Source organism: Herbaspirillum sp. SJZ107 (assembly GCF_006715485.1).
In the GTDB taxonomy this organism is placed as follows: domain Bacteria; phylum Pseudomonadota; class Gammaproteobacteria; order Burkholderiales; family Burkholderiaceae_D; genus Telluria.
The window spans coordinates 56,293-283,865 of record NZ_VFNH01000003.1 but is presented as its reverse complement, the minus strand read 5'-3'; the positions used below and the strand labels follow the sequence as shown (position 1 = coordinate 283,865).

194 protein-coding genes and 1 tRNA gene (2 of these 195 only partly in view) are annotated in these 227,573 nt (G+C 66.6%); 122 read left to right on the top strand and 73 right to left on the bottom strand.

Annotated features, from left to right (window positions below):
- Positions 1 to 1,693 carry the 5' portion of a cation:proton antiporter gene (locus tag FBX97_RS19385; protein ID WP_141835365.1) on the bottom strand. The gene continues 290 nt to the left of window position 1, outside the view, so the window shows 1,693 of its 1,983 coding nt (coding positions 1-1,693); it begins with the start codon at positions 1,691 to 1,693; its stop codon lies off the left edge, out of view.
- Between the two features lie 85 nt (positions 1,694 to 1,778).
- Here FBX97_RS19385 and FBX97_RS19380 point away from each other — a divergent pair, with 85 nt between their 5' ends.
- The 12 genes from FBX97_RS19380 (at position 1,779) to FBX97_RS19325 (ending at position 12,253) form a co-directional block, all read left to right on the top strand.
- Positions 1,779 to 2,801 (top strand): SIS domain-containing protein, encoded by a 1,023-nt coding sequence (locus FBX97_RS19380; RefSeq protein ID WP_370457294.1) that lies wholly within the window; start codon positions 1,779 to 1,781, stop codon positions 2,799 to 2,801.
- Complete coding sequence (locus FBX97_RS19375; protein WP_255517556.1) at positions 2,801 to 3,334, top strand: HAD family hydrolase; 534 nt, start codon at positions 2,801 to 2,803, stop codon at positions 3,332 to 3,334. Before FBX97_RS19380 ends, FBX97_RS19375 begins: the two co-directional genes overlap by 1 nt.
- A gap of 27 nt (positions 3,335 to 3,361) precedes the next feature.
- Positions 3,362 to 3,964 carry an LPS export ABC transporter periplasmic protein LptC gene (gene lptC, locus FBX97_RS19370; protein WP_141835359.1) on the top strand — a complete coding sequence of 201 codons (603 nt, stop codon included), beginning with the start codon at positions 3,362 to 3,364 and terminating at the stop codon, positions 3,962 to 3,964.
- Positions 3,965 to 3,991: 27 nt separating this feature from the next.
- Positions 3,992 to 4,573 carry a lipopolysaccharide transport periplasmic protein LptA gene (lptA, locus tag FBX97_RS19365; protein ID WP_141835356.1) on the top strand — a complete coding sequence of 194 codons (582 nt, stop codon included), beginning with the start codon at positions 3,992 to 3,994 and terminating at the stop codon, positions 4,571 to 4,573.
- Between the two features lie 22 nt (positions 4,574 to 4,595).
- Positions 4,596 to 5,201, top strand: a complete 606-nt coding sequence (gene lptA, locus FBX97_RS19360; RefSeq protein ID WP_141835352.1) for a lipopolysaccharide transport periplasmic protein LptA — start codon at positions 4,596 to 4,598, stop codon at positions 5,199 to 5,201.
- Positions 5,201 to 5,977 carry an LPS export ABC transporter ATP-binding protein gene (lptB, locus tag FBX97_RS19355; RefSeq protein WP_141835342.1) on the top strand — a complete coding sequence of 259 codons (777 nt, stop codon included), beginning with the start codon at positions 5,201 to 5,203 and terminating at the stop codon, positions 5,975 to 5,977. Before lptA (FBX97_RS19360) ends, lptB begins: the two co-directional genes overlap by 1 nt.
- 2 nt (positions 5,978 to 5,979) lie before the next feature.
- A complete protein-coding gene (locus FBX97_RS19350) occupies positions 5,980 to 7,473 on the top strand; it encodes an RNA polymerase factor sigma-54 (protein ID WP_141835339.1) in 1,494 nt (497 codons plus the stop codon).
- A gap of 69 nt (positions 7,474 to 7,542) precedes the next feature.
- Positions 7,543 to 7,902, top strand: coding sequence for a ribosome hibernation-promoting factor, HPF/YfiA family (hpf, locus tag FBX97_RS19345; RefSeq protein ID WP_141835336.1), 360 nt, complete (start codon positions 7,543 to 7,545; stop codon positions 7,900 to 7,902).
- Between the two features lie 107 nt (positions 7,903 to 8,009).
- Entirely contained in the window at positions 8,010 to 9,095 is a 1,086-nt protein-coding gene (locus FBX97_RS19340; protein WP_141835333.1) for an enoyl-CoA hydratase/isomerase family protein, read from the top strand.
- A 4-nt stretch (positions 9,096 to 9,099) separates the two neighbouring features.
- Complete coding sequence (locus tag FBX97_RS19335) at positions 9,100 to 9,891, top strand: APH(3') family aminoglycoside O-phosphotransferase (RefSeq protein WP_255517555.1); 792 nt, start codon at positions 9,100 to 9,102, stop codon at positions 9,889 to 9,891.
- Between the two features lie 14 nt (positions 9,892 to 9,905).
- Positions 9,906 to 10,823 carry a 3-hydroxyacyl-CoA dehydrogenase family protein gene (locus tag FBX97_RS19330; protein WP_141835326.1) on the top strand — a complete coding sequence of 306 codons (918 nt, stop codon included), beginning with the start codon at positions 9,906 to 9,908 and terminating at the stop codon, positions 10,821 to 10,823.
- 26 nt (positions 10,824 to 10,849) lie between these two features.
- Positions 10,850 to 12,253 (top strand): GntP family permease, encoded by a 1,404-nt coding sequence (locus FBX97_RS19325; protein WP_141835323.1) that lies wholly within the window; start codon positions 10,850 to 10,852, stop codon positions 12,251 to 12,253.
- Positions 12,254 to 12,418: 165 nt separating this feature from the next.
- Here FBX97_RS19325 and rapZ read toward each other — a convergent pair whose 3' ends face one another.
- The 5 genes from rapZ to ilvA all read right to left on the bottom strand — a co-directional run bounded on the left by rapZ (position 12,419) and on the right by ilvA (position 17,668).
- Complete coding sequence (gene rapZ / locus FBX97_RS19320) at positions 12,419 to 13,294, bottom strand: RNase adapter RapZ (protein WP_141835321.1); 876 nt, start codon at positions 13,292 to 13,294, stop codon at positions 12,419 to 12,421.
- Between the two features lie 27 nt (positions 13,295 to 13,321).
- Complete coding sequence (gene hprK, locus FBX97_RS19315) at positions 13,322 to 14,257, bottom strand: HPr(Ser) kinase/phosphatase (protein WP_141835319.1); 936 nt, start codon at positions 14,255 to 14,257, stop codon at positions 13,322 to 13,324.
- A 9-nt stretch (positions 14,258 to 14,266) separates the two neighbouring features.
- The gene (locus tag FBX97_RS19310; RefSeq protein WP_141835316.1) at positions 14,267 to 14,749 is read right to left on the bottom strand and encodes a PTS sugar transporter subunit IIA; all 483 of its coding nucleotides are present in this window, start codon (positions 14,747 to 14,749) and stop codon (positions 14,267 to 14,269) included.
- Positions 14,750 to 15,117: 368 nt separating this feature from the next.
- Positions 15,118 to 15,948 (bottom strand): NADPH-dependent 7-cyano-7-deazaguanine reductase QueF, encoded by an 831-nt coding sequence (queF, locus tag FBX97_RS19305; RefSeq protein ID WP_141835313.1) that lies wholly within the window; start codon positions 15,946 to 15,948, stop codon positions 15,118 to 15,120.
- A gap of 97 nt (positions 15,949 to 16,045) precedes the next feature.
- A complete protein-coding gene (gene ilvA, locus FBX97_RS19300; protein WP_255517600.1) occupies positions 16,046 to 17,668 on the bottom strand; it encodes a threonine ammonia-lyase, biosynthetic in 1,623 nt (540 codons plus the stop codon).
- Positions 17,669 to 17,764: 96 nt separating this feature from the next.
- On the opposite strand from ilvA, the gene FBX97_RS19295 reads away from it, so the two are divergent.
- The 4 genes from FBX97_RS19295 (at position 17,765) to FBX97_RS19280 (ending at position 23,489) form a co-directional block, all read left to right on the top strand.
- On the top strand, positions 17,765 to 18,268 hold the full coding sequence (locus FBX97_RS19295; protein ID WP_141835307.1) for a YqaA family protein: 504 nt from the start codon (positions 17,765 to 17,767) through the stop codon (positions 18,266 to 18,268).
- 211 nt (positions 18,269 to 18,479) lie between these two features.
- On the top strand, positions 18,480 to 22,478 hold the full coding sequence (locus tag FBX97_RS19290; RefSeq protein ID WP_141835305.1) for an FAD/FMN-binding oxidoreductase: 3,999 nt from the start codon (positions 18,480 to 18,482) through the stop codon (positions 22,476 to 22,478).
- Positions 22,475 to 22,906 carry an HIT family protein gene (locus FBX97_RS19285; protein ID WP_141835302.1) on the top strand — a complete coding sequence of 144 codons (432 nt, stop codon included), beginning with the start codon at positions 22,475 to 22,477 and terminating at the stop codon, positions 22,904 to 22,906. Before FBX97_RS19290 ends, FBX97_RS19285 begins: the two co-directional genes overlap by 4 nt.
- A 154-nt stretch (positions 22,907 to 23,060) precedes the next feature.
- On the top strand, positions 23,061 to 23,489 hold the full coding sequence (locus FBX97_RS19280) for a gamma-butyrobetaine hydroxylase-like domain-containing protein (protein ID WP_185748661.1): 429 nt from the start codon (positions 23,061 to 23,063) through the stop codon (positions 23,487 to 23,489).
- 127 nt (positions 23,490 to 23,616) lie between these two features.
- Here the strand turns inward: FBX97_RS19280 and FBX97_RS19275 are convergent, their stop codons facing one another.
- A complete protein-coding gene (locus tag FBX97_RS19275; RefSeq protein WP_141835296.1) occupies positions 23,617 to 23,820 on the bottom strand; it encodes a cold-shock protein in 204 nt (67 codons plus the stop codon).
- A 263-nt stretch (positions 23,821 to 24,083) separates the two neighbouring features.
- Here FBX97_RS19275 and ubiE point away from each other — a divergent pair, with 263 nt between their 5' ends.
- From ubiE to nudB, 8 genes are all read left to right on the top strand, one after another.
- Complete coding sequence (gene ubiE, locus FBX97_RS19270; RefSeq protein WP_141835291.1) at positions 24,084 to 24,818, top strand: bifunctional demethylmenaquinone methyltransferase/2-methoxy-6-polyprenyl-1,4-benzoquinol methylase UbiE; 735 nt, start codon at positions 24,084 to 24,086, stop codon at positions 24,816 to 24,818.
- Between the two features lie 4 nt (positions 24,819 to 24,822).
- The gene (locus tag FBX97_RS19265; RefSeq protein ID WP_141835287.1) at positions 24,823 to 25,806 is read left to right on the top strand and encodes a Tim44 domain-containing protein; all 984 of its coding nucleotides are present in this window, start codon (positions 24,823 to 24,825) and stop codon (positions 25,804 to 25,806) included.
- Between the two features lie 117 nt (positions 25,807 to 25,923).
- Positions 25,924 to 26,607, top strand: coding sequence for an SCP2 domain-containing protein (locus FBX97_RS19260; RefSeq protein ID WP_255517554.1), 684 nt, complete (start codon positions 25,924 to 25,926; stop codon positions 26,605 to 26,607).
- Positions 26,607 to 28,172 carry a ubiquinone biosynthesis regulatory protein kinase UbiB gene (gene ubiB, locus FBX97_RS19255; protein WP_141835284.1) on the top strand — a complete coding sequence of 522 codons (1,566 nt, stop codon included), beginning with the start codon at positions 26,607 to 26,609 and terminating at the stop codon, positions 28,170 to 28,172. The genes FBX97_RS19260 and ubiB overlap by 1 nt, the downstream gene beginning before the upstream one ends.
- 314 nt (positions 28,173 to 28,486) lie before the next feature.
- The gene (locus tag FBX97_RS19250) at positions 28,487 to 28,801 is read left to right on the top strand and encodes an FmdB family zinc ribbon protein (protein WP_141835281.1); all 315 of its coding nucleotides are present in this window, start codon (positions 28,487 to 28,489) and stop codon (positions 28,799 to 28,801) included.
- 28 nt (positions 28,802 to 28,829) lie between these two features.
- Positions 28,830 to 29,468, top strand: a complete 639-nt coding sequence (locus FBX97_RS19245) for a DUF502 domain-containing protein (RefSeq protein ID WP_141835278.1) — start codon at positions 28,830 to 28,832, stop codon at positions 29,466 to 29,468.
- Positions 29,469 to 29,543: 75 nt separating this feature from the next.
- Positions 29,544 to 31,340 (top strand): aspartate--tRNA ligase, encoded by a 1,797-nt coding sequence (gene aspS / locus FBX97_RS19240; RefSeq protein WP_185748660.1) that lies wholly within the window; start codon positions 29,544 to 29,546, stop codon positions 31,338 to 31,340.
- Between the two features lie 141 nt (positions 31,341 to 31,481).
- On the top strand, positions 31,482 to 31,940 hold the full coding sequence (gene nudB / locus FBX97_RS19235) for a dihydroneopterin triphosphate diphosphatase (protein WP_141835273.1): 459 nt from the start codon (positions 31,482 to 31,484) through the stop codon (positions 31,938 to 31,940).
- A 38-nt stretch (positions 31,941 to 31,978) separates the two neighbouring features.
- Here nudB and FBX97_RS19230 read toward each other — a convergent pair whose 3' ends face one another.
- Complete coding sequence (locus FBX97_RS19230) at positions 31,979 to 32,290, bottom strand: hypothetical protein (RefSeq protein ID WP_141835269.1); 312 nt, start codon at positions 32,288 to 32,290, stop codon at positions 31,979 to 31,981.
- A 178-nt stretch (positions 32,291 to 32,468) separates the two neighbouring features.
- On the opposite strand from FBX97_RS19230, the gene ssuE reads away from it, so the two are divergent.
- The 15 genes from ssuE (at position 32,469) to FBX97_RS19155 (ending at position 47,886) form a co-directional block, all read left to right on the top strand.
- Positions 32,469 to 33,062 (top strand): NADPH-dependent FMN reductase, encoded by a 594-nt coding sequence (ssuE, locus tag FBX97_RS19225; RefSeq protein WP_141835266.1) that lies wholly within the window; start codon positions 32,469 to 32,471, stop codon positions 33,060 to 33,062.
- 10 nt (positions 33,063 to 33,072) lie between these two features.
- Positions 33,073 to 34,065: a sulfonate ABC transporter substrate-binding protein gene (locus FBX97_RS19220; RefSeq protein WP_141835263.1), complete on the top strand. Its 993-nt coding sequence runs from the start codon at positions 33,073 to 33,075 to the stop codon at positions 34,063 to 34,065.
- A 3-nt stretch (positions 34,066 to 34,068) separates the two neighbouring features.
- Positions 34,069 to 35,244: an FMNH2-dependent alkanesulfonate monooxygenase gene (gene ssuD / locus FBX97_RS19215; RefSeq protein WP_141835257.1), complete on the top strand. Its 1,176-nt coding sequence runs from the start codon at positions 34,069 to 34,071 to the stop codon at positions 35,242 to 35,244.
- Positions 35,244 to 36,032: an aliphatic sulfonate ABC transporter permease SsuC gene (gene ssuC, locus FBX97_RS19210; RefSeq protein WP_185748701.1), complete on the top strand. Its 789-nt coding sequence runs from the start codon at positions 35,244 to 35,246 to the stop codon at positions 36,030 to 36,032. Before ssuD ends, ssuC begins: the two co-directional genes overlap by 1 nt.
- Before the next feature lie 14 nt (positions 36,033 to 36,046).
- On the top strand, positions 36,047 to 36,805 hold the full coding sequence (locus tag FBX97_RS19205) for an ATP-binding cassette domain-containing protein (RefSeq protein WP_141835247.1): 759 nt from the start codon (positions 36,047 to 36,049) through the stop codon (positions 36,803 to 36,805).
- Positions 36,806 to 37,025: 220 nt separating this feature from the next.
- Positions 37,026 to 37,217 (top strand): hypothetical protein, encoded by a 192-nt coding sequence (locus FBX97_RS19200; protein WP_141835244.1) that lies wholly within the window; start codon positions 37,026 to 37,028, stop codon positions 37,215 to 37,217.
- Between the two features lie 201 nt (positions 37,218 to 37,418).
- Complete coding sequence (locus FBX97_RS19195; RefSeq protein WP_141835241.1) at positions 37,419 to 38,237, top strand: endonuclease/exonuclease/phosphatase family protein; 819 nt, start codon at positions 37,419 to 37,421, stop codon at positions 38,235 to 38,237.
- Positions 38,238 to 38,241: 4 nt separating this feature from the next.
- The gene (gene clsB, locus FBX97_RS19190; protein WP_141835238.1) at positions 38,242 to 39,402 is read left to right on the top strand and encodes a cardiolipin synthase ClsB; all 1,161 of its coding nucleotides are present in this window, start codon (positions 38,242 to 38,244) and stop codon (positions 39,400 to 39,402) included.
- Between the two features lie 24 nt (positions 39,403 to 39,426).
- Positions 39,427 to 39,810 (top strand): RNA-binding S4 domain-containing protein, encoded by a 384-nt coding sequence (locus tag FBX97_RS19185; protein WP_141835235.1) that lies wholly within the window; start codon positions 39,427 to 39,429, stop codon positions 39,808 to 39,810.
- Positions 39,811 to 39,935: 125 nt separating this feature from the next.
- Positions 39,936 to 40,532, top strand: coding sequence for a TetR/AcrR family transcriptional regulator (locus FBX97_RS19180; protein WP_141837052.1), 597 nt, complete (start codon positions 39,936 to 39,938; stop codon positions 40,530 to 40,532).
- A 30-nt stretch (positions 40,533 to 40,562) separates the two neighbouring features.
- Positions 40,563 to 42,353 carry an acyl-CoA dehydrogenase C-terminal domain-containing protein gene (locus FBX97_RS19175; protein ID WP_141835232.1) on the top strand — a complete coding sequence of 597 codons (1,791 nt, stop codon included), beginning with the start codon at positions 40,563 to 40,565 and terminating at the stop codon, positions 42,351 to 42,353.
- A gap of 152 nt (positions 42,354 to 42,505) precedes the next feature.
- Positions 42,506 to 44,902, top strand: coding sequence for a 3-hydroxyacyl-CoA dehydrogenase/enoyl-CoA hydratase family protein (locus tag FBX97_RS19170; RefSeq protein ID WP_141835229.1), 2,397 nt, complete (start codon positions 42,506 to 42,508; stop codon positions 44,900 to 44,902).
- Between the two features lie 26 nt (positions 44,903 to 44,928).
- Complete coding sequence (locus FBX97_RS19165; protein ID WP_141835224.1) at positions 44,929 to 46,125, top strand: acetyl-CoA C-acyltransferase; 1,197 nt, start codon at positions 44,929 to 44,931, stop codon at positions 46,123 to 46,125.
- Between the two features lie 79 nt (positions 46,126 to 46,204).
- On the top strand, positions 46,205 to 46,978 hold the full coding sequence (locus tag FBX97_RS19160) for an enoyl-CoA hydratase (RefSeq protein WP_141835220.1): 774 nt from the start codon (positions 46,205 to 46,207) through the stop codon (positions 46,976 to 46,978).
- Between the two features lie 86 nt (positions 46,979 to 47,064).
- Positions 47,065 to 47,886 (top strand): IclR family transcriptional regulator, encoded by an 822-nt coding sequence (locus FBX97_RS19155; protein WP_141835215.1) that lies wholly within the window; start codon positions 47,065 to 47,067, stop codon positions 47,884 to 47,886.
- Positions 47,887 to 47,896: 10 nt separating this feature from the next.
- On the opposite strand, the gene FBX97_RS19150 is transcribed toward FBX97_RS19155, so the two are convergent.
- Positions 47,897 to 48,364 (bottom strand): PaaI family thioesterase, encoded by a 468-nt coding sequence (locus FBX97_RS19150; RefSeq protein ID WP_141835212.1) that lies wholly within the window; start codon positions 48,362 to 48,364, stop codon positions 47,897 to 47,899.
- 200 nt (positions 48,365 to 48,564) lie between these two features.
- On the opposite strand from FBX97_RS19150, the gene FBX97_RS19145 reads away from it, so the two are divergent.
- Positions 48,565 to 50,226 carry a long-chain fatty acid--CoA ligase gene (locus FBX97_RS19145; protein WP_141835209.1) on the top strand — a complete coding sequence of 554 codons (1,662 nt, stop codon included), beginning with the start codon at positions 48,565 to 48,567 and terminating at the stop codon, positions 50,224 to 50,226.
- 94 nt (positions 50,227 to 50,320) lie between these two features.
- Here the strand turns inward: FBX97_RS19145 and FBX97_RS19140 are convergent, their stop codons facing one another.
- From FBX97_RS19140 to FBX97_RS19100, 9 genes are all read right to left on the bottom strand, one after another.
- Positions 50,321 to 51,409, bottom strand: a complete 1,089-nt coding sequence (locus FBX97_RS19140; RefSeq protein WP_141835206.1) for a porin — start codon at positions 51,407 to 51,409, stop codon at positions 50,321 to 50,323.
- A gap of 216 nt (positions 51,410 to 51,625) precedes the next feature.
- Positions 51,626 to 52,807, bottom strand: a complete 1,182-nt coding sequence (locus tag FBX97_RS19135) for an acyl-CoA dehydrogenase (protein WP_141835203.1) — start codon at positions 52,805 to 52,807, stop codon at positions 51,626 to 51,628.
- A gap of 23 nt (positions 52,808 to 52,830) precedes the next feature.
- Positions 52,831 to 54,459: an electron transfer flavoprotein-ubiquinone oxidoreductase gene (locus tag FBX97_RS19130; protein ID WP_141837050.1), complete on the bottom strand. Its 1,629-nt coding sequence runs from the start codon at positions 54,457 to 54,459 to the stop codon at positions 52,831 to 52,833.
- A 58-nt stretch (positions 54,460 to 54,517) separates the two neighbouring features.
- Positions 54,518 to 55,219: an ABC transporter ATP-binding protein gene (locus tag FBX97_RS19125; protein WP_141835200.1), complete on the bottom strand. Its 702-nt coding sequence runs from the start codon at positions 55,217 to 55,219 to the stop codon at positions 54,518 to 54,520.
- Entirely contained in the window at positions 55,212 to 55,922 is a 711-nt protein-coding gene (locus FBX97_RS19120; protein ID WP_141835197.1) for an ABC transporter ATP-binding protein, read from the bottom strand. Before FBX97_RS19120 ends, FBX97_RS19125 begins: the two co-directional genes overlap by 8 nt.
- Positions 55,909 to 56,862: a branched-chain amino acid ABC transporter permease gene (locus tag FBX97_RS19115; protein ID WP_141835194.1), complete on the bottom strand. Its 954-nt coding sequence runs from the start codon at positions 56,860 to 56,862 to the stop codon at positions 55,909 to 55,911. Before FBX97_RS19115 ends, FBX97_RS19120 begins: the two co-directional genes overlap by 14 nt.
- Positions 56,859 to 57,731, bottom strand: coding sequence for a branched-chain amino acid ABC transporter permease (locus FBX97_RS19110; protein ID WP_141835191.1), 873 nt, complete (start codon positions 57,729 to 57,731; stop codon positions 56,859 to 56,861). The genes FBX97_RS19115 and FBX97_RS19110 overlap by 4 nt, the downstream gene beginning before the upstream one ends.
- Before the next feature lie 60 nt (positions 57,732 to 57,791).
- Positions 57,792 to 58,961 (bottom strand): ABC transporter substrate-binding protein, encoded by a 1,170-nt coding sequence (locus tag FBX97_RS19105; RefSeq protein ID WP_141835188.1) that lies wholly within the window; start codon positions 58,959 to 58,961, stop codon positions 57,792 to 57,794.
- Positions 58,962 to 58,998: 37 nt separating this feature from the next.
- Positions 58,999 to 59,808 (bottom strand): IclR family transcriptional regulator, encoded by an 810-nt coding sequence (locus FBX97_RS19100; RefSeq protein ID WP_141835185.1) that lies wholly within the window; start codon positions 59,806 to 59,808, stop codon positions 58,999 to 59,001.
- A 310-nt stretch (positions 59,809 to 60,118) separates the two neighbouring features.
- On the opposite strand from FBX97_RS19100, the gene FBX97_RS19095 reads away from it, so the two are divergent.
- From FBX97_RS19095 to FBX97_RS19070, 6 genes are all read left to right on the top strand, one after another.
- Complete coding sequence (locus FBX97_RS19095; RefSeq protein ID WP_141835182.1) at positions 60,119 to 62,239, top strand: 3-hydroxyacyl-CoA dehydrogenase NAD-binding domain-containing protein; 2,121 nt, start codon at positions 60,119 to 60,121, stop codon at positions 62,237 to 62,239.
- Between the two features lie 24 nt (positions 62,240 to 62,263).
- On the top strand, positions 62,264 to 63,445 hold the full coding sequence (locus tag FBX97_RS19090; protein ID WP_141835179.1) for an acetyl-CoA C-acyltransferase: 1,182 nt from the start codon (positions 62,264 to 62,266) through the stop codon (positions 63,443 to 63,445).
- 21 nt (positions 63,446 to 63,466) lie between these two features.
- The gene (locus FBX97_RS19085; protein ID WP_141835176.1) at positions 63,467 to 64,675 is read left to right on the top strand and encodes an acyl-CoA dehydrogenase family protein; all 1,209 of its coding nucleotides are present in this window, start codon (positions 63,467 to 63,469) and stop codon (positions 64,673 to 64,675) included.
- A 10-nt stretch (positions 64,676 to 64,685) separates the two neighbouring features.
- Entirely contained in the window at positions 64,686 to 65,828 is a 1,143-nt protein-coding gene (locus FBX97_RS19080) for an acyl-CoA dehydrogenase family protein (protein WP_141835173.1), read from the top strand.
- A gap of 10 nt (positions 65,829 to 65,838) precedes the next feature.
- The gene (locus FBX97_RS19075; RefSeq protein ID WP_141835170.1) at positions 65,839 to 67,053 is read left to right on the top strand and encodes a CaiB/BaiF CoA-transferase family protein; all 1,215 of its coding nucleotides are present in this window, start codon (positions 65,839 to 65,841) and stop codon (positions 67,051 to 67,053) included.
- An 86-nt stretch (positions 67,054 to 67,139) separates the two neighbouring features.
- On the top strand, positions 67,140 to 67,481 hold the full coding sequence (locus FBX97_RS19070; protein WP_141835167.1) for a CzcE family metal-binding protein: 342 nt from the start codon (positions 67,140 to 67,142) through the stop codon (positions 67,479 to 67,481).
- Between the two features lies 1 nt (position 67,482).
- On the opposite strand, the gene FBX97_RS19065 is transcribed toward FBX97_RS19070, so the two are convergent.
- On the bottom strand, positions 67,483 to 68,562 hold the full coding sequence (locus FBX97_RS19065) for a porin (protein ID WP_141835164.1): 1,080 nt from the start codon (positions 68,560 to 68,562) through the stop codon (positions 67,483 to 67,485).
- Positions 68,563 to 68,865: 303 nt separating this feature from the next.
- Between FBX97_RS19065 and FBX97_RS19060 the strand changes: the two genes are divergently transcribed.
- Positions 68,866 to 69,420 carry a hypothetical protein gene (locus FBX97_RS19060; protein WP_141835159.1) on the top strand — a complete coding sequence of 185 codons (555 nt, stop codon included), beginning with the start codon at positions 68,866 to 68,868 and terminating at the stop codon, positions 69,418 to 69,420.
- Positions 69,421 to 69,429: 9 nt separating this feature from the next.
- On the opposite strand, the gene FBX97_RS19055 is transcribed toward FBX97_RS19060, so the two are convergent.
- The gene (locus FBX97_RS19055; protein WP_141835156.1) at positions 69,430 to 71,946 is read right to left on the bottom strand and encodes a TonB-dependent siderophore receptor; all 2,517 of its coding nucleotides are present in this window, start codon (positions 71,944 to 71,946) and stop codon (positions 69,430 to 69,432) included.
- A 318-nt stretch (positions 71,947 to 72,264) separates the two neighbouring features.
- Between FBX97_RS19055 and FBX97_RS19050 the strand changes: the two genes are divergently transcribed.
- Entirely contained in the window at positions 72,265 to 73,776 is a 1,512-nt protein-coding gene (locus tag FBX97_RS19050; RefSeq protein WP_141835153.1) for a CYTH and CHAD domain-containing protein, read from the top strand.
- Here FBX97_RS19050 and FBX97_RS19045 read toward each other — a convergent pair.
- Both FBX97_RS19045 and FBX97_RS19040 read right to left on the bottom strand, forming a co-directional pair.
- Positions 73,773 to 74,357, bottom strand: coding sequence for an O-methyltransferase (locus FBX97_RS19045; RefSeq protein ID WP_141835150.1), 585 nt, complete (start codon positions 74,355 to 74,357; stop codon positions 73,773 to 73,775). The genes FBX97_RS19050 and FBX97_RS19045 overlap by 4 nt on opposite strands.
- Before the next feature lie 187 nt (positions 74,358 to 74,544).
- A complete protein-coding gene (locus FBX97_RS19040; RefSeq protein WP_141835148.1) occupies positions 74,545 to 75,993 on the bottom strand; it encodes a S41 family peptidase in 1,449 nt (482 codons plus the stop codon).
- Positions 75,994 to 76,217: 224 nt separating this feature from the next.
- Here FBX97_RS19040 and FBX97_RS19035 point away from each other — a divergent pair, with 224 nt between their 5' ends.
- Positions 76,218 to 77,882, top strand: coding sequence for an acid phosphatase (locus FBX97_RS19035; RefSeq protein ID WP_141835145.1), 1,665 nt, complete (start codon positions 76,218 to 76,220; stop codon positions 77,880 to 77,882).
- 223 nt (positions 77,883 to 78,105) lie between these two features.
- Entirely contained in the window at positions 78,106 to 78,861 is a 756-nt protein-coding gene (locus FBX97_RS19030) for a DUF4142 domain-containing protein (protein WP_141835142.1), read from the top strand.
- Between the two features lie 109 nt (positions 78,862 to 78,970).
- Here FBX97_RS19030 and FBX97_RS30235 read toward each other — a convergent pair whose 3' ends face one another.
- Positions 78,971 to 79,345: a cytochrome c family protein gene (locus FBX97_RS30235; RefSeq protein WP_255517553.1), complete on the bottom strand. Its 375-nt coding sequence runs from the start codon at positions 79,343 to 79,345 to the stop codon at positions 78,971 to 78,973.
- On the bottom strand, positions 79,342 to 79,923 hold the full coding sequence (locus FBX97_RS30230) for a cytochrome c (RefSeq protein ID WP_255517552.1): 582 nt from the start codon (positions 79,921 to 79,923) through the stop codon (positions 79,342 to 79,344). The genes FBX97_RS30235 and FBX97_RS30230 overlap by 4 nt, the downstream gene beginning before the upstream one ends.
- An 85-nt stretch (positions 79,924 to 80,008) precedes the next feature.
- On the opposite strand from FBX97_RS30230, the gene FBX97_RS19020 reads away from it, so the two are divergent.
- Genes FBX97_RS19020 through FBX97_RS19005 form a run of 4 tightly spaced genes read left to right on the top strand, consistent with a single transcriptional unit; the run spans position 80,009 to position 84,238 of the window.
- Positions 80,009 to 80,413 (top strand): cytochrome c family protein, encoded by a 405-nt coding sequence (locus FBX97_RS19020; protein ID WP_255517551.1) that lies wholly within the window; start codon positions 80,009 to 80,011, stop codon positions 80,411 to 80,413.
- Positions 80,410 to 81,375: a c-type cytochrome gene (locus FBX97_RS19015; protein ID WP_255517550.1), complete on the top strand. Its 966-nt coding sequence runs from the start codon at positions 80,410 to 80,412 to the stop codon at positions 81,373 to 81,375. Before FBX97_RS19020 ends, FBX97_RS19015 begins: the two co-directional genes overlap by 4 nt.
- Complete coding sequence (ctaD, locus tag FBX97_RS19010) at positions 81,372 to 83,897, top strand: cytochrome c oxidase subunit I (RefSeq protein ID WP_141835135.1); 2,526 nt, start codon at positions 81,372 to 81,374, stop codon at positions 83,895 to 83,897. The genes FBX97_RS19015 and ctaD overlap by 4 nt, the downstream gene beginning before the upstream one ends.
- A gap of 2 nt (positions 83,898 to 83,899) precedes the next feature.
- Positions 83,900 to 84,238: a hypothetical protein gene (locus FBX97_RS19005; protein WP_141835132.1), complete on the top strand. Its 339-nt coding sequence runs from the start codon at positions 83,900 to 83,902 to the stop codon at positions 84,236 to 84,238.
- Positions 84,239 to 84,247: 9 nt separating this feature from the next.
- On the opposite strand, the gene FBX97_RS19000 is transcribed toward FBX97_RS19005, so the two are convergent.
- Together FBX97_RS19000 and FBX97_RS18995 are read right to left on the bottom strand one after the other, a co-directional pair.
- Positions 84,248 to 85,603: an MFS transporter gene (locus tag FBX97_RS19000; RefSeq protein ID WP_141835129.1), complete on the bottom strand. Its 1,356-nt coding sequence runs from the start codon at positions 85,601 to 85,603 to the stop codon at positions 84,248 to 84,250.
- An 8-nt stretch (positions 85,604 to 85,611) separates the two neighbouring features.
- Complete coding sequence (locus FBX97_RS18995) at positions 85,612 to 86,625, bottom strand: LacI family DNA-binding transcriptional regulator (RefSeq protein WP_141835126.1); 1,014 nt, start codon at positions 86,623 to 86,625, stop codon at positions 85,612 to 85,614.
- A 316-nt stretch (positions 86,626 to 86,941) separates the two neighbouring features.
- Between FBX97_RS18995 and FBX97_RS18990 the strand changes: the two genes are divergently transcribed.
- From FBX97_RS18990 to FBX97_RS18940, 11 genes are all read left to right on the top strand, one after another.
- Positions 86,942 to 89,863, top strand: a complete 2,922-nt coding sequence (locus FBX97_RS18990) for a TonB-dependent receptor (RefSeq protein WP_141835123.1) — start codon at positions 86,942 to 86,944, stop codon at positions 89,861 to 89,863.
- Positions 89,863 to 91,164: a BNR repeat-containing protein gene (locus FBX97_RS18985; RefSeq protein WP_141835120.1), complete on the top strand. Its 1,302-nt coding sequence runs from the start codon at positions 89,863 to 89,865 to the stop codon at positions 91,162 to 91,164. The genes FBX97_RS18990 and FBX97_RS18985 overlap by 1 nt, the downstream gene beginning before the upstream one ends.
- Positions 91,165 to 91,177: 13 nt before the next feature.
- Positions 91,178 to 92,323, top strand: a complete 1,146-nt coding sequence (locus FBX97_RS18980; RefSeq protein ID WP_141835118.1) for a glycoside hydrolase family 88 protein — start codon at positions 91,178 to 91,180, stop codon at positions 92,321 to 92,323.
- A 15-nt stretch (positions 92,324 to 92,338) separates the two neighbouring features.
- Positions 92,339 to 94,696, top strand: coding sequence for a beta-galactosidase (locus FBX97_RS18975; RefSeq protein WP_141835115.1), 2,358 nt, complete (start codon positions 92,339 to 92,341; stop codon positions 94,694 to 94,696).
- Positions 94,697 to 94,710: 14 nt separating this feature from the next.
- Positions 94,711 to 95,976, top strand: a complete 1,266-nt coding sequence (locus FBX97_RS18970; RefSeq protein ID WP_141835113.1) for a DUF2264 domain-containing protein — start codon at positions 94,711 to 94,713, stop codon at positions 95,974 to 95,976.
- Between the two features lie 241 nt (positions 95,977 to 96,217).
- Positions 96,218 to 97,702, top strand: coding sequence for a SulP family inorganic anion transporter (locus FBX97_RS18965; RefSeq protein WP_141835110.1), 1,485 nt, complete (start codon positions 96,218 to 96,220; stop codon positions 97,700 to 97,702).
- A 37-nt stretch (positions 97,703 to 97,739) separates the two neighbouring features.
- Complete coding sequence (locus FBX97_RS18960) at positions 97,740 to 98,303, top strand: DNA-3-methyladenine glycosylase I (RefSeq protein ID WP_141835107.1); 564 nt, start codon at positions 97,740 to 97,742, stop codon at positions 98,301 to 98,303.
- Between the two features lie 10 nt (positions 98,304 to 98,313).
- The gene (mnmC, locus tag FBX97_RS18955) at positions 98,314 to 99,993 is read left to right on the top strand and encodes an FAD-dependent 5-carboxymethylaminomethyl-2-thiouridine(34) oxidoreductase MnmC (protein ID WP_141835104.1); all 1,680 of its coding nucleotides are present in this window, start codon (positions 98,314 to 98,316) and stop codon (positions 99,991 to 99,993) included.
- 70 nt (positions 99,994 to 100,063) lie between these two features.
- Complete coding sequence (locus FBX97_RS18950) at positions 100,064 to 100,771, top strand: sensor histidine kinase KdpD (protein WP_141835101.1); 708 nt, start codon at positions 100,064 to 100,066, stop codon at positions 100,769 to 100,771.
- The gene (locus FBX97_RS18945) at positions 100,768 to 102,444 is read left to right on the top strand and encodes a tetratricopeptide repeat-containing response regulator (RefSeq protein ID WP_141835098.1); all 1,677 of its coding nucleotides are present in this window, start codon (positions 100,768 to 100,770) and stop codon (positions 102,442 to 102,444) included. Before FBX97_RS18950 ends, FBX97_RS18945 begins: the two co-directional genes overlap by 4 nt.
- A 51-nt stretch (positions 102,445 to 102,495) precedes the next feature.
- Positions 102,496 to 102,879 carry a DUF2750 domain-containing protein gene (locus tag FBX97_RS18940; RefSeq protein ID WP_141835096.1) on the top strand — a complete coding sequence of 128 codons (384 nt, stop codon included), beginning with the start codon at positions 102,496 to 102,498 and terminating at the stop codon, positions 102,877 to 102,879.
- 2 nt (positions 102,880 to 102,881) lie between these two features.
- Here FBX97_RS18940 and FBX97_RS18935 read toward each other — a convergent pair whose 3' ends face one another.
- Complete coding sequence (locus tag FBX97_RS18935; protein WP_141835092.1) at positions 102,882 to 103,607, bottom strand: PhaM family polyhydroxyalkanoate granule multifunctional regulatory protein; 726 nt, start codon at positions 103,605 to 103,607, stop codon at positions 102,882 to 102,884.
- A 174-nt stretch (positions 103,608 to 103,781) separates the two neighbouring features.
- Between FBX97_RS18935 and FBX97_RS18930 the strand changes: the two genes are divergently transcribed.
- Positions 103,782 to 104,930 carry a DUF3108 domain-containing protein gene (locus tag FBX97_RS18930; protein WP_255517599.1) on the top strand — a complete coding sequence of 383 codons (1,149 nt, stop codon included), beginning with the start codon at positions 103,782 to 103,784 and terminating at the stop codon, positions 104,928 to 104,930.
- Positions 104,927 to 105,694: a DUF3108 domain-containing protein gene (locus FBX97_RS18925; protein WP_141835086.1), complete on the top strand. Its 768-nt coding sequence runs from the start codon at positions 104,927 to 104,929 to the stop codon at positions 105,692 to 105,694. The genes FBX97_RS18930 and FBX97_RS18925 overlap by 4 nt, the downstream gene beginning before the upstream one ends.
- Before the next feature lie 3 nt (positions 105,695 to 105,697).
- On the opposite strand, the gene FBX97_RS18920 is transcribed toward FBX97_RS18925, so the two are convergent.
- Positions 105,698 to 106,357 carry a pyridoxamine 5'-phosphate oxidase family protein gene (locus FBX97_RS18920; protein ID WP_141837046.1) on the bottom strand — a complete coding sequence of 220 codons (660 nt, stop codon included), beginning with the start codon at positions 106,355 to 106,357 and terminating at the stop codon, positions 105,698 to 105,700.
- 100 nt (positions 106,358 to 106,457) lie between these two features.
- On the opposite strand from FBX97_RS18920, the gene FBX97_RS18915 reads away from it, so the two are divergent.
- A complete protein-coding gene (locus tag FBX97_RS18915) occupies positions 106,458 to 107,999 on the top strand; it encodes a PLP-dependent aminotransferase family protein (RefSeq protein ID WP_141835084.1) in 1,542 nt (513 codons plus the stop codon).
- Here the strand turns inward: FBX97_RS18915 and FBX97_RS18910 are convergent.
- Positions 107,920 to 108,354: a carboxypeptidase regulatory-like domain-containing protein gene (locus FBX97_RS18910; RefSeq protein ID WP_141835081.1), complete on the bottom strand. Its 435-nt coding sequence runs from the start codon at positions 108,352 to 108,354 to the stop codon at positions 107,920 to 107,922. The two genes, FBX97_RS18915 and FBX97_RS18910, sit on opposite strands and share 80 nt — an antisense overlap.
- A gap of 313 nt (positions 108,355 to 108,667) precedes the next feature.
- Here FBX97_RS18910 and FBX97_RS18905 point away from each other — a divergent pair, with 313 nt between their 5' ends.
- Genes FBX97_RS18905 through FBX97_RS18895 form a run of 3 tightly spaced genes read left to right on the top strand, consistent with a single transcriptional unit; the run spans position 108,668 to position 113,677 of the window.
- Positions 108,668 to 110,104, top strand: a complete 1,437-nt coding sequence (locus FBX97_RS18905; protein WP_255517549.1) for a hypothetical protein — start codon at positions 108,668 to 108,670, stop codon at positions 110,102 to 110,104.
- Positions 110,097 to 110,840: a hypothetical protein gene (locus FBX97_RS18900; protein WP_141835078.1), complete on the top strand. Its 744-nt coding sequence runs from the start codon at positions 110,097 to 110,099 to the stop codon at positions 110,838 to 110,840. Before FBX97_RS18905 ends, FBX97_RS18900 begins: the two co-directional genes overlap by 8 nt.
- Positions 110,841 to 110,848: 8 nt before the next feature.
- Complete coding sequence (locus FBX97_RS18895; RefSeq protein WP_141835075.1) at positions 110,849 to 113,677, top strand: ATP-binding protein; 2,829 nt, start codon at positions 110,849 to 110,851, stop codon at positions 113,675 to 113,677.
- A 94-nt stretch (positions 113,678 to 113,771) separates the two neighbouring features.
- On the opposite strand, the gene FBX97_RS18890 is transcribed toward FBX97_RS18895, so the two are convergent.
- The 4 genes from FBX97_RS18890 to FBX97_RS18875 form a co-directional block, all read right to left on the bottom strand.
- The gene (locus FBX97_RS18890; protein WP_141835072.1) at positions 113,772 to 114,362 is read right to left on the bottom strand and encodes a PEP-CTERM sorting domain-containing protein; all 591 of its coding nucleotides are present in this window, start codon (positions 114,360 to 114,362) and stop codon (positions 113,772 to 113,774) included.
- 36 nt (positions 114,363 to 114,398) lie between these two features.
- The gene (locus FBX97_RS18885) at positions 114,399 to 114,992 is read right to left on the bottom strand and encodes a PEP-CTERM sorting domain-containing protein (protein WP_141835069.1); all 594 of its coding nucleotides are present in this window, start codon (positions 114,990 to 114,992) and stop codon (positions 114,399 to 114,401) included.
- 149 nt (positions 114,993 to 115,141) lie between these two features.
- Positions 115,142 to 116,302, bottom strand: a complete 1,161-nt coding sequence (locus FBX97_RS18880; RefSeq protein ID WP_185748659.1) for a low specificity L-threonine aldolase — start codon at positions 116,300 to 116,302, stop codon at positions 115,142 to 115,144.
- Between the two features lie 40 nt (positions 116,303 to 116,342).
- On the bottom strand, positions 116,343 to 118,289 hold the full coding sequence (locus FBX97_RS18875) for a sialate O-acetylesterase (protein WP_141835062.1): 1,947 nt from the start codon (positions 118,287 to 118,289) through the stop codon (positions 116,343 to 116,345).
- Positions 118,290 to 118,392: 103 nt separating this feature from the next.
- Between FBX97_RS18875 and FBX97_RS18870 the strand changes: the two genes are divergently transcribed.
- Entirely contained in the window at positions 118,393 to 120,600 is a 2,208-nt protein-coding gene (locus FBX97_RS18870; protein ID WP_141835059.1) for a glycoside hydrolase family 3 C-terminal domain-containing protein, read from the top strand.
- A 17-nt stretch (positions 120,601 to 120,617) separates the two neighbouring features.
- Here the strand turns inward: FBX97_RS18870 and FBX97_RS18865 are convergent, their stop codons facing one another.
- Complete coding sequence (locus FBX97_RS18865) at positions 120,618 to 121,130, bottom strand: hypothetical protein (RefSeq protein ID WP_141835057.1); 513 nt, start codon at positions 121,128 to 121,130, stop codon at positions 120,618 to 120,620.
- Complete coding sequence (locus tag FBX97_RS18860; protein WP_141835054.1) at positions 121,127 to 121,645, bottom strand: hypothetical protein; 519 nt, start codon at positions 121,643 to 121,645, stop codon at positions 121,127 to 121,129. Before FBX97_RS18860 ends, FBX97_RS18865 begins: the two co-directional genes overlap by 4 nt.
- A 100-nt stretch (positions 121,646 to 121,745) precedes the next feature.
- On the opposite strand from FBX97_RS18860, the gene FBX97_RS29645 reads away from it, so the two are divergent.
- The gene (locus tag FBX97_RS29645; protein ID WP_185748658.1) at positions 121,746 to 121,916 is read left to right on the top strand and encodes a hypothetical protein; all 171 of its coding nucleotides are present in this window, start codon (positions 121,746 to 121,748) and stop codon (positions 121,914 to 121,916) included.
- A 29-nt stretch (positions 121,917 to 121,945) separates the two neighbouring features.
- Here the strand turns inward: FBX97_RS29645 and FBX97_RS18855 are convergent, their stop codons facing one another.
- Together FBX97_RS18855 and FBX97_RS18850 are read right to left on the bottom strand one after the other, a co-directional pair.
- Positions 121,946 to 122,434: an ATP-binding protein gene (locus FBX97_RS18855; protein WP_141835051.1), complete on the bottom strand. Its 489-nt coding sequence runs from the start codon at positions 122,432 to 122,434 to the stop codon at positions 121,946 to 121,948.
- Entirely contained in the window at positions 122,431 to 123,243 is an 813-nt protein-coding gene (locus FBX97_RS18850) for a helix-turn-helix transcriptional regulator (protein WP_141835048.1), read from the bottom strand. Before FBX97_RS18850 ends, FBX97_RS18855 begins: the two co-directional genes overlap by 4 nt.
- Positions 123,244 to 123,337: 94 nt before the next feature.
- On the opposite strand from FBX97_RS18850, the gene FBX97_RS18845 reads away from it, so the two are divergent.
- Entirely contained in the window at positions 123,338 to 124,219 is an 882-nt protein-coding gene (locus FBX97_RS18845; protein WP_141835045.1) for an SDR family oxidoreductase, read from the top strand.
- Between the two features lie 64 nt (positions 124,220 to 124,283).
- Here FBX97_RS18845 and FBX97_RS18840 read toward each other — a convergent pair whose 3' ends face one another.
- Both FBX97_RS18840 and FBX97_RS18835 read right to left on the bottom strand, forming a co-directional pair.
- Positions 124,284 to 128,795 (bottom strand): translocation/assembly module TamB domain-containing protein, encoded by a 4,512-nt coding sequence (locus tag FBX97_RS18840; protein ID WP_141835042.1) that lies wholly within the window; start codon positions 128,793 to 128,795, stop codon positions 124,284 to 124,286.
- On the bottom strand, positions 128,795 to 130,657 hold the full coding sequence (locus tag FBX97_RS18835; RefSeq protein WP_255517548.1) for an autotransporter assembly complex family protein: 1,863 nt from the start codon (positions 130,655 to 130,657) through the stop codon (positions 128,795 to 128,797). The genes FBX97_RS18840 and FBX97_RS18835 overlap by 1 nt, the downstream gene beginning before the upstream one ends.
- 155 nt (positions 130,658 to 130,812) lie before the next feature.
- On the opposite strand from FBX97_RS18835, the gene queC reads away from it, so the two are divergent.
- Entirely contained in the window at positions 130,813 to 131,538 is a 726-nt protein-coding gene (queC, locus tag FBX97_RS18830) for a 7-cyano-7-deazaguanine synthase QueC (RefSeq protein WP_141835039.1), read from the top strand.
- Positions 131,539 to 131,556: 18 nt separating this feature from the next.
- Entirely contained in the window at positions 131,557 to 132,300 is a 744-nt protein-coding gene (locus tag FBX97_RS18825; protein WP_141835036.1) for a metallophosphoesterase, read from the top strand.
- Positions 132,301 to 132,305: 5 nt separating this feature from the next.
- Here the strand turns inward: FBX97_RS18825 and FBX97_RS18820 are convergent, their stop codons facing one another.
- Complete coding sequence (locus FBX97_RS18820) at positions 132,306 to 132,668, bottom strand: hypothetical protein (protein ID WP_141835033.1); 363 nt, start codon at positions 132,666 to 132,668, stop codon at positions 132,306 to 132,308.
- A 231-nt stretch (positions 132,669 to 132,899) separates the two neighbouring features.
- Here FBX97_RS18820 and FBX97_RS18815 point away from each other — a divergent pair, with 231 nt between their 5' ends.
- The 3 genes from FBX97_RS18815 (at position 132,900) to FBX97_RS18805 (ending at position 135,822) form a co-directional block, all read left to right on the top strand.
- Positions 132,900 to 133,118: a hypothetical protein gene (locus tag FBX97_RS18815; RefSeq protein WP_141835030.1), complete on the top strand. Its 219-nt coding sequence runs from the start codon at positions 132,900 to 132,902 to the stop codon at positions 133,116 to 133,118.
- 149 nt (positions 133,119 to 133,267) lie between these two features.
- Positions 133,268 to 133,759 carry a hypothetical protein gene (locus FBX97_RS18810; RefSeq protein WP_141835027.1) on the top strand — a complete coding sequence of 164 codons (492 nt, stop codon included), beginning with the start codon at positions 133,268 to 133,270 and terminating at the stop codon, positions 133,757 to 133,759.
- Positions 133,760 to 133,860: 101 nt separating this feature from the next.
- Positions 133,861 to 135,822, top strand: a complete 1,962-nt coding sequence (locus tag FBX97_RS18805) for a GAF domain-containing protein (RefSeq protein ID WP_141835024.1) — start codon at positions 133,861 to 133,863, stop codon at positions 135,820 to 135,822.
- Here the strand turns inward: FBX97_RS18805 and FBX97_RS18800 are convergent.
- The gene (locus tag FBX97_RS18800; protein WP_141835021.1) at positions 135,791 to 136,204 is read right to left on the bottom strand and encodes a PPC domain-containing DNA-binding protein; all 414 of its coding nucleotides are present in this window, start codon (positions 136,202 to 136,204) and stop codon (positions 135,791 to 135,793) included. The genes FBX97_RS18805 and FBX97_RS18800 overlap by 32 nt on opposite strands.
- Positions 136,205 to 136,404: 200 nt before the next feature.
- Here FBX97_RS18800 and FBX97_RS18795 point away from each other — a divergent pair, with 200 nt between their 5' ends.
- The gene (locus FBX97_RS18795) at positions 136,405 to 136,740 is read left to right on the top strand and encodes a hypothetical protein (RefSeq protein WP_141835018.1); all 336 of its coding nucleotides are present in this window, start codon (positions 136,405 to 136,407) and stop codon (positions 136,738 to 136,740) included.
- A 1-nt stretch (position 136,741) separates the two neighbouring features.
- On the opposite strand, the gene FBX97_RS18790 is transcribed toward FBX97_RS18795, so the two are convergent.
- The 3 genes from FBX97_RS18790 to FBX97_RS18780 form a co-directional block, all read right to left on the bottom strand.
- Positions 136,742 to 138,952: an ATP-binding protein gene (locus FBX97_RS18790; RefSeq protein ID WP_141835015.1), complete on the bottom strand. Its 2,211-nt coding sequence runs from the start codon at positions 138,950 to 138,952 to the stop codon at positions 136,742 to 136,744.
- A gap of 76 nt (positions 138,953 to 139,028) precedes the next feature.
- Complete coding sequence (locus tag FBX97_RS18785) at positions 139,029 to 140,534, bottom strand: HD domain-containing phosphohydrolase (protein ID WP_141835012.1); 1,506 nt, start codon at positions 140,532 to 140,534, stop codon at positions 139,029 to 139,031.
- A gap of 149 nt (positions 140,535 to 140,683) precedes the next feature.
- On the bottom strand, positions 140,684 to 141,421 hold the full coding sequence (locus FBX97_RS18780; protein ID WP_141835009.1) for a DNA-formamidopyrimidine glycosylase family protein: 738 nt from the start codon (positions 141,419 to 141,421) through the stop codon (positions 140,684 to 140,686).
- A 171-nt stretch (positions 141,422 to 141,592) separates the two neighbouring features.
- Between FBX97_RS18780 and FBX97_RS18775 the strand changes: the two genes are divergently transcribed.
- A complete protein-coding gene (locus tag FBX97_RS18775; protein ID WP_141835006.1) occupies positions 141,593 to 142,090 on the top strand; it encodes a DUF3016 domain-containing protein in 498 nt (165 codons plus the stop codon).
- A 209-nt stretch (positions 142,091 to 142,299) separates the two neighbouring features.
- Positions 142,300 to 144,699: a catalase gene (locus tag FBX97_RS18770; protein ID WP_141835003.1), complete on the top strand. Its 2,400-nt coding sequence runs from the start codon at positions 142,300 to 142,302 to the stop codon at positions 144,697 to 144,699.
- 103 nt (positions 144,700 to 144,802) lie between these two features.
- On the opposite strand, the gene FBX97_RS18765 is transcribed toward FBX97_RS18770, so the two are convergent.
- The gene (locus FBX97_RS18765) at positions 144,803 to 145,246 is read right to left on the bottom strand and encodes a thioesterase family protein (RefSeq protein ID WP_141835000.1); all 444 of its coding nucleotides are present in this window, start codon (positions 145,244 to 145,246) and stop codon (positions 144,803 to 144,805) included.
- A 74-nt stretch (positions 145,247 to 145,320) separates the two neighbouring features.
- Positions 145,321 to 146,637 (bottom strand): M20/M25/M40 family metallo-hydrolase, encoded by a 1,317-nt coding sequence (locus FBX97_RS18760; RefSeq protein ID WP_141834997.1) that lies wholly within the window; start codon positions 146,635 to 146,637, stop codon positions 145,321 to 145,323.
- Between the two features lie 149 nt (positions 146,638 to 146,786).
- On the opposite strand from FBX97_RS18760, the gene FBX97_RS18755 reads away from it, so the two are divergent.
- Together FBX97_RS18755 and FBX97_RS18750 are read left to right on the top strand one after the other, a co-directional pair.
- A complete protein-coding gene (locus FBX97_RS18755) occupies positions 146,787 to 147,590 on the top strand; it encodes a lipid II flippase Amj family protein (protein ID WP_141837042.1) in 804 nt (267 codons plus the stop codon).
- Positions 147,591 to 147,597: 7 nt separating this feature from the next.
- The gene (locus FBX97_RS18750) at positions 147,598 to 147,894 is read left to right on the top strand and encodes a hypothetical protein (protein ID WP_141834994.1); all 297 of its coding nucleotides are present in this window, start codon (positions 147,598 to 147,600) and stop codon (positions 147,892 to 147,894) included.
- A gap of 24 nt (positions 147,895 to 147,918) precedes the next feature.
- On the opposite strand, the gene FBX97_RS18745 is transcribed toward FBX97_RS18750, so the two are convergent.
- Genes FBX97_RS18745 through FBX97_RS18725 form a run of 5 tightly spaced genes read right to left on the bottom strand, consistent with a single transcriptional unit; the run spans position 147,919 to position 150,534 of the window.
- Complete coding sequence (locus FBX97_RS18745; RefSeq protein WP_141834991.1) at positions 147,919 to 148,386, bottom strand: hypothetical protein; 468 nt, start codon at positions 148,384 to 148,386, stop codon at positions 147,919 to 147,921.
- Between the two features lies 1 nt (position 148,387).
- Positions 148,388 to 148,753, bottom strand: coding sequence for a nuclear transport factor 2 family protein (locus FBX97_RS18740; protein WP_141834988.1), 366 nt, complete (start codon positions 148,751 to 148,753; stop codon positions 148,388 to 148,390).
- A 40-nt stretch (positions 148,754 to 148,793) separates the two neighbouring features.
- On the bottom strand, positions 148,794 to 149,123 hold the full coding sequence (locus FBX97_RS18735) for a hypothetical protein (RefSeq protein WP_141834985.1): 330 nt from the start codon (positions 149,121 to 149,123) through the stop codon (positions 148,794 to 148,796).
- Complete coding sequence (locus tag FBX97_RS18730; protein ID WP_255517547.1) at positions 149,120 to 149,923, bottom strand: hypothetical protein; 804 nt, start codon at positions 149,921 to 149,923, stop codon at positions 149,120 to 149,122. Before FBX97_RS18730 ends, FBX97_RS18735 begins: the two co-directional genes overlap by 4 nt.
- 47 nt (positions 149,924 to 149,970) lie before the next feature.
- Positions 149,971 to 150,534: a DUF882 domain-containing protein gene (locus FBX97_RS18725; protein WP_141834983.1), complete on the bottom strand. Its 564-nt coding sequence runs from the start codon at positions 150,532 to 150,534 to the stop codon at positions 149,971 to 149,973.
- Between the two features lie 247 nt (positions 150,535 to 150,781).
- Here FBX97_RS18725 and FBX97_RS18720 point away from each other — a divergent pair, with 247 nt between their 5' ends.
- The 3 genes from FBX97_RS18720 (at position 150,782) to FBX97_RS18715 (ending at position 156,320) form a co-directional block, all read left to right on the top strand.
- Complete coding sequence (locus FBX97_RS18720) at positions 150,782 to 153,583, top strand: pitrilysin family protein (protein WP_141834980.1); 2,802 nt, start codon at positions 150,782 to 150,784, stop codon at positions 153,581 to 153,583.
- A 185-nt stretch (positions 153,584 to 153,768) separates the two neighbouring features.
- On the top strand, positions 153,769 to 153,912 hold the full coding sequence (locus FBX97_RS29640) for a hypothetical protein (protein ID WP_185748657.1): 144 nt from the start codon (positions 153,769 to 153,771) through the stop codon (positions 153,910 to 153,912).
- 224 nt (positions 153,913 to 154,136) lie between these two features.
- Positions 154,137 to 156,320: a TonB-dependent siderophore receptor gene (locus FBX97_RS18715; RefSeq protein WP_141834977.1), complete on the top strand. Its 2,184-nt coding sequence runs from the start codon at positions 154,137 to 154,139 to the stop codon at positions 156,318 to 156,320.
- A 98-nt stretch (positions 156,321 to 156,418) separates the two neighbouring features.
- Here FBX97_RS18715 and FBX97_RS18710 read toward each other — a convergent pair whose 3' ends face one another.
- On the bottom strand, positions 156,419 to 158,122 hold the full coding sequence (locus tag FBX97_RS18710) for a M1 family metallopeptidase (protein WP_141834974.1): 1,704 nt from the start codon (positions 158,120 to 158,122) through the stop codon (positions 156,419 to 156,421).
- A 77-nt stretch (positions 158,123 to 158,199) separates the two neighbouring features.
- Between FBX97_RS18710 and FBX97_RS18705 the strand changes: the two genes are divergently transcribed.
- Complete coding sequence (locus FBX97_RS18705) at positions 158,200 to 158,790, top strand: isochorismatase family protein (protein WP_141834971.1); 591 nt, start codon at positions 158,200 to 158,202, stop codon at positions 158,788 to 158,790.
- 139 nt (positions 158,791 to 158,929) lie between these two features.
- On the opposite strand, the gene FBX97_RS18700 is transcribed toward FBX97_RS18705, so the two are convergent.
- Positions 158,930 to 159,232 carry a hypothetical protein gene (locus FBX97_RS18700; protein ID WP_141834968.1) on the bottom strand — a complete coding sequence of 101 codons (303 nt, stop codon included), beginning with the start codon at positions 159,230 to 159,232 and terminating at the stop codon, positions 158,930 to 158,932.
- 119 nt (positions 159,233 to 159,351) lie between these two features.
- Positions 159,352 to 160,338 (bottom strand): LLM class flavin-dependent oxidoreductase, encoded by a 987-nt coding sequence (locus FBX97_RS18695; protein WP_141834965.1) that lies wholly within the window; start codon positions 160,336 to 160,338, stop codon positions 159,352 to 159,354.
- A gap of 222 nt (positions 160,339 to 160,560) precedes the next feature.
- Here FBX97_RS18695 and FBX97_RS18690 point away from each other — a divergent pair, with 222 nt between their 5' ends.
- The 8 genes from FBX97_RS18690 to FBX97_RS18655 all read left to right on the top strand — a co-directional run bounded on the left by FBX97_RS18690 (position 160,561) and on the right by FBX97_RS18655 (position 179,399).
- Positions 160,561 to 161,268 carry a hypothetical protein gene (locus tag FBX97_RS18690; protein ID WP_185748656.1) on the top strand — a complete coding sequence of 236 codons (708 nt, stop codon included), beginning with the start codon at positions 160,561 to 160,563 and terminating at the stop codon, positions 161,266 to 161,268.
- Between the two features lie 395 nt (positions 161,269 to 161,663).
- Positions 161,664 to 163,127, top strand: a complete 1,464-nt coding sequence (locus FBX97_RS18685; RefSeq protein ID WP_141834962.1) for a TolC family protein — start codon at positions 161,664 to 161,666, stop codon at positions 163,125 to 163,127.
- Positions 163,128 to 163,146: 19 nt separating this feature from the next.
- Positions 163,147 to 163,923 (top strand): efflux RND transporter periplasmic adaptor subunit, encoded by a 777-nt coding sequence (locus tag FBX97_RS18680; protein ID WP_141834959.1) that lies wholly within the window; start codon positions 163,147 to 163,149, stop codon positions 163,921 to 163,923.
- Positions 163,924 to 163,960: 37 nt separating this feature from the next.
- Positions 163,961 to 171,157: an Ig-like domain-containing protein gene (locus tag FBX97_RS18675; RefSeq protein ID WP_141834956.1), complete on the top strand. Its 7,197-nt coding sequence runs from the start codon at positions 163,961 to 163,963 to the stop codon at positions 171,155 to 171,157.
- A gap of 16 nt (positions 171,158 to 171,173) precedes the next feature.
- Positions 171,174 to 172,547, top strand: coding sequence for an efflux RND transporter periplasmic adaptor subunit (locus FBX97_RS18670; protein WP_141834953.1), 1,374 nt, complete (start codon positions 171,174 to 171,176; stop codon positions 172,545 to 172,547).
- A 19-nt stretch (positions 172,548 to 172,566) separates the two neighbouring features.
- Positions 172,567 to 174,678: an HlyD family efflux transporter periplasmic adaptor subunit gene (locus tag FBX97_RS18665; protein ID WP_141834950.1), complete on the top strand. Its 2,112-nt coding sequence runs from the start codon at positions 172,567 to 172,569 to the stop codon at positions 174,676 to 174,678.
- A gap of 1,257 nt (positions 174,679 to 175,935) precedes the next feature.
- Entirely contained in the window at positions 175,936 to 176,919 is a 984-nt protein-coding gene (locus FBX97_RS18660; RefSeq protein WP_141834947.1) for a sensor histidine kinase, read from the top strand.
- Positions 176,916 to 179,399 carry an EAL domain-containing protein gene (locus FBX97_RS18655; RefSeq protein WP_141834944.1) on the top strand — a complete coding sequence of 828 codons (2,484 nt, stop codon included), beginning with the start codon at positions 176,916 to 176,918 and terminating at the stop codon, positions 179,397 to 179,399. The genes FBX97_RS18660 and FBX97_RS18655 overlap by 4 nt, the downstream gene beginning before the upstream one ends.
- 120 nt (positions 179,400 to 179,519) lie before the next feature.
- Here the strand turns inward: FBX97_RS18655 and FBX97_RS18650 are convergent, their stop codons facing one another.
- On the bottom strand, positions 179,520 to 181,022 hold the full coding sequence (locus FBX97_RS18650) for an acetyl-CoA hydrolase/transferase family protein (RefSeq protein ID WP_141834941.1): 1,503 nt from the start codon (positions 181,020 to 181,022) through the stop codon (positions 179,520 to 179,522).
- A gap of 18 nt (positions 181,023 to 181,040) precedes the next feature.
- Positions 181,041 to 181,973 (bottom strand): bestrophin family protein, encoded by a 933-nt coding sequence (locus FBX97_RS18645; protein WP_141834938.1) that lies wholly within the window; start codon positions 181,971 to 181,973, stop codon positions 181,041 to 181,043.
- Between the two features lie 299 nt (positions 181,974 to 182,272).
- Between FBX97_RS18645 and FBX97_RS18640 the strand changes: the two genes are divergently transcribed.
- Complete coding sequence (locus FBX97_RS18640) at positions 182,273 to 183,262, top strand: aldo/keto reductase (protein WP_141834935.1); 990 nt, start codon at positions 182,273 to 182,275, stop codon at positions 183,260 to 183,262.
- 107 nt (positions 183,263 to 183,369) lie between these two features.
- On the opposite strand, the gene uvsE is transcribed toward FBX97_RS18640, so the two are convergent.
- The 3 genes from uvsE to FBX97_RS18625 all read right to left on the bottom strand — a co-directional run bounded on the left by uvsE (position 183,370) and on the right by FBX97_RS18625 (position 188,011).
- A complete protein-coding gene (uvsE, locus tag FBX97_RS18635) occupies positions 183,370 to 184,278 on the bottom strand; it encodes a UV DNA damage repair endonuclease UvsE (protein ID WP_141834932.1) in 909 nt (302 codons plus the stop codon).
- Positions 184,279 to 184,364: 86 nt separating this feature from the next.
- Positions 184,365 to 186,815: a PAS domain-containing sensor histidine kinase gene (locus tag FBX97_RS18630; protein WP_141834929.1), complete on the bottom strand. Its 2,451-nt coding sequence runs from the start codon at positions 186,813 to 186,815 to the stop codon at positions 184,365 to 184,367.
- Between the two features lie 2 nt (positions 186,816 to 186,817).
- Positions 186,818 to 188,011, bottom strand: a complete 1,194-nt coding sequence (locus FBX97_RS18625; protein ID WP_141834926.1) for an ABC transporter substrate-binding protein — start codon at positions 188,009 to 188,011, stop codon at positions 186,818 to 186,820.
- Between the two features lie 270 nt (positions 188,012 to 188,281).
- Here FBX97_RS18625 and FBX97_RS18620 point away from each other — a divergent pair, with 270 nt between their 5' ends.
- The 6 genes from FBX97_RS18620 to FBX97_RS18595 all read left to right on the top strand — a co-directional run bounded on the left by FBX97_RS18620 (position 188,282) and on the right by FBX97_RS18595 (position 193,225).
- Complete coding sequence (locus FBX97_RS18620; RefSeq protein ID WP_141834924.1) at positions 188,282 to 189,994, top strand: methyl-accepting chemotaxis protein; 1,713 nt, start codon at positions 188,282 to 188,284, stop codon at positions 189,992 to 189,994.
- A 116-nt stretch (positions 189,995 to 190,110) separates the two neighbouring features.
- Positions 190,111 to 190,548 (top strand): hypothetical protein, encoded by a 438-nt coding sequence (locus tag FBX97_RS18615; protein WP_141834921.1) that lies wholly within the window; start codon positions 190,111 to 190,113, stop codon positions 190,546 to 190,548.
- 31 nt (positions 190,549 to 190,579) lie between these two features.
- Positions 190,580 to 190,780: a DUF2905 domain-containing protein gene (locus FBX97_RS18610; protein WP_141834918.1), complete on the top strand. Its 201-nt coding sequence runs from the start codon at positions 190,580 to 190,582 to the stop codon at positions 190,778 to 190,780.
- A 130-nt stretch (positions 190,781 to 190,910) separates the two neighbouring features.
- Positions 190,911 to 191,345, top strand: coding sequence for a CopG family transcriptional regulator (locus tag FBX97_RS18605; RefSeq protein ID WP_255517546.1), 435 nt, complete (start codon positions 190,911 to 190,913; stop codon positions 191,343 to 191,345).
- Positions 191,346 to 191,356: 11 nt separating this feature from the next.
- Entirely contained in the window at positions 191,357 to 192,589 is a 1,233-nt protein-coding gene (locus tag FBX97_RS18600; RefSeq protein ID WP_141834916.1) for a PHB depolymerase family esterase, read from the top strand.
- 99 nt (positions 192,590 to 192,688) lie between these two features.
- The gene (locus tag FBX97_RS18595; RefSeq protein ID WP_141834914.1) at positions 192,689 to 193,225 is read left to right on the top strand and encodes a DUF2058 domain-containing protein; all 537 of its coding nucleotides are present in this window, start codon (positions 192,689 to 192,691) and stop codon (positions 193,223 to 193,225) included.
- A gap of 6 nt (positions 193,226 to 193,231) precedes the next feature.
- On the opposite strand, the gene FBX97_RS18590 is transcribed toward FBX97_RS18595, so the two are convergent.
- The 3 genes from FBX97_RS18590 to FBX97_RS18580 all read right to left on the bottom strand — a co-directional run bounded on the left by FBX97_RS18590 (position 193,232) and on the right by FBX97_RS18580 (position 195,442).
- Positions 193,232 to 193,720 carry a hypothetical protein gene (locus FBX97_RS18590; protein ID WP_185748655.1) on the bottom strand — a complete coding sequence of 163 codons (489 nt, stop codon included), beginning with the start codon at positions 193,718 to 193,720 and terminating at the stop codon, positions 193,232 to 193,234.
- A gap of 163 nt (positions 193,721 to 193,883) precedes the next feature.
- Complete coding sequence (locus tag FBX97_RS18585) at positions 193,884 to 194,447, bottom strand: lipocalin family protein (protein WP_141834911.1); 564 nt, start codon at positions 194,445 to 194,447, stop codon at positions 193,884 to 193,886.
- A 32-nt stretch (positions 194,448 to 194,479) separates the two neighbouring features.
- Complete coding sequence (locus FBX97_RS18580; RefSeq protein WP_141834908.1) at positions 194,480 to 195,442, bottom strand: LysR family transcriptional regulator; 963 nt, start codon at positions 195,440 to 195,442, stop codon at positions 194,480 to 194,482.
- 306 nt (positions 195,443 to 195,748) lie between these two features.
- On the opposite strand from FBX97_RS18580, the gene FBX97_RS18575 reads away from it, so the two are divergent.
- Together FBX97_RS18575 and FBX97_RS18570 are read left to right on the top strand one after the other, a co-directional pair.
- A complete protein-coding gene (locus tag FBX97_RS18575; protein WP_141834905.1) occupies positions 195,749 to 195,958 on the top strand; it encodes a DUF2945 domain-containing protein in 210 nt (69 codons plus the stop codon).
- A gap of 386 nt (positions 195,959 to 196,344) precedes the next feature.
- Positions 196,345 to 198,339 carry a PKD domain-containing protein gene (locus FBX97_RS18570; RefSeq protein WP_141834902.1) on the top strand — a complete coding sequence of 665 codons (1,995 nt, stop codon included), beginning with the start codon at positions 196,345 to 196,347 and terminating at the stop codon, positions 198,337 to 198,339.
- A gap of 57 nt (positions 198,340 to 198,396) precedes the next feature.
- On the opposite strand, the gene FBX97_RS18565 is transcribed toward FBX97_RS18570, so the two are convergent.
- Positions 198,397 to 199,104, bottom strand: coding sequence for a hypothetical protein (locus tag FBX97_RS18565; RefSeq protein WP_141834900.1), 708 nt, complete (start codon positions 199,102 to 199,104; stop codon positions 198,397 to 198,399).
- Positions 199,105 to 199,606: 502 nt separating this feature from the next.
- Here FBX97_RS18565 and proV point away from each other — a divergent pair.
- The 4 genes from proV (at position 199,607) to FBX97_RS18545 (ending at position 203,557) form a co-directional block, all read left to right on the top strand.
- Positions 199,607 to 200,842, top strand: coding sequence for a glycine betaine/L-proline ABC transporter ATP-binding protein ProV (gene proV, locus FBX97_RS18560; RefSeq protein ID WP_141834897.1), 1,236 nt, complete (start codon positions 199,607 to 199,609; stop codon positions 200,840 to 200,842).
- Positions 200,839 to 201,909, top strand: a complete 1,071-nt coding sequence (gene proW / locus FBX97_RS18555; RefSeq protein ID WP_141834894.1) for a glycine betaine/L-proline ABC transporter permease ProW — start codon at positions 200,839 to 200,841, stop codon at positions 201,907 to 201,909. The genes proV and proW overlap by 4 nt, the downstream gene beginning before the upstream one ends.
- A gap of 14 nt (positions 201,910 to 201,923) precedes the next feature.
- Positions 201,924 to 202,973, top strand: a complete 1,050-nt coding sequence (gene proX / locus FBX97_RS18550) for a glycine betaine/L-proline ABC transporter substrate-binding protein ProX (RefSeq protein WP_141834891.1) — start codon at positions 201,924 to 201,926, stop codon at positions 202,971 to 202,973.
- Between the two features lie 125 nt (positions 202,974 to 203,098).
- Positions 203,099 to 203,557, top strand: coding sequence for a hypothetical protein (locus FBX97_RS18545; protein ID WP_141834888.1), 459 nt, complete (start codon positions 203,099 to 203,101; stop codon positions 203,555 to 203,557).
- 73 nt (positions 203,558 to 203,630) lie between these two features.
- On the opposite strand, the gene FBX97_RS18540 is transcribed toward FBX97_RS18545, so the two are convergent.
- Positions 203,631 to 203,879 (bottom strand): hypothetical protein, encoded by a 249-nt coding sequence (locus FBX97_RS18540; RefSeq protein WP_141834885.1) that lies wholly within the window; start codon positions 203,877 to 203,879, stop codon positions 203,631 to 203,633.
- A gap of 347 nt (positions 203,880 to 204,226) precedes the next feature.
- Here FBX97_RS18540 and FBX97_RS18535 point away from each other — a divergent pair, with 347 nt between their 5' ends.
- The 3 genes from FBX97_RS18535 to FBX97_RS18525 all read left to right on the top strand — a co-directional run bounded on the left by FBX97_RS18535 (position 204,227) and on the right by FBX97_RS18525 (position 207,431).
- Entirely contained in the window at positions 204,227 to 204,667 is a 441-nt protein-coding gene (locus tag FBX97_RS18535; protein WP_141834882.1) for a hypothetical protein, read from the top strand.
- The gene (locus tag FBX97_RS18530; protein ID WP_141834879.1) at positions 204,660 to 205,988 is read left to right on the top strand and encodes a sorbosone dehydrogenase family protein; all 1,329 of its coding nucleotides are present in this window, start codon (positions 204,660 to 204,662) and stop codon (positions 205,986 to 205,988) included. The genes FBX97_RS18535 and FBX97_RS18530 overlap by 8 nt, the downstream gene beginning before the upstream one ends.
- Before the next feature lie 510 nt (positions 205,989 to 206,498).
- Complete coding sequence (locus FBX97_RS18525) at positions 206,499 to 207,431, top strand: hypothetical protein (RefSeq protein ID WP_141834876.1); 933 nt, start codon at positions 206,499 to 206,501, stop codon at positions 207,429 to 207,431.
- Positions 207,432 to 207,597: 166 nt separating this feature from the next.
- Here FBX97_RS18525 and FBX97_RS18520 read toward each other — a convergent pair.
- Positions 207,598 to 207,673 (bottom strand) — tRNA-Phe (locus FBX97_RS18520).
- Between the two features lie 158 nt (positions 207,674 to 207,831).
- Here FBX97_RS18520 and FBX97_RS18515 point away from each other — a divergent pair.
- A complete protein-coding gene (locus FBX97_RS18515) occupies positions 207,832 to 209,244 on the top strand; it encodes an MFS transporter (protein WP_141834873.1) in 1,413 nt (470 codons plus the stop codon).
- A 15-nt stretch (positions 209,245 to 209,259) separates the two neighbouring features.
- On the opposite strand, the gene FBX97_RS18510 is transcribed toward FBX97_RS18515, so the two are convergent.
- Both FBX97_RS18510 and FBX97_RS30420 read right to left on the bottom strand, forming a co-directional pair.
- Complete coding sequence (locus tag FBX97_RS18510; protein WP_141834870.1) at positions 209,260 to 209,745, bottom strand: acyl-CoA thioesterase; 486 nt, start codon at positions 209,743 to 209,745, stop codon at positions 209,260 to 209,262.
- Between the two features lie 64 nt (positions 209,746 to 209,809).
- On the bottom strand, positions 209,810 to 211,537 hold the full coding sequence (locus FBX97_RS30420) for a methyl-accepting chemotaxis protein (RefSeq protein WP_141834867.1): 1,728 nt from the start codon (positions 211,535 to 211,537) through the stop codon (positions 209,810 to 209,812).
- 137 nt (positions 211,538 to 211,674) lie between these two features.
- Here FBX97_RS30420 and FBX97_RS18500 point away from each other — a divergent pair, with 137 nt between their 5' ends.
- Positions 211,675 to 212,376, top strand: a complete 702-nt coding sequence (locus FBX97_RS18500; RefSeq protein WP_141834864.1) for an alpha/beta fold hydrolase — start codon at positions 211,675 to 211,677, stop codon at positions 212,374 to 212,376.
- A 15-nt stretch (positions 212,377 to 212,391) separates the two neighbouring features.
- On the opposite strand, the gene FBX97_RS18495 is transcribed toward FBX97_RS18500, so the two are convergent.
- Positions 212,392 to 213,963, bottom strand: coding sequence for a sensor histidine kinase (locus FBX97_RS18495; RefSeq protein ID WP_141834861.1), 1,572 nt, complete (start codon positions 213,961 to 213,963; stop codon positions 212,392 to 212,394).
- 185 nt (positions 213,964 to 214,148) lie between these two features.
- Here FBX97_RS18495 and FBX97_RS18490 point away from each other — a divergent pair, with 185 nt between their 5' ends.
- From FBX97_RS18490 to FBX97_RS18480, 4 genes are all read left to right on the top strand, one after another.
- Positions 214,149 to 214,580 carry a DoxX family protein gene (locus FBX97_RS18490; protein ID WP_141834858.1) on the top strand — a complete coding sequence of 144 codons (432 nt, stop codon included), beginning with the start codon at positions 214,149 to 214,151 and terminating at the stop codon, positions 214,578 to 214,580.
- Between the two features lie 84 nt (positions 214,581 to 214,664).
- A complete protein-coding gene (locus tag FBX97_RS18485; protein ID WP_141834855.1) occupies positions 214,665 to 215,390 on the top strand; it encodes a YoaK family protein in 726 nt (241 codons plus the stop codon).
- Between the two features lie 184 nt (positions 215,391 to 215,574).
- Positions 215,575 to 215,730: a hypothetical protein gene (locus FBX97_RS29635; protein ID WP_185748654.1), complete on the top strand. Its 156-nt coding sequence runs from the start codon at positions 215,575 to 215,577 to the stop codon at positions 215,728 to 215,730.
- Entirely contained in the window at positions 215,727 to 216,368 is a 642-nt protein-coding gene (locus tag FBX97_RS18480; RefSeq protein WP_141834852.1) for a response regulator transcription factor, read from the top strand. The genes FBX97_RS29635 and FBX97_RS18480 overlap by 4 nt, the downstream gene beginning before the upstream one ends.
- Before the next feature lie 10 nt (positions 216,369 to 216,378).
- Here FBX97_RS18480 and FBX97_RS18475 read toward each other — a convergent pair whose 3' ends face one another.
- Complete coding sequence (locus FBX97_RS18475; protein ID WP_141834849.1) at positions 216,379 to 217,473, bottom strand: porin; 1,095 nt, start codon at positions 217,471 to 217,473, stop codon at positions 216,379 to 216,381.
- 104 nt (positions 217,474 to 217,577) lie between these two features.
- Here FBX97_RS18475 and FBX97_RS18470 point away from each other — a divergent pair, with 104 nt between their 5' ends.
- On the top strand, positions 217,578 to 220,682 hold the full coding sequence (locus tag FBX97_RS18470; RefSeq protein ID WP_141834847.1) for a two-component regulator propeller domain-containing protein: 3,105 nt from the start codon (positions 217,578 to 217,580) through the stop codon (positions 220,680 to 220,682).
- Here FBX97_RS18470 and FBX97_RS18465 read toward each other — a convergent pair.
- Positions 220,600 to 222,123, bottom strand: a complete 1,524-nt coding sequence (locus FBX97_RS18465) for a catalase (RefSeq protein WP_141834844.1) — start codon at positions 222,121 to 222,123, stop codon at positions 220,600 to 220,602. The genes FBX97_RS18470 and FBX97_RS18465 overlap by 83 nt on opposite strands.
- On the opposite strand from FBX97_RS18465, the gene FBX97_RS18460 reads away from it, so the two are divergent.
- From FBX97_RS18460 to FBX97_RS18450, 3 genes are all read left to right on the top strand, one after another.
- Positions 222,122 to 222,310 carry a hypothetical protein gene (locus FBX97_RS18460; protein ID WP_141834842.1) on the top strand — a complete coding sequence of 63 codons (189 nt, stop codon included), beginning with the start codon at positions 222,122 to 222,124 and terminating at the stop codon, positions 222,308 to 222,310. The genes FBX97_RS18465 and FBX97_RS18460 overlap by 2 nt on opposite strands.
- 54 nt (positions 222,311 to 222,364) lie before the next feature.
- Complete coding sequence (locus FBX97_RS18455) at positions 222,365 to 222,790, top strand: DoxX family protein (protein WP_141834840.1); 426 nt, start codon at positions 222,365 to 222,367, stop codon at positions 222,788 to 222,790.
- 89 nt (positions 222,791 to 222,879) lie between these two features.
- Positions 222,880 to 224,667 carry an amidohydrolase gene (locus tag FBX97_RS18450; protein WP_141834838.1) on the top strand — a complete coding sequence of 596 codons (1,788 nt, stop codon included), beginning with the start codon at positions 222,880 to 222,882 and terminating at the stop codon, positions 224,665 to 224,667.
- 11 nt (positions 224,668 to 224,678) lie between these two features.
- On the opposite strand, the gene FBX97_RS18445 is transcribed toward FBX97_RS18450, so the two are convergent.
- The 3 genes from FBX97_RS18445 to FBX97_RS18435 all read right to left on the bottom strand — a co-directional run.
- Positions 224,679 to 225,641 (bottom strand): alpha/beta fold hydrolase, encoded by a 963-nt coding sequence (locus FBX97_RS18445; RefSeq protein WP_141834835.1) that lies wholly within the window; start codon positions 225,639 to 225,641, stop codon positions 224,679 to 224,681.
- Positions 225,642 to 225,761: 120 nt separating this feature from the next.
- A complete protein-coding gene (locus tag FBX97_RS18440; protein ID WP_255517545.1) occupies positions 225,762 to 226,376 on the bottom strand; it encodes a response regulator transcription factor in 615 nt (204 codons plus the stop codon).
- A 16-nt stretch (positions 226,377 to 226,392) separates the two neighbouring features.
- Positions 226,393 to 227,573 carry the 3' portion of a sensor histidine kinase gene (locus tag FBX97_RS18435; protein ID WP_185748653.1) on the bottom strand. Its footprint extends 706 nt past the window's final position, so the window shows 1,181 of its 1,887 coding nt (coding positions 707-1,887); its start codon lies off the right edge, out of view; it ends in the stop codon at positions 226,393 to 226,395.

Sequence of the window (227,573 nt, the reverse complement as noted above, 5' to 3'; positions counted from 1 at the left end):
GTTCGTCGCGCGCGGCCTGCACCCGGTGCACCACGCGCCGCAGCGGCACGCCCATCACCACCAGCGCGTGCGAGGCCAGCATCAGGCTCGATTCCAGCGCTTCCGGCACCACCTCGGTGGCCCCGGCCTTTTTCAGCACCTCGAGTTCGGTGTCGTCGTGGGCGCGCACGATCACCGGCAGCGCGGGCGCCAGTTCGTGCACCAGGTGCAGCACCTTGACCGCCAGGCGGGTGTCGGCAAAGGTGATCACCAGGGCGCTGGCGCGGTTGATACCGGCCGCGATCAGGCTTTCGCGCCGCGTGCAGTCGCCGTACGAGACGTTGACGCCGGCGGTGCGCGCTTCCTGCACCCGTTCGGGATCGAGGTCGAGCGCGTACCACGGCAGCTTTTCCTCGGACAGCAGCGTCGCCAGGCTCTGGCCGCTGCGCCCGAAGCCGGCGATGATCACGTGCTTCTGGGCCGCCATCGTGCGGCTGGCCAGCTGCGTCAATTGCAGCGATTGCAGCATCCATTCGTTGGACGCGACCTTCATCGCGATCTTGTCCATGTTGGCGATGATGAAGGGCGCGGCCAGCATCGACAGCACCATCGAGGCCAGCACCAGCTGGATCAGGAAGGGATCGATCAGCTTCGAGCCGGATGCCAGGTTCAGCAGCACGAAGCCGAATTCGCCGGCCTGGGCCAGCGCCAGGCCGGTACGCATGGCCACGCCGTCCGAGGAGCCGAAGGCCTTGGCCAGCGCCGCGATCAGGGCGAATTTGAGCAGTACCGGCAGCACCAGCAACAGCAGCACGACATACCAGTTCTGCAGCACCAGGCGCAGGTCGAGCAGCATGCCGATGGTGATGAAGAACAGGCCGAGCAGCACGTCGCGGAAGGGTTTGATGTCTTCTTCCACCTGATGCTTGTAGGGCGTCTCGGAGATCAGCATGCCGGCGACAAAAGCGCCGAGTGCCATCGACAGGCCCGCGTGTTCGGTAATCCAGGCCGCGCCCAGCGTCACCAGGAGCAGGTTCAGCATGAACAGTTCCTGCGAGCGGCGCTTGACCACGATGGTGAACCAGCTGCGCATCAGCTTCTGGCCGAAGAACAGCAGCAGCGCCAGCACGGCGGCGGCCTTGACCGCGGCCCAGCCCAGGGTCATGGCCAGTTCCTCGGCCGGCCTGGCCAGCGACGGGATCAGGATCAGCAGCGGCACCACGGCGAGGTCCTGGAACAGCAGGATGCCGATGATGCGCCGTCCGTGCTGGCTTTCCAGCTCCAGGCGCTCGGTCAGGAGTTTGGAGACGATGGCGGTGGAGGACATCGCCAGCGCGCCGCCCAGGGCCAGCGCGGCCTGCCAGCCGATGTGGACCGGCAGCGGCAGATACTGCAGCGCGAGCGCGCCCAGCACCGTCACCAGGATCGTCAGCGCCACCTGGGCCAGCCCGAGTCCGAACACGATGCGCCGCATCGCGCGCAGCTGGGCCAGCGAAAACTCGAGGCCGATCGAAAACATCAGGAACACGACGCCGAATTCGGCCAGGCCGTGGGTCGTGGGGCCGTTGTCGGCCAGCTTCAAGGCGTTCGGCCCGATCAGGACGCCCACCGCCAGGTAACCCAGCATCGGCGGCAGGTGCAGCATGCGGAAGGCGACCACGCCGAGCACGGCGCTGCCCAGTAAAAGTAGGGTGAGTTCGAGGCCTGAAGTCATCCGGTCAACCCGCCTTGTCCGGGAATGTTGTTGTTTGTTACGACTGGCAAGTTTCTTGCTTTCCCAATTCGGATATACTTTCCATATGAGTGTAACCCATGAAAAAATAATGCTGACAAGTTTTGACGCGGCAAAGGCCCAGCGCGCACTGGACCTGGCCCGCGACGCCCTGCAGATCGAGGGCGAGGCAATCCGCAAACTGACCGAGCGTCTCGGCCAGGACGACAGCGTGCCGCGCGCGGTGGCGCTGATGGAAGCCTGCAAGGGCCGCGTGGTGGTCTCGGGCATCGGCAAGTCCGGCCACATCGGGCGCAAGATCGCCGCGACGCTGGCCTCGACCGGCACCCCGGCGCTGTTCCTGCACCCGGCCGAAGCCGCCCACGGCGACCTCGGCATGGTCACCCCGCAGGACGTGCTGATCGCGATTTCGTATTCCGGCGAGAGCAGCGAGCTGGCGGTGGTGATCCCGGCGGTCAAGCGCATGGGCGTGCCCGTGATCGCGATGACCGGCAAGCCGGAATCGCGCCTGGCGACCATCGCCGACGTGCACCTCGACGTCTCGGTCGAGAAGGAAGCCTGCCCGCTGAACCTGGCGCCGACCGCCAGCACCACGGTCACGCTGGCGCTGGGCGATGCGCTCGCGGTGGCGCTGCTCGAGCTGCGCGGCTTCAAGTCCGAAGATTTTGCATTGTCGCACCCGGGCGGCGCGCTGGGACGCCGTCTGCTGACGCGCGTCGCCGACGTGATGCGCAGCGGCGACGCGGTGCCGAAGGTTGCCCCGGATGCGCTCCTGCTCGATGCGCTGCTGGAAATCTCGAACAAGGGCATGGGCATGACCGCGGTCGTCGACGCCGATGGCCGTCCGGTCGGCGTATTCACCGATGGCGACCTGCGCCGCCTGATCGCCAAGGTCCAGGATTTCAGCAAGGTCGTGATCCGCGACGTCATGCACGCCGATCCGCGCCGCATCCACCCGGAGCAGCTGGCGGTCGACGCCGTCGCCGTGATGGAAGAGTTCCGCATCAACCAGATGCTGGTGGTCGACGCCGACGATAAACTGGTCGGTGCGCTGCACATCCACGACCTGACCCGCGCCAAGGTGATCTGATGGTCACGCCTTTAGCCCACATGGAACGCGCGGCGCGTGTCAAGGTCATGATCTTCGACGTCGACGGCGTACTGACCGACGGCAGCCTGACCTACAACGCCGACGGCGAAATCACCAAGACCTTCTTCGTGCTGGACGGCCTCGGCATCCAGCTGCTGAACCGCACCGGCGTGCGCACGGCGATCATCAGCGCCAGGAATTCGCCGATCGTCGTCAAGCGCGCGGCCGACCTCGGGATCACCCACGTGTTCCAGGGCCAGCACGACAAGCGCATCGCGTTTGCCGAGCTGCTCGAGAAGACCGGCGTGACGGCCGAAGAGTGCGGCTACATCGGCGACGACGTGATCGACCTGCCGCTGCTCACCCGCGTCGGCTTCGCGGTCACGGTGCCGAGCGGCCATCCGGAAGTGCAGCACCGCGCGCACTACGTGACCAAAAACCCGGGCGGACGCGGCGCCGTGCGCGAAGTGTGCGACCTGGTGATGCGCGCCCAGGGCACCTACGACCAGGCGCTCGCGCCGTATTTCGGTTGATCGAACCCACGGATAACGGATAACGTCATGGCACCGGCACACTACAAACGGACCGCGCACCGGGGCAAGCTCCTGGCCCTGATGCTGAGCGCGCTGTTCTTCGCCTTCGGCAGCTTCTGGCTGCTGCAGATCATGAGCAGCGACGGCGGCGGCGGACCGGTCAACGTGGGCAACGATCCCGACTACATCGTCGAGAACTTCAGCTTCGTGCGCATGGCCGAAACCGGCAAGCCGCGCTACGTGATCTCGGGCGAGCGCCTGACCCACCGCCCGGCCGACAACAGCTCGGTGATCGAGAAGCCGGTGGTGCAGGGCCTGAACACCGAGCATCCGCCGATGACCATGACCGCCCAGCACGCGCTGGTCAGCCAGAACCAGAACCAGGTCGACCTGAGCGGCGACGTCGACATCCAGCGGCCCGGCGCCGCCAACGCACGGCCGCTGCGCGTGCGCACCCAGGCGCTGACCTTCCTGCCCGACGAGGACATCGCCAAGACCGACCGGGCGATCGAAATGAAGGTGGGCACGGCGACCGCGCACGGCGTCGGCATGGTCGCCAACAACGCCACGCAACAGGTGGAGCTGGGCGGACGCGGGAAGATCGTCTTCCCGCCACGCAGCGCACGCTGATATGCACGCAATGAGGAACCGCATCCAATGAACAAGATCTTTGCCACCGCAGCACTGTTCGTGCCCCTGGCCGTGGCCAGCCTGCCTGCGTCGGCGGAACGCGCCGATTCGCTCAAGCCGACTTCCATCAAGTTCGCCGATGCCCACATCGACGAGGCCACCCAGACCCGCACCTTCACCGGCGGCGTGGTGCTGACCCGCGGCACGCTCACGGTGATGGCCGACAAGGCGGTGGCCACCGAGACGCCCGACGGCTACAGCTACCTGACCCTGACCGCGGCGCCGGGCAAGTTCGTGAGCTTCCGCCAGAAGAGCGACCGCGGTCCCGACCAGTGGTTCGAAGGGCGGGCCGAGCGCATCGAATACGACGACCGCGCCGAACTGGTGAAACTGTTCTCGAAGGCCGTCATCAAACAGAGCGAAGGCCCGACGGTGACCCAGGAAATGGACAGCGAATACATCGCCTACGACAGCCGCAAGGAACTGCTGGTCGGGTACAACGACCCCACCGGCGCCAGCGTGCCCGGCAAGGGCCGCGGCACCATGATCTACCAGCCGCTGCGCAAGACCGCGGCCGCTGCCCCGGCCGCGCCGGCCGTGGTGCGCTGATATCTACAAGGACCTGCATTCAATGAAAAAAACAATCGCCGTCGTCGCGCTGTCGCTGGCGGCCCTGAACGCCGCGGCCGAACGCGCGGATGCGCAAAAGCAGGCCGCCATCGAGTTCGACCAGGCCCACATCGACGAAGTCACCCAGATCCGCACGCTGACCGGGCGGGTGGTGCTCACGCGCGGTACCCTGACGGTCAAGTCGGACAAGGCGGTGCTCAAGGAATCGCCCGAAGGCTATATGGTCCTGACCCTGACGGCGGCGCCGGGCAAGGTCGCCACCTTCCGCCAGAAGCGCGACGGCGGCCCCAACCTGTGGGTCGAGGGCCAGGCCCAGCGCATCGAATACGACGAGCGCACCGAACTCGTGAAGCTGTTCTCGGACGCCACTGTGCGCCAGCTCGAGAACGGCCGCCTGTCGAGCGAAGTGAACGGCGCCTTCATCTCCTACGACAACCGCACCGAACAGGCGAACGTCGGCGGCAATGCCGGTGGCCAGAGCCAGCCGGGGCAGGGCCGCAACACGCTGATCCTTGCACCGCGCCGCGGCGCGGCCGCACCGGCGGCCACCCCGGCGCCGGCCGCGGGCAATCCGGCAGAGTCGTCTTCGTCTTCAGGAAAGCAATAATGGAATTACGCGCAGAAGCCACCGCCATCCAGGCCGGCAGCAGCACCCTGACCGCCAAGGGCCTCCAGAAAAGCTACGGCAAGCGCCTGGTGGTCCGCGACGTCTCGCTGCAGGTCGCCTGCGGCGAAGTGGTCGGCCTGCTGGGCCCGAACGGCGCCGGCAAGACCACCTCGTTCTACATGATCGTCGGCCTGGTGCCGTCGGACGCCGGCAGCATCGACATCAACGGCAACGACGTCACCGGCCTGCCGATCCACCGCCGCGCCTTGCTCGGCCTGTCCTACCTGCCGCAGGAAGCCTCGGTGTTCCGCAAGCTGACGGTCGAAGAAAACATCCGCGCCGTGCTGGAACTGCAGCGCGAGAACGGCAAGGCCTTGTCCAAGGCGCGCATCACCGAGCGCCTGAACGAACTGCTCGCCGAACTGCAGATCGAGAAGCTGCGCGAGAACCCGGCGCTGTCGCTGTCGGGCGGCGAGCGGCGCCGCGTCGAGATCGCGCGCGCGCTGGCGACCAACCCGCGCTTCGTGCTGCTCGACGAACCGTTCGCCGGCGTCGATCCGATCGCGGTGATCGAGATCCAGCGCATCGTGCGCTTCCTGAAGGAGCGCGGCATCGGCGTCCTGATCACGGACCACAACGTGCGCGAGACGCTCGGTATCTGCGACCGCGCTTACATCATCAACCAGGGCGCGGTGCTCGCATCCGGACGCCCCGACGATATCATCGCCAATGAATCGGTCCGCCGCGTCTACCTGGGTGAACATTTCCGGATGTAGTCATGAAACAGACGCTGCAACTCAAGACATCACAGCACCTTGCACTGACCCCGCAACTGCAGCAGTCGATCCGGCTGCTGCAGCTGTCCACCCTCGAATTGCACCAGGAGATCGAGCAGGTCCTGAGCGATAACCCGCTGCTCGAGCGGCTCGACGATCCGCTCGACCGTTCGGTGCGCCTGCTGGCCGACGGCGCCATCAACCACAATGCCGCCACGCCGGGCGAGGCGCCGGCGCCGGGCCAGGCCGCGAATGGGGAAGAGGGCAACGGCAGCGGCAACGGCAGCGAAGGCGAAGCGCCGGAAGGCGGCGCAGACGACGGCGGCAGCGGCGACGGCGATGGCGGCGACTGGGGCGAGCCCGGCCGCGGCAGCGGCGGCGACGACGAAGATGGCCGCCCGCAGCTCGAAGCCAGCCCGGTCACCCTGCGCGAACATCTGATGGAACAGGTGCGCATGACCTGCAGCGCGGCGCGCGACTGTGCGCTGGTCGAGCTGGTGGTCGACGCGCTCGACGACAACGGCTACCTGGAAGAACCGCTGGACGACATTTACGCACGCCTGCCGGAAGAGCTGGAAATCGAATTCGACGAGCTGCGCACCGCACTGGCGATGGTGCAGAGCATGGACCCGCCGGGCGTGGGCGCGCGCAGCGCGGCCGAGTGCCTGGCGCTGCAGATCCGCCGCATGCCGGGCGTGCCGCTGGTCACCCGGCGCATGGCGCTGACCATCGTCGAAAAGTACCTCACCTGGTTCGCGCAGCGCGAATTCAACAAGCTGAAAAAGGCGCTCGACTGCGACGACGAAGACCTGCGCGAAGCCCAGGCCGTCATCCGCCAGTGCAATCCGCACCCGGGCGCGGCCTTCGCGTCCGACGTGTCCGACTACGTGGTGCCGGACGTGATCGTGCGCCGCGCCAAGGACGGCTGGAGCGTGCAGCTGAATCCCGACGTGATGCCGCGCCTGCGCGTCAACAGCCTGTACGCGCAGGCGCTCAAGCAGGGCAAATCGGAGACCCAGCTGGGCGCGCAACTGCAGGAAGCGAAGTGGCTCATCAAGAACATGCGCCAGCGTTTCGACACCATCCTGCGCGTGGCCCAGGCCATCGTCGACCGCCAGCGCAACTTTTTCTCGCACGGCGCGGTTGCCATGCGGCCCCTTGTTTTACGCGAGATAGCTGATACACTAGGTCTACACGAGAGCACGATCTCTCGCGTAACAACGCAGAAATACATGCTGACACCGCACGGCATGTTCGAGCTGAAGTACTTTTTTGGGAGCCACGTGGCGACCGAAGCAGGGGGCGAAGCCTCCTCGACGGCGATTCGTGCGCTCATCGTGCAACTCACAGGAGCCGAAGACCCCAAGAATCCATTATCCGATAGCAAGATCGCGGAAATGCTGGGGGAACAGGGAATGGTCATTGCGCGCCGTACGGTCGCAAAGTATCGCGAAGCGTTAAAAATCCCGCCCGTCAGCCTCCGCAAATCTCTGTAACAGCAGCTGTCCGCTGCGCGCACTTTTTATCAGCGTTCGGACAGCCGCGCATTTTCAGGAGGAGTGTGTATGAATCTCACCATCAGTGGTCATCATCTCGATGTCACCCCCGCCATCCGTGAATACGTACAGAACAAGCTGGAACGCATTACCCGCCATTTCGATCAAGTGATCGACTCCCACGTCATCCTCTGCATCGACAATCTTACCCAGAAAGACAAACGCCAGAAGGCCGAGATCAACCTGCGTGTTGCCGGCAAGATCCTCCATATCACGAGCGCCGCGCATGACCTGTACGCCGCGATCGACATGTTGATGGACCGCCTCGACCGCCAGGTCGTCAAATACAAACAGATGCTGCAAAATCATAGTCACACCGCGCTCAAGCGCCTGACTGAAGAAGGAGGCGAGGCTCCGGCCACGGCATAGACTGCCGGCTGCAGCACCGTAGACTAAGGGCGCACATCGGCGCCCTTTTTGCTTTTTGGCGCCCTCTGCACGTTACAATGTTATTTTAAAATCCATAAAAAAATAACATGAGTGAAACCGTGGAGACCCGGATCGCCAATGGCACCGGCATCATTACCCTGAACCGGCCGAAAGCCCTGAATTCGCTGTCGCTCGACATGGTGCGGGCATTGACCGAAGCACTGCTGGCCTGGCGCGACGATACTGCCGTGGCGGCGGTACTCATCCGCAGCAGCAGCGAAAAAGCCCTGTGCGCCGGCGGCGACATCCGTTTCTTTCACCAGGTCGGGCAGTTGCCACCGCAGGGCGGCAGTGCGCTGCTCGAGGATTTCTTCACCGAAGAATACGCACTGAATCACCTGATTCATTTCTATCCGAAACCGTATATTGCGCTGATGGATGGCGTGGTGATGGGCGGCGGCATGGGCATTTCCCAGGGCGGCCCGGAGTGCGCGCTGCGCATCGTTACCGAGCGCACGAAAATGGCGATGCCCGAGGTGAACATCGGCATGTTCCCCGACGTCGGCGGCAGCCATTTCCTGTCGCACGCGCCGGGACGGCTGGGCTGGTACCTCGGCCTCAGCGGCGCCACCATCGGCGCCGCCGACGCGCTCTACGTGGGCCTGGCCGATGTGTTCGTCCCGTCGGCACAGCTGCCGGCCCTGGATGCGCTGCTGGCGTCGACGCCCGGCTCGGATGTGCCCGCTGCGATCCGCAGGTTTGCCGCATCGTTCGCGGGCCAGGCCGGCAGCAGCGAACTGCAGGCGCAGCGAGCGCTGATCGACCGCTGCTTCGGCGCCGCCTCGGTGGCGGACACCATGGCCGCACTAGAACAGGAAACCGACCCGTTCGCGCACAAGGCGCTGGCCGCGATGCGCCAGCGCTCGCCGCTGATGATGTGCGTGACTGACGAACTGCTGGTGCGCGGCGCGTCGCTCGGCGTCGCCGATTGCCTGCGCCTGGAACGCGCGCTGGTGCGCCGCACCTTCGAGCATGGCGAGATCCTGGAAGGCGTACGCGCCCTCGTCATCGACAAGGACAATGCGCCGCACTGGAATCCGCCGGCGCTGGAGCAGGTCACGCTCGGGATGGTGGCGGACTTCTTTGCGCCGGTGTGGCCGGCGCATGCGCATCCACTGCGCCATCTCGACTAGCGCCGTGGACCCCACCTCATTTCAGCCGCCGGCCGGCTGGCGCGCACGCCTGCAGGGCTACCGCTGGACCGAAGCGCTCGAGGGCTGTTCGGCAGCGTCGGTGTTCCGGCTCGACACGCCCGGCCAGCCGTCGCTGTACCTCAAGACCGAGCCGGCCGGGCTGCTGGCCGAACTGCCGGGCGAAGCCGAGCGCCTGCGCTGGCTGGCCGCCGCCGGCATTCCCTGCGCCCCGGTGCTCGGGTGGGAGCAAGAGGCGGGGCGCTACTGGATGTTGCTGGGCGAACTGCGCGGACGCAACCTGGAAGACGCCGCGTTTGACCCCGCGTGTAAAGTGCGCCTGATGGCCGCGGCGCTGCGTAGCCTGCATGCGCTGGACGTCGCCGGCTGCCCGTTCGACCACCGCGCTGCGCTGCGCATCGGCCACGCCGAAGCGCGCCTGCGGGCAGGCCTGGTCGACGAGGACGACCTCGATGATGCGCATCGCGGCCTGGCACCGGCCGACCTGTTCGCGCGCCTGCAGGCGCAGGCGCCCGCGCGCGAGGACCTGGTGGTTACGCACGGCGACGCCTGCCTGCCGAACCTGATCGTGCAGCATGAGCAGCATGAGCGGATCAGCGGCTGGATCGATTGCGGACGCCTCGGCGTGGCCGACCGCTGGCAAGACCTGGCCCTGGCCACGCGCGATATCGGCGAGGTGCTGGGACCCGAGTGGGTCGCGCCTTTCCTGCGCGAGTACGGTGCGCAGCCCGACCCGGCGCGTACTAGCTTCTACCGCCTGCTGGACGAGTTTTTCTGAGAGGAGCAAGACATATGGCATACCAAGAGATCGTCGGCGTGGCCGGCGGCGGCCTGATGGGCGTCGGCATCGCCGCCAGGTTCGCGCTGGCCGGCCACGCGGTGGTGGTGGCCGAGTCAAGCGCGGAGCGCGCCGCCGGCATCCCGGCCGTGGCCGCAGGGATCCTGGCGGACCTGCTGGACGCCGGCGTCATCGATGCGGCACGGCGCGATGCGGCACTGGCGCGCCTGCGCGTCGCCGGCGCGCCCGATGCGCTGGCCGGCGCCGCCCTCGTCATCGAGGCGATCCCCGAGGTGCTGGCGGCCAAGCACGCGCTGTATGCGCAGCTGGAGGCGGTGCTGGCGCCGGATGCCATCATCGCCAGCAACACCAGCGGTTTTCCGCCGGACGCGCTGGCCGCACACATGCAGCGGCGCGCACGCTTCCTGGTCGCCCACTTCTGGAATCCGCCGCATGCGATCCCGCTGGTCGAGGTGGTGCCGGGCAGCGCCACCGATGCCGCCGTGGTCGAACGCAGCGTGGGACTGCTGGCCGGCATCGGGGCCGAGCCGGTGGTGCTGCAGGCCGCGATCCCGGGCTTCATCGGCAACCGCCTGCAATTCGCCGTGCTGCGCGAAGCCCTGCACATCGTGCGCTCGGGCGCGGCCACGCCGGAGACCGTGGACGCCGTGATGAAAGCCTGTCTCGGGCGCCGCTACAGCATCATGGGGCCGTTCGAAAGCGCCGACCTGGGCGGCCTGCATACCCTGGCGGGGATCGGCGCCAACCTGATGCCCGAACTGGCCAAGGACGAGGACGTGCTCGACCTGATGCGCGCCCACGTGGACAAGGGAGAGCTCGGCGTCGCCAGCGGCCAGGGCTTCTATATCTGGGACGAGGACCGTATCGCGGACCTGAAGGCGCGCCGCCTGCGCCAGCTGGCCGCCAAATAATTCATAGAAAAGTAGAAGGAGACCCCATGTCGTTCTTGATCGTCCTCGCCGCCCTGGCGTTCCTGATGCTTGCCGCCTACCGCGGCTACAGCGTCATTTTGTTCGCACCGGTCGCCGCGCTCGGCGCGGTGCTGCTCACCGAGCCCTCGGCCGTGGCGCCGGTATTCTCCGGCATCTTCATGGAGAAAATGGTCGGCTTCCTGAAGCTGTACTTCCCGGTCTTCATGCTCGGCGCCGTGTTCGGCAAGGTGATCGAGATGTCGGGCTTTTCGAAATCGATCGTGCAGGCAGCGATCCGCTACATCGGCCGTTCGCGCGCGAATGCCGTGATCGTCGCCGTGTGCGCGCTGCTGACCTACGGCGGGGTGTCGCTGTTCGTGGTGGTGTTCGCCGTGTACCCGTTCGCGGCCGAGCTTTACCGGCAGAGCAACATCCCCAAGCGCCTGATGCCGGGCGCGCTCGCGCTGGGCGCATTCTCGTTCACGATGGATTCGCTGCCGGGCACCCCGCAGATCCAGAACATCATCCCGACCACCTTCTTCAAGACCACCGGCTGGGCCGCGCCGGTGCTGGGCACGATCGGTTCGCTGTTCATCATCGTGGTCGGCCTGGCCTACCTGGAATGGCGCCGCCGCGCCGCGATGGCCAGCGGGGAAGGGTATGGAACGTCGCTGGCCAACGAGCCGCAGACCATGGACACCGAGGCCCTGCCGCATCCGGCCATCGCCATCCTGCCGCTGATCCTGGTCGGCGTGGCCAACTTCGTGTTCACGCGCATGATCCCGGTCTGGTACGGCAGCGACGCCTATACGGTGCCGGCGTCGGTGCTGCCGGGCGTGCATGCGCCGGTGACGGCGACCGTGAAGACCGTGGTCGCGATCTGGGCGGTCGAAGCGGCGCTGCTGCTGGGGATCCTGCTGGTGGTCTTGAGCGCGTTCCGCCGCATCAGCAAGACGTTCGCGGATGGCTCGAAGACCGCCGTCGGCGGCGCGCTGCTGGCGGCGATGAACACGGCGTCGGAGTATGGCTTCGGCGGCGTGATCGCCGCGCTGCCCGGCTTCATCGTCGTCAGCGATGCCTTGAAAGGGATCCCGAATCCGCTGGTGAATGCGGCGGTGTCGGTCAGCTCGCTGGCCGGCATCACCGGTTCGGCCTCGGGCGGCATGAGCATCGCGCTGGCCGCCATGTCCGACCTGTTCATCCGCGGCGCCGAGGCTGCGCAGATCCCGATGGAAGTGCTGCACCGGGTGGTGTCGATGGCCAGCGGCGGCATGGACACGCTGCCGCACAACGGGGCGGTGATCACGCTGCTGGCGGTGACCGGGCTGACGCACCGCGAGTCGTACCGCGAGATTTTTGCGGTGACGATCATCAAGACGCTGGCGGTGTTCTTCGTGATCGGGGTGTTTTATTTGACCGGGTGGGTGTAGGCGAGTCCGCTGCCGTCACGATAGTCCGCTGCATTAGCACGTCATCCCCGCGCAGGCGGGGATCCAAGTTTGTTCGCGTTTCGTCAATTCACGCAGAACTTGGGTCCCCGCCTGCGCGGGGACGACGTTGACTTCCTGCGCGGGGACGACGTTACTCGCTGCGGATCAATGCAAGCCGTGGTGCTTCTCCCGGTGCCGCACCACCACCCGCTCGGTATCGCCGAAGTAAGCCCCGAGGCGCTCGGCCATGTACACCGAACGGTGCTGGCCACCGGTGCAGCCGACCGCCACCGTCAGGTAGCTGCGGTTGTCCTTCTTGAACGAAGGCAGCCACTTGGCGACGAAGGCGCGGATGTCGGACAGCAGTTCGACCGCCTGCGGCTGGGCGTCGAGGAAGGCGATCACGGGCGCGTCCTTGCCGGTCAGCGGGCGCAGCGTCAGGTCGTAATACGGGTTCGGCACGGCGCGCACGTCGAACACGAAGTCGGCGTCCAGCGGCACGCCGTGCTTGAAGGCGAAGGATTCGAAGTACAGCGTCAGCGGCGCGTATTCGATCTCGGTGAGTTCCTTGACCCAGGCACGCAGCTTGTTGGCCGACAGTTCCGAGGTGTCGATCACGTGGCCCAGCTTTTCGATCGGCAGCAGGCGCTCGCGCTCTTCCAGGATGCATTCGATCAGGGTGCGGCGCGACGACGGGTTCTCGCCCGGACGCAGCTCGTGCGACAGCGGATGGCTGCGCCGCGTTTCCGAGAAGCGCGCCACCAGCGAATGGGTGCTGGCGGTCAGGAAGATCACGCGCACTTCATGGTCTTCGCTGCGCAGCGACTGGACCGTCGACGGCAGTTCCGCCAGCGATTCGGCGCTGCGCGCATCGACCGCGACGGCGACACACTTGTTCTTGTCGCCGTCGATGGTCTTGACCAGCGCCGGCAACAGGGCAGGAGGGAGATTGTCGACGCAATAATAACCTGCGTCTTCGAGGACGTTCAGGGCCACGGATTTGCCGGAGCCCGAGATACCGGTGAGGAGGACGATGCGCATGCGGCAATGATACCGCAGTTACGGCGCTTAATCGCTACTCATCGCCTGTCGCTGCCGCTCCATGAACTCCTGCAGCGTATCGATGCCGCGCAGTTGCAGAATGGTATTGCGCACCGCAGCCTCGAGCAGCACCGCGATGTTGCGGCCGGCCGCCACCGGGATCACGACCTTGCGGATCGGCAGGCCCAGCACGTCTTCGGTCGGGAAGTGAAACGGCAGGCGTTCCACTTCCTCGTCGAGCGCGCCGCGCTTGACCAGGTGCACGATCAGCTTCAGCCGCATCTTGCGGCGCACTGCGGTCTCGCCGAAGATCGCCTTGATGTCGAGCAAGCCAAGACCGCGCACTTCGAGCAGGTTCTGCAGCAGCGGCGGACAGCGGCCCTCGATCATGTTGGGCGCGATGCGCGAAAATTCCACCGCATCGTCGGCCACCAGGCCGTGCGAGCGCGAGATCAGTTCCAGGCCCAGCTCGCTCTTGCCGAGGCCGGAATCGCCGGTGATCAGCACGCCCACGCCGAGCACGTCCATGAACACGCCATGCATGATCACGCGTTGCGCCAGTTTCTTGGACAGATAGACGCGCAGGAAGTCGATCACCTGCGCCGCCGGCAGCGGCGTCGAGAACAGCGGAATGTTCTGCTCGTCGCAGATGGCGAGGATGTCGGGCGGCGTGTCCAGGCCCTGCGCGATGATCAGGGCCGGCGGGCCGCCCGCGATCAGCTCGCCGATCACGTGGCTGCGCGAACCGGATTTCAGGCGCTGGTAATAGTTCAGCTCCTGGTGGCCGAACACCTGGATGCGGCCCGGGTGGATCAGGTTCAGGTGGCCGACCTGGTCGGCGGCCGAGACGGCGTCGCCCGAGATCAGGCGTTCGCCGCCCGGGAAACCGGCGAACCAGCCGAGTTGCAGCGTGTCGCGGTTATCGTCGTACAGCCTTTGGATGGTCAGCGGTGTCTGCAACATAGGCACGTATCAGCCCAGCGCTTGCAGGCTCGGCTGCCAGTTGATGATGCGTTCATGCACCGACCGCGGGTCCATATCGGTGGCCAGCGCCGTGCGGATCGCCTCGTCGGAGAACAGCTCGGCGATCTCCGACAGGATTTCCAGGTGCTGCTGGGTCACGTGGTCGGGAATCAGGAGGAAGAACAAGAGCTTGACCGGTTGCCCGTCCGGCGATTCGAACGGGATCGGTTCGACCAGGCGCACGAAGGCGGCCAGCGGTGCCTTCAGGCTCTTGCTGCCCTTGATGCGCCCGTGCGGGACAGCCACGCCATGGCCCAGACCTGTGGAGCCGAGGCGCTCGCGCGCGAACAGGTTCTCCGAGACGGTCGAGCGGGCGATGCCGCAGTTGTTTTCGAAAATCAGGCCAGCCTGTTCAAAGGCGCGTTTCTTGCTGGAGACTTCCAGGTCGAGCTGGACGTTTTCGAGCGAGAGGATTTTGCTTAAGTTAGTCATAACACGCTTCGATATTGCGGTGCACCACAAGTGCTTGCGAGCGGGAATTATAGGCCTGTTTTATGGCCGTGTAATTCGATTTCGCACTGGGTTGATCGGGTGTTTCAACCACGCCGTATACGGTAATCAGCGGGCATCGTAGCCAACAAAAGGCCGTACGCAATTTCCTAAACGAAACTGAGGATTTCGCGCACAAAATGCTTACACCGGGACGGTTTCGCCAATTTTTCTAGCGGAATAAATTCCGTTATGAAATATAGAGATGCCGCACCGGATTGCCGAAGCAGCCATGCAATCTGCCGCTTCGTGTCGCCGGAAACGGACAATATATAGTGTCGATTGTCCGGCGTAACAGGTGGTGTGGCGAATTATTGACGCGCGGTGCGCAAATTCGATGGTTTGCCGGTGCTGAAGTTGGCGCGCCACGGGTTGATGTCGAGGCCGCCGCGCCGGGTGTAGCGGGCATACACCGACAATTTGCTCGGCTTACACTGGCGCAAGATATCGATAAAAATGCGCTCCACGCATTGCTCGTGGAATTCGTTGTGCTCGCGGAAGCCGATCAGGTAGCGCAGCAGGCTTTCCTGGTCGATTTGCGGACCGACATAATGGATTTGCACGCTGCCCCAGTCGGGCTGGCCGGTGACCAGGCAATTCGATTTCAGCAGATGCGACACCAGGGTTTCTTCCACCGTGGCTTCTTCGAAATTAGCTTTTAGCAATTCCGGTGCCGGGCTGTAATTGTCGACCTCGATATCCAGGCGGTCCAGCAACAGACCGTCCAGCTCGCCCATCTTGAGCTTGCCGAAATCCTCGGCCGGGGTCAGCGCCACGTGCACCGGCGCGCCGAAGGCATTCGACAAGTCTTCGCGCAGCAGGGCCAGCAGGGCCTCGTGATTGGCCAGGCGGGTCTGGTTGAAGGAATTCAGGTACAGCTTGAACGATTTCGACTCGACGATATTCGGCGAATCGGCCGGCGCGCTGATCGTTGCGATCGCGACCTGCGGCTTGCCGCGCATGTTCAGCCACGACAGCTCATAGGCATTCCAGATGTCGACGCCGAAGAAGGGCAGCGTGCCGCTCAGGCCGAGCTCGTCGCGTTTTTGCTGGCGCGGAATGGGAAACAGCAGCTCGGGTGCGTACTGGGTCTGGTAGGCCGAGGTTTTGCCGAGCGGCGATTGATCGGGTGTATTGGTCATGGTCCTGTCTCGATGTGCCGGGAACGCTCCGGATGCCGGCCCGGCGGCGGCAAAGCGGCGTATCGTACACCTTTCCGCCGCCATGCGGGCGCATGCATTACAGGAACAGCTTGTAGACCGGATTCGTGCTCTCGTCCCAATGGCGGTAGCCCATCGTCGCCAGGAATTGCCGGAACTCATCCATCTCGCCCGCCGGCACCTGCAACCCGACCAGGATGCGTCCCACGTCACCACCCTGGTTGCGATAGTGGAACAGAGAGATGTTCCAGTTCGGCGCCAGACTGTCCAGGAAACGCAACAGCGCGCCGGGGCGTTCCGGAAACTCGAAGCGGTACAGCAACTCGTCATGCGCCAGCGGACTCTTGCCGCCGACCAGGTGGCGTACGTGCTGCTTGGCCAGTTCATCCTGCGTCAGGTCAAGGCTACGGAAACCATGTTCCTCGAAGGTACGCCCGACCATGCTTGACTCGCTGCGGTTGCCCACCTGCACCCCGACGAACACATGGGCCACGCGCTCGTCGCTGATGCGATAGATGAACTCCGTCACGTTGCGCGGGCCGACCAGGCTGCAGAAGCGCTTGAAGCTGCCGCGCTGTTCGGGAATCGTCACCGCGAACACGGCTTCGCGCGCTTCGCCCACCTCGGCGCGCTCGGCCACGAAGCGCAGGCGGTCGAAATTCATGTTGGCGCCGCAGGCCACCGCCACCAGCGTCTCGTTCTTCACCGGCTGGCGCGACATCTGCGCGCGTTCCACATAGGCCTTGGCGCCGGCGACGGCCAGTGCGCCGGCCGGTTCCAGGATGCTGCGCGTGTCCTGGAACACGTCCTGGATCGCGGCGCAGACGGCATCGGTGTCGACGATGATCACCTCGTCCACGACCTCCTTGGCGATGCGGAAGGTTTCCTCGCCCACCAGGCGCACCGCGGTGCCGTCCGAGAACAGGCCGACGTCGGGCAGGGTAATGCGCTCGCCGGCCTTCAGGCTCCTGGCCATCGCATCCGAATCGATGGTCTGCACGCCGATGATCTTGATGTCCGGCCGCACCGCTTTCACATAGGCGCCGACGCCGGCCACCAGCCCGCCGCCGCCGATCGCGACGAAGATCGCGTGGATCGGACCGGCGTGCTGGCGCAGGATCTCCATGCCGATCGTGCCCTGGCCGGCGATCACGTCGGGATCGTCGAACGGGTGTACGAAGGTCAGCTTCTGCTCGCGTTCCAGGCTCAGCGCGTGGTTGTAGGCATCGGTATAGGAATCGCCGTGCAGCACGATCTCGACGTTGGCGCCGCCGCGCGCCTTGACCGCATTGATCTTCACCGGCGGCGTGGTGGTCGGCATCACGATCAGCGCACGGCAGCCGAGGCGGCTGGCCGACAGCGCGACGCCCTGCGCATGGTTGCCGGCCGAGGCGCAGATCACACCGCGCTTGAGCTGCTCGGACGACAGGTGCGCCATCTTGTTGTAAGCGCCACGCAGCTTGAACGAAAACACGCTCTGCATGTCCTCGCGCTTGAAATAGATGCGGTTGCCGATGCGCTGCGACAGCGTCGGTGCCAGTTCGAGCGGGGATTCTTCGGCCACGTCGTAGACGCGCGCGGTCAGGATTTTCTTGAGGTAGTCGGTGGTCATGGCGGATGGTTTCGTTACTGGGTTCCGGGCGACTGGGACTGTCCTGCTTGGCGGGTAACCGAGGCTTGTGCAGTACGGCGGGCGGCGCAGGGATAGGGCGCGCTCAACCGTGTCGTTACGATAAGGTGCGTCTCATTATAATGGACGCGTCCGGACCCGCCCATTTCCTCAAACTAACGACTATCGATGATCGAATCCGCCGTCCTCTGGCTGCTGAAAATCCTTGCCGCGCCAAGTGTCGGCCTCACGTCGGTCTTCCTGATCAGCTTCGTGTCGGCGACCCTGCTGCCGCTCGGTTCCGAGCCGGCCGTGTTCGCGGTGGTCAAGGCCAATCCGGCGATGTTCTGGCCGGCGATCCTGGTCGCCACCCTCGGCAACACGCTGGGCGGCATCGTCGACTACTGGATCGGCTACCGCGCCAAGGTGGCGTTTGCCAAGGAGCGCAAGTCGCGCTGGTTCCACTGGCTGGCCAGGTATGGCGCCAAGACCATGCTGCTGTCCTGGGTGCCGGGCATCGGCGATCCGCTGTGCACGCTGGCGGGATGGCTGCACCTGCCGTTCTGGCCGAGCGTGGTGTATATGGCAATCGGCAAGTTCGGACGCTACATCTTCATGACCGCCACGCTGCTGTATGTGCCCGACGGTTGGTGGAAGTGGCTCGGCGACATGAGCAGCCGCGTGTTCGGGTAAGGCGGCAAGCGAAGGGAAGATGCCTTCACCATCATGCAGCCGATTTTTCGGTGCAAAAAGCCGGATTTACCAAAAAGAAATTTGCAGCGAACCGCGGTTTTCCGTTGTTTCTGCTCCGAAAGCCCTTGCCAAATCGCTCGTGGTCCAGCGTGGTGCACCGCATTAAGCTAGAATGGATGTCCTACGCGTCAGTACGCCAGTCGACTTTCCCATGAACGCTCCCGCAAATATCCACGCCCTGCTCGAAGAGAACGCGCCGGCCCGCCTGCGTGAAATCCCCTATAACTACACCTCGTTTTCCGATCGCGAGATCGTGATCCGGCTGCTGGGCGAGTCCTCGTGGCGCCTGCTCGACGAATTGCGCGGTGCGCGCCAGACCGGCCGTTCGGCACGCATGCTGTACGAGGTGCTGGGCGACATCTGGGTGGTGCGCCGCAACCCGTATCTACAGGACGACATGCTGGACAACCCCAAGCGGCGCGCCAAGCTGATCGAGGCCCTGCACCACCGCCTGGCCGAGGTCGACAAGCGCCGCCTGACGATCGACGCCGGCGAGAATGCCGATGCCGCCCGCAGCAGCGCGGTCGAGCAGCTGCTGGCCGCCGCGCGCAAGGCGGTCGACGATTTCGGCCGCGAATTTTCCGACATGTACGACCTGCGCAAGCGCGCCAAGGCCGTGCTGGGCCGCTATACCGACAAGCGCAACATCCGCTTCGACGGCATGCACCGCACCTCGCACGTGACCGACGCCACCGACTGGCGCGTCGAATACCCGTTCCTGGTGGTGCTGCCGGACAGCGAAGAGGAGATGGCCGGCCTGGTCAAGGGCTGCATCGAACTCGGGCTGACCATCATCCCGCGAGGCGGCGGCACCGGCTACACCGGCGGCGCGATTCCGCTGTCGCCGATGTCGGCCGTGATCAACACCGAAAAGCTGATCCACATGAGCGAGGTCGAGCTGACCCGCCTGCCGGGCGTGGACCGCGAGTACGCGACCATCTACACCGGCGCCGGCGTGGTCACCCAGCGCGTGTCGCAGGCGGCCGAGAAGGCCGGCTTCGTGTTCGCGGTCGACCCGACCTCGGCGCACGCCTCCTGCATCGGCGGCAACATCGCGATGAACGCCGGCGGCAAGAAGGCCGTCCTGTGGGGCACCGCGCTCGACAACCTGGCTTCGTGGCGCATGGTCGACCCGAACGGCGACTGGCTCGAGGTCACGCGCGTCGACCACAACCTGGGCAAGATCCACGACACCCCGGTCGCGACCTTCAAGCTGGAATGGACGCATCCGTCGGAAAAGGGCGCACCGAAAGGTGAACCCTTCCGCACCGAGACCCTGTCGATCGAAGGCCGCCGCTTCCGCAAGGAAGGCCTGGGCAAGGACGTCACCGACAAGTTCCTGGCCGGCCTGCCGGGCGTGCAGAAAGAGGGCACCGACGGCTTGATCACCTCGGGCCGCTGGATCCTGCACAAGATGCCGAAGTTTACGCGCACCGTGGCCCTGGAATTCTTCGGCCAGGCGCGCGATGCGATCCCGTCGATCGTCGAGATCAAGGATTACCTGGACAGCCTGCCGAAGAGCGGCAAGCCGGAATTCGAAAGCCTGCGCCTGGCCGGCCTCGAACACCTCGACGAGCGCTACCTGCGCGCGGTCGGCTACGCCACCAAATCCAAGCGCGGCACGCTGCCCAAGATGGCGCTGTTCGGCGACATCGTCGGCGACGACGAGAATGCGGTGGCGCTGGCGGCCTCGGAAGTGGTGCGCCTGGCGAACACGCGCGTCGGCGAAGGTTTCGTCGCCGTCAGCCCGGAAGCGCGCAAGAAATTCTGGCTCGACCGCTCGCGCACCGCGGCGATCGCGCGCCACACCAACGCCTTCAAGATCAACGAGGACGTGGTCATCCCGCTCAATCGCATGGGCGAGTACACGGATGGCATCGAGCGCATCAACGTCGAGCTGTCGATCAAGAACAAGCTGCAGCTGGTCGAGGAACTGCATGCCTGGTTCACGTCCGGCCAGCTGGAAGTGACCAAGGCCGACGATGCGACCGGCGAAGGCGTGTCGAAGGAAGAGATCCTGGGCGACCGTCCGCAACAGGCCGACGAGCTGCTGGGGCAGGTCGCGGCGCGCTGGGGCTGGCTGCTGGCCAACCTCGACCAGCCGCTGACCGAGGTCCGGACCAAGCTGGCCGACTTCGGCCTGTCGACGCTGTACGACACGGTCGAGCAGCGCGTGTCCCATCAGCCGGGCGCGACCCTGTTCGACGTGGTGCAGGATCACACGGTGCGCGTCTCGTGGAAGAACGACATCCGCGCGCCGCTGCGCCAGATCTTCAACGGCGCGGCCTATAAACCGATCCTGGATGAAGCGACTGCCATCCACAAGCGCGTGCTGCGTTCGCGCGTGTTCGTGGCGCTGCACATGCACGCCGGCGACGGCAACGTGCACACCAACCTGCCGGTGAATTCCGACGATTACGCGATGCTGCAGGACGCCCATAAAGCCGTCGAGCGCATCATGAAATTGGCGCGTTCGCTGGACGGCGTGATCTCGGGCGAGCACGGCATCGGCATCACCAAACTGGAATTCCTGACCGACGACGAGATCCGCGAATTCCGCGAGTACAAGCAGCGCGTCGACCCGGAAGGCCGTTTTAATAAAGGCAAGCTGCTGAATACCACGGCGGTGGCGGCCGATCTCACCAATGCGTACACGCCGTCGTTCGGCCTGATGGGCCACGAGTCGCTGATCATGCAGCAGAGCGATATCGGCGAGATCGCCAACAGCATCAAGGACTGCCTGCGCTGCGGCAAGTGCAAGCCGGTGTGCACGACCCACGTGCCGCAATCGAACCTGCTGTATTCGCCGCGCGACAAGATCCTGGCGACGTCCGCCCTGATCGAAGCCTTTTTGTATGAAGAGCAGACCAGGCGCGGCGTGTCGATCCGCCACTGGGAAGAGTTCGAGGACGTGTCCGACCACTGCACCGTGTGCCACAAGTGCGTGACGCCGTGCCCGGTCAACATCGACTTCGGCGACGTCTCGATGAACATGCGTAACCTGCTGCGCAAGATGGACAAGCGCAGCTTCAAGCCGGCCAACCGCGCGGCGATGTTCTTCCTGAACGCGACCGATCCGACCACGATCAACGCCACCCGCAAGGCGATGGTGGACTTCGGCTTCAAGGCCCAGCGCCTGGGCAACACGCTGCTGAAGGGCCTGGCGAAAGAGACGACCAAGGCGCCGCCGCCGACTACCGGCAAGCTGCCGGTGCGCGAGCAGGTGATCCACTTCGTCAACAAGAAGATGCCGGGCAATTTGCCGAAGAAGACGGCGCGCGCGCTGCTGGACATCGAGGACGACAAGGTCATCCCGATCATCCGCAACCCGAAGGTGACGACGGCCGATACCGAAGCCGTGTTCTACTTCCCGGGCTGCGGCTCGGAGCGCCTGTTCTCGCAGGTCGGCCTGGCGACCCAGGCGATGCTGTGGGAAGTCGGCGTGCAGACCGTGATGCCGCCGGGCTATTTGTGCTGCGGCTACCCGCAACGCGGTGCCGGCCAGTTCGACAAGGCCGACAAGATGGTGACCGATAACCGCGTGCTGTTCCACCGCATGGCCAACACGCTCAATTATCTGGACATCAAGACGGTCGTGGTCTCCTGCGGCACCTGCTACGACTCGCTGGCGGGCTACGAGTTCGAGAAGATCTTCCCGGGCTGCCGCATCGTCGACATCCACGAATACCTGCTGGAGAAGGGCGTCAAGCTGGAAGGCGTGAGCGGTACCCGCTACATGTACCACGATCCCTGCCACACGCCGATGAAGCTGCAGGATCCGATGAAGACGGTAAATGCGCTGGTGCAGACCGTCGACAACGTCAAGATCGAGAAGAACGACCGCTGCTGCGGCGAGTCCGGCACCTTTGCCGTGTCGCGCCCGGACATCTCGACCCAGGTCCGCTTCCGCAAGGAGCAGGAAATGGAGAAGGGGGCCGATAAACTGCGCGCCGACGGCTTCGACGGCCAGGTCAAGATCCTGACCAGCTGCCCGTCCTGCCTGCAGGGCCTGTCGCGCTACAACGAGGATGCCGGCACCACCGCCGACTACATCGTGGTCGAGATGGCCAAGCACCTGCTGGGCGAGAACTGGCTGCCGGAGTACGTCGCCAAGGCCAACAACGGCGGTATCGAAAGGGTGCTGGTATGACCCGGCTCGCCGGCTGCGAACTGTGCGAACTTGCCGTTTCCAGGGTAGTCGAAAACGACAAGTTCGCCGTAATCCTGGCGGACGAGCCCAATTACCCGGGCTTCGCGCGCGTGATCTGGAAGGATCATGTGCGCGAAGTCAGCGACCTGCTCGATGAAGACCGCCTGCTGCTGAACGAGGCCGTGTGGCAGCTGGAATTGGCGGTGCGCGAGGTCATGCAGCCCCTGAAAGTGAATGTAGCCAGCCTCGGCAACGTGGTGCCGCATCTGCACTGGCACGTGATTCCGCGCTACGCCGACGACGCCCATTTCCCGGCGCCGGTGTGGGCGCAGGCGGTGCGCGCGACCGATGCGGCGGTGCTGGAGGCGCGCCGGGCGCTATTGCCGCGATTGGTAGAGGCGATCACACGGCGGTTCGCCAAGCAGTAAAATACGCTTATTCCATCGTCGCCCCTGCGAAGGCAGGGGCCCAAGTTGCGCGCATTTCGACGGCTCATGAAGAACTTGGGCCCCTGCCTTCGCAGGGGCGACGGTTCTCATTTGCGGAAATAACCATTTTCGCTATCAACACGTACCTGACATCATGGCCATCCCCACCGAACTCACCGTCCACCAACAATCCAAACGCTTCGACATCGCCTTCGACGACGGCGCCAATTTCTCGATCCCGTTCGAACTGCTGCGCGTCTACTCGCCCTCGGCCGCCGTGCAAGGCCACGGCCCCGGCCAGGAAACGTTGCAGATCGGCAAGCGTGACGTCGGCATCAAAGCCGTCGAGCCGGTCGGCAACTACGGCGTCAAGCCGCTGTTCACCGACGGCCACGAATCCGGCATCTACACCTGGGATTATCTTTACAAGCTGGGCAAGGAACAGAAGGAACTCTGGCACGACTACGTTGGCCGCCTGCACGCCGCCGGTTATTTCGGCGACAGCGGCCGCGAGCCGGTGGCCGAACCGGCCGGCGCCAAGTCGGGCGGCGGTTGCGGCAGCGGCAGCTGCGGTTGCCACTGACGCGCTACGCACCAGACGCGCAGTCATGCGCGTCGAAACGAAAAAAGCGCCGGCACATGATGTGCCCGGCGCTTTTTTCATGCCGGTCGAATGGACCGGCGCTCGGGAGGGTATCCCTGCGGGAGAATTACTGCGGCTGGATGTTCGAAGCCTGCTTGCCTTTCGGGCCGGTGGTCACTTCGAAGCTCACACGCTGGTTCTCTTGCAGCGATTTGAAGCCTTGAGCGTTGATCGCCGAGAAGTGCGCAAACAGGTCTTCGCCGCCGCCGTCCGGGGTGATGAAGCCGAAGCCTTTTGCGTCATTGAACCATTTAACAATACCAGTCGCCATTTTTAATTCTCACAAGTGTAGTAGGTTTAAAACTTTGCCACTACGCGTGAAAGCATCGGTGATGCAAGGACTGCGCTGACAAAGTTAAATTATTATAAAGACTGTTTTGGAAGAATGGGGCACGATTTGTGCGACTTTTTTTCGATACTTCATGTAGAAAACAACAGCGCCATAAGCAAACGTTTTCCCTGCCAGCCGTTCCCCCGCGCGCTCGCTCATGCATGCCGCTTGTATAATGCGTCAAGATCAACCGGCAGAGCACTATGACTAACACCACCCATTTCGGCTACAAGACCGTTTCCGAGGACGACAAAGTCCACGAAGTCGCCAAGGTATTCCACTCGGTCGCGTCCAAGTACGACGTGATGAACGACTTGATGTCGGGCGGCCTGCACCGGATCTGGAAGGCGTTCACCATCGCCCAGGCCGGCATCCGCCCGGGCTTCAAGGTGCTCGACATCGCCGGCGGTACCGGCGACCTGTCCAAGGCCTTTGCCAAGCAGGCGGGGCCGAGCGGCGAGGTCTGGCTCACCGACATCAACGAGTCGATGCTGCGCGTCGGCCGCGACCGTCTCTTGAATAAAGGCCTGGTGACCCCCACCTTGCTGTGTGACGCAGAAAAATTGCCATTTCCAGACAATTATTTCGACCGGGTCAGCGTGGCCTTCGGCCTGCGCAACATGACGCACAAGGACCAGGCACTGGCGGAAATGCGCCGCGTGCTGAAGCCGGGCGGCAAGTTGCTGGTGCTGGAGTTCTCGAAAGTGGCTGCGCCGCTGCAGAAGCCCTACGACGTGTATTCGTTCTCGGTGCTGCCATGGCTGGGCCAGCGCATCGCCAACGATGCCGAGAGCTACCGCTACCTGGCCGAATCGATTCGCATGCATCCCGACCAGGACACACTGAAATCGATGATGGAAACGGCAGGACTGGATCGGGTGCAGTATTTCAACCTGACGGCGGGTGTGGCCGCATTACACACCGGTATCAAATTCTGAGGGTATGACCATGAAAAAATTCTTGGCCAGCATGTTAATCGCGGTGACGGCCTTGTCGTCGGTGGCCGAGGCGTTCGCACGCCCGGTCGGCGGCGGCCGCTCGATCGGTCGCCAGTCGCAGTCGGTGCGCCAGATGCGCGCTCCGGCGCCGGCCCCGGCACCGAGCTATCAACAGCCGTACCAGCGCCAGGCGGTGCCGCCGGCCGCCGCCGCGCCGCGTCCGCAAGTGCCGCAGCAGCGTCCGAGCATGTGGAAGGGCATCCTGGGCGGCGCGCTGCTCGGCCTCGGCCTGGGCGCCCTGTTCTCGCACCTGGGCATCGGCGGTGCCGCCGCCAGCATGCTGTCGTCGATCCTGATGATCGTGCTGCTGGCCCTGGCCGTGATGTTCATCGTGCGCATGTTCCGCCGCAAGTCGACCCCGGCTGCACCGACCTTCTCCGGCTATAACCAGACCCCGGTGCCGGCCACGGGTACCCCTGAAATCGGTTCCGGCCTGAACGGCGGCTACCAGCGCGACAGCTATCAGGACAATGCCCAGCCCGGCTACCCGCTCGGCGGCGCCAGCGGCGGCCTCTCGCTCGACAAGGGCGGCAATGCGCACCAGCAATGGGGCGTGCCGGCCGGCTTCGATGTTGACGCCTTCCTGCGCCATGCCAAGGCCTCGTTCATCCGCATGCAGGCTTCCTGGGACCGCGGCGACACCGCCGACCTGCGCGAGTTCACCTCGCCCGAAGTCTACGGCGAGCTGTCGATGCAGATCCAGGAACGTGGCGGCAATGCCGACTTCACCGACGTGGTCTCGATCGATGCCCAGCTGCTCGGCATCGAAACCACCGAACGCGACTACCTGGCGAGCGTGCAGTTCAACGGCATGATGCGCAATGCGCCGAATGCGCCGGCCGAGCCGTTCGTCGAAGTCTGGAACCTGTCCAAGCCGCTGAACGGGAATGGCGGCTGGGTGTTGGCCGGTATCCAGCAAATCACCTGACTTTATTTTGCCAGACCTGGTGCGCGCCGTTCGTGCTGCCGGGTTTGTGCTCCGGTGAACTGGTAAGATCGAAACCGCCCGCATTCCGGGCGGTTTTTCTTTTGTAGATATGAATCCATGGCCCTGACTCCCAATTTGAGCGCACCTGCCGTCGCCACCGTCAACCACCTGCTGGCCCAGGAAGCCTGGGCGCGCGAGTCCCTGATGCGCCATGCCGGCAAGACCGCCTGCATCGATACCGGCCACCTGCGCCTGTGCATGCGGGTGGCGCGCGATGGCATGCTCGAGACCGCCGAGGCCGAGGACGTGCCCAGCGTCACGATCCACGTCAAGCTGAGCGACCTGCCGCTGATCCTGCAGAACAGCGAGCGCGCCTTTTCCTATGTGCGCATCGATGGCGATGCCGAGTTCGCCAACACGATCTCGCAGCTGTCGAAAGGCCTGCGCTGGGATGCCGAGCACGACCTCGAGCGCCTCATCGGTCCGATCGGTGCGGTGCGCCTGGTCGGCGGCGCGCGCGGTGCCTTTGGCGCCGCCACCTCGGCCGGACGGCGCCTGGCCGAGAACGTGGCCGAATTCCTGCTGGAAGAAAAACGCGTGGTGGTGCGCCCGAACCACGTCGACGGCTTTGCCGCCGAGGTCAGCCGCCTGCGCGACGACGTCGAGCGCAGCGCCAAGCGCATCGCCAAGCTCGAACAACAACTGGACCAGAAGCTGCAGCGCAATGCCGCTTCCGCGCCCCCGGCGTTGCCCGCTCCCGCGGCCGTGCCACTGCTCCCCGAACCGAAGTCGAATTCCTGATGATCCTGAAATTCCTGCGCCTGCTGAAAATCCTGACCGTTGCCACCCGTTACGGCCTGGATGAGATCGCCATGTCCGGGTTCCGCGTGCCGCGCACCACGCGCCTGCTGAATACTGTCTTTTTCTGGCGCAACATCACGTCGCCGCGTGCGATCCGCCTGCGCCTGGCGCTGGAAGAACTGGGGCCGATCTTCGTCAAGTTCGGCCAGGTGCTGTCGACCCGGCCCGACCTGATGCCGCCGGATATCGTGGCCGAGCTGTCGCTGCTGCAGGACCGCGTGCCGCCGTTCCCGTCCGAGCAGGCGATCGCCCAGATCACGCGCTCGCTGGGCGCCCATCCGGACGAACTGTTCGCCACCTTCGAGCACACCCCGGTGGCCTCGGCCTCGATCGCGCAGGTGCACTTTGCCACGCTGAAGAACGGCAAGCAGGTGGCAGTGAAAGTGCTGCGTCCCGGCATGAACACCACCATCGGCGAAGACCTGGCCCTGATGCAGACGGCGGCCGGCCTGATCGAACGCGTATGGCCGGACAGCCGCCGCCTGAAGCCGCGCGAAGTCGTGGCCGAGTTCGACAAATACCTGCACGACGAGCTCGACCTGATGCGCGAGGCGGCGAACGCCAGCCAGCTGCGCCGTAACTTTGCAGGATCGGACCTGCTGATGGTCCCGGAAATGCACTGGGATTACTGCACCAGCAACGTGATCGTGATGGAGCGCATGAACGGCATCCCGATCTCGCAGATCGACCGCCTGGCCGCCGCCGGCGTCGACCTCAAAAAGCTGTCGAGCGACGGCGTCGAGATTTTCTTCACCCAGGTCTTCCGCGACGGCTTTTTCCATGCGGACATGCACCCGGGTAATATTTTGGTCTCGATCGACGAGGCGACCTTCGGCCGCTACATCGCGCTCGACTTCGGTATCGTCGGCACCCTCAACGATTTCGACAAGGATTACCTGTCGCAGAACTTCCTGGCCTTCTTCCGCCGCGACTACAAACGGGTGGCCGAAGCCCACATCGAATCCGGCTGGGCGCCGCGCGACACCCGCGTCGACGAGCTGGAAGCGGCGGTGCGCGCCACCTGCGAGCCGATCTTCGACCGTCCGCTGAAAGATATTTCTTTTGGCCAAGTGCTGCTGCGCCTGTTCCAGACCTCGCGCCGCTTCAACGTCGAAGTGCAGCCGCAGCTGGTGCTGCTGCAAAAGACCATGCTCAACATCGAGGGCCTGGGGCGCCAGCTCGATCCGGACCTGGACCTGTGGAAGACCGCAAAACCCTACCTGGAGCGCTGGATGGCCGAGCAGGTCGGCTGGCGCGGCATGGTCGAGCGCCTGAAGGCCGAGGCGCCGCGCTTCGCCCAGATCTTCCCGCAACTGCCGCGCCTGGCGCACCAGGTGCTGGACCGCAAGGCCCATCCGGTGGCCGACATCAGCGAGCTGCTGGCCGAAGTGCTGAAGGCGCAGCGCCGCATGAATCGCCTGATGACGGTCGTCGCTTGCGTCGCCAGCGCGGCGGCGCTGTATGCGGCAGCGATGCACATCATGGCCAACTGGCACTTTGCTTGAGACGGAAAAAAGAAAGGCCCGCATTGCGGGCCCGATTTGAAGTCGTTCTTTTATGGCTTTGCGGCGCACCGGCAAGACCGGCTGCGCAAACTTCTGTTTCTTGGTTCAGCTGAATCAGCTGAGAGGTGCTATTTAAACAGGTAAGTTGATGAACGGCAAACGCAACCGCACACGGCTGTGATGAAAAACAACATGTTGCATGAATGCAGCACTTGTCCAAAACGCATCGGCGCCACCCAGGCTGCCGCAAAAGGCAACTTCCTCTGTAAAAGCTTTATAATTCAGGGTTTTGATGATTTTTGCGGAGTATTCAGATGCCGATTTACGCCTACCGCTGCGATGAATGCGGTTTTGCCAAGGATGTACTGCAAAAGATTTCCGATCCGGTTCTGACCGTCTGCCCGAACTGCGGCAAGTCATCGTTCAAGAAGCAGGTGACTGCCGCCGGTTTCCAGCTCAAGGGCACCGGCTGGTACGTGACCGACTTCCGCGGTGGCAGCGCACCGGCGACCGGGACGGCACCGTCGGCCCCTGCCGAGGGCAGCACGCCGGCCGCCAAGGAAGCGCCGGCTGCGGCGCCCGCAGCCGCACCGGCGCCAGCGCCTGCCAAGGACGGCAGCAGCAGCTGAACCGGCAACGAGAGACGACACGACCGCGATGCGTAAATATTTCATCACCGGCCTGCTGGTCCTGGTCCCGCTGGCGATCACCCTCTGGGTCCTGAACCTGGTGATCGGCACGCTCGACCAGTCGCTGCTGCTGGTGCCCCAGCAGTGGCAACCGCGCACGCACATCCCGGGCCTGGGTGCGATCATCACGCTGGTGGTCGTGTTCCTGACCGGCCTGCTGGCCAACAACCTGGTTGGCAAGTACGTGGTGCGCCTGTGGGAGCGCCTGCTGCACCGCATCCCGGTGGTCAATTCGATCTACGGCAGCGTCAAGCAGGTATCGGACACGCTGTTCTCGTCCTCGGGCAATGCCTTCCGCAAGGCGGTGCTGATCCCGTATCCGCACGAGAACTCGTACACGATCGGCTTCCTCACCGGCGTGCCGGGCGGCGACGTCAAGAACCACCTGGTGGGCGATTACGTGAGCGTGTACGTGCCGACGACGCCGAACCCGACCTCCGGCTTCTTCCTGATGCTGGAACGCAGCCGCGTGGTCGAGCTGGACATGAGCGTCGATGCGGCGCTGAAGTACATCGTGTCGATGGGTGTCGTGGCGCCGCCGGACCTGGTCGCCACCGCCGCCACTGCCGTCCCGGAGCATGCGGCGGCCCTTGAAATAAAAAACTAGAAGAATCAAACCGAATCAAACGCCTGCGAAGCGGGCGACCGAATAACCAACCTGGATCGAAAAACTATGTCCTCCATGCGTACTCACTACTGCGGCCTCGTCACCGAGGAACTGCTGGGCCAAACCGTCAGCCTGTGCGGCTGGGTGCACCGCCGCCGCGACCACGGCGGTGTGATCTTCATCGACCTGCGCGACCGTGAGGGCCTGGTGCAGGTGGTCTGCCACCCGGACAACGCCGACGTCTTCAAGGCCGCCGAGCACGTGCGCAACGAGTACTGCCTGCGCATCGTCGGCACCGTCGTGAACCGCCTGGAAGGCACCGCCAACGCCAACCTGAAGTCGGGCAAGATCGAGATCAACGCCTCGCAAGTCGAAGTGCTGAACGCCTCGGTGCCGGTGCCGTTCCAGCTGGACGACGACAACCTGTCGGAAACCACCCGCCTGACCCACCGCGTGCTCGACCTGCGCCGCGACCAGATGCAGCACAACCTGCGCCTGCGCTACAAAGTCTCGATGGAAGTGCGCAAGTACCTGGACAACCTGGGCTTCATCGACATCGAAACCCCGATGCTGGGCAAGTCGACCCCGGAAGGCGCCCGCGACTACCTGGTGCCGTCGCGCGTCAACCCGGGCACGTTCTTTGCGCTGCCGCAGTCGCCGCAACTGTTCAAGCAGCTGCTGATGGTCGCCAACTTCGACCGCTACTACCAGATCACCAAGTGCTTCCGCGACGAAGACCTGCGCGCCGACCGCCAGCCGGAATTCACCCAGATCGACTGCGAAACCTCGTTCCTGACCGAGCAGGAAATCCGTGACCTGTTCGAAGACATGATGCGCACCGTCTTCAAGAACGCGGCCGGCATCGACCTGCCGAACCCGTTCCCGGTGATGGACTTCGCCACCGCCATGGGTTCCTACGGTTCGGACAAGCCGGACATGCGCGTCAAGCTGCAGTTCACCGAACTGACCGAGCTGATGAAGTCGGTCGAATTCAAGGTCTTCAACAGCGCCGCCAACCTGCCGAACGGCCGCGTGGTCGGCCTGCGCGTGCCGCAGGGCGGTTCGATGCCGCGTTCGGAAATCGACGCGTACACCCAGTTCGTCGCCATCTACGGCGCCAAGGGCCTGGCCTACATCAAGGTCAACGAGAAGGCGAAAGGCCGTGACGGCCTGCAGTCGCCGATCGTGAAAAACCTGTCGGACGACGTGCTGACCCAGATCCTGGCGCTGACCGGCGCCGAAGACGGCGACCTGATCTTCTTCGGTGCGGACAAGGCCAAAGTCGTCAACGACGCCATGGGCGCGCTGCGCGTGAAGATCGGCCACTCGGAATTCGGCAAGAAGGCCGGCCTGTTCGACGACGTCTGGTCGCCGCTGTGGGTGATCGACTTCCCGATGTTCGAGTACGACGACGAAGCCGACCGCTGGACCGCGACCCACCACCCGTTCACCGCACCGAAGGACGGCCACGAAGACATGCTCGAGACCAACCCGGGCGCCTGCATCGCCAAGGCCTACGACATGGTCCTGAACGGCTGGGAACTGGGCGGCGGCTCGATCCGTATCCACCGCGAAGAAGTCCAGAGCAAGGTGTTCCGTGCGCTGAAGATCGACGCCGAAGAAGCCCAGCTGAAGTTCGGCTTCCTGCTCGACGCCCTGCAATACGGCGCGCCGCCGCACGGTGGCCTGGCCTTCGGCCTGGACCGCCTGATCACGCTGATGACCGGCTCGACCTCGATCCGCGACGTGATCGCCTTCCCGAAAACCCAGCGCGCGCAGGATCTGCTGACCAATGCGCCGTCGGAAGTGGACGAGAAGCAGCTGAAGGAGCTGCATATCCGTCTGCGTGGCGAGCAGCCGAAGGTCGCTTGATCGCCTGGTAATCAGTTAGCAGAAGATCCGTCGCCCCTGCGCAGGCAGGGGTCCAAGTTGCACGCTTTGCCGCGCTGCGCAGAACTTGGACCCCTGCCTTCGCAGGGGCGACGTTTTTAAGCTAGCGTTACAATGCTGACCATGGCTTACAAGATCCCCGAATCCGTCCTGGTCGTCATTCACACCGCCGACCTGGAAGTCCTGCTGATCGAACGCGCCGACCGTCCCGGCTTCTGGCAATCGGTCACCGGCTCGCTCGACGCGCTCGACGAACCGCTGCATCAGACCGCAACCCGCGAGCTGTTCGAGGAAACCGGCATCGTCGCCGACGGCGAACGCATCAAGCTGCACGACTGGCAGCTGTCCAACATCTACGAAATCTACCCCACCTGGCGCCACCGCTATGCGCCCGGCATCACCCACAACACCGAGCACGTCTTTTCGGTCTGCGTCCCGCGCGACATCCCGATCGTGCTGGCGCCGCGCGAGCACGTGCAGTACGCGTGGCTGCCGCTGCTGGAGGCGGCGGACCGGTGCTTTTCCAGTTCGAATGCCGAGGCCATCCTGCAGTTGCCGCGGCGTGTTACTCCTGCCGTCTAAAACTTGGCATTGGCCCAAGCTCGGCTAGAACGGTTCCATTAAAGCCGCGGCTCGCCCACCTCCCTGTATATCTTCCTGGTAGCCTCCTTGAGTTCGGCATGCGGCAAGAACTGATCCGAGATCGTCAGGATCGCATGCAGGCTGTTGCTGAGCTTGTCCAGCTCGATCTGGCCGGGCTTGAGCGCCGTCTGCAGCAAATGCACCGCCATGTCGGCCAGCAGCAGGCGCTGCTTGTCCAGCCAGTCCGCGCCGCTGCCTTTGACGGCAGGGTGGCGAAGCAGCGCGTCTTCGACCACACCGTGGACTTCCCAGCCCGTTTCGATGAGTCCCGCTCGCGTCACGTCATCCATTTTTTCTCCTTGTTGGCCGGCTTGTCCCGGCTGGCGTGCCTCGATTTTCCTACATTTCCTGCACATCGATATGCGTCCAATGTTTTAACAAAAAGATCATATCCAACGACGAAACCATTCGTTCCAGCCGCGTCGCATGGACGGTAGCCTGTGATGGTTTCCTTGACCTATATCGATCATGAATGTTCTTCTGCTGGGCGGAAGCCCATCCGCGCCGTCGACGACCTGGCGCCTGCAACAGCTCGTCGGTGCGCGCCTGGCTGCGCTCGGCCATCGCACGAATGCGCTGCAAGTGCGCGACCTGCCGGCGCAAGCCTTGCTGCGTGCCGACACCAGCGATCCCGCCATTGCCGAAGCGGTAGCCCTGGTCCACGAGGCCGATGCCATCGTCGTCGGCACGCCTGTGTATAAAGCTTCGTTCAGCGGCGTCCTGAAAGTATTCCTCGACCTGCTGCCGCAGGATGGGCTGGCGGGCAAGCTGGTGCTGCCGCTGGCCACCGGCGGCAGCCAGTCGCACATGCTGGCCCTCGATTACGCGCTGCGGCCAGTGCTGGCCTCGCTGGCGCCGCGCCACATCCTTCCCAGCATCTATGCCACCGCGGCACAGCTGCCCTGGGATCCCGACAAGGGCGTGCTGCCGGTCTCGGTCATCGGTGCGCGCATCGACGCCGGTGTCGAGCAGCTGGCCCACGAACTGGAAGGTGCACTGCTGCGCAAGGCGGCGGGTTCGCTGTCTGCGCTGGCACCCGCCTCCGCAACCCTCCACGCCTGACAGGAACACCATGACCGACCATATCGAACATGCGCGCCAGCGCCGGCGCACGCTCGGCCTGCTGTTTGCCGCCGCATCCGGTGCTGTACTCGCCGGCAGCGCCGGCCGCGTCGCCGCGGCACCGCTGCAGGAAATCCGCATCGGCTACCAGAAATACGGCACGCTGACCCTGCTCAAGGGCCGCGCCACGCTCGAGCCGCGCCTGGCGGCGAAAGGCATCAAGGTCAAGTGGACCGAGTTCCCGGCCGGGCCGCAGCTGCTCGAAGGCCTGAACGTCGGCAGCATCGATTTCGGCACCGTCGGCGAAGCGCCGCCGATCTTTGCCCAGGCGGCCGGTGCCGGCCTGGCCTATGTCGGCAACGAACCGCCGTCGCCCAACTCGGAAGCGATCGTGGTGCCGAAAAACTCCACGCTGCGTTCGCTGGCCGACCTGAAGGGCAAGAAGATCGTCCTGAACAAGGGTTCCAACGTCCACTACTTATTAGTGAAAGCGCTGGAAAAGGCGGGCGTGGCCTGGCGCGACATCCAGCCGGTGTACCTGCCTCCCGCCGACGCGCGCGCCGCCTTCGAGCGCGGCGCCGTGGATGCCTGGGCGATCTGGGATCCGTTCCTGGCCGCCGCCGAAAAGCAGCTCGGCGCACGCGTGCTGGCGACCGGCCAGGGCCTGGTCGCCAACCACCAGTTTTATCTGTCCTCGCGCGACTTCGCGCGCCAGCACCCGGACGTGGTGCGCCTCGTGCTCGACGAGATCGGCAAGGTCGACGCCTGGGGCAAGGACCATCCGCAGGAAGTCAGCGCGATCCTGACGGCGCAGACCGGCTTGCCGGCCGACGTGGTGGCGCTGGCGGGCGCGCGCTATGCGTATGGCGTGAAAGCCGTCACGCCGGAAGTGCTGCGCGCGCAGCAAAACATCGCCGACGCCTTTTACCAGCTCAAGCTGATACCGAAACCGATCGCGGTGCGCGAAGCGCAGCCGCCCACCGAACTCCTGGCCAAGGATTGAATCATGCCGTCGACCCCGAATATTTTCTGGTTCCTCCCCACCCACGGCGACAGCCGCTATCTCGGCACCAGCCGCGGCGCGCGCACGGTCGACGGCGACTACCTGCGCCAGGTCGCGGTGGCCGCCGATACTCTCGGCTACGAGGGCGTGCTGCTGCCGACCGGGCGCTCGTGCGAGGATGCCTGGATCGTGGCCTCGTCGCTGATCCACGAAACCCGCAAACTCAAGTTCCTGGTGGCGATCCGTCCCGGCCTGTCCACGCCCGGCCTGTCGGTGCGCATGGCCTCGACCTTCGACCGCCTGTCCGGCGGGCGTTTGCTGATCAACGTGGTGACCGGCGGCGACCAGGGCGAACTGGAAGCCGACGGCCTGTTCGCCGACCACGCCGAGCGCTACGAGATCTCGGACGAATTCTTCCGCGTCTGGCGCGCCTCGATGGCAGGGGAGGGCGGCGCCAAGGGCTACGATTTCGAGGGCAAGCACATCACCGTGAAGGGCGCGCGCACGCTGTATCCGGCGGTGCAGAAACCCTATCCGCTGCTGTACTTCGGCGGCTCGTCGGAAGCCGCGCACGAGCTGGCCGCCGAGCAGATGGACGTGTATCTGACCTGGGGCGAGCCGCCGGCCGCCGTGGCCGAGAAGCTGAACGACATCCGCGCCCGCGCCGCGAAGCACGGCCGCACGCTGAAGTTCGGCATCCGCCTGCACGTGATCGTGCGCGAGACCAATGAAGAAGCGTGGAAGGCCGCCGACGAATTGATCAGCCACCTGGACGACGACGTCATCGCCAAGGCCCAGGCCGCGTTCGCGAAGATGGATTCGGTCGGCCAGCGCCGCATGGCGGCCCTGCACGGCGGGCGCCGCGACAAGCTGGAAGTCTCGCCCAACCTGTGGGCCGGGGTCGGCCTGGTGCGCGGCGGCGCCGGTACCGCGCTGGTGGGCGATCCGGAAACGGTGGCGGCGCGCATGCGCGAGTATGCCGACCTCGGCATCGAGACCTTCATCCTGTCCGGCTATCCGCACCTGGAAGAATCCTACCGCTTCGCCGAGCTGGTATTCCCGCTGCTGGGTAAAGGCAAGCAGGGCGGGGAACTCTCGCTGACCGGGCCGTTCGGCGAAGTGATGGCCAGCGACATCCTGCCAAAAGACGGCGTGCCAAAAGACAAGAAGGTGGCGTGATGGCGGTGTTGGCGCCGCAGCGCGCATTTGCACGACTATCGGCCGCGCTGGCACCCTGGGCACTGCCGATCCTGCTGGTGGTCGTATGGCAGGCGGCGGCGCACACCGGCCTGCTGTCCAGCCGCATCCTGCCCGAACCCTGGGCCGTGGCGACGGCGTTCTGGAACCTGGCGCTGTCGGGTGAACTGTGGACCCACCTGAAGGTGAGCCTGTGGCGCGCGATCGCGGGTTTCGCGGTCGGTGCCGGCCTCGGCTTGCTGCTGGGCCTGCTCAACGGCAGCAGCCGGCGCGCCGCGACCCTGCTCGACACCACCCTGCAGATGATCCGCAACATCCCGGCCCTGGCCCTGATCCCGCTGGTGATCCTGTGGTTCGGCATCGACGAGGCGGCCAAGCTGTTCCTGCTGTCGATCGGCGTGTTTTTCCCGATGTACCTGAACACCTTCCACGGCATCCGCTCGGTCGATGCCGGCCTGATCGAAATGGCGCGCAGCTACGGCCTGTCCGGCTGGGCACTGTACCGCGACGTGATCCTGCCCGGGGCGCTGCCCTCGATCCTGGTCGGCGTACGCTTTTCGCTGGGGCTGGTGTGGGTGCTCCTGATCGTCGCCGAAACCATCTCGGCCCAGGCCGGCATCGGCTACATGACCATGAATGCGCGCGAGTTCCTGCAGACCGACGTGGTGCTGGTCGGCGTGCTGCTGTACGCGCTGCTGGGCAAGGCAGCCGACTGGGCGGCACGCGGGCTGGAGCGGCATTTCCTGCGCTGGAATCCTGCATATCAATGAGTACTGAGGCAGTCATGCAAATCAATCCCATCGAAGAAAAACAGGTCAGCCGCACGGTCGACCAGGCGCTGCACGGCGTGCCCCTGAGCCTGCGCGGTCTCAGCAAGCAGTACGGCGGGCGCACCGTGCTCGACGCGATCGACCTCGAGATCGCGCCGGGCGAATTCGTCGCCGTGGTCGGACGCAGCGGCTGCGGCAAGAGCACGCTGCTGCGCGCTATCGCCGGGCTGGAACGGCCGGATGGCGGCCAGCTCCGCATCGGCAGCGGCGACGGCCAGCCCGAAGTGCGCATGATGTTCCAGGATGCGCGCCTGCTGCCCTGGAAAACCGTGCTGCAGAACGTGGCGCTGGGCCTGGCCGATGGCGAAGAGAGGGCGCGCGCGGCATTGGCCAGCGTCGGCCTGGCCGAACGTGCCGGCGACTGGCCGGCGGTGCTGTCGGGCGGACAGCGCCAGCGCGTGGCCCTGGCGCGCGCACTGGTGCACGAACCGCAGCTCCTGCTGCTGGACGAGCCGCTCGGTGCGCTGGATGCGCTGACCCGCATCGAAATGCAGCAATTGATCGAAACGCTCTGGACCCGGCGCGGCTTCACGGCAGTGCTGGTGACCCACGACGTACAGGAGGCCGTGGTGCTGGCCGACCGCATCCTGCTGATCCAGGAAGGGCGGCTGGCACTCGACCAGGAAGTGGCCCTGGGACGGCCGCGTGCACGTGGCAGTGTCGATTTCGGTTCCCTGGAGCAAAAGGTGCTCGACAGGGTGTTGGATATTTAATACAGCAAGGAAAAAAGGTAAAAAAAGCGCCACACGTAAATATATTTGTGTTTATATGTATCTGATTTTCACGATTTGTAACAGAATTTAATTTGCATATATTGATCCAACACAATATATTTGCTGGGTTGACGGCGATTAAATATTTGTTTAATGTCAAGAGTGACGTCAGGGTCGACTTAACGTTTTGTAAAGTTCAAACGGGGATACTGGAGAAACTATGAGCGAACGCAAATCCGAGCAAAAAGTAAAAGATGTCGGTGTCGATAACGATTGCCTTTGCATCGAATTGTTAAATGGCCTCCGTCTGATGGGCCCGCTACGCACCAAGCCGATCTACCGCGATCCTGTCGTACCGCCTGAAGCTCGCACCTTGCCGTCAGGCGAATTCCACCCCGCTGTCGCTTCCTGAGGCTTTCCAGCCATTACCGCTCCGGTGATGCTGGAGCGGTCCGCAGTATCCCGCTACCTTCCATTTCCAGGCCTTCCGTCTCCAGGCCCACGGCCTCGCGCACCCTGTCTGTTTGCAGGCGACACACGCGCCGCTCTACCCCGCCGCACGATTGCCATGCCACGGACGAGAAACTCCGAGTGATGGGGTTAAAATGTTCTTATGAAAATACGTGTTGCGACTTATAACATTCATAAGGGCGTGTCGTCGTTCCGCAGCACGCCGCGTGTACTGGCGCTGAAAAAGGCCATCGGCCTGTTCGATGCGAACGTCGTGTTCCTGCAGGAAGTGCAGGGACGCCACGATCGCTATCAGGCCCGCTATGGCGAAAAGGTGCGCAGTCCCCATCACCACTGGCCGGAAGCGGCGCAGCACGAATTCTTCGCGGGCGAATCGCTGCACGCGGCCTACGGCATGAACGCGGTGTACGACCACGGCCATCACGGCAATGCGCTGCTGTCCGCGTACCCGATCGCGAACATGCACAACCACGACATTTCCGATCACGCCTACGAGCAGCGCGGCATCCTGCATTGCATCTTGGAAACCGAGGCCGGTAACATCCATTGCTACGTCGTCCACCTGGGCTTGTTCGAAGGCAGCCGGCGGCGCCAGACAGATGCTCTGGTCAATTGCGTAAAGGAATCGGCTGGTGAAAACGAGCCGGTCATCATCGCCGGCGACTTCAACGACTGGCGCAATACCCTGAGCGATTGCCTGCGCCTGAAGCTGGGCGTGGTCGAAGTCTTCGACGAGCTGGAGCGGCGTTCGTCGCGCATCGGCGACCTGGTGCGCAACGTGGCGGGGCGCCAGCAGCGCCTGGTGCCGGCACGCACCTTCCCGGCGGCCTTGCCCTGGTTCCGCCTGGACCGGATGTACGTGCGCGGCTTCAAGGTCGAGCATGCCGAAGTGCTGCACGGCCCGCAGTGGGCGCGCTTGTCGGATCACGCGCCGATCGTCGCCAACCTGCAGCTGGCATAGGGTCATGCGCTCGGTTGCCTACGTAGCGAACAACGACGTTACCCTTCTCGAAAGCGGCAGTACCTACCTGCCGGCCCTGCTGGAGGCCCTGCATGCGGCCAGGCAGGAAATCCTGTACGAAACCTATATCTACGCGGAGGACGAGACCGCGCGCGCGATCACCGAGGCGCTGATCGCGGCCGCCAGGCGCGGGGTCAAGGTGCGCGTGGTGACCGACTGGTTCGGCACCGGCAACCGGGTCGCCTGCCGCCTGGGCGAAACCTTCGCGGCGGCCGGCGTCCATTACCGCATGTTCAATCCCTGGTTCAAGCGCGGCGCCGCGCGCAGCCACCGCAAGGTCACCGTGGTCGACAATGAAGTCGCCTTCGTCGGCGGCATCAATACCAACGACGACATGCTGTGCGACTACGAGCCGCACGAGCCGCTGCCGGCGCCGCGCTGGGACTTCGCGGTGCGCGTGCGCGGGCCGCTGGTCGACGAGATCCACCGCGAAGCGCAGGCGCAATGGGCGCGCACCGGCCACCTGGCGCTGGGCCGCCGCGTGAAACTGTTCAAGGAAATGCGCAAGAAGCCGCCGGCCCAGGGCGAGCGGCCGATGCGTGCCGGTTTCGTGGTGCGCGACAACCTGCGCAACCGGCGCACCATCCAGCGCGCCTACCTGCAGGCGATCGGCCAGGCGCGCAAGCGGGTGCTGATGGCCACGCCGTACTTCGCGCCGGGACGCAAGTTCCGCGACGCCATGTGCAAGGCGGCGCGGCGCGGCGTCGACGTCTGCCTGCTGATCGGCGTCGGCGAATTCCGGGTGCAGGATGCGGTGGCCGCCTCCTTTTATCGGGAGCTGCTGGAGGCGGGGGTGCGCATCGTCGAGTACCGCAAGACCCAGTTGCATGCGAAAGTCGCGGTGGTCGACGACATCTGGGCCACGGTGGGGTCTAGTAATTGCGATGCCTTGTCACTATTTATCAATCAGGAAGCCAATGTCGTGGTGCGCGACGCCCGGTTTGCCACCAGCATGGCGCAGCAGATCCAGAACGGCATCGCCGATGGCGTGCCGGTCGGACTGGAAGACCTGCGCAAGCTGTCGTGGGTACGGCGTTGCGGGCACGAGACGGCTTATTTCTTATATAAACTGACCATGCGTATCTTTACCATTGGCTACGCATGAGTCGGGATTACCTGATCGACTCCAATGACAGAAAACGACAACGTACGCATCGACAAATGGCTGTGGGCAGCGCGCTTTTTCAAGACGCGCACGCTGGCGGCCGAGGCGGTCGACCGTGGCAGAATCAAGATCAACGCCGAGAACGTCAAGCCGGCGCGCTCGGTGAAGGTGGGTGACAAGATCCTCATCGATAACGGCTCGACCCGCTGGGAAGTGATCGTGCAGGGCTTGTCGGGCACGCGCGGTTCGGCACCGGTGGCGCAGGCGCTGTACCGCGAAACCGAGGTCAGTATCCAGAAACGCGCCAACGACCAGGAGGCGCGCCGCATGTTCCCCGAGCCGGGCAGCTCGATCAAGGGCCGGCCGACCAAGCGCGACCGCCGGGCCATCACCCGCGCAGGCGGGTGATGGAGTAGAACCCCACCTCTAAACTTCCCGTTTGACATTTCACGGCTGGTAGATAATAGTACGAGCGTTCGGATTTTTTCGATTCACGCGGGGATATTATCAGCACTTCAGCCAAATCCATGAGCATGCGCAAGGGCGAGATGACGCGGGCAGCGATTCTCGACGTTGCGCTCGAGCTCGCCAGCCGTGACGGTCTCGAGGGCTTGACCATCGGCCTGCTCGCAGACCGCATGAGCATGAGCAAGTCGGGCGTCTTTGCCCACTTCGGTTCGCGCGAAGACCTGCAGATCGAAGTGCTCAAGCTGTATCACCGCCGCTTCGAGCACGAAGTCTTTTTTCCCAGTATCAAGGAAGCACGCGGCCTGCCGCGCCTGGAAGCGATGTTCAATCGCTGGCTCAAGCGCGTGTCGGTCGAGATCGCTTCCGGCTGCATCTACATCAGCGGCGCCGTCGAATACGACGACCGTCCCGGCCCGATCCGCGAGGAACTGGTCGGCATGGTGCGCATCTGGCAGGGCGCGCTGGTCCGCTGTGCCCAGCAAGCCATCGATTGCGGCGACCTCAAGGCCGGCACCGACGCCGACCAGCTGGTCTACGAGATGTACGGCCTGGTGCTGGCAGTGCATCACGATGCGCGTTTCCTGCGCCTCCCCGGTGCCGTCGACCGCGCCCACCGCGGCTTCGCGCGCCTGATCGAAAACTACCGCAATCCCGCTCACTAAATAAATCATTACCTTCGTCAGGAGATCAACATGGGTCAGTACGTCGCGCCACTTCGGGATATGCAGTTCGTTCTGCACGAGTTCCTGAACGTCTCGGAAGAATACAAGGGCATGCCCCGCTACGAAGACGTCGATGCCGACATCATCAACCAGGTGCTGGAAGAGGGTGCGAAGTTCACCCAGGAAGTGCTGTTCCCGCTGAACCACACCGGTGACCGCGAGGGCTGCCACTACGACGCCGCCACCAAGACCGTGACCACCCCGAAGGGCTTCAAGGAAGCGTACAAGCAGTACGTCGAAGGCGGCTGGGCGGCACTGGCCTGCGATCCGGAATACGGCGGCCAGGGCCTGCCGGTGGCGCTGAACAACTCGTTCTACGAGATGCTGAACTCCTCGAACCAGGCCTGGTCGATGTACCCGGGCCTGTCGCACGGCGCCTACGAGTGCCTGAAGGAACACGGCACCGACGAGCAGAAATCGGTCTACCTGCCGAAGCTGGCGTCGGGCGAGTGGACCGGCACCATGTGCCTGACCGAAGCGCACTGCGGCACCGACCTGGGCCTGCTGCGCTCGAAGGCCGAGCCGCAAGGCGACGGCACCTACAAGATCACCGGCTCCAAGATCTTCATCTCGGCCGGCGAGCATGACGTCGCCGACAACATCATCCACCTGGTGCTGGCACGCCTGCCGGACGCGCCGGAAGGCTCGAAAGGCATCTCGCTGTTCCTGGTGCCGAAGTTCCTGCCGACCGCCGACGGCCAGCCGGGCGAGCGCAACCCGATCTTCTGCGGCGCAATCGAAGAAAAGATGGGCATCCACGGCAACGCCACCTGCCAGATGAACCTGGACGGCGCGGTCGGCACCCTGATCGGCCAGCCGCACAAAGGCCTGAACGCGATGTTCGTGTTCATGAACGCCGCCCGCCTCGGCGTCGGCATGCAGTCGCTGGGCCTGACCGAAGTCGCCTACCAGAACGCGCTGACCTACGCCAAAGACCGCATCCAGATGCGCAGCCTGTCGGGCCCGAAGGCACCGGACAAGCCGGCCGACCCGATTATCGTGCACCCGGACGTGCGCCGTATGCTGCTGACCGGTAAAGCCTATGCCGAAGCCGCGCGCGCCTTCTCGTCGTACGTCGCGCTGCAGATCGACCGCGAACTGCACCACCCGGACGAAGACGTGCGCAAGGACGCCGCCGACGAAGTCGCGCTGCTGACCCCGATCATCAAGGCCTTCATCACCGACAACGCCTGGATCGCCACCTCGGAAGCGCTGCAGGTGTACGGCGGCCACGGCTACATCAGCGAGTGGGGCATGGAGCAGTACGTGCGCGATGCCCGCATCAACATGATCTATGAAGGCACCAACACGATCCAGTCGCTGGACCTCCTGGGCCGCAAGATCCTGATGGACAACGGCGCCAAGCTGCGCAAGTTCGGCGAGAAGATCAAGTCCTTCGTCGAAGAGAACGGCCTGGACGAGCAGCTGTCCGAGTTCATCACCCCGCTGGGCGAGCTCGGCGAGAAGGTCACCAAGCTGACCATGGAAATCGGCATGAAAGCCTTCCAGAGCCCGGACGAAGTCGGCGCCGCCGCCGTGCCTTACCTGCGCGTGGTCGGCCACCTGGTGTACAGCTACTTCTTCGCCCAGATGGCGAAGATCGCACTGGCCAAGCTGGACTCGGGCGACAAGTTCTACGAGTCGAAGCTGGCGACCGCACGCTTCTACTTCGCACGCCTGTACCCAGAAACCGCGATGCTGATCCGCCAGGCGCGTTCGGGTGCGAACAACCTGCTGGCGCTGGACGCGGACCTGTTCTAAACGACCCATCACGCAGAACCGTTTTAACGAACGTTCACTGAGCTGCACTATGTACCGTCGCCCCTGCGCAGGCAGGGGCCCAAGTTGCGTGAATCGCGTAGAACTTGGGTCCCTGCCTTCGCAGGGACGACGATCAATCAAAGGATAACGATATGTCCAACTTCATCGTCAAAAAAGTCGCCGTGCTGGGCGCCGGCGTGATGGGCGCGCAGATTGCCGCGCACTGCGTCAACGCCAAGGTCCCGGTCGTGCTGTTCGATTTGCCCGCCAAAGAGGGCAATAAAAACGGCATCGTCCTGAAAGCCATCGAGAACCTGAAAAAACTGTCGCCAGCCCCGCTCGGCAACAAGGAAGACGCATCCCTGATCGAAGCCGCCAACTACGAGGACAACCTCGACCTGCTGGCCGGCTGCGACCTGATCATCGAAGCGATCGCCGAGCGCATGGACTGGAAGCACGACCTGTACAAGAAGGTCGCGCCGCACATCGGCGCCAACGCCATTTTCGCGTCGAACACGTCGGGCCTCTCCATCGGCAAGCTGGCCGAAGGTTTTGATGAAGAACTGAAGGCGCGCTTCTGCGGCGTCCACTTCTTCAACCCGCCGCGCTACATGCACCTGGTCGAGCTGATCCCGACCCCGTCGACCCGTCCGGAAATCCTGGACCAGCTGGAAACCTTCCTGACCTCGACCCTGGGCAAGGGCGTGGTACGCGCCAAGGACACCCCGAACTTCATCGCCAACCGCGTCGGCATCTTCGGCATGCTGGCCACCATCCACGAAGCCGAGAAGTTCGGCCTGTCGGTGGACGTGGTCGACGACCTGACCGGCGCCAAGCTGGGCCGCGCCAAGTCGGGTACCTTCCGCACCGCGGACGTGGTCGGCCTGGACACCATGGGCCACGTGATCAAGACCATGCAGGACACCCTGCAGGACGATCCGTTCTTCGGCGTCTACAAGACCCCTGAAGTGCTGACGAAGCTGATCGAGAAGGGCGCGCTGGGCCAGAAGACCGGCGCCGGCTTCTATAAAAAGGTCGGCAAGGATATCCAGCGCCTCGACTTCGCCACCGGCGACTACGTGGCGGGCGGCGCCAAGGCCGCCGACATCGTCGGCCGCATCCTGAAAGAAAAGGACCCGGTCAAGAAATTCAAGGCGATGCGCGAATCGTCGAACCCGCAGGCCCAGTTCCTGTGGGCGATCTTCCGCGACGCCTTCCACTACATCGCCTTCCACCTCGACACCATCGCCGACAATGCGCGCGACGTCGACTTCGCGATGCGCTGGGGCTTCGGCTGGAGCGTCGGTCCGTTCGAGACCTGGCAAGCCGCCGGCTGGACCCAGATCGCACAGTGGGTCAAGGAAGACATCGACGCCGGTAAGGCGCTGACCGATGCACCGCTCCCGGCCTGGGTATTCGAAGGTCCGGTCGCCGAGAAGGGCGTGCACACCGCCGAGGGTTCGTACTCGGTGACCAAGAACGCCTACGTGCCGCTGTCCGACCTGCCGGTGTATCAACGCCAGCAGTTCCGCGCACCGGTCGTCGGCAGCACCACTGCCGATCCGAAGACCGCCGGCACCACCGTGTTCGAGGACGAATCGGTGCGCCTGTGGCACTCGGACGACGAGGTGCTGGTGATCTCGCTGAAGACCAAGATGCACGTGATCGGCGACGGCGTCATCAAGGGCCTCAAGCGCGGCATGGAAGAAGCCTCGAAAGGCTACAAGGGCCTGGTGATCTGGAATACCGACGCAGCCGAAGGCGGCGCGTTCTCGGCCGGCGCCGACCTGCAATCGGCCCTGCCGGCATTCATGACCGGCGGCGCGAAAGCGATGGAACCGATCGTGCGCGAGCTGCAGGACACCTTCATGCAGATGAAGTACTCGAACATCCCGGTGGTGGCAGCGGTTGCCGGCCTGGCCCTGGGCGGCGGCTGCGAAATGGCGCTGCATGCGTCGAAGCGCGTGGCCTCGATCGAGTCCTACATCGGCCTGGTGGAAGTCGGCGTCGGCCTGGTGCCGGCCGGCGGCGGCCTGAAGGAAGCGGCGCTGCGCGCGGCGAACGAAGCCAAGGGCAACGACATCCTGCAATTCCTGAAGACCGGCTTCACCAATGCCGCCACCGCACAGGTATCGAAATCGGCGCTGGAAGCCAAGGCGATGGGCTACCTGAAGGAAGACGACGTCATCGTGTTCAACCCGTACGAGCTGCTGCACGTGGCGAAGGTCACCGCGCGTGCGATGTTCGACGCCGGCTACCGTGCACCGCTGCGCCGTCCGGTGCCGGTGACCGGCCGCTACGGCTGGGCGACCATCCGCGGCCAGCTGGTCAACATGCGCGACGGCGGCTTCATCTCGGCCTACGACTACCACCTGGGCGACACCATCGCGGAGATCGTGACCGGCGGCGACATCGACCAGGGCAGCTATGTTTCCGAACAGTGGCTGCTGGACATGGAGCGCAAGGCCTTCATCTCGCTGCTGAACAATCCGAAGACCCAGGAACGCATCATGGGCATGATGCAGACCGGCAAACCGGTGCGCAACTAAGTCGCGGACAAAACAGGACTACTGACATGAGCAAACAACTTCAAGACGCATACATCGTCGCAGCGACCCGCACCCCGATCGGCAAGGCGCCGCGCGGCATGTTCAACAAGACCCGCCCGGACGACCTGCTGATCGCCGCCATCAAGGGCGCAATGGCCGCCGTGCCGAACCTGGACCCGGCGCTGATCGTCGACGCCGTGATCGGCTGCTCGTTCCCGGAAGCCGAGCAGGGTTTCAATATCGCACGCCAGGCCGTGGTCATGGCCGGCCTGCCGAACACCGTCGGTGGCGTCACCGTCAACCGCTACTGCGCCTCGGGCATCACCGCCCTGGCAATGGCGGCCGACCGCATCCGCGTCGGTGAAGCCGACGTCATGATCGCCGGCGGCGTCGAATCGATGTCGATGGTGCCGATGATGGGCCACCACCCGTCGATCAACATGCGCGTGTTCGACGACGAGAACGTCGGCCTGGCCTACGGCATGGGCCTGACCGCCGAGAAGGTCGCCGCCCAGTGGAAGGTGTCGCGCGAAGACCAGGACGCCTTCGGCCTGGAATCGCACCGCCGCGCCATCGCCGCCCAGCAGGCCGGCCACTTCAAGGATGAGATCACCCCGGTCGAGATCACCACCCGCACGCCGAACCTGGCCACCGGCGAAGTCGACGTCAAGCGCCGCACCGTCGACACCGACGAGGGCCCGCGCGCCGACGCCAGCATGGAATCGATGGCCAAGCTGAAGCCGGTGTTCGCCGCCAAGGGCAGCGTGACGGCAGCGACCTCGTCGCAGATGTCGGACGGCGCCGGCGCGCTGATCGTCGTCAGCGAAAAGTTCCTGAGGGAGCACAACCTGACGCCGCTGGCCAAGTTCTCCTCGTTCGCCGTGCGCGGCGTGCCGCCGGAAATCATGGGCATCGGCCCGAAGGTCGCGATTCCGGCAGCGCTGGCCGCCGCCGGCATCACCCAGGACCAGCTGGACTGGATCGAGCTGAACGAAGCCTTCGCCGCACAGGCGCTGGCCGTGATCCGCGACCTGGGCCTGGACCAGTCGAAGGTGAACCCGCTGGGCGGCGCCATCGCCCTCGGCCACCCGCTGGGCGCAACCGGCGCCATCCGCGCCGCCACCGTCGTGCACGGCCTGCGCCGCAACAACCAGAAGTACGGCATGGTGACCATGTGCGTCGGCGCCGGCATGGGTGCGGCGGGCATCATCGAGCGCGTGTAAGCATCGCTTAGCAGATAGAAGGGTGGGGTACGGAAAACCGTCCCCACCCTTTTTTATTACCCAAAAAACGGAGACCTGAATGGACATCCTCAGCACCACCGCCAACGGCGTATTGACCCTCGAATTCAACCGCCCCGAGCGCAAGAACGCCATCACCGGCGCCATGTACAGCACGCTGGCCACCGCCCTGCGCAACGCCGAACAGGACCCATCGGTGCGCGCCATCCTCATCACCGGCAAGCCCGAGATCTTCACCGCCGGTAACGACCTCGACGACTTCCTCAACAACGTCGGTGTCGGCGCCATGACCGAAGACCGCCCGGTGTTCCAGTTCATGCAGGCGCTCGAAGGCTGCAGCAAGCCGGTCATCGCGGCAGTGAGCGGCCTGGCGGTCGGCATCGGCAGTACGCTGCTGATGCACTGCGACCTGGTCTACGCCGCCGACAGCGCCAAGTTTTCGATGCCCTTCACCCAGCTCGGCCTGTGCCCGGAATTCGCGTCCTCGCTGCTGGTCGCGCAAGCCGCCGGCCATGCCCGCGCCGCCGAAAAACTGCTGCTGGGCGAAGCCTTCCCGGCCCAGGAAGCCTTCGAGATGGGCATCGTCACCAAGGTGCTGCCGGCCGCCGAACTGCTGGCCTTTGCGCAGGGCCAGGCCGCCAAACTCGTGAAACTGCCGCCGGTATCGGTCCGCACCACCAAGGCACTGATGAAGCGCTCGCGCGCGGCGCTGGTCAAGGAAACGATCGCGGTCGAGAACGAGCGTTTCAGCGCGATGCTGACCGGCGCCGAGGCCAAGGAAGCGTTCACCGCCTTCTTCGAGAAGCGCAAGCCGGACTTCAGCAAGTTCGACTGAGGGTTTTTCTGGGCGAAACAATCCCGTGTAAAATGGAATGTCCAGAATGCGTCCTGCATTCGCCACTTCGAGGCCCCAGGTATTCCATGCAAGTCAACCAGCCCAGCAGCATTCTCCCCGCCGATGGCGTCGACGACGCCGTCGAGCCGTCGCGCAACGCCGAGGACCGCTATTTCATCACGGCCCTGGCGCGCGGGCTCGAGGTGCTGTCGTGCTTCCGCTCGGCCGATAAGGGCTTGACCAACCAGCAGATCGCCGAACGCTGCGGCCTGCCGAAATCGACCGTCACGCGCTTCACCTACACATTGACCCGCCTCGGTTACTTGGTGCAGGACGACGAGACCGGCCGCTACGGTCTCGGCACCGCGACCCTGGGCCTGGGCAGCGCCATGCTGGCGCGTCTCGACATCCGCCAGCTGGCGCGGCCGATGATGCAGGAGCTGGCCGATTTTTCCGGCACCACGGTGTCGATTGCGGTGCGCGACCGCCTGTCGATGATCTACGTGGAAGTCTGCCGCAGCACGGCGGCGCTGTCGCTGTCGGTGCAGGTGGGGTCGCGCATGCCGCTGGCGGCGTCCGCGATCGGACGCGCCTACCTGGTGCGCGCGCCGGAGCAGGAGCGCAAGGATATCTTCGAGCGCTGCCACGAACTCGACGAGATGGCGTACCAGAGCCTGCGCCAGGGCTTCGACAAGGCCCTGCGCGACCAGGCGCAATACGGCTGCACCACCGCCTTCGGCGAGTGGCAGAAGGAAGTCAACGGCATCGCGGTCGGCTTCCTGCCGATCGGCGGCAACCAGATCATGGCGATCAACTGTGGCGGGCCGTCCACCAGCGTGTCGACCGAATTCCTGCTGAACGAGGTGCGTCCGCGCCTGATCGAGATCGCCAAGCGCCTCGAGTCCTGATTCGGCCTATTTAATAGCCCGCCGCCAGTTGCTCCGGCGTCAGCGGGTCCATCGTCGCGAACACGCCGCTGCTGCGCAGGATGCGTTTTTCGCCGACCTGCAGCCAGCCGTTGGCGAAGGCCATGCGCCGTCCGATACGCTGCACCTCGACATGGCCTTCGAGCCAGTCGCCGGGCCGCGCGGCGTCGAGGAAATCGTTGCTCAGGTTGACCGTGACGAAGGAATGGCGGCCGTCGCAGGCGATTGCCAGGCCGATGCCGAGCGCGCAATCGGCGAGGCTGGCCAGCATGCCGCCGTGGGCGATGCCACGCATGTTGGTGTGGCGCTGCTCGACCCGCAGCGCGATCACGATCCGCTCGCCACTGTTGTTGCCACCGTAGCGCAGGTACAGCGGGCCAAGGGCGGCGGCATACGGGCCGCCACGCTGCAGCGGTTCGAATCCTGGCGGGACTGCTTCGGCGTTGGCTTGATGCGTCATCTGGTACGGCTTCCTTGTTTTACGTTTTATATATTTGTTCTGCACAGTAAAACAAGGGTCCGGCACTGTCAATGGTGTGTCCACCCTGCGTAATGACGCGCTTTGCTCGCGTTTACAATCTTTTTTGTCACTGCTAGGATCGTCTCCAGCGAAACCACGTTTCTCGATGCGGTATTCAAAAACGACTAGGAGACACCCGCATGTCGCAGCGCCATTTCGCGGCCTGGCCCAAGGGCTTGCCGCGCCACTTGTCCGCACCGCGGACCAATCTGTTCTACAACCTCGAGGTCTCGAGCGCGCGCTATCCGGACAAGCCCTTTTTGCTGTTCTACGATACGCCGCTCACCTACGCCGAATTCAAGGGCGAGACCGAGCGCATCGCCGGCTACCTGCAGCAGTATTGCGGCGTCCGGCAGGGCGACCGGGTGCTGCTGTACATGCAGAACAGCCCCCAGTTCATGCTGGCCTACTATGCGATCCTGCGCGCGAATGCCGTGGTGGTGCCGGTCAATCCGATGAACCTGACCGAGGAGCTGCGCCATTACGTGGACGACACCGGCGCTGCCGTCATCTTCGCGGCGCAGGACCTGATGCCGCAGGTCGAACCGCTGCTGGGGCAGGGCCTGCGCCACGCCGTGGTGGCGACCTATGCCGATTACCTGAAGCGTCCGACCGACCTGCGCGTGCCCGAGTTCGTGACCGCGCCGCGCCGCGACCTGGGCGACGCCGGCGGGGTGGTGGCGTGGCACGCCGTGCTGGCGCAGGACTGCGTGCCCGGCCCGCTGCTGGCGGGACCGGACGACCTGTGCGTGATGCCCTACACCTCGGGCACCACCGGCAATCCGAAGGGCTGCATGCACACGCATGCGAGCGTGATGTTCACCGCGGTCGGCGGCATGCAGTGGTTCGGTTCGCAGCAGGACACGGTGACGCTGGCAGTGCTGCCGCTGTTCCACGTGACCGGCATGCAGGGCGGGATGAACGGGCCGATCTTCACCGGCGCCACCGTGGTGCTGATGGCGCGCTGGGACCGCGACACGGCCGCCGAGTGCATCCGCCGCTACCGGGTCACGGCGGTGCAGCTGATCTCGACCATGGTGGTCGACCTGCTCTCGAGCCCGCGCGTGGGCGAATACGATCTGTCGAGCCTGACCCGCATGAGCGGCGGCGGCGCCGCCATGCCGGACGCGATCGCGCGCAAGCTGCAGGACTTGCTGGGCATCCCTTACGTCGAGGGCTACGGCATGTCGGAAACCATGGCGCCGACCCACATCAACCCGGGTGCGCAGCCGAAGAAGCAGTGCCTCGGTATCCCGATCTTCGACGTCGACGCGCGCGTGGTCGACCCCGACACGATGCGCGAACTCGCGCCCGGCGAGGTCGGCGAGGTGGTGGTGCACGGGCCGCAGGTGATGCGGGGCTACTGGAACAATCCGCAAGCCGACCGCGAGACTTTCGTCGAGATCGACGGCAAGCGCTTTCTGCGCACCGGCGACCTGGCGCGGCTCGACGAGGACGGCTATTTCTTCATGGTCGACCGCCTCAAGCGCATGATCAACGCCTCGGGCTATAAAGTCTGGCCGGCCGAGGTGGAAGCGCTGATGTACCGGCATCCGGCGATCCGCGAAGTATGCGTGGTGGCCTGCGTCGACCCGCGCCGCGGGGAGACCGTCAAGGCGGTGGTGGCGCTGAAGGATGGCTTCGGCGACAGCGTGCGCGAACAGGACATCGTCGACTGGGCGCACCAGAACATGGCCGCCTACAAGAGCCCGCGCATCGTGGAGTTCTGCGAGACGCTGCCGAAGTCGGCGACCGGCAAGGTGCAGTGGCGTGCGTTACAGGGGCGCCCGGCGGCGCAATAAGCCGACGTGGCCGCGAAGGACCGTCGTTTCCGGCACTGCCGGAAACGACTCCCCGCGGAGACGGAGACGACGTGCGTAGCGCAGCGGGCGCCGCTCAGAAGAAGTGCATCACACCCGTAGTGATCCGGTTCGCCGAATCGCTGCCCACCGACACGAAACCCTGCGCCAGGTTGATCTGGGTAGCGGTGACGACGGTATCGGTACGCGCATGCCCGATCGAGGCATAGCCGGTGGTGCGCTTGCTGAAGGCGTACTTGGCGATCGCGATGTACTGCTGCGAATCGTCGTGGGCGTCGCCGGTGTGGCGGGTGTTGTAGACGGCGCCGGTCAGGGTGACGGCAGAGGCCACCGGGACGTCGACGCCGACGCCGAACACAGTGATCTTGCGGCCCGTGGTGTCGGTTTCGTTGCTGGCATAGGTCGAGCGCAGCGAGAAGCGCGTGCCGGTGTAGCGCGCACCGAAGGCCCACGACTTGAGTTCTTCGCTGGCGGTGATGTTCTTCAGGCGCGCATACACGGCGGCCGCGCCGAACGGGCCGGTGTGGTAGAAGGCCGAGACGCCTTCGTACTTGTTTTTCTGGACCGAGCCGGGCTGCTCGCCGAAGGCGCGCATCAGGCCGATGCCGAGGTTGTGCCAGTAAGGCGACACGTACTTGATCGAGTTACTCTGGCGCAGGGCGGAGCCGCCATTGTTGGCGCCGTAGCCCCCGTAGACGGCGGCGCTGTTCAGCGCCGCAAACAGCACGTTGGGGCTGGTCGCCGCGAAGGCCAAGCCCATCGGGTCGGCCATGCCGACCGAATTGATGCCGAGGATGTTCTGGCGGCCCAGGGTGAGGGCGCCGAAGTTGCCCGCCAGGCCGACCGTCGCTTCGCGGTCGAACAGGGCGGTAGCAGACGGCGTACCGGTCGGCACGCCGGCACCGCCGGTGTCGTTCAGCAGCGTGCCTTCGAGGTTGAAGCGCGCCTTCAGGCCGCCGCCGAGGTCTTCTTCGCCGCGGAAGCCCCAGCGCGACACCTGCATCTGGCCGGCTTCGACCGTGGTGCGGCTGCCGTTGCTGCCGCTGTCGTTGATGACCCGGGTGACGCCGGCATCGATGATGCCGTAGATGGTGACGGCGGATTGCGCCGACGCGTTCGACATGCAGGCGCCAAGCACCGCCAGCGCGATCAGAGTCTGTTTCATGGGTGTCTCCTGGTTTTATGTTTTATGCGGCACGGTTTTGCTTGATAAAACCATTGCCGCGTTATTGAAACTGTATTTTTTCCTGTAAGTACTGTCAACAGGAATCACTCAGTAAAACAACAGCTTAGCAACAGGAAAGACTGGGTAGGCATGCGACCGCGCACACGGTTCCGAAGTGGAACCGTGTGCTGCGATACGAACCGATGGAAGGGGGTATTACTGGAAAGCCTGGATGCCGGTCTGCGCGCGTCCCAGGATCAGCGCGTGGATGTCATGCGTGCCTTCATAGGTATTCACCACTTCCAGGTTGACCATGTGGCGGATGATCCCGAACTCGTCCGAGATGCCGTTCCCGCCCAGCATGTCGCGCGCCAGGCGCGCCACGTCCAGCGCCTTGCCGCAGGAATTGCGCTTCATGATCGACGTGATTTCCACGGCCGCGGTACCCTCGTCCTTCATGCGGCCCAGGCGCAGCACGCCCTGCAGGCCGAGGGTGATCTCGGTCTGCATGTCGGCCAGCTTCTTCTGCACCAGCTGGTTGGCGGCGAGCGGCTTGCCGAACTGCTTGCGGTCGATGACGTACTGGCGCGCGGTGTGCCAGCATGCTTCGGCGGCGCCGAGTGCGCCCCAGGCGATGCCGTAGCGGGCCGAATTCAGGCAGGTGAACGGACCTTTCAGGCCGCGCACGTCCGGGAAGGCGTTTTCTTCGGGGCAGAACACCTCGTCCATGACGATCTCGCCGGTGACGGACGTGCGCAGGCCGAACTTGCCGTGGATCGCCGGTGCCGAGAGTCCCTTCCAGCCTTTTTCGAGCACGAAGCCGCGGATCGCGCCCTCGTCGTCCTTGGCCCAGACCACGAACACGTCGGCCACCGGGGAGTTGGTGATCCACATTTTCGAGCCGCTCAGCGAATAGCCACCCTCGACCTTGCGCGCGCGCGTGACCATCGAACCCGGATCGGAACCGTGGTTCGGCTCGGTCAGGCCGAAGCAGCCGATCCACTCGCCGGTGACGAGCTTGGGCAGGTATTTCTGCCTGGTCGCTTCGCTGCCGAATTCGTGGATGGGGACCATCACCAGCGAGGATTGCACGCTCATCATCGAGCGGTAGCCGGAATCGACGCGCTCGACTTCGCGCGCGATCAGGCCGTAGCTGACGTAGTTCAGGCCCGGGCCGCCGTACTGCTCGGGGATGGTCGGACCGAGCAGGCCCAGCTCACCCATCTCGCGGAAGATGCTGGTGTCCATGGCTTCGTGGCGGAAGGCGTCGAGCACGCGCGGCTGCAGCTTGTCCTGGCAGTACGCGGCGGCGGCGTCGCGCACCATGCGCTCGTCGTCGGTCAGCTGTTCGTTCAGCAGCAGCGGGTCGTCCCAGTGGAATGCGGTTTTGTTGGCCATGATGGTTTCTGTTTCAGGAGTGGTTACATGTTCGGATAATTCGGTCCGCCGCCGCCTTCCGGCGTCACCCAGACGATGTTCTGGGTCGGGTCCTTGATGTCGCAGGTCTTGCAGTGCACGCAGTTCTGGGCGTTGATCTGCAGCCGGTCCTGGCCCGCGTCCGTCTTCACGAACTCGTACACGCCGGCCGGGCAGTAGCGCTGCTCGGGCCCCGCATAGGTGGCCAGGTTGACGTTCACAGGCACGCTCGCGTTCTTCAGCGTCAGGTGCACCGGCTGGTCTTCGGCGTGGTTGGTGTTCGAGATGAACACCGAGGACAGGCGGTCGAAAGTCAGCTTGCCGTCCGGCTTCGGATACACGATCGGGGTGAACTCGGACGCCGGGCGCAGGCTCTCGTGGTCGGCATGCTTGTGGCGCAGCGTCCACGGCGCCTTGCCCCGGAACAGGATCTGGTCGATGCCGGTCATCAGCGTGCCCAGGTACAGCCCCTTGCTCATCCACGGCTTGAAGTTGCGCGCCACGTGCAGTTCCTCGTGCAGCCAGGACTGTTCGAAGGCGGCCGGGTAGCTCGCCAGTTCGTCGTGCCGGCGGTCTTCGCCCAGCGCGGCAAAGGCGGCATCGGCAGCCAGCATGCCGGTCTTGATGGCGCCATGGCTGCCCTTGATGCGGCTGACGTTCAGGAAGCCGGCATCGCAGCCGATCAGCGCGCCGCCCGGGAACACGGTCTTGGGCAGCGATTGCAGCCCGCCGGCGGTGATCGCACGCGCGCCGTACGAGATGCGCTTGCCGCCTTCGAAGAAGCCGCGGATCGCCGGATGGGTTTTATAGCGCTGGAATTCCTCGTACGGCGACAGATACGGGTTCTGGTAGGCCAGGCCGACGATGAAGCCGACCGCGACCTGGTTGTTTTCCAGGTGGTAGAGGAAGGAGCCGCCGTAGGTGGAAGCATCCAGCGGCCAGCCGGCCGTATGCATCACCAGGCCCGGCTTGTGCTTGCCTGGGTCGATTTCCCACAGCTCCTTGATGCCGATGGCGTAGGTCTGCGGATCCTTGCCCTGGTCGAGCGCATACTTTGCGATCAGCTGCTTGCCGAGATGGCCGCGCGAGCCTTCGGCGAACAGCGTGTATTTGGCGTGCAGCTCCATACCCAACTGGAACGCGTCGGTCGGTTCGCCCTGGCGGTCGACGCCCATGTTGCCGGTGGCGACACCCTTGACGGCGCCGTCCTCGTTGTACAGGATTTCGGCCGCCGGAAAACCGGGGAAGATCTCGACGCCCAGGTTTTCCGCCTGCTGGCCCAGCCAGCGCACCACGTTGGCCAGCGACACCACGTAGTTGCCGTGGTTGCTCAGCGCCTTGGGCAGCATGAAGGCGGGCGTGGCGCGGGCGCCGGTCTCGCTCAGGAACAGGAAGCGGTCCTCGGTCACCGGGGTGTGCAGCGGCGCGCCGCGTGCCTTCCAGTCCGGGAACAGCTCGCTCAGCGCACGCGGGTCCATCACCGCGCCCGACAGGATGTGGGCGCCGAGCTCGCCGCCTTTTTCCAGCACGCAGACCGAGACCTCGCGGCCCCGTTCCGCCGCCAGCTGTTTCAGGCGGATCGCGGCGGACAGCCCGGCCGGGCCGCCGCCGACGATCACCACGTCGTATTCCATGGCCTCGCGCGGGCCGTATTCTTCAAGCAGGTCCATGATGCGTCCTCAGCGCGCGAAATCAGCGGGCAAAATACAGTTTGTGCAGGTGGTCGAGGTCGACCTGGGCCGCCGGCTGCGACAGCACGACTTTCCCGCTCTGCATCAGGTACACGTGGTCGGCCACGCCGACCGCGCGGTGCGTGTTCTGCTCCACCAGCACGATGGTGCGCCCGTCCTGCTTGAGACGCCCCAGGATCTCGAACAGTTCGTTGACCATCACCGGCGCCAGGCCGAGCGAAGGCTCGTCGATGATCAGGAGCTCCGGATCGCTCATCAGGCCGCGCGCCATCGCCAGCATCTGCGCTTCGCCGCCGGACAGCGAGCCGGCCAGCTGCTTGCGGCGCTCGCGCAGGCGCGGGAACATCTGGTACGACTTTTCCAGGTTGGCGGCGGCCTTGCTCCGGTGCTGCGGCGCGAATGCGCCCATCATGAGGTTTTCCTCGACCGTCATGTCGCGGAAAGTCATGCGGCCTTCCGGGATCATCGCCATCGAGACGTCGGTCATCTTCCAGGTCGGGGTGCCGGTCAAAGGTGCGCCATTCAGCGAGATCGTGCCTTGCGAGGGCTTGATCAGGCCCATCACCGCGCGCAGCAGCGTGGTCTTGCCGGCGCCGTTGGGGCCGATGATGGTGGTCAGCTTGCCCGGCTGGATGGTGAGCGACAGGTCCCACAGCACGTTGATGGCGCCATAGCCGGCGCGCACGTCCTTTATCTCAAGCATGCTCGGCTCCCGTATAGCTCTTTACCACTTCCGGGTTGCTGAAGACCTCGGCCGGCGTGCCCTCGGCGATCAGCTGGCCGAAGTTCAGCACCGCCACCCGCTGGCACAGGTTGCTGATGGTCTCGATGTCGTGCTCGATGATCAGGATGCCGACCTTGAAGGCTTCGTGCATCTGCTTGAGCATGTTCATGAAGTGGCGCTTGCCGTTGGTTTCCAGGCCGGCCAGCACTTCGTCGAGCAGCAGCAGTTTGGGGTTGGTGGCGAGCGCCTTGGCCACTTCCAGCGCCTTCAGTTCGCTCAATGCGAGGCCGGTGGCGGCATCGCGCCCGGCCTTGGCGCTCAGGTTGGTGAATTCCAGGATCTCGTCGATGCGGCGCGCATCGGTGGTGCCAGTGCCGAAGCGCTGCGCCACCGTCAGGTTCTGGCGCACGGTCAGCTCGTGCATCGGCTGCGGGATCTGGAAGGTGCGGCCGATGCCCATGCGGGCGCGCTGGTACATCGGCGCACGCAGCACGTCGCGGCCGTCGAACACGATGCGCCCGCCGGCGCGCGCCAGGCCGGAGATGGCGTTGAACAGGGTGGTCTTGCCGGCGCCGTTGGCGCCCACCAGGCCGACCACGTCGCCGCTGCCGACTTGCAGCGAGACGTTGTTGACCGCGGTGAGGCCGCCGAAGCGCACCGTGACGTTTTCAAGCTGCAGCATCTTTTTTCCTCATGAACTTGCGCGCCAGCGCCAGCAGGCCGTCCGGGCTGGCGATGATCATTGCGACCAGCACCACGCCCAGCACCAGCTGGTGGCCGGTCGGGATGATGCTTTTCACGACCAGCTGGTCGACCAGGTAGACCACCACGGCGCCGACCAGCGGGCCGATGATGGTGCGGTAGCCGCCGAAGATCGCCGCCACGATCGGGATCGTCACCCACAGCGTGCTGAAGGCGTAGTCCGGCTCCAGGAAGTTGATGTAGTGGACGTTGAAGGCGCCGACGACGCCGCACATGAAGCTCGACACCAGCAGCATCAGGCCCTTGAGCAGGGTGTTGTTCACGCCGACCACGCGGGTGGCGTCGTCGCTGTCGTGCATCGCGCGCAGCGCCAGGCCGTGCGGGCTGCGGCGGATCATGTCGTAGATGGCGGCGAACACCAGCACGATGGTAAGGATCACCAGGTAGTTGCCGGTCTTGCTGCCGAAGTCGAAGCCGGCGATCGCCGGCAGGCGCGGGATGTTGGCGATGCCGGCCGAGCCGCCGGTGACCGAGGTCCATTCGGTGGCGAGGATGCGGAAGATGTGGGCATAGGCCAGGATCGCCAGCGCGAAGTAGGGGCCGCGCAGGCGCAGCACCGGCAGCATCAGGATCGCCGACACGATCGCCGCCACGCCGGCCAGCAGGATCGCCAGGAACACCGGCACCCCATGCTGCATCGTCAGCACCGCCGACGCATAGGCGCCGACGCCAAAGAAGGCCGAGTGGCCGAAGCTGACCATGCCGCCCAGGTTGCCCAGCAGCGCCCACGACAGGGCGATGCCGCCGATGACCAGCGAGGCGATCACCAGGCTCATCACGTAATTGTCGCTGCCGAACACCAGCGGCACCGCCACGTACACCGCCAGCAGCGCGGGAATCAACCATTTATATTGTTTCATCCGCGCCTCCGGGCCGCGCCGAACAGGCCGTTGGGCATCACGAACAGCACCAGCAGGAACAGGCCCATGCCGGCCAGTTCCTGCAGCGCCGAACTGGCCAGGGTCACGGTCAGCGCCTCGGCGATCCCGAGCAGCACCGCGCCGATCAGGACGCCGGGGATCGAGCCGATCCCGGCCAGGACCGTGATGATGAAGGCTTTCACCGTCAGCACGCCGCCGAAGGCCGGGGTGATCACGCCATAGCTGAACAGGGCCACGCCGGCAAAGGCGGCCATGATGCCGGCCACGATGAACGACACCAGTTCGGTGAAGCCGGGATTGATGCCCATCAGCTTGGCGGCGTCGCGGTTGCTCGACACGGCGCGCACCGCGCGCCCGTACCAGCTGCGCGACAGCCACCACCACAGGCCGGCGATCAGCACCACGCTGACGCCGAAGAACAGCACTTCGCTGCGCATGCTGTACAGCGGTCCCACGACAAAGGCTTCCTGCATCCACGAGGAGCTGGTCGCGCGCACGTCGGCGCTCCAGATCAGGAGTGCCAGGTTGGTGATGATGACGCCGACGCCATAGGTCAGCGTCAGCGAGTTGATCTCGCGGTTGGTCTTGATGCGCCCGACCAGCAGGTAGATGCCTGCCGAGGCCAGCGTGACCAGCACCACCGCCACCGGGATCGCCAGCAGCGGATTGACGCCCAGTTTGCTCTCCACCGTATAGCCGATGTAGGCGGCCAGCAGCACCAGCTCGCCGTGCGCCAGGTTAATCACCTTCATGGCGCCGAACACCAGCGCCAGCCCGAGTGCGATCAGGGCGTAGGACCCGCCCTGCAGCAACCCGGAATACAAGGACTGCATGATCAATTCAGTCATTTCTGCATTCCATTCCCGTTGACTTCAGGCGGGACTGGCCCGCCCGTTCCATCGCTGCGCTTACCAGGGGACGCCAGGGTATGCCGGCTTGGCGGTGGCGGCTTCCTTCGGCCACACCAGCGCCACGCCCTTGCCCTGGTGCTGGCCCATGCGTTGCGTGAAATTCGGGTTGTCGCCGTTGGCGTTGAACTGGACGCGGCCGATCAGGGTCTGGCGGTCGGTCTTGCGCATTTCCTCGGCCACGCCGCCCTTCTTGAGCGTGCCCTTGTCGGCAGCGCGCGCGATCGCTTCGAACAGCAGCATCGACTGCACGTAGCCGAACTGGCCGAGGTAGTCGGGTTCCTTGTTGTACAGCTTGCGGTAGCCGTCGGCGAAAGCCTTGCCGTCCGGCGTGCTGAAGGCAACCGGGTAGGGCAGCACGGCGGTGCCGTACACGTTCGGCATCAGGTCGGGGAAGTCGGCCGCCATCTTGGGCGTGGCCAGCGACCACACGCCGGCGATGCCTTTCACGGAAGGCTTGAGCACGCGCGCGGCGCGCAGGATGCCGACGTAGTCGTTTTCGTAGCCCACCATGACGATGAATTCGGAACGGTCGCGCAGCTTGACCTTGTTGATGATCGGCTTGAAGTCGGTGATCGCCGGGTCGAACGCATGCATCTCGACCTTCACGCCCTTGCCGCCGAGGGTCTTCTGCACCGCAGTGGCCAGGCCCTGGGTCGCTTCCTTGGTCGAGTGGATGATCGACACCGACTTGACGTTCAGGTCGCCCAGCAGGCCGACCAGCGCCTTCTGGTAGCCGGCGGTGTTATTGATGCGGAAGAAGTTCTTGCGGCCGCCGTTGACCAGGCTGTCGTCGACGCCGCCCGAGCTGACGTAGACCAGGTTCAGCTTGCCGGCGGCATCCGCGGCCGGCGCGATGTTGTTCGAGCCGTAGCCGCCGGTGATCGCCACCACGTTCTGGCTGGCCAGCTTCTCGACCGCCGCCACCGCCTTGGCCGGCGCCGACTCGTCGTCGACGGTGACCAGCTTGATGGTGTGCTTGCCGTTGGTCTTGTTGAAGACCTCGGCGGCGACGCGGATGCCTTCCTGGGTACCCATGCCGACCCGGGCCAGCGGCCCGGTCAGCGGAATCTCGACGCCGACCAGCAGTTCGTCGGCATGGGCCGCACCCATGGCGGCCGCCGCGCTTGCGACGACCGCGGCGACGGCGATCATTCTTGCTTTGTTCATTGTCTCCACCTCTCTAATAGGTTTGAATAGTCGGGCATCAGTCGATATGACGGCCCATGCTCACTTCCACGTTGCGCACCATCTGCACCAGGCGCGGTCCGAGATCCTCCACCAGCCGCTCGCGCGGCAGCAGGAAGGCCGGGCCGCCGCAATTGAAGGCCACCGTGCGCGCCGGATCGGGGTCGACCAGCGGCACGCCGACGGCGCTGATGTTGGCGTCCCACAGGCCGGACGACAGGCAGAAGCCGCGGTCCTGGTAGTCCTTGAAACTCTGTTCGATGTCGGCCTTGATCTTCGGCCAGTTGGCCTCGGTATGCATCCGGATGTGATCCATCAGGAAGTCGCGCTCGTCCTGGGGCAGGCCGCACAAATACGCCTTGCCCATCGCCGTGGTGGCCAGCGGGATGCGCGAGCCGGCATCGCGGCGCAGGGTGACGGCGGCGCTGCCGCGGCAGGCTTCCACATACACCATGTTCAGGCGGTCGCGGATGCCGGTGGCCACGCTGCACTGGGCATACTCGGCCAGCGCCTGCATGCCGGGACGCGCCAGCTTGCGCACGTCGAGGTTGGCCAGCAGGGTGTGGCCGAGCGCCAGCACGGCGGCGCCGAGCTGGTAGCGGCCCTGGTCGGCGGCGTAGTTCAGGTAGCCGAGGCGGGTCAGCGTGTAGGTCAGGCGCGAGATGGTCGGCTTGGGCATGCCGGTGCGTTTCGCCATCTCGCTGTTGCTGAGGGCCGCTTCGCCGGGCCGGAAGCAGCGCAGGATCTCGAGGCCGCGCGCCAGCGCCGTCACGAACTGGCGGTCCTTGGCGATGTCCTCGTCGTCGAATGACCGGATGTCGTCATTCATGTCGCATGTCTCCTCGATCCCGTCGTGATCTCGTGTCGTGGTCCCGTGCTCGTCGCGCTGCCGCTACGGCCGGGTTGAACTGATGTTCACACACACAAAAGATCAGTGTCAACAGTTTTGTGAAATGACGGTTCGCTGTGCGGAACTGCATTTTGTCATTACGTGTTGCATCTGCGGCGACGCCGTGATTTCCGGCTCACGTAGCGGCTTTACATCGTCAAACGAAATGCGGTATCGTTGGCTCCGCCTGAAATGCAAAACACAATTCCGCACAGCGAACCAAGCAAAGCAAAAACAAGGAGATAGATTGATGAGTTCCGGGGCACCCAACGCCGTCGTCCGGCGCGAGCAGCGCGGCGACGTCCTGCTGGTCACTATCGACAACCCGCCGGTCAACGCCCTCGGCGCCGACGTGCGCGCCGGCCTGCTGGCGGCGATCGAGGCAGCCGACGCCGATCCGGCGGTGGCCGCCGTGCTGATCGCCGGCAGCGGCCGCACCTTCATCGGCGGCGCCGACATCCGCGAATTCGGCAAGCCGCCGCTGCCGCCGGCCTTGCCCGACGTCTGCAACCGCATCGAAGCCTGCACCAAGCCGGTGGTCGCCGCCATCCACGGCCCGGCCCTCGGCGGCGGCCTCGAAGTGGCGCTGGCCGCCCACTACCGCATCGCGCTGCCGGCGGCGAAAGTGGGCCTGCCCGAAGTGCAGCTCGGCCTGCTGCCGGGCGCCGGCGGCACCCAGCGCACCCCGCGCCTGGTCGGCGCCGCGGCGGCGCTCGAAATGATGCTCAGCGGCCGCCACCTGGGCGCCGCCGAAGCGCACAAGCTCGGGCTGGTCGACCGCCTGGCCGGAGAGGGCGACCCGATCGAGGCCGGTCTGGCGTATGCGCGCGAACTGCTGGCGCAGGGCGCGCCGGTGCGCCGCACGCGCGATGCTGCAGCGCTGGCCGACCGCGACACGCAAGGCGCCGCCATCGAGCAGGCACGTACGGACACTGCAAAGAAATCGCGCGGCCTGTTCTCGCCTTTGAAAATCGTGGAAGCGGTGCAGGGCGCCGTCGACCTGCCGTTCGACGAGGGCCTGGCGCTGGAACGCAAGCTGTTCCTGGAATGCCTGGACAGCCCGCAGCGCGCCGGCCTGGTGCACGCCTTCTTTGCCGAGCGCGAAGCGGCCAAGTCGCCCGAGACGCAATCGAGCCAGCCGCGCCCGGTCGCGCGCATCGGCGTGGTCGGCGGCGGCACCATGGGCGCCGGCATTGCCGTCTCCTGCCTGGATGCCGGCCTGCCGGTGACCATGATCGAGCGCGACGAGGAGGCGCTGGCACGCGGCCGCGCCAATGTCGACAAGGTGTATGCCGGCCTGGTGGCCAAGGGCCGCATGACGGAAGACGCGCGCAGCGCCGTGATGGCGCGCTGGAACGGCAGCACCGCCTACGACGCCCTGGCGGACGCCGACCTCGTCATCGAAGCGGTGTTCGAGGACATGGACGTCAAGAAGGCGGTGTTCGCTGAGCTCGACCGCGTCTGCAAGCCGGGTGCGGTGCTCGCCACCAACACCTCCTACCTCGACATCGACGCGCTGGCCGCTTCCATTTCTCGCCCGCAGGACGTGATCGGCCTGCACTTCTTCTCGCCGGCAAACATCATGAAGCTGCTGGAGATCGTGGTGCCGGCCAAGGTGTCTGCGGACGTCGTCGCCACCGCCTTCGAGCTGGCCAAAAAGCTGCGCAAGACCCCGGTGCGCGCCGGCGTGTGCGACGGCTTCATCGGCAACCGCATCCTGGCCGTGTACCGCCAGGCGGCCGACGCCATGATGGAAAACGGCGCCTCACCCTACCAGATCGACAAGGCGGTGCGCGACTTCGGCTTCCCGATGGGTCCCTACCAGATGTCGGACCTGGCCGGCGGCGACATCGGCTGGGCCACGCGCAAGCGCCGCGCCCCCACGCGCGATCCGCGCGCCCGCTACGTGCAGATCGCCGACCGCCTGTGCGAACGCGGCTGGTTCGGCCAGAAGACCGGGCGCGGCTACTATCTGTATGAAGGCGGCGCCCGCACCGGCACGCCCGACCCGGAAGTCGGCGCCATCGTCGACGCCGAGCGCCAGCGTGCCGGCGTCACGCCGCGCAGCTTCACGGATGAGGAGATCATGCGCCGCTACATGGCCGCGATGATCAACGAAGGCGCCAAGGTGGTGGCCGAGAAGATCGCGCTGCGTCCGCTCGACGTCGACGTCACCTTCGTGCACGGCTACGGCTTCCCGCGCTACCGCGGCGGTCCGATGAAGTATGCCGACACCGTCGGCCTGCCGCAGGTGCTGGCCGACATCCGCGCGTTCGCCAAGGAAGACCCGCTGTTCTGGCAACCGGCGCCGCTGCTGGTCGAGCTGGTCGAGCGCGGCGCCGATTTCGCCAGCCTGAACCAGACCAAATAAACAATACACCACCGGAGACTCGCCATGCGCGAAGCCGTCATCGTTTCAACCGCCCGCACGCCGCTGACCAAGGCGCACCGCGGCGAATTCAACATCACCTCGGGGCCGGCGCTCGCCAGCTTCGCGGTGCGCGCCGCGGTCGAACGCGCGCGCATCGACCCGGCCAGCATCGAGGACATGATCCTCGGCTGCGGCTACCCGGAAGGCACCACCGGCCGCAACGTCGCGCGCCAGACCGTGATCCGCGCCGGCTTGCCGATCTCGATCGCCGGCGCCACCGTCAACCGTTTCTGCGCCTCCGGCCTGCAGGCGATCGCGATCGCGGCCGGCCGCATCGTCGTCGACGGCGCCCCGGCCATGATCGCCGGCGGCGTCGAGAGCATCTCGCAGATCCGCTCGCGCGACGACGGCAATTCCGGCATGGACCCGTGGATCCAGCAGCACAAGCCGGACCTCTACATGGCGATGATCGACACCGCCGACGTGGTCGCCGCCCGCTACGGCATCTCGCGCGAAGCCCAGGACCGCTTCTCGGCCGAGAGCCAGCGGCGCACCGAGGAAGCACAGCTGGCCGGCCGCTACAAGGACGAGATCGTCGCATGCACCACCACGATGGCGGTCAAGGACAAGGAAACCGGCGCCGTCTCCCAGGTTGAGGTGACGGTCGACCAGGACACCTGCAACCGCCGCGGCACCACCTACGAGGCGCTGGCCAAGCTGGCGCCGGTGATGGGGGCGGATAAATTCGTCACCGCCGGCAATGCGTCGCAGCTGTCGGACGGCGCTTCGGCCTGCGTGATGATGGAAGCCAAGGCCGCCGAGCGCGCCGGCCTGAATCCGCTGGGCGCTTTCCGCGGCCTGGCGCTGGCCGGCTGCGAGCCCGACGAAATGGGCATCGGCCCGGTATTCGCGGTGCCCAAGCTGCTCGAACGCCACGGTCTCAAAGTCGACGACATCGACCTCTGGGAGCTGAACGAAGCCTTTGCCTCGCAGTGGATCTATTGCCAGCAGCGCCTCGGCATCCCGTCGGAACGCCTGAACGTGAACGGCGGCGCGATCTCGATCGGCCACCCGTTCGGCATGACCGGTGCGCGCCTGGCCGGGCACGTGCTGCTGGAAGGCCGGCGGCGCGGCGCGAAGTATGCCGTGGTCACGATGTGCGTCGCCGGCGGCATGGGTGCGGCCGGCCTGTTCGAGATTTATTGATCGTACGAGTACGAGGATTCCATGGACCTGAATTTCACCCCCGAAGAAGAAGCCTTCCGCGCCGAAGTGCGCGCCTTCCTGGCCGAGAAGCTCCCCCAACGCCTGTCCGACAAGGTCGCCAACGGCAAGCACTTGAGCAAGGCCGACATGCAGGAATGGCACGCCATCCTGAACGAGCGCGGCTGGCTGGCCAACCACTGGCCCGAGGAATACGGCGGCCCGGGCTGGACCGCCGTCGAAAAATTCATTTTCGAGAACGAGTGCGCGCTGGCGAATGCGCCGCGCATCGTGCCCTTCGGCGTCAACATGCTGGGCCCGGTGCTGATCAAGTACGGCAACGAAGCGCAGAAGCGCTATTGGCTGCCGCGCATCCTCGACGGGTCCGACTGGTGGTGCCAGGGCTATTCGGAACCGGGCGCCGGCTCCGACCTGGCGGCGGTCAAGACCACCGCCGTGCGCGGCGTCGATGCGCAGGGCGAGCACTACATCGTCAACGGCCAGAAGACCTGGACCACGCTCGGCCAGCACGCCAACATGATCTTCTGCCTGGTGCGCACCGACCGCGAGGCCAAGAAGCAGGAAGGCATCAGCTTCCTGCTGATCGACATGAACACGCCCGGCGTCGAAGTGCGCCCGATCGTCCTGCTCGACGGCGAGCATGAAGTCAATGAAGTCTTCTTTACCGACGTCCGCGTGCCGGTCGACAACCTGGTCGGCCAGGAAAACCGCGGCTGGACCTGCGCCAAGTACCTGCTGACCTACGAGCGCACCAACATCGCCGGCGTCGGCTTCTCGGTGGCCGGGCTGGAACGCCTGAAGCGCATTGCCTTTGAACAGACCCGCAACGGCAAGCCGCTGCTGGACGACCCGGCATTCGCGGCGCGCCTGGCGCGGGTCGAGATCGACCTCGAGAACATGAAGACCACCAACCTGCGCGTGATCGCGGCGGTCGCCGGCGGCGGCGTGCCGGGTGCGGAAAGCTCGATGCTGAAGATCCGCGGCACCGAGATCCGCCAGGAGATCAATGCGCTGGCACGCCGCGCGATGGGCGTGTATGCGCGCCCGTTCAGCCAGGACATGCTGGACGCCGCCTACGACGGCCCGCAGTTCGGCCCGGACTTCGCGGCAGCCGCCTCGGCCCAGTACTTCAACAACCGCAAGCTGTCGATCTTCGGCGGCTCCAACGAAATCCAGAAGAACATCATCTCCAAGATGATCCTCGGACTGTGAGGGCAAGACCATGAACTTCGAACACACTGAAGAACGGCGCATGCTGGCGGACAGCCTGAACCGCTTTATCGCCGAACAGTACGGCTTCGAGACGCGCGATCGCATCGCCGCATCAAGCGAGGGATATTCCAAAGCCATGTGGCAGCAGTTCGCCGAGCTGGGCGTGATCGGCGCCCTGCTGCGCGAAGAGGATGGCGGCTTCGGCGGCGGCGGTTTCGACATCGCCGTGGTGTTCGAGGCGCTCGGCCGCGGCCTGGTGATCGAGCCCTTCCTCGGCAGCGCGGTGCTGGCCGCCGAGGCCATCGCCGCCGCCGGCAGCGACGAGCAGAAGGCCCGGCTGGCATCCATCGCCGACGGCAGCGCCATCGCCGGCTTTGCCCACGACGAACCGGAAACGCATTACGAACTGGCGCGGGTGCAGACGCGCGCCGAACGGGGCGGCGAGGGCTGGGTATTGAACGGCGCCAAGGCCGTGGTGGCGCAGGGCGAAGCGGCGGACTGGTTCGTGGTGTCGGCACGCAGCGCCGGCGCCGTCGACGACGAAGCCGGCATCTCGCTGTTCCTGGTGGCCAGGGATGCGCCTGGCGTGCAGATCGTGGGATCGCCGACCATCGACGGCGGCCGCGTGGCCGAGCTGCGTTTCAACGACGTCCAGCTGGACGCCGGCGCGCTGCTGGGCGCAGAGGGGCAGGGCTACGCGGTGCTGGAACGCGCCGTCGGCCGCGGCGTGCTGGCGCTGTGCGCGGAAAGCCTGGGCGCGATGGAAGCGGCCAAGGCCGCGACCCTGGACTACCTGCGCACCCGCAAGCAGTTCGGCGTGCCGATCGGCAGCTTCCAGGCGCTGCAGCACCGCATGGCCGACCTGCTGCTGGAAATCGAGCAGGCGCGTTCGGCGGTGATCAATGCCGCGGCCGTGCTGGACGGCGACCGTATCGTGCGCGAGCGCGCGCTGTCGGCGGCCAAGGCCAGCATCGGCCGCATCGGCACCCTGGTGGCCGAGGAATGCATCCAGCTGCACGGCGGCATCGGCATGACCTGGGAACTGCCGCTGGCCCACTACGCCAAGCGCCTGGTGATGATCGATCACCAGCTCGGTGACGAAGACCATCACCTGGCGCGCTACATCGCGCTCGGCCGCCGCCTGGCGGCGTGAGGGGACGACCGTGACCACCGATAGCAAGCTGGGCAAGCTGCCGCTGGCGGGCGTGCGGGTGCTCGACCTGTCGCGCGTGCTGGCCGGTCCCTGGTGCGCCATGGCGCTGGGCGACCTTGGCGCCGAAGTGATCAAGGTCGAGCATCCGCAGCGCGGCGACGACACGCGCGACTGGGGCATGCGCATCGGCTCCACCGAGACCGCCTATTTCAATAGCGTCAACCGCAACAAGCGCTCGGTGTGCCTGGACCTGAAGACGCCGGAAGGCCAGGAACTGGCGCGTGCGCTGATCCGCAAGAGCGACGTCGTGATCCAGAACTTCAAGTTCGGCGACATCGAGCGGCTCGGCCTCGGCTACGAGGAGATGAGCAAGGAACAGCCCGGCCTCGTGTACTGCTCGATCACCGGCTACGACCGCACCGGCCCGGAAGCGGCGCGTCCCGGCTACGACCTGGTGATCCAGGGCGAGGCCGGCCTGATGGCGCTGAACGGCGAGCCGACCCAGCCGCCGCTGAAATTCGGCGTCGCCGCGGTCGACATGATGACCGGGATGTATGCGGCCCAGGCCGTGCTGGCGGCGCTGTTCCAGCGCGAAAAGACGGGGCAGGGGCGCCACGTCGGCATGGCGCTGTTCGACTGCGGCCTGATGATCAGCGCCTACTACGGCCTGGAAGCCCTGCTGCGCGGGAACGATCCGCCGCGCTTCGGCAATGGCCACCCGTCGATCATGCCGTATGGCGTGTACGAGGCGGCGGACGGTCCGCTGGTGGTCGCGGTCGGCAACAACGGCCAGTACCTGCGCTTCTGCACCGACGTGATCGACCGCCCGGATCTCGCCAGCGACGAGCGTTTTAGAACCAACATCACGCGCACCGTGCACCGCGACGAGCTGATGCCGGAAATCCGGCGCGAACTGGCCTCGCGCAAGCGCGCCGAGCTGCTCGAGCGCATGAGCAAGGTCGGTATCCCGTGCGGCGAAGTGGCGGGCCTGCACGAGGCGCTGACCTCGCGCCGCGCGGTCGAGGGCGGGCTGGTGAACACGATGGACCACCCGGAAGTGGGCAGCGTGCACGTGATGGCGTCGCCCTACCGGTTCGACGGCGAGCGGCTGCCGGTACGGCGGGCGCCGCCGCAACTGGGGGAGGGCACGCAGGAAGTGCTGCGCGATCTGCTGGGGCTGGACGAGGACAGGCTGGCCGGGCTGAAGGCACGCGGCGTGGTGTGAAAGGCGCCGGGAACTCGTGGCGGGCGCATGGCCTCCAACGGTAACCCGGCCAGCACGGCCGGGCGCCGGTTTTGGCGGAGCGTGCCATGCGACTGTTCGTCTGTTCCTTCCTTGCGCTGCTGGGCGCCTGCGCCCCGGTCCAGCAGCGCGCCGACCTGCTCGGCATGGCGATCCCGGCATCCGCCGCCGCCCACAGCGTGGTCATCACCCCTGACACCCGCTGGGTCAACGTCACCGGCGGCGACACCGTCCGCTTCGTGGCCGGCGGCAGCGAATTCGGCTGGGACTTCCACGTGTCGCCGCTGGTGCAGGTGTTCGACCTGAACCGGGTGGCGCCGCCCGGCGTGCTGGGCCGGCCACTGCCGGTCTACGTCGACCCCGATCCGAACTACAGCATCGGCGGCGACTGGCGCGCGCCGCCGCATTAGCTCAGAAGAAGTGCTGCATACCCGTCGTAAAGCGTTTCGCCGAATCGCTGCCGACCGCGACGTAGTTCTGCGCCAGGTCGACCTGGGTGGCGGTGACGACGTTACCGGTGCGCGCGGCCCCGATCGTGGCATAGAGGTTGCTGCGCTTGCTGAGCGCGTACTTGGCGATCACGATGGCCTCCTGCGCGTCGTCGTTCATGTCGCCGGTGCGGCGGATGTTGTAGGCGGCGGCGGTCAGGGTCACGGCCGGCGCCACCAGGTAGTCGGCGCCGACGCCGAATACGCTGATCTTGCGGCGTGTGGTGTCGACGCGACTGGTGCTATAGGTCGAGCGCAGCGTGACGCGCGATCGGACGTAGCGTGCGCCGACGATGTAGGACTTGACTTCCTCGCCAGCGGTGATGTTCTTCATGCGCGTAGCCACGGCGGCCACGTTGAGCGGACCGGTATGATAGAAGCCCGCCACGCTTTCATACTTGTTTTTCTCGGTCGAGCCGGGCTGCTCGCCGAAGGCGCGCATCACGGCGAAGCCGAAGTTCTTGTAGTACGGGGAGGTGTACCTGATCGAGTTACTCTGGCGCACGGCCGAGCCGCCATTGTTGGCGCCGTAGGCCCCGAAGGCAGGGGCGCTGTTCCCCGCCGAAAACAGAATGTTCGGGTTGCTCGCTGCGAACGCCACGCCCTGCGGATCGGTCGGGATGATCGCAATCATGGAGAGGGAATTCTGTCGTCCCATGTTGACAGCGCCGAAACCGCCGCTCAGGCCAACCGTCGCTTCACGGTCGAACAGCGCGGTCGTGGAGGGGGTCCCGGTCGGTACGCCTGCCCCGCCGACATCGTTCTGCAGCAAGCCTTCGAGGCCGAAGCGCGCCTTCAGGCCGCCGCCAAGGTTTTCCTCGCCGCGAAAGCCCCAGCGCGAGGGCAGCATTTGACCCGGTTCGACCAAGGTGCGGGTGCCGTTGCTGTTGATGACCCGGCTGATGCCGGCGTCGATAATCCCGTACACGGTGACATTCGATTGCGCGGACGCGTTCGACATGGAGACACCAAGCACCGCGAGTGCGGCGAAAGTCTTTTTCATTGCGTTTCCTGGTTTATCAGCTTGCGCTTGCCGGCGCTTGCTTTTCGTATCATGTGTTCTATATCTTGCTTCGTGGAACTGTCGTTACACGGCCCCGCACTTTATTTACTCTTGTATGTACTGTCAATAAAAATCATTCAGCAAAACAACAGCTTATGAATGCCGCAACATGTCAGACGTACATGTTTTCAGTGCGATATCGGCCGCCATGCCTGCACGCGCGCGGGAACTCGCGGCGACGGCGCGGCCTCCAACGGTGACCCGGCCTGGGTAGCGCCTGCCCAGGCCGCGAGGAGACGCAACATGAACCTGCTGCTGGCATTCGCCCCCTTCATCGTCTTCGTGGTCGCCGAGCGCCTGGCCGGCATCGCCGCCGGGCTGGGCGCCGCCGCCGCCGTCTCGGCCTACCTGCTGATCCGCGACCTGCTCACGCCCGGGCGCGGCATCAAGCTGCTCGAACTCGGCACCTTCTTCCTGTTCGGCCTGCTCACCCTGTATGCGCTGGCGATGCACCCGCAATGGCCGATCGCCGCCGTGCGCCTGCGCGTGGACGCCGGCCTGATGCTGATCGTGCTGGCTTCGATGGTGCTGCGCCAGCCGTTCTCGCTGCAGTACGCGCGCGAGCAGGTAGCGCGCGAGCACTGGGACAGTCCCGCGTTCCTGCGCGTGAATTACGTGATCAGCGCAGCCTGGGCGGCCGCTTTCGGCGTGCTGGTGCTGGCCGACCTGATGATGGTCTACGTGCCGGCGCTGCCGCACGCCGGCAGCCTGGTGGCGACGGTGGCGGCGCTGGCCGCGGCGGCCTGGTTCACAGGCTGGTACCCGGCGCAGCGCCGGCACATGCCGACGCACACCTGATCGCGCGATTTACAGCGTCACGTCGACCCGCGCATACCACGAGCGCCCGTTGATGCCGAACGGGCAGGTCTCCCAGCAGTAGGTGAAGCCCAGCTGCGGGAAGGGGGCGGCGCGCACCGGGTCCCATTTGGTCGGGAAGGTGTTGAACAGGTTGTTGGCGCCGACGGTCAGGCTGGTGGCCTTGCTGACGTTGTAGCGCAGCGTCGCGTCCAGGATCCACTTCGCATCCCAGGTCTGCACGAATGGTGCCGTAAAGCCCTGGCCCTGCACTTCGCCGTAGTAATTGGCACGGACGTTGCCGTTCCAGGCGCCGCGCGTGTAGTCGGCCGACAGTACGTGGTGCTGGCGTGGCTGGCCGCGTTCGATCAGGGTCACCTGGGCGTCGTCGAACAGCTGGGTGCCGCTCAGGACCGGCGAGTCGGAGTGGCGGCCCACCACCTTGGTGCGGTTGAAATCGAACTGGCCGGACAGCACCAGCGTCGATCCCGGCCAGCGCGTGGTGTGCTCGGCGACGATGTCGAGGCCACGCGTCCGGGTGTCGATGGCGTTGGTGAAGAACTGCGCCTGGCCGACCTTCAGCGGATCGAGGATGGCGCGGATCGGGCAGGCCGCCGCGGTCGCGCAGGCGCCGGATTCGGGGGCGATGTTGGACGAGAACACGATGCGGTCGTCGATGTCGATGCCCCACAGGTCGGCCGTCAGCGAGAAGTTCGGCATCGGCCGCAGCACCAGGCCGACGCTGGCGTTCTTCGAGGTCTCCTGCTTCAGGTTGGGGATGCCGAAGGCGCGCGTCACGGTGCTGCCTTCGCGTGCGGTGAGCGTTTCGGTCAGCACGCCGGCCGCGTTCAGGTTGGTCGAGACCGAGCTGTAGAACTTCTGCTGCACGCCGGGTGCACGGAAGCCGGTCGAGACGGTGGAGCGCAGGCCGACGGTCTTCGACGGATCGTAGCGCAGCGACAACTTGCCGGTGGTGGTGCTGCCGAAGTCCGAGTATTTTTCCCAGCGCACGGCAGCGCCCAGCAGCAGTTCGCGCGTCAGCTTGTGTTCGGCATCCAGGTAGAGCGCGATGTTGTGGCGGCTGTCGTCGACCACGGTGGCCGGCGTGTAGCCGGGGAAGCCCTGGGTGCCGGAGGCCGCCACGCCGCCCGTCTGGTCGCGGATCACGATCGCCGGATTGTTGGTGCGGCCGTACTGGTAGGAGACCGGATCGCCGGCATCGATGCCGTAGCCGTCGCGGCGGTATTCGAAACCGGTGGCGAACGAGATCTCGCGCCCGCCGATCCGGATCGGGCCGCGCAGGTCGGCGTTGACGGTGGTCTGCCTGAATTTCAAGGCCCCGGTATCCGCCTCCAGCGGCGACTCGGCGTAGATGCCGCCGCCCGGCTTCGGCTCGTACCAGTAGCTGATGTTGATGGTTTCCTTTTCATGGAAATCGAGCTCGCTGCGGCCGTGGTTGAGCGACAGGTCGGCTTTCCAGCCATCGGCCAGGTCGCGCCGGTAGCCGACCGCGAACGAGCCGTCCTTGACCGTGGTGCGGATGTTCGGCAGGAAGCCGTTCGGGTACACCGAAGGCACGTTGCGGCCGTCCTCGGCGGTGCGGAAGAAGCCGGCCGAATCGCCGGTCCGGTGCGAGACGCCGCCAAAGCTGTAGAACTCGCCGCCGGCGGCCGGCAGCGCCGCGTTCCACCAGAAGTACTTGTCCTTGGCCAGGCTGTCGCCGATGCGCTGGGTGACGCGCGGCGGATCGACGCGCAGGGTGTCGAGGCCGGCGCGGTTGGTCTCGCCGCGGCGGCGGCCTTCGACGGTGAGGTTGACGTAGCCGCCGTCGCCGATCGCCCAGCCGGTGTTGGCACTGGCCGAGCGCAGCGCGCCGCCGCCTTCGGTGGCGCCGCCGACGCTGCCGGACAGCTGGGTGCTGCCGGTCTGCTGCTTGAGCACGATGTTGATCACGCCGGCGATGGCATCCGAGCCGTACTGGGCGGCGGCGCCGTCGCGCAGCACTTCGATGCGCTGGATCGCCGACATCGGGATCGCATTGATGTCGGTGCCGGCCGAACCGCGGCCGATGGTCTGCTGCACGTTGACCAGCGCCTGCTGGTGGCGGCGCTTGCCGTTGACCAGCACCAGCAGCTGGTCGGGGCCGAGCGAGCGCAGCGTGGCCGGGCGGATGATGTCGGTGCCGTCGCTGATGAAGGTCGACGAGAAATTGAAGGAGGGGTCGAGCGTCTGCAGCAGCTTGCCCAGCTCCAGCGGTCCGGCCATCTGCATGTCCTTGAGGCTGATCAGGCCGACCGGCGCGGCGGCATCGAGGGCGGTGCGGGCAGCGCCGCGCGAGCCGAGCACGATCACCGAGGCGGTGGCGGGGGTAGCGTCGGCCGCGGGCGTCGCAGCCGGGGCCGCAGCGGCGGCGGACGTACCGGCAGGCGCATCGGCGGCCTGCTGGGACCAGGCCGGCGCAAACGCCAGCAGCAGGGAAGCAGCGAGCAGGGTACGGGTAAAACCGGGCAAGGCTGTAGGAGTCGTCATCCTGGATCTCTCATCGTCGTTATCGGATGCCGTCTTGCACCGGGATGGTGCAGGTTCGGCGCGAGCCCAGTCTAGCGAGACCAGTCGGATATGGACAAATGTTAACTAAAATGTGTTGCAAATAAGTAAAATAATGACGATTTCTATTGTGCGTACTAGGCAAGCACAGCTATTCTGCTTAGTCTGACCCGCGTTGTCGCTCTTTCATGAATGTGACATTTCGCGAGAAACCTCCTCCCTCCTTCTGCGTGCGCCATACTGCTGACACAAACAGGCGTTAGCATGCCCGGAGCCGTGAGCACAATCTAAGGAGAATGAATGGAAGCCGAAATCAAGCTGGCCCTCGATGCCGCCGGCGTGGCGCAGGTCAGGAAACTGCCGGTCCTGCGCGAACACGCCGTGTCCGAACCCCGCGAACAGGAACACGTCGACCGCTACTACGACAGCAGCGGCTTCGACCTGCTGCGCCACGGTTTCGCCCTGCGCGTGCGCAGCGCCGGCAGCCGCCATGTGCAGACGCTCAAGGGCGGCGGCAGCGCGCTGGCCGGCCTGCACCAGCGCACCGAGCTCGAGAGCGAGATCGATACCGAGGCGCCCGACCTCGACCTGTTCGCACGCCAGCTGCGCGACGTGCTGCCGCACCTGGCGAAGGAGGGCTTGCCGGCGCTGGCGCCGGTATTCGTCAACCGCAGCAAGCGCAGCAGCTGGATGATCGCGCTGCCGGACGGTGTGCAGATCGAGTGCGCGCTCGACGTCGGCGAATTGCAGCATGGCGAGCGCAGCGTTCCGGTGCGCGAGCTGGAACTGGAAATCAAGCAGGGGCCGCCCGCGGTCCTGTACGGGCTGGCGCAGCAGGTGCATGCGGCGCTGCCGGTGCATCTCGAGCACGTCAGCAAGGCCGAACGCGGCTATGTGCTGGCCGGGGCGGTGAAGCCCAAGGCGGTCAAGGCGACCCCGGTCGCATTGCGGCGCAAGGCCAGCATGGGCGAGGCGCTGGGCGCGATCCTGGCCAACTGCCTGGAGCAGATGGGCGCCAACGAACGCGGCGTGATCGCCGGCGACGTCGAGAGCCTGCACCAGATGCGGGTCGGCCTGCGCCGCCTGCGCGCCGCGCTGGCGATGGTGCGCGACATGATCCAGCTGCCGGAAGCCGTCGGCGCCGACATCGAATGGCTGGCCGGCGAACTGGGCGACGCCCGCAACTGGGACGTGTTCATCGAATCCGTATTGCCCGCCCTGCCGCTGCCCGAGGCGCACCGGCCGGGCATGGAGCGGGTGCTGGTGGCCTCGCGCGAAGAAGCCGAGCGCCATCGCAACAAGGTCAAGGCGGCGGTGGGCAGTGCGCGCTACACCGCGCTGCTGCTGGCGCTGGGCGCCTGGATCGCCGGCGAAGGGTGGAAGCAGGCCGGCCTGCCGTCGGAACCGCTGGCGCAGGCCGTGCGCAAGGCGGCCCCGCAGCTGGTCCAGCACGCCGCCGCGCGCGTGCGCAAGCGCGCCCGCGCCTACGACCTGCACCGCCCCGAATGCCTGCACAAGGTGCGCATCGCGGCCAAGAAGGAACGCTATGCGCGCGAGTTCTTCGACGCCGTGGGCCACGGCAAGCGTGCGGCACGCCGCCACGACCTGCTGGCCGGCATGCAGGACGAACTGGGCACGATCAACGACAGCGCGGTGGCGCGCGAGCTGGTGGCGCAGCTGCGCGACCGGGTGCCGCAGGAAGTGGCGCTGCTGGGCTTCATCGAGGGCGTGCTGGCCGAGCGCGAGGCGGATGCCTTGCCGCGCGCGCGCCGGCATGTGAAGGCGCGCCTGCGGGACAAGGCGCGGTTCTAGGCCTTCACCGCCAAGAACTCCCCTTTACCGACCGGCACCAGGCTGGTGCTGAACCCGCCATCGGCCGCGACCGCCGCCATGAAATCCGCCATCTCGTGCGCATGCGAGGTGGCGTTGTCGACCACCAGCAGGCCGCCGGCGCGCAGGACCCGCTTCAGGTGCGGCCACCAGCCGGGATAGGCGCTGCGCTGCGAATCGAGGAACACCAGGTCGAAGCCGGCGTCGTCCAGCGTTGCCAGCAGCGCGCCGGCATCGCCTTCGTGCTGGGTGATGCGGCCGGCGAGTCCCGCGCGGGCGAAGTTGGTGCGCGCCAGTGCGATCTTTTCAGGCGACAGCTCCACCGTGGTCACTGCGCCGCCGATGGCAGCGGCCGCGTCGGCCAGCCACAGTGTCGAATAGCCGTTCGAGGTGCCGATTTCGAGGATGCGGCGGGCTTGCGTGGCTTTCACCAGCAGCGCCAGGAATGCGCCGGTGTCCGGCGTGATGTTGAGCATGCGGGTGGCGCGGTTGGCGCTATCGCCGTCGTGGGCGTCGCCGAAGGCGGCCAGTTCGTCGAGCAGGGTCTTGAGGCTGGGGTTCAAAGCGGTCTCCTGGTTGAGACCACCATCCTGCCACAACACACTGTGAATATGGTGCCGGTATCTTTTCCTACCGCCGACGCCGGTAGGGCGGCCGTGCCGCCGTGTCCCGCTGGGGAGACAAGGCACATTGTGGCGGCCGAATGTGACATCCGTTTGACGCCGTCGTGACGTTTGCGTGACGCTCGCCTCAAGGCACGCCGGCGCTGGCGGGCTTCAGGTCCGCCGCCAGTTTCTGCAGCAGTCCGGCCAGCGACGGCCCATGCGCCTGTTCCGGCGCAAGCAGGCCGAGTGCCGCCTGCAGGGCCTTGTCGTCGCGGCTGCCGAAGGTGCGCGTGCTCTCCACCGGTTCGCGGGCGCTTGCCGCGGCCACCGCCTGTGCGCCATCCGCCGGCGGCAGGTGGTTGGCCAGGTCGGCCTCGCGCAGCATCGGCTCGTCGTCCGCGCCGGCGGGCGGGGCCACGGCGACGTCGGGCGTCACGCCGCGCGCCTGGATCTCGTGGCCCTTGGGCGTGAAGTAGCGCGCCACCGTGAACTTGATGCCGTCGTCCGCGCCCAGCGGAACCACCGACTGGATCGAGCCTTTGCCGAAGGTGCGGCTGCCGACGATGGTGGCGCGGCGGTTGTCCTGCAGCGCGCCGGCCACCAGTTCCGCAGCCGAGGCCGAGGCGCCGTTGACCAGCACCGTCAGCGGCACGGTGCGGGTCCAGGCGGGCAGGCCGTCCAGCACGTCGGCCTCGCCCTGCTCGCGGTAGTAGCGCGGGTCGACGGTCACGGTGGCGTTGGCGCCGGGCGCGTTGCCGCGCGCGCTGAAGACCACGCTGCCCGGCGCCAGGAAGGCGCCGGCGACGCCGACCGCGGCCGGCACCAGCCCGCCCGGGTCGTTGCGCAGGTCGAGGACCAGGCCGCGTGGCGGCGACTTGCCGTCGAGCTTCTTCAGCGCCGCCGCCAGGTCGGACCCGGTGGCGCCGCCGAATGCCGAGATGCGGATCCAGGCCAGCCCCGGCGCCGCCATGCGCGCGGTCACGGTGGCGTCGTGCAGCGCCGCGCGCGTGATGCGCAGCGTATGCGGCTTGCCTTCGCGGCTGCTGCCTTGCATCAGGCCCACCGTCACCACGCTGCCCGGCGCGCCACGCATGCGCCGCCCGACCTCGCTGCTGGACAGGCCGGCCAGGGCGGTGCCGTCGATCGAGGCGATGACGTCGCCGGCGCGGATGCCGGCGCGGGCGGCAGGGCTGCCGGCGCCGGCCGATACCACGCGCATGCGGTCGCGGTCGAGCTGGACCTCGATGCCGATGCCGACGTATTCGCCCGAATTCTCGCGGTCGAGGTCGCGCATGTCCTCGCTGTTCATGTACTGGGAATGGGCGTCGAGCGAGCCCAGCATGCCGGCGATGGCGCCGTCGAACAGTTTTTTGTCGTCGGCCTGGCCGACGTAATTGCGCTTGATCAGGGCGTAGGCGGCCAGCAGCTTTTCCATTTCCTCCTGCGGCAGGGGCAGGGAACTGGTCACGGTCGCTGTCGAGGCGGGGGCCGGGGCCGGGATCGATTCGGCAGCCCGTGCCGGCAGCGTGCAGGCCAGTACGGTGGCGACAGCCGCGGCAACGGCGGCGGACTTGCGATGCGGGGTGGGTGTCATGCGTGCTCCTTTTCCATGCAGGCATTCTCGCGCGCCGGGCTGTTAATCGATGTAAGGCGCAGGTAAATGGAAGTAAAGGCGCGACGTAAACACAGCCGCCAGTGTGTCCATGCCTCATAGGCAACGCCCGGCAGTCGCCCGCTTCTGGTACTTGTTCCTTACGGCAAAATGCACCGATAATCATTCCTTTGCGGCGACGCGCCGCCGTCTTCAGGAGCCATTCCGTGCAAGATCACGACCAAGACCCGGCCAAGCAGGCCGACCAGCCGGCCAGCCCGGCACGCCGCCGCATTTTCCAGGCCGCTGCCGCGGTCGGCCTCGGCACCCAGCTACCCGTCACGCAGGCCGCGGCCCCGGCCAGGGCACGCAAGCCGGCAGCAGGCTCGCTGGATGCCAAGCTCAAGGCGCACGTCAAGAACGTGGTCGTGATCTACCTGGAAAACCGCAGCTTCAACAACCTGTTCGCCGACTTCCCGGGCCTGGCCCAGCCGCTGTCCGCGGTACCGGCGGCGGCCACGGTGCAGCGCGACCGCGACGGGTCGGTCCTGGGCGAACTGCCGAAGATCTGGGGCGGCATGGTGCCGGCACGCCAGAACATCGGCGGCAAGGATTACCTGATCAAGGAAGACGACATCCAGCACCTGCCGAATGCGCCGTTCAAGCTGACGGACGGTGCCGGCAAGCCGCTGCCGGAAGGCCTGGTCACGCGCGACCTGGTGCACGCCTTCTATCACAACCAGATGCAGATCAACGGCGGCAAGAACGACGCCTTCGTGGCGTATGGCGACAGCGGTGGACTGGTGATGGGTCATTACGGCGAGACCCGCAAGAACCTGGGCCTGTGGCAGATCGCCGGCGAGTACACGCTGTGCGACAACTTCTTCATGGCGGCCTTCGGCGGCTCCTACCTGAACCACCAGTTCCTGATCAGCGGCCGCGTGCCCGAATACTTCAACGCCAAGGATACCCCGGCCAAGCGCAAGATCGCGGTGCTGGAAGACGGTCCGCAGGGCATGCGCCTGGCGCTGGCGCCGGATTCGCCGAAGTCGGCGCTGGAAGGCAAGCCGAAATTCGTCAACAACGGCGCCATCACGCCGGATGGCTACGCGGTCAACACCATGGCGCCACCCTACCAGCCGAGCTGGGTGCGTCCGGCGCCGGGCGGCGATGTCGCCAGCGCCGATCCGCAGGATCCATCGGTGCTGCCGCCGCAAACCTACGACACCATCGGCGACCTGCTGTCGCGCCAGGGCGTCAGCTGGGCCTGGTATGGCGGCGGCTTCCAGGCGGCCCTGGACGGCCGCGGCGAAGGCACGCGTCCGAACTTCCAGTTCCACCACCAGCCCTTCAATTACTTCAAGCAATTCGCGCCGGGCACCGCCGCGCGCGCCGAGCACCTGCGCGACGGCGGCCTGGGCGACAGCCCGATCTCGAACAAGTTCATCGCCGACGCCATCGCCGGCAAGCTGCCGGCCGTCACCTTCTACAAGCCGCAGGGCAACCTCAACCTCCACGCCGGCTATTCCGACATCGAGTCGGGCGACGCCCACGTCGCCAACGTGATCGAGCACCTGAAAAAGTCGCCGCAATGGCAGGACATGGTGGTGGTGATCACCTTCGACGAGAACGGCGGCTGGTGGGACCACGTAGCGCCGCCCAAAGGCGACCGCTGGGGTCCGGGCTCGCGCATCCCGGCGATCGTGGTCTCGCCATACGCCAGGAAGGGCGCGGTCGACCACAATTTCTACGACACGACCTCGATCATGCGTTTCATCACGCGCCTGCACGGCCTGCCGCTGCTGGACAGCCTGGCGGCACGCGACGCCGCTTTTGCGGCACGCGGTGCGCGCGGGCCGGGCGACCTGAGCGCCACCCTCAGCTTCCGCTGAGCCCGGTTTTACGGCATCTCCAAGCGGCCCTCGAGGCCGCTTTTTTGCGTCTTGCGCATTTATTGCATATATAAAGTTGCCTACCGGCTAACGTGCGCTGTGTAGAAACTCGGCGCACTACACTCTGCCATGGCCGTTGTCATTAGAACACGTGCTTGCGCGCGGTATGGAGCCACTTAGCCGCCAAACGCCAACTTTCATATCCACGAATCAGGAGAGCAAAATGCAAAAGAACAAAACCTTGAAAGGGCTGCTGGCTGTGTCGGCAGTCGCCGCCATGTTCAGCGCCTTCGGCGTCCAGGCGCAGACCGCCACCACCAGCACCAATCCGAACCAGGCCGGCAAGGTCAGCAAGGATGGCGCAATGGACAACACCAACAGCACCGGCATGGAATCGCGCAATACCGCGTCCGGCATGACCCACAGTGCCGGTAGCGTCAACAACGGCGCCATGCAGAGCGGTTCGACCGCTGCTGCCGGCCAGACCGCCGCCGGCGGCACCGCTGCCGCAGCCGGCGCCAAGCTGAGCGCAGGCGACCAGAAAGCCCTGAAGGACATGGCGATGGCCGACATGGCCGAAGTCGCCACCGGCAAGCTGGCCGTCAGCAAGGCCCAGAGCGCCGAGGTGAAAGCCTTCGGCCAGCAGATGGTCGACGACCACGGCCAGGCCCTGGCCAAGGTGCAGTCCGTGGCCCAGGCCCGTGGCGTGACCCTGCCGACCGAACTCGATGCCAAGCACAAGGCGATGTCGGCCAAGCTGGAAAAACTGAGCGGTGCCGACTTCGACAAGGCCTACATGGCCGGCGCCGGCGTGAAGGACCACAAGGACACCCACGCCAAGCTGATGAGCGACGCCAAGAAGATCAAGGATCCGGACGTCAAGGCCGTGGCCGACCAGCACATGCCGGTGGTCGAGCAGCACCTGAAGGCCGCCCAGCAGATGGCATCCACCAAGTCGGGTACCACCTCGGGCAAATAAGCCCCGGGCCGGTTCATAGGTTGTAAAGGGAAGGGCGGCACCCGGTGAGCGACCGGGTGCCGCCTGCTGCCGTTTACGATTCCGTTTCCTGTGCTGTTCCGTGCACGGATCAGTCCAGCGTCAGCAGATAGGCGCTGATGTCGCGCGCATCCTTTTCGCTCACGCCCAGGTTCGGCATCGCGGTGGTCGGATCGATCGCCTGCGGGTCGCGGATCCAGTGCATCAGGTTGGCCTGGTTGTTGAGCAGGTTGCCGGCAATGAAGGGGCGCTTGCCCAGGCCTTCGAGCGGACGGCCGACGAAGGTGTCGGAACCGATCACGCCAGGGATCTTGTGGCAGGACTGGCAGGCATACTGGGTCAGTGCCAGCTTGCCCAGGCCGGGGTCGCCGACGACGCCCGGCGGCGGCTTGGGACCGCTGTCGCAGCCGGCCAGCAGGCAGGCCGATGCGGCCAGCAAGGCCGCGAAGGTGCGCAGCGTCTTCATCGTGCTTCTCCTGCTGCCGGGTCGCGTGCCTGCGCCTGGTCCTCGGCAGGCGCCATCGCGGTCAGCGTCTTGTAATCGGCCACGGTCATTGCCGGCATCCGGTTCATGAAGGCGACCACCGCCCAGGTGTCGGCATCGCTCAGGCGGAATTCCCAAGCCGGCATGCCGCTCATCTTGACGCCGTGGCGCGTGATCCAGTACAGCTCGCGCGATTGCCAGCGCATGGCGGCATCGACCAGCGGACCGGGCGCCGGCTGCATGCTCAGGCCGTGGATATTCGGGGCGACGCCGGGACCGCCATGGCACTGGGCGCAATTGTCGCGATACACGAGAGCGCCGCGCGCGACGTCGGCCTGGCCCAGCGCCGGCACCGCCACCTTGCGCGCGTGGTGCTGCACCGAGTAGCGCATCGCCTGTTCCAGGCCCTTGTAGACGATGCCGAAGTGGGACGTGGTGGCGCCGATGTTGTACCAGCCGGCGCGCCAGACGACCAGGCCGGTGGCTGCGCTCAGGGTGCCCGCGGCCAGCAGGGTCAGCACGGCGGTCTTGACGATCAAACGGGTGGATGCCTCAGCCATCAAAATATTGTCAAAAAGTATCGTGTCAAAAAGATATAAATACGTCCTGTATTATAGAAGTCATTGCAACATTGTGAATTCAACCGTGCCCAGCCTTCTAACACCTAGCGTTTCCCGCCACCTTGCCGCGCCGGCGCTGGCTGCGCTTGCCTTCGTCGGCATCGGCCTGGCCGGTTGCAGCGGACAGACCGATACCCGCCACGTGCGCGGCGGCGACGCCGACACCGGCAAGCGCCTGATGACCCAGTACCAGTGCACCACCTGCCACGTCATTCCCCAGGTGCCGGGGCCGAATGGCGACGCTGGCCCCTCGCTGGAGAAGGTCGGGCGCCTGAGCTATATCGCCGGCGGCATCCCCAACCAGCCGGACCGCATGGTGGCATGGCTGCTGAACCCGCCCGCACTGAAACCCGGCACCCGGATGCCGTCGATGGGCCTGACCGAGCAGGAGGCGCGCCACATGGCGGCTTACCTGTACACGCTGCGGTGAGGGCGGGGCAGGGCAGTGCGGCGGACACGCCGCTGCAATCCGTCTTGCACCACGGCGGCAGCGACGCCGCCGTGATCGGCGAGCTGACCTGGGGCATGACCATCGCCGGCACGCTGATCTTCGCGGCCGTGATGCTGCTGCTGGCAATGAGCCTGCGCCATCACGCGCGCCCGCTGCGGCCGGCCGTCTGGATCGCCGGCGCCGGCGTCGCCTTCCCGGTGATCGTCCTGAGCCTGCTGCTGGGCTGGAGCACCTGGCGCAGCGCGCAACTGCGTCCACAGACCTCGAACGGCGCGCTGGCGATCTCCGTCACCGGCAAGATGTGGTGGTGGGAAGTGCGCTACCGCGATCCGGCCAGCGGGCGCGAGATCGCCGCCGCCAACGAAATCCACATCCCGGTCGGGAAGAACGTCTACCTCGGCCTGAACGCGGCCGACGTCATCCACAGCCTGTGGATCCCGGCGCTGGCCGGCAAGCGCGACATGATTCCCGGCCGCGTCACCGGCCTGACCCTGCGCGCCGACAAGCCGGGCATCTACCGCGGCCAGTGCGCCGAATACTGCGGCATCCAGCATGCGCGCATGGCGCTGCACGTGGTGGCGCATCCGCAGGCCGAGTTCGATGCCTGGCTGGCGGCCCAGGCCCGGCCCGCGGTGCAGCCCGCCGACGCCTTGTTGCAGCGCGGCCGCGCCGCCTTCTTCGACCAGCGCTGCCAGGCCTGCCACACGATCCGCGGCGTCGCCGAGGACAACAACCTGGGTCCCGACCTGACCCACGTCGGCAGCCGTGCATACATCGGCGCCGGCACCCTCCCTATCCACGCCAATAAGCAGCAGGACACGCTGGCCGGCTGGGTCGCCAATCCGCAGAACGCCAAGCCGGGGGTGCTGATGCCGGCGGCGTCCGGCATCGACGGCGAATCGCTGCGTGCGCTGGCCGCTTATCTCGAGGCCCTGAAATGAACTCGCCGCTCCCGAATCAGTCAACCGCGCAGTTACCCAACCCGGTGCCGCGTCCCGAGGGCGAACTCGAACGCCTGGAGGACGTCTGGCGCACCCCGCGCGGCTGGCGTTTTTTATCCAGCGTGAACAACACCAGCATCGGCCTGCTGTACATCGGCACCGCGATGCTGTTCTTCGTGCTGGCCGGGATCCTGGGCCTGCTGATCCGCACCCAGCTGGCGGTGCCCGAGAATGGCTTCCTCAGCGCCGGCACCTACAACCAGGTGTTCACCATGCACGGCACGGTGATGATGTTCCTGTTCGCGATTCCCGTGGTGGAAGCGCTCGCGGTGTACCTGCTGCCGAACATGCTGGGCGCACGCGACCTGCCGTTCCCGCGCCTGTCCGCGTACGCCTACTGGGCCTATGCGATCGGCGGGCTGGCCTTCTTCTGCACCCTGTTCGTGGGCCTGGCGCCGGACGGCGGCTGGTTCATGTACCCGCCGCTCACCGGCACCAAGTATTCGCCGGGGCTGAATGCCGATTTCTGGCTGCTGGGGATCGGCTTCATCGAGATCTCAGCGATCGCCGGCGCGATCGAACTGATCATCGGCATCCTGTTTACGCGCGCACCGGGGATGACGCTGGGCCGCATGCCGGTGTACGCCTGGGCCATGCTGGTGGTGGCCGTGATGATCGTGTTCGCCTTCCCGGCGGTGATCGCCGGCACCGCGCTGCTGGAGCTGGAGCGCGCCTTCGACTGGCCCTTCTTCATTCCCGAACGCGGCGGCGACCCGCTGCTGTGGCAGCACCTGTTCTGGTTCTTCGGCCACCCCGAGGTCTACATCATCTTCCTGCCGGCCGCCGGCATGGTGTCGACCATGATCCCGACCATCGCCGGCACCTCGCTGGTCGGCCGGCGCGCGGTGATCGCCGCCCTGGTCGGCGTCGGCGTGTTCAGCTTCGGCCTGTGGGCGCACCACATGTTCACGGCCGGCCTGGGCGTGCTCGAGATGAGTTTCGTGTCGGCCGCCAGCATGGCGGTGGCGGTGCCGACCGCGATCCAGGTGTTTGCCTGGATCTGCACGCTGTGGAAGGGCAAGGTCCAGCGCGGCGCACCGACGCTGTTCCTGCTCGGCTTCATGTTCATCTTCGTGCTGGGCGGCCTGACCGGCGTGATGGTGGCGGTGATCCCGTTCGACTGGCAGGTGCACGACACCTATTTCATCGTCGCCCACTTCCACTACGTCCTGATCGGCGGGATGGTGTTCCCGGTGTTCGCGGCCATGTATTACTGGATACCGCTGATCAACGGCAACCGCTTGTCCGAACGCTGGGCCAAATGGGTGTTCTGGCTGATGTTCGGCGGCTTCAATGTCGCCTTCTTCCCGATGCACATCACCGGCCTGCTGGGCATGCCGCGCCGGGTCTACACCTATGCGCCGGACCTCGGCTGGAACGGCTTGAACATGCTGTCGACGGTCGGCGCCTTCGCCTTCGCGCTCGGGGTGGTGCTGTTCGCGTTCGACGTCGTGCGCACCCTGAAGCGCCGCACGCAGCCGGTCGGCAATCCGTGGAACGCGGCCACGCTGGAATGGCTGACGTCCGAGGATTACGGCAACCGCAGCATCCCGCGCGTGGTGTCGCCGAATCCGCTGTGGGACCAGCCGACCCTGTCGCGCGACGTGGACGAGGGCGCTTACTACCTGCCGCAGACCGCCACCGGCCACCGCGAGACCATCGCCACCAGCCCGGTCGGCGCCGAGCCGCGCTACCTGCTGGTGCTGCCGGGCGACAGCTGGCTGCCGCTGATCGCCGCGGCCGGCACCGCCGGCTTCTTCCTGCTGCTGACCATGAAGCTGAACCTGCTGGCCACGCTGTGCGGCGTCATGGCGGTGGTCGGCACTATCGCCTGGCTGTGGGAATCCGACCGCGGCGTGCCAGAGACCTCGGTGGACGCCGGCGGCGGCATCGTGCTGCCGGTCGGCGCGCGCGGCACCGCCTCGCACTCGTGGTGGGCCACGATCATCATGCTGGTGGTCGACGCCAGCATCTTCGCCTCGTTCGCCTTCGCCTACCTGCACGTGTCGATGCGCCTGCAGGTGTGCCCGCCGCCGGGCAGCTCGCTGCCCCCGGTGGAGCTGGCCTGGCTGTCGGCAGCCCTGCTGGCGGCCGGCTCGCTGCTGGTGTGGCTGGCCACGCGCGCGCTCGGCCGGCGCCGCCTGCCCTGGCTGGTGCTGGCGGCGCTGGCGTGCGCGCTGGCGGCCTTCGGCGTCGATGTCTACGGCCTGCGCGCGGCCGACCTGGCGCCGAGCGAGAGCGCCTGGGCCGCGGCGGTCGCCGCCCTGGCGTCCTACCAGGGCCTGCACATCGTGCTGCTGGCGATCATGGCGCCCTACCTGGCGCTGCGCGGCTGGCGCGGCCACCTGACGGCGCGCAGCCGCGCCACCCTCGACAACATCGCGCTGGTCTGGCACTACACGACGCTGCAGGGCATTGCCTGGATGTCGGCGGTGCGCCTGGTGCCGCTGCTGATGGAGTGAACATGAGCCGTGCCAACGAACACTTCTTCCGCCGCCTGCTGGGCGCGATCCTGCCGCTGCTGGTGTGGCTGCTGCACTTCGCCTTCTGCTACGGGCTGGCGGCGGCCCAGTGCACCCCGGCCGCGATGCGCGAGGGTGGGCCGGACCGCACCCTCATGGGCATCGCCACCGTCCTTGCCCTTGCCGTGCTGGCATGGCTGGTGTGGCGCGCGCGCGGCGTGCTGGCGCGTCCGGGCCGGGCCGGCCTGTGGCAATGGGCGGCTTTCATGTTCGCGGCGCTGTCGCTGGTGGCGGTTTCGTGGAACAGCGTGCCGATCCTGCTGGTGCCCGGCTGCGCCTGAGCGTCCGTTTCAGGGCAGGGTGCAGGCCGCTTCCGTGGCGGCTTCCGTGGCTGTAATCGGCGCGCGCACCAGCAAGCGTCCCAGGCAGCCGAGGCACAGCAGCGAGAACAGCGCGGCGCTGGCCAGCGTCAGGCGGTAGTCGTGGCCGGACAGGTCGAGCAGCGGCCCGAGGCTGGTGCCGACCAGGATGCTGGCCAGCGCGACCATGATGTCCTTGCTGGCGTTGTAGCGTACGAATTCGGCGCGCGGGAACACGTCCATCGGCATCGCCGCCGCCGCCGTGAAATATGCGCCCGACACCACCACGTGGGCCAGGTAAAAGCCGCGGAAGGCGGCGCCGTCGCGCACCAGCAGGCAGCCGCCCAGCGCGATCAGGCTGTACAGCCCCATCATCACGGTTGCCACCCGCACCGAGCCGAAACGGTCGGCCAGCCAGCCGATGCCGAAGGCGCTGGCGATCGAGACGGCGTAGCCGGTGGCGGTCAGCGTGCCGAGTTCGGCCTTGGACAGGCCCAGGCCGAGCGCATAGTTCTGCGAAAAGGTGTTGAAGGGGCCGAAGGTGACGGCGGCCAGCATGAAGGCGCCGAAGGCCCACAGGTGGCGGCGCTGGGTGCAGCATTGCAGCAGCTGGGTGTGCGCCGATACCTGGGGCGCCATCGCCCGGACCGGCGGCGCCGCCGGCGCCGGATACACACCCTCGCGCACCATCAGGCACATCAGCGGGATCGACAGCCCGAACACCAGCGCGATCGTCAACAGCAGTTCGAACAGCCGGGTATCGGCCAGCGCGAACAGCGACATATTGAAAAAGATCGCCACGCCCAGGCCGGCGATGCGCAGCACCGCATACAGGCGGCCCAGCAGCCCGTGCGGCATGACGTCGTTGACCAGGCCGTTGAACAGGGCGACGGTGGTCATGGCGGCCGCTTCGAACACGGTCCAGAACAGGCAGAAGAAGCCGAGGTCGAGCGCGCGCAGGCCGGGCGACCACGCACCCAGCAGCGCGTGGCTCCATGCCGCCAGCGCCGGCGCGGCGGCCACGCACAGCATCGCGCCGGCGCCCAGCGGCGCGCTCACCAATAGATAAGGGCGGCGCCGTCCCCACGGGCTGCGGCAGCGGTCCGAGCGCAGCCCGATGGCAGGCACCAGCAGCAGGCTGATGACGGCAGGGACGGTCGACAGCAGCAGCGCGATGCTGGTGTCCGAGGCGCCGACGTTGCGCAGCACGACCAGGCCGATCGGCTGGGCCCAGCGTTCGCGCACGGCGATGCCGAGTTCCCCGACCAGCAGCCAGCCCACCAGCGCCAGCAAGCCCCACAAGCCGTAGTGGAGCGTGCCGGCGCGGAAGCGCGTGTCGGTCGCCATGGGCGGCGTCAGTCCCTGGCCGGTGCGGTCGAGTCGCGCACCACCAGCTCGGTGGCGAAGGGGATGCGCGCGGCGGCCGGCACCCCGCCTTCGATCAGGTCGACCACTTCGCGCACCGCGCGCGCGGCCAGCGCCTCGTAGGGCGGGCGCATCGTGGTCAGGCGCGGGAACACGTAGCTCGCGGTCGGGATGTCGTCGAAGCCGGCCACGGACACGTCGCCCGGCACCTTCAGCCCGCGGCTGGCGATGGCGTCGATCGCACCGAAGGCCATCTCGTCGTTGGCGGCAAAGATGGCGCTGGGCGGCCGGGCCAGGTCGAGCAGCTGTCCGGCGGCCGCGAAACCGCCCGGCTGGTTGAAGCCGCCCTCGCGCACCAGCGCCGCATCGAAGGCGATGCCGGCGGCGGCCAGCGCATCGGCATAGCCGCGTTCGCGCTCGAGGCTCTGGCCGGTACGCGCCGAGCCGGCGATGAAGCCGATGCGGCGGTGGCCGAGGCCGAGCAGGTGCTCGACCGCGGCGCGCGCGCCGGCGCGGTTTTCCAGCACCAGCGTCGGCAGCGCCAGCTGCCCGGCATCGAAGCAGACCAGGGCGCAGGACAGCTGCTGGCGCGCGGCCAGGTCGAGGAAGCCGTCGCCGGCGGTCGGCATCACCAGCAGCAGGCCGTCGCACAGCTTGGCCAGCGTGCCGCAGGTGACCATGCGCTCGGGACTGTCGAAACGGTCGGCGTTGAACAGCAACAGGTCGTAATCGAGTTTCCTGGCCTGCTCGCCGATGTGGCGCACCAGTTCGTGCAGCACGACCGGGCCGTAGTTGTTCAGGAAGACGCCGATCAGCTTGCTTTTGTCGCCGCGCATGCGGCGCGCCAGCATGTCCGGCGTGTAGTTGAGCTGGGCGGCGGCCGCCATGATGCGCTCGCGCGCCTCGCTCGACACGTAACCGGTGCCGCGGATGGCGCGCGACGCGGTGATCGGCGATACGCCGGCCAGCCGCGCCACTTCGCTCAGTTTGCTGGCTTTGCGCATGGGTCTGTAGAAACGATCATCTTGTTGAGTATTTGCGGCGGTTCGACCCGATGGGGGGCGGGGATGCGGCGTTTCTGCGCCGAATTGTGGTTACGATACCACATCCTTTTCAGCAAAAATCGCGCATTTTTCATACAAATCAGGCGCTTACACAGCAACACGATAGCCAAATCGATGTTGTTGAGTCAATACACGACAGGTGGTAACGTAACCATACGGCTGCGCACAGGGCTCACTGCCCGGCAGCGCCGGCCCGGCGTCACATGCTTCATTCCCCATAACAAGCAGGCACATCGATGCCCGCAGAGGAGACAACATGAGAAAGAAGATCCTGGCCACGGTGCTGCCGCTGGCCCTGGCCGCCGCGTATGGCAATCCGGCGCTGGCGCAGACCTCGACAGCGCCAGCGGATGCGCCCACGGTGGCGCCCGCGGCGGGTCCCGAGGCCGCGCCGCAGGACGGCGCCGCCAATCCGGTCGCCACCGGCGACACCGCCGCTAGCGGCGCACCGGTCTCGAACACGGTGGTCATCTCCGGCTTTCGCTCCAGCCTGCAAAAGGCGCTGAACCTGAAGCAGCAGGCGATCGGCGTGCGCGATTCGATCGTGGCCGAGGACATCGGCAAGTTCCCGGAATCGAACGTGGCCGAATCGCTGCAGCGGGTGCCGGGCGTGATCCTGAACCGCGACGACAGCTCGGGCGAGGGCCAGCGCATCTCGATCCGCGGCCTGCCGACCGAATACTCCGTCACCACGCTGAACGGCGCGCCGGTCAACACCACGTCCACCAGCACCATCGGCAGCGCCGCGCGCGGCTTCAACTACGACGTGTTCGCGTCGGAACTGTTCGGGCGGGTGGACTTCTACAAGTCGCCGCTGGCGGAACTGAGCGAAGGCGGCATGGGCGGCGTGGTCGATTTGCAGACCCCGCGTCCGTTCGACAGCCCGAAGCGCACCTTGCGCTATGCCGTGACCGGGAGCTACAACACGAGTTCCGAAAAGCTCGACCCGGCCGGCTTCGCGCTGTACTCGAACACCTGGGGTTCGTGGGGCTTCCTGGCCGGCGTGGCCCACTCCAAGGCGGTCAACAACCGCTCCGGCTTCGAAGCCACCGGCGGCTACAACAGCTCGCGCAACGGCAGCATGACGCCGGTGAAGGGCAATTTCGCCTACACCCTCGACTATGACGACCCGCGCGCCAACCTGTCCGGCTATACCCGCGACCAGATCGACAATGCCTTCCTGCCGCGCATCTACCGCTTCTACGGCTCGCAGAACCGGCGCGAGCGCGACGGCCTGGTGACTTCGCTGCAGTTCAAGGAAGGCAACCTGAACCTCAGCCTGGACGGCCTGGCCTCGCAGCTGAAGAACAGCCGCGACGAACTGTATTACGGCATCCTGGTCCGCAACAGCAAGACCACCAACCGCAACGCGCCCGCCGGCCAGACCGGCCACAGCGGCTTCGTGCCGCTCGACGTGCACATCGACCCGGCCTCGAACCTGCTGACCGGTACCTTCGGCAATACCTCGTACAGCAGCGGCGTGACCTATGGCGAGGACAAGACCAAGTTCGGCTACCTGGCGCTGAACGGGCGCTGGGCCGCGCGTCCCGGTATGGTGGTGACCGGCCAGCTGAGCGCCAACAACAGCGACGCCACCAGCTATTCGGATACGCTGTCGGGCCAGATCTTCGGCGTCGATTCCACCATCGACTACGGCTCCGACCACGTTTACCCGTCGATGTCCTCGAACATCGACTACACCAATCCGGCCAACTTCAGCGGCTTCGACGTCACCACCGGCTGGACCCGCGAAACGGATAAAGGCCGCCAGGCGCGCCTGGTGCTGGACTACGACTACGACCTGTTCGCCGGCTGGACCGGCCACCTGAAGACCGGCCTGGTCTACGTCGACACCAGCAAGGGCGTCGAAAAGCGCAACGGCAGCGCCGCCATGAAGGCGAAGATGGTGGGGCTGGGCGACGCCAGCGTGCGCGGCAGCATGGTGTCGACGCTGCCGATCTCGAACCTCGACATGGGCGCCGGCTGGCCGCACCAGTTCGGCACCTTCACGCGCGGCTATGCCTTCGGCACCTACGATCCGCTGGCCTACAACACCGGCGCCGCCTTTACCCCGGCGCAGAGCTTCACCGCGGCCGAGAAGGTGTCGACCGGTTTTATTCAATCCGACTTCAAGGGCGAAGTGCTGGCGCGCGAGCTGCGCGTGAATGCCGGCGTGCGCTGGTCGCAGACCGAACTCGATATCGACAATTTCCAGAAGAACGGCGCCGTCTACGAGCCGAACCACGCCAAGGGCAAGTATAAAAACCTGCTGCCGGCAGTCAGCGCGGCCTACGACCTGACCGACACCCTGATCTGGCGCGCATCCTACGGCAAGACCATCAGCCGCGCCTCGCTGTCGATCATCGCGGCCCAGACGGTGATTCCGAACATGTTCGACAACAGCGCGACCTCGGGCAACCCGAACCTGAAGCCGCAGCAGTCGAAGAACCTGGATTCGAGCCTGGAGTGGTACTTCAAGCCGGGCAGCCTGCTGTCGGCGGCGCTGTTCCGCAAGGAGCTGACCGACGCCACCGTGTCGACCACGACCCAGACCACCTTCGGCGCCCTCGGCCTGCCCGACACCGCGCTCGGCGCCATCTTCCAGGATGCCAACGGCCGCGTCGACCCGAACCTGCCGATGACGCTGCGCACCTACACCAATGCCGGCAAGCAGACCCTGAAGGGCTATGAGCTGTCGTACCAGCAGGATTTCACCTTCCTGCCCGATCCCTTCAAGGGCTTCGGCGCGCTGGCCAGCTACACCCACATCGATCCCTTCAACAGCATGAAGTGGATTACCAATGCGGGCAAGGAAATCGAAGTCAACTCGGTGCCGAAGTACGCCTACAGCTTCACCAGCTACTACGAGCGCGGACCACTGGCGATGCGCCTCTCGTACAACTACAAGGGCAAGTCGCTGCACGGCGACAACCCGAAGAACAACGGCGATGACCTGATCCGCTGGCGCGGTCCGCGCGGCTACCTGGACGGCACGATCAGCTACAAGCTGACCGAGAACCTGGAACTGCGCCTCGACGCCCTGAACATCACCAACACGCTGGCCTACGATTACTTCGAGGATGCGACCGGCCGCTACGGCGAGGGCAAGCGCACCCGCATGGACTATGCGAAGTACGACGGGCGCACGATCAAGATCGGCATCCGCGGCAAGCTGTGATGCGCGGGGCTTGTCTGTTAGTGGCCACCTGCCTGCTGGGTGGTTGCGCTGCGCAGTCTCCGGTCACGTTCAGCGAGGTAGGGCAGGGCTGGGCCGGCAATTCGGTCAACGTGGCGGTGTTCCGCAAGAATGCGCTGGTGAGCGACGGCAGGTTCCAGTACATCGCTTATTACGATGCGGACGGTCACGTCGTGCTGGGCCAGCGCCGGCTCGGCAGCGATGCCTGGAGATTGCAGCGCACCGGCCATCGCGGCAGCCTGCTGGACGCCCACAATGCGATCAGCATCATGGTCGACGGCGCCGGCGTGCTGCACATGGCCTGGGACCACCACAACAACGGCCTGCACTATGCGCGGGGCGTGGCGCCGGGCAGCCTGGATCTGCGCGAGGCGAAGATGGTCGGGCGCGACGAACGATCGGTGTCCTACCCGGAATTCTTCCGCCTGCCGGACGGCGGCCTGCTGTTCCTGTACCGCGACGGCGGCTCGGGGCGCGGCAACCTGGTGCTGAACAGGTACGAGGGCGCGGGCGGCTGGCGCCGCGTCGCCGACAACCTGATCAGCGGGGAAGGGCGCCGCAACGCCTACTGGCAGGCCTGCGTCGATGCCCAGGGCACGATTCACGTGTCCTGGGTATGGCGCGAGACGCCGGACGTGGCCAGCAACCACGACATGGCTTACGCCCGCTCGCGCGACGGCGGCGCCAGCTGGGAAGACGCCGACGGCAAACCGTATGCCCTGCCGATCACCGCCGCCAGTGCGAGCTATGCCGCGCGCATCCCGCAGAACAGCGAATTGATCAACCAGACCTCGATGGCGGCGGACGGTGCCGGCCATCCCTACATCGCCAGCTACTGGCGCGACCCTGGTAGCAAGGTACCGCAGTACCGCGTGCTGCATCACACCGGCACCGCATGGCGCCGGCTCGACCTGGATTTCCGCCGCACGCCGTTTTCCCTGAGCGGCATGGGCACCAAGGCGATCCCGGTCGCGCGGCCGCAGATCCTGGTCGACCAGACTGGCACCGATCCGGGCGGGCTGCTGGTGTTCCGCGATGCCGAGCGCGGCGAACGGGTGTCGGTGGCGCGGGTGGCCAGTTTTACGCATCCGCGCTGGAGCGTCGCGGACCTGGACAGTGCGGCGGTCGGCGCCTGGGAACCGACCTATGACAGCGAATTATGGCGGCGCCAGGGCGTGCTGCACCTGTTCGTCCAGCCGGTGCGGCAGGTCGACGGCGAAGGGGTGGCCAGCGTCCCGCCCTCCACGGTGCGCGTGCTGCAGTGGCAGCCGCCCCAACGATAAGGATTTCACGCAAATGACGAGACGACTCACCCTGAAACTTGCCGTGGCCGGCATGGCCCTTGCCGCCAGCGGCGGCGCCCTGGCCTTGTCCACCGCCCCGGTCGCGCGCGCCCAGGTGCTGGCCGCGCTGGCCCGCGCCAACGCCTACTGGCAGCGCAACAACAAACCCGAGCAATGGCCGTTCTGGGACGTGGCCGCCTACCACACCGGCAACATGGCGGCCTACGCGCTGACCCGCAATGAAGCGTACCGCGCCTATTCCACCGCCTGGGCGGAGCACAACCGCTGGCGCGGCGCCGCCTCCGACGACAAGTCGGCCTGGAAGTACACCTACGGCGAAACGCCCGAGCACGTGCTGTTCGGCGACTGGCAGGTCTGCTTCCAGACCTATATCGACCTGTACGAATTCGACGGCCGCAAGGACCCGCGCCGCATCGCCCGCGCGCGCGAGGTGATGGAATACGAAATGAGCACGGCGAACAGCGATTACTGGTGGTGGGCCGACGGCCTGTACATGGTGATGCCGGTGATGACCAAGCTGTACAAGGCCACCGGCGACCGCCGCTATCTCGACAAGCTGCGCGAATACTTCAGCTATGCGGACAAGCTGATGTACGACGTCGAGGCCGGCCTGTACTACCGCGACGCCAAGTACATCTACCCGAAGCACAAGGCGGCCAACGGCGGCAGGGACTTCTGGGCGCGCGGCGACGGCTGGGTGTTCGCCGGCCTGGCCAAGGTGCTGGCCGACCTGCCTGCCGACGATCCGGCACGGCCGCTGTTCGTCGAGCGCTTCAAGCGCATGGCGGCTGCGTTGAAGCCGGTGCAGCAGGCGGACGGCTACTGGACCCGCAGCCTGCTCGATCCGGCCCAGGCGCCGGGACCGGAAAGCAGCGGCACCGCCTTCTTCACCTATGCTTATGCCTGGGGTATCAACAACGGCTACCTCGACAAGGCGGACTACATGCCGGTGGCGCTGCGCGGCTGGCGCTTCCTGAGCGAGGTCGCGCTGCAGGCCGACGGCAAGGTCGGCTACGTCCAGCCGATCGGCGAACGCGCGATTCCCGGCCAGGTGGTCAACCAGGATTCGACCGCCCCCTTCGGCGTAGGTGCCTTCCTGCTGGCCGCGTCCGAGATGGCGCGCCTGGCCCCACAATAACCGGATGGAGTGCGGATGACCACAGATCTTCCACGCCGCCGCCTGCTGCAGGGTGCAGCCGCCGCCGCAGGTTCGGCGCTGCTGCCGCTGAGCGCAAGCGTGCTGGCCGCCGGCTCGCAGCGCTTCGCCATCGGCGACCAGGACTTCCTCCTCGACGGCAAGCCGCTGCAGATCCGCTGCGGCGAAATGCACTTCGCACGCGTGCCGCGCGAGTACTGGCAGCACCGCCTGAAGCTGATCAAGGCGATGGGCCTGAACACCGTGTGCGCCTACCTGTTCTGGAACTACCACGAATGGCGCGAAGGGAAGTACGACTGGATTGGCCAGCGCGACGCCGCGGCGTTCTGCCGCCTCGCGCAGCAGGAAGGCCTGTGGGTGATCCTGCGCCCCGGCCCGTATGCCTGCGCCGAATGGGAAATGGGTGGCCTGCCGTGGTGGCTGCTGAAACAGCCCGGCGACGCCTTTTTGCGTACCCGCAGCGACGCCTTCATGCAGCCGGCGCGGCGCTGGCTGCGCGAAGTCGGGCGCGTACTGGGCGCGCAGCAGGTGACGCATGGCGGCCCCATCCTGATGGTGCAGGTCGAGAACGAATACGGCTTCTTCGGCAACGACCTGGATTACATGCGCGTGCTGCGCCAGGCCACGTTGGATGCCGGCTTCGACGTGCCGCTGTTCCAGTGCAATCCGACGAATGCGGTGGCCAAGACCCACATCCCGGAACTGTTCTCGGTGGCGAACTTCGGCACCGACCCGGCCACTGGCTTCAAGACGCTGGCCGCGCTGCAGAAAGGGCCGCTGATGTGCGGCGAATACTACTCGGGCTGGTTCGACACCTGGGGCGCGCCGCACCGCCGCGGCGGCGTCGAAGGGGCAGTCGCCGACATCGCCGCCATGCTGAAGGCGAACGGCTCGTTCAGCCTGTACATGGCGCACGGCGGCACCACCTTCGGCCTGTGGGGCGGCTGCGACCGCCCGTTCCGGCCCGACACCACCAGCTACGACTACGACGCCCCGATCGGCGAAGCCGGCTGGATCGGCGAAAAGTTCGACGCCTACCGCAAGGCGATGACGCCTTTCCTGGCGCCCGGCGAGACGCTGCCGCCGCCGCCGCGCATGGCCGTGATGACCATTCCACCGTTTGCGCTGAACGAGTCGGTGCCGGTGTCGGCCAGCCTGCCGGCGCGCGCCATCAAGGACGTATCGCCGCGCCCGATCGAGCAGTACGACATCAGCCGTGGCCTGGTCGCCTACCGGGTGACGCTGCCGGCCGGACCGGCCGGCGTGCTGGAAGCGGCCTGGGTGCGCGACCTGGCCTGGGTCGAGGTCGACGGCAAGCCGGCCGGCACCATGGACACGAGATACCGCCGCTTCAAGGTCGACATCCCGGCGCGCAGCAAACCGGCGGTCGTCGACATCCTGCTGTACACGATCGCGCGTGTGAACTTCGGGATCGAGGTCCACGACCGCAAGGGGCTGCACGGGCCGGTCGTGTTCCGGGCTGCCGACGGTTCGGCGACGCCGGTCGAGAGCTGGGAGATCCGTGCGATCGACTTCGATGCCGATGGGGTGCTGCCGGCGCTGCCGTTCAAGCGCGGCCGCAGCAAGGGTGCCGCGTTCTGGCGCGGCGGCTTCGACGCGGCGCGCACGGCGGATACGTTCCTCGACATGTCCGGCTGGGGCCAGGGCATCGTCTGGATCAACGGGCGCTGCCTCGGCCGCTACTGGAGCATCGGGCCGACCCAGACCATGTACCTGCCGGGGCCGTGGCTGCGGCGCGGCCGCAACGAGGTCGTGGTGCTGGACCTGACCGGCCCGCGCGAGGCGCGCATTGCCGGCCTCGCCGAGCCGATCCTCGACCAGCTGCACCGCGAGCGCGACCTGCCGCATCCGCCCAGCACGGCGGCGCTGCATCTGGACGGCGTGAAGCCGGTACACGAGGGAGAGTTCGCACCCGGCTCCAGCACGCAGGACGTGCGCTTTGCGGCGCCGGTGAATGGCCGCCAGTTCTGCCTGGAGTCGCTTGACGCCTTCGACGGCAAGCAATACGCGGCCGTGGCCGAGCTGGCGCTGCTGGGCACCGACGGCAAGACCATCGAGCAGTCCGGCTGGACCATCGCCTACGTGAGCAGCGAGGAAGCGAACAAGGAAGACGGCGGCGCGCTGAATGCGATCAACGGCCAGAACAGCGACTACTGGCACACGGCGTACAGCAGCGGCAATGCGAAACACCCGCACCGCATCGTGATCGACCTCGGCAAGAGCGTCGAGGTGACCGGCCTGCGCTACACGCCGCGCCAGGGCAGGGACGACGTGACCGGCCGCATCCGGCATTACCGCGCCTACGTGGGCGAGCGGCTGGTCACGGGCAACTAATAACAGGAGACTGGATGAAACGACGACACTTCATGGGATCGCTGATGGCCGGCAGCCTGGCCACGGCCGGCGCGGGCATCGTGGACGCTGCTGCAGCCACCCCGCCCGCATCCGCAGCGGGCAACGACCGCGCCTACATGGTGAACCTGCTGCAAAAGATGGCCGATCCGGTGCTGACCAACATGGCGCGCGGCGAGCTGCATAAAAACTTCGCGCTCGAATTGAGCCCGACCTGGGACGGGCGCGACCCGAAAGTCGCCTACCTCGAATGCTTCGGCCGCCTGATCGCCGGCCTCGCCCCCTGGCTGGCGCTGCCCGACGACGCCACGCCAGAAGGCCGCACCCGCGCGCGCCTGCGCCAGGCGGCGCTGCAGAGCTACGTGCACTCGGTCGACCCCAACAGCCCCGACTACCTGGCCTGGCGTGGCCACGGCCAGGCGCTGGTCGATTCGGCATACTTTACCAACGCCCTGATGCGCGCGCCGAAAGCCTTGTGGGAGCCGCTCGACGCCACTACCAAGGCGCGCATCGTCGCCGAAATCAAGGGGCTGCGCCGCATCGAGCCGCCCTACATCAACTGGATGCTGTTCGCCGCGATGAACGAAGCCTGGCTGCTGTCGATCGGCGAAGAAGCCGACCCGATGCGCACCAACGTCGCCATCCGCAAGATCAACGAGTGGTACGTCGGCGACGGCTGGATCAAGGACGGCGAAGCCTTCCACTTCGATTACTACAGCGCCTTCGTGATGCAGCCGATGCTGCTCGAGATCCTGGAAGTGCTGGAGCAGCACAAGGCGCCGTTCTGGAACGGCAAGCCGGCCGAGCTGCGCGCCCAGGCGCTGAAGCGCATGCAGCGCTATGCCGAACACCTGGAGCGCTTCATCTCGCCGACCGGTTCGTACCCGCCGATCGGCCGCTCGCTGACCTACCGCACCGCCGCCTTCCAGCCGCTGGCGCTGCTGGCCTGGCGCAAGCAGCTGCCGGCCAGCCTGCCGGAAGGGCAGGTGCGGGCGGCGCTGCAGGCGGTGCACCGGGCGGTGTGGAGCGAGCCGAGTAATTTTACGAAGGATGGGTATCTGACCATCGGCTTCGTCGGGCACCAGCCGGCGCTGGGCGACTGGTATTCGAACAACGGCAGCATGTACATCGCATCCGAGAGCTTTTTGGCGCTGGGGCTGCCGGCCACGGATTCGTACTGGACCAGCGCGGCGCAGGACTGGACGCAGAAGAAGGCGTTTGCCGGGCAAACTTTCAAGAAGGATTATCCCGTCGATTATTGACGACGGCCACCCTTGGTCCGGCACGCCGGCCTCGTCTTGTATAATGCTAACTGCATCAGGGACGCGATCGCGTCCCTGGATTTCTACCGCCCTTTCCTCATACCCATGTAGCGACAAGCGAACCTCCCAACCGTTCAACACGGCTTCCAATGCGGAGGTTCCCAGGCATGGGCGCGCGCATCGCTTCGGCTTGCGTGCGCATTCAATATTCATTGCACGTACCGATTCCGGATTGTCATCGATGATTAGTAACGCCTTTCGAGAAGAATGGTTCTCGAACCCGCAAAAAAACCTCCTGGCCGGCCTCACCACCGCGTTCGCGCTGGTCCCCGAATGCATCGCCTTCGCCCTGGTCGCCCAGCTCAATCCGCTGATGGGCCTGTACGGCGCCTTCATCATCTGCGCGCTGACCGCCATCTTCGGTGGCCGGCCCGGCATGATTTCCGGGGCGGCCGGCTCGATGGCGGTGGTGATCGTCGCCCTGGTCGTCCAGCACGGCGTGCAGTACCTGCTGGCGACGGTGGTCCTGGGCGGCATCCTGATGGCGGCGTTCGGCCTGCTCCGGCTCGGCAAGTTGATCCGCATGGTGCCGCATCCGGTCATGCTCGGCTTCGTCAACGGCCTGGCGATCATCATCGCGATGGCCCAGCTGGAACACTTCCGCGAGGCGACGCCGCAGGGCCACCAGTGGCTGCAGGGCACGCCGCTGGGGATCATGTGCGGCCTGGTCGCGCTGACCATGGCCATCGTCTACCTGCTGCCGCGCGTCACCAGGGCGGTGCCGCCGGCGCTGGTCGCCATCCTCGGCGTCGGCCTGCTCGGCTACAGTCTGCATCTGCCGACCCGGACCCTGGGCGACCTGGCGCAGATGGCCGGCGGCCTGCCGGCCCTGCACATCCCGACCGTGCCGCTGACGCTGGAGACGCTGCGCATCATCCTGCCGTACGCCTCGTTGATGGCGCTGGTCGGCCTGCTCGAGACGCTGCTGACCTTCAACCTGACCGACGACATCACCAACACCCGCGGCCAGCCCAACCGCGAATGCATCGCCCTCGGTGCCGCGAACATCGCCTCCGGCCTGTTCGGCGGCATGGGCGGCTGTGCCATGATCGGCCAGACCATGATCAACCTGAGTTCGGGCGGCCGCTCGCGCCTGTCCGGTCTGGTGGCCGGCGTGATGATCCTGCTGTTCGTGCTGTTCCTGTCGCCGCTGATCGCGCATATCCCGCTGGCGGCGCTGGTCGGCGTGATGTTCGTGGTGGCGCAGGAAACCTTTGCCTGGGGCTCGCTGCGCGTGCTCGGCAAGGTGCCGAAGCAGGACGCGATCGTCATCGTCGCCGTGACCGTCATCACCGTGTTCACCGACCTGGCGACGGCCGTCCTGTGCGGCATCGTGATCGCCGCGCTCAGCTTCGCCTGGCAGCATGCGCTGGAGATGCGTGCCGAGGTCGACGACGGCGCAGCCGGCGTGCGCACCTACCGCCCGCATGGCACCCTGTTCTTTGCGTCGGCAGCCCGTTTCCAGGAACTGTTCGCGCTGGCGAGCGACCCGGCGCGGGTCGTCCTCGACTGTCGCCACCTGCACATGGCGGACCATTCGGCCATTGCCGCCATGGAGAGCCTGTACGAGCGTTACGAAAAGGCGGGCAAACACTTGCAGGTGGTGCACCTGTCGCCACGCAGCCAGGCGCTGCTGCAGCGTGCCGGGGTCGACGTGGCTGCCTGAGGTCCCCATGGCCAGGGCCGGGGTTTATACTGGCGCCATGAACCCGACCCGCTGCACCTGGGCCAACATGGCCAATCCACGCTACCTCGCCTACCACGACAACGAGTGGGGCGTGCCCTGCCACGACGAGACCACGCTGTTCGAGATGATGAACCTCGAAGGCGCGCAGGCCGGGCTGTCGTGGGAGACCATCCTCAACAAGCGCGACAACTACCGCATCGCCTTCGACGGCTGGGATGCGGCAAAAATCGCCGGCTACGACGACGCCAAGGTGGCCGAGCTGCTGGCCAACCCCGGCATCGTGCGCAACCGCCTGAAGGTGGCGGCCGCGATCAACAATGCGCGCGCCTACCTGCGCCTGCGCGAGGAAGGCCTGAGCCTCGACCGTTACCTGTGGTCCTGGGTCGGCCACGCGCCGGTCGTGAACGACTGGCCGGATGGCGATCGTCCGGCCAGGACCGAGCTGTCCGACCGCTTGTCGAAGGACCTGGCGAAACGCGGGTTCAAGTTCGTCGGCTCGACCATCGTGTATGCCTACATGCAGGGGATCGGGATGGTCGACGACCACGACCGCGCCTGCTTCTGCCGCCAGCGGCGTTGACGAGGTGAACATGGATTACCGCAGCGTATGGCATGGCCGCGAGCGCTGTACCGTCCTCGATGCGACCCACGACGAAGAGCGCCTGAAGGTCCTGATCGACGTATGGCGCACCGATCCGCAGCGCTCGCCGCACCTGCACGTGATCGCGCTGTGCGGCCACCTGATGCCCGGTATGCACCGCATGCCGCAGGCCGAGCCGGGTTTGACGGTCGACCTGGTCAACGCGCCCATCGACACCGCGCTGGCCCAGCTCGCCGCACGCGTCGATCTGTTCCGCCTGCGCGGCCTGGAAGACGCCGGCGAAGGCTTCGTGCGGTCGGTGGCGCGGCTGGCGACGGGCGATGCGCGCCTGGTCGGCCAGGGACTCACCGCGGCGCAGATCGCCGCACTGGAAGGGCAGGGCTTCGTGTTCGACGCGGTCGACACCAAGACCGGCCCCGGCGTGCGCTGCGCGCGTTTCGCCAGCCGCAAGCCGCGGCCGCCCGCGCCGCCGGTGCCGGAGCGGCGCGCGATCGTGCTCGGGGCCGGCATTGCAGGTAGCGCCGCCTGCGAGCGCCTGTGCGCGCGCGGCTGGCAGGTGACGCTGGTCGAGCGCCATGCGCGGCCGGCGATGGAAGCGTCCGGCAACCGCGCCGGCATCTTCATGCCGCTGCTGTCGCGCGACGACAATATCCCGACGCGCCTGACCCGCGCCGCCTATCTGTTCGCGCTGCGCCACTGGGCCAGACTCGGCGGCGTCGGCGCGGCGATCGAGGGCCAGGCCTGCGGCGTGCTGCAGCTGGCGCGCGATGCCGAGCATGCCGCGGTCCAGCGCGCCATCGCGCTCGATGCAGATTACCCTGCCGAATTCGCCGAGTGGCTGGAGCGGCCGCAGGCCGAGGCGCTGCTCGGGCTGCCGGCGCCGGATGGCGGCTGGCTGTTCCGCCAGGGTGGCTGGGCGCGGCCCGGCAGCGTCTGCGATGCGCTGCTGGCCGCATGCGGACGGCGTGTCGAGCAGCGTTTCGGCGTCGGCAGCGTGACGGTCGAGCGGGTCGGCGGCCAGTGGGAAGTCAGGGACGCCAGGGGCGAGCTGGTCGCCCACGCGCCCAACCTGATCCTGGCGAACGGCGCCGGCGCGGTCCGCATCCCGCAGGCGGCACGCCTGCCCCTGAGCGCACTGCGCGGCCAGGTCAGCCATGTGCCGGCCGGGATGCTGCCGGCGCTGCCCGTAGTGCTGTGCCGCGAAGCCTACCTGACACCCGCGTCGGATGGCATCTGCAGCGCAGGCGCCACCTACGACCTCGATCCGGATCCGGCGCTGTCCCCCGCCAGCCACCAGGAAAACCTGGAGCGTTTGCGCGGCCTGCTGTCCGATCCGCATGCCGCCGAGGGCGCGCCGCTGCAGGGCCGCGTCGGGTTCCGCTGCATTGCGCCGGACCGCCTGCCGCTGGTCGGCCGCCTGCCCGATTTCGATGCCGCCGGCAGCACCGAGCGCCTGCGCGACGTGCCGCGCCATCCCGGCCTGTACGCGCTGCTGGGCTATGCCTCGCGCGGCCTGATCTGGGCCGGCCTGGGCGCCGAACTGCTGGCCGCGCAGATCGAGGGCGAGCCGCTGCCGCTGGAGATGACGCTGGTCGATGCGCTCGATCCAGCGCGCTTCGTGTTGCGCGCACGCCGCAATCCGCGAGGACCGCAAGCAAACGACGTTTGATTTCCACCGAGAAATTTTGTCCGCCAAAGGTATAATTGGCTTAGGGCAATATTTTACGAATGGGGTGGGCATGGACGACACGCCGAACGCGCACGAGCTGTTCCTGTTCCTGGCATCGACCGCGCACGACATGAAGAATTCGATCAGCGTGCTGTCCGGCACGCTGGAGCGCCTGCTCGTGGATGCGTCCCCGCGCACCGAATCGGCCTACCCGCAGATGGCGCACATGCTGTACCAGACCAAGCGCCTGAACGACAACCTGATGCAGCTGCTGGCCCTGTACAAGCAGGTCGGCACGCCGGCCTACCCGTTCGACGTCCAGCCGCTCGCGCTGGGGCACCTGGTCGACCAGGTGGTGTCGATCGAACGGGTGCTGCTGCAGTCGCGCGGCATCCAGCTGGAACTCGACTGCGACCCGCAACTGATCTGGCACCTCGACGAAGACCTGGTGGTCGGCGTGCTGTCGCATGCGGTCAACAATGCCATCCACTACACCTGCGACCGCGTGCGCCTGGCGATCCGCGAGCAGGACGGCTGGCTCGAACTGCGGGTCGAGGACAACGGCCCGGGCTACCCGCCGGCGCTCTTGAAAGCGGGCGAGATCGCCACCCGCGAGACCGCCGGCGGCGTCAACTTCCTCACCAACAGCGCCGGCCTGGGCCTGTACTTTTCCAGCGAAGTCGCCAAGATGCACCGCCATCGCGGACGCCACGGCACGCTGCGCCTGGAAAACGGCGGCCGGTACGGCGGCGGCTGTTTCATCCTGCGCCTGCCATGAATGCCATCGCGCAGTCCGTCGCAACACCGCTGCTGTCGGTGACGCCGGCCAGTATCGACCAGGTCGACTGGGCCGACAAGCACTACCTGGTGGTCGACGATTTCGTCGGCGTGCGCCAGCTGCTGCGCGAGAGCCTGCGCAGCCTGGGCGCCAAAAACATCGACCAGGCTTCGTCCGGCGGCGAGGCGATGGGGCTGCTGGCGCGGGTCCGCTACGACGTGGTCCTGTGCGACTACAACCTGGGCGACGGCAAGAACGGCCAGCAGGTGCTGGAAGAGGCGCGCGTGCGCAACCTGGTCAATCCGAGCACGGTGTGGCTAATGGTGTCGGCCGAGAAGAGCGTGGAATCGGTGATGGGCGCGGCCGAGCACCAGCCGGACGCCTACCTGATCAAGCCGATCACCGAAGGCGTGCTGTTGAGCCGCCTGAACCGGGTGTGGCACAGAAAGCAGGTATTCCGCCTGATCGACCAGGCCTGCGCCGAGAAGGATTACCTGCGCGCCGCCCGGCTGTGCGACGACCAGATCGCGGTCGACAAGGTGCATGAACTCGACCTGCTGCGCATGAAGGCCAGGCTGATGGAGAGAAGCGGCCAGCCCACGCGCGCGCGCGAAGTCTACGAGCGCGTGCTCGCGCAGCGCGAATACCAGTGGGCGCGTGCCGGCCTGGCCAAGATCCGCATGGCCAACGGCGAATTCGAACAGGCGCGGCAAGCCTTCCAGGGCGTGATCGCGGAGAACCGCTATTACATCGACGCCTACGACCAGCTGGCGCTGTCCTACCAGAACATGGGCAAGCTGGAAGAAGCCTGCGCGATCCTGGAGCGTGCGGCGAAACTGTCGCCGAATTCCGTCACGCGCCAGCGCAACCTGGGCCATCTTGCGCTCAAGCTGGGCAACATGCCGATGGCCGAGAAGGCGTTCAGGAAGTGCATCGCCATCGGCGAATACTCGATCATGAAGACGCCGGACGCCTATCTCGGGCTGGCGCGCGTGTGCGGCCAGAAGAACGATCCGAAGGAGGCGCTGCAATTGCTGCTGCTGGCGCAGCGCGAATTCGTCCACGAGCACGCCGACATCCAGCTGCGCGCCAAGATCACCGAAGGCCTGGTCTACCATGAGAGCGGCGACTACCGGCGTGCGCGCAAGGCCGGCGACGACCTCGAGGCCATGCTGAAAGCATCGCCGGCGCGGCCCGACATCCCGACCTGCCTGGAACTGGCCACCCTGCTGTTCGCGGTGGGCGTGAAGGAAGCGCCGGTCGAACTGCTGCGCTACGTGATCCGCAACAACCACGACAATCCGCTGCTGCTGGACGAGATCCAGAAAATCTTCGACAAGGCGCGCATGGGCGAGGAAGGCCTGGTCATGATCCGCGCCTCGAAGAAGGAAGCGGCGGACCTGATGAACCAGGGCGTGTTGCTGTGGAAGACCGGCAAGCTGGGCGAAGCAGTGGCCTGGATGCGCGACGCGCGCAAGGCGGTGCCGAACAACCAGCGCATCCTGTTCAATGCGGCCCAGGTGATGGTGTCCTGCCTGCAGCAGCAGGGCTACGATGCGGCACTGTCCGCCGAGGCCTACGAGATCCTGCACCACGTCGACCATTTGCTGCCGGGGCAGCAGCGCTTTGCGCAGTTGATGGAGCAGCTGGCGCAGTTGCAGCCGGTGGCCTGACAGGTAAAATCAATGGGGTCCGACGTTCAAACAAGTCACGGAGCCCGATCCATGCAAATCAATCCCAGGCAAATGGCGGCCATCCTTGCGCTGCCCGCCCCGGCGCGCTTCAAACACGCGATCAAAGTGATCGCCGATCGGCTGCAGGTCTGGAGCTTGTACAAGGACGGCTGGGCGCTGGTCGGCGCGGATGACGGCACAAGGGCTTTTCCACTCTGGCCCGCCAGGGACTACGCCGAGCTGTGTGCCATCGATGCGTGGGCGGGCTATGAAGCGCGCTCGATTCCCTTGGATGATTTCATGGGCATATTGCTTGCACAATTCAAGCGGGAAGGGATCTTGCCGGCCGTGTTTGTCACGCCGGCCAGCAAAGGCGTGACCTTGACGGTGGACGCTTTGCTGGCTGCGCTTGAAGAAGAGTTGCAGAATTACTGAGTTCAGGCCTTGTCGGCCTTCGGTTTTCCACGCGGCTTGCCATTGCCATTCTCCGTGGATGGGTCCGGCGCTGCAGGTTGGGGCGGCGACTGCGGTGTGGCCGCTGGGCCGGCATCCTTGCCGTCGGCGCTGCCGCCGGTGCCGGACGTCGCGGGCGGCGTCATTGCCGTCGCAACTGCCTGTGTGAATTGATCCTGCAACATGTTCCACCACGCCATTGCAGCTGGCATACCCATGGCAGCGCCGGCGTCCGCGCCGGGTGCGCTTCCTGCCGCTGCGCCGGAGGCGGAAGCCGTGCCCGGCTGGGCCGAAGCGCCGCCTGCACCTCCCGGTTTGGCCGCGCCGGTCGCAGCGGCCGGCCCCGCGGATTGTCCGAAGAAGGACGCAAACGGCGTGTTCGCCATTTTCTCGGCGCTGACGCCTGACTGGCGCATCGCTTCCGCCATCGACGCCCCCATCGATTTCAGGGTGACAAGGGTGCTGCGCTGCACTTCCATCGCCTGGATGGTTCCGCGCAGCATGGTCAGATTCAGGTTCAGCCACGATTCGACGGCCTTCATGTCGGCGATGCGCTTGTCGAGATCCTCGACCGACATGGCCGGGCTGGCCATGCCCGCCATGCCGGACATCCCGGCGCCGGGGATGTTCATCGATCCCCACAGGTTCTTGACGAAGTCCAGCGTGTCCGTGACGCCGGGGATGGTGCCGGATGGCGGTGGTTTCAGCATGGTCTTCTCCTTGGTAGATCGGCCTAGCCTAACAGATAACCAACACCACTCATAGATGCACGTATAGTGCGTTGCAGCAGTGCCGACGGACTGTCCATCTACACTGGTCGCATGACTTCCACCAACGTCCTGGTCCGCCACCCGCGCCGTCCGCTCGTCTTCGGCGCGCTCGTTGTGTTGCTGCACCTGCTCGTGTTCGACTGGCTGGGCGGCCAGCTCGGACGGCGGCGCGAGGATCTCGTGCCTGCGCCGCCCGTACCGATGCTGGCACAATTGATCCAGACAGGGGCGCCGGTTCCGGTGCCGCCGCCGGCGCTCGACCTGTCCCCGAAGCTTGCGCCGCCGCCGCTGCCAAGCTTGCCGCCCGAACCGGTCGAGGTGGCCGGCCCTGCAGCCGACGCCGCATCCGCCGGCGGCCCCGGCACAGGTACTGCCGGGGTAACGGACAGCGGCGGCGCCACCGCGGCCGCAGGCGAACTCGAGCGCGCCATACCCATCCCTGCCGACGTACAATCGCCAGCGCCAGCGCCAGCGCCAGCGCCAGCGCCAGCGCCAGTGCCAGTGCCAGTGCCGGTCGAGGCCGCCAGCCCGGCCGAAGCGCCGCCGGCAGCACCCGCACCCGCGCCCGAGCCCGAGCAAAGACGCTACAAGGTCGAACTGCCGCCGCCGGCCGACATCACGCTCGACGTCGCCCGCATCGATGCCGACGGTACCCGCTGGAGCGGCGAGGCCCGGCTGTCGTGGCGCCGCACCGGGGCCGCTTACCGGATCGACGTCGAGGCCGGCATCCGGGTCGTGTTCGCGCGCGTGAACCTGCTAACGCTGGCGAGCGAAGGCACGGTTGGAGACGAGGGATTCGTCCCCATATCGATGACTGAGAAGCGGCGTGGACGAGCGATGACGGCCACGCACTTCAACCGCAAGGATGGCGTGCTGACGTTTTCGGCGTCGCAAGCCAGGGTGGCGCTGGTGCCGGGCACCCAGGACAAGGCGAGCCTGCCGCTGCAGCTGGCGGCGATCGGACGCGGCGATCCCCGGCAAATGTCGGGCAATATCGATATCCTTGTCGGCGAAGACCGCGACGCAAACGTTTTCAGTTTTACGGTGGCAGGGCAGGAACAGATCGATACCCGTCTCGGACGGCTCCTCGCCTGGCACCTGGTGCGGCCGCCCAAGCCCGGGTCCTACCATTCGCGCCTGGAGGTGTGGCTGGCGCCGGGGTACGGCTGGCTGCCGGTCCAGATACGCAACGTCGAGGCGAGCGGGGCGGTGACTACGCAGACGGCAAGCAATATCGTAATGAAAGAACCAGGAAGTCAATGATCAAAAACACTCTGAAACTGGCCGTAAGCGGCCTGATGCTGGCGGCACTGGCGAACGTACATGCATCTGCGGCGCCCGACGACGATCACCCGGCGGCCAAGCGCGCCGTCGATTTTCCGCCCTCGGCCGACCTGACGTATTCGATCTCTGCGCGCCAGCGCGGCTTCAACCTGAACGGCGACGCCACCCTGACCTGGCGCGTCGGCGGCGGCAAGTACAGCATCGGCGCCGAGTCGCGCGTGGCGCTGGTCGGCAAGCTGACCGAGAACCACAGCCAGGGCACGGTCGACAGCTATGGCCTGGCCCCAAGCGAGTTCACCGAAAAACGCTTCCGCAAGGCGCAGGAAAGCGCCAGCTTCGAGCGCGACAGCAAGACCATCACCTTCAGCGACGGCAAGCACACCTACCCGATCAAGGGCGGCGAGCAGGACCGCGTCTCGATCTCGTGGCAGCTGGCGGCCGTGGCGCGGGCGGCCAAGGACAAGTTCAAGCCGGGTTCGGAATGGCAGTTCTTCGTGGTGGGCCCGCGCGATGCCGATCCGTGGACCTTCCGCGTGGTCGGCCGCGAAAAAGTCCAGGTCGGCGCCGCCATCGGCACCGTCGATGCCGTGCACGTGCTGCGCGAAACGCCGCCGGGCTCCAAGGACCAGACCCTAGATTTGTGGCTGGCGCCGTCGCAGGAATGGTATCCGGTCAAGCTGCGCTTTACCGACAATGACCGCGATTACATCGAGCAGGTGCTGGAAAAGGTCGTCCGCAAATAGGCCTCAGTCCTGCCAGGCGTGCACGTAATCTGGCAACTGCGCCGGCAACTGCGCCGATAGCGGTGCGGTGCCGCGCGCGTCCGGCTGCGGCGCCCCGCGCGCCAGCGCCAGCGGCAGGACGCCGGCCCACACGGCGATCCCCAGGTCGGCGTCGTCGTCGTTCGGCGGCCCGCTGCGCACCTTGCAGGCCGCTTCCAGCAGCGCGATGCGCATGACCGTCGTGGCCGCGTATTCCTGCTCGTTCCCCGCACGCACCTGCGCCTGCCGTCCCGGCGCCAGGTGGTCCATGAAGGCTTCCAGCGCCGGGCGCTTGCCCGCTTCCTCGACGGTCTCGAAACGGCCATAGATCATCGCGCTGCGGTAATTCATCGAGTGATTGAAAGCGGCGCGCGCCATGACCAGGCCGTCCAGGTGCGTGATCGTCACACAGCACTCCTGCGCCGCCAATGCTTTCAGCATGCGGCTGCCGTTCGATCCGTGGATATATAGATAGTCGCCGCTGCGCCAGCAGGCGGTCGGGATGCAGTGATTGCCCTGGGCGTCGGCAAAGGCGATGTGGCAGAGGTAAGCGGCGTCGACGATCGCGTGCAGCAGGGCGGGGTCGTAGGACGCATTGCGCGCGATGCGCTTGACCTGGGTGCGGGGGGAAGGGGCGGTATGCATGGTCTCGATGTCGATGTGGCTGAAGTAACGGAACGGCAACTATAATGGCCGGCATGGCTCCAGGAACAGGTCCAGGCGCTGTCGATTTCATGGAGCCACGATGGATTACGCGCTGCTGCTCGACACCTTCGGCCGCATCCATGCCGGGCGCGCCTGGCCACGCCAGCGCTTGCTGCACGAATGCCTGCGCGCGGCGATCCGCGACGGCACCCTGGCCGCCGGCACGCGCCTGGCGGCCACGCGCACGCTGGCGGGCGAACTCGGCATCGCCCGCAATACGGTGCTGTACGCCTATGAACAACTGGCCAGCGAAGGCTTCGTGGTGTCCGACCGGCGCGGCACCGTGGTGGCCGCGCTCGCCGGCACGCAGCGCAGCCAGGCGGCGCCCTTGCCGCAGGCCGGCCTGGCGCGCCGTGCGCGCGACTTGCGCAGCATGGCCAACGTCGCCAGCGAAGGCCTGGCCTTCGTGCCCGGGGTGCCCGACCTGCATGCCTTTCCGCTGGCCTCGTGGCGGCGCCACCTGGAGCGCGCCTGGCGCAGCCTCGGCCCGGCCCAGCTCAACTACGGCGACCCGGCCGGCGAAGCGGCGCTGCGCGCAGCGATTGCCGACTACCTGCGCGCCTCGCGCGGCGTGGTGTGCGAGGCCGGCCAGGTGTTCATCACCGACGGCACCCAGTCCAGCCTCGACCTGTGCGCGCGCGCCTGTGCCGACGAAGGCGACACCGTATGGATCGAAGATCCGGGCTATGGCGGCGCGCTGGCGGCATTTCGCGGCGCCGGACTGGCGCTCGAAGGGATCAAGGTCGACCTGGAAGGCCTGGCACCCACGCCGCATGACTGGCAGGCGCGGCGCCCGAAGCTGGTCTACGTGACGCCTTCGCACCAGTACCCGGTGGGCGTGGTGATGTCGCTGGCACGGCGCCTGGCGCTGATCGAGGATGCGCGCCAGGCCGGCGCCCTGATCGTCGAGGACGACTACGACAGCGAATTCCGCCACGAGGGGCCGCCGCTGGCGGCGATGCAGGGCCTGGTGCCGGATGCGCCGGTCCTGTATTGCGGCACCTTCAGCAAGACCATGTTCCCGGGGCTGCGCATCGGCTTCGTGGTGGCGCCGCCGGGCCTGGCAGGGCCGCTGGCGGCGATGCGCGCGCAGTCGTCCGCCAGCGGCCGCGCGGCCGAGCAGCTGGCGCTGGCCGGCTTCCTGCGCAGCGGCGAATTCATGGCGCACCTGCGCCGCATGCGCCGGCTGTACCGCCAGCGGCGCGATGCGCTGGTAGCGGCGCTGGCGCGCCACCTGGGCCGCATCGCCGAGGTACACGGCGCCTCGGCCGGCATGCACCTGGCCCTGCGTTTGCCGGACGAGCGGCTGTCGGACGTGGCCATCGCGGCGCGTGCGCGCGCCGAAGGCATCATCGTCAATCCGCTGTCGTTTCACGCGCTGGGCGGCGGCGCGCCGTGGAACGGCCTGATGCTGGGCTATGCCCAGGTGCCGGCCGAGCGCATGGATGCACTGGTGCGGCGCCTGGCGGCCGTGGTGCACCTTGCCGCCTACGAGGCGGGCGTTACTCCTGCAGACCCGGATCGTCCACTGAATCGTTCTCCCAGTGCAGTGTCATCTCCTTCAGCGCCGTCCCGATCCTGACGCTGCGCTTGAACACCTTGCCTTCCGCCGCGGCGCTGATGCGGTAGGTGCCGGCGGGCAGCCTGGCATAGAACATCGGGCCGCTGTTCGCCGCGCTCAGCAGGGTGTTGCCCTTGGTGTCCATGATGTCGAGCTGGACGTCGGAGCGGTAGGCGCCGCTCTGCTTCGTGGCGAAGGTGAGCAGCAGGTTGTAGTCGCCACGCTGGGCGCGCATGGCCGACTGTTCGTCCTCGCCGACGCCGCCGTTGACGTAGCTGATGCCGTTTTGCTGCTTGGGCGTGGGTGCCGCAAGGGCGGCGTGGGAGGCGAGACAGGCGGCCAGGACCAGGACCGCGCGGGCGAGTGCTCGTTGCATGGCAATCTCCTTATCAATGAAACGAACTTCGCAATGCAAAGGTAGAAATGCAAAGGTGGCAATGCGAATTTCGTAATGTCAAGATCACAACGTTCATTATCCCTCGACAGCGCCAGAGGGAGCGCGCGGCTGCCGCCCCACATTTCTTGCAAAAACTACAAGTCAAGGAAGGCGGGCAATCCGTTGCATATTCACCAGTCATGAAATCCCGGCGGCCATTCCTTATAAGTTGCCTAGTCTTAACTGTTATACTGACGCCCCCGCGCCGTCCACCTGGCCGCGTGCGCAAGATGCAATATTGCTAAGCCTCACGATGATCGACAACCTGGCAGGCGCTGTCCCCGCCGATTCCCTATCCTCCGCGCTGGACGAGATCGATCCGCTGCAAGCCCACTTCCACGAGGGCATTGCGCCGGACGAGATCGAACAGGTCTATCTGCTCAAGCGCGCGCAGCCGATGCTGCAGGCGTTCACGGCGCTGTTCCACGGCGGCCAGGACGGCGTCATCGTGCGCCTGCTGGTGCTGCGCGAACTGGCGGCCGACGCCAACGACTCCGCTTTCTCGCGTGCCGACATCAACCAGAAGTTCGCCTACCTGATCCCGGAAAGCCTGGAAACGGTGCTGGGCCGCCTGCGCGGCCACGGCCTGCTGGCATGGGACAACCCGGCCGCCGTGTACCGCATCACGCCGCTGGCGCGCAACGTGCTGGCCGCGCTCGACACGCTGCTGGCGCTGGCGCGTCCCGAAGAAGACGAAGCCGAGATGGGCTTCCTGCTGTCGCAGGTGGCCGGCGCCCAGGCGGTCGGCGGCGTCACGGTCGAGCAGCTGAAGCACCTGCTGGGCCGCCTGGTCGAGCTGACCGAGGAATTCCGCGACGCCATCGCTTCCGGTTCCGAGTTCCGCCTGCGCGCTTCCCAGGCCAAGTGGCACATGGCGTGCGACTGGGTCGAGAAGGGCTCCGTGATCCTGCGCGCCATCACCTCCGACGAGCGTGCCGATTCGGCCACCCACCGCGCGGCACAGGCGATCGGCCGCGCCCAGTCGCAATTGCTGAACATGCAGGGCATGTTCTCGCGCGCGCTGAACCAGATCGAGCGCCAGCGCGTGCACCTGGGCCAGTCCGGCCTGTCGACCACCGACATCAAGCGCTGGCTGCTGGCCCACGACGACCTGGCCAGCCTGGCCGAGGAGGCGATCGAGCGGCCGCTCCTGCCGCTGTTCATCACGCCGGCCGAGATGATCGACGTCGCCGAGACCGAGCTGCTGCTGGAACGCGCCGCCAACATCGCGCCGGGCGGCCTGCCGAGCGGCGAAGATGCGCCGCTGACCATCAACGACAACCCGGCGATGCAGGCCGAGCTGGACGACTGGCTCAAGCGCCTGTCCGATTTCGCCAACCTGGACAATTTCCCGGTGGTGGCCGAAGGCGCCCCGCGCAGCGTGCCGATCCAGGATTCGCTGCTGCCGGCCAGCTTCGCGGTGGCGTCCTACCGCGCCTCGATGCTGCCGCTGCTGGGCGACGCCGCCGAGGCCAGCCTGCAGGGGGCGACCGCCGAACTGGCGCGCCTGCCGGTGCGCTTCGATTCGGAAGACGAACTGGTCGAGCTGGACGACCCGCACGTGGCGGCGATGTCGCGCGCGACGCTGTCGATCGCGCCGCCCGTGGCGCTGCCCGGCCCCCTGATCCCACCCGCCTTCGACCTGAACCTGGAAAGCCCAGCCCAACCGGAAAGCAAGACCGATGAATGACGACGCCCAAATCCTGATCGCGCGCCTGCTCACGCACCAGACCCTGCGCCGCGACGACAAGATGGTCAAGCGCGCGCTGTCCGACGACCTGTTCCGCGCCGAAGTCGACAAGCGCCTGCTGGAATCCGGCCTGAAGCTGATCGACAACGTGTATGCGGACCACGTCACGCTGGCGCTGCACCGCAACGTCGAACCGAAGATCTTCGGCGCCAAGGACATCTGGCAGAACAACAACTTCGGCCTGACGCGCGACGGCGTGGCGCTGCTGGTGGTGCTGTGGGCGCAGATCATCCTGCCCAAGCGCCAGAGACAGGAAACCCACCAGGCGATCGACGTCGACCAGTCCGACATGTTCGACAAGGACGCGCCGATCCCGCGCGCCGAAGACACCTCGATCGGCATCTCCTACACCGCGCTGCTGGCCGACTTCGGCGACAAGCTCGGCAAGAAGACGCGCATGGACATGAACCTCGGCCTGCTGTCGAAGCTCGGTTTCATCGAGCGCCGCGGCGACGTGGTGCTGGAAGGTCCGCTGCTCGACCTCCTGATGGACACCGACCTGCTCAAGGAACGCATCATCAACGGCGCGCTGGCCGAGGTGTTCAAGCGCGCGCCGCTGGCGGTGGCGCGCCGCCGTCCGGTCAATGAAGCGGCCAACGATGCAGAGCCCGCAGTGGCTGAACCCGCCGTGACCGATGCGCCGGCCGATACCGCCGCACCCGATACTCAAGCGTAAAGACCCGCATGTTCCACATTAAATCTCTCGAGCTGGTCCACTGGGACTACTGGCAGCGGATCAAGAACATCCCGCTCGACGCCAAGATCATCACCATCGCCGGCCAGAACGGCTCCGGCAAGACCACGCTGCTGGATGCGATGCGCACCCTGTTCGGCCTCGATTGCTCGATGGGCCGCACCTATAAGCACTATGCGCGCCACTCCGGCCAGCAGAGCGCCTGGCTGCGCGCCGTGGTCGACAACAAGCCGAGCGGGCGCCAGCTGTCGAACCGCCCGTTCCGCCATTCCGGCTTCTTCAGCGACGACGAAGTCACGCTGTTCTGCCAGGTGCAGAAGAACGGCGGCGACTGGAAGCGCCAGTACCTGATGCGCCCCGGGAATATCGAGATCGAGGAAGTCACCGAAGCCACCGACTGGCTCGGCGTCGAGAACTACCGGAAGCGCTTAGCTTCAGCTGGCCTGTCGCCGGCGATGTCGAAGGTGCTGGCGCTGGAGCAGGGCGAGACCGATAAGCTGTGCGAGTACTCGCCGCGCCAGCTGCTGGACCTGGTGTTCCAGGTGTTCGGCGACAAGGAAGTGCTGGACGCCTACGACGAAGCCAAGCGCCACCAGCGCGACACCGAAAGCGAACTGAAACGCTTCGAGGCCGAGCTGGAAGCGTCGCGCACCAACCTCGAAGGCTTGCGCCTGCGCGTCGCCAACTACCACCAGTGGGAAGGCCTGAACAAGGAGCGCAAGACCCTGGTCGAGGAAGTGCTGCCCAGCCTGGAATACCACGAGGCGCGCGAAAAGGCGGGCAACGTCAGCCGCCAGCTGCGCGAAGCGCGCAAACCCTTGGCCCAGGCCGACTCGCAGCTGGCCGAAAAGCGCAATCAGCTGTCGGCCCAGCAGCGCGCGCTGACCGAGGCCCAGCAGCAGGAAGTCGCGCTGGAAAAGGAAGCCGGCGAACTGGCCGGCCGCCTGACCGGGTTGAACGGCAAACTGAAGCCGCTGGAAAGCCTGCTCGAGCAGAAGGAACGCCTGCAGAAGCTGGCGGCGGATTCGGGTGCCGACATTGCCGAAGTGGCGACCCAGCTGCAAGCGAAAGAAGCCGAGCTGCAGAAGAAACGCCAGGAACGCGAGGCGCTGTCGACCCGCATCGCCGGCGAGATGTCGACCATCTCGGCGCTGCAGGGCAAGACCACCATGCCCGAGCCGGAAGCCCAGCGCCAGATGCGCCGCGCCTTGCGTGACGCCGGCATCCCGCACGCCATGCTGTCGGACATCGTCGAAGTGACCGATCCGAAGTGGCAGGGCGCGGTCGAGGGTGTGCTGGGCGGCTATGCGTCGGTGGTGCTGCTGGAACGCGCCAAGGATGCGCCGGCTGCCTACAAACTGGCCGAAAAAGAAAGGTACCGCCACTTCATCGTGCCGGATTGCGTCGACGCGCCGGTGGTCAAGGACGATACCCTGCTGTCGGTGGTGCGCTTTTCCAGCGCGGCGCCGGGCTGGCTGATCGACCAGCTCGAGCGCATCGAGCGCGTGGAGTCGGTCGATGCCGGCTTCAAGAGCGACTCGGACGAGTGGATCACGCCGGACGCCTATCACCGCGAACGGCGCGGCGGACGCTCGCTGTTCGTCGAGCCCTCGCGCTACCGCTTCGGCGCCGCCGGTAAAACCCAGCGCCTGGAAGCGATCCAGAAGCTGCTGCCGAGCCTGGAGGCGCAGGAAGACACGCTGACCCTCGCCATCAGCAAGCTGGCGGCCGAAGTGTCGGCGCTGCGCGTGCGCATCGCCGGCGTCGACGCTGCCAAGGAACTGGCGGCGCGCCAGGCTGAATTCGAGGAAGCCGTGCGCGCGCTGGAGCCTTTGCGGGCCGAGCGCCTGCAGGTCGGCGCGCGCCTGGGCGAGCTGCAGGTCCTGATCAAGAACGCCACCGTGACCCGCACCCGCGCTGACACCGTGTGGCAGAACGCGCGCATGGCGCTGTCGGAAGCGGAAGCGGGCATGCGCCTGAACCACCGCCGCCAGATCGACCAGCGCAGCGAACACGCGCGCGACCTGCTGGCGCTGCGGCGCGACTGGCGCCACGTGCCCAAGAGCTGGCGCAATCCGCAGCAGCGGGCCGCGCTGGTGGCCAGCCACCACAATGCGCACCAGGTCAAGCTGCGCGTCGGCTCGCTGGATCACTCGCTGGCGCGCGCCGACTGGGAAATCGACCCTACCGTGATCGACCAGTACGCGCGCCTGAACGACCAGCTGTCCGGCCGCCAGCTCGAGACCGAAGAGCGCCGCTACCAGAACAACCGCGCGATCGAGGCCACGGACAACGCGCGCGGCGCCTACATCGAGCGCCTGCGCTATACGATCAAGACCTACTCCAAGAACATCAAGGAGCTGGGAGAATTGGCCAACATCGAAGTCAACGTCGACCCGGTGCGCCTCGAGAACGACGACATCCAGCTGGCCCAGGCCGGCCTGCACGTGCGCTTCAAGTTCGACGGCAAGGGCCAGATCGGCATGAACGACGGCGAGGCGTCCGGCGGCCAGCAGGTGATGAAGTCGCTGGTGCTCCTGATCGGCCTGTTGAAATCGGAAGAAGGCTCGGGCGGCTTCGTGTTCATCGACGAACCCTTCGCCCACCTGGACATCCGCAACATCCAGCTGGTCGGCGAGTTCCTCAAGAATACCGACGCCCAGTACCTGATGACGACGCCGCTGACGCACAATACCGACGTCTACGATCCGTCGGACCTGACCCTCATTACCAGCAAGAAGAAGAAGGACAGCCAGTGGGCGCAGCCGATCTTCGTGCTGCAGAGGAGGGCGGAAAAGAAGGTGGCGCAGGCGGCTTGAGCTCTCTGCCCTGAAGACGATGCATGAAAAACGGCCGGTGTTCGCAGGAACACCGGCCGTTTGTTTTGGCGCTCGGGCAGCGTTCGGGCAGCGTTCAGCCGCGGCGGCGCCGTGCCAGCGTCATGCCCGCCAGCGCCAGCGGCAGCAGGGCCAGCGTGGCCGGTTCCGGCACCTGGCCCGGCGTACCGGGCGTAACGGGCACGTCGAGGATGACCTGGCCGCTGCCGGCAGCCGTATTGAACACGCCCGTGTACGTGCCAAAGTCGCCGTTGTAGTACGCCGCGAAAACGAGGTAGTACTGCGTGTTGGCGAGCAGTGCGCTGTTGATCAATGACAGTGCGCCGGCGCCACTGTCGTCATCCAGTGCCAGTAAGTTGGTCAGCGGAGCGGCAGGATTGAACGCGCCCCTGTACAGGTACAGGAAGGTATCCGATCCTGGCGCGCTGAAGGACGTCGATTCCACCGAATACGTACCGTTGGCAGTGACATGGAAGCCGTAGACGTCGTAGGCGACGTTGGTGCCGACCCCACTGAGCGTGGTCAGCGAGAGCGGACGGTTGAACTTCGGGTCGGAAGCGGTCAGCTCGCCGGAAAAGTTGACCGGCGCCGCGAAGGCGGCATGCGAAACGAACGCGATGGCGGCGACTGCGAGCTTGAGGAACCTGGAGGACTGGAAGCGAAACATGGAACACCCCTTTTGGTTGTGGTTATGTGTTGATGCTCAGGCGCGCTTGCGGCGGCGCGCCAGCGTCATGCCTGCCAGCGCGAGCGGCAGCAGGGCCAGCGTGGCCGGTTCCGGCACCTGGCCCGGCGTGCCGGGCACGTCGAGGGCGCCGAGGATCACCTGGCCGCCGCCGGAAACCGTGTTGAAACGGCCCGTGTAGCTGCCGTACTGGCCGTTCCCGTAGGAAGAGAGCGCGACGAAATACTGGGTGTCGGCTTGCAGCGAGCTGGTCAGCAGGGACAGCAAACCGGTGCCGCTGTCGTCATCGACCTGCACGAGGTTGGTCAACGGGGAGGCGGGATTGAAGGCGCCCCGGTACAGGGCGAGGAACGTATCGGCACTCGGTCCGCCGAACGCCGTTACCTCGATCGAATACGTCCCGGTGGCGCTCACATGGAAGCCGTAGAGGTCATAGGCGACATTGGTCCCGATGGTGCTCAGCGCGCTCAGCGTGAACGGCCGGTTGTAGGTCGGGTCCGATGCGGTCAGCGCGCCGGAAATGTCGACCGGCGCCGCAAATGCGGCATGCGAAACGAAGGCGGCGGCGGCAACTGCGAGCTTCAGAAACCTGGAAGATTGAAACCGGAACATGGAACACCCCTTTGTCGTTTGTGGTTTCCCATAAGTAGCAATTGCTATGCCACAAAGAAATTGTTCTTTATTAACAGTGGCTTAACTCCGGGTATGCACCATGTATTTACCGAATGTAAATATTTCCGACTGACAGCTTCCTTACATCATCATCCAGCCAGTGCTTTCAACAGGTAAGCGGTATCCCGGCGCAGGATCGATTCGTTGAAGCCCAGCTGTACCTTGCCCTCGTTCACCTTCCCGATCCGCACATTGGCCTGCTGCAGCCGGGCTTCCAGCCCCGCCAGGCGTGCCGGCGCAATCTCCAGCGTGACGAGGTTGCTGCCCTTGTCGATCCGCTGCACCTTGAAACCGGAAGTACGCTCTAGCGCCGCCAGCAGCTTGTCGCCGGCCGCGCGCACGCTGGCGAAGCGGGCCTCCACGCCGTCCAGCGCATCGAGCGCCGGCAGCGCCGCCTGCCAGCCGTGGTAGATCGTCCCGCCGAAGATATGGCGCAGCTCGCGCGCCTTTGCCATCAAGGGCTTCGGGCCGGACAGCACGCCGCCGAACGGCGCCCCCAGGTATTTATACAGCGAGACGTAGACCGTATCGAAGTGCGCGCAATACGGCTGCACGCCGAAGCCCGGCATGCCGCTCATGAGCAGCAGGCGGGCGCCGTCCAGGTGCAGCCGGATGTTCTTCGCACGCGCGAGTCTGGCGATATCGGCCACCAGCGAGGGGGACAACGTGGCACCTTGCGCCCGCCGCACCGGGCTTTCCAGCGCGATGGCGCCGACCTTGATCGGATACGGCCCGACCTCGGCGCGCTCGATCGCGGCGCCGACTTCATCCAGCGTGGGTGCGGCCCGCCCCGGCGCCAGCGGCACCAGGTTAATGCCGCTGAGGGTGGTCACCGTGTTCGACTCGTCGCGGTAGACGTGGCTTTCCTGCTGCACCAGCGCGTGCTTCGCTTCGCCGCACAGCAGGCGCAGGGCGAGGTGGTTGGCCAGGGTCCCGGTCGGCATGAACACCGTGTCTTCCTTGCCGAGCAGGGCGGAAAATTTGGCTTCCAGTTCGGCCACCGCACCCCCGGCCAGGTAGCCATCCACCGGTTTCGCATGCTTGTCCAGCAGCGCCTGCAGGCGCGCCGGCTCCGCCATCGGATTGCGCGGCAGGGCGTCGCCGGACAGCTGCACCAGCGTGTCGTAGTCGCTGATGGGCGCCGCTGCCGCTACCGGCGCAGCTGCGTATTGCGCCTGCGTGCGGCTCGATGCCAGTGCCAGCGAAGCGATCGGTACGGCGCCCAGGAAGCCGCGGCGGTTCAGTGTCATGTTCTCTCCCCGATGGTGATGGTATGCGGGGAGTATAGGCTCACTTGACGTCCATGCGGAACGGCGCCGCCGGCACATCGTCGGCGCCGAACAGGTTGACGAAAGGCGCGTCGGCCCAGGCATAGCGCACCTGCGTCACGCCCGCCGCGTTGGCGCCCTTCAGCACCACCCGGTCTCCGGCGACGACGGCATCGGCATAGGTGCAGACCGCGCCGGCGCAGGTCTCGAAGCCGATCGCGCGATTCGACGCATAGGTGAGCAGGCCGCCGTTGGTCTGGCGGAAGGCGACCACGATGTCGCCGCCTTCGCGCGTCGCCGCCACTGCTTCCGGCCCGCCCGGGGCGATATCCTTGTCGCCATAGGCCACGACACGCGCGGCGCGTGCCAGGCGGTCGCCGACGATGGTCTTCTGGGTCGGGTGGATGTCGAAACGGTCGCCGAGGTCGAGCGTGACCGCCAGGGCGGCATGCGCATCGTTCTTGACGGTCATGGCCTCGGCCTCGCGCAGTTCGGCCCAGCCCGAATTGCCGGGTGACTTCGGCGCGGCGCCGTAGCCGGGCAGCTGCACGATGAGGAAGGGCAGGTCGGCCTGGCCGAACCCGCGCCGCCAGTCGCGCATCAGGAGCGGCAGCAGCGTGCGGTATTCTTCGCCGGCCCCGGCATTCGATTCGCCCTGGTACCAGGCCGCCAGCTTGAACTTGTAGCCGGCCAGCGGCGCGAGCATGCCGTTGTACAGCGTGGTGAAGCTGGTCGGCACGTCCCACGGCGACGGCGCCACCGACTGGCCCTTGAGCGGGGTGCCGAGGCGGTACTTCCACGCCGCCGACAGCGCGACGAGCTGGCCGTCCGCCGTGCGCACGCCGCGGGTGGCCGGCTGGCCGGTCAGGCCGCCGGCACTGCCGCCGCTCAGCACGCGCAGCGCGATCACGTTGCGTCCGGGCTTGAACACGCCCGGCTGGACCGGATAGTCGCGCCACGCCCAGCCGGTGCTGCCGCCGCCCACGCGCACGCCGTTGACCCAGGCGGTGTCGTAGGTCTCGACCGGGCCGAGCTGCAGCGCGTTGGCGCTCCTGGCCTGGGCTTCGGTCAGCTCGACCGTGGTGCGGAACCAGGCGACGCCGTCGAAATCCTTGAAGGCGGCGATGCCGCTGTCCTTCCACGAACCGGCCGGCGTCAGCTGCGGCCAGGCGCTGTCGTCGAAGCCGGGCGCCTTGAAGGCGCGCTCGCGCGCGGCGGACGGATCGTGTGCATCCCACCAGGCTTCGACGCGCTTGTCCTCGCGCTGCATGGCGCGCGCCGGGTGGGTGGCGAGTTCCTGCACCAGGTCGGCGCCCGCGGTGTAGGCCGGCAGGGTACGCAGCGAGTCGCGCCCGATCCAGCCCTGGATCGTGGTGCCGCCCCAGCTGGCGTTGATGAAGCCGATCGGCACCGCGTAGCGCTGCTGCAGCGAGCGCGCCATGAAGTAGCACACGGCGGAAGCGTCGCCGATGGTGTCGGGTCCCGCCACCTTCCAGGCGGCCGGCTGCTTGAGCTCATCCTGCGGGACGAGGGCGCTCGACTTTTCGACGTTCAGGAAGCGCAGGCGTGGGTTGGCCGAGTTGTTGGTGGTGGCCCAGGCATTGGTCGCGTTGCGCACCGCGAATTCCATGTTCGACTGGCCGGAGCACAGGTAGACGTCGCCGACCATGATGTCCTTGAGGCTGGCCGCCGACCCTGCCGCAGCCAGGTCCAGGGTGTAGGGACCGCCCGCGGGCATGGCCGGCAGCTGCAGGCGCCATTTGCCGTTCTTGTCCGCCTTGCCGCTGACGCTGCGGCCGTTCAGCGTCAGCGTCAGCGCCTGTCCGGCATCGGCCGTGCCCCAGACGGTGATCGGCTGGTCGCGCTGCAGCACCGCGTGGTCGCTGAAGACGCGTGCGAAACCGGGATCGGCGGCGTGCGCGGATGCGCATGCCGCCAGCAGGGGCAGGACGAAGAATCGGGTATTCATGGGTCTCCTTTATTTTGGGCGGCAAGTATGTTTGCGCTAACCGTTTTTGTGTATAAATGATGTTATACCAAAAATTGACATACATAAAAGAGGAGACAGGATTATGCAGGGCAAAAACACCACCCGAATCCGCACAGCGGTCTTACTGGCCACTGCACTATGGGCCGGCCAGGCCGGCGCGGCCGGCTACCCCTTTCAAGACACCGCGCTGGCGCCGGAAGCGCGCATCGCCAACATGCTGTCCCTGATGACGGTCGACGAAAAGATCGATGCGCTGTCCACCGATTCCGGCGTGGCGCGCCTGGGCATTCCCAGCTTCGGCAGCACCGAGGGCATCCATGGCGTGGTGCAGCGCGGCGACCAGGACCATCAAAAGGCGCGCATCACCACTACCCAGTTTCCGCAGCCGCCCGGCATGGGCGCCAGCTGGGACCCGGCACTGGTGCGCCGGGCCGGCGCGGTACAGTCGACCGAGGCGCGCTACATCACCCAGAGCGCGGCGTACCAGAAGCCGGGCATGCAGCCGGGCGTGCAGCCTATGCTGATGCAATGGGGCCCGCAGGCCGACCTCGCGCGCGATCCGCGCTGGGGCCGCAGCGAAGAGGTGTACGGCGAGGACCCGTTCCTGGCCGGGACCATGGCGGTGGCGTTCACCCGCGGCATCCAGGGCGACGACCCGACCTACTGGCGCGGCGCCGCGCTGCTCAAGCACTTCCTCGCCAACAGCAACGAGAACGGGCGCGGCAACTCGTCGTCCGACTTCGACGAGCGCCTGTTCCGGGAATATTATGCGGAGCCCTTCCGCATGGGCTTCGAAGAGGGCGGCGCGCGCGGCGTAATGGCCGCCTACAACGCCTGGAACGGCACGCCGATGGGCGTGCATCCGCTCCTGAACAGCCTCGTGATCAAGCAGTGGGGCGTCGACGTGGTCTCCAGCGATGGCGGCGCGATCGGCAACCTGGTCAAACTGTATAAACGCTATCCCAGCCAGAAGGAAGCCGCGGTGGCGGGCCTGAAGGCCGGCATCAACCAGTACCTCGACACCTACAAGGACGAGCTGCGCGCGGCGTTCAAGGAAGGGGCGATTACCGAGGCCGAACTCGATGCGGCGCTGGCGCGCAAGTTCCGCATCACGCTCAAGCTGGGCCTGCTCGATCCGGCCCAGGGCAACCCCTACGCCGCCATCAAGGATGGCGCGGCGCCCTGGGACAGCGCCTCGCATAAGGCGGTGTCGCTGCAGATGGCGCTGGAATCGATCGTGCTGATGAAGAACGAACAGCACACGCTGCCGCTGTCGAAGACGGGTATCAAGCGCATCGCCGTGATCGGCCCCCACGCCGACAGCGTGCACTGGGACTGGTACGGCGGCATCCCGCCATATAAAGTGACGGCGCTGGACGGCATCCGTGCCGCCCTGGGGCCCGGCGTGCAGATCGACTACGTCCCCGACAATGGCGGCGGCGCGGCCGAACGTGCGGCGCGCGCGGCCGACGTGGCGGTGGTCCTGGTCGGCAACGATCCGACCTGCGGCCCCAACATGGGCAAGGAATGGACCGACGCCGGCACCAAGCCCTGCGCCGACCCCGGCGACGGCCGCGAAGGCCGCGACCGCGAAACGCTGACGCTGGCCCAGGAAGCCCTGGTCAGGCAGGTGCTGGCGGCGAACCCGAAGACGGTGATGGTGCTGATGTCAAGCTTCCCGTACACGATCAACTGGTCGAAACAGCACGTGCCCGCGATCGTGCAGATGGCGCATTCCTCGCAGGACCAGGGCAGCGCGCTGGCGCAGGTACTGTTCGGCGACTACAACCCGGGCGGCAAGCTGGTCGCCACCTGGCCGGCCTCGATGGACCAACTGCCGCCGATGATGGACTACGACATCCGCCATGGCCGCACCTACATGTACGCCAGGGGCGAACCGCTGTTCCCGTTCGGGCATGGCCTCAGCTACACCAGCTTCCGCTACACCAGGCTGCGCACCGATGCCGCGGCGCTGCCGAGGGACGGCGCGCTGAACGTCGAGGTCGAGGTGGCCAACACCGGCAAGGTGGCGGGCGACAGCGTGGTGCAGCTGTATGCGGCCTGGCCGAAGTCCGCCGTGAGCCGGCCGCAGAAGATGCTGGTCGGCTTCCAGCGCGTGAGCCTGAAGCCGGGCGAGACGCGCACCGTGCGCATCCCGCTCGAGGCACGCAGGCTGGCCTGGTGGAACGCCGCGCGCGGCGCCTACGAAGTGGAGCGGGTGCCGGTGCGGCTGATGCTGGGCGAGTCCTCGGCCGACATCCGGCTGACGCGGACGGTCGAGGTGCGCTAGCCCTCAGGGTGCCAGCCTCAGACGCTGTCGATTTCCTTGCGCTTCTGCTTGCGCCAGCGCATCAGGTGGAACGAGAAGGTGGCGAAGTAGGCGGCCGTGATGCCGAGGCAGACCATGGTCACCGGGCTGTCGGTGAAGCGGGGGTTCGGCTGGTTGCTGCCCTGGTTCATGTAGATCTCGATGCCGAGGTAGACCACGCGCGCCACCAGCAGCATCGCCACCAGGATGCTCATGCGCTGCGGCACCGAGAAGAAGTAGCCTTCGGGCGTGGTTTCGAAGCGGGTGCGGCGCAGGCCGTAGCTGCCCAGCGCGATGCCGCCGATGGCGCCGGCGGCCAGCGCCGCCAGCTCGAGCGGACGGTCGGCCAGTTCGGAGGCCGGCACCAGCAGCATCGCGCTGAACACGAACAGGCCGGTGTAGTGGCGCGACAGGATGGAACGCTGGCGTCCCATCTGGGTTTTCAGGCGCTGGTAGATGCGCCAGATCAGGAGCGGAACGAGGGCGATCAGTGCGAGGGTAGTCAGGCTCATTGCGGATTCAGAAGAGGTGCGGAAAGTGCGGCCTTGCGGCGCCAGGCCAGAAGGCCGAAGGCGTAGCGCATGTAATAGCCGGCCAGCAGGCCGAAGATGAACAGGGTCAGCGGGCTGGTCACGAATTCGTGGTGCTGCAGCGAGCCCAGGGCATAGTATTCATAGGCGCGGTAGGCCATGCGGCCCATGAACAGCAGGGCGATCACCATGCCGATCGGCGCGTGCGGCGTGAAATAATAGGTGTCGCCGACCTGTTCGAAGCGGGTCTTGCCGATCGCGATGCGGCCCAGCACCACCCCCAGCGGCAGGCCGGCCGCCAGCGCGATCAGCGGCAGCGCGCCGGTCAGGACGGCGCCGGCGGCGAGCGCCAGCACCAGCAGCGGGAAAAACACCAGGGTCGTGCGGTGACGCCAGGTCTTCGACTGCTGGCGGCTCGTCAGGCGCTTGATACGGCTGTACACGCGCCACAGCACGAGCGGGGCGACCACGGCGGCAACGATGGGAGTCGGCAGCATGACGGTTCCTTTCAGTCGAATCCGCCATTGTAATGCAGGTGGGCGTCATTAATCCAAAGGCCGTGGTAGTCTTTTGACCATGTTTTCAGGAGATTAACAGATGATTTCAGTCCCCATCCAGGCGCATCGCGCACCCGATCCGGTTCCTTCCGAGGAACCGCCACCCGATCCCTTCGATGGCAGCGATCCGCACCAGCCGCCGATCCGTACGCCGCTCAACGACGAGCCGCCGATCGATCCGAATCCGAGCATTGCCCGCACGCTGCACTGATCCGCATCCAGTCCTGCCGCGCCCGGCGCTCAGCGATACGTCCTGACCGTAAAACCTTCCTCGGGCGCGGGCGGCACGAACAGCGCGCTGATCGCTTCGAACTGTTCGACCGACATGGCCATCGACCCCGGCGGCTTGTCGCGGTTGCGCTGGTGCAGCTGTTCGATGCAGCGCGCATGCGGCGTGTCGACGAAATGCATCACGTGGCCGACGCCGGCGCCGGCCTCGTCGAGCAGGCTGCGGAACCAGGCGCGCTGCGCCGGCACGTTGGCCGGAAAATCCAGCACCACCGGCACGCCCGCGCGCAGCAGCTGCAGCACGTGCGGCGCAACGACGGCCTTCAGGCGGCGCGCATAGGCGAGATAATCGTCGAAGCCACGGATCTCGGTGGGATAGAGCTGCTGCAGCCAGATGTCCTCGCAGATCAGTACCGCCCCGTGCTGTTCGGCCAGTTGGCGCGACAGGGTGCTTTTACCGGCGGCCATCTTGCCGCACATGAAGTGGAGGGTCGGGGTCATGCCGACCCTCCCATGAGCTTACGCACCTTGTCCGCATCCTCAGGCGTGGCGGGGTTGTAGATCACCATGCCCAGGTCGGGCCGGCCTTCCACGGCGAACGAGGAATATTCCATGGACAGCAGGCCGACCACCGGATGGCGCAGCTGCTTGCTGCCTTCGCCGTAGGCACGCACATCCTGCGCCTGCCACATCGCCTCGAATTCCGGACTGTGCGCGCACAGGTCGCGCACCAGCGACTCGGCTTGCGTACGCGCTCCGGCGCCCGCGCGCGCGAGGTCGGCGCGCAGGGCCGCCACCACGAAGCGGGCCACGCTGTCCCAGTCGAGCTGCATGCTTTTGTTGCGTGGGTCGAGGAAGATGCGGCGCAGGATGTTGCGCTGCTCGTCCGGCCCGCCGTTGTAGCCGAACACGGCGGCGGCGGGGCGGTTCCAGGCGACCAGGTCCCAGGTCAGGGTCTTGACCAGTGCCGGGCTGACCGGAAACGCGTCGAGCACGCGCTGCAGGCGCGGCGACAGGCTGGCCTCCGCCTGGAAGCGCGGTTCCGGCGGGCGGCCCAGGCCGAGCAGGAACAGGTGTTCGCGTTCGGCCCCGGTCAGCATCAGCGCACCGGCAATCCGCTCCAGCACCTCATCCGACGGGGCGCCGCCGCGTCCCTGTTCCAGCCAGGTGTACCAGGTGGCGCTGATGTTGGCGCGCTGCGCCACTTCCTCGCGCCGCAGGCCGGGCGTACGCCGGCGTGCGGCCGGATAGCCGAGCGACGCCGCATCGATGCGTGCGTGCCGGTCCTTCAGGTAGTCGCCCAGTTCCATGCTGTTAGTCCTTATACCGGTATGTCGTCACTACTTTACCCGCATGCGCCTGACCGGGATAGTAGACGCATTCGTAACCGATCAGGAGAACATCATGCGTGTATTCGTTACCGGCGCCACCGGCTTCGTCGGCTCGGCGGTCGTCGGGGAATTGCTCGGCGCTGGCCATGCCGTCGTCGGCCTGGCCCGTTCGGAAGCCGGCGCGGCGGCGCTGCGCGCGGCCGGTGCCGCGGTCCACCACGGCGCGCTCGAGGACCTGGACAGCCTGCGCCGCGGCGCGGCGGATAGCGACGGCGTCATCCACACCGCCTTCGACCACGACTTTTCGAAGTTCGCCGCCAATTGCGAGCAGGACCAGGCCGCGATCGGGGCGCTGGGCGAGGCACTGCGCGGCTCGGGCCGGCCGCTGGTCGTCACTGCCGGCCTGCTCGGACTGGCACGGGGTCGTACGCTCCTGGAAACCGACCCGGCGCCGCCGGCGAGCGTCCATTACCCCCGCGCTTCCGAGCAAACCGCGATGGCGCTGGCCGAACGGGGCGTGCACGCGTCGGTGGTGCGCCTGCCGCCGTCGGTGCACGGCGAGGGCGACCATGGATTCGTGCCGATGCTGATCGGGTTTGCGCGCGAGAAGGGTGTGTCGGCCTACATCGGTGAATGCGCCAACCTGTGGTCCTCGGTGCACCGCTTCGATGCGGCGCGCGTGTTCCGGCTGGCGCTGGAGCGCGGCGCACGCGGGGCGACGTATCACGCGGCGGCCGAAGAGGGCGTGCCGTTCCGCGAGATCGCGGCGGCCATCGGACGCCGGCTTGGCGTGCCGGTGGAAAGCAGGCCGGCGGCGCATTTTGCGTGGTTCGGGACGTTCGCCGGGCTGGATGCGCCGGCGTCGAGCGCGTGGACGCGCGAGGTGCTGGGGTGGGTGCCGGGGGAGGGGAGGCTGCTGGAGGAGGTGGACAGCGAACGCTACTTTCCGGCTTGATCAGCACGTCGCTTCAAACACCGTCGCCCCTGCGCAGGCAGGGGCGACGTTTACAAGCTGAGGATCAATCGAAGGCCCACGAATAAAGCACATCTAGCGCCGTATTCGTCCCCGTCTGCAGCTGCAGCGTGATGCGCGGATTGATCTTGTAGCGCAGCCGCACCAGGCTGCTCGCGGTGCCCGCGCCCTGCTCGAAGCCGAGGTACAGGCGCGACGAGATGCGCTTGCCCACCGTGACCACGGTGTTTTCCAGGCCGGTCGCCTGGCCCTGGCCCTGGCGCACGCCGAGTTCGTCGAGGCCGAGCGAGTTGGCGATCTTGCTCTGGATGCCGCCGGTGCCGCCCTTGCCGCCGAGCAGGGCGCCGGCGGCGGCGCTGAGGACGTCGGCTTCGTTGCCGGTGGTGCCTTCCATGCCGTGGCCGAGCACCAGCCAGGACAGTTTCTCGCTGTCCTGCACGTTCGGCGTCGAGACCAGCTTGGCGACCGGCGCCAGCGCCGTACCGCGCACCTGCACGCCGGCTTCGACGTTGGTCTCGCTCAGCTGATCGCCATCGGGGCGCTTGCGCACCGCCAGGATGTCGATCGACGGGTTGTCGTAGGCGCCGTTGAAACTCACCACGCCGCGCTCGATGCTCAGGCGCTGGCCGTAGGCGGCGTAAGTGCCGCTGACGGTGCGTACGCTGCCGGTGATGCGCGGCGGCTTGTCGCCCACCATGCGCACCTGCACCGCGCCGGCCAGGTAGGCGTCGGCACCCATGCCGCGCAGGTGGAAGTCGTCGCCCAGGTCGGCCGCCAGGTCGATCGTCAGCGGCACTTCCTTCGCTTTCGGCGCCGGCTTGGCGTTGGCTTCTTTGCCTCGGCCGAGCACGATCACGTCGTCCGAGATGGTCGGACGGTCCACCGGCGCCAGTTCGATCAGCGCGCGGTCGGCCTTGAACTTGCCTTCGACCGCGAAGCGGCTGGCGTCGCGCACCACGCTGGCCTGGCCGCTCAGGATCAGGGTGCGGTCCGGGCGCGACAGCGCCGCCAGTTTATCCGCCACCAGGCGCAGGTTCATGGTCGCTTCGCCGCCGGCAAAGCGGATGTTGCCGTCGGCGGTGGCGCGGCCGCTGGCGCCTTCCAGCGTCAGGCGCTGCAGCTGCAGCTGGTCGCCGGCCAGCACCGCGCGCAGTTGACCTCGCTGCAGGCGGATGCCCTGGTCCGGCCAGCGCGCCGACAGGTTGTCGCCGTTGACGTTGCCGTTCAGGGTAGGGGCGCCGACGGTGCCGGCGCCGTTGACGGCCAGGTTCAGCGCGCCGTCCAGTTCCAGGCCCGGCTGGCCGATCAGCGGCGAGACCCAGGCCAGCGAGCCGAGGTTGGCGTTGGCGATGACGCGCAGCGGGCTGTCGTTGTCGATGCGGCCGCGGATCATCTGCGCGGTGGCGTCGACGCGCGCGCTGCCGACCCGGCTGCCGTCCAGGGCCAGCTGGGCACGCAGCGCGCCGCCGGCGACATCGGCGCGCAGGTCGAGCTGGCGCAGGCCGAGCACCACCGGCGCGGTCTCGCCGGCGATCAGGTCGCCCTTTTCGCGGAACACGTGCAGGTTGCCGTTCAGCGCCGGCACGGCATTCGCGGCGGCGGGCATTTGCATGTCGAGCGCCCATTGCGCGCCGAGCGTCATGTCGCCGCGCAGGTTCTGGCGCACCGCATCCGAGGCTTGTGCCAGGTAGCTGACCGGCACCCCGGTGGCGCTGCCGCGCGAGCTCCAGCGCGGCCCCACCTTGGAGAGCGATTCGACCGTGATGGCGCCGGCCGGCAGCCGCACCACGGCGCCGTTGAAGGCGATCTGCTCGGGCTTGGCCAGGCCGGCGATGCCGGCACCGGGCGCCGCGGCGATGCGGATCGGCGTCGGTGCCGCCAGCGTCAAGGCGTAGCGGCCGCGGTTCTGCAGGGTCTGCAGGGTGCCGGCCCAGACGCTGTTGTTCCTCTTGTCGGTGGACAGGCCGCCGCGCACTTCGACGGCGGCGTCGAAGGTATCGCTGCGCGCCGACGCCGTGATGGTGTGGGCGCCTCGGGTGCCGGTCGATTGCAGGCGCGCCGCGGCGATGCGGGTGTCGCCGCTGGCGTAATCCGTCACCTGCACGTCCAGCGCCAGCGGATCGGCAGCGCCGCGGCCGGCGCCGAGGTTGGCCGTGGCACGCAGGCTGCGCAGGTTCTGGGTGCCCATCAGGCGGATGTTCTGGCCTTCCAGCGCCGCGCTCAGCGAAGGCATGTCCATGGTGCCGGACAGCGCGCCCGAGCCGCGCAGGCTGCCGCCGAAATCGGGGCCGACTGCCGCCAGCTGCGGCGCATCGATGCGCCAGTTCAGCGTGTCCTTGCCGGAGCCGAACGCGCCTTTCGCGGCGATCACGTTGGCGCCCAGGTGCAGGTCGACGTCGGCGTTCGACACGTGGCGTTTATCCGCCGTGAGTTTCGCGTAGCCCCACAGCGGCGAATTCGAGAGCGTCGACTCGCGCAGGATGTCGAGGTTGACCGAACCGCCCATGTTGGCGCCGGTGCGGCCGGTCGCATCGAAATTGCCGCTGATGCTGCCGGCCAGCGGCGCGCCGAAGGCGGCCGGGTTCAGGCGCTGCATGCCGCCCTTGGCTTTCACCTCGACCACGCGCGCACTCTCCGGGCCAGCCAGCCAGGCCTCGCCGGTGGCGCGCAGGCTGCCGTTGTTGTTCTTGCGCTGGGCCGGGACCCAGCCCAGGCCGCGCGCGTCGACGTCGAAGGTGGTGCGCGGGGCCGCCATGCTGCCGCTGACGACGCCGCTGGCCAGCAGGGAACCGTACAGGTCGGCGCGCACGGCGTTCAGCTGCTTGCCGTCGAGGCGCCAGGACAGCGTTTCGCCCGGTCGGCCGAAAGCGCCGCGCAGGTCGACCGCGTTCTGGCCCAGCGCCAGCGTGGCATTCACGTCATGCACGTGCAGGCCGGCCGCCGAGTTGCTGCCCGCTGAATTGCTGCCCTGTGCGCCGGTGCCGGCATCGGCTGCCAGCTTGCCGCGACCGCTGAGCGCCTGGTCGAACAGGCGGCTCGGACGCAGCGCGAAGTCGGCCGCGACCTGCCACTGCGGCGCCAGCGCGCCGGCGGCATTGATGTCGGCATTGATGTCGGCCTTCGGGAAGTCGCCGAAGGCGGCCGGATCGAGATGGCTGGCCACCGCATTGACCTTGAACGGCTTCTTGTCCAGCAGGCTGGCGTTGCCGGTGAGGGCCACGCTGCCCTTGCCGGCCGACAGGCGCGCCTGGCGCACGGTCAGTTCGTTGTGGGCCAGCGCGGCTTCGGCCACCAGGCGCAGGCCGGCGTCGCTCAGGTTGACGTTGAGGGTCTGCGTGTCCTGTTCGTTGGCGATCTTGAGGTCGCCGGCGATCGCCGTCGGCTTCATGCTCGAATGGATCTGCTTGAGGTCGATCCTGTCGGTATGCAGGGTGAATTGCGCGGTGCCGATGCCTTTTTCTTCCGGCCCGCGCTGCACGCTGCCGCTGCCCGTGAAGCGCCCGGCGCCGCCCAGGTCGAGCAGCACGTCGCCGAGCTGCATCGCCGACAGGTTGCCGCCCAGCTTGCCGCGCATCGCGCGCAGCGGCAGCCGCTGCTGGTCGATGGTGCCCTGCGGGCCGTCGTTGACGAGATCGACGCTGCCGCTGACGTTGCGGTTCGGGTCGAGCTTGGCCGACACGGCCAGGTTCAGGTCCGCGGTCGGCAGCGACGGGTTGAAGAAGCCCGGATCGATGTTGCGCGCATTCAGCGTGAGGGCCTGCAGCGGGATCTCGGCGAACGGCGACAATACCAGGTTGGCGGTACCCTGGGCGCGCGCGGCCTGGCCGCTGGCGTCCAGCACGGTGCGCTGCAGGTCGCCGCCGGCGTGCAGTTTCAGCTGGGCGCCGACCGAGCCGGGCTGGGTTTTGTCCTGCGACAGGGTGGCGTCAGCGGCCAGCTTGTACGGCTTGGCGTTGTTGATGGTGCCGTTGGCCGCCACCTGGCCCCACGGCGTGCTGGCGGACGCGTAATCGAGCTTCCACTGCTGCTTGTCGCCGTGCAGGCCGGCGCGGATATTCTCGATCGGCGTCTCGACGCCCTTGTTGACCATGACCAGCCTGGCCAGGCGCGCGTCTTCGACCGCGATCTTGAAGGGTGGCGCCAGGCGCTCGGGCATGGTGGCCGGCTCGTCGGTTTCCTTGAGCGTCTCCATGCGCAGCGACTGCGCGTACAGCTTGTTGATCTCGACGCCGCGCGACAGGTATTGCCAGGGCTTCCAGTCGATGTCGATGTTGTCGGCGGTGATGACCGAGGTCTCGGTGCGAAACACGACGTGCTGGACATGCATGTGGCCGTACAGCGAGCCGCTCACGCCGCTCAGCGTGAGCTTGCCGCCGCTGGCGTTGGCAACGCGCTGGGCGATCATCTGCAGCGTGGTCTCGCGGCCCAGGTACCAGACGGCGCCGCCGAGCACGACGCCGGTGACGACCACGCCGATCGCGACCCGGCGCGGCCAGCGGCGCGGGTGCGCCGCCGCGGCGGGCGTGTCGGGATCCGGGGTTTGGTTTTCGGCGTTCATCAGAAAGTAAATCCAAGTGAGAAGTGCAGGCGGACTTTTTTCACCGCCTGGCCACGGGCGACGTCGACCGCCAGCGGGCCGACCGGGCTGCGCCAGCGCGCGCCGATGCCGTAGCCGACCTTCGGCTTCAGGTCGCTGAAGTTGTCGGCCGCGTTACCCGCGTCGTAGAAGATGGCCGCGCCGTAGGGCGGCTTGAACCACCAGTCGTATTCGGCGCTGGCGGTGAACAGGTAGCGGCCGCCGGTGATGGCGTTGCCGACCGGGACACCCAGTTCCTGGTAGGCGTAGCCGCGCACCGACTGGTCGCCGCCGGCGCGGAACAGGAAGGTGGACGGCACGCCGGCCTTGTCGCCGGAACCGACGGCGCCGAATTCGCCGCGCACGATCAGGGTGCCCGACGGCCCCACCGGCTTGTAGGCGACGCCGTGCAGGTACAGGCGCACGAATTTTTCGTCGGTCAGGACCGGCAGCAGGGCGCCGCCCAGCTGGGCGTTGGCGACGTAGCCGCGGGTCGGCAGCACCAGGCTGTCCAGCGCGCGCTTGGTGATCGAGAAGGTCAGCGGCACGCTTTTCACGCGCGAGGTCGGCTCGGTGTCGCCTTCGATGGTGACCTGTTCGGTCAGCGCCGCCAGCGTCAGGGTGCGCTCGAGCAGCGGCGAGCCCCAGGAACGCTTGGCCGTGATGTCGGTGGTGCGGGTGATCTGGCCTTCGAGGTCTTCGCGCTTGTAGCCGCCGCCCAGGCTGTTGCTGTAGCCGTTGGACGTGGTCGGCCAATAAAAATCGGTGCGCGCGCTCTGGCGCTTCTGTTCGTACAGGACGCTCGATTTCATGCGCTTGCCGAACACGAACAGGTCGTCGTAGTTGGCCTGCAGGCGGGCGCCGGTGTTGGTCGAATAACCGACGCCGAGCGACAGGTTCTTGCGCTTGTTTTCGCTCACGCGCACCAGCACAGGCAGCGTGGTCGGGCCGGTCGCGGCGGACTGCTGCGGTCCCTGGCCCTGGTTCAGGTCGCCGATCTGCTCGCTCAGCACCGACGACATGTCGGCGCTGACTTCGACCGTGCTGAAGTAGCCGGTGTCCTGCAGACGGCCCTGCAGCGCCTGCAGCGTCGCTTCGCTGTATTCGTCGCCCGGGTGGATCTGGTTCAGGTTCTCGATGATGCTGGCCGGGTAGCGTTTCAGGCCTTCGATTTTCAGTGCGCCCAGGCGCACCTCGGGGCCGCTGTCGAGCACCACCTTGAGCACGGCGCTGTGCTTGTCCGGATCGACGGTGGCGCTGGAATCGAGCAGCTGGGCGCGCGGGAAGCGCGTCTGCGTCACCCGGCGCAGCAGGCCGCGCTTGGCGCCTTCCCAGTCGGCGGTGCGGAAGCGCTCGCCCACCGGCAGCGTCCAGGTGGTGCGCAGGGCGGCCGCATCCAGCGGCGCCGTCGTGGAGCCGGTGCCCTTGTCGGCGGCCGCGAAGCCGCGCAGTTCGATGTCGACGTCGGTCACGTTGACCGGCTGGCCCGGTTCGACGATCACGCGCGCGACCGGTTTCGACCCCGAGGTGTCGAGGCCGGCGGAGACCTGCGGGGTGTAGTAGCCTTCGGTGGCGATCAGGGTTTTCACCTGTTCCGGCGCCACCCGGACCAGGCGCTGCAGCTGTTCGAGGTCCATGCGTGCATTGCCGCGCCAGCGCATCAGGTCGAGATTGTTTTCCAGCAGTTCGCGCAGGTTGCGCGGAGCATCGATCCGCACGGTGTAGTCGAGGCCGGTTTTTGCTTCGGCCTGGGCCGGATCGCGCGCCGGGTCCTGGGACTTGTCCTGGGCCAGTGCCCCGGCGGCAAAGCACAGCGCGTTCACGCCCAGCACGATTTGTGCCAAAATTCGTGGTCGCGCCGGCGCCATCGCAGCCATTCGTTTGGGTCGTGCGGAAAACATGTCACTCCAGTTATCTCTGTATACCGACCACATCTTAATGTATTGTCAAATTTGATGGCGGACGGTTTGTTTCGCAAAATAATTTCGGAAATATCAATATGCTTCAAGCAGACACCGCTCTCGTATTGTTCAGTGGCGGACAAGATTCCACCACCTGCCTGGCCTGGGCGCTGCAGCGCTATGCCCGCGTCGAGACCATCGGCTTCGACTACGGCCAGCGCCATGCGATCGAACTCGCGGTGCGCCCGACCGTCCTGTCGAAAATGCGCGCGTTGTCGCCCGAATGGGATGCGCGCCTGGGCGAAGACCACATGATCGACCTGTCGCTGATCGGCAAGATCTCGGATACCGCGCTGACCAGCGACGTCGAGATCAAGATGCAGGAAAACGGCTTGCCGAACACCTTCGTCCCCGGCCGCAACCTGATGTTCATGACGGTGGCCGCCACCGTTGCCTACCGCCGCGGGCTGAACGTGCTGGTGGGCGGCATGTGCGAGACCGATTTCTCCGGCTATCCGGACTGCCGCGACGACACCATGAAGGCGCTGCAGGTCGCGCTCAACCTCGGCATGGCCACGCGCCTGAAGGTCGAGACCCCGCTGATGTGGATCGACAAGAAGCAGACCTGGGAACTGGCGGAGCAGTGCGGCGGCCAGGCGCTGGTCGACCTGATCCGCTTCGACACCCACACCTGCTACCTGGGCGAGCGCGGCGCCGCCCACGACTGGGGTTACGGCTGCGGCGTGTGCCCGGCCTGCGCGCTGCGCGCGCGCGGCTACGCCCAGTACGCGCAGGAGCGCGCGCAGGAAGGCAACAAAGCCTGACCATCCAGGCTGCGCGCCATGCGCCTCGCGCATCTCACCGACCTGCACGCCAACCGCGAGGCGCTGGAAGCCTGCCTGGCGCACGCTGAAGGGCAGGGCGTCGACCAGTATGCCTTCACGGGCGATTTCGTCGGCTACGGCGCCGACCCGGGCTGGGTCGTGCGCACGGTAATGGATTACGTGGCGCGCGGCGCGGTGGCGGTGCAGGGCAACCACGATCATGCGGTGACGCGCGCGCTGCGCCCTTCGATGCACGCGGAAGCGCGCGAGACGATCGAGTGGACGCGCCGCCAGCTCGACACGGCGCAGCTCGACTTCCTGGCGGCGCTGCCGCTGGTCCAGCACCACGGCAACGCCTGCTTCGTGCATGCCAGCGCCCATGATCCGGCGCGCTGGGAATACGTCTATGGCGTCGGGGAAGCCGAACGCTCGCTGCGCGCCAGCCGCGGCCGGATCGTGTTTTCCGGCCACGTGCATGCGCCGGCCCTGTACCGGCGCGCCGACGACGGCCGCATGGGGCGCCACGTGCCCTCGGCCGGCCAGCGCATCGCCCTGCAGCCGCAGCACCAGTACCTCGTGCTGCCCGGCGCGGTGGGCCAGCCGCGCGATCACAACAACATGGCGGCCTACGCGATCTTCGACGACGAGGCCCGTGCGGTCACCTATTTCCGGGTGCCGTACGACCATGGCGCGGCGGCGCGCAAGGTGATCGCGGCCGGCCTGCCGATCGTGTTCGCGATGCGCCTGGTGGAAGGCTTATAGAAGGTTCAGGCAATCCGCGGCTGGCGGCGCGCGCGGCGTGCCAGGTACCAGACGACGGCCAGCGGCAGCAGCAACGGCAGCAGGAAGGGCGCGACGACCAGCGCCACCACCAGTGCGCCGAAGGCCAGGCTGCCGGCGCACACGATGCCGACGCCGGCGAACACCATGGCCAGCAGGCCGCCCACCAGCAGCAGGACGAAGCCGGCCAGCACGATGCCGCTGCCCGCGAACACGAGCCCGATCAGCGCCTCCAGCGGACCGTCGGCCGGGTCGCCGTCCACCATGAACAGGGTGCCGTGGCCGTCGAAGACGCTCCAGCACAGCAGGGCAAACAGGAACAGCAGGATGATGGCGGTGCGGTCTTTCATGGTGGCTCCTCTCGGGTGGCTTGTGGACATGGCACCAATGTACCGGCAGCGGCCACGGCACCTCCAGCCCGGTGCGACGGGCTGCATGTTGGCGGGGCCGAAGCGGCGGCAGGCAGGATGAACGGATGGCGAATTGGGGGCGCCATCGAGCCCAGCCTTGCGCCAAATCAAGCCTTGCAATGCGGGGCTCGGCGTCTATACTGACAGCCTGCTCTGTCGCAGGAGGATCTTATGCACATCGTTCAATGCCTGCATCATCGGATGACATTCGAGATGGCATGGGCCGATGCGGCCGGACACAAAAATCCGCCCTCGGCGCCACCTGCCATTCCACCCATCATCATCAACCCGTTCAACCGGATCATTCCGGTACCGCCGCCGATCGACCCGCTCGAGGCGCCGCCCCGCCCACCCATTTTGCCGCCGGGCATCCCCATGCTGCGCATGTAGGCAGGCTCCATCCAACCCGCCTTCCGGTGCCCGCGCGCACCGGATGCGCCGATCCGGTGCGTTTTAAATGTGGTCAAAGCTTGTTTCATGGGCCGGAATTTCCTATGATCTGTTCTTTAGGAATTGTCCTACCCTATTGAGACCGACACATGAACGACGAAGTATCCGACCGCGACGATGACGCTCCGGTGCAGGAAGCGCGCCTGTGGCAGGGCAACGGCTGGACCGCGCGCGTCATCAAGAACGAAGACGACGACGGCTGGGCCGTGGCCATGTACAAGGATGGCGAATCCGAACCGGCCCTGGTCGGCCCCTGGACCATGGGGCGCGACAAGAAGAACCCGAAGCCGCTCGACATCAACGCTTTCCACACGCTGGTCAAGACCGCCTCCGAGGTGATCCGGCGCCACGAGCAGCAATTGCACGCGCAATTGCACAAGAGCACTGTCGTCTCCACCGAGCAGGGCGAGCTGAAGATCACGCTCGACATCGTGCCGGACGAAGACAACCCGTATGCCGTGCTGACCGCCGTCGACCAGATGGGCGAGCAGGTGGCGCAGGTGCGCGTGCAGCCGACCTTCAAATTGTCGCCGTCCTCGGCCATGACCTGGGTCGACAACGATTTCCGGGCGCCGCGCTGAACGTATCGCTGGGCTGAAATATTTCCGCAACACAATGATCTATGAGGCGCGCTGACCTGATAATATTTCTCTAGTGCATTTATATGCTGAATGGGAGATCGATGGAAAGCCGTCTTGACCGCCTGGAAGCGGTGCAGTCCATGTTGCTCGAAATCGGGCAGCTGTCCGCAAGCTGCACCGACATCACCGAATTCATCGGCGCCGTCCACCGCGCGCTGGGCCGCATCATGTATGCGGATAACTTCTATGTAGCCCTCGCCGAGCGCGAGGACAACACCGTCCGCTTCGTCTACTTCGTCGATACCGTCGACCAGGGCCCGAGTCCGAACGAACGGGTGGCGCTGGCCTCGCCCGAGCAGTCGCCGACGGCCTGGGTCATGCTCAACAAGAAGGCGATGTCGATCACCGCCGACCAGATGCGCGCACGCGACAACGGCCGCAACTGGGGACGCGGAAGCATTTCCGAACATTGGATGGGCTGTCCGCTGTTCGACCAGCAGCATGACGTACTGGGCGCCATCGTAATCCAGAGCCATTTACCTCAACACACGTACGGCGCGGAAGACGAAGCGCTGTTCGCGCTGATCGCCAACCACGTCTCGAATGCCCTGCAGGGCCTGCAAAGCATGGACCGGCTGGAACGCGCGGTGCAGGAGCGCACGCGCGCGCTGGCGCGCGAAGTGGCCGAGCGCCGCCGCGCCGAGCAGGTCCAGCACGCGCTGTACCAGATCGCCGACCTGTCGGCTTCCGCCATCGAGCCCGAGGCGCTGGCGGCCAACCTGCACCGCATCGTCGGCGAGCTGATGGTGGCGAAGAACTTCCTGATCGCGCTGGCGCATCCGTCCAGCGGCGAGATCAGCGTGCCGTACTACGCCGACGAGCGCGACACCTACACCCCCAACCAGCGCTTCCCGATCGGCGCCGGCATGGTGTCGCACGTGCTGCAGACGCGCCAGGCGCAGCTGCACGACGCCGGCAGCGTGGCGCGCCTGCGCGCCGCCGGCAAGGTCCGGGAGCCGCTCGGGAACATCGACGTCACCAGCTGGATCGGCGCGCCGATGCTGGCGCACGACCAGGCCTATGGCGTGCTGGTGGTGCAAAGCTACGACCCGACCGTGGTGTATACCAAGAGCGAACTCGACCTGCTGGCCTTCATCGCCAGCCACGTGGCGGTGGCGCTCGCGCGCATGCAGGCCGACCGCGCCGTGCGCAAGGCCAAGGACAGCCTGGAACAGCAGAACGCGGCGCTGGCCCAGGCCCTGCACCAGCTGAAGGAAGCGCAGTCGGAACTGGTGCGCCAGGAAAAACTGGCGTCGCTCGGCCAGATGGTGGCCGGCGTGGCGCACGAGATCAACACCCCGCTCGGCATCTGCGTCACCGCCACCAGCCACCTGGTGCAGGAATTGAAGCTGACGCGCGAGGAGCTGGCGGCAGGCGAGATGACCGAGGACAGCCTCGGCGCCTTCTTCGACGTGGTCGACCAGTCGCTGCGCATCATGACCACCAATACCCAGCGCGCGGCCAGCCTGGTGCGCAGCTTCAAGCAGGTGGCGGTGGACCAGTCCTCGGATGACATCCGCAGCTTCGCGCTGGGCACCTACCTGAACGAAGTGCTGCTGTCGCTGCAGCCGAAACTGAAAGGGCGCAAGGTCGCGGTCGAGGTGGCGTGCGCGCCGGACCTGGTGCTGGAAAGCTTTCCGGGCGCGGTGTCGCAGATCGTCACCAACATGGTGGTCAACTCGCTGCTGCATGGCTTCGAGCACGACCAGCCCGGCCGCATTCATGTGCGTGCGGCGCTCGACGCCGAGGGCATGGTGGATTTCCAATACGGCGACGACGGCGCCGGCATGGATGCCGAGACGCTGGCCAAGCTGTTCGACCCCTTCTTCACCACCAAGCGCGGCAGCGGCGGCAGCGGCCTCGGCGGGCACATCCTGTTCAACCTGGTGACCGGGGCCCTGAAAGGCACGCTGCGGGTCGAGAGCAGCCCGGGGCAGGGCCTGCGCTACTACCTGCGCTTCCCGCAAAACCTCAAGAAGAGGCCGCTGCTGGCCGCTGCGTGACGCACAATTCCTTGTAGCCAGTCGCGGGATCGTGCTCGCGGCTGAAACGGTGCCCCGGCAGCAGCGCCACCAGCACCTCGGCCGTGGTCCGCACCACGCACCCCTCTCCCATATGGCCGCCGAACACGCGGCCTTCGCCATCCGCCACCGAGATGTGCAGGTGCGGCCCGTCCGGTCCCAGCGACCCGCCCAGCGTCAGGATCTCGAGGTCGCCGCGCAGTTCGGCGGCTTCCGGCTTGCCGGCATAGCGGAGGCACGCCACGCTCAGGCTGCCGATTCCCTGCACCACGAAGGCCGCGTCGACCCCATGCAGGCGCGGGATGGCGTCGAGCGCCGCCCGCAGGTCGGTACCGGCCGAAAAACGTAAAGGCAGCGCTTCCATCGTCATCTCCATGCTGGCCGCAACATTGCCATCGAAACCAATAGTTTCCTTGCGTCAACAATATTGAGATTGCAATTGGTAAATTTAAGATTCTTAAAACTCATTAATTTTGTAAGAATTGGATAGATTGTTTCCACACAGACCGATTATCATAGGGTTGTCCTGAAAGACATCCATAAAAAAATACGGAATATACGGAAATGTTGCAAAAAATTACAATTCTTGCCGGCGCGCTCGCGCTGCTCTCGGCCTGCTCGACCACGATCACGCCTGTAACCGGAAATCACTATGCCAGCACCGATGGCGCGCTGCAAATCCGCGGCGAGCTGGTTGACAGCAGCAACGTGCGCATCTACGTCAACAACGCCAAGGTCATCGAAGACAATGTGTCGCTGCTCAAGGGCGATGGCGATTTCAGCGGCAGCTTCCAGGGCAAGCCGGTGCATGCCAGCTGCGCCACCGTGAGCGGACGCGCGCTGTCGGGCACGACCTGCCTGGTCGCCTTCGCCGGCGAACGGGTCCGGCTGACCCTGTAAGCTAGCGCGGCCGCGTCAGGCCGGCCAGCAATTCCACCAGCTGGCCGATCTCGTAGGGTTTGGCCAGCACCTGCACGCCCGGCACCACGGCGCGCTGGTCGGTGTAGCCGGTCGCCAGCACCACCGGCAGGCCGGGACGGCGCTCGCGCAGCAGGGCGGCGAGGTCGATGCCGCTGACCTGGCCGGGCATCACGATATCGGAAAACACGACCTCGGTATCGAGCCCTTTCTCGATCATCGCCAGCGCCTGGTCGCCGCTGGCCGCGACCACCACGTCGAAGCCGGCGTCTTCGAGGCCGCCGACCACCGCTTCGCGCACCAGCGGATCGTCTTCGACGAACAGCACGCGACCGCTCGCCTGCGGCATTGCTGTGCCGGTATCCGTACCGCTGGCCGGGCTGTGGGACAGCGGCTGTGCCGAGCGCGGCAGGTAGAGGTCGATCGTGGTGCCGACGCCCACGCTGCTGGCCAGCGCCAGGAAGCCCTGCGACTGGTTCGCGAAGGCATACGCCTGGGGCAGGCCGAGGCCGGTGCCTTCGCCCGGCGCCTTGGTGGTGAAGAAGGGGTCGAGCGCGCGCGCCAGCACCTCGGGCGGCATGCCGCTGCCGCTGTCGGCGACCGTCACCACCACGTAGTCGCCGCCGGTGCGTTCCATGGTCGGCTCCACCTTCGTGTTGCGCACGCGGATCTGCAGGCGGCCGCCGTCGGCCATGGCATCGCGCGCGTTGATGGCGAGGTTCAGCAGGGCCAGGTCGAACTGCAGCGGATCGATGGTCACCGGCCAGGCGCCGTCCTCGCAATCGATGTCGAGCGTGATGCCGTGGCGCAGTACGCCGCGGATCAGCTGCAGCGAATTGCGCACCTGTTCGGCCGGATCGACGGTCAGCAGCCGCGCATCCTGCAGACGGCCGAAGGAGCCGAGGCGCGTGGTCAGCGCGTTGGCACGGCCGACGGTGCGCTTGCAGGTGTCGATCAGCGACTGCACCTTGGGCTGGTTCGAGGTCAGCGCGGCCAGCTGCAGGGCGGTGGTCAGCGTCTGCAGCAGGTTGTTGAATTCGTGGGCAATGCCGCCGGTGAGCCGGCCCAGCGCTTCCAGCTTCTGGCTGTGCATCAGCGCCCGCTGCGCCTGCTCGCTGGCAGCCACCGCCTCGGCCACGCGCGCTTCCATCTCGTGGCGCGCGCGGCGGATCTCGACGCTGGCGTCGGCCATGCGCCGCGCCACCGCATCCAGCTCGGCCACTTCCTGCGGCGCATACGCCACTTCGACGCCTTTGCCCAGGTCGTCGGCGCTGCGGCCCAGCTGCTCGATCGGTGCGATCGCGCGGCGGCCGACCCAGCGCGCGCCCGCCAGTGCCAGCGCCAGCAGCAGCGCCATCATCGCGGCCAGGAAGGCGGCGGCGTGCAGCGGCACGCGCCGCAGTTCGGCCTGGGGAATGGTGACCATCACTTTCCAGTCGACGTCCGGCACCGTGCCGAAGAAGCCCTGCACCGGGGTGCCGGCCAGGTTGGTGCCGTTGAAGATGCCCTCGCGCCGGGCTGCGAACTGACGCTGCGCCTCGGCGCTGACGGTGCGGCCGCGGAAGTGCTCGGGTTCGCGCGTGCGCGCGATGATGCGGTTGCTGCGGTCGACGATCACCGCCTGCCAGTCGGCCGGGAAGCGCTGGATTTCGAGCAGGTGTTGCAGGCGCCCGGCGTCTTCGCTCATGCTCAGGAAATAACGCAGCTGGCCCCCGAGGCGCACCGGGACCTGGATCACGAAGTCGTGCTGCCCGCTGAACGGCGCCGGAAACAGGTCGGACACCAGTGTGCGGTCGGGACCGTATTTGGCGATCAGCGCCTGGATGTTCGAGCGGCGCCGCTCCGGCAGCGCCTGGTCCGGTGCCGCGCGCGTGTTCATCAGCTGGCGGCCGGTCGGTTCGAGCAGGATGATGGCGCTGTCGCGCGTCGGCGCCAGCAGCCTGGCATGCTGGGAGAACTCGCCGAGCTCGCCCTGGGCCAGTGCCGGCGAGGCGGCCAGCGCATGCAGGATGCCTTCGCGGGTCTGCAAGTCGTTCTGGACCAGCAGGGCGAAGGCGCGCACTGCCTCGGTCACGCTGTTTTCCTGGGCCCGCCGCTCCTCGATGTAGACGTAGCCGACCGCCAGCGCCGCCGCCGCGAAGGCGGGCACCAGGATGGCGAGGATGATGATCAGCAGTCGGGTTCGGATACGCATCGTGAAAGTCGGCCGCCTCGACAGGGCGGTGCAGGATGCCGAATACTACCCGACAAATGGCCGGATTGTCTGGTTGTCAGTCCGGCCAGCGCCGGTTGACTTCGTCGGCCTTGTCGATGTTCCTGATCAGGATGTCGACGTAGTCCGGATCGAGGTGCTTGCCGGCGACTTCGCGCAGATAGTCGCGCACTTGGCCGATCGGCCACGCCTCCTTGTAGCAGCGCGCGTGGGTAAGGGCGTCGAACACGTCGGCTACCGCCACGATGCGCGCATACGGATGGATCTGCGCGCCCTTCAGGCCTTGCGGATAGCCGCTGCCGTCCCATTTCTCGTGGTGCTGGTGGGCGATCACGGCGGCCGCCTTCAGGATCGGACGCTGGGAGCCGTCCAGGATCTGCAGGCCGACGGTCGGGTGCTGCTTCATGATTTCCCATTCCTCGGGCGTGAGGCGGCCGGGTTTCAGCAGCACCGCGTCCGGGGTCGCGATCTTGCCGATGTCGTGCATCGGCGCCGCGTGCATCAGTACCGCGGTCTCTTCTTCCGTCATGCCCGATTCCAGCGCCAGCATGTGGCAGATCTGGGCCATGCGGCGCACATGGTTGCCGGCTTCGTGCGAGCGCGACTCGACCACGTCGCCCAGGCGCAGGATCAGCTCGGCCTGGGTATCGGTGATTTCCTGGTTCAGCAGGATGTTGTCGAAGGCGATCGCCACGCCGGTGCAGAACACGTCGAGCAGCTGGACGTCGATCTCGGACAGCTCGTCCACGCCTTTCAGCACCAGCAGCGAGGCCTTGCCGCTGTTGTTGGGGAAGTAGCCGACATAGGTGTCGCCATGCAGCTTGGAGATGCGGTTGTGGCGCGCCTCGTCGAGCCGGGCGATCAGCTCGGGACCGATGTCCTCTTCGCCGACGTCGCCGATCCGGGCCAGCACCTCGTAGCGGCTCTCGCCGGCGATCACGCTGGCGCCGGCCACGCGCAGCAGCATGCTCTGCTCGAGCTGCAGCAGCGCCACCACCTGCTGCAGCAGGCCGCTGGCGAAATCCTTCAGGCTGCGCTGGCGGAACAGGTGGCCGGACGCGGCGATCACGCGCTCCAGGCCCTCGCGGTAATTCTGCTGGGTGCGGCGCGCCTCCTCGACCTTCATGATGTCGCGGTAGGCGCGCAGCGCCGCGAAGGTCGTGGTGAACAGCTTGGTGCGGTCGAGTTCCGTCTTTTCCTTGTAATCGTTGATGTCGTAGTCGACGATCACGCGCTCTTCCGGCGCCTGGCCGGGCTGGCCGGTGCGCAGCACGATGCGGGTGAACTGGTTGTCGAGGTCCTGGCGCAGCCAGCGCGCGACTTCCAGGCCGCTGTCTTCCCGCTCCATCACCACGTCCAGGAACACCAGCGCGATGTCCTTCTCGCGCGCCAGCACTTCCTTGGCTTCGGCGCCGCTGTAGGCGTGCAGGAAGGTGAGGGCGCGGCCGTCCAGGCGGAAACGCGTCAGCGTCAGCTTGGTGATGTCGTGGATGTCCGGTTCGTCGTCGACGAGCAGAACCTTCCAGGGAGCGAGTTTCGGCGCGGCTGAAGACAGGAATGACATAAGACGATCCAGTATCGTGAATGTGTCAGATCAAAAGCTTGTGCTAAAGCAAGATGGATGGAAACGATTGTAGTATCAGAACTTGTTATTAACAACAGGAAATATTGAACACAGTCCACAAATGTTCGCCCCTCTACAACACACCGGGGTCAGCCGTAAAGTTTCTGGCAGCGTTCGCACCAGAAGCTGCGCCGGTTGCTCTTGCCGAGGTTGGCCTTGTGGAAGGGGATGTGGCAGCGCGGGCAGGTTTTCTGGGCGTGCGCCAGCCAGTGCTGCTTGAGGGTGAATTCCTTTTTCCAGCCGAGGAAATCGAAGCTGTACTGGCGCGCTTCCTGCACCAGCGCGCGCAGCTTGGCCGGCGGCAGGGCGCCGACCGTGGAGCGCGGGTCGACCCGGATGCGGAACAGCACCTCGTTCTTGATGATGTTGCCGACCCCCGAGAAGATGTCCTGGTCGAGCAGGGCGTCGCAGGCCAGCATGTCTGGGCAGGCGCGCAGCTTCTTGCGCGCCTTGGCCGGGTCCCAGGCATCGGACATGACGTCGGCGGCCCAGTCGTACATGACGTCGATGTCCTGGTCGATTTCCTTCACCGAGCAGGCATAGAAATTCAGCACGCTGCCGTCGGCGAAGCCGAGCGACAGCCGCGGCGGCTTGTCGCGTCCTTCATTGACGCGGTAGGTGCCGAACAGCAGGAAGTGGATCCGCACGACCATGGTTGGCATCTCGATCAGGAAATGCTTGCCCCAGGTACGCAGCGACACGATGGGCTGGCCCACCATGCGCGTCGTGTCGATGGCCCAGGTATTGCCCTCGGCGCGCACGATTTCCTTGCCCACGAACTGGGCGGTCTGCTCCTTCAATATATACAGCGATGGGCCTTCGGGCACGGCGGACTCCTGGGCATTTACTGTCGGGTCCGATTGTGCGCCAGCCCCCCCGCGACGGCCTGTGCGGGGACTAACATTTCGATACAAACTCAGGACGTTCGGCAGACGGACGACGCTGTAAAAAGCGGCGTATATTCCCATCTGGGACCTGTGAACAAAAGAGGAAAAAACATGAAACCGTCGACACGATGGGCGCTGGCGGGCCTGCTGGCGCTGAGCACCGGAGCCGCTTCGGCCGCGGTGAGCGTGGTCTATGACCACCCCGAAAAATTCTACGACCTGCCGTTCGCGACCTGGGAGCGCGACGAGATGCTGGGCCAGATCACCGACCACTTCCAGCAACTCGGCAAGGCGTTGCCGCAAGGGCAGGACCTGCGCATCGAAGTCACCGATTTCGATCCGGCCGGGCGCCTGATCCCGAATGCGCGCGCGGGCCGCGACCTGCGCGTGATGACCGGCCGCGCCGACTGGCCGCGCATGGAACTGCGCTATGCGGTCGAACAGAACGGCCAGGTGATCAGGAGTGGCGAAGCCAGGCTGGCGGACATGAATTATCAGCAAGGCTCGCTCCTCATCTCGGACAGCGAGCCGCTGCGCTATGAAAAACGGATGATCGACGATTGGTTCGACAAGACCATCGCACCGCTGCCGAACCGGCGCCACCGCTGAGCCGGCGTGTTCTTCGTCATTGCAGGCGCTGTTCGCAAGGACAGCGCTTTTTTACTGCCTTCTCATTTTTAAAATCTATTGAGGCGATAGTAATGATTGCAATGATATATTAAATATATGTTAAGCACTTCACATTTCATTCTGCCTGGCTGAGCTATGGTGTTGGTTGATACCTGAGCAATCAAATTAATCAATTAGCGAGGATAGAAATGCCTTCCAAGAAGAAACCAGTTGCTTCCACCGACGGCGCAGGCTCCGTACTGAGCACCATGGCCGGCCCGTCGGATCCGACGCCGCCATCCAGCCTCGGTAGCAGCAACCCGGTCGGCGATCGCCTGCTCGAGAAAACCAGCGCCGAAAAGCAGCTGGCAGCCGCGATGCCGTCCAACCCGAACAAGCCGTCCGAATACGGCCAGGCATCCGCCATCCCGCTCGAGGGCGACCATCACAAGCCGGCGACCCACGCCGCCACCGGCAGCACCAGCAGCGAGATCGCCAGCTCGGAAAAAGTCGGCAGCGGCACGCCGCCAGAGGGCGAGAACCCGACCGTCGCCCCGCTCGACCGCGTGCGCGTGGACCCGGCCGACCGCCACCTGACCACCAACCAGGGTGTGCCCATTGCCGACAACCAGCACTCGCTGAAGATCGGCCTGCGCGGCCCGACCGCGCTGGAAGATTTCATCCTGCGCGAAAAGATCATGCACTTCGACCATGAGCGCATTCCGGAGCGCGTGGTGCACGCGCGCGGTTCGGCCGCGCACGGCTTCTTCGAAGCGTACGACGATTTCAGCGCCCTGACGCGCGCCGTGCCGTTCGCCGCCAAGGGCAAGCGTACCCCGGTGTTCGTGCGCTTCTCGACCGTGGCCGGCGAGCGCGGTTCGACCGACACCGCGCGCGACGTGCGCGGCTTCGCCGTCAAGTTCTATACCGAGCAAGGCAACTGGGACCTGGTCGGCAATAACATCCCGGTGTTCTTCATCCAGGATGCGATCAAGTTCCCGGACCTGGTGCACGCCGCCAAGCCGGAACCGCACCACGCCATGCCGCAGGCAGCCACCGCGCACGACACCTTCTGGGATTTCGCCGGCCTGTCGCCGGAAATCGCACACATGCTGATGTGGATCATGTCGGACCGTGCCATTCCGCGCAGCTACCGCACGATGCAGGGCTTCGGCGTACACACCTTCCGCCTGGTCAATGCGCAGGGCGAGTCGCGCTTCGTCAAATTCCACTGGAACCCGCTGCAGGGCACCCACTCGCTGGTGTGGGACGAAGCGGTGCGCATCTCGGGCGCCGATCCGGACTTCCACCGCCGCGACCTGTGGGAAGCGATCGAGTCGGGCAACTTCCCGGAATGGGAACTGGGCGTGCAGATCTTCACTGAAGAACAGGCCGCGTCCTTCCCGTTCGACATCCTGGATGCAACCAAGATCGTGCCGGAAGAACTGGTGCCGGTGACCCCGATCGGCCGCATGGTGCTGAACCGTAACCCGGACAACTTCTTTGCCGAGACCGAGCAGGTCGCGTTCTGCACCTCGCACGTGGTGCCGGGCATCGATTTTTCCAATGACCCGCTGCTGCAGGGCCGTAACTTCTCGTACCAGGATACCCAGCTGACCCGCCTGGGCGGCCCGAACTTCCACGAGATCCCGATCAATACGCCGATCGTGCAGATCCAGAACAACCAGCGCGACGGTTTCCACCGCCAGGCCATCGCGCGCGGCCGCGTGAACTACGAGCCGAACTCGCTGGGCGGCGGTGTGCCGTACCAGGCCGGCAGCGCCGGTTTCACCAGCTTCCCGGAACCGATCGCCAGCGTCGATAAGGTGCGCGGCAATCCCGAGCTGTTCGCCGAGCACTATGGCCAGGCGCGCCTGTTCTATCAAAGCCAGACCGCGGTCGAGCAGGAACACATCGCCAACGCCTTCCGCTTCGAGCTGACCCGCGTGCAGACCCCGATGGTGCGCGAGCGCATCCTGGCACTGCTGGCCAACGTCGATGACGGTCTGGTGGCCAAGGTCGCCGAAGGCCTCGGCATGGACGTGCCGGCCCCGCTGCCGCGCGTCAGCAATGCGCCGGTGCCCGAGTATGCGCCGTCGCCGTCGCTGTCGCTGATGGCCCGCCCCGGCCAGACCGGCGTGCGCACCCGCCGCGTGGCGATCCTGGTGGCACCGGGCATGGATGGCAATGCGGTCCGCGCCCTGTATGACGAGCTGCTGGCTGCCGGCGCCGTGCCGCGCCTGGTCGGCAACATGCTGGGCAAGGTCAAGACGTCCGCCGGCGATCCGCTCGGCGTCGAAGTCTCGCTGGAAGCCGGCCCGTCGGTGATCTACGACGCCATGATCGTGCCGGACGGCGACCAGGCCGTGGCGGCGCTGGGACGCAATGCCCACGCGATCGACTTCGTGCGCGAGCAGTACCGCCACTGCAAGCCGATCCTGGTGCTGGGCGCCGGCGCCGGCCTGCTGGCCAAGGCCATGGTGCCGACGGCCCTGCCGGACGGTTCGGACGACCCGGGCCTGCTGGTGGATGCGCCGCTGGCATCCTTCATCGAGGCCCTGGCCGGCCACCGCGCCTTTGCGCGCGAGACCGATCCGCCGATGGTGTAATCGGTCCATGCCGGGCGCCACGCGCGGCCCGGCAGTTCCATGACGGTATAGCCGGACGGCACGCTACACAGCGTGCCGTCCGGCTTTTTGCATTCCGCGGCCTTCAGTCGATCCAGTTCACCCGCTCGAACTTGCTTTCGAACTCTTCCGGCATCGCCACCACCTGGCTGGTCTTGTAATTGAAGAAGACGAAGCCCTGCTTGGCCATGGCGATCAATTTCTTGTCCTTCGGCCGGGTGATGCGGAAGATGACGTCGCCGCCGTACTTGTTGAAATCCATCACGCCGACTTCGAACAGCAGCTGGTCGCGCGCGTGCGCCTCGGCGCGGTACATCGTGGCCAGGTCGGTGACGATGATGCCGGTGCCGTCCGGCTCGGTTTCGGCAACGCCATACTCGAACAGGAACAGGGCGCGCGCCTCGGAGATCATCGAGATCATCGAATCGTTGCCCAGGTGGTTGCCGGCATTGATGTCGGTGGCGCGCACCGTCAGCATCGTCGTGTAGCAGTACTGGTCGTCTGGGAAGTTGAGCTGTAATCGTGCCATGTCTTGATTTTATCCCGTGAGGGTAAGTCGCTTGATTGCCAAAATTCGACGGGGATCAAATGTCCCGCCATTCTTTATCGGGTGAGCCTGTAGATCAGGAGTGCGGCCCGGATCGCGCCGCGTTCGATCGAGGCCGGATCCAGGTCCTCGTTGGGGGAGTGGGCGCCGTTGCCGCTCGCGCCCAGGCCGTCCAGGCTGTCGACCAGCGGCGCCACGAACTGAATGTCGCCGGCGCCGCGCGCCTCGGCCGGCAGCGCGCCGATCGGCCCCAGGCCGGCATCGCGGCTGGCGCGCGCGTACAGCTCGAGCAGCTTCAGGTTGCCGGGCGTGACCGCCATCGGCGGGTAGGCTTCCTGGAACGCGATGCTGGCGCCGGCGCCGGGCAGGTGCCGGGCCACGATCGCGCGCATGCGCGCCTGGGCACGGTCGCGCTGGGCGTAGTCGAGGTAGCGCAGGTCGCCACTGACGGCCACGCTGTTCGCGATCACGTTGGTCTTGCCGAAGGCGCTGCCGCGTGCATTGGCGGCGTCGCGTTCCACTTCGGTACCGCCCAGGATCAGGCCGGGATTGAAGGTCAGGCCCGGCTCGGCCACCTCGCGGCGGAAGGCGTCGAGGATGCGCGCCGCCTCGTACACGGCGCCGTAGCCATTGGCGCCGAACACATTCATCGAATGGCCCTGGCGTCCGCTCACCTGCAACTCCCACGAGGCGGTGGCACGGCGGCCGACGGTGGCGGTGGTGCGCCCATCCTGGTCGGGGATGCTGCTCTCGAAGCTGAGCGCGGCGTCGCTGCGCTGCGCCAGCTCGCGCATCGTGGCGCGCGAGGTGGCGATCGGCTCGCCGGCGTCTTCTTCGTCGCCGCTGAACAGGACGGCAATCGTGGCGCCCTCGAGCGCACCGGCGCGCTGCAGGGCTTGCAGGGCGGCGATCACGATCACGTCGCCGCCTTTCATGTCGGCCACGCCCTGGCCGCGGATGCGGCCGTCTTTCTGTTCCCACATCGGCACTGCGCTGCCGGGCTCGAACACGGTGTCGAGGTGGCCGAGCAGCAGCAGGCGCTTGCCTTTGCCCGGTGCACCCGCGCGGGTGGCCAGCAGGTGGCCGGCACGGCGCATCGCAGGTGGCATGTCGACCCAGCGGGCCTGGGAGCCGAGCGCATCGAACTGACTGCGGAACAATTGCCCAACCTCGCGCACGCCGCCCGCGTTCATCGTGCCGCTGTTGATCAGGACGCTTTGCCTGAGCAGGTCCAGCGCCTGCGGCGCATGCGACCGGACTTCGGCCACGATGCGCTGCTCGACCGGGTCTAGGGTCTGGGCCGCCACCGTTGTCGTCTCCGTGCTGCCAGCCAGCGCCGCCGTGGCGAGCAGCCAGCCCATCGTCCTGCGCATCGTGGTCTTCCTCGAGAATAATGATGCTCAACTGTACACGATTCGGGCAGGTGGCCGGCGCGCCCGCCGGCGCGGTGAGAATGCGTGCATTTCTTGCATTGTCCGTATGCTATGTTGTAGTGCTGAACTCACACGCTCGTCAAGGACACGTGGACACCCAACTGCTGCTGATCTGCTTCCTCACCTTCGTCATTCACCTGATCGGGACGCTGGCGTATTCGGTGAGGATCGCCGGCGTGCGGACCCGGCGGATCGCCGTCTCGCTGGCCCTGTTCAGCATCCTGATGCTGGTATCGCGGACCTCGAATTCCTTCCTCGGCCCGTTCCTGGCGAAACGGGTGGAAAGCAATCTCGACACCTTGGCGAACCATGCCCTGCTTGGCGATTTTCGCTGGCTGCTGGTATCGGCCAGCCTGGCAACGATCGCGGGCGCGCTGTTGATTCCGACCTTCCAGCGCGTGTTTTGCCGCGCCGTCCTGCATTTCCAGGTGCACCGCTCGATGCCGAAGCTGATCATGCACGGGTTTTTCAAGGGTGGCCTGTCTTACGTAAAAGATGCGGCCAGCATGCCTGCGGCACGCAATCTCACCGAACTGCGTGCGCGCCATGGCGTATCCGGCCGGATTACCGTGTTGAATGTCGGCGCGACGGCGCTATGGACGGTCGGCGTATTTGCGGCGCTGTACGCCGGCGTGCTCGATCCGTCGGTCCGGGTCACGTCGAGCACGCTGTCGTCGATCATCAACGGCGGCGCCACCATCATGATGGCGGTCTTCATCGATCCGCACATGTCGGGCATGACCGACGACGTGGTCGAAGGCAAGATCGGCGAGGGACAGTTCAGGCAGGCGGTGGTCTGGCTGGTGGGCAGCCGGCTGGCCGGGACGCTGGCGGCGCAGGTGCTGCTGTTGCCGGCCGCAATGCTGATCGTGGCTGTGGCACACTTCATATAGAGAGGCTATGGACAATCAAATCAAGGCAATCATCCCGGACGATGAGAGCATCCTGATCGAGGGGCGCAAGCTTGTTGAGCGAGAGGAAATTGCCGACGTGCTCAAAGCGGCGCTGCAACGGGATCCGGACTTCATTCTGGTGATCGAGCCGATCGTGAATGCGCCCTACATGGGCGTAGGCAAATTGCTGTACACCTGCCAACGCATCGGCGTGCCGCCCGAGAACCTGCGCTATACGATGGAGAACGGCGAGGTGGTGACCTTCGATGAGCTACGGGCAAGAACGCCTGCCGAGCCCGTGTAACGCCTTGCGCACGATGACGACCAGTCACTGCTTGCGATGCAAGCGCCGCGCGCTGACCACCTTGCCATTTACATATTCGAGCACCTCGATCTGCCGGCTCCCGTACACGGTCGGATAAATGATGCGCACCGCATCGGCGCCGCCCGCGCAGCCGTTGGCGCGCAGCTTGAGCAGATAGGTGGGCAGGCTGCCCGCGACGCCGGCGATGAACTTGGTCCCGCGTCCGTTCACGTACATCGTGCCCGGCTTTTCGTTCTGCAGCACGAATTGCTGGACACAGGCCGGGGCCGATCTGGTCGGCCCGCCCCATGACATCCTGTCGCCCTTGATCGTGAGGACCGGATAGGCGGCCGCTGCGGCGCCCGGCTGCTCGTCGAGCAGCCAGCGCCCGGCGAAGGGCGTATCCTGCGCCAGGACCGACAATGCGCAGCCGAGGCCGGCGGCCATCGCCAGCAGACGCGTCCGCCATCCCGGATGTAAACGCTGTTTCATGTCAATCGAGCCGCTTGGCACCCAGCTTCACCACCTGGCTGCGGATCAGGCCATCGACCACTTCGTAGATCGCTACCAGTTCCAGGGCGCCTTTGCCTTCGGGGAAATTGCGCGTCACGATTTCGTGGTCGACCACCAGGTTGTCCAGCACCACGCGCTGCACCAGGCGCGCGTGCAGGTCGGGCTCCTGGAAGCGGGCGGCGAAACGGCCGCGCATGGCCTCATGGCCGGTGACCAGCAGCGTGGCAGGGTGTTCGTACTGGCGCGCGTCGGGCGCGTAGGTGGCGAGCAGGGCGTCGACGTCGCGGGCGTTGTAGGCATCGAGCTGGCGCTGGACGACGGCGGCTGGAGAATCGGAATCGAACATGACGAGACTGGCAAGCGTGGATCGGGCTTGCCATTCTAGCTCAGCGCTGGCCATCCGTCGGATAAGCCGGCCGGCGCCGCATCTTGCGCACGATGCCGTCGCGGTCCAGCAGCAGCACCAGTTCCTCGCCGCCTTTGCCACTAGCACCGCCGCCGCCGCCGGCCGAATACACCCACGCCTGGTAGCCGCTGTCGAAGGATACGGAGCGGGTCGGCCCGAAGGCTGCCAGCAGTTCTTCGCGCGTGGTGCGGCCGGGTACCACGAGCTGGCCGAAGCGCTCGGGCGCGACCACCGTGCCGGGCGGTGGCGCCTGGGTGGCGCAGCCGGCCAGCAGCAGGGCGCCGATGAGGCATGCAGGTAAATGCTTCATGGCGTGCCCTCCGCAGGTGCGGATGCCGGCGCCGGCGCATCCTCCATGTACGCGAAGCTGACCAGGGTATCGTCCGGCCAGCTGCGGTCCCAGATCGGCGCGTAATAGGTGCGGTCGAGCATGACCTGGCAATCGCAGTACTGCAGCTCGTCGCGCGTCTGTTCGCCGCCGGCGTACAGCATGCGGAAGGGCAGGATTTCGGTGCGCTCGCCGGCGCGCAGGGTCACCGAGAACAGCGGGCGCTCCGTGAAGAACAGGAAATTGCCGTCCGGGCTGTTGCAGACCTGCTCCGGGCTGTTCAGCGCCTTCGAGATCCAGCCGAACAGCGGCGAGCTGTTCGAGACCAGGCCCGCTTCCACGCCGACCAGGCATTCCAGGCGCAGGTCGCCGAGGCGGCGCGTATCGGGCGGCAAGCCCGGGGTGACGACCTGGGCGCGCCAGGTCATGCTGGTGGTCTTGCGGTTGGCGATCACGGCCGCGTCTTCGCGCAGCGCCTGTTCGTTGCGCGGCAGCGTGAAGCCATTGTCCTCGGCCACCGGGACCGGCACCGTGATGCGGTCGCCCACGACTTTCAGCGTGATGCCGCGCATGTTCACCGTCGGCAGGCGTGGCAGCAGGCGGAAGCGCAGGGTCGCCTGGGGTGCCAGCGCATGCTCGCGCTCGAAGCGCTCCATGCCGCGGATCATCTTGCGGTAGGACTTGTCGACCGGGTCGCGCGTACTGGTGACGGTGACGGTTTGCGGCTTGCTTGCCGGCTGCGTTTCCTGCGCATGCACGGGCAGCACAGCCAGCGCCATCATGTTTACCATCGTCAAACTACCGATCAGGCCCCGCATCGGCAAGGCCATCACCAGTAACGGACGCGGCCGACGTCCATATGCACGAATTCCGAATCCGGGTAATAGCCGACCCCGCCGGCCTTTTGTGCCATCGCCACCTTGTGCAGCTTGGCCAGGTCCTTGCCGGGAATGCGCACGTCGATGGCCTGGCCTTCCATGTGCAGGCTGTGCTTGGCCACGCCGCTGGTGTTCGCGTGCAGCTTGGCATTGCTTTCCGGCGAGCGGTAGCCCGAGATGATGTGCATGGTCGGGTGGTCGCCGAACTGGGCGCTCACCTTGTCCAGCAGTACCAGCAACTGCGGATCGATGGCGGCGATCTTGTTGTTGCGGTGGTCGCGCAGCAGCTTGTTGATGTCCTGCAGCGCATCCGGGATGAACTTGCCTTCGGCCCAGAAGATGCTGCGCAGGCTTTCCCCGGTGTGGGTATTGTAGAGACGCACGATGCGTTCGTTCGGTACTGCCGCAGCCGGTGCGACCACCGGTGCCGTCTTCGAGGCGGCTTTGACTGCCGGTGCAGCCAGGACCGATGCCAGTACGGCAGAGCTTTTCAGAAAGGAGCGTCGTTGGTTCATGAGGCTTTCCTTATGCTGTTTGCGAGCACTTCATGATACGCCTCATGCGTAAAACGTGCAGAGAGAGGAACGCCAAGCTGTCTGTCAGCCCAGAACTACACGGAAATGAAATGTTTCTTGAACACAGCATTGTCTTCCTGTCATAGAATATTCGGTCGCCGGATGCGGTCACACGCCACCGCATGCGTATGCCGTATATGCATATAGATCGGCATTTGCCGCGAGGCGTAGCGGACAAAGGAAGAGAATGCGTATCAGCAAACGTTCGTTGACCCTGGCGCTGGCGCCGGTCGTCGCCGCTGTTTCCATCGCCTGGCCGGTACAGGCAGCACCAGCCAGGGCGGCTGCCCTGGCCGCGCCGGCCGAGATTCCGATCCCGGACATCCCCTACACCAGATTCGTGCTGAAAAATGGCTTGACGGTCCTGGTGCACGAAGACCACAAGGCGCCGGTGGTGGCCGTGAATACCTGGTACCACGTCGGTTCCAAGAACGAAAAACCGGGCAAGACCGGCTTTGCCCACCTGTTCGAGCACTTGATGTTTTCGGGCAGCAGCAACTTCAATGAAACCTTTATCTCGGCCCTGCAAAGCATCGGCTCCACCGACCTGAACGGCACCACGAACCAGGACCGCACCAATTATTTCGAGACCGTGCCGACCTCGATGCTGGACTATGCGCTGTTTGCCGAGAGCGACCGCATGGGCCACCTGCTCGGCGTGCTCGACCAGAAGAAGCTCGACCTGCAGCGCGGCGTGGTGCAGAACGAAAAGCGCCAGCGCGAGAACCAGCCGTATGGCCTGGTCTACCAGACCATCGTCGAGAATACCTATCCGGCGAACCACCCGTATTCCTGGACCGTGATCGGTTCCATGACCGACCTCGACGCCGCCTCGATGACGGACGTCACCGACTGGTTCAAGAACAACTACGGTCCGAGCAACGTGGTGCTGGTGCTGGCCGGCGACATCACGCCGCAGCAGGCGCGCGAAAAGGTCGAGAAATACTATGGCGACATCCCGCCCGGCCCGCCGGTGGCCAAGCAGCGTGAATGGATCGCCAAGCGCAGCGGCACCCATCGCGGCACGCTGCAGGACCGCGTGCCGCAGGCGCGCATCTACCGCACCTGGAACGTGCCGGGCGCGAATACGCCGGAAGAACCCTTGCTCGACCTGGCGGCGCGCGTGCTCGGCGGCGGCAAGACCTCGCGCCTGTACCAGCGCCTGGTGGTCAAGGAGCAGTTGGCGACCTCGGCCAATGCGTCCGACGGCACCAGCGAAATCGGCGGCCAGTTCGACCTGACGCTGACCGCCCGTCCCGGGGCCGACGTCGCGCGCATGGAAAGCGTGGCCGATGAGGAATTGCGCGCGCTGATGAAGCGCGGTCCGACCGACGATGAATTGCGCCTGGCCAAGACCGGCATCCTGGCCGAGTTTACCCGCGTGGTCGAGCGCGTCGGCGGCTTCGGCGGCAAGAGCGACCTGCTGGCCAGTTGCACCACCTTCACCGGCAACCCGGACTGCTATAAAACCTATCTGCAGCGCATCAAGGCGGCGACGCCGGCGCAGGTGCGCCAGGCCATGGTCGACTGGCTGAGCGACGGCGACTACGTCTTGCAGGTGAATCCTTTCCCGACCGGCCTGAGCGCCGAGACGACCAAGCTCGACCGCACCAAGGGTGCCTCGCTCGGCCATCCGGAAACGCTGCGCCTGCCGCCGATGCAGTCGGCGACCCTGTCCAACGGCTTGAAAGTGGTGCTGGCCGAAAGCCATGCGGCGCCGGTGGTCAACCTGTCGCTGATGCTGGACGGCGGCTACGCATCCGACTCGAAGGAATTGCCGGGCCTGGCGAGCCTGACCTTGCGCATGCTGGAAGAGGGGACGAAATCGAATAAAGGCGAACGTTCATCGCTGGAGATCAGCCGCGAACTGGAAGCGCTGGGCGCCACCTTCGGCACCGGCAGCAACCTGGACGGCGGCTTCGTCACCATGAACCTGCTCAAGCCGACGCTGTCGCGTTCGCTCGACCTGTACGCCGACGTGGTGCTGCACCCGGCCTTCCCGGCATCCGATTTCGAACGCCTGCGCAAGGACCGCCTGGCCGCGATCGCGCGCGAGAAGACGGTGCCGCGCGCGATCGCCATGCGCGTGCTGCCCGAGCTGCTGTACGGCCCCGGCCATGCCTACTCCCTGCCGCTGACCGGCAGCGGGACCGAAGCGGCGGTCGAGCGCATGACCCGCGCCGACCTGCAGCGCTATCACCAGACCTGGTTCCGTCCGAATAACGCGACGCTGCTGGTGGTCGGCGACACCACGCTGGCTGAAATCAAGCCGCTGCTGGAAAAAGCCTTCGGCGGCTGGCAGGCCGGCGAGGTACCGAAGAAGAACCTCGCCACCGTCGCCCAGCCCGCCAAGACCGTGGTCTACCTGATCGACCGTCCGGGCGCGCTGCAGAGCGACATCATCGGTGCCCAGCTGGCGCCGCCGCGCAATTCGCCGGATGCGATCCCGCTGACCCTGATGAACGACGTGCTCGGCGGCACCTTCAACTCGCGCATGAACATGAACCTGCGCGAGGACAAGCACTGGTCATACGGCATGAATGCATCGATGGTGCCGGCGCTGGGCCAGCGACTCTATATGAGCGCTTCGCCGGTCCAGACCGACAAGACCGCGGATTCCCTGCGCGAACTGGCGCGTGAATACAAGGACATCACCGGTCCGCGTCCGGTCACTGCCAAGGAATTGAAGGATGCCCAGGCCAGCGAAACCCTGAGCCTGCCGGGCCGCTTCGAAACCGTCGAACAGCTCAGCAGTGCCTACTCGACCATCCTGCAGTACCAGTTGCCGGTCGATTACTACAACACCTTTACGGAAAAAGCCCTGGCGCAGACGCCGGCGCAGATCAATGCGCTGGCAGCCCGCACCATCGTGCCGAACCAGCTGGTGTGGGTCGTGGTGGGCGACATGAGCAAGATCGAAAAGGAGATCAGGGCGCTGAACCTGGGCGAGGTGCGCAGGCTGGATGTGGATGGGAAGCCGCTGCCCTGATTTTTCGAAAAATTGCCCATGAGAAATGCACAGCCGTGATATCGGTTGTGCGGTGCAGCAGATGGAGTTTCGACAAGATATACGTTCGGTTTATCGATGTGATCTGAAATTGAAATTGGACGTATATCTTGTGGGCGACTACACTTGATTCATCGCTGAACGTTAATGAATTCAAGGAGTTGCAAATGAATGCCACCACCACCGCATCGAACCCGACCGTCACCAAATCCGGCCTGAGCCGTTTCCTGGAAAGCTTCCGCAAGGAAGTGCGCCGCGCCCTCGAACTGGCTGGCGCGCCTTACAAGGATGGTTTCCTGCCGCCGCTGTAAGCTGCCGCCGTTTTACCTGATTTCTGCTTCGCGCGAGCGAAGCGACCGAAGCCCCCGCTAGCCCGGGGGCTTTTTGTTGTGTGTCCGCGCCATGGAATTCCTCATTAAAGTAATCTGAATTGCTAGTTAATAGCAAATAAATTTCCATGTAAACGTTGTAATCGTTACCGAACTGGCATATTGTTGTTCCACTAAGTGCTTAATATCCGTTTCGGGGAGATTACATGCCTGTCGTTTCCGCTTCACATACGCGCCAGCTGGCCATGCTGGCAACGCTCGCGCCTGTCGCTCTGCTTGCCCATGCCCAGCAAGCGGACACGCCCAAGCCGGTGCCGCAGGTGGAAATCAAGGGCAGCGACTACGATGCGCGGCGCGACGATACCGCCATGAGAATCGTGATCGGACGCCAGGACCTGGAGCGGTATGGCGACAGCAACGTGCTCGACGTCTTCCGGCGTATCCCCGGCCTGACGGTCACCACCAGCGGCCGCGACACCCAGGTACAGATGCGCGGCCTGGGCGGCGGCTATACCCAGGTACTGGTCAACGGCGAGCGCATGCCGTCCGGGTATACGCTGGATGCGCTGTCGCCCGAGCTGATCGAGCGCATCGAGGTGCTGCGTGCGCAGACGGCGGAATATTCGGCGCAGGGCATCGCCGGCACCATCAATATCGTGTTGCGGCGCAGCGTGCGCAAGACGCAACGCGAGGCCAAGCTGGGCTACCTGGCTTCCAGCGATTTCCAGGGTCCGCGGGCGTCCTTCGACATGGCCGAACGCGGCGACAAGTCCTCGTACTCGGTGGCCGCCAATGCCGAGCACGACAGCCTGTCGCGCCCGCACGTCTCCGCGACCGAGGAAACGGTGGCACCCGGCGGCGCCGTCACCCTGCGGCGTGCCAGTGCGATGCCCGAGGATGGCCGCATGAACCGCTTCGGCTTCAGCCCGAAATTCAATTGGACCCTCGACGGCGGCGACACGCTGGAATGGCAGACCCTGCTCAATGGCAGGCGCTTCCGCAACCACATTCACACGCTGATCACGACCGAGACCGGCAGCCCGCCGCCGGTGCCCGACTTCGTCAGCGCCATGGAAGCGGACTATACGGCGCTGCGCTCGACGCTGGCGTGGACCCATGCCTTCGCCTCCGGATCGACGCTGGAGGCCAGGGTAGGGCTGGAGGGGGCCGAGGGCCGCAACCTGCAGCTACGCTCCGGCAATGGCATCGGCGGGCAGCCGGTGACCGACGACAGCGTCGAGGCCGGCCTGCGCGAACGCGGCATCACTTCCACCGGCAAATACACCGTCAAACTCGACAGCGGGCATGCGCTCAGCGTCGGTTGGGACGGCGCTGTCAGCCGGCACCGCGAGACGCGCGCCGAACGCGATACGCTGCAGCCGCTGGTGCCGGGCGTCCTCCCCGATGAACTCTTCCATGTCAACCTGCGCCGCCTGGCGTTGTACGGGCAGGACGAATGGAAGCTGGGCGAGGCGCTGTCGGCCTACGCCGGCATACGCTGGGAAGGGTTGCGCACACGGGCCTCCGGCAATGTGTTCGACACGACCACGATCCGGTCCAGCGTCTGGAGTCCGCTCGCCCAGTTGCTATGGAAACTGCCCGGCGCCAAAGCCGAGGAGGGCAAGGCCAGCCAGTTGCGCGTCGCCCTCAGCCGCACCTATAAAGCGCCTTTTCTGGGCAATTTATTGCCGCGCCGCCAGACCTACGAAAACAACAGCCCGACCGAAGCCGACTTCCAGGGCAACCCGAACCTGCGCCCGGAACTGGCCTGGGGCCTGGACGCCGCCTGGGAGCATTACTGGGCCAAGGAGGCCATGGTCTCGCTCGGCACCTCGCTGCGCCGCATCGGCAATTACACCAGCAACCGCGTGTACTTCGATGGCTACCGCTGGGTCATGACTCCGGTCAACGAAGCCCGCGCCGAGACCCGGAGCGTCGAGCTGGAGACGCGCTTCCCTTTGAAAACCATAATCGAAGGCGCGCCAGCGCTGGACCTGCGCGCCAGCCTCAGCCGCAACTGGTCGCGCGTCGATTCGATCCCGGGGCCGGACAACCGCATGGAACAGCAGGTGCCGCTGTCGGCCCTGCTGGCGCTCGACTACCGGCGCGGCGCCTGGAGCATGGGCGGCAGCTTCGCCTTCAAGGATGCGGTGCGGGCACGGGTGGCGGCCGACCGCTGGGCCTATGCCTGGGCCCGGCGCGACCTGGATGCCTACGTGGTGTGGAAGGCGGGGCCGAAGCTGCAATGGCGGGTGGCGCTGGCGAATATCCTGGGCGAGGATGAAGGGTCGGCGATCGCTTACCTGGACGGGGCCGGGAACCTGCAGAAGCGGCGTTGGGATTATCAGAGCGGGCCGAAGTTGCGGGTGACGATGGAGACGAATTTTTGATGAGCAAGTAACGCGCGTAATATTGTTGGCCTGAGCCCGTCGCCCCTGCCTTCGCAGGGGCGACGGGCAAGGGTTACGTATATCGTCGAGCGCCGGCCTTATTTACTCGCCTTCTTTTTCTTCTGCTCATCCAGATACTGCTGATACCGCTCGAACCGCAGCTCGCGCCGCAACACCTTCGAATGCGGATCCAGCGTCCAGCTCTCGCCCTTGCCGATGGCCACGCTGCCGCGCCCACCGGTCATTGGCAGGCTCACCATGCGCTGTCCCACGCGCACCTCGACCGGCATCGGGAACGGGGTGTTCTTTTCGGTTTTCCACGCCAGTTGCAGGGTGTCGCCGCTGCGCGTCGCCTGCAGGTCGGGCAGGGCCGCCTGATAGAGATACGCCTGGAAGAACCAGTCGAGGTCGCGGCCGCTCACGCGCCTGGCGATCGCCATGAATTCCGGCGTGGTGCCGTAGCGCGGCGTGAAGTTGCCGGGGCGCGGGTCGGCGGTGCCGTACACGGCTTCGCGCACGGTGCGGAAAAAGGCGTCGTCGCCGATCAGGCCGCGCAGCGTGTGCATCACCAGCGAGCCCTTGTAGTAGATGTCCTGGCCGGGGCCGCCGCGCTCGATGACGTAGACGTCTTCCTCGCGGCGCGGCTTGCCCGACACGATCGGCGCCTTGTTGCGGATGGCGGCGCGCTGCTGCAGCAGGGCGGCAAAATATTCCTGGTCGCCGCGCAGCGACTGCATGTACAGCGGCTGCATGTAGCTGCCCAGGCCTTCATGCAGCCACATGTCGTCCCAGTCGGCATTGGTCAGCTGGTTGCCGAACCATTCGTGGGCGAATTCGTGCTGCAGCAGGTCGTCGTAGCCGTAGGGCGTCTTGGCGTAGCCGTTGCCGTAGGCATTGATGGTCTGGTGCTCCATGCCCTTGTGCGGGGTTTCCACCACGCCCATTTTTTCGTCGCCGAAGGGGTAGGGGCCGATCGTGCCCTCGAAGAAGTCCAGCATCTGCGGGAATTCCGCAAACAGTTCCCTTGCGCCTTTTTCGCTTTGCGGCAGGTACCACATGCGCAGCGGGATCGTGTTGCCGAAGCGGCTGGCGTAGCTGCCTTCCAGCAGCTTGTAGGGGCCGACGTTGATCGAGACGCCGTAGGTGCTCGGGTTTTTTGCGCGCCAGTGCCAGGTGCGCCAGCCATCGGCATCGGTCACGCCCATGGCGACGCCGTTGCCGGCCGCCACCAGCGGCGCCGGCACCGTGATGTGCTCGTCGACCTGCTTGGGCTTGCCCATCGGGTGGTCGATGCAGGGCCAGAACAGGTCGCAGCCTTCGCCTTCGACGGCGCTGGCGACCCACGGCTGGCCGTCGGGCGTGGCCGACCAGACGAAGCCGCCGTCCCAGGGCGCTTTCTTTGCCACGTGCGGCTGGCCGTGGTAGCGCACCCGGATCGTCACCTGCCTGCCCGGCTCCAGCCGCCGCGGCAGGTCGATCGCCAGGCGGCCCTCGGGATTGCGCCAGCGCGCCGCCGGCAGCGGCTGGCCGTCGACCTCGATGGCGTCGATCGGCAGGTTGCGGTCGAGGTCGAGGTCGATGCGGTCGAGCGGCGCCCGGGTGCCGAAGGTCAGCAGGGCATCGCCGCGGATGCTGCGGCTGGCGGGTTCCACGCGCAGCTGCAGGTCGGCTTTGTCGAACTCGAGGGCCAGCTGGTCGGGATTGCGGGCGACGCCGGAGTTGACGGTGAGCTCGGTGAGGGCCGGCTGCGTGGCGCAGGCGGTCAGAAGGGAACAGGCGAGGGCGGTGGCGGCTTTTTTCATCTGAGAAATTTATCACGCCGCACGCGCGCCGCCAAACTTCCAGTTACTGAATACTTGGGGCCAAGGAGGATTCATTCATGAGCGACTTGACGATCGATATCGCCCGCACCGCGCTGGTGCTCATCGACTTGCAGAACTTTAATGTACAACGCGCGCTGGCGCCGCATCCGGCCGAGCGCGTGGCCGGCAATTGCGCGATGCTGGCCGGCGAGATGCGCGACCGCGGCGCCATGGTCATCTACGTGCGCGTGCTGGCCGACCAGTTGCTGGCGCTGCCCGCGGATGCGCCGATGACGAAGCCCGGCACCCCTGCGCCACCGCCGGACGCGTTGTACTTCGCGCCGGAAGCGCAGGTGCAGGCCACCGACCATGTGGTGACCAAGCGCCAGTGGGGCGCGTTCTACGGGACCGAGCTGGACCAGCTGCTGCGCCGGCGCAACATCAAGACCATCATCCTCGGCGGGATCGCCACCAATTACGGCGTGGAGTCGACCGCACGCGCGGCGTTCGACCGCGGTTATGCGCTGGTGTTCGTGGAGGATGCGATGAGCAGCATGAAGGCGGAAGCGCACAATTTTGCGTGCGAGAACGCGTTCAGGACAATGGGGAAAGTGCGCTCGATGCGGGAGGTGATCGATGCGCTGCAGGCGGGGACGGGGGACGCTTGAATCATCGCGCCTCCATTGTTGCGTGAACCCTTGCACGTCGCCCCTGCAAAGGCAGGGGGCCAAGTTAGTTGCGTTACCTTAGCGCATGCAGCCTTGGGCCCCTGCCTTGGCAGGGGCGACGGTTCATATGACAGCGATCTTATCGGCGGCCATTTGCCTGCTGATTACGCGCAGCCTGGGCCTGCGCATTGGCCTGAGCCTGGGCCTGCGCATTGGCTTGCGCCTGTGCCTGCTGCTGTTGACGCTCCTGCTTCTTGGCCATGTGGTGGCCCACGGCGCAACCGGCGGCTGCACCCAGCACGTGGTGCTTGCCGAGGAAGTGGCCGCCGACCGCGCCCACGGCGGCGCCTTTCAGGCAGCCCGGCTTGGCGGCAGCGCCGCCCGAGGCGAATGCCAGCGGCAGCGAAACGATGATGGATGCAAGGGCGAGTTTGGTGTTCATGTTGTTCTCCTGTTCATGCGGCGGCGCCAATGCCGCTCGATGACCTTAGAGTAGTGCGGGGTGCCGCACTTGAATGTGCGGCACCCCACGATAGAAACAATTGAAACAATATGGCGGGCTCAGCTGCCGCGCTGGATGTCGGCGGTGATCTCGTAGGAACGCAGGCGCGCCTTGTGGTCGAAGATCTGCGAGGTGATCATCAGCTCGTCGGCGCCGGTGCGCTCGATGAAGGCCTTCAGCTGCTGGGCGACGGTGGCCGGCGAGCCGATTGCGGAGCACGACAGCACCGAATCGAGCATGCCGCGTTCCGCCGGGCCGAGCAGGTCGAGGTAGCCTTCGACCGGCGGCTTCAGCTTGGTCGGGTTGCCGGTGCGCAGGTTGACGAAAGCCTGCTGCATCGAGGTTGCGCGCAGGTGGGCTTCGGCATCGGTGTCCGCGGCGAACACGTTAAAGCCGAGCATCACGTGCGGCTTGTCGAGCTGGGCCGACGGGCGGAAGGTGGCGCGGTAGATCTCGATCGCCTGCATCATCATCTGCGGCGCGAAGTGCGACGCGAAAGCGTAGGGCAGGCCGAGCGCGGCGGCGAGCTGGGCGCCGAACAGGCTGGAACCGAGGATCCAGACCGGCACATCGAGGCCGGCGCCCGGCACCGCGCGCACCTGGCGGCGCGACGAGCCGGCAAAGTAATCCATCAGTTCGACCACGTCCTGCGGGAACTCGTCGGCGTCCGACGCCAGGTTGCGGCGCAGGGCACGCGCGGTGGTGTGGTCGGAACCGGGAGCGCGGCCGAGGCCGAGGTCGATACGGCCGGGAAACAGCGACGCCAGGGTGCCGAACTGTTCGGCGATCACGAGCGGAGAATGGTTCGGCAGCATGATGCCGCCGGCGCCGATGCGGATGGTCGAGGTGCCGTTCGCCACGTGGCTCATCAGCACTGCGGTCGCTGCACTGGCGATGCCCGGCATGCCGTGGTGTTCGGCCAGCCAGAAGCGGTTGTAGCCCCACCGTTCGCCGTGCTGTGCAAGGTCGAGCGAGTTGCGGAACGAATCGGCGGCGGTGCTGCCTTCCGTGATCGGGGCGAGGTCGAGTATGGAGAATGGAATCATGTCCATCATCATACGCCGATCGATTTATTCGCGTGCGGCGCGCCCAAAAATGGAGAAATGGTCCGCTTTCATGTCGGTTTTGCAACTGAAGGTAGATGATTTAAGTTGCCTGTCGGCTAACGCGCGCACCCTTTGCGGTTGTCGTCTTACACTTCGCTTCCTCAATTTATCTTCTTGATATTGTTGAGCTTTCTGCCCCATAAAATCGATTAGGAGAACGACATGAAAATGAATAAGTTACTGAAAGGCCTGTTGGGTGCGTCCGTCGCCGTGGCAATGTGCGGCGCCATCAATGCCCAGGCACAAACCAGCGGCAGCTCGTCCACCAGCGGCGGCAGCAGCGCGAGCTCGCAGGACCAAAGCTCGGGCAGCTCGTCGAGCAGCTCCAGTAAAAAGAAACATTCGTCGAAAAAGCATGGTTCGAGCGGCAGCTCGGGTTCCAGCGGCTCCAGCAGCAGCGGTTCGCAAAGCGGCGGTACCTCGGGTAGCGGCAGCATGGGCACCAGCGGCTCGAGCAACTCCAGCGGCGCCGGCGGCAGCGGCAGCAACAGCGGTTCGGGTTCCAGCGGCTCGATGGGCACCGGTTCGAGCGGCTCCAGCAGCGGTTCGAGCGGTTCCAGCGGCTCCAGCGGCTCCAGCGGCTCGATGGGGTCGGGTTCGTCGGGCACCGGCGTGACCGGTTCGGGCGGCACTTCCGGTTCGAGCGATTCGATGGGCACCGGCGGCACCGGTTCGTCGGGCGCCTCGGGCTCGAGCGGCCTGGGCGGCAGCACCGGCTCCGGCGGCACTTCGGGCGTGGGTTCGTCGGGGTCCAGCGGTTCGATGGGCAGCGGCAGCTCGGGTAGCGGCACCAGCGGCGCCAGCGGCACCGGCAGCACCGGCTCCAGCACCACCAGCGGTGGCGCCGGTACCGGCAGCCGCGGCTACTGATCCGCGGAACAAGCCTGGCCTGTCTGCGCCGCCGGCGCCTGACGGGGCATAATGAAAGTCACGACACCAGCCTGCGGGCTGGTGTTGTCATTTCTGCCAAACTCATGGCAGAAAGTTACCGTATTTGCTGGATTTGTTAATTCAAGGAAATCGTTCGGAATCAATCGTTGCCCGGCGGCCACAAATAAATACAGTGGGCCCTGTTAGGACTGTTGATGTGTGACAACTCCCAGTTAAAATTCTTTTGTCCACACAAGTTGCCGTTGCACGAATAAAGCCCTGCCGACGCCTAACGGCGCCCACCACCGAACGATATCACCATGTCCATTTCAGCGACCCGGCCAGGCCGGTTTACCCCCCTTTTGCCTAAAAAAACGGCTGCCCTGGGCACCGCCATGCTGGCTGCCGCGCTGCTTGCCGGTTGCGGCACCGTGCAGGTCCAGCCCCTGAGCGCCGACGCGATCCAGAAACAGGCAAGCAGCGACCGCCAGGCCGCACGCACCGGCGTGCCGCCGATTGCCGGCCAGCTGACCATGGACGAGGCGATTGCGCGCGCCCTCAAGTACAACCTCGACCGCCGTACCCGCCTGATGGAAGAGGCGCTGGCCATGAACCAGCTCGACACCGCCAACCTCGACATGCTGCCGCGGGTAATGGCGAATGCCGGCTACAGCTGGCGCGACCAGGAACTGATCACGCGCAGCGTCGACTCCGTGACCGGGCTGCCATCGCTTGCCAATCCCTATATCTCGACCGAGCGCAGCCACGCCGCGTACGACCTCGGGCTGACCTGGAACATGCTCGACTTCGGCATGTCCTACCTGACCGCGAAACAGAGCGCCGACCGCGTGCTGATCGCCGCCGAACGCCGCCGCAAGGCAATGCACGTGCTGATCGCCGACGTCCGCACCGCGTTCTGGCGCACCGTCAGCGCCCAGAAACTGCGCAAGGACGTCAAGCAGACCATCGACATGGCCGAGGCCGCGCTGACCGATGCGCGCAAGGCCGAGAGCGAGCGCCTGCGTTCGCCGGTCGACACGCTGCGCTACCAGCGCCAGCTGCTGGAAAACCTGCGCCTGCTCGAGAGCATCGAACAGGAACTGGCCAGTGGCCGCGTCGAACTGGCAAGCCTGATCAATGCGCCGCTGGAGCAGGGCTTCGAAGTGGCCGAGCCGCAGGAAGACGGCAGCCAGGCGCACCTGATGGAGATCCCGGTCGCGCGCCTGGAAGAGCTGGCCGTGACCCAGAACGCCGACCTGCGCGAGCAGTTCTACAACGGCCGCATCGCGGTCGAGGAAACGCGCAAGACCATGCTGCGCCTGTTCCCGAACCTGTCGTTCAACTACGACCTGCGCTACGACACCGACAAATACCTGATCAACAACCACTGGAACGACGCCGGCCTGCACCTGTCGTGGAACGTGATGAATCTGCTCTCGGGGCCGGCCCAGAAGCGCCTGGCCGAAGCCGGCGTCAAGCTGGCCGACCAGCGCCGCGTCGCCACCCAGATGTCGGTGCTGACCCAGGTGCACCTGTCGCGCCTGCAGTACCAGATCGCCTACCGCCAGTACCTGCGCGCCGACCAGATCTGGCAGGCCGACGCCAAGATCGCCGAGCACGTGCGCAACCGCCAGCAGGTCGAGGCCCAGAGCCAGCTCGAACTGGTCGCCAACAACACCACGGCGATCCTGTCGCTGCTGCGCCGCTACCAGTCGCTGGCCCAGTTGCAGGGCGCGGCCAGCAAGCTGCAGGCGACCACCGGCCTCGAGCCGCGCCTGGGCAGCGTCGGCGAACTGTCGCTGGAACAGCTGACCAAGGACGTCGGCGCCTCGATGCGCGAGTGGCAGCAGGTCAAATAACCCTCACCGGAATACCGTCATGAAAGCATCATTCGAATGGCTGCTGGCCGTGGCTGCCCTGTGCGCGGCCCAGGGGGCATCGGCAGCCGCCCCGGCGGCGGCTGCGCCTGCCCGTCCGGCACTGGAAAAGCAGGACATCCGCGCCCAGCTGGCGCCACGCCGTTTCACCACGGTGGCCGCCGAGATCGGTGCCAAGGTCAGCCGCGTGGCCGTGGCCGAAGGCAGCGCCTTCCGCGCCGGCCAGGTGCTGGTGTCCTTCGACTGCTCGCTGCAGCAGGCGCAGTTGCAGAAAGCGAAGGCCGTGCTGGGCGCGGCCGAGCGCACCTTCAGCGCCAACAAGCGACTGGACGAGTTGAACTCGGTCGGCAAGGTCGAGCTGCAAGCCTCCGAGGCCGAACTCGGCAAGGCCAGGGCCGACGTCGCCGCCAACACCGTGCTGCTGTCCAAGTGCGCGATTCCCGCGCCGTTTTCCGGCCGCGTGGCCGAGCAGAAGGTGCGCGAACAGCAGTACGTGCAGCCGGGCCAGGCGCTGCTCGAGATCCTCGACGATTCCGTGCTCGAACTCGAATTCCTGGTGCCGTCGCGCTGGCTGGCCTGGGTCAAGCCCGGCTACGCCTTCCAGGTGCGCATCGACGAAACCGGCAAGACCTACCCGGCCAAGGTGCAGCGCATCGGTGCCCGCGTCGATCCGGTCAGCCAGTCGATCAAGCTCTCCGCCGCGATCGACGGCCGCTTTCCCGAGCTGATCGCCGGCATGAGCGGCCGCGTCGCGCTCACCGCCCCGGCCGGCCAGTAACACGTCTTACAAAAACAATCACATCGTCCAGACCTGCATGAAATCCATCCCCGCCCTCGACCACAACGACTTCGATCCGACCCGGCCGGCCAGGCCGCGCCGCGCCCTGAACCGCCGCGGCCCGGCGCCGCTGGCGCTGGAACCGCGCGTGATGTTCGACGGCGCCACCGCCGATGCCGCGGTGGCCGCAGCCAAGGCGGCAGCCGCAGTGCCGGCCGACCTGCCGGCCGAGCGCAGCGCCGCGCACCCTGCCGTGGCGCAGCAGGACACCCATGTCGCCGCGGCCGTACTGCCGGCGGACACGCCGCGCCAGGAAATCGTCTTCATCGAGGATAACGTGCCGGACTACCAGAAGCTGGCGGCCGCGGTGCAGCCGGGTGTCGAGGTGGTAGTGCTGGACCATACGAAGGATGGCCTGCAGCAGATGATCGCGGCGCTGGACGGCCATGCGCCGGTCGATGCGCTGCACCTGGTGACGCACGGCGCGGCCGGGCAGGTCGACCTCGGCAGCGAGCGCCTGTCGGTCGACAACCTGGATGCCCATGCCGGCCGGCTGGCCGCGCTGGGCACGCACCTGGCGGCCGGTGGCGACATCCTGATCTATGGTTGCGACGTCGGCCAGGGCGACAGCGGCAGCGGCTTCGTCTCGCGCATGGCGCAGTTCACCGGCGCCGATGTGGCGGCATCGACCGACATCACCGGGTCGAAGGCCTTTGGCGGCAACTGGACGCTGGAAACCCGGGCCGGCACGGTGGAGGCGCAGGCGATCGAGCTCGACAGGGCAGGGTGGCAGGGCGAACTCGAGACCACGGTGTTCGATGCCCAGCAGCGGCAACTGAGCTTCCAGGGTGGCGTGCTGGTGGCCCGCGTAGGCGGCCTGGGCGATACATCGAATCCGGGAACCAGGACGGGCGACGTGGTCCGCTTCAGCAATGTGATCACTATCGGCGGCCAACAGATCAACGCCGAGATCACGACCACCCTGGACCGCGCCAACATCACCAGCTACGATTTTACCGATGCCAATTCGACGGCCAGCGAGATCGCCTCGTTCCAGCCCCAGATGAAAGTGACCCAGGCAGGCGGCGGGGCCACGTTCACGGTGAACTTCTATACCACGTCCGGTGCCCAGGCCACGCTGCAGAATGTGGTGGTCAACTCGTACGACATCGATGGTGTGACCAATACGAGCTCGGACCGGCAGTACCAGGAATTCCGCGGCTTCGCCTATTACCAGTCCGGTTCGGAGCTCAAGACCCAGGTGCAGAGCGACGGCTCGGTGCGCTTCCAGTACGACCCGGCCAGCGGCACGCCGACCAACAACACCGACACGCGTAACAACAACTACCGCGTGCAGGTGTTCTACGACTCGATGAATTCGTTCCAGATCCGTACCGGGGCGGTCGCGGCGGCGAGCGGCACCTTCAACGGCACCGCTTATTTCTACCTCGATTTCGAACTGCACGACTGGGGCGCCACGAAAATCGCCAGCCCGGCGCCCAAGCTGAGCTACGCCAACACCACGCTCACGGAAACCGACGCCAACAACGGTGCGGTCATGTCCACGACCATCACCCTGTCCGGCAGCAATGCCGGCGGCAGCGCGGCGACTTTTGCCGGCGTCAACGGCCAGGAGCTGGACGCCAGCTTCTCGAACCTGCCGGCCGGCTTGACTGCCCACGTCACGCGCACGAGTGCCACCACCGCCCAGCTGAGTTTCAGCGGCAATGCACTGGCGCACACCGACGCCAACGACATCGGCAACTTCGGCGTCACATTCAACAATGGCGCCTTCACCAGCAACCTTGCGAGCGCCGTCACCGGTTCCAGCCGGGCCGACCTCGGCATCGACTTCAACAACCCGCCACCGGACACCATCGCGCCGGTCGTGGCTGCCGGCCAGGCCTTCGCGTACACCGAGAACCGCAGCGCGGGCGCCGGTGCCATCGGCACGGTGGCCGCCGCCGACGACACCGGCGTGACCGGCTTCCGCTTCGCCAACGCCGGCGCGACCGGCGGCAGCGCCACCAGCGCCGACGGCTGGTTCGCCATCGACGGCAGCGGCAACATCACGCTGACCGCGAACGGCCGCGCTGCCGGCGCCGCCAGCAACGACTACGAGACCGGCGCCAACAGCTTCACCTACGCGGTGCAGGCGCGTGACCTGGCCGGCAACTGGTCGAATGCCACCAGCGTCACGCTGAACCTGGCCAACGTCGACGACATTGCCCCGACCTTCACCTCGGGCACGACGGCGAACCCGCTGGAAAACCAGCCGCTGCTGTACACGGCCGCGGCCACCGATGCCGTCGACTTCACCAACGGCGCCGTGACCTACGGCCTCAAGTCCGGCGTGGGCGATGCCGGCCTGCTGTCCATCGACGCCGGCGGCGCGGTGCGCCTGGCCGCCGGCAACCTCGACTTCGAAGCCAAGCGCACCTACAGCTTCACCGTGACCGCGCGCGACGACAGCGGCAACCAGAGCGAGCGCGCAGTGACGGTCACGGTGGGCGACGTCGACGAGATCGCGCCGACCGTCACCATCGGCGCCGCCGACGGCGTCATCAAGGCGGGTGGCAGCAAGATGCTGACCTTCACCTTCAGCGAAGACGTCGGCACCAGTTTCACGCAGGACGACGTGACCGTGGATTCGGGCACGATCGGCCCGCTCACGCAGCTCGGCCCGACCAGCTATACGGCGCTCTACACCCCGGCGGACGGCGTGGCGGCGACCGATGTGCAGGTGCGCATCGCCGCCGGCAAGGTGACCGACCTGGCACACAACGACAATACCGCGCCGGCCAGCCTGACCCTGGCGGTGGACACCGCCGCACCGCAGATCGGCGGACCGGGCGGCGCGGGCGGCATCACCAGCCGGCTGAGCGTACCCGAAGGCACGCTCGCGCTGCACACCTTCACCGCGAACGAAAGCGTGACGTGGTCGCTGGCGGGCGGCGAAGACGCCGAGCGCTTCACGATCACGCCGGCCGGTGCCCTGGCGTTCCGCGACGCGCCCGACTACGAACTGCCGCAGGACGGCGCCACCAACGGCCGCAACACCTACCTGGTGCAGGTGCGCGCAGTGGATGCCGCCGGCAACGCCAGCCTGCAGGACGTGACGGTCACGGTGACCAACGTGAACGAAGTGCCGGTTGCCGCCGACGGCGCGATCGTCACGGCCGAAGACACGGCGCAGACCGGCATGCTGCCGCCGGCCATCGACCTCGATCACGACACCGTCACCTATGCCAAGGCCGGCGATCCGGCACACGGCACCGTCCGCATCGACGCCGACGGCAGCTATACCTATACCCCGGCGGCCGACTACAACGGCAGCGACAGTTTCCGCTACAGCGTCAGCGACGGCCACGGCGGCAGCAACACCTATACGATCAGCGTGACGGTCACCCCGGTCAACGACGCGCCGGTGGCAAGCGGTACCCGCATCACGGCGCAAGAGGACACGCCGGTGTCGGGCACGCTGCCCGTGGCCACCGACGCCGAGAACGAACCGGTCATCTACGCCAAGGCCGGCGATCCGGCGCACGGCACGGTCGTCATCACACCGGCCGGCGGCTACACTTATACCCCGGCCGCCGACTACAACGGCGCCGACAGTTTCACCTACACCGTCAGCGATGGCCACGGCGGCAGCAATACCTACACGGTCGAGGTGACGGTCAATGCGGGCAACGATGCGCCTTTCGCCGCGGACACCGCGATCGCCACGGCCGAAGACACGGCCAAGCGCGGCACGCTGCCGCCGGCCACCGACCTCGATCATGACACGGTCACCTATGCCAAGGCCGGCGACCCGGCGCACGGCACGGTCAGCATCGATGCCGACGGCAGCTATATCTACACCCCGACCGCCGACTACAACGGCAGCGACAGTTTCCGCTACAGCGTCAGCGACGGCCATGGCGGCAGCAACACCTACACGGTCAGCGTGACGGTCACCCCGGTCAACGACGCGCCGCTGGGTGCCGGCACCCGCATCACGGTGGCAGAGGACACGCCGGCATCGGGTACGCTGCCCGTGGCCACCGACGCCGACCGCGACGCCGTCACCTACGCCAGGGCCGGCGACCCGGCGCACGGCACCGTCGTCATCGATGCCGACGGCCGCTACACCTACACCCCTGCCGCGAACTACAACGGCGCCGACAGTTTCACCTACACCGTCAGCGACGGCCACGGCGGCAGCAACACCTATACGGTCGAGGTGACGGTCAACCCGGACAACGATGCGCCAGTCGCTGCGGATACCGCGATCGTCACCGCCGAAGGCACGGTCAAGCGCGGCACGCTGCCGCAGGCCACCGACCTCGATCATGACACGGTCACCTATGCCAAGGCCGCCGACCCGGCGCACGGCACCGTCAGCATCGACGCCGGCGGCAGCTATGTCTACACCCCGGCCGCGCACTACAACGGCAGCGACAGCTTCACCTACACCGTCAGCGACGGCCATGGCGGCAGCAACACGTATACCGTCGACATCGACGTGACGCCGGTAAACGACGCGCCCGTCGCTGCGGATAGCGCGATCACGACGGTGGAAGACACGGTAAAAACGGGCACGCTGCCACGCGCTACCGACGTCGAGTCCGATACGGTCACCTACGCCAAGGCCGGCGGCCCGGCGCACGGCACCGTCAGCGTCGACGCAGACGGCCGCTACACCTATACCCCCGGCGCAAACTACAACGGCGCCGACAGTTTCCAATACACGGTCAGCGACGGCCACGGCGGCAGCAACACCTACACCGTCGAGGTGACGGTCAACCCGGCCAACGATGCGCCGGTCGCCGCCGGCGCGACGATCGTGACGGCCGAGGATACGGCGGCAACCGGTACCCTGCCGCCGGCTACCGACATCGACCGCGATACGGTAACCTACGCCAAGGCCGCCGACCCGGCGCACGGCACGGTCGGCATCGGCGCCGACGGCCGCTACACCTACACCCCGGCCGCGAACTACTTCGGCACCGACCGTTTCACCTACACCGTCAGCGACGGCCACGGCGGCAGCAACACCTATACCGTCGACATCGACGTGACGCCGGTGAACGATGCGCCCATCGCGGCGGATAGCGCGATCACGACGCGGGAAGACACGGTCAAAACGGGTACGCTGCCAGGCGCCACCGATGCCGAGCGCGATACGGTCACCTACGCCAGGGCCGGCGACCCGGCACACGGCACGGTCCGCATCGACGCCGACGGCAGCTATACCTATACCCCGGCCGCGAATTACAGCGGTGCCGACAGTTTCACCTATACCGTGAGCGACGGCCACGGCGGCAGCAACACCCATACGGTCGCTGTCGACGTCACGCCGGTGAACGACGTCCCGGTTGCCCGCGATACCGCCATCGCCACGCGCGAAGACACCCCGGTGTCCGGCAACCTGCCGGTCGCCAGTGACGCCGACGGCGACCGCGTCGCCTATGCGCTGGCCGGTGCGCCGGTGCACGGCAGCGTCGTCATCGACGCCGACGGCCGCTATACCTATACGCCGGCCGCCGACTACAACGGCGCCGACAGCTTCCGCTACAGCGTTGCCGACGGCAAGGGCGGCAGCAACACCTACACGGTGTCGGTGACCATCGCCGCGGTCAACGACGCCCCGGTGGCGCACGGCGGCGCGGCCGGCAACGGCACCGTCGGCGAGCCGATGGCGCCGCTCGGCGTTCCGGCGTTCACCGACGTCGACGGCCCGGCGCTCGCTTACACGGCCACGCTGGCCGATGGTTCGCCGCTGCCGTCCTGGCTGGCTTTCGACCCGGCCACGCGCACCTTCACCGGCACGCCGCCGCGCGGCAGCGCCGGGACCCATGAGGTGGTCGTCAACGGTTCGGACGGCGCATCGGCGGCGACGGCCAGGGTCACGATCGAGGTCGGCAATCCACGGGTCCCGGGGCAGCCGCTGACGATCGGCTCGATGGACAAGGACACCGGCGTCTCCGCCACCGACTTCATCACCAGCGACGGCTCGGCCGGCCGTACCGTCAGCGGCAGCATCGGCGCGCCGCTCGGCCGCAACGAGGCGGTGCAGGTATCGTTCGACGGCGGCGCCACCTGGACCACCGCCGCCACCTCGGGCACGACCTGGAGCGTGACCGACAACGGCGCGCATACCGGCAACTGGACTATCGAGGCGCGCGTGACCAACCTGGCCGCCGGCCTGGATGGCACGACGGCAACGCGCGCGGTCGTGCTCGACACCGTGGCGCCCGCAGCGCCGACCGTGAACGACCTCACCACCACCAGTGCCACGCCAGTGCTGAACGGCAGCGCCAATCCGGCTGCGGGCGAGACCTTGCGCGTGACCATCAACGGCGCCACCTACGAGGTCGCGGCCGCGAACGGCAGCTGGTCGCTCGACCTGGCCAGCGCCACGCCGGTATCCGGCACCGCGGCGCCCCTGACCGTGGGCCGCAACTACGACGTCACGGCCACCATCACCGACCCGGCCGGCAACGTGGGCAGCGGCACCAATACCGGTCTCGTGAGCGTGAGCCCGCCGCTGCAGGCCCCCGTGGCAGCGCCGCTGGTGCAGCCCGCCGCGCCGGTCGCCGTGGCGGCATCGGCGCCGACGCCGGTGGCGGAACCGACCCCGGTCAGCCAGGCCGCCGACAGCCGCGTGCGCAGCGAATCGGCACCGGGCAGCCTGGCCGCCGGCGACAGCGTGCAGCTGGGCTACGGCGTGGGCACACGCGCCGCCGAGCAGCCGGTCATCGACTTGCGCGCCGCCGCGCTGTCGGACATCTATACCCGCACCGAAGGCTTCCGCACCGTGGTCGCCAAGGCCGAGGAACCGGCGCTGGTGTTGTTCCAGGGCGTGCCCGACCAGTTCGCGGAGAGCGGCCACGACCTGTCGATGACGATACCGGCCGATGCCTTTGCGCACACCCAGCCGAATGCGACGGTGCGCCTGGTCGCGGTGCAGCAGGATGGCCGTCCGCTGCCGGCCTGGGTCCAGTTCAACGGCCAGACCGGCCAGTTCACCGGCGACGTGCCGAAGGGACTGCAAGGCGAACTGAAGATCAAGCTGATTGCACGCGACCTCGGCGGGCGCGAGGCGGTTGCGCTGTTCCGCATCAACGTGGGCCAGCAGCGCACCGGGCAGCAAGATGGGGTGCAGCGCAGCACGGGCGAACTGCGTGCGCCGGCCGGCAAGGCCGGGCTGAGCGCCCAGCTGCGCGCCCGCAGCATGGCGCGCGGTTAATGGAATGAGATGAGCGATGGACAGACACCCTGACGCCAGTACCCCGCTGGCCACCCTGCTGGACCTGGCGCACCGCGCGCGCCATGCCGGCGAGGCGGTCGAACTGGATTTCCTGGCCGTGAATGGCAGCCATGCGCTGGCGCCGTACCGCCAGGCCGCGCTGTGGTTCGAGGACCGCGGCGTGTGCGCGCTGTCCGGCGTGGTGCAGATCGAGGCGAATGCGCCTTATGTGCAGTGGCTGGGCCGGCTGGTGGCGGCGCTGCAGCAGGACGGGCAGGCGCGTGCGCTGGGCGCCGCCGAGGTGGCGCCGGAACTGGCGCAGGAATGGGCCGACTGGCTGCCGGCCTACGCGCTGTGGCTGCCGATCGCGCCCGGTGCGCAAGGCCACCCGGCGCGCGGCGGCCTGCTGCTGGCGCGCGACATCCCCTGGCTGGACAGCGAACTGCCGCTGCTCACGGAGTGGGCCGACATCCTGCGCCACGCCTGGACGGCGCGCACGCCGCCGCTGGCCTTGTCGCCGCTGGCCCTGCGCGCGCGCCTGCGCCGGCGCCGCGCGCACGAGGCGGCGCAGCGCCTGCCCTGGTGGCGCCGGCGCGTGCCGCAGGTAGCGCTGGCGATTGCCGCGCTGCTGTGCGTGCCGGTGCGCCTGACCGTGCTGGCGCCGGGCGAACTGGTGCCGGCCAATCCGGCCGCGATCCGTTCGCCGCTGGAAGGCGTAATCGCCGCCATCGACGTCAAGCCGAACCAGGCGGTCAAAAAGGGCGATCCGCTGTTCCACTTCGACCAGGCGCAGCTGGAAAGCCGCGACGCGGTGGCGGCGCAGGCACTGGCCACCGCCGAAGCCGAGTACCGCCAGGCGCTGCAGCAGGTACTGGCCGACGGCAAGTCGCGCAACCAGCTGGCCGTGCTGCAGGGCAAGATCGAGGAAAGGCGCGCCGAAGCCGGCTTCGTGCACGGCCAGCTGGAACGCTCGACCGTACTGTCGCCGCGCGACGGCATCGCGCTGTTCGACGATGCCGGCGAGTGGAGCGGGCGTCCGGTCGGCACCGGCGAGCGCATCATGCGCATCGCCTCGCCGCGCGATGTCGAGGTCGAGGCCTGGCTGGCGGTGGGCGATGCGCTCCCGCTCGAGAGCGGCGCGCCGCTCAAGCTGTACCTGGCATCGAGCCCGCTCGATCCGGTGACGGCCACGGTGCGCTACGTGGCCTATGAAGCGCAGGCGCGTCCGGACGGCAGCTATGCCTACCGCGTGCGCGCCAGGCTGGACGGCGACACCGGCCAGCGCGTCGGCCTGAAGGGCACGGCGAAGCTGTCCGGGGCCTGGGCGCCGCTGGCCTACTGGATCCTGCGCCGGCCGCTGGCGGCGATGCGCCAAATGATCGGCTTGTGACCCGTGGTCTCTGATTAATATGAGTTACTACACGCTACCGCCGCTGCGCGAAGAGCTCGGCCTGCACCGCGGCCCGGCACTGGCGACCGGGGAGCCCAGCCATACGCTGGAAGACCCGGTGCGCAACCAGTTCTTCCGCATCGACTGGACCACCTTCGAGATCCTGTGCCGCTGGTCGCTCGGCAACCCGGACGACATCCTGCTGTCGCTGCGCGCCGACACGCCCCTCGACCTGGAGCGTGCCGACGTCGAGGCCGTGCAGAAGTTCCTGCACGATAACCAGCTGCTGCGGCCCGATCCGGTCGCCTCCAGTAAAGCGATGGCGGCGCGCCACCGGGCCGCGGCCGGCAAGTGGCATACGCAGCTGCTGCACCATTACCTGTTCTTCCGCATCCCGCTGGTGAAACCGGACCGCTGGCTGACGCGTGCCGCGCCCGCCTTCGAATGGGTGTTCTCGCGCGGCTTTGCCGTGATGACGCTGCTGGCGCTGCTGCTCGGCGCCACGCTGGTGTGGCGCCAGTGGGACGTATTCAGCACCACGCTGGCCGGCTCGTTCACGCCCGGCGGCCTGTTCGCCTACGCGGTGGCGCTGACGCTCGTAAAATGCGCGCACGAACTCGGGCACGCGGTCACCGCCAAGCGGCGCGGCTGCCGGGTGCCGGCGATGGGCCTGGCCTTCCTGGTGCTGTGGCCGGTGCCGTACACCGATACCAACGACGTCTGGCGCCTCGACAAGCGATCCTGGCGCCAGCAGGTCGCGATGGCCGGCGTCGCCACCGAACTCCTGATCGCCGTCTGGGCGACGCTGGCCTGGGCCGTACTGCCGGACGGGATGCTGCGCGAGATCGTGTTCCCGCTCGCCACCACCACCTGGATCGCGACGCTGGCGGTGAACGCCAGCCCGTTCATGCGCTTCGACGGCTACTTCGTGCTGGCCGACTGGCTCGACATGCCGAACCTGCATGCGCGCGCCTTTGCGCTGGCGCGCTGGGACCTGCGCGAGCGCCTGTTCGGCTTCAAGGCCGAGCCGCCCGAGTACTTTCCGCGCCGTCGCCACGTCGGCCTGATCCTGTTCGCCTGGGCGGTCTGGCTCTATCGTATTACCGTGTTCGTGGGCATCGCACTGCTGGTGTACCACTTCTTCATCAAGCTGGTCGGTCTGTTCCTTTTTTGCATTGAAATGAGCTGGTTCGTCATCCGCCCGATCGCGGGCGAAGTCAAGGTGTGGCGCAGCCTGTGGCCGCAGATCCGCAACAGTGCGCGCGGACGCCGCACCATCGTGCTGGCGCTGCTGCTGCTGGTCCTGTTTGCCGTGCCCTGGCCGACCCGGGTGCAGGGCGGGGCGGTCCTCAAGCCGGCCAAGGTATTCGCGGTGCATGCGCCGGACCACGCCCAGGTGAGCGGGCTGCCGCTGCGCGAAGGCGCGCAGGTGGAGGCGGGCCAGCTGCTGGTCCAGTTCGCGGTGCCGGAAAACGGCAGCCGCCGCCAGGCGCTGCAAGCGGAAATAGAACGCCTGCGCTGGCAGGCCGGATCGGCCGGCTTCGATGCCGAGCAGCGCGCCAACAGCGTGGTGCTGCGCGAGCAGCTGGCCACCGCCGAGGCCCAGCTGGCGGCGCTGGACGAGGACGCGGCGCGCTACCGTCCGCTGGCGCCCTTCGCCGGCACGCTGCGCGATCTCGATCCGGAGCTCCGGCCCGGCACCTGGGTCGGCAAGAACGAGCGCGTCGCGGTGCTGGTGGGCGAGGGCGCGCTCGACGCCAGCACCTACCTCGACGAAGACACCGTGCGCCGGGTGGCCGTGGGCGACCATGCCACCTTCTATCTCGACGGCGCCGGCGGCCCGGCGCTGCGCCTGACGGTGGCCGGCATCGACCGCGACGCCACCCGCACGCTGCCGAGCGGCCTGTGGGCGGCCCAGCAGGGCGGCCAGGTGCCGGCGCGCGAAAAGCAGGGCGCCTGGTACCCGGACCATGCCGTGTACCGCGTCACCTTCAGCGTCGACCAGCAGGCGCCGCAGCTGGCCGGCCACGCCTGGCGCGGCAAGGTCGTGATCGCCGGCGACTGGGAAGCGCCGGGCACGCGCTTCGTGCGCGCACTGGCCAGCCTGTTCTGGCGCGAAGCGGGGTTCTGATACACGGCTGCTAGTCCGGGCCGTGCTTGCCAGGCGGCGGGCATCGGCCTAGATTGTCGGTCTTGGCTCCGGAGACCGCCCCATGCGCCTGCGCGACCTGATGCGGCGAGCGCCCACCATCCGCCAGTGGCTGGCGATGCTGCTGGCTGCATGCATGGTGCCGGCAGCCGGCGCCGTCGTCGTGCTTTTCCTGTACTCCTACCAGCGCGAACGTGCCGGCATCGAGCGCGCCACGCTCGACGTCACGCGCGCGCTCACCCAGGCCATCGACCGCGAACTGGCCAGCGCCCAGGGCGCGATGCAGGCGCTGGCGACTTCGCCCAACCTCGACCACGCCGACCTGCACGCCTTCTACGGCCAGGCCACCGAGGTGCTGCACGACCGGCCGGGCAACACCCTGCTGCTGGTCGGACGCGACGGCCGCCAGGTGGTGAACACCCACGTGCCCTACGGTGCGCCGCTGCCGATGCACGGCAATCCGCTGCAGCTGCGGCGCGTGATCGACAGCGGACGGCCGCTGGTGTCCGACCTCTACTTCGCGCCGATCGTGGGGCGGCTGCTGACCAGCGTCGACGTGCCGGTGCTGCGCCGCGGGGAGGTGCGCTACCTGCTGTCGATGCAGTATGTCGGCGAGCGCCTGGGCGCGATCCTGACGCGCCAGAACATCCCGCCCGACGTCACCGCCACCATCTACGACAGCACTGCCCGCATCGTCTGGCGCAGCCGCGGCTCGCGCGCCGACGTCGGCCGGCGTGCCGATCCCGGCCTGGCGGGCGGCCTGCTGCTGGAGCCGGAAGGCATCGTCGACGAGCCCGGTCCCGACAGCGTGCCTTACGTGACCGTGTTCAGCCGCTCGGCGGTGTCCAACTGGACGGTGGCGATCGCCTTGCCGCGCGGCGCCCTGAATGCCGCGCTGTGGCGCTCGCTGGCCTGGATCGCGCTCGGCGCGCTGGCCATGTTCACGCTCGGCCTGGCGCTGGTGCGCGCGATCGGCAGCCATATCGAACGCTCGATCCGCGGGCTGGTGCCCCCCGCGATCGCGCTCGGCTACGGCGAACCGGTGACGCTGCCGCCGCTGCACCTGCGCGAGACCCGCGACGTCGGCCAGGCGCTGGTGCAGGCCGCCGCGCTGCTGCACGAACGCACCCGCCAGCGCGACGACGCCGAGCGCGACCGCCGGCGCCTGAGCGACGCCAACCAGGAAATCGAACGCAGTGAAGCCTTTTTGCGCGGGATCTTCGAGGAAACCCCGGATGGGTGCTGCTGGTCGGCCTCGACTGCCGGGTCACGCGCGCGAATGCCCAGGGCGAGCAGTTGTTCGGCTATGCGCAGGGGGCGATGGCCGGGATCGCGATCGACGACCTGTTATACGAGACCGGGCCGCAGGCGCAGCCGCTGTGCGAGCGCGTGCGCGCGGCGCCGCTGCGGCGCGGCGTCGACGGCACGGCCCAGCTGCACGGCCGCCGCCGCGACGGCAGCAGCTTTCCGGCCGACGCCATGGCCAGCCCGCTGCGCGAGCGCGCGCTGGTGATCGTGACCGTGCGCGACATGACCGCCAGCTGGGAACAGGACGAAGCGCTGCGCCGCACGCTGGAGGACAAGAGCACGCTGCTCAAGGAGCTGTACCACCGTGTGAAGAACAACCTGCAGCTGATCATCAGCATGTTCAACCTGCAGACCCGCGGCCTGCGCGACAGCGAAGCGCGCCAGGCGCTGCTGGAGGCGGCCGGCCGGGTGCGCACGATGGCGCTGGTGCACGAGCGCCTGTACCAGTCGCGCACCCTGTCCTCGATCGCGCTGGACGCCTACATCGCCGAGCTGTGCGAGCAGCTGGCCGGTGCGGCCTCGGCGGCGCAGCGCGGCATCGCGGTGCGGGTCGAGGCGGCGCCGGTCGAGATCGGACTCGACGTCGCGGTGCCGCTCGGCCTGCTGCTGAACGAGCTGGTGTCCAACAGCCTGAAGCACGGCTTTCCCGAAGGCCGGCACGGCCGCATTTTGGTGTGCCTGGTGAGCGAGCCCGGCGCCGGCGCCGGCACCATGCGCCTGACGGTGGCCGACGACGGCGTTGGCCTGCCGCCTGGCTTCGATCGAACTTTCTCGCACACGCTTGGTCTGAGACTTGTTTCTGCCTTGAGCGGCCAATTGCGCGCCCGATTCACCATCGATCCATCGCCGGACGAGGGCGGCGGCGTGCTGGCCACCCTGGTGTTCAGCATTCCCGCCCATCGAGGATCGTCATGATGCAGGAAGCAGTCGCCTCACGCGCCCAGGCCGCGCCCATCCTGCTCGTGGTCGAGGACGAGTCGCTGGTGGCCATGGATCTCGACGGCCAGCTGCACGACATGGGCTACCAGGTGTGCGGCTGCGTCGACAACGGCCGCGACGCCATCGCCCGCGCCCGCACCGAGCGCCCCGACCTGATCCTGATGGACATCGTGCTCAAGGGCGACATGGACGGCATCGCCGCCGCCTCCGTCATCGGCAAGGAGCTGCACATCCCGGTGCTGTTCCTGAGCGCCTACAGCGACGACCAGACCGTCGAGCGCGCGGCCGATGCCTGGCCCTACGGCTACCTGACGAAACCGTTCCAGAACCGCGAGCTGCGCGCCGGCATCGAGGTGGCGCTGCGCAAGGCCGCGGTCGAGCGCATGGTGCGCAATTCGGAGCGCTGGCTCGCTGCCGTGCTGCGCGGGGTCGGTGACGCCGTCATCGCCACCGATGCCGGCGGCATCGTCGGGCTGGCCAACCCGGCGGCCGAAGCCCTGCTCAAGGGAAGCACGCTGCACGGCGGACTGCGCGGGCGGGCGGCGGCCGAGGTGGTGCGCCTGGAAGACCCGGCCGGCGGCGGAGCGGTGCCGCTGGCGCCGGGCGGCCTGCCGCGCGCCGGCGCTGCCATGCTGGTCGAGCACGACGGCCAGCGCATCCCGGTCGATTTCTCGGCCGGCCCGATCTGCGACGAAGGCGAGCACCTGACCGGCGTCGCGATCGTGCTGCACGACATGCGCGAACGGGTCGCCGCCGAGCTGCGCCTGGCGTACAGCGAGCGGCGCTTCCGCGGCGCCTTCGACAATGCCCCGCTCGGGCTGGCGCTGCTGGACCGCGACAACCGCTTCGTGCGCGTCAACCGCGCCCTGTGCCGCCTGCTCGGGCTCGAGGCCGGCCAGCTGCTGGGCAGCGACCAGGCCGCGTTCGGCGACGCCAGCGACAACGCCATCGAAAGGGAATACCAGCAGGACCTGCTGGCCGGGCGCAGCGACGCGGTCCAGTACGAGCGCCGCTACCGTACGCGCGACGGACGCCTGCTGTGGGCGCTGGTCTCGGCCACGCTGCTGCCGGCCGACGGCGAGCCCCAGCATTTTCTCATCCAGATCAACGACCTCACCCAGCGCAAGCGCGCCGAGGAAGACCTGGCCCACCTGGCCCACCACGACGCCCTGACCAGCGCCGCCAACCGCGCGCTGCTGAACGAGGAAGTCGACCACGGCATCGCGGTGGCGCGCCGCCACCGCACGCGCCTGGCGGTGGTGTTCATCGACATCGACTACTTCAAGCACATCAACGACAGCTACGGCCACGAAGCGGACGACGCCGTGCTCAAGGAAACCGCCGCGCGCCTGAGCCGCACGGTGCGCGAGATCGACATCGTGGGCCGCATGGGCGGCGATGAGTTCGTGGTGGTGCTGTCCGAGGTCAGCGACGCGGCGGCGGTGCTGGCATTGACCGAAAAGCTGCGCATCGAATGCGGCAAGCCGGTGCACTTCGACGGCCACGAGCTGCGCATCGCGATCAGCACCGGCGTCAGCCTGTACCCGGACGATGCCCAGGACTTCCGCACGCTGCTGCGCTTCGCCGACAGCGCCCTGTACCATGCCAAGGGAGAAGGCCGCAACAACGTCCAGTTCTACCACCCCGAACTCACCGCGCGCATGGAGATGCGCACCCGCCTCGGCGCCGGCCTGCGCCTGGCGCTCGAACGGCACGAACTGGAACTGTATTACCAGCCGATCGTCGCCCTCGACGGCGACCGCCCGGCGGCGGTGGAGGCGCTGGTGCGCTGGCATCATCCCGAGCTGGGACTGGTGATGCCGGACGTGTTCCTGCCGCTGCTGGAAGAAGCGTCGATGGGCGAGGCGATCGGCAGCTGGGCCATCTTCGAAGCCTGCCGCCAGGGCGCGCTGTGGAATGACGAGGGGCCGGGTCTGGCGCACGGACCGCTGCGCATCGGCGTCAACGTCACCGCGGCCCAGTTCAAGGCCGGCCGCCTGGCCCAGACCGTCGAACGCGCGCTGCACGCCAGCGGCCTGCCCAGCCACCTGCTGTGCATCGAGATCACCGAACAGCTGCAGCTGGCCGACACCGACCAGACCCGCGCCGTCATGGACAGCCTGCGCGCGCTCGGGGTGCTGGTCGCGATCGACGATTTCGGCACCGGCTATTCCTCGCTCAGCTACATCAGCCGGCTGCGCCCGGACGAGCTGAAGCTGGACAAGTCGCTGGTGACCAACGTCGATGCGGATGCCGAGCGGGCCGGCATCGTGGTGGCGGCGCTGGCGATGGCGCGCAGCCTGCGGCTGGACGTGGTGGCGGAAGGGGTGGAGACCGAGGCCGAGAAAGGTTTTCTGCGGGCGCACGGCTGCGACATGGCGCAGGGGTTTTTATATCACCAGGCGATGCCGGCGCGGGAGTTCGAGGGGTGGGTGGCTGGGCGTGTGGCTTTATGAGTTAGCGTAAGCTCGTCGCCCCTGCGAAGGCAGGGGCCCAAGTTCGTCGCGTTTCGACTGCGCTGAAAACTTGGGCCCCTGCCTTCGCAGGGGCGACGGTTTTAATGTCGACAGTATTAATTACGCTTCCAGCATCGACCCCGTCTCCCGATACCGTTCATGCCACGCAAACGCCTTCTCCAGCACATGCGGCGTCTGGCCGCCGCGCAGCTTCGCTTCCGCCAGGTAGTCGCGCAGCATGCTGCGGTACGGCTCGGCCACGCACTTCTCGATGATCACGTCGGCGCGCTCGCGCGGCGCCAGCCCGCGCAGATCGGCCAGGCCGTATTCGGTGACGATGATGTCGACGTCGTGTTCCGTATGATCCACGTGCGTCACCATCGGCACGATCGAGGACACCTTGCCGCCCTTGGCGGTGGCCTTGGTCGCGAAGATCGACAGGTAGGCGTTGCGCGCGAAATCGCCAGAGCCGCCGATGCCGTTCATCATGTGGGTGCCGCTCACGTGGGTCGAGTTGATGTTGCCGTAGATGTCGGCTTCGAGCGCGGTGTTGATCGCGATGATGCCGAGGCGCCGGATCACTTCCGGGTGATTCGACACTTCCTGCGGGCGCAGCACCAGGCGGTCGCGGTAGTGCTCGAAGCCGCGGAACACCTGCGCGCTCTTTTCGGGCGACAGCGTGATCGAGGAGCCGGACGCGAAATCGAGCTTGCCGGCATCGAACAGGTCGAAGGTCGAGTCCTGCAGCACTTCGGAATACATGGTGAGGCCGTGGAAGGGGCTGTCGACGAAGCCGGCCAGCACCGCGTTGGCGATGGTGCCGATGCCTGCCTGCAGCGGCAGCAGGCTGTTGGTCAGGCGCCCGGCCAGGATCTCGTCTTCGAAGAAGCGCACCAGGTGGCCGGCGATGGCGGCGGTCTCGGCATCCGGCGGCAGCACCGAGGAGGTGCTGTCCGGCTGGTCCGAGATCACGATCGCGACGATCTTCTCGGGCGGGATCTCGATCGCGGTGGTACCCACGCGCTGCTCGACCGACATGATCGGGATCGGCTCGCGCATCGGCCGTTTTTTCGGAATCCAGACGTCGTGCAGGCCTTCCAGGCCGGTCGGCTGCGCCAGGTTGATCTCGACGATGACCTTGTCGGCCAGGATCGCGAAGCTGGCGCTGTTGCCGACCGAGGTGGTCGGGATGATGGCGCCGGTTTCCGTGATCGCTACCGCCTCGACCACGGCGACGTCGACCGGGGCGATGTGGCGGCTGCGCAGCTGCTCGACGGTTTCCGACAGGTGCTGGTCGATGTACATCACCTCGCCGCGGTTGATCGCGGCGCGCAGCACCGGGTCGACCTGGAAGGGCATGCGCCGCGCCAGCGCGCCGGCTTCGGTGAGCCGCTTGTCCGTGTCGTTGCCGAGCGAGGCGCCGGTCAGCAGCGTGATCTTCAGCGGCTCCAGCCTGGCGCGTTCGGCCAGCGCGGCCGGGACCAGCTTGACGTCGCCGGCGCGGGTGAAGCCGCTCATGCCGACGGTCATGCCGTCCTTGATCCAGGTGGCGGCCTCTTGGGCGCCGGTGACGCGCTTGCGCAGTTGCGCGCAGCGGATGCGATCCAGGTATTCCGTTTTCATCTCTCTACTCTTTTGAAATCAGCTGAGCCGGTAATTTTCAGGCAGCAGCTGTGGGGGCAAGTCCCGCTCGCCCAGCGCCGTGCGCAGGTCGATCTCGATCGTGCGGCAGATGGCGTCGAGCGGCAGGTCGTTGTCGGAGTGGCCGAACGGTTCCTCGATCTCGTCGCCGAGGGCATCCAGGCCGAAGAAGGTGTAGGCGACGATGGCGGCCACCAGCGGCGTCAGGTAGCCGATGGTGTCGACCAGGCCGAAAGGCAGGAACATGCAGTACAGGTGGGCGGTGCGGTGCAGCAGCAGGGTGTACGAAAACGGGATCGGCGTGCCGCGGATGCGTTCGCAGGCGGCGGCCACGCCGGTCATGTTCGACAGCGTGGCGTCGATCGGCGCCGCCAGCATCGGGTCGAGGCGGCGCTCGCGCAGGCACAGCGCCAGGTCGGCGCCCATCGCCAGCATCAGCGCATGCGGCAGGTTGGGCAGGCTGCGGATGCCTTCCCATTCGTCCGGCGCCAGCCAGGGTGCGACGTCGGCCGCGGGATCGGTCTTGCGCAGGTGGTGGCGCAGGGCGTGGGCATAGGCGACGGTACGCCGGAGCATGCGCTCGCGCAGCACGCCACCGTCGTCCGCGTCCGCATCTGCACCAACCAGCGACAGGCACTGGCGCGCCAGCGTACGGCTGCGCAGTACCAGTTCGCCCCACTGCTTGCGGCCTTCCCAGAAGCGGTCGTAGGCGGCGTTGTTGCGGAAGCCGAGGAAGATCGCCAGCGGCAGTCCCATCAGCGTGAACGGGATGGCGCTGACCGTGATCTTGACGCCGTCGATGCGGCCATCAAGCAGGGTGACGGCGATCGCCAGCAGGGTGGTGAAGGCGAGGCTCTTCCAGATACTCGGCAGGATCGAGCCGCGCATGACCAGGAACAGGCGCAGGCCGTTCGGGCGGTCGCGGACGATCATGCGCTGGCCCGCCGCGGTGGCGCAAACGGGAGGAAGATCGGGTCGGGCAGGCAGGGGTGGTTCATCACTTTTGCTTCTTCATACGGTCGGTCGCTCCATTCCGCGGCAGGCCGGAAGTGGCCCGCGTTCGTTTGGAAACGACCGTTTTATTTTGCGCCTCAAGCACCCGAATGCCTAATTACGATTCCTGATGGCGGGTATGCTGCACCTGAATGGTGCATTGCAGCGTGAGCCGTGTGCCGTATCCGGGCAGGGTCACGTATGGTGGGCGTCACGTTATCAAACACGGAGTCAGTCAAATGAAGACGCGCCAGTTGGGCAATACCGGATTGCAGGTCTCGAGCATCGGCCTGGGCTGCATGGGCATGAGCGATTTTTACGCCAACCGCGACGACGCCGAATCGATCGCCACCATCCAGCGTGCCATCGACCTCGGGGTGACGCTGTTCGACACCGCCGACATGTATGGCCCGCACACCAACGAGGAACTGCTGGGCCGGGCGATCCGCGGGCGCCGCGAGGGCCTGGTCATCGCCACCAAGTTCGGCGTCATGCGCACGCCGCAGAACCCCACCGACTACCGCGTCAACGGCAGTCCGGACTACATCCGCCAGGCGGTCGAAGGCAGCCTGACGCGCCTTGGCATCGATGCGATCGACCTGTATTACCAGCACCGGGTCGACCCGGGCACGCCGATCGAGGACACCATGGGCGCGCTGGCCGACCTGGTCCGCGCCGGCAAGATCCGTCATATCGGACTGTCGGAAGCCTCCGTCGAGACCATCGAACGCGCCGTGAAAGTGCATCCGGTGACGGCGCTGCAAAGCGAGTATTCGCTGTGGACGCGCGATCCGGAGGAGGGCGTGCTGGATGCCTGCCGCCGCCATGGCATCGGCTTCGTGCCCTACAGCCCGCTCGGACGCGGCTTCCTCACCGGCGAGATCCGCACGCCGGAAGACTTCGCGCCGAACGACTACCGCCGCAATAGCCCGCGCTTCCAGGGCGAGAATTTTGCCCGGAACATCGCGCTGGTGGACAAGGTGCGCGAGCTGGCACACGAAGCCGGCTGCACGCCGGGCCAGCTGGCGCTGGCCTGGGTGCTGGCGCAGGGACCGGACATCGTGCCGATCCCGGGCACCAAGCGCCGTAAATACCTGGAGCAGAACGTGGAAGCGGTCGACCTGGATATCGGGCCGTCGCAGCTGACCGAACTGGAAGCGATCTTCCCGCGCGGCGCGGCGGCCGGGACGCGCTATCCCGAGGCACAGATGGCGGCCGTCAACCGGTAGTCTGCAATGCTGGAACGTCGCCCCTGCGAAGGCAGGGGCCCAAGTTCGATACGTCGCCGAAATGCGTGCAACTTAGACCCCTGCCTTCGTAGGGGCGACGTATTGCCTTATCCGACGACGGCCGCCTGGCCGGCCTGCACCGCTTTCCAGCCGCGCAGGCCGGCGATCGCTTCTTCCTTCAGCTTGGCCTCGATCTCGATCCAGGGCGCGCCGGCGTACGAGGCCGGCATGGTCGCGATCAGGTCCGAGTGCTGGCGGTCGTTGAAGTCCTCGCGGCCGTTCGAGATGTGGACCACCTGGTGGGCCGGCTCGGCCCAGGTTTCTCTCGCCCGGGCCAGCATCTCGGCCACGCTCGGGTCGTCGTAGCTGGACAGCTTGTCGTGCACGATGTGGTGGTGGGCGTCGAAGATCATCGGCACGCCGCTCCTCACGCAGACGTCGTGGATGTCGAGGGCGCCGTAACTGTATTCATCGTTCTCCAGGCACAGGCGCAGGCGGATCGGATCCGGCAGGTCGCGGATGCGCGCCACCAGTGCGTCGCTGCGGTTGGCCTTGCCGCCGTGGATCTCGAGCAGCGCCCACGGCGAGCGCGGCTGCTGCAACAGCTCCATGATGTCGGCATGCATCTGCAGGATCTTGATGCTGTTGGCCACCACCTCGGGCGAGTCGGAACTGAGCACCACGAACTGGTCCGGATGCATCACCAGGCGCAGGCCCAGTTGCGTCGCGCGCGCGCCGGTGCGCGCCAGTGCGGGGGCCAGCGGCTGCATCACCTCGCGGCCGATGTCCTCGTCGAAGAAGGGGAAGATCGAGGACGGCATGCGATACAGGCGGATGCCTTCGCGCTGGCAGTAATTCAGGGCGCCGTCGAGGGTCTGGATGTTGTCGCGGTAGATCTCGTCCAGGATCTTGCGCTGGCCGGCATCCGACTGCTCGAGCAGGCGCTTGCGGGTGACGGTGCGGTAGCGGATGTCCTTGGACACGGTGATGCAGACCAGGCCGAGCTCGGGAGACATGGGATCATGGATTCGTTAGTGTGGATGCCATGTTCCAATGAATCCCGCCTCCGGTCAAAAGCAATGCCGCGTTGCAATTCCCGAGCTTAACCCGCGAGCAGGGGGAGCCTGACGGTGAAGGTGCTGCCATGGCCGGGACCGGGGCTGGCGGCGGTGACAGTGCCGCCGTGCAGTTCGACCAGTTTGCGCACCAGCGCCAGGCCGAGGCCGAGGCCGCCCTGGGCGCGGTCGAGGGTGCGCGTGCCCTGGGTGAACAGGTCGAACACCACCGGCAGCAGGTCGGGGCCGATGCCGCTGCCGTTGTCGTGGACGGTCAGGACCGCCTGGGTATCTTCGGCGGCCAGGGTGACGTCGATGCGGCCGCCTTCCGGCGTGTACTTGGCGGCGTTGGTCACCAGGTTGGCCACGACCTGCACCAGGCGCGTGTGGTCGCCGTCGACCGTCAAGGGGCCGGACGGCGGCGCGACCGACAGCACGTGGCGGCGCGCGTCGACCAGCGGCCGCGACTGCTCGACCGCCTCGTTCAGCACCCGTCCCAGGTCGAGCGGCTTGCGCGCGACCGTGACCAGGCCGCGCGTCACCCGCGACACGTCCAGCAGGTCGTCGACCAGGTGGCGCATGTGGGCCACCTGGCGTGCGACGATCTCGCTGATCTGCTTGATGCGCGCTTCGTTGGCGTAGGCGATGCGCAGCATGTCGGCGGCGCTGGCGATCGGCGCCAGCGGGTTGCGCAGTTCGTGCGCCAGCATCGCCAGGAACTCGTCCTTGCGGCGGTCGGCCAGGCGCAGCGCTTCCTCGGCACGCTTGCGCTCGGTGATGTCGATCGCCACCGCGTGCACCACGGTGCGTCCGTCGATGCCGGGGCCGAGGTGGCCGCGCAGGTCGATCCATGCGACGCTGCCGTCGTCGGCGCGCAGGATGCGCGGCGTGAGGTGGTAGTCGCCGCCGTCGCGCATCACCTGGGCGTGGCAATCGAGCACCATCTGGCGGTCCTCCGGATGGTACAGCTCCCACACTTCGCTGACGTTGTGCCAGTCCTTGCCGAACACGCTGTGCAGGTTGGCCGAGAAACTCACGGCGCCGGTGCACGGATCGCGTTCCCACACCGCCATGTGGGCCGCCACCAGGCCCTGGCGCAGGCGGTCCTCGCTGTAGCGCAGCGCGCTCTCGGCGCGTTCCAGTTCGCTGACGTCGGTACCGGTGCCGAACCACTGGACGATCTTGCCGCCGGGATCGCGCAGCGGCGCCACCGAGGCGAAAATGCTGCGGTAGGCGCCATCGGCGCCGCGCAGCGGAAAGGTCATCTGCGCCGTGTTGCCGGTGGCCAGCGCCTCGTTCCAGCGCTGCGCCACCTGCGGCAGGACCGCCGGATCGTGGAATTCGCGCCAGTCGTGCGGCGCCAGCGTGCCGGGGGCGGCGCCGGTGAATTCGTACCAGCGCTGGTTGAACCAGGTGATGGTGCCGTCCGCATCGGCCATCCACACCAGCTGCGGGATGTTGTTCGACAGCTGCAGGAAGCGGCGCCGCTCGGCTTCCAGGCGCGCATGCTGTTCGTACAGGCGGTCCAGCATGCGGTTGATGGCGCCGGCCAGGCTGACCACTTCGCGGCTGCCGGCCAGCGGTGCGCGCTGCGCATCGCCGCTGGCGGTGCCGCCGTCGCCGTCGCCGAGGCTGCCGGAGAAGGCCTCGAGGCGGCGCAGGTCGCCGGTCAGGCCATGCGCCAGGCGCGACGCCAGCAGGAACACCACCAGCGCCAGCAGCGCCGTGATGGCCAGGATCGCCAGGTACTGCGGCCCCGGCACCACCATCGGGGCCGCCAGCCGCCGTTCGTCTTCGTGCAGCACCAGGCCCAGGTGGCGCAGGCCGGCCGGCAGCGGCACGGCGGCGTCGATCTCGCGCGCGTGGCCGGCGCCGCCGAGGTGGCGGAACGCCGCCCACTGCACCGGTTTCAGGTCGGCCAGGCGCACTTTATAGACCAGTGCGCCTTCCGGGGTGCGGGTGCGCGAATAGCGCAGCAGGTTCACGCCGATCAGTTCCTGGCCCTGGGGGCCGGTGCGCAGCGCGGCGCGCTCGTCGCCGCTGTCGATGCGCTGGCGCAGCCAGGCGACGTCGTCCGCATTGAAGCCGGCGGCGCCGTTGTCGGCAATGGCGACGCCTTCGAAGTCGGTGAACATCAGCTGCAGCGGAATGCCGTTGATCTGGCGTAGCCCATGCAGATAAGGCCGCAGGTAGGTTTCCTTGCCGGCGCTGTCGACCAGCGCGTTGGCCAGGATCGGGCTGTTCGCCACTTCGGCCAGGCGCGTGGTCAGCGCTTCCAGGTTGGTGCCGACGGTGGTGGCGTGGAAGGCGACCTCGCGCTGCTGCAGCAGCGCGTTGGCCTGCTCGCGCTGGCGGTCGATCAGCCAGAACGAGACGATGGAGATCAGCAGTACCGCGCACGCGGTCAGGATCGCGGCCGCGATCGCGAAGCGGCGCGACAGGCTGGCCGGCGGCGCGGCGCGCGTGGCCGCCGGGGTTTTTCCGAATTGGCGCAGCATGTTCAGTCCTGCGCCGGCACCAGCACGCCGTCGGCGCGGTAGCGTGCCATCAGCAGCTGTTCCGGTCCCAGCGCTTCGTGGCGCGCCGGCGTGAACGGCGGCGCGTAATCCTTGACCAGGCCGCGATGGCTGCCGACCCGTTCCAGCGCGTCGCGCACGGCGCGGCGGTCGGTGCTGCCGGCCAGGTCGATCGCGCGCGCCAGGATATGGGTCAGGTCGTAGGCATGGGCGACGCCGACCGGACCCTGGATGTCTTCGATGCGCTTGACGTTCGACACCGTGGCCGCGCTGGCCAGGAAGCGCTTGACCCGTGCCGGATCGGCCTTGTAGAAGCTGAAGGTCTGGATCACGGAAAAGTCGACCTGCTGCAGCGCCGGCCCGGCCTGGGCGGTGAATTCGCCGCCGGTCACGCCCCAATGGCTCAGGATCGGCAGGCGCTGCGCCTTGGGCAGCGCCGCGACTTCGCGCACCAGCACCGCGGCCTCGTCGTCGTTGGCGACCAGTACGATGGCCTGGGCACCGGCCGCGCGCAGCTGGCTGTATTTGGCGACCAGCGAGGCATCGCGCCAGTTGTACCAGGAGGTGCCGACGATTTTCATGCCGGGCAGTTTCGGCAGCGCGCGCTCGGCCGCGGCGGCATTGCTGCGGCCCCAGGACGTGTTGGTCATCAGCAGGCCGACGCGCTCGAGCCTGCGCCGCCTGGCCGCCGCCAGCAGCGTCGGCATGGCCAGCGAATCGCGCAGCGACAGCCGGTACACGTAGTTCGGCTGCATCGCGTTGTCGACGATGGCGTCGGCCGACGACCATGCGGCCATGAACGGCAGGCGGATCGCCTTCAGGGTCGGGAGTTCCTCGATCACGACCGGACTGAAACGCCCGCCGAACACCGCCACCAGGTCCGGCATCTTCGCGAATTCCTGGATGTTGCGGATGCCGCGCGCCGGAATCGAACGGTGGTCCTTGACGACGACTTGCAGCGGGCGGCCGTGCAGCACGCCGCCGGCCGCATTGATTTCCTGGACCGCCGTGCGCATGCCGAGTTCCACCGCCTGCGCCGACGTGCTGTTGTCGAGGCCGAATTCGCCATCGATGCCGAGCAGGACCGGCCGTACGCCGGCGGCCTGTGCCAGCCCGCCGAGCAGCAGCGAACAGGCGAGGGCGCGGATCACGGCGTGGGTGGCGTGGCGGTAGGGCATAACAGTCCTGTCGGAGGGAAACAACCTGGCATTTTAACGTCATCCATGATGCAGAGCGCGTACTCCGATTACCATATTTCCGAAATTTCGTTGCTTGTCTGCAACCCGTAATGCGGAATTTACTGGATTGAGATAATATGTCGGAATTGTGACACGGCAACTTTCGTATGCCGTCAGGCCAAATCCCCGCCTTCAGTCCACCAGGTTCGCGCCCGCCAGTTTGCTGACGCCGGCCTGGTCAGCCTTCTTTGTCTTTCCTCTGGGGTGAAAATGCATATCAAGAATCTGAAAATCGGCGCCCGCCTCGGCCTGGCATTTGCCGCCGTCCTGGCGCTGGCCATCCTGCTCGCCACTGTCGGCGTGCTGCGCCTGCATGAAGTGGCGAGCACAACCGAAAACATGGTCGGTGCCGTCCACAAGATGCGCCTGGCGGACCGCTGGCTTGCCTCCATCCAGGCCAATCGTGGCTACGGCGAGGCGCGCCTGCGCGGCGCCGATGCCGCCGACGTCCAGGCCATGGCCAAAAGGATGAAGGACATCAGTGCCAGCGTATCCGGGATCCAGCAGGAACTGGACAAGCTCGTGGTCCTGCCTGCGGGGCGGGCAATGCTGGCCACGATCGCGGAAAAGCGCAAGGCGTATGTCGCTGCGCGCGACAAGCTGTTTGGCGCGCAGGACAGCGGCAGCGCCGATCCGGCCGCGCTCAAGCGCATGCTCGACAGCGAAGTCACCCCGGCAATGAATGCCTACGAAGAAGCCTTGCAGGCCCTGTCCGGGCGCCAGAGCGACATGGCCGCCCAGGCGCGCGATGCGGTGGCCCAGGCCTATGCGGCCGGCATCAAGGTACTGGCGGCCTTTACCGTGATCGCGCTGGCCCTCGGTGTGGCCCTGGCCTGGATGCTCACCCGCAGCATCACCCGTCCGCTGCGCGAGGCCGTCGCGGTGGCCAACGCCGTGGCCCAGGGCGACCTGTCGTCGCGCATCGAGGTGCAATCGAGCGACGAAACCGGCGAGTTGATGACGGCCCTGAAATCGATGAACGAGAACCTGAATGCCCTGGTCACGCGCGTGCGCAGCGGCGCCGACAGCATCGCCACCGCCGCCGGTGAAGTCGCGGCCGGCAACCAGGACCTGTCGAGCCGCACCGAGCAGCAAGCCGGCTCGCTGGAAGAAAGCGCCTCGTCGATGGAAGAGCTGACCAGCACCGTCAAGCAGAACGCCGACAATGCCCAGCAGGGCAACCGCATGGCGGCATCGGCGTCGGATATCGCCAGCCGCGGCGGCGAGGTCGTGTCTCAGGTGGTCGAGACCATGGGCGCCATCAACGCCTCGGCGCACAAGATCGTCGACATCATCACGGTCATCGACGGCATCGCCTTCCAGACCAATATCCTGGCCCTGAACGCGGCGGTCGAAGCGGCGCGCGCCGGCGAGCAGGGACGCGGCTTCGCGGTGGTGGCGGGCGAGGTGCGCACCCTGGCCCAGCGCTCGGCCGCGGCGGCCAAGGAAATCAAGACCCTGATCGACGATTCGGTCGAGAAGGTCGGCACCGGTTCGCGCCTGGTCGACGAAGCCGGCGCCACCATGCAGGAAGTGGTGGCCAGCGTGCGCCAGGTGACCACCATCATGGCCGAGATCTCGGCGGCGTCGCGCGAACAGAGCGCCGGCATCGCCCAGGTCAACGACGCCATCACCCAGATGGACCAGGTGACCCAGCAGAACGCGGCGCTGGTCGAGCAGGCCGCAGCGGCGACCGAATCGATGCAGGAGCAGGCGCACAGCCTGGCCGAGGCGGTCAGCGTGTTCAGGCTGGCACAGGGCAGCGCACCCGCCGCGGTGCCGGCACGGCGTGCGGTCCAGGCACCGGCGCGCGCACTGCCGGCAGCACCGGCCGCGGCGCGCAGCGTACGCCGTCCGGCGCCTGCCGTCACGGCGCGGCCTGCGGTGGCGGCGGGCACGGACGATGGCTGGGAAGCGTTCTGAATCTTTCAGGATACGTCGCGCCCCCTCCGCATCGAGTTCGGCAGAATGAAGCCGGCATGGTCCCGGCGCTGGCCCGGCCGGACCGCATCCCGATTCGAATTGCGGAGGAGTAAGTCATGAGCAACCAGCAAAAAGATACCCAGGCAACGACGCAGGGCGCGCCAACGCGCAGCGATACCACGGCCCCGGCCGGCGCCCAGCCGGTCCAGGGCCGCTCGGAATCCGGCAAGACCGGCGCCCAGATTGCAGGTGCCGCCGGCGGTACCGATGCCGCAGCCGGCGCCAGCATGGGCGGTGACGGCGGCAGCGGCCTGCGCGGACAGGGTGGCGAAGGCGCCGGCGCACCGGGCAGCCCGGGCGGCAACGTCGAAGGCAATATCGGTCCGGGGGCGGGCGCGGCGGTTGCCGGCGGCATCGGCCTGGGCGAGGCGAACAGCGCCGACGACACCCGTACCGGCATCAGCAGCGGCGAGGGCGCTTCTCTCACCGGCGGCGATCCCAGCAGCGGTGCGATCCCGCCGCCGACCGGCAAGGGTGGCGCTTCGGCAGCCTGAAGCCGCCGGCGGCTGACGCTACACTACCGGCATGCAAAAGTTCCTGATCATTATTGGCCTGGTGCTGCTCGGCGCCGGGCTGGCCTGGCCCTGGCTGCGGCGCCTGCCGCTGGGCCGCCTTCCCGGCGACATCCACGTCGTCCGGGAAGGCTTCAGCTTCAGTTTCCCGATCGTCAGCTGCATCGTCGTCTCGATCGTCATCTCCCTCATCCTCTGGCTTTTCCGCCGCTGAGCGCGCGTCCGCGCCTCGTCCCTGCCGGCTGGCATAGTGCCCGCCGGCATTCTGAACTGTCGCATTTATTTGACGCGAGGGCTTGTTTATCCTCCACTCATACTCCAATTGGAGTATAACGGGAGTATCAATGCACAAGCCGAGCGCCATGAACATCGTCAATATCAAGCAAAAACTGCCGGAAACCGAAAAAGTCACGATTAATCTGGGGCTGGTCGACCTGGCCCAGATGGACTTGCTGATCGAAGAAGGTTTCTATACCAACCGCACCGACTTCGTGCGCACCGCCATCCGCAACCAGCTCGAGCGGCATGGCGAGGACATCCGCCAGACCGTGGTGCGCAAGCGCTTCGTGGTCGGCCTGCAGCGCTATACGAAAGCCGAGCTGGAACGCAGTGTCGCCGCCGGCGAGCGCCTCGAGATCCACGTGCTCGGCCTGGCTTCCATCGACGACGACGTCGCCCCCGAACTGGCCACCGCAGCGATCGCTTCGATCTGGGTGCTCGGGGCCTTCGTCGCCTCCAATGCGGTCAAGGCTGCCCTTGCCGACCGCATCCATATCTGATGAAGAAAATTATGAAACCCTACGAACAATTTGTCGCCAACATCCTGAAGGCGGCCGGCACCGCCCGTACCGATCCCGGCGCCGTCAGCGGCCTGGTGCAGGATGCACTCAAGAGCGCCGGGCTGCTGCCCGGCATGCCGCCGCCGCAGCCGCAGGCGCAGAACCCGTCTTTCGTCGACCTGAACGCGGCCCCGGCGTGGGCGCGCAAGCCGGCGGCTACGCCGGACGACGCCGGCGCAGCCGCAGAGACCGCAGCGGGCGGCGGCACCGGCTTTGCCGGCTTCCCGGGCTTCGATGCCGGCAAGATGGCCGGCTGGGCCGCGCAATTCAAGGCTTTCCAGGCCGGCCAGGCCGCATCCCACCAGGCGCCAGCGCCGCGCAACCTGGCGGCGGAACCGGGCGAATTCCTGCACGGCAGCTTCAGCAATGCGGCCGGCACCCGTGCCTACCGGCTGTACGTGCCGGCGCGCGCCGCCGCCGGCCCGCGTCCGCTGGTGGTCATGCTGCACGGCTGCACCCAGCATGCGCAGGACTTTGCCGCCGGCACCACGATGAATGCGCTGGCCGAGGAACATGGCTGCCTGGTGCTGTATCCCGAGCAGCCCCGCAGCGCCAATGCGAATGGCTGCTGGAACTGGTTCGAGGCCGCGCACCAGGGCCGCGAGGGGGGCGAACCGGCGCTCCTGGCCGGCATGACGCGCGAGGTCCTGCGCGAGCATGGCGGCGATCCCGGCCGCGTGTTCGTGGCCGGCCTGTCGGCCGGCGGCGCGATGGCGGCGATCCTGGGCGCGGCCTATCCCGAGCTGTATGCGGCGGTGGGTGTGCATTCCGGCCTGGCGGCCGGCAGCGCGCACGACCTGATGTCGGCGCTGAATGCAATGAAGGGCACGCGCGGGCGCAAGGCGGCTGCGAAGCACGGCGTAGCAGGACGGCTGCCGGCCATCGTGTTCCACGGCGATGCCGACGGGACGGTCCACGCGTCGAATGGCGAAGCGGTGCTGCGCCAGTTCACCCAGGGCGCGCCGCTGCGCGAAGTCGAAGAGCGCGGCCAGGATGGCAGCGGGCGCAGCCATACGCGTACGGTGCTACTGGACGCGGATGGGCGCGCGGTGGCCGAGCACTGGGTACTGCACGGCGGCGGCCATGCCTGGTCGGGCGGCAGCACCGCCGGTTCGTATGCCGAGGCGGGCGGACCGAATGCCTCGGCCGAGATGCTGCGCTTTTTCCTGGCGCAGCGGCCTTGACCGCCTCTTCCGGCCGGGCAGCCGGCTTGCTATGCTAACGGGTTTCCAGCCCGGTCCGGCGATGCAGCGGCCGGCCATCTACTATATGGAGTTATAAACATGGTTTCCCTGCAAGAGCAGCTGATGAAGGCCGGCCTGGTCGACAAGAAGAAGGTCAAGGTGGCCAACCAGGAAAAGAGCAAGCAGCAGAAGATCGACCGCCGCACCGGGGTGCAGAGCGTCAACGAGACCAGGGAAGCGGCGCTCGAAGCCCAGCGCCAGCAGGCCGAACGCGCCCGCGAACTGAACGCCCAGCGCGACGCCGCCGCCGCCCAGAAGGCCGTGGCCGCCCAGATCGCCCAGATGGTGCAGCAGAACCGCCAGCCGAAGGGCAACGGCGACATCGCCTACAACTTCACGCTCGGCACCAAGATCGAGCGCATCCACGTGTCGGAAAAAGTGCGCGGCCATCTGGTGGCGGGGCGCCTGGCCATCGTCGCCCAGCAGGGCGGCTTCGAACTGGTGCCGAAGGTCATCGCCGACAAGATCGCCGAACGCGCGCCCGAGAGCGTGGTGCGGGTCAACAAGGCCAGCACCGAAGTCGACGCGGACGATCCTTACGCCGACTTCAAGATCCCGGACGACTTTACCTGGTAAGCCGGGTCAGGGTGCCGAGGCGCCGACCGGGGCTGGAGTCGCGGCGCCGGCCGGCGCCGCAGCCGGTGCAACGGCCGGCATGCCTGCCTGCTGGCCCAGCACGACCTGGAACAGGGCAGGGTAGTCGTAGGCGGCCCCGGTGGAGGCATCGACACCGGCACCGATGATGCCGCCAAACAGGATGTTCCCGGCCATCATGCCCTTGGTCGAGGACTTGAAGGTGGCCAGGCCGGCATCGTAGCCCGGCTTTTCGCACTTGACGTTCATGTCGCCATAGGCGCGGTGGACCGTGACGGTGCCCGGCGTGGTGACGTAATACACGCCCTTGTCGTTCTCCAGCTTGCAGGTCGCACCGGCGACATTGCCGCTGGGGTGCAAGGTCTCGACCGAGACCACCTGGCTGGTACCGCTGACGATCGAGGCGCAGCCGGTCAGGCCGGCAGCGCCTGCCAAAACCGCCGCCATCAGGGCGGCGCGCATGAATGGTTGATGCATTTGTTTCTCCCAGGATTTTGCCGTTTGCTTAACGGTCGTTTAATTGGAGAAACCTTTATACATTTGAAAATATTGATTTTCAACATATATTTACGTTAGAGAATTATCTACGTAGTTATGTTGTATTTTGGCTAGTTACGCCAGGTCTCTGCCCGGCGCAGCCTCACTCCTGCGGCGTGCGCTGCAGTTTCGCCAGGTCGAAACCCTGGCGCTCCAGCCGCGCCAGCAGGGCCGCATAGGCTTCGCGCGGCACGCTCGGGGTACGCGAGAGTATCCACAGGTATTCCCGGCTCGGCTCGCTGACCGCGGCCAGCTGGTAGTCGGGATCGAGGTCGATCACCCAGTAGTCGCCCCATACCTGCGGCAGGAAGGACAGCCAGGCCGGCGCGAAACGCACTTCGAGGACCGGGGAATCAGGACCACCGATCTGGCGCGCCGTGCCGGTGGCGTCCTCGAAGCGGCCATCGGCGCGGCGGCAGCGGTTGACGACTTCCACGGTCTTGTCCGGCCGCAGGCGATAGGACGCCGTGGTGGCGCCGGCGCACTGCTTCTGGAAACGGTTCGGGTATTTGGCGATCTCGTACCAGGTGCCCATGTAGCGCGGCACATCGATGGCAGGAACGGGCGTGACGCCGGGCTGGCGCCTGGCCTGGCCGGCGGCCAGTACGGCGGCGGCCGCACCGGCCAGGCCGAGCAGGAGAATTGCATGTCGTGAACGTAAGCGCATGGCAGGTCGAGGCTGTTGAAGTTGTGTGCATACTACTTCGGTCTGCCGAAACGGCGCGTTTGTTCAGGCATGCCGGCATCGGACTCCAGCATGTCGGCAATATCCGGATCCTGCGCAAATGCCTCGGCAAAGTAATCCACGAAGTGGTTCACCTTCAGCGACGGCCGCCGCGCCGGCTGGAACACCACGTTCAGCGGCAGCGGCGGCAGGCGGAAGCGCGTCAGGACCGGCTTGACGCGGCCGCTGCGGATGTCGGCGCCGTACAGCCACAGCGTCGAGTAACCGATGCCGAGGCCTTCGCATACGGCCTGGCGCATCGCTTCCGAACTGTTCGACTGGAAGCAGCCATTGACCTTGACCGTGAGCGGGATGCCGCTTTCGTCGAGGAAGGTCCATTCGTTGGGCGCGGCCAGGCCGGTGTAGACCACGCACTGGTGCCCGGCGAGGTCGGACGGATGCTGCGGTTCGCCGTGGCGCGCCAGGTAGGCGGGCGACGCCAGCGCGGCGCGGTGGGCCGTGCCGATGCGGCGCGCGACCAGTTGGCTGTCCTTCAGCTCGCCCACCCGGAAGGCGACGTCCACGCCGGCCGCGACCAGGTCGACGAAGCTGTCGTCGAGCAGCAGGTCGATCTTGACCTTGGGATAGCGCGCATAAAAGCCGTGCAGCCGCGGCACGATGTGCTGGCGCCCGAAGGCGGCCGGCGCCGCCACGCGCAGCATGCCCGCGATGTCGTGTTCGGCGCGCTGCACCTCGATGCGTGCATCTTCGAGCGCATCGAGCACCTGGCGGCAGCGTGCGTAATACAGCTGGCCGGCCTCGGTCAGCGAATGGCTGCGCGTGGAACGTACCAGCAGGGTGGCCCCGAGCTGGGCTTCCAGCGCCTGCATCTGCTTGCTGATCGCCGACTGGGTCGTCATTTCCTCGCGCGCTACCGCCGAAAAGCTGCCCCGCTCGACGACACGGCAAAAGGTTTCCATCAAACGCAGCCGGTCCATAGTCGCTTATTCATTCCTATCAGGAATAAATCATATCACCCGTATGCCCTGCCATATGTTTACATGAATGCTCATAATGTTTCCAATGCACGGGGCCGCTACGAGAACATCGAACGCGTCCCCATCATATGGCGTCATCCGGACGGAACAGACGCCACCCCGAATTCTTGGAAAGCGCCCGCGAGGCGCTTTTTTTTATGCATGGCAAATGCGCACGCTGTGTCCGCGCGATGCGCCCTAACGTGCAGGGCCTGCATGCGATCCATGTTCAAATAGCCGCCCAACCACCATCCAGCGAGGCACGGCATGACGGACACGTTCAAGGCGGGCGACAAGGTGCAATGGCATTCGCCGCAAGGCACGGTGCACGGCACGGTCAAGAAAAAGCTGACGGCGCATACCACCATCAAGGGCCACGAGGTGGCGGCGTCGCAGGAAAATCCCGAATACCTGGTGGTCAGCGACAAGACCGGCGCCGAGGCGGCGCACAAGGCGAGTGCGCTGAAGAAGGTGTGACCGCAGGCAGCCCTTGAGTTGCCGCAGCCAGGCTCAAGAAGAATGCAGTTTTGCCAAGAAATTCTTTCCAGCGTGGTGTAACTAACGGACGGCCCTGCTCGCCGCTGGCATTCTGGAACCGTTATCACAAACACCACACCAGAAGGAGAGCATCATGGGTAAATATTTCTTGGCCTGGATCATGGGCGTGCCTGCAATCGTGCTGGTTCTGATCTATCTGTTCTTCCATTGATCCGATGCGACAATGAAGAAAATCGAAACAGACGCGCCACCCTCGGGTGGCGCTTTGTTTTCCGAGCGCGCCTAAGGCCGCTTGTCGCCCCGCAAACCGCCGCGCCATGCGGAGTGCATGATCGTTTTCATCCTCATCCTCATGTGGAGAAAACATGCTACGCGTTCGGGAAAACGACCTGGCGGCCGGCCGTCCAGGGTGGCCGCTGCCGCGCCTGCCCATGCTGCTGATCGCCCTGGCGGTGGCGGGCACGGCAGCCGCTCAGCAGGCACGGCAGTCACAGCCGGCCGGGGAAACAGACGGCAAGCACGCCGGCACGAGTACAAGCTACCGCGTGATCAACCTGGCCCCCGGCCTGCTCGCCACGCTCCCGCGCATCAATGCCCGGGGCCAGGTCGCGTTCTCGATGCAGGCCGACGCCGGTGCGGTGGGTTACTTCTATGACGGCAGCAGCGTGCAGGATATCGGCACGCTCGGCGGCGAGACCCTCGCAAACGACCTGAACGACCTGGGACAGGTGACCGGCAGCGCCGTCACCGCCGGCGGCGTCCAGCATGCCTTCGTCTGGCGTGCCGTCACCGGCATGCTCGACATCGGCACGCCCACCGGCGGCGGCGAGTCGAGCGGCACGGCCATCAACCGCCATGGCGTCGTCACCGGCGGCTCCTACGCCGACTTCCTGCCGCGCGCCTTCCGCTGGAGCGCCGCGAGCGGCAACGAAAGCCTGGGCGCCCTGACGCCGGGCCTGGGCAGCGCCTCCTTCGCCGGCGCCCTCAACGATGCCGGCCTGATCGCAGGTTCGTCGGCCACCGCCGACGGCAGCCGCCATGCCTTCGCCTGGACCCGCAGCAGCGGCATCGTCGATATCGACACCCTGAACAGCTACGATGCACTGGTGGTGGCCGTCGGCGCCAACGGCGAGGTAGCCGGCAACCATATTCCCTCGCTCGACGCCATCGAATACCGCCCCTTCCTGTGGACGCGCGCCGGCGGCATGCGCGACCTCGGGACGGCCGGCGGCAGCGCGGCTTTCGTGACCGCCATGACACCCGGCCTGCACATGGCGGGCCTGATCAATTTTGGCGACGACGTCCAGCGTGCGATGTCCTGGACGCGCAGCGGCGGCATGCGCAATCTCGGCACGCTCGGCGGTACGTCGTCGCGCGCGGACGGCGTCAACGCCGCCGGGCAGATCGTCGGCTTTGCGGAAACCAGGGCCGGCGAGCGGCGCGCCTTCGTCTGGACCGCAAGGCAGGGCATGCTCGACCTGAACCGCTACCTGCGCCGTGCGCCGCCCGGCCTGGTGCTGGACGATGCGCTCGCGATCAACGACAGCGGCGCGATCGTGGCGACCTCGAATGCCGGGCTGGTGCTGCTGCGGCCGGACAAGGGGCGCGGATGCGGCCACCTGCTCGGCCCGGTCGTGGCACCGGCCCTGGTCAAGGCCGGCGTGCCGCTGCAGGCTGCGCTCGGTTTCATCGACGAGGACGGGGCCGGCACGCGTAGCGTCAGCTGGTCGTGGGGCGACGGCAGCAGCGCCCAGGCCGGCCGGGTGAGCGAGCGCGGCGGCGCCGGCAACGCCAGCGCCAGCCACAGCTTTGCCATGCCCGGCGTGTACCGGGTCACGGCCACGGTGGTCGACCGCAAGGGCCGCAGCACCGCGGTCAGCCATGAGGTCGTCGTGACGGCGGCGGGGGGCGGGATGGTGGCCGGCAGCGGGGCGGTGACGTCGCCGCCAGGGGCGTTGAGGCAGGCGCCACTGTATGCGGGCACGGCACGCTTCAGCCTGGTCGCGCCGCTGGCCGCACCTTTGGCTGGGACTGGATCGGCAGCGGCAGCCGGCATGCCTGGCAGGCTGCACTTCGACCTGCCGGGCCTGCAGTTCCGCAGCCGGGACGTGCGCATGCTGGGCCGGCAGGGCGCCTGGCATGTGTTCGAGGGCAGCGGCAGCGTCAGGGGCGCCGGTGGCTACAGGTTCAGGCTGTCCACGTCGGCAACGCTGCCCGAAGGCGGGCAGGGCCGGTTTGCGCTGAAGATCTGGCATGCCGATCCGGCCAGCAAGCGCGAGGTGGTCGACTACGACAACGCGCGCGGGGCAGCGGGCAATGGCGGCGGGCGCCTGGCGAACGGGCGCATCGTGCTGGAATGATGCAGGGAAGGGCGGGAGGGGGAAACAGGCGCCGCCGCGCGGCGGCGCCTGGCCGGCTTATTTTGCGGCGACCTCTTTCGGCACGTCCTTTTCTTCGCCTTCCCACTGGCGCTGGGCCGCGGCGCGGTCGAATGCCGGCAGCGGCGCGGTCTCGACGTTCACATTGCCGAGCACCGGATAGGCGGCGCGGAACAGGCCGATATCCTTGTCGGCCAGGTTCTCGTAGGTCACATCCCAGGTGCCGCCCGACATGCCTGCCACCGACTGGTCGAGCAGAGGCAGCAGCGGGCCGGCGCGGAATTCGTTGCCGACGCGGTCGCGCAGCGTGGCCTTGATGCGGCCGATATACACGATCGAGCCGGGCTTGACCTTGAGGTCGGTATTCAGCGGCACGATGAAGGTCCCCATGATCGGGAAGCCCTTGGCCAGGCCCATCACTTCCTGCAGCTTGTACTCGCCCGGCGCCAGCGAGGCGCGCACCAGGTAGATGCTGTGCCCGTTTTCCTGCACCGCATCGACGTCCTTGTCGAGCTTGAAGTTCTGGCGCTCTTCCTTGCTCTGCGCGTTCGGCCTGGCAAGCTTGACGACGAAGGGTTCGGGCACGAAGCGGCTGCCGTCCGAACGGGACACGTCGACGGTCATCAGGACCACCGATTTTTCGCGGGTGTCGATGGAGGTGCTTTTCTTGTCGAAGGCCATCTGGTTGACGGTGGCGCAGCCGGTCAGGGCAAGGCAGAGGAGGGTGGAAGCGATCAGGCGCAGCATAGTTATCCCTTATGGAAAATGTTATTGGTATAAGCCGCGAAAGGTAGCATGCGTGCAGCCGCCAAAAATGCGCACATTCCCACAAGGCACCATGGAGCGAAGACGTCCGTAGCATATCCCGATTGGAAAAGCTACTGGACAATTACATTTGCTTGCAATATAATTGGTGTCTATACAATAAATTCTTCAGTACGACCTCTGCTGCACAGCATTTTCCTGGCCACGCCCGGAAAATATTCTTGGGCCATGCGCCCGATTCCCTGGTGCCATGCATTTGCATGCGCCTGCGTGATTAAAAGTCCTGAACCCAGCCTCTTTTAACACGCATCCACACCCTGGCCCCGGCATCGTTTGCCGGAATAGCGTGCCGCGTTTCCGTTCGCCGCTTGCGTACGCTGGTACGCCCGTGCAGCGCCGACGGCTCAGGGTTCGATGATTCCCGTTCGACGCCCCATGGCTGGCGGGTCTCATCGCATTTGCCAACTCGAAGGAGAACCAGCCCATGGCAAAACAAATCATCATCGACCATGTCTTCAAGGTCTACGGCGATCAGCCGCAAGAAGCGCTGGCCCTGGTCCGCCAGGGTGCCGGCAAGCAGGATATCCTGGCCAAAACCGGGTGCACGATCGGCGTGTTCGACGCCACCTTCACCATCGAAGCCGGAGAAATCTTCGTCATCATGGGCCTGTCCGGTTCGGGCAAGTCGACCCTGGTGCGGATGCTGAACCGCCTGATCGAGCCGACCGATGGCCGCATCCTGATCGACGGCACCGACATCAATACCCTGCCGGACGCGCAGTTGCGCGCCTTGCGCCGCAAGGACATCAGCATGGTGTTCCAGTCGTTTGCGCTGCTGCCGCACGTTAGCGTGCTCGACAACACGGCCTTCGGCATGGAACTGGCCGGCATCCCCAAGGCCGAGCGCCATGCGCTGGCCCGGCAGGCACTGGAACAGGTCGGCCTCGCGGCGTATGGCGCCAGTTATCCCGACGAACTGTCCGGCGGCATGCAGCAGCGCGTGGGCCTGGCCCGCGCACTGGCCTGCGATCCGTCGATCCTGCTGATGGACGAGGCGTTTTCCGCGCTCGACCCCATCATGCGCACGGAAATGCAGTCGGAGCTGCTGCGCCTGCAGCAGATCAAGCGCCGCACCATCGTCTTCATTTCGCACGACCTCGACGAAGCCATGCGCATCGGCGACCGCGTCGCCATCATGAAGGATGGCCATGTGGTGCAGGTGGGCACGCCGGAAGAAATCCTGCGCAAGCCCGCCAACGAGTACGTGCGCAACTTCGTGCGCGGCGTCGATGCGGCGGCCGTGTTCAAGGCCGGCGACATCGCCCGCAAGAGCCAGGTCGTGGTGTCGGAATCGCCGACCCGCGGTTCGCGTGCGGCGTTGTCGATGCTGGAAGAGCAGGACCGGGCCTATGCCTATGTCGTCAATCCGCGCCGCGAATTCCTCGGCGTGGTGTCGGCCGATTCGCTGCGCAGTGCGCTCGACGGCCACGTCGGGCCGCTGGGCCTGGCGCATGCCTACCTGCCGGATGTGCAGACCATCAACGCGGACGAGCCCGTTGCAGGCCTGTTCGGCCAGGTGGCGCAACTGCCGTACGCAGTGCCGGTCGTGGCGGGCGACGGCAGCTTCCGCGGCGCCATCAGCAAGACCACCTTGCTGAAGTTCCTCGACCGCGATACGCCGGCCATTGCCGAGCAACATATTCAGAAAGGACAAGCATGACTCCGAACAGCGCACCCTCCCAGGTCAACCCGTGGCTGCCGACGCCGCCGGCCGACACGGCCTGGCTCGACGCCGCAACGCCGGCCGCTAAAGCCGGGCAAGCCGGCGGCTCGCCACTGACACACCTCTTCGATGGCTCGCTGCCGCTGGAAACCTGGATCAACGGGGGCCTGGGCTGGGTCGTCGCCCATTGCCGGCCGTTTTTCCAGGCCGTGCGGGCGCCGATCGACGCGACGCTGGCCGGCGCCAGCGACGTGCTGCTGGCCGCGCCCGCGCCGGTGGTGATCGCCATCATCGGTTTGCTGGCCTGGCAATTCACCAGCCGTGCGCTGGCGATCGGTACCGTGCTGGCGCTGCTGGGCCTGTCGATACTGGGCGTCTGGCCGGAAGCGATGGTGACCCTGTCGCTGGTGTTGACCTCGCTTGCGTTCTGCCTGGCGATCGGCTTGCCCCTGGGGATCTTCCTGGCCAGCAGCGACCGCGCACAAAATCTCCTGCGTCCGCTGCTGGACGCCATGCAGACCACGCCTGCCTTCGTGTACCTGGTGCCGGTGGTGATGTTGTTCGGTATCGGGGACGCGCCCGGCGTGATCGTGACCATCATCTTCGCGCTGCCGCCGCTGGTGCGCCTGACCAATCTCGGCATCCGCCAGGTCCGTCCCGACCTGGTCGAAGCGGCGCGCGCCTACGGGGCCTCGCCGTGGCAGCTGCTGACCCGCGTGCAGCTGCCGCTGGCCATGCCATCGATCATGGCCGGCATCAACCAGTCGCTGATGCTGTCGCTGTCGATGGTGGTGATCGCGTCGATGATCGCAGTCGGTGGCCTGGGCCAGATGGTGCTGCGCGGGATTGGCCGCCTGGACATGGGGCTGGCCACCGTGGGCGGTCTCGGGATCGTGCTGCTCGCCATCACGCTGGACCGCCTGACGCAAGCCATGGGGCAAGCGCGCCGCAATGGGCGTCATTGGTACCAGACCGGCCCGCTTGGTGTCATCCTGCGCCTGGTGCGTGGCAATCCGGCGCGCGGCAAAGCGGCTGCGCCGACCACGTCCATGCGCGCGCAATAACAAGAAAGGAACACATGCATCAACTCGACCACTTCAACGCCACGGTTGCCATGCGGCGCCGCTTCCGCTGGTTGTCGGCCCTGGCGATTGCCGCGCTCGCATTGAGCACCAGCCTGGCCATGGCGCACACGCCGGCTGCCGGCCTGCCCGGCAAGGGCATCAAGGTGCAGGCGCTGCAAAGCCCGATCGCCGAGGAAACCTTCCAGACCATGCTCGTGGACCGCGCGCTCGAACAGCTGGGCTACGCGCCGCAGCCGATCAAGGAAGTCGACTATCCGACCGCGCACATCGCGATTGCCAACGGCGACGCGACCTTCCTGGCGGCGCATTGGGATCCTCTGCACAAGGACTATTTCAACAATGCCGGCGGCGACGCCAGGCTGCTGCGCGTGGGCGCCTATGCCGGACCGGCCGCGCAGGGCTACCTGATCGACAAGGCAACGGCCGACAAGTACCACATCACCAATATCAGCCAGCTGCGCGATCCGGCACTGGCCAGGCTGTTCGACCATGACGGCGACGGCAAGGCCGACCTGACCGGCTGCAACCCGGGCTGGGGCTGCGAGGCGATGATCGAACACCACATGGATGCCTACAAGCTGCGCCCGACGGTCAAGCACGTGCAGGGCAGCTATGCCGCACTGATCGCCGACACCATCGGCCGCTACCAGCGGGGCGAGTCCATCCTGTACTACACATGGACGCCTTACTGGGTGAGCGGGGTGCTGGTGCCGGGCAAGGATGTCGTCTGGCTGCAAGTGCCCTTCTCGGCGAATCCCGACAAGGCGAATACCCGTCTCGGCGATGGCAGCGACTACGGATTTTCCGTCAACACGACGCGTATCGTCGTGAATCGGGCCTGGGCCGACAAGAATCCGGCGGCCGTCAAGCTGTTTGAAGTCATGCGCTTGCCGATTGCCGACATCAATGCGCAAAACGAGCGCATGCGGCAAGGCGAAAACACCCAGGCCGACATCGCGCGCCATACGGCAGGCTGGATCAAGTACCACCAGCAACTGTTCGATGGCTGGATCGCGCAGGCGCGGGCCGCGGCGCAACCCTGAGCGGGAAGGGAGATGGGCACCGGATCGAAACGCCCGACATGGGCGAGGCTGTTAAGATGCGCGCTCGCCTTCCCATCTCGATTTGCAGGAGACCACAAATCCTACCTTTTTTACTTACAGCGGTAATGCGTGCGCCAAAGCTGACGATCGCCGCCGCACTATGCGTGCTGGCAGCCCTGGCCGGCACCCTGACCTACACCGGCTACCTTGTCGTCGGCGTGCTGGCCGATTATCTCGGCACCGGCCGCGGCATGGCAGGACTGCTGCTTGCCGTTCTGTTTGCCAGGTTCCCCTGGGTAAGTAACAGGAAGCTGCGCATTGTCGGCCTGTTGCCTGCACCTGCGCGCCGGCCCGTCATGGCGAGCTTGCTGGCACTCTGCCTGCTGCACTTCCTGTCGCAAGGCGACTATGTGCCTGCAGGGTTTACGGGTTTCGCCATCGCGTTTCTCCTAGGCTTCCCCTGGTTGAGGCGCGCTGTAGCCGGCCGCATGTCGTCGTCGGTCTTCGGGTTCGCCGGTAAAAATGCTTCCAAAAGCACGGACGACAACGTGATCGAGGGTGAATTCCGCGAAAAGAAAGAATAAGCGTAGCCAAGGCCGGTACATCAAAACGCCAACCCATGCAGGTTGGCGTTTTTATTTTTGGCATCCGATGCAGCTAGCCCTTGTCGGACTGGCGGTTGCCCCGGTCCGGGTCACTGGACGGGTGCAAGTCCTTCGGACCCTTGTAGATGGTGTTCGGAGGATGCTTGCCCTGGTGCTGCTCGCTCTTGTCCGATGGGGTTTCCCCTTGCCGGTGCTCGTAGGACGGACCCCGTGCTTCCTTGACCCTGCTGCCGGAGTCATTGCCGGATTTGCCCGTGTCGTTTGCCGTGCCTTTGCTGCCAGAACCTGTCTTCGCGCCCATGTCTGTACTCCCAGAAAGTTGCTTGCCAATGCACCCCGTCTACAACGAAACCACGAAGTGACAGGCGTGATTTTGGGGAGCTTCGGACGATTGCAAGACCGTTTTCGATACCCGGCGACCCGTCCAGGATGGTTCAAGTTTCGCTGCAAGAGTGACCGAAAAATCCAATTGAACACGTCAAGCTCATACGCCTGGTGTATATGTCTTATATAAGACAGATGTGTTGACAGGCGAAGAGGCGCAGGACTACACTCGCCGCCGATTTGGGCATCGATCTCTTCCCTGGCCATCGACCAGACGTCGAATTGTCATTTCAGACCAATCATTTTTGAGAAGAGTGCAACTTAATGAGAGCAGAGAATACATCGTCAACATTCAAGGTGGCGTCAGCGGTTTTCAATTTGCTGAACCCGGTACCTTTCGGTCTTTTCGTGGCTGTGATGATTTTTGATTTCGTCTATGCCAATACCGCCGAGGTGCTGTGGGTGAAAAGCGCGGCCTGGCTGGTCAGCCTGGGCCTGATTTTTGCCATCGTGCCGCGCCTGATCAATCTCGGTTTTGTCTGGTTCGGCAAGCGCCGCGTCGCACCGGCCGTGAAGCTCGACTTCTGGCTGAACCTGGTTGCCATCGTCACGGCGCTGGTCAACGCGTTCGTGCATAGCCGGGACTCGTATGCGGCGATTCCAGACGCGCTGTGGCTGTCCGTTGCGACGGTGGTCCTGATGGCCATCGGACGCATCGTGCTGGCTTGGCAAAATATCAGTTTCAAGGAGTTCGGCCATGAATAAGAATAAACATGGTTTGTTGGGTGTGGTGGGCATGGCGGTGGTCTCGTCGCTGGTGCTGAGCGCTTGCGACAATAGCGCAAAGGTGGATATTTCGAAGCAAATCGGCGCCAATCCGGAGATGCCGGGCGCGCAGAACTTCCTGATGCCGCCGATGCAGGTTCCCGGCGGCGTCGGCTGGAAGGACGGTCAGGCGCCCAAGGTCGTGGCCGGCCTGGGCATCGAAAAGATCGCCTCCGGACTGCTGCATCCGCGCCAGCTTCTGGCCCTGCCGAATGGCGACATCCTGGTGGTGGAATCGAATGGTCCGGGACAGGAAGCCGTCACGACGCCGAAACAGCTGATTGCCGGTGTCGTCAAAGGCCGTTCCGGCAAGGGCGGCAAGGGCGGCAACCGGATTACCCTGCTGCGCAAGAAAGAGGGTGCCGCCGGTGAATGGGAAAAGCACGTCTTCCTGGAAAAACTGCACTCGCCCTTCGGCGTTCAGCTGATCGGCGATACGCTGTATGTTGCCAATACCGGCAATATCATGAAGTATCACTACAACACCGGCGATACCAAAATTACCGATCCGGGCACCGAGCTGGCCGACCTGCCGGATACGGTCAACCACCATTGGACCAAGGCCATGGTGGCAAGTGCGGACGGCAAGAAGCTCTACGTCGGCTCGGGTTCCAACAGCAACATCGCCGAAAACAGCATGGCGGTCGAATACCGCCGCGCTGCCGTGCTCGAAGTGGATGTCGAAAGCGGCGCCAGCCGTATCTTCGCATCGGGCCTGCGCAATCCGACCGGCCTGCAGTTCGAACCGACTAGCGGGAAGCTCTGGGCCATCGTCAATGAGCGCGACGAGATCGGTGCGGACCTGGTGCCGGATTACATGACGTCGGTGCAGGAACACGGTTTCTACGGCTGGCCTTACAGCTATTACGGCCAGCACGTCGATATCCGCATCAAGCAGCAGCGTCCGGACCTCGTCGCGAAAGCCATCAAGCCGGACTTCGCCCTGGGCTCGCACGTGGCCGCACTGGGACTGTGGTTCTACACCGGTACCGGCCTGCCGGAGAAATACCGCGGCGGTGCCTTCGTGAGCGAACACGGCAGCTGGGACCGCACGCCCCTGAGCGGTTACCAGGTGGTGTATGTGCCGTTCGCAAATGGCAAACCAACCGGTAGTGCCGAGCCGATCGTGACCGGCTTCCATTCGGCCGACGAAAAAGACCTGTACGGCGCCCCGGTGGGACTGACCCAGGATGCAGCGGGTGCGCTGCTGATCGCGGATGACGTCGGTAATGTGATCTGGCGCGTGTCGGCCAAGCAATAACGGCCTGTTGCCGTACACAGGAAAGCCCGGCATGGCAGCTGACGCCATACCGGGCTTTTTTTGGGACCGGTAAATCTATAGCGGATAAAACAAAAACGCCACCCGAGGGTGGCGTTTTTGCTTGCACATGCTATGTGCCGAATCTTGGTGGCCCGGGGCGGAATCGAACCACCGACACAAGGATTTTCAATCATTGCTCCATGTCGCATGACCGCTACCAATGGCGAGGATAGGAGAATAGCAATCCTAATTTATGCCGATGGGCTACTGTCGAACTTGATAGCTCCCCTTCAGAGGATCTGCTGCGAACCTGCTAAGTGGTGGTGAGGACAGGCAGACTGACGGAGGGCCAGGCTGACTTGCGTCACCCGTCACGGGGGAGCTAAAAAGATGAGAGATGACTTTAACCAGCAAACGAAGGACATGCTAAGCAAGCGTGCCGGTGCAAAATGTTCGAATCCCGGGTGTCGACAGCCTACTAGTGGACCGAGCTCAGATGATAGCAAGGCGGTGAGCATCGGGGTCGCCGCACATATCCATGCGGCGTCTGAAGGTGGCCCACGTTATGAGAAATTTATGTCACCGGAGCAGCGCGCTCACATCAGCAATGGTATATGGCTGTGCCAGTCCTGCTCCAAGCTCATCGATGTGGACCCAGCCAGATACACAGTTGGCGTATTGAAAAACTGGAAAAAACAGGCGGAAGCAGAGGCATTGGCGCAAATTGAGGCAGGACGAATCCTGCAAACACGCGTCACACAGTTGACGGAAACGGTAGAACACGATGAGAAGCTTGATCTAGACATCGCTGGCGATTACTTTGTAGCGGCTGCATCGGATATACGCAATGCAGCCGCCCGCATGGCACTTGCCCTCCATGAGGACAGGCCTGTCCGCGTGCTGTGTAACTATCCAGAATTTGACAAAATCAAGCCGATCGACGACGGTTCAGTTCCAGGCGCGTTCGACTCAGTCAAGCTTGCCGCCTACCGAAAAGAAAAAGCCGCCAAAGGCCGGCGAATTGCTGCTGCGATCGAACTTGCGTTCTCGAAGGCCTGCTTTGAGCCCTGGAGTCTCTACTTGCAAGATTTAGATGACTGGTACCTGCTGCTGCAGGGTATTCCGCGAGCGTTCACGGCTGATCGGACCACTGGGACAGTGGAGAAGCTTGCAGTATGGCGAACGGATGAGCCAGCTATTCAAACTTCCATACGGCTAACCGAGGCAGAGGTAAGAGACGTCCTCGCAACGACAGGTTTGGCGAAAATGGATTACCTTGCCTTTGGAGCGGGGTGGAGGTCACCCGATGAGCTATCAAAAAATTTAATATTAGACAAAGTTATCCCGAACATACTTCGTGCACTGACGACTTCTGAAATCGGACGACGCCCGGAACTGTCGCAGATTGTCAATCTTCCAAGTTGGCACATTGGACGGGACTGAGCTTGAGGGCCGCCATGACAATGAGGCGGCAAGCACAGCATTTGGCGGAAAGTGGAAATTGTCGTTGAGGTAGGGGGGTTATCGGAAATCGACCGGACGCCAGGATTTCTAACCTTGAAACAAAAACGCCAACCTGCATGGGTTGGCGTTTTTGCTTGGATATTCTTGGTGGCCCGGGGCGGAATCGAACCACCGACACAAGGATTTTCAATCCTCTGCTCTACCAACTGAGCTACCAGGCCAAGGCGGCGAAGTATAGCACAGAGTTATGAGATGTCCATAATTTTGTTCCTGACAGCACCAGCGTGCGCTGCCGGCACTGCAGCGCGTGCGCCATGCCGCCCGGGTCGCTATAGTCGACATGTCGACCTCAAAGGCGCAGTGGCGCCAGAAAGCATTCATGACATTGTTTTCCGATTTGCCGGGCGACGAAGGCTTGCCCGGTCCCAGGCGCCGCCTGGCGATGATCGCCCTGACGACGGCGACGGCCATGACGGTGCTGGACGGCAGCATGCTGAACGTCGCGCTGCCACAGATCGCCCGCGCCCTCGATGCGCCCGCCGGCGGCGCGCTGTGGGTGGCCAACGCCTACCTGCTGGCGGTCGCCATGACGCTGGCGATCTTCGCCGCGCTGGCGGACCGGCTCGGCTACCGCCGCCTGTTTGCCGGCGGCCTGGCCGTGTTCACGCTGGCGTCGCTCGGCTGCGCATTGTCGTCGTCGCTGGCGATGCTGACGGCGCTGCGCGTGCTGCAGGGGATCGGCGGGGCGGCATGCCTGAGCATCGGGCCGGCGATCCTGCGCACCATCTTCCCGAACCGCCTGCTGGGACGCGTCCTGGGCCTGAACGCGCTGCTGGTCGCCGCCAGCACTGCGGTCGGCCCCACGCTGGGCGGTGCGTTGCTGTCCTGGCTCGGCTGGCCCTGGCTGTTCGCGATCAACGTGCCGCTGGGCGCCATCGCGCTGGCGCTGGGGCGGGCGGTGCCCGACAACCCGCAGCCGGCGTCAGCGCGTTTCGACAGCGCCGGCGCCGTGCTGTCGGCGGCCGCCATGGGCGCCTTCATCATGGCCGCCGATGCCTGCGCCCACCTGGGGACGGCGGACCGGACGCACGGGGCACTGCTTGTCTATGGATCGATTGCCGTCGCGGCCGGCTGGGGTTTCGTGTGGCGCCAGCGCCGTGCAGCAGCCCCGCTGGTCCCGCTCGACATGTTCGCCTCCAGGCGGTTTTCCATGGCTGCGCTGACCTCGGTGGCGTCCTTCGTCGGGCAGGGCATCACCTTCGTCGCCTTGCCCTTCCTGTTCCAGACCGTGTACGGCGATTCCGCGCTCCACTCGGCGCTGCTGTTCACGCCCTGGCCGATCGGCATCATGCTGGCCGCGCCGCATGCCGGCCGGCTCGCCGACCGCTATCCGGCGGCGATCCTGTCGTCGGTCGGGCTGGCGCTGCTGGCAGCCGGACTGCTGTCCCTGGCGCTGCTGCCGATGGGGGCACAGGCCTGGGACATCGCCTGGCGCAACCTGCTGTGCGGGATCGGTTTCGGTTTCTTCCAGAGCCCGAACAACCGCGAGATGCTGTCGAACGTGGCACGCGCACGCAGCGGCGCCGCGTCCGGCATCCTGGCCATCATGCGCACCTTCGGCCAGTGCTGCGGCACCGCGGTGGTGGGGATCGTGCTGTCGACCTTTGACCGCGACCTGGGCGGCGGCGCGGCCGGCATGCACGCGATCCGGCTCTGCCTTGCGATTGCAGTGGCGTCGACCGCCATGGCGCTGTGCATCAGCCTCGGCCGGATCCGCCACGCGCGCGCCTGAAGCGCAGCCGGGCCTTCAGCCGCGCGCCTTGGCGCGCTCCGCATGCTGCCGGTCCAGCGCCAGGCGCGCTTCCTTGCGGCCCTTGGCTTCTTCGTGGCGGCGCTGCTCGTCCGGCGTGAACGGACGCAGCGGCGGCACCGGCACCGGCTGCTTGTCTTCGCCGACCGCCACCATCGTGAAGAAGCAGCTGTTCACGTGGCGCACTTCCTGGGTGCGGATATTCTCGGCCAGCACCTTGATGCCGATTTCCATCGAGGTGCGGCCGGTGTAGTTGACCGCCGCCAGGAAGGTGACCAGTTCGCCGACCAGGATCGGCTGGCGGAAAGTGACCTGGTCGACGCTCATGGTGACGACGTAGGTGGCGGCGTAGCGGCTGGCGCAGGCGTAGGCCACCTGGTCCAGCAGTTTGAGGATGTGGCCGCCGTGGACGTTGCCGGAAAAGTTCGCGGTGTCCGGCGTCATCAGGACCGTCATCGTGAGTTGGTGGGCGGGCAGGGTCATGGCAGGCTCGTCGAACAGTAATGGGTGGAAAGAGGACAGTCTAACGCGTCATGGCCTTCCCGCGTCAGAACTCTTCCCAGTCGCCGCTGCTGGCCACCGCTTCCCTGCGCACTGCCGTCTTGCGGGCCGTGGCCGGGGCGGGAGCAGGGGCGGGAGCAGGGCGTGCCGCCGCCAGGGCAGGGCGTGTCTTGACGGGGGCCGGCGCAGGTGCCACCGGCTGTGGCGCGGCGGCCACGCCATCGATCTGGAACAGCGCCACCACCCGCGCCAGCTGGCTGGCCTGCTCCTGCATCGAGCGCGTGGCGGCGGCCGATGCCTCGACCAGTGCCGCGTTCTGCTGGGTGCTGCCGTCCATCTGCACGATCGCCTGGTTGACCTGGGCGATGCCGCTGGCCTGCTCGCGGCTGGAGCTGACGATCTCGTTCATGATGCTTGATACGCGCGTGATGCCGTCGACGATGCCCTGCATGGTATCGCCGGCCTCGGCGGCCAGCGTCGAGCCTTGCGCGACGCGCCGGGTCGAGGCGTCGATCAGGTCCTTGATTTCCTTGGCGGCGCCGGCCGAGCGCTGCGCCAGTGCCCTCACTTCGGCAGCGACGACGGCGAAGCCGCGGCCCTGTTCGCCGGCGCGGGCCGCTTCCACCGCGGCGTTCAGCGCCAGGATGTTGGTCTGGAAGGCGATGCCGTCGATGACCGAAATGATGTCGACGATGCGTGCCGACGACGCATCGATCGCGCCCATGGTGTCGACCAGCTGGCCAACCATGGCGCCGCCCTGGCGCGCCACGTCGGCGGCATCCGCCGCCAGGCGGTTGGCCTGCTCGGCGCTGGCGGCGCTGTGGCCGACGGTCTGGGTCAGTTCTTCCATCGAGGAGGCGGTTTCTTCCAGCGCCGACGCCTGGCTTTCGGTACGCTGCGACAGGTCGCGGGTCTCGCCCGCCATGGTGGCGATCGAGGCGCCGATGCTGGTGGCGCCGTGGCGCACCTGGCCGACGATATCGGCCAGGCTGGCGCGCATGCTTTCCAGCGTGGCCATCAGGCTGTCCTGGTCGCCGGCGCGCAGCGGTACCGCCACGCGCAGGTTGCCGGCGGCGATCTCGCTGGCCACGGCGGCGGCGCTGGACGGTTCGCCGCCCAGGCGGCGGAACAGTGCACGCACGAATATGGCGCCTGCCAGAACGCTGAACACCAGCGTCGCCAGGCACAGGGCGATCAGGACGTTGCTGCTGCGGTTGGCGCTGGCGAGCACGGTGGCCACGCGGGCATCGATCGCACGCTGCTGCATGCTCAGCAGTTCGTTTGCCTTGGCAACGTAGGTGTCCGCCGCCGGCGTATAAGCCTGGTCGAACAGGACGCGCGCTTCCTCGTCCTTGCCTTCGGCCTTGAGGGCGGCAACCTGGTTGCGCACGTCGGTGTACTTCTGGCGCAGGGCGGCGATCTGGTCGAGCATCGCGCGCTCTTGCGGGGTATCGAGCAGTTCGCCGACTTTCTTGAGCATCTCGCCGACGCGCGCCGTCGATTCCTTCGCTTCTTCCGCATACAGCTTGCCGAGGCCGGGATCGGCCGCGCGCGTGATCACGGCGGTGCGCTTGACGCCGACCGAGGTGTTCGTCAGCCAGCTCGAGATGAGCCTTTCCGTCGCCAGCGGACGTTCGGTGAGTGCCCGGGTATCGTTTGCCAGCACCTGCAGGCGCCAGATCGCGACGGCGGTCGAGACGAAGGAGAGAATGATGATGATGGCGAACGTCAGCCTGAGCTGGCTGCGGACGCTGGACGTACGGGAAGAGGACACGGTCGTTCCTTGTGAATGCGAGAAAGCGCCGGATCGGCGCGATAGCCAATCATTTTGAACAGAATAATTCCTTAGGGCAACCTATCGTCTGTAATTACAACACTTCTTCGCTTATCCGCTTCTGCTAGGATGCCCCCATGGCTCTCCTACTTGTCCCCGGCTTCATGGCCGACGAAACCCTGTGGAACGACATGAGCGCCGCGCTGGCGCGCTTCGGTCCGGTCCTGCATGCCGACCTGCGCCACGACACCTCGGTCGAGGCGATGGCGCGCCGTGCGCTGGCGGCGGCGCCGCCATCCTTCCTGCTGGTCGGCTTTTCGATGGGCGGCTACGTCGCGCGCGACATCGCCCGCCTGGCGCCGGCATACGGCAAGCGGGTCAAAGCGCTGGTACTGGTGGCCACCTCGACCCGCCCCGACACGCCGGCGATGCGCCAGCGCAAGGGCGCGGTCGGGCATGCCGCGCCTTCGGTGGCCTTCAGCGGCTTGAGCCGCATCGCGGTGGCCAGCTCGCTGCATCCGAAGGACAAGCACAACGAGGCGATGATCGAGCGCGTGCGCGCGATGGGCATGCGCCTGGGCGGCGAGGTGTTCCGGCGCCAGTCGGTGCTGGAGCGGCCGGGCGACATCGACCGCCTGGGTGAGATCCGCTGCCCGACGCTGGTGGTCGCGGCGGCCCAGGACCAGCTGCGCAGCCTGGAAGAGGCGCGCGAGCTGCAGGCCGGGATTCCGGAGGCCAGCCTGGCGGTCATCGAAGACAGCGGCCACATGATTCCGATCGAGGCGCCGCAGCGCCTGCTCGAGGTGATCCTGCCCTGGCTGTCAAGCTACGCGGACTGATGCGGACAGCGCTCATCATGCGGCGCCGCGTGCGTTGACCGGCAGGCGGAAGCGGAAGCAGGCGCCATGCGGCTGGCCCGGCTCGTAGCCGATCTGGCCGCCGTGCGCACGCACGATCGCCAGGCTGATCGACAAGCCCATGCCGGTGCTGTTCGGCTTGGTGCTGAACAGGCTGCCGAAGATCCGTGCCCGGTTCTGCTGCGCGATGCCGGGACCGTTGTCGGCGACGCTGATCTCGACTTCGTCGGTGCCGACGTGGCGGCTCTGTACGTGGATGCGGCGTGCGGCAGACGCCCCCTCCGCCAGCACGCGCCCGCCTTGTCCGGACAGTGCCTCGATCGCGTTCATCAGCAGGTTGGTCACGACCTGCTGCAACTGGACGCGGCTGGCCTGGATGATGCATTCGCCCAGGCCCAGCGCCAGGTCGATCTCGATGCCATGCTTGCGGAGTGGCCGCTGCAGCAACTGCAGGGTGTCGGCGATGGTCTGGTCGACGGGGACCTTGCCCATCTCGGTGTCCTGACGCGAGGCGAGGCGCTGCACGCTGCGCACGATGTCGCCCGCATGGCGGCCGGCGGCGCTGATCAGCAACAGGGAGGCGAGGGCGCGTTCGATGTCCGGCTGCGGCCGGCGCAGCCATTTGCGGGCGGCGGCGGCATGCAGGGAAATCGCCGCCAGCGGCTGGTTGACTTCGTGCGCGATCGACAGGCCGATGTCGCCGATGCTGCCGGCGCGCAGGAGGCGCTCCCGCTCGCCTTCGAGCGCGGTGGCCGCGCCCGCATCGGCGTCCCCCGCATCGGCCGTGCCGTCTTCGCCCCAGGCGCGCCGCAGCGTGCCGATCCGGCCTGGCGCCCCGGCACGCCCGTAGCTGGCCAGGGCCAGCCGCCGGTAGTGCTGCATGGCCGTGCCGAGGCCACTTTCGCCGGCCAGCAGCGCCGCTTGCTCCCACGCCAGGCCGGCCAGCCAGTACAGGCCATCGCGGCCGGCGCTGGCGCCGGCGCTTTCGAACCCGCCCAGCGCGTCGAGCGGGCGGCCGGCACGGTGCGCCCGGGCCGCTGCAGCGAGCGTGCCAAAGTGGCCGGACGCATCCGCTGCCGGGCCGGGCGGCAGCAGCGCCGCATGCAGCGCCCGGGCACGCTCATGCTGCAGGTGCCCCTGACGCTGCGCCAGCGCGAGCGCGCTGGCGGCCATCTGCAGCGTGGTGCGGCCATGGCTGTCACTGCAGCCATTCTGCCCGTGCGCCACGGCGGCCAGCAGCAGCAGCGCCGGCGGTGTCGCGTCGCGCACGCCGTGCCGGCGCGCGCGCCCGGCTTCGGCGGCGATGGCTGCATAGGCATACGCATGCGTGAGGGCAGCGCCGGCGAGCACCCGTTCGAGCGCGTTCTCGTCGGCTTCGTCCTCGGCGGCGGCCGGCAGTGCCAGCCAGGACGCAGGCGTGAAGCCGCTCAGGCGGCTGAACAGGCGCAGGCAGGCCGCCTTGCCGTCGCCGGGCGTGTCGTCTGCCGGGTGTCCGGCCGTATAGGCGGCGCGATGCCTGCCTGCCGGCGCGGGACGGGAACGCGGAACATCGTGTCGGGCCAGGGTCATGGCTGCTCTCCTCTGCGGTGATGACGCGGCGCAGGATTCGGCGCTTACGGCTGCATGATGGCATCTGCCGTGGCCTGGTCTTTCATACGATAGTTGTACCGGCGGCCGATATTCAACCGGCCAAAGGATACGGGCTCGAGAACGGGGTGCCCGCTACCATTTTTGGACAACTTTTGAGGACAATCATGATCAGCCATATCCCTACCGTCACCCGGCAACATGCACCGGCCACCCGCCATGGCGCCGTCCGCTGGTGCTGCCTGCTGCTCCTGTGCTCGGCATATCTGCAGGGCGGGCTGGACAAGGCCTTCGATTTTCCGGCCGCCGTGGCCGAGATGCGCCACTTCGGCATGACGCCCGCCGGCCCCCTGGCCCTGCTGACCATCGTCGGCGAGCTGGGCGCATCCGTGCTGGTGCTGGCCGGCATCCAGCGCTGGGCGGGCGCCCTCTACCTGGGCTTGTTCACGCTGATGGCCAACCTGGTGGCGAACCGATTCTGGGAGCTGGCGGGCACGGCCCGCACGATGTCGGAAAACGGCTTCTTCGAACATCTGGGACTGGCCGGCGCCTTTCTGCTGGTGGCGTGGCTCGACCTGCAAGAGCGCCGCCAGGTCTAGCTATACCAATGGATATGCAGCCGGCGGCGCCGGAATCGGCGACACTGGCCGCATCGAGGCGCGGCGCACCAGGCGGAGGCAGGCATGAGCGAGCAAAACCATGGGCGGCTGCAGGGCATCGCACTGGCCTTCCTGGCGGGGTATGTGGACACGCTGGGCTTCCTGGCGCTGTTCGGCCTGTTCACCGCGCACGTGACCGGCAACTTCATCCTGATCGGCGCATCGCTCGCCGATCCCGCGCGCGAAGGCGTGCTGCTGAAACTGCTGGCCTTTCCAGCCTTTATCGCCGGCGTGGCGCTGGCGCGCATCCTGGTCGTGATCATCGAGAAGCGCGGCGCGCCTGCGCTGCGGCCGGCATTGCTGCTGCAGCTGGTGCTGCTGCTGGGGTTCATGGCGTGCGGCCTGGCGGCCACGCCGCTTGGCAACGAGCCGGGACCGCTGGCCACGGCAGCCGGCCTGCTGGGCGCGGCCGCCATGGGCGCCCACAGCGCCACCAGCCGCCTGCTGCTGGGCCACCTGGCGCCGACCTCGATGATGACCGGGAACGTCACCCAGATCGTGATCGACCTGGTCGACGCCGCCCGCGGCGCCGACGACCCCGGCCTGAAGGCGCGCTGCGGCAAATTCATCTGGCCGCTGGCCGCCTTTGCCGCCGGCTGTGTGGCGGCGGCTTTCGCTTTTCACCGGTTCGGCTTTGCCGCGCTGGTGGTCCCGGCCTTGATTCTGCTCGGCCTGCTGGTAGCGGAAGCCCCGGCGCCGGCGGGGCGGCAGCAGGCCAATCCATCCCAACCTCGCAAGGAGACATCATGAGCAAGCCACCACCCGCGCTGCTGAACGCGGCCAATTGCCAGGCCATCTCCATCGCCCGCCAGGTCCTGGGAGGGCAACGCGACCGCGCCCGCCGCGATACGTATAATGGACAGTGGCAGGCGCGGACCACGAACCGTGCGCGGCCTGGTGCAGAACCAAAACGACGGCAAAGGAGCGGCGCAGGATGAGTGGGGCAGGTGAGGAGGTGGCGCTGACGCGGTTCCGCGTGGCCGACGACGACGCGGCGGCGCGCCATGGCACACTCGACCTGCCCGAGGCCGGCGGCCGCCGGGCAACCGGCTTCGATTCCGGCACGGCTTCGCCGGCGCGGCAACCATGACGCCGGCGGTGTTCGTCGTCGATGACGACGACGCGGTACGCGCGTCGGTCCTGAACCTGCTCGCGGCTGAAGGCTACGATGCGCGCGGTTTCGCCGCCGCCGGCGCCTTCTTCGACGTCTTCGACGCGTTTTCCGGCACGGAAGGCCTCGGCACGGCGTCCTGCCTGGTCTGCGACATGCATATGCCCGGCCCGGACGGACTGGAAGTGGCGGCCGGGCTGGCACGCCGGGGCACCGGTATCCCGATCATCTTCATGACCGGCTTCGGTTCGATCCCGATGTCGGTGCAGGCCATGAAGGCCGGCGCCATGGAATTCCTCACCAAGCCGGTGGCGCCGGAAGCGCTGCTGGCGGCCGTGCGCGATGCACTGGCCGCGGACCAGGCCGGGCTGGCGGCGCGGCGCGAACTGGCCGACCTGCGGCAGCGCCACGCCAGCCTGACGCCGCGAGAGCGCGAGACCATGGAACTGGTGATCGGCGGCCTGCTCAACAAGCAGGTGGCCGATGCGCTGGGCGTCAGCGAAATCATGGCCAAGACCCACAAGCGCAAGGTGATGGAAAAGATGGGCGCACGCTCGCTGCCCGACCTGGTGCGCTCCGCCGAACGGCTGCACATCACGCGGACGCGCAGCCGCTAGCGCGTGCCTGTCAAAAACTGTGGCGGATGCCGAGCGCGGCACCGCCCAGGCGCGTGCCGGGCGCCGCATCCAGGCCATTGATCGCGAAGTCGTAGGTGCCGCGGCCGTCGTTGCGCAGGCGGGTATAAAAAGCGAAGACGGCGCTGCGTTTCGACAGCGTGTAGTCGTAGCCCAAGGTGGCGTGGGTGGCGCCGGTGTCCGGACCGGCCTGGATGAAGCCCAGCCGCGTGCCCGCGCTGCCCTTGCCGTCGCCGGCCCTTGCCAGGCCGAAGCGGATGCCGTGCGCGCCGAACTGGCGGGTCAGCGATACGTAGTAGGCAACGCGCTCCAGATTCCCGCGCGCGGTCGCGTAGCGCAATTTTTCGGCAATCGCGGCCAGCCGCACCTGTCCCAGCTGCGGCCCGAACTGCCAGGCCAGCGCCACTTTACTGCCATGGTCGTCCAGGCCCGGGCCCTGGTAGCCGTGATGGCGCTCGTGGGCCAGCGCGGCGTAGAGCGGGCCGCGCTCGAGTACCAGCGCGGCCGAATCCAGCGACGGCCTGGCGCCGCTGGGCGGCGCTTCCTCGTTGAAACCGTGTGCCAGGCGCAGCGTCATGCCCTGCCAGGCCGGTGTCCAGTAGTGCAGGCTGTTCTGCTGGCGGCGGTCGAAGGAGGTGGTGTCGCTGACGTTGCTGGCGCTGGGCGCAGAGCCATTGCCCATGGTACTCATGTAGCCGGCGGTGGTGGGGTAGAACGGGTCGAGGCCGGACGTGGCCGTGTTGTAGGGCGTCGGCCAGTTGCCCCCGAACAGGCTGCCCCAGCGGCCCTGGAGGCCGATGCGGGTATCGCGCGCCGCGATGACGCCGGCGCCGGTGTCGGGCGCCAGCGTACCCTCCACCTGGAACACCAGCTTCAGCCCGCCGCCGAGGTCTTCGCTGCCGCGGAAACCCAGTACCGAGCGGTAGTTCGACAGGCGCTGCGCGGCTTGGCCGCCGCGCACGCCGTCGCCGTGCATGGCTTCGAGGCCGATGTTGAGCCGCCCGTAGATCTGGAGCGCGCCGTCCTGGGCGAAGGCATGGTGCGAGAGCAGTGCCAGGACTGCCGCCGTCAAGCGTGTGAGTGTCATGGTAGCGATGGCTGGTAAAAAACGGGATCCTTGCCCGGCATGCTAGGCGCTTGCGCCGCACCGGCCCCCTGCAAAATGGCCGGGCCACACGGATTTTGTGTTGCATGGCACAATCCAGCCTGCTGAGCAATTACTGGCTGTCTGATGTGAGAATCGATTCGTACGCGCGGCGCATCGCCGCCGCCCTTCTGGTGGTGTGTCACCTCCACAACGGCGCTGCGACTGCCGCGCCCGCGCCGTTGTTGTCGGACTATACCCATAGCGCATGGGGCGGACTGCAGGGGGCGCCGGTCGATGTCCTGAAATTCGCCCAGAGCCGCGACGGCTGGCTGTGGATCGCCACCGCGACCGGCCTGTACCGCTACGACGGCGTGCAGTTCGAGCGCACCGACAGCGTGTACGGCCACCCGCTGTATTCCAGCGACGTGCTGGGCCTGATGGCGGCCAGGGATGGCGCGCTCTGGGTCGGCTACCGCTTCGGCGGCGTGACCGTGCTGCGCCCCGGCGGCGCCCGCACCTACATGGAAGCCGACGGACTGCCGGGCGGTTCCATCTTCCACATCGAGGCCGCGCCCGACGGCACGGTCTGGGTGGCGGCGCGCGATGGCATCGCCAGCCTGGCGCCGGGGGCCGACCGCTTCGTGCGCCACGAACGCACGCTCGGCCTGCCCGCCAACCGCTTTTTCCAGATCCTGTTCGGCCGCGACGGCACCCAGTGGATCGCCGGCATGGACGGGGTGTTCTTCCGCCGGCCCGGCGAGCGTGCCTTTACGCATGCGTGGCCGCGGATGACGCTGATGGCGATGGCGGAAAGCCCGGACGGCACCTTGTGGGCTTCGGACGACCGCAACCGCTACTACCGGGTGCGCACCGCGCCGCCCCCGATCAAGGCGCCACCCGCGCCGGCGCTGAAAGGCAGCGGCATGTGGTTCGACCGCGACGGCGTCATGTGGCTGGCCCAGACCGATGGCGTCGAGCGCAAGCTGGATCTGCATCCGGCGCGCGTACCGGCCCAGCGCCTGACGCAAGCGAGCGGCTTGAGCGGGGCGCTGCCGCAGAGTTTTTTCCAGGACCGCGAAGGGAATATCTGGATCGGCACCTCGGCCGGCCTCGACCGGCTGCGGCGCAACCGGCTGGCGCTGCTGCCGACCGCCGTCGAACTCGACCACCCCGGCATGGTGCGCGCGCCGGACGGCGGCGTCTGGGTCGGCGATGCCATCAACCACGTCCACAAGGCCAGCGCCGCCGGCTTGCACGACACGGTGCTCAAAAGCGGCTTCGAGGCCAGCCACTGGGCGCCCGACGGCGTGCTCTGGATCGGCGACGCGCGCGGCCTGTGGCGGCGGGCGCCGGACGGCACGGTGGAGCTGGTCGCGCCGCCGGACAATTTGCGTGGCTTCGATCCGCAGGCGATCCAGCAGGACCGCCAGGGCCGGCTATGGGTCTCGTTTTCCGGCCGCGGGCTGTTCCGCCTCGAGCGCGGGCAATGGACGCGCGACGGCGGCTTGCAGGGCTTCGCGGCGCCGCAAGCCACCGCGATGGCGATGGACGCCCAGGGCAATGTCTGGATGGGCCATGCGCGCAACCACATCAGTGTCGTCGGCGGCGCTGCCGGACCGGACAGCGTGCGCCGGCTCGACGCCGCCGCCGGACTGCAGCTCGGCACGGTGCTGACCCTGGCGCCCGACGGCCATGACATGTGGGCCGGCGGCGAACGCGGAATCATGCTGTACCGCGGCGGGCGCTTTGCGGCGCTGCGCGGCGCCGGCGGCGAAAGCTTCCGCGGCGTGTCCGGCATCGTGCGCCTGCCGGACGGCGACCTGTGGCTGCATGGCGCCGAGGGCATCTACCATATCACTGCCGCCGCCCTGGCGGACTGGCTGCGCGATGCGGCATCTGCGCCGGCGCGCGAGGTGGCCTTCGAACGCTTCGATGCGCTCGACGGCCTGCGCGGCCATGCGCCCCAGACCCGGCCGACGCCGTCGCTGCTGCGGACCGCGGACGGCATGCTGTGGTTCTCGACCGGCAGCGCGATCGCACTGCTCGATCCGGCCCGCATCCGGCGCAATCCGCTGCCGCCGCCGGTGCTGATCCGGAGCGTCACCTCCAGCAACCGGCGCTATCCGGTGCAGGAGGGCACCGCGCGGGCCGCGCCCGCAGCGCTGGAACTGCCCCAGGGCAGCGACAGCCTGCGGGTGGCCTTTACGGCACTCGGCCTGTCGATGCCGGAACGGGTGCGTTTCCGCTACCGGCTCGAAGGCGTCGACCACGGATGGCAGGGACCGATCGGCTGGCGCGCCGTCTCGTATACCAACCTGGCGCCGGGCAGCTACCGTTTCGAGGTGAGCGCCGCCAACGAGGACGGCGTATGGAATCCGCAGCCCGCGGTGCTCGAGATCCGGATCGCGCCGACCTTCGTGCAGAGCCGCTGGTTCCTGCTGATGCTGGCGGCGGCGGCCGCGCTGCTGCTGTATGCGGCGTACGCGCTGCGGATCCGCACCCTGACCCGGCGCATGCAGGCGCGCCTGCAGGGACGGCTCGAGGAGCGCTCGCGCATCGCGCGCTCGCTGCACGACACCCTGCTGCAGAGCGTGCAGGGCCTGCTGATGTCCTTCAACGCCCACATGCACCAGATTCCGCCGGGCTCGCGCGAGCGCGCCAACCTGGAGCGCACCCTGGACCTGGCGGGACGCATGCTGGTGGAGGGACGCGACCAGATCATGGACTTGCGCGCCTCGGCCTCGCCCGACGACATGCGCCTCGCGCTGCAGGCCTTCGGCAAGGAGCTCGCCGAGTACAGCGGCAATGCCTTCGAGCTGCGCATTACCGGGAGGGCGCGGCCTTTGCGGCCGCACGTGAGCGACGAGGTGTATGCGATCGGGCGCGAAGCGCTGTTCAATGCCTCGCGCTACGCGAATGCGGGCAAGGTGGTGCTGGCGCTCGACTACGGCAGGGAGGCATTCACCCTGTGCATCCGTGACGACGGCTGCGGCCTGGACGAGGACGTGGCGAGTACGGGGCACCGGCCCGGTCACTGGGGCCTGCCGGGCATGCGCGAGCGTGCGGCCGCCCTCGGCGCGCGCTTCGACTTGAAGAGCGTGGCCGGCGAAGGCACGGCCATCGGCGTCACGCTTCCGGCCGAGCTGGCCTACCAGTTTTCATTGCGGATGCCGGGCCATCTGGTGCCGCTGTGGTGGCGCCGGCGCTGATGCGGCTGAGCGCAGCCGACACGCCCTGGCCGTAGGCCGGATCGGCCTTCAGGAAGTGGCCGATCTGGCGGTCCTGGATCGCGGCATCGGCCTGGCTCAGGGCGCCGGCGATGTTCTCGATCAGGTTGCGCTTGGCATCAATCGTCAACAGGCGGAACAGGTTGCCGGCCTGGGTGAAGTGGTCGTCGGTGGCACGGGTGTCGTAGCGGCCCGCCGTGCCTTCCAGCTGCCAGCCGGCGTCGCCGTGGCCGAAGCCGCCGGCCGCCGGCATGGGACCGTTCTGGACGGGATCATAGTTGGCCGCCGAGCCGCCGTTGAAGAGCGCCATCGCGCCGTCGCGCTGCTGGTTGTGGATGGGGCAGCGCGGACGGTTCACCGGCAGGTGCTGGTGGTTGGTGCCGACGCGGTACAACTGGGCGTCGTGGTAGGCGAACAGGCGCGCCTGCAGCATCTTGTCCGGGCTGTAGCCCAGGCCCGGCACGATGTTCGACGGCGACAGCGCGGCCTGCTCGACGTCCTGGTGGTAGTTGTCCGGGTTGCGGTTCAGTTCCAGGATGCCGACCGGGATGCGCGGGAACTCGCCCTGCGGCCAGACTTTCGTCAGGTCGAACGCGTCCCAGCCGGTCCTGGCTTCCCAGGCGGCGCGCTGGGCGTCGTTCATGACCTGCATCTCGACGCTCCAGCGCGGGAAATCGCCGCGTGCAATCGCGTTGAACAAATCGCGCTGGGCGTAGTCAGGGTCGGTGCCGGCCAGGCGCACTGCTTCGGCAGCGCTCAGGTTCTTGATGCCCTGCTGGGTCTTGAAGTGCCATTTCACCCAGTGGCGCTCGCCGTCGGCATTGATCAGGCTGTAGGTGTGGCTGCCGAAACCGTCCATGTGGCGGTAGCCGTCCGGAGTGCCGCGGTCCGAGAACAGGATCGTCACCTGGTGCAGGCTTTCCGGTGCGCTGCTCCAGAAATCCCACATCATCTGGGCGGACTTGAGGTTGGTCTGCGGATCGCGTTTCTGGGTGTGGATGAAGTCCGGGAACTTGATGCCGTCCTTCAGGAAGAAGGTCGGGGTGTTGTTGCCGACCAAGTCCCAGTTGCCGTCTTCGGTATAGAAGCGCAGGGCGAAGCCGCGCGGATCGCGTGCGGTATCGGCCGAACCTTTTTCGCCGCCCACGGTCGAGAAGCGCAGGAAGGTCTCGGTCTGCTTGCCGACGACCGCGAACAGCTTTGCCGTGGTATAGCGGCCGATGTCGTGGGTGACGGTAAAGCTGCCGTAGGCGCCCGACCCCTTCGCATGGACCACGCGTTCGGGGATGCGCTCGCGATTGAAGTGTTGCAGCTTTTCGATCAGGTGGAAATCCTGCAGCAGGACCGGGCCGCGCGGGCCGGCGGTAATCGAGTTCTGGTTGTCGACGACGGGGATGCCGGAGGCGGTGGTGAAGTGGGTCATGGCAGCTTTTCGCGGTGAATGGATGGGTTGCATCGTTGTCCATCGTAGTGATCCGCTGTCCGCAAAAACACTATCCATGGGTAGGGAAGGCGCTATCGAAAAAATTGATGATAAAACTGGAAATAACTCGTTTTTCATCCGGACTGTCCGTATCCATAATGTTTTTCATGCCGCTGCACGGCAGTAAGGACGTTCGAATGGTTCGAACGAAATTATCCAAATGAACTGAAAGGACAACATCATGGACACCAACAAACTCTATCCGGTCGGCCGCGCCCTGGCAGGCCTGCTGTTCCTGGTTTCCGGCATCAACAAGATCCTGGGCTTTTCCTATGTGGCCGGCTGGATGAGCAGCAGCGGACTGCCGGCGGCGGGCGTGCTGCTGGCGCTGACGATCCTGCTCGAAGTCGGCGCCGGGCTGGCGCTGATCACGGGCTTCCAGGCGCGCTTCGCGGCGGCGGCGCTGGCCCTGTTCCTGGTGCCGGTGACCCTGATCTTCCACGGCTTCTGGCATGCCGATGCGGCCGAGCTGCAGAACCAGCTGAACCACTTCCTGAAAAACGTGGCGATCCTGGGCGGCATGCTGATCGTGTTCGACATCGAGCAGCAACGCTACAAGGCGCGCAGCGGCGCCGGCGCCCGACTGCTGCGCGGCCGCACCGCCTGAGACTCTGGAAAAAGACAGGGGCCATTCGCCGCCGGCCGGGATACCGTCACCATCCCGGCCCTTGCCGCAACCGACAAAAGACGACAACCATGACCTCCTCGACACGCACCGCCAGGCTTGCCATCGCCGCTGCCGTCGCCGGCGCCTTCCTGGCCGCCGGCAGCGCCCAGGCGCAGGCCGACCTGATCCTTACCAACGGCAAGATCGCCACCATGGCCAGGGAGGGCGAGTTCGTGCAGGCGCTCGCGGTCAAGGACGGCAAGGTGCTGGCCACCGGCACCAATGCCCGCATCCTCAAGCTCAAGAGCGCAGCGACCCAGGTGGTCGACGCCGGCGGGCGCACCGTGATCCCGGGCCTGAACGATTCGCACCTGCACGTGATCCGCGAGGGCCTGAACTACAACATGGAATTGCGCTGGGACGGCGTCACCTCGCTCAAGCGCGCCCTCGAGATGCTGAAGGAGCAGGCGGCGCGCACCCCGGACGGCGCATGGGTGAAGGTGGTCGGCGGCTGGAACGAATACCAGTTCGAGGAAAAGCGGCTGCCGACCCTGGAAGAAATCAATGCCGCGGTGCCGGACAAGCCGGTCTTCATCCTCTACCTGTACGGCCTGGGCTTCCTCAACCAGAAGGGCATCCAGACCCTCGGCTACGACAGGAACACGAAGTACAAGGACGGCGAAGTGGAACTCGATGCCAACGGTCGTCCGACCGGCAAGCTGATCGCCAAACCGAACGCCCTGATCCTGTATTCGACGCTGGCGAAAACGAACAAGCTCGGCCGCGACGACCAGGTCAATTCGACGCTGCACTTCTACCGCGAACTGAACCGCCTGGGCGTGACCAGCGCGATCGACGCCGGCGGCGGCTTCCAGAACTACCCGGACGACTACGGCGTGTCGCTGCAGCTGGCGAAGGAAGGCAAGCTGACGGTGCGCACCTCGTATTACCTGTTCGCCCAGCGCGCCGGCAAGGAACTGGAAGACTTCCAGCGCTGGCTGGGCATGACCCACCCGGACAAGAACGACCACATGTTCTATGCGAACGGCTTCTCGGCCGAGGGCGGCGGCGAGAACCTGGTGGCCAGCGCGGCCGATTTCGAGAACTTCCTCGAGCCGCGGCCGGACTTGCCGCAAGCGATGGAAGCGGACCTGGAACCGGTGGTGGCGCTGCTGGTGAAGAACCGCTGGCCGTTCCGCCTGCATGCCACCTATGGCGAGAGCATCGACCGTGACCTGGCCGTGATCGAGAAGGTGAACGCGAAGACGCCGCTGCGCGGCCTGCGCTTCATCATCGACCATGGCGAGACCATGACCGACGCCCAGCTGGCGCGCATCAAGCGTCTCGGCGGCGGCATCGCGGTACAGGACCGCATGCACTTCCAGGGCGAAGCCTACTGGAAGCGCTACGGCGAGCAGGCGCGCCAGATGCCGCCGATCCGCAAGATGCTGGATTTGAAACTGCCGGTCGGCCTGGGCACGGACGGCACCCGGGTCTCGAGCTACAACCCCTGGCCGTCGGTGTACTGGGCGGTCACCGGCAAGACCGCCGGCGGCATGCCGATCTGGCAGGGCAGGGATGTCCTCAGCCGCTTCGAAGCGCTGAAGCTGATCACCACCGGTTCGGCCTGGATGAGCGGCGAGGAAAAGGTCAAGGGCACGCTCAAGCGCGGCCAGTACGCCGACTTCGTGGTGCTGCCGGAGGACGTGTTCACGGTCGACGCCGAGCGCATCAAGCGCATGGAAAGCGTGCTGACGGTGGTGAACGGGAAGGTGGTGTACGGCGCCGGCGCTTTCGCACCGCTGGCGCCGCGATTGCCGGCGGTGTCGCCGGCCTGGAGCCCGGTAGCCACCTACGGCGGCTACCAGAACCGCTGATCTCGCATTGCCTACGCCTTGATGAAGGCCAGCAGGTCTTCGTTGAGGCGGTGCTTGTGGGTGGTCGGCAGGCCGTGCGGTGCGCCTTCGTAGACCAGCAGCTTGGCGTTCTTGATGATCTTCGCCGAGGCACGGCCGGCGGCATCGATCGGGACGATCTGGTCGTCCGAGCCATGCACCACCAGCACCGGCACGTCGATCTTCTTCAGGTCGGGCGTGTAGTCCACTTCCGAGAACTGCTTGATGCAGTCGTAGGCGTTCTTGATCCCGCACTGCATGCCTTGGGCCCAGAAGGTGTCGCGTACGCCCTGCGAGGGCTTGGCGCCCGGTCGGTTGTAGCCGTAGAAGGGCATGCTCAGGTCCATGAAGAACTGCGAGCGGTCCTCGACCACCGACTTGCGGATGCCGTCGAACACGTCCATCGGCAACCCGCCCGGGTTGGTCGGCGACTTCACCATCTGCGGCGGCACGGCGCCTACCAGCACCGCCTTGGCCACGCGCTTGCTGCCGTGGCGGCCGAGGTAGTGGGCGACCTCGCCACCGCCGGTCGAGTGGCCGACCAGCACCGCATTCTTCAGGTCGAGGTGGTTCATCAGCGCCGCCAGGTCGTCGGCATAGTGGTCCATGTCGTTGCCGTTCCAGGGCTGGCTCGACAGGCCGTGGCCACGGCGGTCGTGGGCGATCACGCGGTAGCCGTGCGAGGCCAGGAAGAACATCTGGTCTTCCCAGGCGTCGCCCTGGAGCGGCCAGCCGTGGCTGAACACGACCGGCTGGCCGCTGCCCCAGTCCTTGTAATGGATGACGGTGCCGTCGGCCACCGTCAGGAAGTTGCCGGCGCGGGCGCCGGGGCTGGCCGCGGGCGGCTTGGCTGCCGCGGCGCTGCTGCTGCCGGCAACGGCCAGGCCAGCGCCCATGGCGGAGGTGGCGGCGCCGGCCAGCAGCGAGCGTCGCGACAGGGAAGGTTGGTTCGACATGACGGGTCCTTTCAGGAGGGATGAAACCTGCCGACGATCTGCAGGGCTGGCCCAGTGTAGAAAGAAAGGCCGCGCCTGGCCCCGGCTAAAAGGCCAGGCCGGGCCGCCTCGGTGTCCTGCCTAGAGGCTGATGTAGCCGCGCTTCAGGGCCAGCGTGACCGCGTGGGTGCGGTCGCTCGCGCCCAGCTTGACCAGGATGGTGCTCATATGGGTCTTGACGGTCGGCTCGCTGATGCTGAGGATCTCGCCGATCGCGCGATTCGAATTGCCGTTTGCCGCCAGCCGCAGTACGTCCAGCTCGCGCGCCGACAGCTTGTCGGCAGGACTGTGATGGTCGACCTCCTGCTGGGCGATGCGGGCGACCACGCTGGAGCCCGTGTACACGCGGCGGACCGTCTCGGCCAGTTCGTCGCCCGGCACGTCCTTCAGCAGGTAGGCCTTGGCGCCGGCCTTGAGCGCGCCGATCACGCGGGCATCGCCGCTGAAGGTAGTCAGCACGACGATGCGGGCATCGGCGTGGAGCGCGCGGATGCCGACGATGGCCTCGAGTCCATCCTTCACCGGCATTTGCAGGTCGAGCAGCGAGACGTCCGGGCGGTGGCGCGCGAACTGCGCGATCGCTTCCTCGCCGTTGGCGGCGATGCCGACGATTTCCATGTCGCCCTGGGCCTGCAGGGTGGCGGCGATCCCCTCGCGCATCATCGGGTGGTCGTCGGCAATCAGGATGCGGATCATGCTTGTGAAGGGAGGTTCATGGATGGCTGGATTGTACCGGCAGGCGGAAACGGAAGCAGGCGCCATGCGGTGCGCAGGGTTCGTATTCGATATGCCCGCCATGCGCACGCACGATCGCCAGGCTGATCGACAGGCCCATGCCGGTGCTGTCGGGCTTGGTACTGAACATGCTGCCGAACACGCGGTCCGCATGCTGGGGGGCGATGCCGGGGCCGTTGTCGGCCACGGCAATCTCGACCTCGTGCTCGCCGTGGGGGCGCGATGCGATGCGGATCCGGCGCGCATCGCCGCCCGGGGAACCCCCTGCAAGCGCCTCGATGGCGTTGACCACCAGGTTGGTAAGCACTTGCTGCAGCTGGACGCGGCTGGCGTGGATGGCGCGCTCGCCCAGGCCGAGCGCCAGCTCGACCTCGATCCCGTGCTTGCGCAGCCGCCGGTGCAGCAGGCGCAGGGTGTCGGCGATGGCCTGGTCCAGTGCCACGCTGCCCATCTCCTGTTCCTTGCGCGAGGCCATGCGCTGGATGCTGCGGACGATGTCGCCCGCATGCCGGCCTGCTTCGCCGATCAGCGACAGCGACGACAGGGCGCGCTCGATATCCGGCTCGGGCCGGCGCAGCCATTTGCGGGCCGCCGCCGCATGCAGCGATATCGCTGCCAGCGGCTGGTTGACCTCGTGCGCGATCGACATCCCGAGTTCGCCGACCCCAGGCAGGGCGCGATCGCGCTCGGCGCCGCCGTCGCTATCGGCTTCCATGCCCCAGGCCCGGCGCAGGGCCGCGGCGCGGCCGCCGGCGCCCCATTGCGCGCAACTGGCCAGGGCCTGGCGCCGGTAATGCAGCACCGCCGCGCCCAGGCCGCAGGCCTGGGCCTGCTGCGCCGCCTGCTCCCAGGCCAGGGCCGCGAGTCCATGCAGGTCATGGCTGGCAGCGGCTGCGGCGGCGCCCTCGAAGCCGCGCAGCGCATCCAGCTGGCAGCCATCATGGCGGGCGCATGCCGCATCCGCGCACTGCACCAGGACGCGGGCGCAGGCGGGCAACTGGCGCGCCAGGCGGCGCAGGGCCGCGCAGTGCAGCGCGAGCCGTGCGCATGTTGCGGGATCGTTCGACGGCGCCAGGGCCAGCGCCGCGAACAGGTGCAGCACCGTGCGGTCGCCGACCGGCAGCAGCGGGCCGTTCAAGGCTTCGGCCTGTGCCGCCG

What these genes read in the sequence shown, in the direction of transcription:
- FBX97_RS19230 (WP_141835269.1), bottom strand. Translation starts at nt 32,290, where the DNA reads ATGGATGACGTGACGCGAGCGGGACTCATCGAAACGGGCTGGGAAGTC.
- FBX97_RS18900 (WP_141835078.1), top strand. Translation starts at nt 110,097, where the DNA reads ATGAATGACGACGCCCAAATCCTGATCGCGCGCCTGCTCACGCACCAG.
- FBX97_RS18865 (WP_141835057.1), bottom strand. Translation starts at nt 121,130, where the DNA reads ATGAGCCTGACTACCCTCGCACTGATCGCCCTCGTTCCGCTCCTGATC.
- FBX97_RS18540 (WP_141834885.1), bottom strand. Translation starts at nt 203,879, where the DNA reads ATGGGCGCGAAGACAGGTTCTGGCAGCAAAGGCACGGCAAACGACACG.
- hprK (WP_141835319.1), bottom strand. Translation starts at nt 14,257, where the DNA reads ATGTTGCAGACACCGCTGACCATCCAAAGGCTGTACGACGATAACCGC.
- FBX97_RS19170 (WP_141835229.1), top strand. Translation starts at nt 42,506, where the DNA reads ATGTCCAACTTCATCGTCAAAAAAGTCGCCGTGCTGGGCGCCGGCGTG.
- FBX97_RS18825 (WP_141835036.1), top strand. Translation starts at nt 131,557, where the DNA reads ATGCGCCTCGCGCATCTCACCGACCTGCACGCCAACCGCGAGGCGCTG.
- FBX97_RS18975 (WP_141835115.1), top strand. Translation starts at nt 92,339, where the DNA reads ATGACCACAGATCTTCCACGCCGCCGCCTGCTGCAGGGTGCAGCCGCC.
- FBX97_RS18620 (WP_141834924.1), top strand. Translation starts at nt 188,282, where the DNA reads ATGCATATCAAGAATCTGAAAATCGGCGCCCGCCTCGGCCTGGCATTT.
- FBX97_RS19195 (WP_141835241.1), top strand. Translation starts at nt 37,419, where the DNA reads ATGAAAATACGTGTTGCGACTTATAACATTCATAAGGGCGTGTCGTCG.
- FBX97_RS18565 (WP_141834900.1), bottom strand. Translation starts at nt 199,104, where the DNA reads ATGCTGCGCCTGATCGCTTCCACCCTCCTCTGCCTTGCCCTGACCGGC.
- FBX97_RS30235 (WP_255517553.1), bottom strand. Translation starts at nt 79,345, where the DNA reads ATGAAGACGCTGCGCACCTTCGCGGCCTTGCTGGCCGCATCGGCCTGC.
- FBX97_RS18910 (WP_141835081.1), bottom strand. Translation starts at nt 108,354, where the DNA reads ATGCAACGAGCACTCGCCCGCGCGGTCCTGGTCCTGGCCGCCTGTCTC.
- FBX97_RS18810 (WP_141835027.1), top strand. Translation starts at nt 133,268, where the DNA reads ATGAACGACGAAGTATCCGACCGCGACGATGACGCTCCGGTGCAGGAA.
- FBX97_RS18785 (WP_141835012.1), bottom strand. Translation starts at nt 140,534, where the DNA reads ATGTCATTCCTGTCTTCAGCCGCGCCGAAACTCGCTCCCTGGAAGGTT.
- FBX97_RS18740 (WP_141834988.1), bottom strand. Translation starts at nt 148,753, where the DNA reads ATGTTCGATTCCGATTCTCCAGCCGCCGTCGTCCAGCGCCAGCTCGAT.
- ctaD (WP_141835135.1), top strand. Translation starts at nt 81,372, where the DNA reads ATGAACTCGCCGCTCCCGAATCAGTCAACCGCGCAGTTACCCAACCCG.
- FBX97_RS18470 (WP_141834847.1), top strand. Translation starts at nt 217,578, where the DNA reads ATGGCACAATCCAGCCTGCTGAGCAATTACTGGCTGTCTGATGTGAGA.
- FBX97_RS18860 (WP_141835054.1), bottom strand. Translation starts at nt 121,645, where the DNA reads ATGCTGCCGACTCCCATCGTTGCCGCCGTGGTCGCCCCGCTCGTGCTG.
- FBX97_RS19065 (WP_141835164.1), bottom strand. Translation starts at nt 68,562, where the DNA reads ATGAAAAAGACTTTCGCCGCACTCGCGGTGCTTGGTGTCTCCATGTCG.
- FBX97_RS18495 (WP_141834861.1), bottom strand. Translation starts at nt 213,963, where the DNA reads ATGACCCTGGCCCGACACGATGTTCCGCGTTCCCGTCCCGCGCCGGCA.
- FBX97_RS18490 (WP_141834858.1), top strand. Translation starts at nt 214,149, where the DNA reads ATGATCAGCCATATCCCTACCGTCACCCGGCAACATGCACCGGCCACC.
- FBX97_RS18985 (WP_141835120.1), top strand. Translation starts at nt 89,863, where the DNA reads ATGCGCGGGGCTTGTCTGTTAGTGGCCACCTGCCTGCTGGGTGGTTGC.
- hpf (WP_141835336.1), top strand. Translation starts at nt 7,543, where the DNA reads ATGAATCTCACCATCAGTGGTCATCATCTCGATGTCACCCCCGCCATC.
- FBX97_RS19250 (WP_141835281.1), top strand. Translation starts at nt 28,487, where the DNA reads ATGCCGATTTACGCCTACCGCTGCGATGAATGCGGTTTTGCCAAGGAT.
- FBX97_RS18735 (WP_141834985.1), bottom strand. Translation starts at nt 149,123, where the DNA reads ATGAAGCATTTACCTGCATGCCTCATCGGCGCCCTGCTGCTGGCCGGC.
- FBX97_RS18775 (WP_141835006.1), top strand. Translation starts at nt 141,593, where the DNA reads ATGAAACCGTCGACACGATGGGCGCTGGCGGGCCTGCTGGCGCTGAGC.
- FBX97_RS18440 (WP_255517545.1), bottom strand. Translation starts at nt 226,376, where the DNA reads ATGATCCGCATCCTGATTGCCGACGACCACCCGATGATGCGCGAGGGG.
- FBX97_RS19145 (WP_141835209.1), top strand. Translation starts at nt 48,565, where the DNA reads ATGTCGCAGCGCCATTTCGCGGCCTGGCCCAAGGGCTTGCCGCGCCAC.
- FBX97_RS19310 (WP_141835316.1), bottom strand. Translation starts at nt 14,749, where the DNA reads ATGACTAACTTAAGCAAAATCCTCTCGCTCGAAAACGTCCAGCTCGAC.
- FBX97_RS18935 (WP_141835092.1), bottom strand. Translation starts at nt 103,607, where the DNA reads ATGCTGAAACCACCGCCATCCGGCACCATCCCCGGCGTCACGGACACG.
- FBX97_RS18820 (WP_141835033.1), bottom strand. Translation starts at nt 132,668, where the DNA reads ATGAAAGACCGCACCGCCATCATCCTGCTGTTCCTGTTTGCCCTGCTG.
- FBX97_RS19340 (WP_141835333.1), top strand. Translation starts at nt 8,010, where the DNA reads ATGAGTGAAACCGTGGAGACCCGGATCGCCAATGGCACCGGCATCATT.
- ubiB (WP_141835284.1), top strand. Translation starts at nt 26,607, where the DNA reads ATGATCCTGAAATTCCTGCGCCTGCTGAAAATCCTGACCGTTGCCACC.
- FBX97_RS18890 (WP_141835072.1), bottom strand. Translation starts at nt 114,362, where the DNA reads ATGTTTCGCTTCCAGTCCTCCAGGTTCCTCAAGCTCGCAGTCGCCGCC.
- FBX97_RS18690 (WP_185748656.1), top strand. Translation starts at nt 160,561, where the DNA reads ATGAAAATGAATAAGTTACTGAAAGGCCTGTTGGGTGCGTCCGTCGCC.
- ssuC (WP_185748701.1), top strand. Translation starts at nt 35,244, where the DNA reads ATGGCGGTGTTGGCGCCGCAGCGCGCATTTGCACGACTATCGGCCGCG.
- FBX97_RS19125 (WP_141835200.1), bottom strand. Translation starts at nt 55,219, where the DNA reads ATGCTTGAGATAAAGGACGTGCGCGCCGGCTATGGCGCCATCAACGTG.
- FBX97_RS18695 (WP_141834965.1), bottom strand. Translation starts at nt 160,338, where the DNA reads ATGATTCCATTCTCCATACTCGACCTCGCCCCGATCACGGAAGGCAGC.
- FBX97_RS19325 (WP_141835323.1), top strand. Translation starts at nt 10,850, where the DNA reads ATGTCGTTCTTGATCGTCCTCGCCGCCCTGGCGTTCCTGATGCTTGCC.
- FBX97_RS29645 (WP_185748658.1), top strand. Translation starts at nt 121,746, where the DNA reads ATGATTTCAGTCCCCATCCAGGCGCATCGCGCACCCGATCCGGTTCCT.
- FBX97_RS18600 (WP_141834916.1), top strand. Translation starts at nt 191,357, where the DNA reads ATGAAACCCTACGAACAATTTGTCGCCAACATCCTGAAGGCGGCCGGC.
- FBX97_RS19060 (WP_141835159.1), top strand. Translation starts at nt 68,866, where the DNA reads ATGAACCTGCTGCTGGCATTCGCCCCCTTCATCGTCTTCGTGGTCGCC.
- FBX97_RS19100 (WP_141835185.1), bottom strand. Translation starts at nt 59,808, where the DNA reads ATGAATGACGACATCCGGTCATTCGACGACGAGGACATCGCCAAGGAC.
- FBX97_RS18680 (WP_141834959.1), top strand. Translation starts at nt 163,147, where the DNA reads ATGAAAGCATCATTCGAATGGCTGCTGGCCGTGGCTGCCCTGTGCGCG.
- FBX97_RS19220 (WP_141835263.1), top strand. Translation starts at nt 33,073, where the DNA reads ATGACCGACCATATCGAACATGCGCGCCAGCGCCGGCGCACGCTCGGC.
- clsB (WP_141835238.1), top strand. Translation starts at nt 38,242, where the DNA reads ATGCGCTCGGTTGCCTACGTAGCGAACAACGACGTTACCCTTCTCGAA.
- FBX97_RS18715 (WP_141834977.1), top strand. Translation starts at nt 154,137, where the DNA reads ATGCCTGTCGTTTCCGCTTCACATACGCGCCAGCTGGCCATGCTGGCA.
- FBX97_RS18840 (WP_141835042.1), bottom strand. Translation starts at nt 128,795, where the DNA reads ATGAACGCCGAAAACCAAACCCCGGATCCCGACACGCCCGCCGCGGCG.
- FBX97_RS18460 (WP_141834842.1), top strand. Translation starts at nt 222,122, where the DNA reads ATGGCAGCTTTTCGCGGTGAATGGATGGGTTGCATCGTTGTCCATCGT.
- FBX97_RS18970 (WP_141835113.1), top strand. Translation starts at nt 94,711, where the DNA reads ATGAAACGACGACACTTCATGGGATCGCTGATGGCCGGCAGCCTGGCC.
- FBX97_RS18605 (WP_255517546.1), top strand. Translation starts at nt 190,911, where the DNA reads ATGCACAAGCCGAGCGCCATGAACATCGTCAATATCAAGCAAAAACTG.
- lptA (WP_141835356.1), top strand. Translation starts at nt 3,992, where the DNA reads ATGAACAAGATCTTTGCCACCGCAGCACTGTTCGTGCCCCTGGCCGTG.
- FBX97_RS19030 (WP_141835142.1), top strand. Translation starts at nt 78,106, where the DNA reads ATGCAAAAGAACAAAACCTTGAAAGGGCTGCTGGCTGTGTCGGCAGTC.
- FBX97_RS19290 (WP_141835305.1), top strand. Translation starts at nt 18,480, where the DNA reads ATGAACGCTCCCGCAAATATCCACGCCCTGCTCGAAGAGAACGCGCCG.
- FBX97_RS18510 (WP_141834870.1), bottom strand. Translation starts at nt 209,745, where the DNA reads ATGACCCTGCCCGCCCACCAACTCACGATGACGGTCCTGATGACGCCG.
- FBX97_RS18880 (WP_185748659.1), bottom strand. Translation starts at nt 116,302, where the DNA reads ATGACACTGAACCGCCGCGGCTTCCTGGGCGCCGTACCGATCGCTTCG.
- FBX97_RS18905 (WP_255517549.1), top strand. Translation starts at nt 108,668, where the DNA reads ATGATCGACAACCTGGCAGGCGCTGTCCCCGCCGATTCCCTATCCTCC.
- FBX97_RS18850 (WP_141835048.1), bottom strand. Translation starts at nt 123,243, where the DNA reads ATGGAACTGGGCGACTACCTGAAGGACCGGCACGCACGCATCGATGCG.
- FBX97_RS18745 (WP_141834991.1), bottom strand. Translation starts at nt 148,386, where the DNA reads ATGAAACAGCGTTTACATCCGGGATGGCGGACGCGTCTGCTGGCGATG.
- FBX97_RS18625 (WP_141834926.1), bottom strand. Translation starts at nt 188,011, where the DNA reads ATGCCCTACCGCCACGCCACCCACGCCGTGATCCGCGCCCTCGCCTGT.
- FBX97_RS18995 (WP_141835126.1), bottom strand. Translation starts at nt 86,625, where the DNA reads ATGCGCAAAGCCAGCAAACTGAGCGAAGTGGCGCGGCTGGCCGGCGTA.
- FBX97_RS18945 (WP_141835098.1), top strand. Translation starts at nt 100,768, where the DNA reads ATGAATGCCATCGCGCAGTCCGTCGCAACACCGCTGCTGTCGGTGACG.
- FBX97_RS18855 (WP_141835051.1), bottom strand. Translation starts at nt 122,434, where the DNA reads ATGACCCCGACCCTCCACTTCATGTGCGGCAAGATGGCCGCCGGTAAA.
- FBX97_RS19085 (WP_141835176.1), top strand. Translation starts at nt 63,467, where the DNA reads ATGGACCTGAATTTCACCCCCGAAGAAGAAGCCTTCCGCGCCGAAGTG.
- FBX97_RS19090 (WP_141835179.1), top strand. Translation starts at nt 62,264, where the DNA reads ATGCGCGAAGCCGTCATCGTTTCAACCGCCCGCACGCCGCTGACCAAG.
- FBX97_RS19155 (WP_141835215.1), top strand. Translation starts at nt 47,065, where the DNA reads ATGCAAGTCAACCAGCCCAGCAGCATTCTCCCCGCCGATGGCGTCGAC.
- FBX97_RS19135 (WP_141835203.1), bottom strand. Translation starts at nt 52,807, where the DNA reads ATGGCCAACAAAACCGCATTCCACTGGGACGACCCGCTGCTGCTGAAC.
- FBX97_RS18640 (WP_141834935.1), top strand. Translation starts at nt 182,273, where the DNA reads ATGAAGACGCGCCAGTTGGGCAATACCGGATTGCAGGTCTCGAGCATC.
- FBX97_RS19285 (WP_141835302.1), top strand. Translation starts at nt 22,475, where the DNA reads ATGACCCGGCTCGCCGGCTGCGAACTGTGCGAACTTGCCGTTTCCAGG.
- FBX97_RS18765 (WP_141835000.1), bottom strand. Translation starts at nt 145,246, where the DNA reads ATGGCACGATTACAGCTCAACTTCCCAGACGACCAGTACTGCTACACG.
- FBX97_RS18575 (WP_141834905.1), top strand. Translation starts at nt 195,749, where the DNA reads ATGACGGACACGTTCAAGGCGGGCGACAAGGTGCAATGGCATTCGCCG.
- aspS (WP_185748660.1), top strand. Translation starts at nt 29,544, where the DNA reads ATGCGTACTCACTACTGCGGCCTCGTCACCGAGGAACTGCTGGGCCAA.
- FBX97_RS18710 (WP_141834974.1), bottom strand. Translation starts at nt 158,122, where the DNA reads ATGAAAAAAGCCGCCACCGCCCTCGCCTGTTCCCTTCTGACCGCCTGC.
- FBX97_RS18965 (WP_141835110.1), top strand. Translation starts at nt 96,218, where the DNA reads ATGATTAGTAACGCCTTTCGAGAAGAATGGTTCTCGAACCCGCAAAAA.
- nudB (WP_141835273.1), top strand. Translation starts at nt 31,482, where the DNA reads ATGGCTTACAAGATCCCCGAATCCGTCCTGGTCGTCATTCACACCGCC.
- FBX97_RS18750 (WP_141834994.1), top strand. Translation starts at nt 147,598, where the DNA reads ATGGACAATCAAATCAAGGCAATCATCCCGGACGATGAGAGCATCCTG.
- FBX97_RS19160 (WP_141835220.1), top strand. Translation starts at nt 46,205, where the DNA reads ATGGACATCCTCAGCACCACCGCCAACGGCGTATTGACCCTCGAATTC.
- FBX97_RS18885 (WP_141835069.1), bottom strand. Translation starts at nt 114,992, where the DNA reads ATGTTCCGGTTTCAATCTTCCAGGTTTCTGAAGCTCGCAGTTGCCGCC.
- FBX97_RS18915 (WP_141835084.1), top strand. Translation starts at nt 106,458, where the DNA reads ATGGATTACGCGCTGCTGCTCGACACCTTCGGCCGCATCCATGCCGGG.
- ubiE (WP_141835291.1), top strand. Translation starts at nt 24,084, where the DNA reads ATGACTAACACCACCCATTTCGGCTACAAGACCGTTTCCGAGGACGAC.
- FBX97_RS18805 (WP_141835024.1), top strand. Translation starts at nt 133,861, where the DNA reads ATGGAAAGCCGTCTTGACCGCCTGGAAGCGGTGCAGTCCATGTTGCTC.
- FBX97_RS18645 (WP_141834938.1), bottom strand. Translation starts at nt 181,973, where the DNA reads ATGATCGTCCGCGACCGCCCGAACGGCCTGCGCCTGTTCCTGGTCATG.
- FBX97_RS18630 (WP_141834929.1), bottom strand. Translation starts at nt 186,815, where the DNA reads ATGCTGCGCCAATTCGGAAAAACCCCGGCGGCCACGCGCGCCGCGCCG.
- FBX97_RS19110 (WP_141835191.1), bottom strand. Translation starts at nt 57,731, where the DNA reads ATGACTGAATTGATCATGCAGTCCTTGTATTCCGGGTTGCTGCAGGGC.
- FBX97_RS19150 (WP_141835212.1), bottom strand. Translation starts at nt 48,364, where the DNA reads ATGACGCATCAAGCCAACGCCGAAGCAGTCCCGCCAGGATTCGAACCG.
- FBX97_RS18480 (WP_141834852.1), top strand. Translation starts at nt 215,727, where the DNA reads ATGACGCCGGCGGTGTTCGTCGTCGATGACGACGACGCGGTACGCGCG.
- queF (WP_141835313.1), bottom strand. Translation starts at nt 15,948, where the DNA reads ATGACCAATACACCCGATCAATCGCCGCTCGGCAAAACCTCGGCCTAC.
- ssuD (WP_141835257.1), top strand. Translation starts at nt 34,069, where the DNA reads ATGCCGTCGACCCCGAATATTTTCTGGTTCCTCCCCACCCACGGCGAC.
- FBX97_RS19040 (WP_141835148.1), bottom strand. Translation starts at nt 75,993, where the DNA reads ATGACACCCACCCCGCATCGCAAGTCCGCCGCCGTTGCCGCGGCTGTC.
- FBX97_RS18960 (WP_141835107.1), top strand. Translation starts at nt 97,740, where the DNA reads ATGAACCCGACCCGCTGCACCTGGGCCAACATGGCCAATCCACGCTAC.
- FBX97_RS19115 (WP_141835194.1), bottom strand. Translation starts at nt 56,862, where the DNA reads ATGAAACAATATAAATGGTTGATTCCCGCGCTGCTGGCGGTGTACGTG.
- FBX97_RS19330 (WP_141835326.1), top strand. Translation starts at nt 9,906, where the DNA reads ATGGCATACCAAGAGATCGTCGGCGTGGCCGGCGGCGGCCTGATGGGC.
- FBX97_RS18535 (WP_141834882.1), top strand. Translation starts at nt 204,227, where the DNA reads ATGAGAGCAGAGAATACATCGTCAACATTCAAGGTGGCGTCAGCGGTT.
- FBX97_RS18940 (WP_141835096.1), top strand. Translation starts at nt 102,496, where the DNA reads ATGCAAATCAATCCCAGGCAAATGGCGGCCATCCTTGCGCTGCCCGCC.
- proV (WP_141834897.1), top strand. Translation starts at nt 199,607, where the DNA reads ATGGCAAAACAAATCATCATCGACCATGTCTTCAAGGTCTACGGCGAT.
- FBX97_RS18950 (WP_141835101.1), top strand. Translation starts at nt 100,064, where the DNA reads ATGGACGACACGCCGAACGCGCACGAGCTGTTCCTGTTCCTGGCATCG.
- FBX97_RS18815 (WP_141835030.1), top strand. Translation starts at nt 132,900, where the DNA reads ATGCACATCGTTCAATGCCTGCATCATCGGATGACATTCGAGATGGCA.
- proW (WP_141834894.1), top strand. Translation starts at nt 200,839, where the DNA reads ATGACTCCGAACAGCGCACCCTCCCAGGTCAACCCGTGGCTGCCGACG.
- FBX97_RS19245 (WP_141835278.1), top strand. Translation starts at nt 28,830, where the DNA reads ATGCGTAAATATTTCATCACCGGCCTGCTGGTCCTGGTCCCGCTGGCG.
- FBX97_RS18870 (WP_141835059.1), top strand. Translation starts at nt 118,393, where the DNA reads ATGCAGGGCAAAAACACCACCCGAATCCGCACAGCGGTCTTACTGGCC.
- FBX97_RS29635 (WP_185748654.1), top strand. Translation starts at nt 215,575, where the DNA reads ATGAGTGGGGCAGGTGAGGAGGTGGCGCTGACGCGGTTCCGCGTGGCC.
- FBX97_RS18545 (WP_141834888.1), top strand. Translation starts at nt 203,099, where the DNA reads ATGCGTGCGCCAAAGCTGACGATCGCCGCCGCACTATGCGTGCTGGCA.
- FBX97_RS19200 (WP_141835244.1), top strand. Translation starts at nt 37,026, where the DNA reads ATGAGCGAACGCAAATCCGAGCAAAAAGTAAAAGATGTCGGTGTCGAT.
- FBX97_RS18670 (WP_141834953.1), top strand. Translation starts at nt 171,174, where the DNA reads ATGGACAGACACCCTGACGCCAGTACCCCGCTGGCCACCCTGCTGGAC.
- FBX97_RS18700 (WP_141834968.1), bottom strand. Translation starts at nt 159,232, where the DNA reads ATGAACACCAAACTCGCCCTTGCATCCATCATCGTTTCGCTGCCGCTG.
- FBX97_RS19165 (WP_141835224.1), top strand. Translation starts at nt 44,929, where the DNA reads ATGAGCAAACAACTTCAAGACGCATACATCGTCGCAGCGACCCGCACC.
- FBX97_RS19055 (WP_141835156.1), bottom strand. Translation starts at nt 71,946, where the DNA reads ATGACGACTCCTACAGCCTTGCCCGGTTTTACCCGTACCCTGCTCGCT.
- FBX97_RS19080 (WP_141835173.1), top strand. Translation starts at nt 64,686, where the DNA reads ATGAACTTCGAACACACTGAAGAACGGCGCATGCTGGCGGACAGCCTG.
- FBX97_RS18485 (WP_141834855.1), top strand. Translation starts at nt 214,665, where the DNA reads ATGAGCGAGCAAAACCATGGGCGGCTGCAGGGCATCGCACTGGCCTTC.
- uvsE (WP_141834932.1), bottom strand. Translation starts at nt 184,278, where the DNA reads ATGTCTCCCGAGCTCGGCCTGGTCTGCATCACCGTGTCCAAGGACATC.
- FBX97_RS19105 (WP_141835188.1), bottom strand. Translation starts at nt 58,961, where the DNA reads ATGAACAAAGCAAGAATGATCGCCGTCGCCGCGGTCGTCGCAAGCGCG.
- FBX97_RS18590 (WP_185748655.1), bottom strand. Translation starts at nt 193,720, where the DNA reads ATGCATCAACCATTCATGCGCGCCGCCCTGATGGCGGCGGTTTTGGCA.
- FBX97_RS18720 (WP_141834980.1), top strand. Translation starts at nt 150,782, where the DNA reads ATGCGTATCAGCAAACGTTCGTTGACCCTGGCGCTGGCGCCGGTCGTC.
- FBX97_RS19120 (WP_141835197.1), bottom strand. Translation starts at nt 55,922, where the DNA reads ATGCTGCAGCTTGAAAACGTCACGGTGCGCTTCGGCGGCCTCACCGCG.
- FBX97_RS18790 (WP_141835015.1), bottom strand. Translation starts at nt 138,952, where the DNA reads ATGCGTATCCGAACCCGACTGCTGATCATCATCCTCGCCATCCTGGTG.
- FBX97_RS19350 (WP_141835339.1), top strand. Translation starts at nt 5,980, where the DNA reads ATGAAACAGACGCTGCAACTCAAGACATCACAGCACCTTGCACTGACC.
- FBX97_RS19175 (WP_141835232.1), top strand. Translation starts at nt 40,563, where the DNA reads ATGGGTCAGTACGTCGCGCCACTTCGGGATATGCAGTTCGTTCTGCAC.
- FBX97_RS18515 (WP_141834873.1), top strand. Translation starts at nt 207,832, where the DNA reads ATGACATTGTTTTCCGATTTGCCGGGCGACGAAGGCTTGCCCGGTCCC.
- FBX97_RS19070 (WP_141835167.1), top strand. Translation starts at nt 67,140, where the DNA reads ATGCGACTGTTCGTCTGTTCCTTCCTTGCGCTGCTGGGCGCCTGCGCC.
- ssuE (WP_141835266.1), top strand. Translation starts at nt 32,469, where the DNA reads ATGAATGTTCTTCTGCTGGGCGGAAGCCCATCCGCGCCGTCGACGACC.
- FBX97_RS19000 (WP_141835129.1), bottom strand. Translation starts at nt 85,603, where the DNA reads ATGGCGACCGACACGCGCTTCCGCGCCGGCACGCTCCACTACGGCTTG.
- FBX97_RS18675 (WP_141834956.1), top strand. Translation starts at nt 163,961, where the DNA reads ATGAAATCCATCCCCGCCCTCGACCACAACGACTTCGATCCGACCCGG.
- FBX97_RS19260 (WP_255517554.1), top strand. Translation starts at nt 25,924, where the DNA reads ATGGCCCTGACTCCCAATTTGAGCGCACCTGCCGTCGCCACCGTCAAC.
- FBX97_RS18705 (WP_141834971.1), top strand. Translation starts at nt 158,200, where the DNA reads ATGAGCGACTTGACGATCGATATCGCCCGCACCGCGCTGGTGCTCATC.
- FBX97_RS18920 (WP_141837046.1), bottom strand. Translation starts at nt 106,357, where the DNA reads ATGCATACCGCCCCTTCCCCCCGCACCCAGGTCAAGCGCATCGCGCGC.
- FBX97_RS19130 (WP_141837050.1), bottom strand. Translation starts at nt 54,459, where the DNA reads ATGGAATACGACGTGGTGATCGTCGGCGGCGGCCCGGCCGGGCTGTCC.
- FBX97_RS19380 (WP_370457294.1), top strand. Translation starts at nt 1,779, where the DNA reads ATGAGTGTAACCCATGAAAAAATAATGCTGACAAGTTTTGACGCGGCA.
- FBX97_RS18465 (WP_141834844.1), bottom strand. Translation starts at nt 222,123, where the DNA reads ATGACCCACTTCACCACCGCCTCCGGCATCCCCGTCGTCGACAACCAG.
- FBX97_RS19180 (WP_141837052.1), top strand. Translation starts at nt 39,936, where the DNA reads ATGCGCAAGGGCGAGATGACGCGGGCAGCGATTCTCGACGTTGCGCTC.
- FBX97_RS18795 (WP_141835018.1), top strand. Translation starts at nt 136,405, where the DNA reads ATGTTGCAAAAAATTACAATTCTTGCCGGCGCGCTCGCGCTGCTCTCG.
- FBX97_RS18475 (WP_141834849.1), bottom strand. Translation starts at nt 217,473, where the DNA reads ATGACACTCACACGCTTGACGGCGGCAGTCCTGGCACTGCTCTCGCAC.
- FBX97_RS19095 (WP_141835182.1), top strand. Translation starts at nt 60,119, where the DNA reads ATGAGTTCCGGGGCACCCAACGCCGTCGTCCGGCGCGAGCAGCGCGGC.
- FBX97_RS19265 (WP_141835287.1), top strand. Translation starts at nt 24,823, where the DNA reads ATGACCATGAAAAAATTCTTGGCCAGCATGTTAATCGCGGTGACGGCC.
- FBX97_RS18875 (WP_141835062.1), bottom strand. Translation starts at nt 118,289, where the DNA reads ATGAATACCCGATTCTTCGTCCTGCCCCTGCTGGCGGCATGCGCATCC.
- FBX97_RS18925 (WP_141835086.1), top strand. Translation starts at nt 104,927, where the DNA reads ATGATCAAAAACACTCTGAAACTGGCCGTAAGCGGCCTGATGCTGGCG.
- FBX97_RS19375 (WP_255517556.1), top strand. Translation starts at nt 2,801, where the DNA reads ATGGTCACGCCTTTAGCCCACATGGAACGCGCGGCGCGTGTCAAGGTC.
- FBX97_RS19295 (WP_141835307.1), top strand. Translation starts at nt 17,765, where the DNA reads ATGATCGAATCCGCCGTCCTCTGGCTGCTGAAAATCCTTGCCGCGCCA.
- FBX97_RS18665 (WP_141834950.1), top strand. Translation starts at nt 172,567, where the DNA reads ATGAGTTACTACACGCTACCGCCGCTGCGCGAAGAGCTCGGCCTGCAC.
- queC (WP_141835039.1), top strand. Translation starts at nt 130,813, where the DNA reads ATGCTTCAAGCAGACACCGCTCTCGTATTGTTCAGTGGCGGACAAGAT.
- FBX97_RS18990 (WP_141835123.1), top strand. Translation starts at nt 86,942, where the DNA reads ATGAGAAAGAAGATCCTGGCCACGGTGCTGCCGCTGGCCCTGGCCGCC.
- FBX97_RS18580 (WP_141834908.1), bottom strand. Translation starts at nt 195,442, where the DNA reads ATGGACCGGCTGCGTTTGATGGAAACCTTTTGCCGTGTCGTCGAGCGG.
- FBX97_RS18725 (WP_141834983.1), bottom strand. Translation starts at nt 150,534, where the DNA reads ATGAACCAACGACGCTCCTTTCTGAAAAGCTCTGCCGTACTGGCATCG.
- FBX97_RS18845 (WP_141835045.1), top strand. Translation starts at nt 123,338, where the DNA reads ATGCGTGTATTCGTTACCGGCGCCACCGGCTTCGTCGGCTCGGCGGTC.
- FBX97_RS18455 (WP_141834840.1), top strand. Translation starts at nt 222,365, where the DNA reads ATGGACACCAACAAACTCTATCCGGTCGGCCGCGCCCTGGCAGGCCTG.
- FBX97_RS18585 (WP_141834911.1), bottom strand. Translation starts at nt 194,447, where the DNA reads ATGCGCTTACGTTCACGACATGCAATTCTCCTGCTCGGCCTGGCCGGT.
- FBX97_RS18760 (WP_141834997.1), bottom strand. Translation starts at nt 146,637, where the DNA reads ATGCGCAGGACGATGGGCTGGCTGCTCGCCACGGCGGCGCTGGCTGGC.
- FBX97_RS18610 (WP_141834918.1), top strand. Translation starts at nt 190,580, where the DNA reads ATGCAAAAGTTCCTGATCATTATTGGCCTGGTGCTGCTCGGCGCCGGG.
- FBX97_RS19205 (WP_141835247.1), top strand. Translation starts at nt 36,047, where the DNA reads ATGCAAATCAATCCCATCGAAGAAAAACAGGTCAGCCGCACGGTCGAC.
- FBX97_RS19005 (WP_141835132.1), top strand. Translation starts at nt 83,900, where the DNA reads ATGAGCCGTGCCAACGAACACTTCTTCCGCCGCCTGCTGGGCGCGATC.
- proX (WP_141834891.1), top strand. Translation starts at nt 201,924, where the DNA reads ATGCATCAACTCGACCACTTCAACGCCACGGTTGCCATGCGGCGCCGC.
- FBX97_RS18500 (WP_141834864.1), top strand. Translation starts at nt 211,675, where the DNA reads ATGGCTCTCCTACTTGTCCCCGGCTTCATGGCCGACGAAACCCTGTGG.
- FBX97_RS18445 (WP_141834835.1), bottom strand. Translation starts at nt 225,641, where the DNA reads ATGTCGAACCAACCTTCCCTGTCGCGACGCTCGCTGCTGGCCGGCGCC.
- FBX97_RS18655 (WP_141834944.1), top strand. Translation starts at nt 176,916, where the DNA reads ATGATGCAGGAAGCAGTCGCCTCACGCGCCCAGGCCGCGCCCATCCTG.
- FBX97_RS18895 (WP_141835075.1), top strand. Translation starts at nt 110,849, where the DNA reads ATGTTCCACATTAAATCTCTCGAGCTGGTCCACTGGGACTACTGGCAG.
- FBX97_RS18615 (WP_141834921.1), top strand. Translation starts at nt 190,111, where the DNA reads ATGAGCAACCAGCAAAAAGATACCCAGGCAACGACGCAGGGCGCGCCA.
- lptA (WP_141835352.1), top strand. Translation starts at nt 4,596, where the DNA reads ATGAAAAAAACAATCGCCGTCGTCGCGCTGTCGCTGGCGGCCCTGAAC.
- FBX97_RS19140 (WP_141835206.1), bottom strand. Translation starts at nt 51,409, where the DNA reads ATGAAACAGACTCTGATCGCGCTGGCGGTGCTTGGCGCCTGCATGTCG.
- lptB (WP_141835342.1), top strand. Translation starts at nt 5,201, where the DNA reads ATGGAATTACGCGCAGAAGCCACCGCCATCCAGGCCGGCAGCAGCACC.
- lptC (WP_141835359.1), top strand. Translation starts at nt 3,362, where the DNA reads ATGGCACCGGCACACTACAAACGGACCGCGCACCGGGGCAAGCTCCTG.
- FBX97_RS18530 (WP_141834879.1), top strand. Translation starts at nt 204,660, where the DNA reads ATGAATAAGAATAAACATGGTTTGTTGGGTGTGGTGGGCATGGCGGTG.
- FBX97_RS18730 (WP_255517547.1), bottom strand. Translation starts at nt 149,923, where the DNA reads ATGATGGCGCTGGCTGTGCTGCCCGTGCATGCGCAGGAAACGCAGCCG.
- FBX97_RS19275 (WP_141835296.1), bottom strand. Translation starts at nt 23,820, where the DNA reads ATGGCGACTGGTATTGTTAAATGGTTCAATGACGCAAAAGGCTTCGGC.
- rapZ (WP_141835321.1), bottom strand. Translation starts at nt 13,294, where the DNA reads ATGCGCATCGTCCTCCTCACCGGTATCTCGGGCTCCGGCAAATCCGTG.
- FBX97_RS18595 (WP_141834914.1), top strand. Translation starts at nt 192,689, where the DNA reads ATGGTTTCCCTGCAAGAGCAGCTGATGAAGGCCGGCCTGGTCGACAAG.
- FBX97_RS29640 (WP_185748657.1), top strand. Translation starts at nt 153,769, where the DNA reads ATGAATGCCACCACCACCGCATCGAACCCGACCGTCACCAAATCCGGC.
- mnmC (WP_141835104.1), top strand. Translation starts at nt 98,314, where the DNA reads ATGGATTACCGCAGCGTATGGCATGGCCGCGAGCGCTGTACCGTCCTC.
- FBX97_RS18770 (WP_141835003.1), top strand. Translation starts at nt 142,300, where the DNA reads ATGCCTTCCAAGAAGAAACCAGTTGCTTCCACCGACGGCGCAGGCTCC.
- FBX97_RS18570 (WP_141834902.1), top strand. Translation starts at nt 196,345, where the DNA reads ATGCTACGCGTTCGGGAAAACGACCTGGCGGCCGGCCGTCCAGGGTGG.
- FBX97_RS18685 (WP_141834962.1), top strand. Translation starts at nt 161,664, where the DNA reads ATGCTGGCTGCCGCGCTGCTTGCCGGTTGCGGCACCGTGCAGGTCCAG.
- FBX97_RS19280 (WP_185748661.1), top strand. Translation starts at nt 23,061, where the DNA reads ATGGCCATCCCCACCGAACTCACCGTCCACCAACAATCCAAACGCTTC.
- FBX97_RS18980 (WP_141835118.1), top strand. Translation starts at nt 91,178, where the DNA reads ATGACGAGACGACTCACCCTGAAACTTGCCGTGGCCGGCATGGCCCTT.
- FBX97_RS19185 (WP_141835235.1), top strand. Translation starts at nt 39,427, where the DNA reads ATGACAGAAAACGACAACGTACGCATCGACAAATGGCTGTGGGCAGCG.
- FBX97_RS19050 (WP_141835153.1), top strand. Translation starts at nt 72,265, where the DNA reads ATGGAAGCCGAAATCAAGCTGGCCCTCGATGCCGCCGGCGTGGCGCAG.
- FBX97_RS18450 (WP_141834838.1), top strand. Translation starts at nt 222,880, where the DNA reads ATGACCTCCTCGACACGCACCGCCAGGCTTGCCATCGCCGCTGCCGTC.
- FBX97_RS18800 (WP_141835021.1), bottom strand. Translation starts at nt 136,204, where the DNA reads ATGGAAGCGCTGCCTTTACGTTTTTCGGCCGGTACCGACCTGCGGGCG.
- FBX97_RS30230 (WP_255517552.1), bottom strand. Translation starts at nt 79,923, where the DNA reads ATGGCTGAGGCATCCACCCGTTTGATCGTCAAGACCGCCGTGCTGACC.
- FBX97_RS18650 (WP_141834941.1), bottom strand. Translation starts at nt 181,022, where the DNA reads ATGAAAACGGAATACCTGGATCGCATCCGCTGCGCGCAACTGCGCAAG.